The organism is Pseudescherichia sp. AS216 (assembly GCF_037152055.1).
Classification (GTDB): domain Bacteria; phylum Pseudomonadota; class Gammaproteobacteria; order Enterobacterales; family Enterobacteriaceae; genus Pseudescherichia.
This window is the reverse complement of sequence record NZ_JBBCMV010000003.1, coordinates 226,882-457,567: the sequence shown is the minus strand read 5'-3', so window position 1 is coordinate 457,567 and position 230,686 is coordinate 226,882. Positions and strand designations below refer to the sequence as shown.

Sequence of the window (230,686 nt, the reverse complement as noted above, 5' to 3'; positions counted from 1 at the left end):
GCGCTGACGGGCGCGGTGCTGCTGCGTAAGATGCTGCCGTGGTATAACCCGCTGCAAAACCTGAGCGACTGGATCCGCCTGACCATCGGCAGCGCTGTGATCCCTCCCCTGCTCGGCGGAGTGCTGATTTGCCTGGTGTCCGGCAGCGAAAACCTGCTGCGCACCTTTATGATATGGGTGCTTTCAGAATCCATCGGCGCACTGGCCCTGGTCCCGCTCGGGCTGATGTTCAAGCTGCACTACCTGCTGCGCCACCGCAAGCCGCAGCTGCTGCTGGAAACCCTGGTGACGCTGGCCGTGACGCTCTTTCTCAGCTGGCTCTCGATGACCTATCTGCCGTGGCCCTTTACCGCCGTTATCGTTCTGCTGATGTGGACCGCCGTTCGGCTGCCGCGCCTGGAGGCCTTTCTTATCTTCCTCGTCACCATCATGGTGGTGTCGCTGATAATGACCCATAGCCCCATCGAGTTTACCAATTTCAACAGCAGCGCCATGCTGAACGCGCCCTGGCTGCCGTTCTTGATGATCCTGCTGCCGGCCAACGTCATGACCATGGTGATGTACTCTTTCCGCGCCGAGCGTAAGCACATTACTGAAAGCGAGGCCCGTTTTCGTAATGCGATGGAGTACTCCGCCATCGGCATGGCGCTGGTGGGCACGGACGGTCAGTGGTTACAGGTCAATAAAGCGCTGTGTAGTTTTCTCGGCTACTCCCAGGATGAGCTACGCCTGCTGACCTTCCAGCAGCTCACCTGGCCTGAGGATCTCAAGAGCGACCTGGAGCAGCTTGAGGCGCTGGTGCGCGGTGACATTGACAGCTACTCCATGGAGAAGCGCTACTACACCCGCACAGGGGATGTCGTCTGGGCGCTGCTGGCGGTGTCGCTGGTACGCCACCCGGACGGCACGCCGCTCTACTTCATCTCCCAGGTTGAGGATATCAACGATCTGAAGCACACCGAGTGGGTCAATAAACGGCTGATGGAGCGCATTACGCTGGCCAACGAGGCCGGGGGTATCGGTATCTGGGAGTGGGATCTGGAGCCGGACATCATCAGCTGGGATAAGCGCATGTTTGAGCTTTACGAGCTGCCGCCGCACGTGAAGCCCACCTGGAAGCTCTGGTATGAGTGTGTGGTACCGGAAGATCGCGAGGAGGCCGAGCGCATTATCCGCGACTCACTGGTTGCGAGAGCGCCGTTTAAGCTTGAGTTTCGTATCCATGTAAAAGAGGGAATTCGCCATATCCGCACCCTGGCGAACCGGGTGCTGAATAAAAACGGCGAGGTTGAACGGCTGCTCGGCATCAATATGGACATGACCGAGGTGAAACAGCTCAACGAGGCCCTGTTCCAGGAGAAAGAGCGCCTGCACATTACCCTCGACTCCATCGGCGAAGCGGTGCTCTGTACCGACGTGGAGATGAACGTCACCTTTATGAACCCGGTGGCGGAAAAAATGAGCGGCTGGCAGCAGCAGCACGCCATCGGTCAGGCGTTGCTGAATGTGCTGCGCATTACCTTTGGCGACAACGGCCCCGCGCTGGAAAACATTCATAGCGGTGATATATCACGTTCAGCTATCGAGCAGGACGTGGTGCTGCACTGTCGCAACGGCGGGACCTACGATATTCACTACAGCGTGACGCCACTTAGCACCCTTGACGGACACAACATCGGCTTCGTGCTGGTGATCCAGGATGTCACCGAGTCCCGGAAGATGCTGCGCCAGCTGAGCTATAGCGCCTCCCATGATGCGCTGACCCATCTGGCGAACCGCGTCAGCTTCGAGAACCATCTTAAACGCCTGCTGCACACGGTGCAGGAGACGCATCAGCGCCATGCGCTGGTCTATATCGATCTCGACCGCTTTAAGGCGGTGAACGACACCGCAGGTCATGCGGCAGGTGATGCCCTGCTGCGGGAGCTCTCCTCCCTGATGCTTAGCATGCTGCGCTCTACCGATATCCTGGCCCGTCTCGGCGGAGATGAGTTTGGCCTGCTGCTGCCGGACTGCAATATTGAGAGCGCCCGCTATATCTCCGGGCGCATTATCCATGCCATCAATGACTACCGCTTTATGTGGGAGGGCCGCCTGCACCGCATCGGCGCGAGCGCTGGGATCACCCTGATTGATGAGAGCAACTGCCAGGCCTCAGAGGTGATGTCCCAGGCGGATATCGCCTGCTACGCCTCGAAAAACAACGGTCGTGGCGTGGTCACGGTGTACGAGCCGCAGCAGGATCATATGCATCACAACCGCAGCCTGATCTCTCTTGAGGAGCAGTCGCGGATGATCCGCGACAACCACCTCCTGCTGGTGGCGCGCGGTGTCGCCTCCCCGCGGGTGCCGGAGTCCTGCAACTTCTGGCTGCTCTCACTGCGCCTGTGGACCAGTGAAGGGGAAGCCATGGAGGAGCGCGCCTTCCGTTCCGGCCTCGCCGAGCCGGAGCTCATCCGCGCCCTCGATCGCCGGGTGATCCACGAGTTCTTCACCAACAGCGCCGCCGGGGTAGTACGTAAAGGGGTCAGCGTTGCCCTGCCGCTCTCCAGCGCCGGGCTGGCCAGCCGAACGGTCATAACTGAAATCATTGAGAAGCTCACGCAGAGCGGAATGCCTGGCCGCCTGCTGCACTTTGTGATCGATGCCGATGCCCTGATGCGCGAAGAGAGCAGCATCGGCGACGGTCTCGCCAAACTTCGTCAGGCGGGCTGCCGACTCATTATCAGCCATATTGGGCGCGACCTGGAGATCTTTAACCATCTCATGCCGCAGATGGCGGACTACGTGCTGCTGGAGCCGGAGCTGGTTAACAACGTGCACGGTAACCTGATGGACGAGATGATGGTGACCATCGTGCAGGGCCATGCTCACCGTCTGGGGATGAAGAGCATTGCAGGGCCGACTAACCAGCCAATGATGATGGATACCCTCTCTGGCATTGGCATTGACTACATCTTCGGGGACACCATCTCCCAGGCCCAGCCGCTGGATCTCATGCTCAACACCAGCTATTTTGCCATCAACTGATCCTCATCAGCTGACGGCTGCCAGTCCGGGGTGTACCAGATATGCAGCAGCGCATAGGAGCGCCAGGGCTGCCAGCGTTGGGCATAGCGGCGGATCTGCGCCGGGGTCATACCCGCGAAGCGCTGCTTGATAGCGTAGTCGTCGGCCAAAAAGATATCTTTCGCCTGCCAGCCGCGCATCGCCAGATAGTTTGCTGTCCAGCGCCCTATGCCAGGAAACCCCTGCAACAGCTTCACCCCCTGCTCGATATCCGCCGGAGCCTGCACTGGAAACTCACCGTCGAGGGTGGCGCGGGCCAAATTAATCAGCGCCTCGGCGCGCTTAAGCGGCATCCCGAGCGCCTTTAACGCCGCGGGATCGGCCTGGACCAGCGCCTCTGCCGTCGGGAAGCAGATGAAACCCGGCACCTCTGCCAGCGGCTTTCCAAGGCTCTCCACGACCTTGCCGGTCAGCTTAGCCGCCATCGCCACGCTGACCAGCTGGCCAAGGATCGCGCGCACGCCCTGCTCAAAGGTATCCATCGATCCCGGCAGTCGCAGGCCCGGCCTCTGCTCTCCCAGCGAGCCAAGGGCGTGAATAATCTCCTGCGGATCGCAGGCGAGATCGAACAGACGCCCCAGCCGGGCCAGACACGCCTCGGCGACCGGCAACAGCCCATCGCTAAGGGTAACCCGCAGCGTATGATTAGCCTCGTCCGGCTCGGCGGTGACGATCCCCCGGTGCTCACCTATCGCAAAACTGCGCACGTAGCGGCCTTCGCTGACCACCTCTACGCCAGTCACCGCACGCGCCTGTAAAAAACCCAACATCCACGCCCAGTCGTAGGGCGGCTTCCAGCTCAGTGTATACATGGTTACTCCTCTCACTCTTATTTCAGCTTAAGCGCCCCGCCACTTTTTTGCTTTGCTTTCATAATCCTTTCGGCTAAAGTCGCCCCCCTTCTTCACCGGCATGGGGAACTTTCATGTTTATTGGTTTTGACTACGGCACGGCAAACTGCTCCGTTGCGGTAATGCGCGACGGCATCCCGCAGCTCTTAAAAATGGAAAACGGCAGCACGCTACTGCCGTCGATGCTCTGCGCCCCGACGCGGGAAGCGGTCAGCGAGTGGCTCTACCGCCACCATGACGTCCCCGCCACCGGGAGCGAAACCCAGGCGCTGCTGCGTCGGGCGGTGAACTTCAACCGCGAAGAAGATATCGAGGTGCTGCCGGGCAGCGTGCAGTTTGGGCTCCAGTCGCTGCAGCAGTACGTTCAGGATCCGGAAGAGGTCTACTTCGTTAAATCGCCAAAATCCTTCCTCGGTGCCAGCGGCCTGAAGCCGCAGCAGATCGCGCTGTTTGAGGATCTGGTCTGCGCCATGATGCTGCATATTCGCCAGCAGGCCGAGAGCCAGCTGCCGGAGGCTATCGATCGCGCGGTGATTGGCCGTCCCATCAACTTCCAGGGGCTGGGGGGCGATGACGCCAACGCCCAGGCGCAGGGGATCCTGGAGCGTGCCGCCAGGCGCGCAGGCTTTAACGAGGTCGTATTCCAGTACGAGCCGGTCGCCGCCGGGCTGGATTTTGAAGCCACGTTGCAGTCCGAGAAGCGCGTGCTGGTGGTGGATATTGGCGGCGGGACCACCGACTGCTCGCTGCTGCTGATGGGCCCCCAGTGGCACCAGCGCCAGGATCGCGATACCAGCCTGCTGGGGCACAGCGGCTGCCGCGTCGGCGGTAACGATCTCGATATTGCGCTGGCCTTTAAGCATCTGATGCCGCTGCTGGGCATGGGCGGCCAGACCGAAAAGGGTATTGCCCTGCCGATCCTGCCGTGGTGGAACGCGGTAGCCATTAATGACGTCCCAGCCCAGAGTGACTTCTACAGCAGCGCTAATGGTCGCTTGCTCAACGACCTGGTGCGCGACGCCCGGGAAGGGGATAAGGTGGCGCGGCTGGTGAAGGTGTGGCGTCAGCGCCTTAGCTACCGCCTGGTGCGCAGTGCGGAAGAGAGCAAGATTGCCCTCTCCGACAACCTGCAAACCGAGGCCCGTTTGCCGTTTATCAGCGACGAGCTGGCAACGGCGATCACCCAGGAGGGGCTGGAGACCGCCCTCAACCAGCCTCTGACACGGATCCTTGAGCAGGTGCAGCTGGCGCTGGCAAGCAGCAACGAGACGCCGGATATTATCTACCTGACCGGGGGCAGCGCCCGCTCACCGCTGATCAAAAAGGCGCTTGCCGACGCCCTACCCGGCATTCCGATTGCCGGCGGCGACGATTTTGGCTCGGTCACCGCAGGCCTCGCCCGCTGGGCGCAGGTAGTGTTTTAAAAACGTCCAGCGCGTTCCACATCCCCAGGCCGGGTAAGGCGTAGCCGCCACCCGGCACTTTCATGCCCCCACGCTGCAACGCCCGGCGCATTCAGACGATTCCCTACGGTCTTTCATATTTCCTCCATTTTTCTGCGGCGTTGCATTACTAAACTAGTATCATTCTGTGAAATGTTTCAGGAAGAGATACGGATAACAATGAAAGGTCGTGTTAATGCCCGCTGGGCGATGGTCATCGGCGTGGCGCTTGTCGCTATTGCCGCACTTTGGTACTGGCATAGCCACAACAGCACCCAGACTGCGGCAGGCGCTCATGCCCCGCAGGCGGGACGTGGCGCTGCGGGTGGCCGTCGCGGTATGCCGCTGGCACCGGTGCAGGCCGCTACTGCCGTAGAAGGCGAAGTGCCTCGCTATTTGACCGGCCTCGGCACCATCACCGCCGCCAATACCGTAACCGTGCGCAGCCGCGTTGACGGCCAGCTGATGGCCCTGCACTTCCAGGAGGGCCAGCAGGTCAAGGCCGGAGACCTTTTAGCAGAGATCGATCCCAGCCAGTTTAAAGTGGCGCTCGCCCAGGCCCAGGGCCAGCTGGCGAAAGACAGAGCCACGCTGGCCAACGCCCAGCGCGATCTGGCCCGCTATCAGCAGCTGGTCAAAACCAATCTGGTTTCCCGCCAGGAGCTGGATGCCCAGCAGGCGCTGGTGAGCGAATCTCAGGGCACGATCAAAGCTGATGAAGCCTCGGTTGCCAGCGCCCAGCTGCAGCTGGACTGGAGCCGCATCACCGCCCCGATTGATGGCCGCGTGGGCCTGAAGCAGGTCGATATCGGCAACCAGATCTCCAGCGGCGATACCACCGGCATTGTGGTCATTACCCAGACCCACCCTATCGATCTGGTGTTTACCCTGCCGGAGAGCGATATCGCCACGGTGGTGCAGGCGCAAAAGGCCGGGCAGACCCTCAGCGTTGAAGCCTGGGACCGCACTAACAAGCAGAAGCTGAGCGACGGCACCCTGCTGAGCCTCGACAACCAGATCGACACCACCACTGGCACCATTAAGCTGAAAGCCCGCTTTACCAACCAGGACGACGCCCTCTTCCCTAATCAGTTCGTTAACGCCCGAATGCTGGTCTCTACCGAGCAAAATGCGGTGCTGATCCCGACCGCCGCACTGCAGATGGGCAACGACGGCCACTTTGTTTGGGTGCTGAACGAGCAGAACAAAGTGAGCAAGCACACCGTGACGCCTGGCATTCAGAACAGCCAGCAGGTAGCGATCAGCGCCGGGCTGTCGGCAGGCGACCGGGTGGTCACCGACGGCATTGACCGCTTAACCGAAGGTGCCCAGGTTGAGGTGGTGACGGCCCAGAGCGCCGACGCCGCCCCTGCCGCGCAGGCGAAAACCCATGGCACGCGCGCCGCACAGGGAGCCGGTTCCTGATGCAGGTGTTACCTCCCAGCGCCACCGGCGGCCCGTCCCGCCTGTTTATTCTCCGTCCGGTCGCCACCACCCTCTTTATGGTGGCGATCCTGCTGGCGGGGATCATCGGCTACCGTTTTCTGCCGGTCTCCGCCCTGCCCGAGGTGGACTATCCGACGATTCAGGTAGTGACCCTCTATCCCGGCGCCAGCCCGGACGTGATGACCTCTGCCGTCACCGCGCCCCTTGAGCGCCAGTTCGGCCAGATGTCCGGCTTAAAGCAGATGTCTTCCCAAAGTTCCGGCGGCGCGTCGGTAGTGACGCTCCAGTTCCAACTCACCCTGGGACTGGACGTTGCCGAGCAGGAGGTGCAGGCCGCAATTAACGCCGCCACCAATTTACTGCCCTCCGATCTGCCTAACCCGCCGGTCTACAGCAAGGTCAACCCGGCGGATCCGCCGATCATGTCGCTGGCGGTGACCTCCACTGCAATGCCGATGACCCAGGTTGAGGATATGATCGAGACCCGGGTGGCGCAGAAGATCTCTCAGGTGGCTGGCGTCGGCCTGGTGACGCTTTCCGGCGGCCAGCGTCCGGCGGTACGGGTGAAGCTTAACGCCCAGGCCATCGCTGCCCTCGGGCTGACCAGCGAAACCGTGCGCACCGCGATTAACAATAACAACGTGAACTCGGCAAAGGGTAGCCTCGACGGCCCGACGCGGGCGGTGACCCTCTCTGCGAACGACCAGATGCAGTCCGCCGAAGACTACCGCCGCCTGATTGTCGCCTACCAGAACGGGGCACCGATCCGCCTCGGCGACGTGGCAACCATTGAGCAGGGCGCGGAGAACAGCTGGCTGGGAGCGTGGGCCAACACGCAGCAGGCGATCGTGATGAACGTTCAGCGCCAGCCGGGCGCCAACATTCTCTCCACTGCCGACAGCATCCGCACGCTGCTGCCCCAGCTTACCGAGAGCCTGCCGAAGTCGGTCACGGTGAAGGTCCTGTCGGATCGTACCACCAACATTCGCGCCTCGGTGCACGATACCCAGTTCGAGCTGATGCTGGCCATCGCCCTGGTGGTGATGATCATCTACCTGTTCCTGCGCAACGTGCCGGCGACCATTATTCCCGCCGTGGCGGTACCGCTGTCGCTGGTGGGCACCTTTGCGGTGATGGTGTTCCTCGACTTCTCGATCAACAACCTGACGCTGATGGCCCTGACCATTGCCACCGGCTTCGTGGTCGATGACGCCATCGTGGTGATTGAGAACATCTCCCGCTATATCGAAAAAGGCGAGAAGCCGCTGGCGGCGGCGCTGAAGGGCGCGGGAGAGATTGGCTTTACCATTATCTCCCTCACCTTCTCGCTGATTGCGGTGCTGATCCCGCTGCTGTTTATGGGCGATATCGTGGGCCGCCTGTTCCGCGAGTTTGCCGTCACCCTGGCGGTGGCGATCCTGATCTCCGCCGTGGTGTCGCTGACGCTGACGCCGATGATGTGCGCCCGGATGCTCAGCCATGACTCCCTGCGCAAGCAGAACCGCTTCTCCCGTGCCTCAGAGCGCTTCTTCGACCGCGTGATTGCCGCCTACGGCCGGGGGCTGACGAAGGTGCTTAACCATCCGTGGCTGACCCTCAGCGTGGCGTTGGGCGCGCTGCTGCTGTCGGTGCTGCTGTGGGTGACCATCCCGAAAGGCTTCTTCCCGATCCAGGATAATGGCATTATTCAGGGCACCTTGCAGGCCCCGCAGTCGGCATCGTTTGCCAGCATGGCGGAGCGCCAGCGTCAGGTGAGCGATATCGTACTGAAGGATCCGGCAGTAGAGAGCCTGACGGCCTTTGTCGGCGTTGACGGCACCAACCCGTCGCTGAACAGTGCCCGGCTGCAAATCAACCTCAAGCCGCTGGATGACCGGGACGATCGCGTTCAGACGGTGATCGCCCGGCTTCAGCAGGCGGTGGCGAAAGTCCCCGGCGTGGCGCTCTATCTTCAGCCGACCCAGGATCTGACCATCGACACCACCGTCAGCCGCACCCAGTACCAGTTTACGCTGCAGGCCACGACCCTTGAGGCGCTGAGCACCTGGGTACCGCAGCTGATGAATGAGCTACAGACCCTGCCGCAGCTGGCGGACGTCAGCAGCGACTGGCAGGACAAAGGGCTGGCCGCGTACGTTAACGTTGACCGGGACAGCGCCAGCCGGCTGGGCATTACGATGGCGGACGTGGATAACGCCCTCTATAACGCCTTCGGCCAGCGGCTGATCTCTACCATCTATACCCAGGCTAATCAGTATCGGGTCGTGCTGGAGCATAATACCGCCGCAACGCCGGGTCTGGCCGCGCTGGACTCCATCCGCCTGACCAGCAGCGACGGCGGCGTGGTGCCGCTCAGCGCCATTGCCAAAGTGGAAGAGCGCTATACCCCGCTGGCGATTAACCACCTTGACCAGTTCCCGTCCACTACCATCTCGTTTAACGTCCCGGACGGCTACGCGCTGGGGGATGCGGTGCAGGCCATTCTGGATAGCGAGAAGAACCTCAGCCTGCCGGGGGATATTACCACCCAGTTCCAGGGCAGCTCGCTGGCGTTCCAGGATGCGCTGGGCAGCACCGTGTGGCTGATCGTTGCCGCGGTGGTGGCGATGTATATCGTGCTCGGCGTGCTCTACGAGAGCTTTATTCACCCCATTACCATCCTCTCTACCCTGCCCACCGCCGGGGTGGGCGCGCTGCTGGCCCTGATGCTGGCGGGCAGCGAGCTGGATGTGATTGCCATTATCGGTATCATTCTGCTGATCGGTATCGTCAAGAAGAACGCCATCATGATGATCGACTTTGCTCTCGCCGCCGAGCGGGAACAGGGCATGTCGCCCAGGGAGGCGATCTTCCAGGCTTGCCTGCTGCGTTTCCGGCCGATTTTAATGACGACCCTTGCGGCGTTGCTGGGTGCCCTGCCGCTGATGCTCAGCACCGGGGTGGGCGCAGAGCTGCGCCGTCCGCTGGGGATCGGCATGGTCGGCGGCCTGCTGGTGAGCCAGGTGCTAACCCTGTTTACTACGCCGGTGATCTACCTGCTGTTTGACCGCCTGGCCCTGCGGGTTCGCCACCGCTTCCCCCGCCGCGCAGAGCGTGAAGGGGAGGAGATGTAAGTGAAGTTTTTTGCCCTCTTCATTCACCGCCCGGTCGCCACCATCCTGATTTCGCTGGCGATTACCCTCTGCGGCATTCTTGGCTTCCGCCTGCTGCCGGTAGCCCCGCTGCCGCAGGTGGACTACCCGGTGATCATGGTCAGTGCCTCCCTGCCGGGGGCGTCGCCGGAAACCATGGCCTCCTCGGTGGCGACGCCGCTGGAGCGCGCCCTCGGGCGCATCGCCGGGGTCAACGAGATGACCTCCTCCAGCTCGCTGGGCAGCACGCGCATCATTCTGGAGTTCAATTTCAATCGCGACATCAACGGTGCTGCGCGAGACGTGCAGGCGGCGATCAACGCTGCGCAGAGCCTGCTACCGAGCGGAATGCCGAGCCGTCCGACCTATCGGAAAGCGAACCCGTCCGATGCGCCGATCATGATCCTGACGTTAACCTCCGACACCTACTCCCAGGGGCAGCTGTATGACTTTGCCTCGACGCAGCTGGCGCAAACCATCTCGCAAATCGACGGCGTAGGCGACGTTGACGTCGGCGGCAGCTCCCTGCCTGCCGTGCGAGTGTCGCTCAACCCGCAGGCACTGTTTAACCAGGGCGTGTCGCTGGACGCTGTGCGCAGCGCGATTAACAACGCCAACGTGCGCAGACCGCAGGGCGCTATCGAGGACGGCACCCACCGCTGGCAGCTGCAAACCAACGACGAGATCAAAACCGCCGAGGCCTACCAGCCGCTGATCGTTCACTACAGCAACGGGGCGGCGGTACGCCTCAGCGACGTCGCCAGCGTCACCGATTCGGTGCAGGACGTGCGCAACGCCGGGATGACCAACGCTAAGCCCGCCATCCTGCTGATGATCCGCAAGCTGCCGGAAGCCAATATTATCCAGACGGTGGACAGCATTCGCGCCCGGCTGCCGGAGCTGCAGGAGACCATCCCGGCGGCCATCGACTTACAGATCGCCCAGGACCGCTCCCCCACCATCCGCGCCTCGCTGGATGAGGTCGAGCACAGCCTGATCATCTCCGTGGCGCTGGTGATCCTGGTGGTCTTTCTCTTCCTGCGCTCGGGTCGGGCGACGCTGATCCCGGCGGTGGCGGTGCCGGTGTCGCTGATCGGCACCTTTGCCGCCATGTATCTGTGCGGCTTTAGCCTCAACAACCTCTCTCTGATGGCGCTGACCATCGCCACCGGCTTTGTGGTAGATGACGCCATCGTGGTGCTGGAAAATATTTCCCGCCATCTGGAGGCCGGAATGAAACCGCTCCAGGCGGCACTGCAGGGCACGCGGGAGGTGGGCTTTACCGTGCTCTCCATGAGCCTGTCGCTGGTAGCAGTTTTCCTGCCGCTGCTGCTGATGGACGGCCTGCCGGGCCGCCTGCTGCGGGAGTTCGCCGTCACCCTGTCGGTGGCGATCGGCATCTCGCTGGTGGTCTCCCTGACCCTGACACCGATGATGTGCGGCTGGCTGCTGAAGAGCGGCAAACCGAAAGCGCAAGCTAAGGTGCGGGGCTTTGGCCGCCTGCTGCTCGCCCTTCAGCAGGGCTACGCTAAATCGCTGAAGTGGGTGTTGAACCATACCCGGATAGTGGGCGTGGTGGTGCTTGGCACCATTGCGCTCAACGTCTGGCTCTATATCGCCATCCCGAAAACCTTCTTCCCGGAGCAGGACACCGGCGTGCTGATGGGCGGCATTCAGGCGGACCAGAGCATCTCCTTCCAGGCGATGCGCGGCAAGCTGGCGGACTTTATGAAGATTATTCGCGACGATCCGGCGGTGGATAACGTTACCGGCTTTACCGGCGGCTCACGGGTCAACAGCGGGATGATGTTTATCACCCTGAAATCTCGTGACCAGCGCAGCGATACCGCCCAGCAGGTTATCGACCGCCTGCGGGTGAAACTGGCGAAAGAGCCGGGGGCTAATCTGTTCTTGATGGCAGTCCAGGATATCCGCGTCGGCGGCCGTCAGTCGAACGCCAGCTACCAGTACGCTCTGCTGTCGGACGATCTCGGCGACCTGCGCGAGTGGGAGCCGAAGATCCGCAAGGCGCTGGCGGCCCTGCCTCAGCTGGCGGACGTTAACTCCGATCAGCAGGATAACGGCGCGGAGATGAACCTGATCTATGACCGGGAGACGATGTCCCGGCTGGGCATCAGCGTGCAGGATGCTAACGGCCTGCTTAACAACGCCTTCGGCCAGCGGCAGATATCAACCATCTACGAGGCACTCAACCAGTACAAGGTGGTGATGGAGGTCGATCCGCGCTACACCCAGGATATCAGCGCTCTGGACAAGATGTTTGTGATCAACAGCGAGGGCAAGCCGATCCCCCTCTCTTACTTTGCGAAGTGGCAGCCCGCTAACGCGCCGCTGTCGGTGAACCACCAGGGGCTTTCCGCCGCCTCGACCATCGCCTTTAACCTGCCGACCGGCGTCTCGCTCTCCGAGGCCAGCGCGGCCATTGACCGGACGATGACCCAGCTAGGGGTGCCCTCCAGCGTGCGCGGCAGCTTTGCCGGGACGGCGCAGGTCTTCCAGGAGACCATGCGCTCCCAGCTGATCCTGATCCTCGCGGCCATCGCCACGGTTTACATCGTGCTCGGCATTCTCTATGAGAGCTACGTCCATCCGCTGACTATTCTCTCTACCCTGCCGTCGGCGGGCGTGGGGGCGCTGCTGGCGCTGGAGCTGTTCGATGCCCCATTTAGCCTCATCGCCCTGATCGGAATTATGTTATTGATAGGTATCGTCAAGAAGAACGCCATCATGATGGTCGACTTCGCTCTGGAGGCGCAGCGCACCGGCAACCTGACGCCGCAGGAGGCCATCTTCCAGGCCTGCCTGCTACGCTTCAGGCCGATTATGATGACCACCCTGGCGGCGCTGTTTGGCGCCCTGCCGCTGGTGCTGACCTCCGGCGACGGTTCCGAGCTGCGCCAGCCGCTGGGGATCACCATCGTCGGCGGCCTGGTGATGAGCCAGCTGCTGACGCTCTACACCACGCCGGTGGTCTATCTCTTCTTTGACCGGCTGCGGCTGCGTTTTGCCCGTAGACGCCCGCCGCTGTTGAGTGAGTAATTGAGTAAGTAAAAGGTAAAGAGGCAGGTGAAATGACCGATCTTCCGAACCAGGTCCGCTGGCAGCTATGGATAGTGGCCTTCGGCTTTTTCATGCAGGCGCTGGATACCACCATCGTTAACACCGCCCTGCCCTCAATGGCGCAGAGCCTCGGCGAAAGCCCGCTGCATATGCATATGGTCGTCGTGGCCTACGTGCTGACGGTGGCGGTGATGCTTCCCGCCAGCGGCTGGCTGGCGGATAAGGTTGGCGTGCGCAACGTCTTCTTCTCGGCGATTGTGCTGTTTACGCTGGGATCGCTGTTCTGCGCCCAAGCCAGCACCCTCGACGGGCTGGTAATGGCGCGCGTGCTGCAGGGCGTCGGCGGCGCAATGATGGTGCCGGTGGGCAGGCTGACGGTGCTGAAGATCGTTCCCCGGTCACAGTATATGGCGGCGATGACCTTCGTCACGCTGCCGGGACAGATTGGCCCCCTGCTCGGCCCGGCCTTGGGAGGGATTCTGGTGGAGTATGCCTCCTGGCACTGGATCTTCCTGATTAACCTGCCGGTGGGCATCGTCGGGGCGATTGCCACCCTCTGGCTGATGCCCAACTACACTCTGCAAACCCGCCGCTTCGATATGCCCGGCTTCCTGCTGCTGGCCTTCGGCATGGCGGCGCTGACCCTCGCCCTCGACGGCCAGAAGGGGTTAGGCATCTCTACCCTTACGCTTGTGGCGCTGGTGGTTGCGGGCGCGATCGCGCTGGGCCTCTACCTGGGGCATGCCAGACGCAACGAGGCGGCGCTTTTCCCCCTCGGCCTGTTTAGCACGCGCTCTTTCTCCCTCGGCCTGGCCGGCAGCTTTGCCGGACGCATCGGCAGCGGCATGCTGCCCTTTATTACGCCGGTATTTTTACAGATCGGGCTGGGCTTCTCGCCGTTCCACGCCGGGCTGATGATGATCCCGATGGTGCTGGGCAGCATGGGCATGAAGCGGATCGTGGTACAGGTAGTTAACCGTGCAGGCTACCGCCGGGTGCTGGTGGCCAGCACGCTGGGGCTGGCGCTGGTGAGTTTGCTGTTTATGGCAACGGCGCTGGCGGGCCTCTACTACCTGCTGCCGGTGGTGCTGTTCGTGCAGGGGATGATCAACTCGATGCGCTTCTCGACCATGAACACCCTGACGCTGAAGGATCTGCCGGATGCACACGCCAGCAGCGGCAACAGCCTGCTGTCGATGATCATGCAGCTCTCAATGAGCGTCGGCGTCACCGTGGCCGGGCTGCTGCTGGGCCTGTTTGGTCAGCAGCATCTGGCGACCGACAGCACCCTGGTGCACCACGTATTCTTTTCCACCTATCTGTGCATGGCGGTGATTATCGCCCTGCCCGCGCTGGTCTTTGCCCGCGTGCCGAATGACGCCAGCACCAATACCGTGATTGCCCGGCGCAAAAGGAGTGAACGATGAAATTCTGGCGACCGGGGATCACCGGCAAGCTTTTTTTGGCGATCCTGGCTACCTGCATTGTGCTGCTGATCACCATGCACTGGGCGGTGCGGATCAGCTTTGAGCGCGGCTTTATTGATTACATCAAGCACGGCAACGAGCAGCGACTGCAGATGCTTGGCGACGCGCTGGGAGAGCAGTACGAGCTCCACGGCGACTGGCGTTTTCTGCGCAACAACGACCGTTTTGTCTTTCAGATCCTGCGCTCCTTTGAGCATGACGGCGACAGCGATCGGCCTGGCCCCGGCATGCCGCCCCACGGCTGGCGAACGCAGTTCTGGGTGACCGACCAGAGCGGCGACGTGCTGGTTGGCCCGCGCTCGCCGATCCCAAAAGAGGGAACCCGGCGAGCGATAACGGTCAACGGTGCGGTGGTGGGCTCGGTTATCGCCTCTCCGGTGGAGCGGCTGACCCGCAACACCGATATCAACTTTGACCGCCAGCAGCGGCGTACCAGCTGGCTGATTGTCGGCCTCGCCACGCTGCTGGCGGCGCTGGCGACCTTTCCGCTGGCGCGCGGCCTGCTGGCCCCGGTAAAACGGCTGGTGGAGGGAACGCACCGGCTGGCAGCTGGGGACTTTACTACTCGTGTGGCGACGTCCAGTCCGGATGAGCTGGGTAAACTGGCCCAGGACTTTAACCAGCTCGCCAGCACGCTGGAGAAGAACCAGCAGATGCGCCGCGACTTTATGGCCGATATCTCCCACGAGCTGCGTACCCCGCTGGCGGTGCTGCGCGGGGAACTGGAGGCGATTCAGGACGGCGTGCGCCAGTTTACCCCCGAGTCGGTGACCTCCTTGCAGGCTGAGGTGGGCACGCTGACCAAGCTGGTTGACGATCTGCATCAGCTCTCGATGTCCGACGAGGGGGCGCTGGCCTATCAGAAAGCCCCCATGGACGTGATCACCCTGCTGGAGATCGCCGCCGGGGCGTTCCGGGAGCGCTTCGCCAGCCGGGGGTTAACCCTTAGCGTTTCGCTGCCGGAGAGCGCCATCGTGTTCGGCGATCGCGACCGTCTGATGCAGCTGTTTAACAATCTGCTGGAGAACAGCCTGCGCTATACCGATGCCGGGGGTCAGCTGTTGATTAGCGCGAGCGTCAAGCCTGATATCCTGGCGATGACCTTTGCCGACAGCGGCCCGGGCGTCAGCGATGAGCAGCTCAGCCGTCTGTTTGAACGCTTCTACCGCACCGAAGGCTCGCGCAACCGGGCCAGCGGCGGCTCAGGGCTCGGATTGCCTATCTGTGTGAACATTGTTGAAGCCCACGGCGGGAACATTGCCGCAGCCCATTCGCCTTTTGGCGGGGTTAGCATTACAGTTGAGCTACCGCTGGAACGCGATTTACCGAGAGATGTATGACTGAGTTACCGATTGACGAAAACACGCCGCGCATTTTAATCGTGGAAGATGAGCCGAAGCTGGGACAGCTGCTGGTGGACTATCTGCGGGCGGCGGGCTATGCCCCGACGCTAATAAACCACGGCGATAAAGTGCTGCCCTACGTGCGCCAGACGCCGCCGGATCTGATGCTGCTGGATCTGATGCTTCCCGGCATCGACGGCCTGACCCTGTGCCGGGAGATCCGCCGCTTCTCCGATCTGCCGATTGTGATGGTCACCGCCCGAATCGAAGAGATTGACCGCCTGCTAGGGCTGGAGATCGGTGCCGATGACTACATCTGCAAGCCCTATAGCCCTCGGGAAGTCGTAGCGCGGGTAAAAACCATTCTGCGCCGCTGCAAACCCCAGCGCGAGCTGAAAGCGCTGGATGCGGTCAGCCCGCTGGTGATCGACGAAGGCCGCTTCCAGGCCAGCTGGCACAGCAAGGCGCTGGATCTGACGCCCGCCGAGTTTCGCCTGCTGAAGACGCTTTCCAGCGAGCCGGGAAAGGTCTTCTCCCGCGAGCAGCTGCTGAATCATCTCTATGATGATTACCGGGTCGTCACCGACCGCACCATCGACAGCCACATCAAAAACCTGCGTCGCAAGCTTGAAGCGCTGGATGAGGAGCAGTCGTTTATCCGGGCGGTGTACGGCGTCGGATACCGCTGGGAAGCGGACGCGGGTCGATTGGCCTGACATTTACGCCCGGCGGCGCGCCGCTGGCCGGGCCTACGGATGACGGCGCTTTACCTGTTCTCTGTGCAGCGCTATAATTCCCGCCCTTAAAACAGGGGATTACCCCCTGCCCGCCCACCGAACTGCGGCGGATCTGACCTGTCATCAGAACGAGAACATCATGTTTAAACCGGAACTCCTCTCCCCGGCGGGAACGCTGAAAAATATGCGTTACGCCTTCGCCTATGGCGCGGATGCCGTCTACGCGGGCCAGCCTCGCTACTCCCTGCGCGTGCGCAATAACGAATTCAACCACGAGAATCTCCAGCTGGGGATCAACGAAGCCCATGCGCTGGGTAAAAAGTTCTACGTGGTGGTGAATATTGCGCCGCACAACGCCAAGCTGAAGACCTTTATCCGCGATTTAGCGCCGGTGGTGGCGATGGGGCCGGATGCGCTGATCATGTCCGATCCTGGTTTAATCATGCTGGTGCGCGAGCACTTCCCACAGATGGATATTCACCTCTCGGTGCAGGCTAACGCCGTCAACTGGGCGACGGTGAAGTTCTGGCAGCAGATGGGCCTGACCCGGGTGATCCTCTCCCGCGAGCTGTCGCTGGATGAGATCGCCGAGATCCGCCAGCAGGTGCCGGAGATGGAGCTTGAGATTTTCGTGCACGGTGCGCTATGTATGGCCTACTCTGGCCGCTGCCTGCTCTCGGGCTATATCAACAAGCGCGATCCGAACCAGGGCACCTGCACCAACGCCTGCCGCTGGGAGTACAACGTCCAGGAGGGCAAAGAGGACGCCGTGGGTAATATCGTCCACGTCCACGAGCCGATCCCGGTGAAAAACGTCGAGCCGACGCTGGGGATTGGCGCGCCGACCGACAAGGTGTTTATGATTGAAGAGGCCCAGCGCCCCGGCGAGTACATGACTGCGTTCGAAGATGAGCACGGCACCTACATCATGAACTCGAAAGATCTGCGCGCCATCGCCCACGTTGAGCGCCTGACGCAGATGGGCGTGCACTCGCTGAAGATCGAGGGCCGCACCAAATCGTTCTACTACTGCGCCCGTACCGCGCAGGTTTACCGCAAGGCCATTGATGACGCTGCCGCCGGTAAACCGTTCGACACCAGCCTGATGGAGACATTAGAAGGGCTGGCACACCGGGGCTATACCGAAGGCTTCCTGCGCCGCCATACCCATGACGACTACCAGAACTACGAGCAGGGCTACTCGATCTCCGATCGCCAGCAGTTTGTCGGCGAGTTCACCGGCGAGCGCAACGGCGCGCTGGCGGCGGTGAAGGTGAAGAATAAGTTCTCCGTGGGCGACAGCATGGAGCTGATGACCCCGCACGGCAACGTTAATTTCACCCTGGAGCATATGGAGAATGCCAAAGGCGAAGCAATGCCGGTTGCACCGGGCGATGGCTACACCGTCTGGCTGCCGGTGCCTTCGGATATGCAGCTAGAGTATGGTCTGCTGATGCGCAATTTCAACGGCCAGACGACGCGCAACCCGCACGCTGCCTGATAGGCGAAGTAGTACAGTTGGGTTATTTTTTCAAGTGATATGAATCTTAGAATCGGATCACATACCGTTTCGCTTGATAAGGGTATTATCTCTGCGCTGAAAAACATAACCCATAAATGCTAGCTCTACCAGGAACCACCTCCTTGGCCTGTGTAATCTCCCTTACGCAGGCCATTTTTTTGCCTACATAAAACTATCCTCACTAGATATGTGGTTTTTTGTTCAATCTCATCCAGCATGTTTATTTATAGTATTAAACATAACCTGCTAAATTTATTAGCTATTCCCGTAATAACGGAACGCCGATGATTTAGCTTTAATGTTTTAAAAGAGAGTGTGTGGTGGGATATGAGAAAGCTAAAAATTTTCATTTGTACGATCGTCGGTGCCTTCTGCGGTGCTCTTTTGATGTACCTGCTATTGCCAGCGATATGTGGCTACTTCGTTGGTCCCATTTATGGCGACGATCAGATGTCGGCGAATGCATCTATCTTTTTTATCGGCACGCCGGTGATGTTTCTGATTGGCGCAGTCGTTGGGTGGTTCCTGGGGTGGAAGTACACCAAACGTCCAGCGGATCGGGCTTGTTAAGCCAAGCCTATTTTTTTAGCGTCTTTCAGCCACTTCTTACACGTTCCCGTTCCAGCTAAGATACACTCTCTTCACTCTCTCTTTTTCAGGGTTTTAGGATGACTAGCGATCCGTCGAGTTTACTTATTCTGAATGGCAAAAGTGCAGGCGATGACACCCTGCGCGAGGCGGTCACTCTGCTGCGTAACGAAGGTATCGAGCTGCACGTCAGGGTCACGTGGGAAAAAGGTGACGCTGCCCGCTACGTCGCGGAAGCCGTAGAGCTTGGCGTTGCTACGGTGATCGCTGGCGGCGGCGATGGCACGATCAATGAAGTGGCGACGGCGCTGGTCAACACGACGGGTGAGAACGTCCCGGCAATGGGGATCATCCCTCTCGGCACCGCCAACGATTTTGCCACCAGCACAGGCGTCCCGGAAACGCTGGATAAAGCCCTACAGCTGGCGATTGTCGGCAAGGCCGTGCCGATAGATGTTGCCCGGGTTAACGACCAGACCTGTTTTATCAACATGGCCACCGGCGGGTTTGGCACACGCATCACGACTGAAACGCCAGAGCGGATGAAGGCCGCGCTGGGGGGCGTATCCTATGTCATTCACGGCCTGATGCGCATGGATACCCTGAAAGCCGACAGCGTTGAGATCCGTGGCGAAAACTTCTCCTGGCAGGGCGACGCGCTGGTGATCGGCATTGGTAACGGCCGCCAGGCGGGCGGCGGACAACAGCTCTGCCCGGGCGCGCTGATCAACGACGGTCTGCTGCAGATACGCATTTTTACCGGGGAGGAGCTTCTTCCCGCGCTCTTTACCACCCTCACCCAACCGGAAGATAGCCCGAATATCGTGGACGGCGAATCGGCCTGGTTTGAGGTGACCTCCCCTCATGAGATCACCTTTAACCTTGACGGCGAGCCGCTGAGCGGGCAGCACTTCCGAATGGAGATCCTGCCCGGCGCGCTTAAATGTCGCCTGCCGCCGGACTGCCCACTGCTGCGGTAACGATTTGCCGGGTGGCGCTACGCTTACCCGGCCTGCAAGTTCGGCATAACCATCGGCGTTAATACGCCGCCACTGCTCGCGCCATCTCCCGGCTGTACTGCTGGCTGGCATTGACCAGCATCCGCGTATAGTCGGTTTTTGCCTGACCGCTCACCAGATCGTCTACCGTCAGCGTCTCAAGGATCTTGCCGTACTGCATCACGGCAATCTTCTGGCACAGGTGGGCAATGACGCCCAGATCGTGCGTCACCATCAGATAGGTCAGCTTTGACTCCTGATGCAGCTCCGCCAGCAGATTGAGGATCTCCGCCTGCACCGACACGTCCAGCGCCGAGGTGGGTTCATCCAGCAGCAGCACCTGTGGCTCCAGGATCAGCGCCCGGGCAATCGCCACGCGCTGTCGCTGACCGCCGGAGAGCTGATGCGGGAAGCGATCGCGAAAGGCGCGATTGAGCCCGACGCGATCCAGCAGGCGGTTTACCCGTCGATCCCGGTCGCCGATACCGTGAATATGCAGCGGCTCCTCCAGAATATCACCGATGGTATGGCGCGGATGCAGCGAGCCGTAGGGATCCTGAAACACCATCTGCACCAGCCGGCAGCGCTGTGGATTAAGCCGGTGCTCCAGCGGCTGACGGTTGATCGCCAGCTCGCCATCCCAGTGGGTAAACAGCCCCGCCAGGCACTTCAGCACCGTGGTTTTACCCGAGCCGGACTCGCCCACCAGACCGTAAATCTCTCCTGGCTGCACGTTAAAGCTCACGTCGTACAGCACCTGGTTACGCTTCTCCCCTTCGCCAAAGGACAGGTTCAGGTTCTTCACATCGATCATAGTGTGCTCCTCACTCGTTAAGCCAGCTGGCCTGACGCTGCAGTACCGGCAGCACGGGACGACGATGGTGGATCTCCGGCAGGGCGCTGATTAGCCCCTGGGTATAGGGGTGCTGGGCATTATGCAGATCGCAGGCGGCAATCGACTCCACCACCCGCCCGGCGTACATCACCAACACCCGGTCGCAGAAGCTGCGTACCAGGTTGATATCGTGACTGATGAAGATCAGCCCCAGCCCGCGAGACTGGACCAGATCGTCCAGCAGCCCCAGCACCTGTAAACGCACCGAAACGTCCAGCGCGGAGGTTGGCTCGTCAGCGATCACCAGTTCGGGATCGGTGATCAGCATCATGGCGATCATAATGCGCTGCCCCTGTCCGCCGGAGATCTCATGCGGATAGAGGTTATAGACGCGCTCGGGCTGACGGATACGCACCACGTCCAGCATCTCCAGCACTTTGGCCTTCGCTTCGGCCTTGCGCCCTGGATGATGGGTCAGCCAGGCCTCGGCGATCTGATCTCCAACGCAGACTACCGGGTTGAGGGAGTATTTCGGGTCCTGCATGATCATGGAGATCCGCTTCCCGCGCACGGTGCGCATCTGCGCCTCGCTGGCGGTGCGCAGATCGATATCGCCGAAGTGCATCCGTTCGGCGGTAATGCGGGCCTTAGCCGGATGCAGGCGCATCAAAGCGCGCCCGACAGTGGATTTACCGGAGCCGGATTCGCCAACGATGGCCAACTTCTCCCGGCCCAGCTGAAAGGAGACGCCGCGTACTGCGTTAGTGACCGCGCGTCCGTTGATAAAGTCGACATGGAGATCGCGCACGTCGAGCAGGGGCGCGTTATTCGCTGCGAGGATCGAGGATGTCACGTAGGCCATCTCCTAAGAAGTTGAACGCCAGGCTGTTGATCAGGATCGCCAGCCCCGGAATAGTCACTACCCACCAGCACTCCATCATGTAGGTGCGGCCGCTGGAGATCATCGCCCCCCACTCCGGCTCTGGCGGCTGCGCGCCAAGACCGAGGAAGCCCAGCCCGGCGGCGGTCAGGATGATCCCCGCCATGTTCATGGTGATGCGGATAATCACCGACGGCAGGCAGAGCGGCACAATGTGACGCCACAGCACGCGTACCGGTGACGCCCCCTGCAGGCGTACCGCCGAGATGAAGTCGGCCTGGCGCAGCGAGAGGGTTTCGGCCCGCGCCAGGCGGGCAATCGGCGGCCAGGCGGTCAGGGTAATGGCGATCACCACGTGCTCAAGACCTGGACCAAGAGCGGCGACGAAAGCCAGAGCCAGCACCAGGCTTGGGAAAGAGATAAAGATATCGGTGACGCGCATCAGCACCATATCAACCTTGCCGCCGAAGTAGCCCGCGCACACCCCCAGCAGCAGGCCCAGAGGCCCGACGGTGACCGAGACCAGCAGCACGATGTAGAGCGTAATGCGCGCCCCGTAGACCAGGCGGCTAAAGATGTCCCGACCAAACTCGTCGGTGCCAAACCAGTGCTGGGCGTTCGGAGATTGCAGTGCGGCGTTAAGATCCTGCACCAGCGGATTGTAAGGCGCGATCCACGGCGCAAAGGCGGCCACGACCAGCAGCAGGAGAATAATCCCGCCGCCGATGGCGGTCAGCGGGTTGCGGGCCATCTTGCCAATAAAACCGCCGGTGCGGACCAGGGCGCGCTTCAGGCGCAGGCGGCTTTCATTTCCACCGCCGGTTACCGGCGTATCCAGAGAGACCGTCATGATTTCGTCCTCGGGTCAAAGAGTTGGTAGAGCATGTCGGAGAGCAGGTTGAGCATCACGAAGATCACCCCCACCAGCAGCACGCAGCCCATGACCGCATTCATATCCCCCAGCAGCAGGCTACCGGTGAGATAGGAGCCAAAGCCCGGCCAGGAGAAGACGGTTTCAATCAGCACCGCCCCTTCCAGCAGCGAGCCGTAGGCCAGCGCCACTACCGTCAGAAGCTGTACGAGGATGTTGCGAAACGCATGGTTCCAGATCACCTGCCGCTCGGTTAAGCCTTTAACCCGGGCGGTGATGATGAACTCCTGAGAGAGCTGGGCCAGCATAAAGCTGCGGGTCATCCGGCTGATGTAGGCCAGGGAGTGGAAGCCGAGCAGCGACGCGGGCAGCACCAGGTGGTTGATGGCATTCCAGAACACCGCCCAATTCCCCGCCAGCAGGGCGTCAATGGTAAACAGCCCGGTGCGGCGCGGAACCAGCCCCTCAAGACCCATATCCAGCCGCCCGGCCCCGCCGACCCAGCCCAGCCAGGCGTAAAACAGCAGCAGGCCCATCATCCCTACCCAGAAGATAGGCGTGGAGTAGCCCGCCAGGCTGATGATGCGCACTACGTAGTCAGAGACCGAGTTGCGGCGCGCGGCGGCCAGCACCCCCAGCGGAATGCCGAGGCCTGCACCGACAATAATGGCCATCGTCGCCAGCTCCAGCGTCGCCGGGAAGACGCGCAGGATATCGTCCGTTACCGGCTTACCGGTCAGCAGTGCGTTACCGAGATCGCCGTGCAGCAGGTTGTTGAAGTAGATACCGAACTGAGTCAGCAGAGATTTATCGAACCCCAACTGCTGGTAAACCTGCTGATAGGTGCTCTGGTCGGCGTCCGGGCCGACGATAGCCAGCACCGGATCGACGGGCATCACCCGGCCGATAAAAAAGGTCAGCAGCAGCAGGCCAAACAGGGTGATCAGCACCTGACCAAGCCGGTTAGAGAACCGCCTGGCGCGGGAGCCGGGCGCTAAGATTGCTACACTCATCCTTTGGTTCCTCCGGTATGAATCGGCTCTTTGTAAACCTCACGCAGGAAGGTGGTGGCGGAGGGGTGAGACTGGAAGTTCTTCACCTCATTGCGGACCACCACCGAGTCCACCATCTGGGAGAGCGGCACCAGGGCGGGGATCAGCTGGTCGTAGCGGGTCTGGATCTGCTGATAGTCAGCAATCTGCTTCTGCGGATCGCGCTCCAGCAACGCTTTATCGATCATCTCGTTGAGCGGCTTATCGTAAAAACCGGTGCGCCAGCCCTGGAAGTTGGTCAGCCGCGCCTCGTCGCTGTTGTCCGGGTTGTAGACCAGCGCGCGCAGGCTGGAGTGCGGATGCGGCTCCACGCCGCTGCCGCCGCGCCCGACCAGCATGTCAAACTTACGCTCGCGCATTGCACCGTAGATCTGGTTCCCGGTGCCGGTGATGATTTTGGCGTTAATACCCGCCTGCATCAGGGTGGACTGCACGGCGATGGCGATATTGAGGAACGGCTGATCCGCCAGCACCCGCAGGGTGGTATCAAAGCCATTCGGGTAGCCCGCCTCGGCCAGCAGCTTTTTCGCTTTCGCGATGTCCAATCGGTAGCCTGGGTCCGGCAATGTCGAGGGCATTCCAGCCTTGATCGGCCGCTGGTGCAGCACGCCGTAGCCGGGCATCAGCGCCTTGTTGATCCCCTGGTAATCAATCAGATAACGCACCGCCTCACGCACTCTGGGATTAGCAAAGTGCGGCTCCTTCATGCTCATCGCTACGTAGTAGACGGTTCCGCGCTGCACCGCTTCCACGGTAACGTCGGGATCCTTACGCAGGGCGTTGATGTCCGATACCGCCATGCTGTTAGCGATATCGAGATCGCCCTTGGCAATCATCAGGCGCAGAGTCTGCGACTCCTGGAAATGGCGCAGCACGATGCGGCTCATCTTCGGCTCTTCCCGCCAGTAGTCCGGGTTACGCTTCATGCGCAGCACGTCTTTTGCCTGCCAGGTCTCCAGCATAAAGGGGCCAGAGCCGGCTTCGTTGGTGGTCAGCCAGCGGTTGCCCCAGTCGCTGTTCACCTCGTGGCTCTGCACCGTTTTGCTGTCGAGCACGCCAAGATTGCCCAGCGCGCCGAGGGAGTAGATCACCAGCTGCGGATCGTTGGCCTTCGGCAGGACAATCTGCACGGTATAGTCATCCGGGGCGCTCACCTGAGCGTCAATGTTCTTTTTGCTAAAACCATAGGATTTCCACACCGAGGCCTGGGCAAGGTTGAGGTGCAGCAGGCGGCGCATCGACCACACCACGTCCTGAGCGGTCAGCGGATTGCCGGAGTGAAACTTCACGTCCTTGCGCAGGTGAAAGGTCAGGGTTTTGCCATCCGGGCTGATGGCCCAGGATTCGGCCAGCGCCGGGCGGACGTTGGTAAGCTGGTCGGGATCGAGCTCCACCAGCGAGTCGTAAAGATTGACGACAATGCCGACCACTTCGTTACCGGTCATCGCCGCCGGATCGAGACTTAAGAGATTATTCATGTTCATGCCGATGATGAGCTGATCCGGCGGCGTGGCCGCCAGCGTCGCCCCGCTCCCCATCATCAGCGAGAGCGCCAGCAGGCTAGCCCTCAACGCGTTTTTTTTCATCTCTGTATACCGTTTGTAGGGTAAGACGTAGGCCCGGCTAGCGCAGCGCCACCGGGCGTTGGCTTTTTTTATTAGTCGTGACTGACGGTATTGGCTTCGATATAGGCAAAATTGATATCTTCGCCGAGGCCAGGGCGCTGCGGCAGGTGGACAAAGCCCTCTTCATCCATCGGATCGACGATGCTGTTGAGATAGGCAGCGGGTTCGTCGTAGTCGAGGAACGGGTGCAGCAGGCCGCGTTCGTACCAGCGGCAGTTGCGGATCGCCCCGACCACCGCCAGGCTGGCCGCGCCGTTGCCGTGCACTTCGCAGTCCATGCCAAAGGCTTCGGCGAGGCTTGCGACCTTCAGCGTCGGTGAGATACCGCCTACGCCGTTGGACCCGGCGCGCAGAATGTCGCAGGCCCCGGCTTTCACCCAGTCGGCACGACTGTGGTGCTTACCGCCGAGGCTCTCCGGACCGATAATCGGAATAGAGAGGTTCTCAGCCAGCCAGGCGTAAGAGGACATGCTCTCCTCCTCCATCGGCTCTTCAAACCAGGCAAAGTCGAGCTTCTCCAGCGCCTTGCCGATATAGAGCGCCTCGGTGCGGCTGTACCAGTGGTAGCCGTCGATCATCAGGTCGATATCCGGCCCCACGGCTTCGCGCACAGCGGCGCAGGCCTTAATATCCATCTTCGGATTAGGTGCAAACGAGACCGGTGGCATCCAGGTGTGGAGCTTGATCGCCTTATAGCCGCGGGCGACCAGGGTTTCGGCAAAGGCGGCGTACTCTTCCGGCGTGGAGAGCCCACCCGGCAGATCGTCCCCACACATGGTGCTGCCGTAGGCCGGAACTTTGTCCCGAAAGCCGCCGAGCAGCTTATAGACCGGCACGTTGAGCTTGCGGCCAATCAGATCCCACAGCGCCTGCTCCACAAAGGAGAGTGCGCGCTCGGTGAGCTGATGAGCGCTACCGCGCTGCCAGTGAGCCAGGTCCTGCCAGATGCGCTCGCGGTTAAAGGGATCCTGACCCACCATCACCTTGCGGAAGAAGGTGTTCACGACAAAGGGACGTACCACTTCCGGCGGCGCAAACGAGAACCCCTGGCTGCCATCATCAGCGGTAATGGTCAGCATCGCCATTTTTGCCATGCTCTCCGGGCCCGGATGGGAGTGACCAGCGCTATCGGAAACACGACGGGTGGGATACTGAAAAACGGTGACGTTTACAGATTCAATTTTCATTACGGATCCTTGTCTCAGGTGCCTGCTTCATTTTGAAAAGCTGTTTCAGATGTAAATGTATGCAGAATTTTTAGCCAATACCTCAGACAATTTCCGCTAAGCGACGGGTGATTTTTGGGCAATAGCACAGGGCTGAGTGACACTTTTCACAAAAGAGAGGGGAAATGTGATGCAGATCGGGAAGATAGTGTTGTAGGCCGGGCAAGCGTTAGCGCCGCCCGGCATTGCAGCTTTTGCACAGTACCGCCCGGTGGCGCTGCGCTTACCGGGCCTACAAACTCACTTAAAGCATGTTGTAACTAATTAGGCAATGGTCACTTTATTATCCAGGTAGACATCCTGCACGGCGTTAATCAGCTTCACGCCATCGGCCATCGTTTTCTTAAACGCTTTCCGGCCAAGGATTAGCCCCATCCCGCCCGCGCGCTTGTTGATCACTGCCGTGCGCACCGCCTCGGTGAGGTCAGCCTCGCCTCCCGACGCGCCGCCGGAGTTGATCAGGCCTGCACGGCCCATGTAGCAGTTAGCCAGCTGATAGCGCACCAGATCGATAGGGTTATCGGTGGTGAGTTTGCTGTAGACGCGCTCGTCGGTATAGCCATATTTCACCGCGTTATAGCCGCCGTTGTTCTCCGCCATCTTCTGCTTGACGATATCCGCCCCGATGGTAGCCGCCAGGTGGTTAGCCTGCCCGGTGAGATCCGCAGAGACGTGGTAGTCCACGCCATCCTTTTTGAAGTCGGCGTTGCGCAGGTAGGCCCACAGCACGGTTACCAGCCCCAGCTCGTGGGCACGCTCAAAGGCGCTGGCGACCTCCTCGATCTGGCGGCGCGACTGCTCAGAGCCAAAGTAGATTGTCGCCCCCACGGCAACCGCGCCCATATTGAACGCCTGCTCGACGCTGGCATAGAGCGTTTGGTCAAAAGTGTTGGGATAGCTTAGGGTTTCGTTATGGTTAAGCTTTACCAGAAACGGAATGCGGTGCGCGTAGCGGCGCGATACCGAGGCCAGCACGCCATAGGTAGAGGCCACGCAGTTACAGCCCGCCTCAATGGCCAGCTCAACGATGTTTTTCGGATCGAAATAGTGTGGGTTAGCGGCGAAGGATGCGCCCGCCGAGTGCTCTACCCCCTGGTCAACCGGCAGAATCGACAGATAGCCGGTTCCCGCCAGACGGCCAGTATTGTAGAGCGTCTGCATATTACGGAGTACGGCAGGAGGACGGTTGTTATCGACCATCACGCGGTCGACATAGTCGTGTCCTGGCAGGTAGAGCTGGTCGGCTGGAATGGTCATACAACGATGCTGCAACAGGCTGTCGGCATCTTTGCCAAGCAGCTGTGAAATATCAGTCATGATGAGGCTCCCGTAAGATTCGCCCGCAGGCGAACGTGGTTAGTCCTGCCCTGAGTTCGCAGGCAGAGTAAGCCTGGTACCGGGCGGCGGATTTTTCCAGCTCGCAGGAAATTTTGATACTTTTGGTTTAATGAAAATTTATCTCTAAGCGTACGGGAATCGATAGTGGGTTATTTAAGAGGCGTGTAGGATTGTTATCCGGCCATTTTGATCGCTGAGAAATCGGAAGTGATACCAGTCGCCGTCTACCTGATAATTAAACGAGTAGATATAGCCCTTATCAAAACGCGCTAAAAAACAGATGCCCGGCGCATGGACGGTAATCTCCTCTTCACCTACAGGAGAGTAGGTAGACTTAAAGTTATCCTTCGATGAGGTCAGGTTGTAGGCCTCTATCTCTCCATCCTCAGGCGCGGTTAAACAGATATAGTGTTCATAGTGCCTGGTGGAGATATGGCCCGTATAGGGCGAGGGACCATTGCTCCCGCAGGCGCTCAGTAAGAGAGAGATGAACGGTAATAGCAAAGCGTGCTGTTTCATATCATCGACTCCGTTATCACGCGTTGATGCTTCCGCGAACCTGCGACACTATTTGAGCATAGTTAATTAAAGTAAATATTAACTACCCCTCCGTAAGCCGGAAGGGTTATTTATGTTTTGCGTTTACCACCAGGCGTGGAAATGATGCACCGGGCCGATGCCCTGCCCCACCTCCAATGAGTCCGCCTGCGCCAGGGCATTGGTGAGCCAGATTTTGGCTTCGCCCAGAGTATCGGCCCAGTTAGCGTGACGCGGGCGCAGCGCCGCCAGCGCCGCCGAGAGCGTGCAGCCGGTGCCGTGGGTATTTTTCGTGGCGATGCGCGGGGCGGTGAACCGTGTTGCCCCCTCGCGGGTAAAGAGCCAGTCTGGGCTTTCGCCGTCAGTGAGATGGCCACCTTTCATCAGCACCGCTTCACAACCGAGCGCCAGCAGTGCCCGCCCCTGCTCATGCATATCCTGCTCGTTGCGGGCGTGATCGGCATCGAGCAGCGCGGCCGCCTCCGGCAGGTTAGGCGTGATCAGTGAGACCTGCGGCAGCAGCCGGGCACGTAGGGTGGCAACCGCTGAGGGCGTTAAAAGCGGATCGCCACTTTTTGCCAGCATCACCGTATCCAGCACGATATTCTCTACCCGATAGTGCGCCAGCCGCTCCGCCACCGCCTCGATAATATCGGTATCGGCCAGCATGCCGATCTTGGTTGTATCGATACGCACGTCGCTTAATACTGAATCCAGCTGCGCAGCGACAAACTCCGGCGTGATGCGATAGACCGACTGCACGCCAAGGGTATTTTGCGCCACCAGGGCGGTAATGACTGAGCAGCCATAGGCTCCGAGAGCCGAGAAGGTTTTCAGATCCGCCTGGATGCCTGCCCCGCCGCTTGGATCGGTTCCGGCGATAGTTAACGCGTTGATTCGTTTCATGCTGACGCGCCTCCATCCAGGTGATAAAGGGCATCAAGAAACGCTGCAACAAAGGAGCCGGGGCCACGGCTCTCTGCCGCCGCCTCCCCTCCTGCAACGGCGAACAGGCCGCAGGCTGCCGCAACGTTAACGAGACGCTCGCCAGGCAGTGCACAGCCTGCCGCCACGACCGCCGACAGCGCGCAGCCGGTGCCTACAACCCGAGTCATGATCGGCGCACCGCCGACGACCTTCAGCGTGCGGCTGCCGTCGGTAATGTAGTCCACCTCCCCCGTGACGGCGACCACTGCGCCGGTTTCCTGCGCCAGCTGCTCAGCGGCTGGCCGCGCCGCGCTAGCCGAGTCGGTGGTATCCACCCCGCGCCCCCCTGCGCTCATGCCTGCCAGGGCCATTATTTCCGAGGCGTTGCCGCGAATCGCCGCTGGCCTCAGGGAGAGGATCTCCCGACAGAAGCGGGTACGAAAATCGAGCGCACCCACGGCAACCGGGTCAAGAGTCCAGGGTTTGTTCGCGTCGTTCGCACTGTGGATCGCGGCGCGCATGGCATCCGCGCGGCCGGCGGTAAGCGTGCCAACGTTAATCAGCAGCGTGTCGGCAATAGCGCTGAACTGCACGGCCTCTTCACGCTCAATTACCATCGCCGGGGAAGCGCCGATGGCCAGCAGAACATTAGCGGTAAAGGTCTGCACAACGTCGTTGGTCATGCAGTGAACAAGAGGGGAACGGGTACGAAAGTGCTGTAAAACAGACGCGACGTGCGCGTGGCTCAGCAGGTCAGGTTGCATAGTCAGCTCCTGCCCGGCGCGAAGAAGGGACGCCGGCAGGCATCTGACTTCCCTACGCTGGCATTATCCAGATCAGGTGGTACGGGTATTTCTCAGCCTTCACGCAGAAGGGCACCCCGAGTCATGTTGAGTACATCTTTGAACTTTTTGCCAGATTAGGGGAAGTGGCTTGCTGATGCAAGCGTGCTTCAGGAGTTATTGCCTATCCTCCCTGTTTTTACACGACAGTACAGATAGTAAGGGAAATATTAATCGTACAACCATTCGCCTGCTTTTGCAGATTCTACCAGCATTCGTACCGTTAGCGGTTTTAGCGGCTTTTCTGGAGGTTTTGAACCTAAAAAATTCGGTTCAAAATAGTAGATTATCTCAAAACCGTTTGGCTTTACATTCCAATTCCTGAAATAGTAATCTAATGTATCCTCTGCATCTTCCCAAATAACATCCAGACCGCCTTTAGTTAACTCAGTATCTAATGTTACTTCTGGACGACGCCCAAAAAAGCCATATTTCTTGTGGCTATGATTAGTATATATATAATCAATGATCTCTTGTTCTATGCTCATTAGTAATAGTTCCACATAGCACTATCCTCAGATTTAACTATATCATAAAAAATAATTTACGAACAACGGACAAACAAATTGCGTAAATAGATATAGTTATAACTATTACCGAGGCCACATCAAGATAGAAATAAGCATCATAGAGTGACTCAGCGTTTACATCACCGCTTAAAAACTGGGCCAAACACTTTGCGATATCATGATTTATATAAATGTAAGGATCTGGCATACATTTACCTATCACAAGAAAAATCACGATAAAAAAAATCAATTTCGCAATTTTAAGGGCGATTGTCCTAACCATTTGCAACAACCTCAATCCAGCCACGAGCTAAAAGAGATTTCATACAGGGGATGTTTATCATATCATCTTATTTCACGCAACCTCTCCAATTCATCCAATATAAGCGAACAGGGTCAGGAACCAATTAAACACCCGCCAACCATTACATAATAGTATTTTATTTTACACATATTAAGTAGTAGTAACCTGACTAATGAATAACCCTTGCACCTCTTTACCTCTCAGATAATACATAATGCTGTTACTCTGAATATAATTTAAACTCTCAACTTCCTTGTAGAACATGACAATATCTTTCTTTGGCATAACAAAGTAAGAGGATATATCATCTTTAGAAGCCAACATAGGGGCCTTAACGGCTACTCGTAGAAAACCTTGGTAAGATGTACATGGAGATGCGTCTTTTGCCATAGCTACCGTAGTTAAATACCCTCCTCCCATCTCATTATCGGAGATAAACCAGTAATTAATATCTTTTGATTTCAGACAAATCCAAGAAGCTTGGCTATCTTTATTTACATCCACACCTGCTTGTTTAGCAATAGCTTCTACCGTATTTACTTCAAACTTATATTTCTCATTTCCTACAGTAATAATGGGTTCTAGATCCCTATTTGTTGCATGATTATCCGAATAGGTTTCTGTAATATCATCATAGTACCTTGCACCAAAACCTTTCATTTGATTTGCCCCACACGTACCAGCTACCAAACATAAAAAAACTAAGCTGTATTTCATATCAGTCTTCCACTACTAATATCTTATCACTGCTATCATTGAGTTGTTTACGTTGGGGTAAATTTAGGATGATACATCCGTCCGATGCTTGTGTTGGATGCGCCGTACTATTACCATGTATCATGAAACCATCTCGTCCGCACATTGGGTTTTCAACATATGGAGTAAGCCTCATTGTATATGCCCCTGCTTTATAATGTGCAAAAGCCTTTCCTATAGTGTAAGTACCTCTCGGCAAAGGACCTTTACCACTTACACACTCATTTGCGGAATCATTCCAATATCCCGGCCTACCTGAGTATTCAGCATTAAATTTATAAGTACCATTTAGGTAGAGTGCGCGTGCACTAACTTTATATACCCACGGCATTATGCGACCTCCTTGCGGTTCCATGAGTCGGAATGAATAATATTCCCGTCCAGGTAGTGCCACGTAATCTTTTCATAGGCCAGGTAGAAAGCCTCAAGGTGGTTGTATTTCTCGGAGCGGAGATTGTTTATATCCATCATAAAAGATTCAACTTCGTTTACCCTTACGTTCTCCATTGTAACCCGGAAGTACTCTTCTTCCTGCCCGTTGTAGTTGATTCGATAGAACTTTAAAACAGCCTCTTTGAACTTCCTACCTGATGATACACCCTGATACAGATAAGGTGATGAACTATCCAGTTCCTTAATTAAGAAGTAATCACCGTGTAGACGTTTACTGACAATTTTACCTGTACGGTCATCTATAGGTAAGTCTACCGTGTGCATAAGCTCTACGATCTCAATTGAACCTTCACGATCTTTTACATCGACAGATCCTCTAACGGCATTGCCGCCGTTATCTTTCAACCATAAATATACCGGGAGCGCCATCTTATTTCCTTATTTAATATTTTCAATGAAAAACAAACCTCATTATTAACACTAACATTAATAGGATTTTATGAAAGCCTATTACTATCGCAAAGAAGATCAATAAATCAATCGTAACAAAATTTAATCGATTAACAGGTAACAAAGCTAAAAACTAACCCTAGGCATTCACCTTCTGAATATATTGACACAATAAATATATACTTAATTAAATATTGATTGAATGGCTAAGCGGAACATATTCAAGTGGATTTCTTTTACTACATAAGCTAATAACTTTGCTAACGTTTAAAAGTACCTCTCTCAGTATGGCAAAGGCCTGTTGCGGCTGAGAGCAAACATAATCCCCTTTAAAAGGCTTACACCATGCTCAAGCACTGCCTTAAGGTTTCTCTAACCTGGAAGCCTTTGCTCGTATCTTTTAGCTCCAAAGCCAGCCTCACGTCGTAAAAACGTGCTCATTTTACGGCCTGCTGTTGCGTTCAAGGCAGTCTGACTCAGACTTAACCCTCTTTCATCTTGAGTAAATACTTCTTTCACTCGAAGTAATAACTACAAAAAAATTACCGTCCATAAGCAATATTTTTTAGCTATTGATGCTTTTTGTGATCTAAATCAACATCGAAAAAGGCACGGTCCGGGATAGTTCATTCGCGTTACTAAAAAAGATATACGCATACCTTTTCATTATTTGTAATGTGAGAAATTAAAATGCCGGCTATCGCATGTGTAAAAAAAGCACTGTCTGTTGTTACTTTAGGTGTCTTGTTCACTAGCTCTGCTTTCGCTAATGAAAGCTTCAGCATCATGAACGATCGCCTCTCCTCTGCACTACAAGACAATGCAAACAATAACAATGCGTCTACACAAACGCGTGTCAGCAAGGCTTATAATGACGCTAAAGGTGCGATAGGTGGCCCAATGGATAATAGCAATGCTCTCGCTTCTGCTCCTTCTACGAGTACCACCGATCCGCATACATCCTTAAGCGTTACTAATCTGACTAATGCGCAAACTGATAAGATAAATAATGCTTTCGGCCAAACATATATCGATGCAAAAAACGAAACATCAACCAGCACCGTAGTACACGACACAACGATGCAAAGTCTTAAGATAGATCCGACGGGGAATCCTGTAAGCATGGTATCAGGGGTTAAGAACGACCCTACCGGTACACCTGTTTCGATGGTGGCCGGAGTGAAGAACGACCCTACCGGTACGCCTGTCTCGATGGTGGCCGGAGTGAAGAACGACCCTACCGGTACACCTGTTTCGATGGTGGCCGGAGTGAAGAATGACCCTACCGGTACGCCTGTTTCGATAGTGGCCGGAGTGAAGAACGACCCTACCGGTACGCCTGTTTCGATGGTGGCCGGAGTGAAGAACGACCCTACCGGTACACCTGTTTCGATGGTGGCCGGAGTGAAGAATGACCCTACCGGTACGCCTGTTTCGATGGTGGCCGGAGTGAAGAACGACCCTACCGGTACGCCTGTCTCGATGGTGTCCGGAGTGAAGAATGACCCTACCGGTACGCCTGTTTCGATAGTGGCCGAAGTGAAGAATGACCCTACCGGTACGCCTGTTGACCAACTTACAGTAAACACTACCGTAGAACCTATTGGCTCTCCAATTAACAGGGTTAACGAGGTTGTTAATAATCCGGTAGATAGTCCTGTTGCTGTTGCTACTAAGCCAGCTAATAGCTCTATTAACGTTAATGCTAACCAATTGATGCCTGATACTGTTGTACAGGTGGGGGACGCTATGACCACTGCTGGAGCAATTGCGGCCACTAACCCTACTGCGCAAATTTCTGTGCCAATGGAAAGCGTCTTTGATGTTCCTGTGCGTAGTAACCATAACGTTCAGACTCATAACTCGCATGCTAGTGGAGATAAGGGTCGGGGTGCTGAGAATGCACATTCCCATGCTTTCGGCGGTCATGGCTATGGTAATGATAATTCTAAATCTGAAGGCTTTGGCGGTCATTCACATTTCCATTAATAATGGCGTTTTCTAAAAAATTTTAATAACAAAAAAACCTGCAAATAACATCGCGTCTTAATTATTATATCAACGGCAAGGTAATAAATAGTGTTTGTTAATGTAAATAAAGGTTTAATTGTACTGGCTGTATTAGCATCTGTTGGCGTTGCTAACGCTGCCAGTGATGTATCTGTTGGTTATGCCAATAGCCGCGCTGCTGGAACAAATCTGAACGGCCTAAACGCTAAATATAGCTATACGCCAGAAGGTTCTAACCTCGGCTTTATCTCTTCTATTACTCTCACGGGAAAGAAAGAGACAGCAGAGGAAGCAGGTTTTAAAGGTGAAGCTGATTATGCATACGGATCAGTGCTGGTAGGTGCTCAATACCAGCTTAACGAATACTTCACACCTTACGTTATGGCAGGTGTAGGGCGTGGTGCGGTAAAAGTAAAAATTAGAGGTTACGGTGAGAAATGGGAAGATACAGAGAGAGAAAACGGCTTTGCTTACTCTGCTGGCGTTAAGGTGCATGTAACACCGTCTATCTTCCTTGATGCTAATTATGAAGGTAGCAAAGTGTTCGATACGCAGGTTAATACATTCTCTATCGGCGCTGGCTACTCGTTTTAATATCTCCACCCCTGGTTTAGCCCAGGGGTTTATAAGGTGAAACATGTTTGATCTAACCTATTGCGAGATAGCGTATTTATGTAGCTATATCGCAATTATATCCCTCACGAGCTATCTTTATATTCATAAGCCCCACACTGTAATGTATGGTTATGTGAAAAATATCTTATATACTTTCGTGATACTTTCGATTGTTATATTTATGACAACCCTATTAGCAAAATAGGGGGTAAGCTGTTAGGACTATTTACCCGCTCTATATTTTCTCTTCTTTAATTGTCCCTTGGTTTCCCTCTGCCTGCGCGCCTTCGCCACCACGGTTAGATAGTAGAGATCGTTAAAATTATCGTTGAGAATCAACAGCGTCTCACGACTTATGAGTAAGGCTCAACAGTAGCGCAAACAGAGGCGATTTTCACTCGCGGAGGATAAGTGCTGCTGTTATCAAAGGCTGTTTCCCGCGTCCGGTGCTGGTTACCCTAAACTTATTCATCTGAAGCCACTCATGCTATGGAGTATTTATGAAAGCTATCGCTATTACCGCTGCGGCGCAGGCCAACGGCAACGTTGATGCCCTACAGGACATTGAGATTGAAAAACCGGTCGCGCACGGCCACGACCTGCTGGTACAGATAAGCGCCATCTCTGTTAACCCGGTAGATACCAAAGTGCGCGCGGGCTTTAACGCCGACACGCCGCGTATTCTCGGCTGGGATGCAGTCGGCGTCGTGGCCGACGTCGGCGACGCGGTGACGCTGTTTAAGCCCGGCGACACCGTGTGGTACGCCGGAGCGCTGACCCGCCCAGGCAGCAATAGTGAGTATCAGCTGGTGGATGAGCGCATCGTGGCGCTGAAGCCCGCTTCTCTGGACAATGCCTCCGCCGCCGCGCTGCCGCTTACTGCTATTACGGCCTGGGAGATGCTGTTCGATCGCCTGGGCATTAATGAAGACGGCAACGAAGGCGACGTGCTGCTGATCGTCGGGGCAGCGGGTGGGGTCGGTTCCATCATGACCCAGCTTGCCCGTAAGCTCACCAAAATGACGGTGATCGGCACGGCGTCACGCCCGGAAAGCCAGCAGTGGGTTACCGACCTCGGGGCACATCACGTTATCGATCACAGCAAGCCGCTCACCGAAGAGCTGGCTCGTATTGGCATTCAGCACGTCACCCACGTCGCCAGCCTCAACAATACCGAGGAGCACTATCAGCAGCTGATTGAGGCGCTGATCCCACAGGGCAAGCTGGCGCTGATTGACGATCCCGAGACGCTGGATGCGCGCCCGCTCAAGGCAAAGAGCATCTCTCTGCACTGGGAGTTTATGTTTACCCGCTCAATGTTCGAAACTCAGGACATCATTGAGCAGCACCGCCTGCTGACTCGCGTCGCCTCGCTTATCGACGATGGGGTGATTAAGACCACCCTGGGCGAACACTTTGGCGCAATCAACGCTGAGAACCTGCGTAAAGCCCACCGTCTGTTGGAATCCCACCGGGCAGTAGGCAAGATCGTGCTGGAAGGTTTTTAACGCCAGGAATCATCCCAAAAGGGATCGCCCTTCTCAAGCGGATGGCTTTTTTAGCGATCCGCTGCTTCTGCTTTCTCCTGCATTTGCTTACACTTTTTTCCAAAGCACGCGCGAGCATGATAGCTTTTGCTATTGCTTTCAGTGAGAAATCACAGCGATGATAGCGCGCACGTAATATTAAAGGGCCAGATGAGAACAGCCCGCCCGGCAAAATATGGAGAGACCATGGGTAAGACCAAACTGATGCTTCTTGGTGCACTGCTGGTATCAGCGAGCGCCGCTTTTGCAGCGCCACAGACTGCTGCTGCCACGGGCATATCGAAATACGAACTGCAGGAATTTGCTGCTGACTTTACCAAATTCAAAATCGGCGACACCGTTCCGCCGATGTACCTCACTGACGAGTACAATATTAAAGCGTGGCAGCAGCGTAACCTGCCTGCGCCCGATGCCGGCAGCCACTGGACCTATATGGGCGGCAACTACGTGCTGATCACCGAACCCGAAGGTAAGATCCTTAAAGTTTATGACGGTGAGATTTTCTACCACCGATGATTATTCGCCCCTGGCAAGAGAGCGATCGCCCCTTCCTGCGCACGCTTTATCTGCATGCCCGGCGCACCTGCTGGACCTGGATAGACGGTAGCGACTGGCAGCTGGAAGATTTTGATGCTGCGACGCTCGGAGAGCGTATCTGGGTGGCCGATGAAGATGGGCACCGCCTGGGCTTCGCATCGGTCACGCTGAACGATAATTTCGTCCACAACCTGTTTGTTGACCCGGCGTATCAGGGTCAGGGCGTCGGTAGCGCGCTGCTGAAGAAGGTGCAGTCGAATTTTACCAGTTCGGGATCGCTGAAGTGCCTTACTGAGAACAAAGCCGCGCTGGCGTTTTATCGCCGCCACGGCTGGCATATCGAGGCGCGAGGCGAGGCACCGGAAGGGGATTACTACCTCTTACACTATCGGTTGCCGTAGCAAGGTAGGCCCGGTAAGCGGTAGCGCCACCGGGCATTTCCAGGCTAATGCTGCCATGCCGGGCGGCACTGCGTTTGCCCAGCCTACGTTGGCGCAGGATGTAGGCCCGGCAATAACAATTACACCGCGCGGAACGCGATCTCTGACGGGATCACATCACCCTGCCAGTAGAGCTGAGCGGCAACGCGCCCGGCCAGACGGCGGTAGAGGGCGGTGAACTCGCTATCAGGACGGTGGATCACCGTCGGCGTGCCGTTATCGAGATCCTCACGCAGCGTAATGTGCAGCGGCATCTGTCCCAGCAGTTCAGTGTGATACTGCTCGGCCAGCTTCTCGGCACCACCGGTGCCAAAGATGGCTTCGTGATGACCGCAGTTGCTGCAAATATGCATGCTCATGTTCTCGACGATGCCGAGCACCGGCACTTCCACCTTCTCAAACATCACGATGCCTTTTTTGGCGTCGATCAGGGCGATATCCTGCGGGGTGGTCACCACCAGCGCCCCGGTCACCGGGATATTTTGCGCCAGCGTTAGCTGAATATCCCCGGTACCCGGCGGCATATCCAGTACCAGGTAGTCCAGATCCGGCCACATTGACTCCTGCAGCAGCTGCAGCAGCGCTTTGCTGGCCATCGGGCCGCGCCATACCATGGCGTTATCATCGGTAACCAGATAGCCGATAGAGTTGGTCGCCAGGCCGTGGGCCATAATCGGCGCCATGTGGGTGCCGTCCGGGGAGGTCGGGCGATTGCCTTCGGTGCCCAGCATCGCCGGAATTGACGGACCGTAGATATCGGCATCAAGAATACCGACCTTCGCCCCTTCGGCAGCCAGCGCCAGCGCCAGGTTGACCGCGGTAGAGGACTTCCCTACCCCGCCCTTGCCAGAGCTAACGGCAATAATGTTCTTCACGCCGTTAATGCCCGGCTGGTTTTTAACACGCTTCAGCGTGGCGATGGTGTGGGACAGCTTCCAGTCGATGGCTTTTGCGCCAGTGATGCGCAGCAGCTCGGCGCTGCACTGCTCCTTCAGCTCCTCAAACGCGCTGCGCCAGGCAAAGGGCATCAGCAGTTCGATGTGCACAGTATCATCCAGCCAGGCAACGTGGTGCACGGCTTTTAATGCGGTGAGATTATGCTTCAGGGTGGGGTGCTGAAAATTCGCCAGCGTTCCGGCTACCATTGCTCGCAGGGCTTCCGGTGATTTGGCCTGGGATTGAGAGTTCATCCCGACTCCTCTGTTCTTGTAGGTGAAAAGCTCGTGTAGCAAGTTTACCTGAAAGAAAAAGGTTTGTGCTTACTTAATAGTGCCCCATTTGGTAATATCAAAACCCCTTTTTTTACAGAAGACGTAATGCTCACTATGACTCAAGTCGCGAAAAAAATTCTGGTAACGTGCGCGCTGCCGTACGCAAACGGCTCCATCCACCTCGGCCATATGCTGGAGCACATCCAGGCTGATGTCTGGGTCCGTTACCAGCGAATGCGCGGCCACGACGTCAACTTCATCTGCGCCGACGATGCCCACGGCACGCCAATCATGCTGAAAGCTCAGCAGCTTGGCATTACCCCGGAGCAGATGATCGGTGAGATGAGCCAGGAGCACCAGACCGATTTCGCTGGCTTTGATATCAGCTATGACAACTACCACTCTACGCACAGCGAAGAGAACCGCGAGCTGTCCGAGCTGATCTACGGTCGCCTGAAAGAGAACGGTTTTATTAAGAACCGCACCATCTCTCAGCTCTACGATCCAGAGAAAGGCATGTTCCTGCCGGACCGTTTTGTGAAAGGCACCTGCCCGAAATGTAAGTCACCGGATCAGTATGGCGATAACTGCGAAGTCTGCGGCGCGACCTACAGCCCGACCGAGCTAATTGAGCCGAAGTCGGTGGTGTCTGGCGCGACGCCGGTGATGCGTGACTCTGAGCACTTCTTCTTTGACCTGCCGTCGTTCAGCGAAATGTTGCAGGCCTGGACCCGCTCAGGCGCGCTGCAGGAGCAGGTTGCTAACAAAATGCAGGAGTGGTTTGAATCTGGCCTGCAGCAGTGGGATATCTCCCGCGATGCGCCCTACTTCGGCTTTGAAATTCCGAACGCACCGGGCAAATACTTCTACGTCTGGCTGGATGCGCCGATCGGCTATATGGGCTCGTTCAAGAACCTGTGCGACAAGCGTGGGGACACCACCAGCTTCGACGAATACTGGAAGAAAGATTCCGACGCCGAGCTGTATCACTTTATCGGCAAGGATATCGTCTACTTCCACAGCCTGTTCTGGCCAGCGATGCTGGAAGGCAGCAACTTCCGCAAGCCGACCAACCTGTTCGTGCACGGCTACGTGACGGTAAACGGCGCGAAGATGTCTAAATCGCGCGGAACCTTTATCAAGGCCAGCACCTGGCTGAACCATTTTGACGCCGACAGCCTGCGCTACTACTACACTGCCAAGCTCTCTTCGCGCATCGATGATATCGACCTGAACCTGGAAGATTTCGTCCAGCGCGTGAATGCCGACATCGTTAACAAGGTGGTGAACCTCGCCTCCCGTAACGCGGGCTTTATCGCCAAGCGCTTTGACGGCGTGCTGGCGGCCGAGCTGCCGGATCCGGCGCTGTATAAAACCTTCACCGATGCGGCAGCCAGCATTGGCGAAGCCTGGGAGAACCGCGAGTTTGGTAAAGCGGTGCGTGAGATCATGGCCCTGGCCGACGTGGCAAACCGCTACGTTGACGAGCAGGCACCGTGGGTGGTGGCGAAGCAGGAGGGCCGCGACGCCGATCTGCAGGCTATCTGCACCATGGGTCTTAACCTGTTCCGTGTTCTGATGACCTGGCTGAAGCCGGTGCTGCCGCAGCTGGCCGCGCGTGCCGAAGCGTTCCTGAACACCGAACTGACGTGGGATGCTATCCAGCAGCCGCTGCTGAGCCACAAGGTAAATACCTTTAAGGCACTCTATAACCGCATCGAGATGAAGCAGGTAGACGCCCTGGTGGAAGCCTCTAAAGAAGAGGTGAAAGCCGCCGCTGCGCCGGTCACCGGCCCGCTGGCAGACGATCCGATTCAGGAGACCATCAGCTTTGACGACTTCGCTAAAGTCGATATGCGTGTGGCATTGATTGAGAACGCCGAGTTCGTTGACGGCTCCGACAAGCTGCTGCGTCTGACCCTGGATCTCGGCGGCGAGAAGCGTAACGTCTTCTCCGGCATTCGCTCTGCCTATCCGGATCCGGCCGCGCTGGTGGGCCGCCTGACGGTGATGGTCGCCAACCTTGCGCCGCGCAAGATGCGCTTTGGCGTCTCGGAAGGCATGGTGATGGCCGCCGGCCCTGGCGGGAAGGATATCTTCCTGCTTAGCCCGGACAGCGGTGCGCAGCCGGGACAACAGGTTAAATAATCCGCAAAGGGTGCTGTAAATACAGCACCCTTTTTTTATTGCGCTATGATTCTAGGGACAGGGTTATTTTAAATAAGGGAAAAGTATGAATATTGTGAAAAAAATCATTGCTACTGCGTTTACTGCACTGTTGGTAATTACCTTAAGCGGCTGCGGCGACAAAGAGGAGAGTAAGACCTTTACCTGGTCAGACGGTAAAACCAACGTTGAGCTGACCTATTACTACAAAAACGACGTCGTGCTGCGCCAGACGGCGAAAAATACCCTGCACTATGATGCGCTGGGGATCCCAAATAAAGAGGTGGCCATGCAGCGCCTGGGGCCAATCAGCGAGCAGTATAAAGAGATTAAAGGCGTGGATGAGAGCCTGGACTACCAGGATACCTATGCCACTGAGACCTTAACCGTTGATTACACCAAAGTTGATCGCGATGCGCTGCAGAAAGTGCAGGGCACGGCGTTTACCGGTGAAATCAAAGAAGGTATCAGCATGAAAAAATCTGAGCAGCTGCTGGAGTCTCGCGGCTTTAAAGAAGTGAAATAATCTGCTTTATGCCCGGCAGCGCCAGTTGCCGGGCAGTCCTACCTTATTTAGCCGCGTGCAGACGAACGGCCAGACCCCGCAGGAAATAGCGGAAGAATTGATCCCCACACTCGCGATAGTTTTTATGATCCGGGGCACGCATCATCGCAGTAATTTCCGGCATCGATACGCGGAACTGCTGCTCAGTCAGAATAGCCAGAATATCGTCGGTTTTTAACGCAAAGGCGATGCGCAGCTTTTTCAGCACAATATTATTATTCAGCTTGCGCTCGGTCTTCAGATCGGGGGCAGAGTCGTCTTTGCCACGGCGGGCATAGATCAGCCCGTTGAGAAAGGTCGACATTACAATGTCCGGACAGGCCTGGAAACCCGCCTCCTCCTCTTTACGCAGCCAGACAGCAATCTGCTGCTCGCTGGCCTCTGCGCCGCCAAGGGTAAAGATCCGTTGCAGCTCGGTGTTGTTGGCTTTCAGGGTGTAGCGCAGGCTACGTAAAATATCGTTGTTCAGCATAGTCTCTTCAGCGGTGATTTTCGCAAACGCACAGTGTACCACCGAACGTTACAACCCCAGCGCCTCTTTTAGATTTTTGAGGTAGCGACGGCTGACCGGCACGGTGTGGCCGTCGCGCAGCAGCAGCTCGGCCTGGCCATTATCCTCAAAGCGGATCTCCTGCAGATGGGCCATATTCACCAGATACTGACGATGGCAGCGCATCAGCGGCGTACGCTGCTCCAGAGTGCGCAGCGTGAGCTCGGTAAAGCCCTCTTTGCCTTCGTGGTTGGTGACATAGACGCCGCTCATCCGGCTGCTGACAAAGGCCACGTCATCCATTTGCAGCAGCCAGATACGGCTGTGGCCAGTGCAGGGGATGAACTTCAGCGCCTGCTGGTTCTCCGGCAGCAGGGAGATGTCCTGCACGCCCCGGGCATGGCGCAGGCGCTGGAGCGTCTTCTCCAGCCGTGCCGCCTCGATGGGCTTAAGCAGATAGTCAAAGGCGTGCTCTTCAAAGGCCTTCACCGCATATTCATCAAAGGCGGTAAGAAACACCACGTAAGGACGCTGATCCGGGTCGAGCATGCCGACCATCTCCAGCCCGCTGATGCGTGGCATCTGGATATCCAGAAACAGCACGTCTGGACGCAGCTTGTGCACCGCCCCCAGCGCCTCTATGGCGTTGGCACATTCGCCGACAATCTCAATCTCACTCTCATCTTCCAGCAGAACGCGCAGGTTCTCCCGCGCCAGCGGCTCGTCATCGACAATCAACACTTTTAACATGCGTTCTCCTCCAGAGGCAGTCGCAGGGTAATACGGGTAAAACGATCCGGCTCGCACTGGACGGTAATGCCGCAGGTATCGCCAAACCGCGCCCGCAGGCGCTTGTCCACAAGGCTCATCCCCAGCCCGCTGGCATCGGTTTTCGGCTGGTAGAGACCCGCGTTATCTTCAATATCCAGCACCAGGTGATGTTGATCCTGGCTGGCCTGAATGGTGATCTCCCCTACGCCAAGCAGCTGCGAGGTGCCGTGCTTAATCGCATTTTCTACAATCGGCTGTAGGGTAAAAGCCGGAAGCTGCTGATGGGCCAGCGCATCGGGCACGTACAGCGTCACCTGCAAGTTAGCCTGGAAGCGCGCCTTCTCGATTTGCAGATAGGCATTCACATGCTCAATCTCATCCGCCAGGGTGACCACCTCCGACGGACGCTTCAGGTTTTTACGGAAGAAGGTGGAGAGATACTGTACCAGCTGGCCCGCCTGATCGCTGTCGCGGCGGATCACCGCCTTCAGCGTGTTGAGCGCGTTAAACAGAAAATGTGGATTGACCTGGGCATGGAGCAGCTTGATCTCTGACTGGGTCAGGAGCGCCTTCTGCCGCTCGTACTGTCCGGCCAGAATCTGCGCCGACAGCAGCTGGGCAATCCCCTCTCCCAGCGTGCGGTTGATAGAGCTGAACAGCCGGTTTTTCGCTTCGTAGAGCTTGATGGTGCCCATCACCCGCTGATTTTCACCGCGCAGCGGGATCACCAGCGTCGAGCCGAGCTTGCACTGGGGGTGCAGCGAGCAGCGGTACGGCACCTCATTACCGTCGGCGTAGACGACTTCGCCGGTCTCAAGGGTCTTTTTGGTCCAGGCGGAGGAGATGGGCCGCCCCGGCAGATGGTGATCGTCACCGATGCCCTTAAACGCCAGCAGCTTCTCCCGGTCGGTGATGGCGACCGCGCCAATATCCAGCTCCTGATAGAGCACCTGAGCCACCTTCATGCTGTTCTCTTCGTTAAACCCCTGGCGTAAAATCCCCTCCGTGGAGGCCGCTACTTTCAACGCGGTGGCGGAGAAGGCTGAGGTGTACTTTTCGAACATGGCGCGCTTGTCCAGCAGGATGCGCATAAACAGCGCCGCGCCCACGGTATTGGTCACCATCATCGGCGCAGCGATGCTGCTCACTAGATGCAGAGCGTCGGCAAAGGGCCGGGCGATGAGCAGAATAATCATCATCTGCACCAGCTCCGCCACCAGGGTGATTGCCCCCGCGGTCAGAGGGTTAAAGACGTAGTCGGTGCGGCCACGCTTGATCATGATGCTGTGCACCAGTCCGCCGAGCAATCCTTCAACCATCGTGGAGAGCATGCAGCTCAGGGCGGTCATCCCGCCCATTGAGTAGCGGTGCAGGCCGCCGGTGAATCCCACCAGCGCGCCTACCACTGGACCGCCCAGCAGGCCTCCCATTACCGCGCCGATGGCCCGCGTATTGGCGATAGAGTCTTCGATATGCAGGCCAAAGTAGGTCCCGAGAATGCAGAAAATCGAGAAGGTCACGTAGCAGAGCAGCTTGTGCGGCAGCCGGACGGTGACCTGCATCAGGGGGATAAAGAGCCGGGTTTTACTCATTAGCCAGGCGATAACCAGAAAAACGCACATCTGCTGCAAAAGCAGTAAAACCAGATTAAATTCATACATGCGCGTGCGTCCATCCCGGTAAAAACGCGTAACATACAGTGAGTGGGTGTAACTTTCTTTTAAGCATTGCAATAAATCGACAAATCGTGCTCACTATCACAAAACAGACCCGGTTATTTGACGAAATTGTTACAAAGCGATCATAAAATCATCGGTCCCTTCTGATAGGCTGGGGATCGATCCTCGGGAAATGGAGTCTGCTGGCAAAGGTGGAATCATGGCGCTTTACACGATCGGTGAAGTGGCTTTGCTCTGTGATATCAATCCCGTTACGCTGCGCGCCTGGCAGCGACGGTACGGACTACTGAAGCCGCAGCGCACGGATGGCGGACATCGGCTATTTAACGATGCGGATATCGACCTGATCCGTGAAATAAAGCGCTGGATCGACACCGGCGTGCCGGTGAGTAAAGTCCAGGCGCTGCTGCTTAACGAGTCGCTGGATGGTTCAAACGGCTGGCGCGACCAGCAGGAGGCGCTGCTGCAGCTGCTGCAAAACGGCAACATTCCCCGCCTGCGCCAGTGGCTAAAGGAGCGCACCCGCGACTACCCCGCCGAAACGCTTACCCTGCATCTGCTGAGCCCGCTTCGTCGCCGTCTGCGCTGCCAGCAGCCCACGCTACTGGCGATGCTCAGCCTGCTTGACGGCATCTTGATCAACCACATCTCTGCCTCCCTTGCCGCGTCTCGAAAGAAGTACAACAAGGATGCGCTGGTCGTCGGCTGGAATATTCACGATACCACCCGGCTATGGCTGGAGGGCTGGCGGATTAGCGAGCAGGGCTGGCGCGTGGAGGTGCTGGCAAACTCGCTTAATCATCTGCGCCCCGATCTGTTTGAGGGCCACACCCTGATGGTGTGGTGCGGTGATGCCCCTACCCTGGCCCAGCGGCAGCAGTTGGCAACGTGGCAGGCCGCCGGGCATGCCATCTATCCGCTCGGCATTTAATGTTTTATTAACAGCTGCGCTTCACGTTATACTTATGCGCTTAAATAAGGAGCACATCATGAACGCAGCCAAAATTTCTATCGTTACCCTTTTCTTTCTGATGGCCGTGGGCGGCATCGGCGGCGTGATGCTGGCGGGCTACACCTTTATTTTGCATGCTGGCTAAGACGGCGTGCCAGCCGTTCAAAGCAGCGGTCGACAATAATTGCCGCCAGGGCCACCAGTAGCGCGCCCTGCAGAACGTAGGCGGTGTTGAATCCGCTCAGGCCGATAATAATCGGCGTCCCCAGCGTATTTGCCCCCACCGTTGAGGCAATTGCCGCCGTACCGATATTGATAATCACCGAGGTCCGTACCCCGGCCAGGATCACCGGCGCGGCCAGCGGCAGCTCTACCTTGAACAGGCGCTGCCATCCGCTCAGCCCCATCCCCTCCGCCACGCTCACCACGCCGCCAGGCAGCGCCGCAAACCCCGCCAGCGTCCCCTGCAAAACAGGCAGTATCCCGTAGAGGGTAAGCGCGATGATGGCCGGCTCTTTGCCAAAGCCCATCACCGGCACGGCGATTGCCAGCACCGCTACCGGCGGAAAGGTCTGTCCAACCGCAGCGATGGTCTCTACCAGCGAGCGAAACTCCAGTCCCGCCGGGCGGGTTACGGCGATGCCCGCGCCAACGCCCAGCACCACGGCTATCGCGCTGGAGACGCCCACCAGCCAGAAGTGAGCCAGCGTCAGGGAGATAAAGCTCTCCTGCTGATAGAGCGGCCGTGAGAGCTCTGGAAAGAGCGCGCTAAACAGGCCGCCGCTGTAGGGCAGCGCCACCAGCAGCGCGATAAACAGCGCAATAAGCCACAGAAGCGGATCACGAATGACTTTCACGGCTGGCCTCCGCGCGAAGCAGATCCTGGAAGTGGATTGCGCCATAGGATACCCCCTCGGCGTTGGCCACCGGCAGCACCTCGCAGCGCCGGGCAACAAACGCGGAGAGCGCGTCGCGCAGGGTCATGGCCGCATCCAGCGGCTCTCCGGCTACCTGCTCGCCGGGCCGGACATAGTCACCCACGCTACGCAGGGAGAGCAGACGGACGCCCAGTTCACTGCGGCCAAAAAAGGTGCGGACAAACGCACTCGCGGGACGGGTCAGCATCTCCAGCGGCGTCCCCTGCTGCACCACCCTGCCCTCATCCATCAGCACCAGGTTGTCCGCCAGCTGCAGCGCCTCGTCGATATCGTGGGTGACCAGCACAATCGTGCGTCCCAGCAGGCGGTGGATACGCTTCATCTCCTGCTGGAGCGTGCCACGGGTCACCGGATCCAGCGCGCCGAAAGGCTCATCCATCAGCAGCACCTCCGGGTCGGCCGCCAGCGCCCGTGCCACGCCGACGCGCTGCTGTTGACCGCCGGAAAGCTGGTGCGGATAGCGACCGCGCAGCTGCGGATCCAGCCCCAGCAGAGCCATCAGCTCATCAATGCGGGCATCGATTTTCGCCCGGGGCCACTTCAGCAGCTGCGGCACGGTGGCGATATTTTGCGCCACCGTCCAGTGGGGAAAGAGGCCGATAGACTGAATGGCGTACCCCATGCGCCGCCGCAGAGCCAGCAGCGGCAAACTGCGGATCTCCTCCCCGGCAAAGCGGATAGTACCCGCGTCGTGCTCCACCAGCCGGTTGATCATCTTCAGGGTAGTGGATTTCCCGGAGCCTGAGGTGCCGATCAGCACCGAAAAAGCCCCGTTTTTGAAGTGCAGATTGAGATCGCTGACCGCGCTCTGCCCGTTAAACATTTTGCTAACCTGCGTGAACTCGATCATGGCTCTTTTACCTTCAGCAGCGCTATCCATAAGCCAAAAAGGGCGTCGACGACCACCGCCAGGGCAATCGTTGGGATCACCCCCAGCAGCACCAGATCCAGGGCGCTGCTAAGCAGTCCCTGAAAGACCAGCGCCCCAAAGCCGCCCGCGCCAATCAGGGCGGCGATCACCGCCATACCCACCGTCTGCACCGTCACCACCCGCAGGCTGCGCAGCAGCACTGGCAGGGCCAGCGGCAGGCGCACCTGGAAGAAGCGCTGACGGGCGCTCATCCCCATGCCGGCCGCGCTCTCCAGCACGTCTCTGGGTACCTGGTTCAGGCCGGCTACGACCCCGCGCACCAGCGGCAAGAGGGCGTAAAGCACCAGCGCGATCAGCGCGGGCGTCAGTCCCGTTCCGGCAATACCGACGCGGCTAAGCGCGGGAAAGTGCGCCACCAGGCCGGCCAGCGGGGCGATCAGCAGACCAAACAGCGCCACGGAGGGCACGGTCTGGATAACGTTCAGCACGGTAAATACCGGTGCCTGCCGCGCCGGATGGCGGTAGCACCACAGCCCCAGCGCACCGCCCAGCAGCAGCGCCGGAAGTAGCGTCCCCAGCAGCAGAACCAGGTGCTGGGCCAGGGCGTCGTTAAACACGTCCTGGCGGTTGGCATACTCTTTCATCAGCGAGAGATGATTCAGCGCCCCCAGGTGCAAGAGCAGCAGCGGCACCAGCCAGATCTGGGCCTGTAACAGCCAGCGCCAGAGGGGATTAACGGTAAGGCGGCGGATGGCGTCGCTGCAGGCAAGCAGCGCCAGAGCCAGCCAGAGCCAGAGACCGCTGCCGATGGAGGTGCGCGCCAGAGCGCTGCCCGACTGCGCCAGATCGGTAGCGGCTTTACCCGCCCCCCATACCAGCACAATAAAGCACAGCTCAGCCAGCGCCAGCGTCGCCACCAGCGGCCAGCGCCGGGGCAAAAAGCAGAGCGCGAAAAAGAGCAGCGGTACGGGAAGCCACAGCGCGGGCGAGTGCGGCCAAATCTGCCACAGCGCCCGGCTCTCGCCGGACATCAGCCGATTTGGCGCATAGTTGACAAAAGGCAGCAGCGCTGCCGCCAGAGCAAGCGCCACCAGCAGCAGCAAGACGCGATTATGACAGCGTATAGACACGTTCCTGTCCTGTCGGGCGGATTACTTCACCAGCCCTTTCTGTTTCAGATAATCGGCGGCGACTTTTTTGGCATCCAGCCCTTCAACGGCGATGCTGGCATTAAGCTGCTGGAGCGTTTTCTCATCCAGGCTGGCAAATACCGGCTTCAGCCACTCTTCCAGCTGCGGATAGGCCTTCAGCACCGCCTCACGCACTACCGGCGTCGGGGCATAGATCGGCTGAACGCCTTTTGGATCGCTCAGGGTTTGCAGGCCAAGAGCCGCAACCGGGCCGTCGGTACCGTAGGCCATCGCCGCGTTCACGCCAGAGGTCTGCTGAGCCGCCGCTTTAATGGTAACCGCCGTATCGCCCCCGGCCAGGGAGAGGAGCTGCTTCTGATCCAGCTTGAAGTCGTAGGCTTTTTCAAACGCCGGGAGGGCATCGGCGCGCTCGATAAACTCTGCCGACGCCGCCAGCTTAAACGCCCCGCCCTTCTTCAGGTAGCCGCTGAGATCGGCCAGCGAGGTGAGCTTGTTCTTCTCCGCCATCTCTTTGCGTACGGCGATGGTCCAGGTGTTGTTGGCCGGAGCCGGAGTCAGCCACACCAGCTTGTTCTGCTCAAAGTCGAGCTTTTTGACCTTCTCGTAGCCCTGCTGGGCGTTTTTCCATGCCGCATCGTTCTCATCTTTAAAGAAGAACGCGCCGTTGCCGGTGTACTCTGGATAGATGTCCAGCTCGCCGGAGGTGATCGCCCCGCGTACTACCGGCGTGGTTCCCAGCTGAACTTTATTGACGGTTTTTACGCCGTGGCTTTCCAGCACTTGCAGAATAATATTGCCGAGCAGCGCCCCTTCGGTATCAATTTTCGAGCCGACTTTGACCGGCTCAGCCGCCAGCGCAGGCAGGCTCACGGCAGCCATCAATACCAGTGAGCTCAGCGTTGTTTTTATCATTGCCATTGCACTTTCCTCATTCTTGTTGAAATTGCGGTTGCTCTTACTCATCTCATAAAAACAAGGGCCAGTAAACTGGCCCTTTTGCTTATTGCAACGCGAACTGCGCCTGTTTTACCCGGGCGGAGTCGGTGCCGATAAAGACATTAAACTTGCCTGGTTCAGCATCGTATTTCATCTTCTGATTCCAGAACTTCAGGGCATTAATGTCGATCGGGAAGCTGACGGTCTGGGTCTCGCCCGGCTTGAGGTTGACCTTATCAAAGCCCTTTAGCTCCTTCACCGGACGGCTCTGGGAGGCGGTAACATCCTGAATGTACATCTGCATTACCGTGGCCCCTTCCCGCTTGCCGGTGTTGGTCACGTCAACGCTGGCGGTGACCGTACCGTCACGCGAGAGCGTCGGGGCGGAGAGCTTAACGTCAGAGACGCTGAAGGTAGTGTAGCTCAGGCCGTAGCCGAACGGGTAAAGCGGCCCGTTAGCCTCGTCAAAGTAGCGCGAGGTGTACTTATTGGGGTGCTCGGCGTTGTACGGACGACCGGTGTTCAGGTGGCTGTAGTAGACCGGGATCTGCCCTACCGAACGCGGGAAGGAGATCGGCAGCTTGCCGGACGGGTTGTAGTCGCCAAACAGCACGTCGGCTACGGCGTTGCCGCCCTCGGTACCGGCGAACCAGGTTTCCAGAATGGCATCTGCCTGCTGGTCCTGCTTGACCATGGCCAGCGGACGGCCGTTCATCAACACCAGCACCAGCGGCTTGCCGGTGGCTTTCAGAGCGGCGATCAGATCCTGCTGGCTCTGAGGAATGGTGATGTCGGTCCGGCTGGAGGCCTCGTGCGCCATGCCCTGAGACTCGCCCACCACGGCGACTACCACGTCAGCGTCATTCGCTGCCTTGACCGCTTCGTCAATCATTGCCTGCGGCGTGCGCTCGTCAACCTGAATAGCCGGCTCATACTGGTTAAGGAACGTAATAATATCTTTGTCGTTGGTGACGTTTGCGCCTTTCGCAAAGATGACTTTCCCTTCGCTGCCGACCGCATTTTTGATCCCGGTCAGTACGGTCACGGACTGGTCACTCACCCCAGCGGCGGACCAGCTGCCCATCACGTCACGCTTGCTGTCGGCCAGCGGCCCCACCACGGCAACGGTGGCCGATTTTTTCAGCGGCAGCGTCTCCAGGCGGTTTTTCAGCAGCACCATGCTTTCGCGCGCCACTTCCCGCGCCTCTTTGCGGTGCAGGCGGCTCTCGGCGTTGGTGTCCTGCGGATCGCTCTCTTTCGGGCCGAGGTGGCTGTAGGGATCGTTGAACAGCCCCATATCGTATTTGACGTTGAGCACGTGGCGCGTGGCGTCATCCAGCTCGTCCATGGTGACTTTGCCGCTCTTGATCAGCCCCGGCAGGTACTTGCTGTAGTACTCATCGGCCATGCTCATATCGACGCCAGACTTGATCGCCACACGCACCGCATCCTCTGGATCCGCGGCCGTACCGTGTTTGATCAGCTCTTTAATCGCCCCGTGATCGGAGATAGTGATGCCTTTAAATTTCCAGTCATCGCGCAGGAGATCCTTCAGCAGCCACGAATCAGAGGAGGCCGGGGTGCCGTTGAGCGAGTTAAGGGCAATCATCACCCCGCCGCTGCCGGCGTCCAGCGCCGCTTTATAGGGCGGCATGTAGTCGTTAAACAGGCGCTGCGGGCTCATGTCGACGGTGTTGTACTCTTTCCCGCCCTCCACGGCACCGTAGGCAGCGAAGTGTTTCACGCTGGTCATCACCGAGTAGCGATCCGCCGGGCTTTTGCCCTGCATCGCTTCGACCATGGTTTTACCCATCATCGCGGTAAGGTAGGTATCCTCCCCAAAGCCCTCGGAGCCACGGCCCCAGCGCGGATCGCGCGTGACGTCGACCATCGGAGCCCAGGTCATGTTCAGACCGTCGTCCGCCGCTTCATAGGCGGAGATGCGGCCGACGGTTTTGACCGCGTCAAGATCGAAGGAGGAGGCCAGGCCGAGGCTAATTGGGAAAACGGTACGCTGACCGTGCACCACGTCGAAGGCGAAAAAGAGAGGGATCTTCAGGCGGCTAAGCTGCATCGCCTGATCCTGCATCGCACGGATATCCTGGCGGGTCACGGTGTTAAAAATCGCCCCCACCTGGCTGGCTTTGATCATGTCGCGGATCGCCTCTTTCGGGTTATCCGGTCCGACGCTGATCAGGCGTAGCTGGCCAATTTTTTCGTCGACCGTCATCTTTTTGAGTAAATCCGTGACGTATGCATCCCGCGCCTGCGGCGTCAGGGGATGGTTAGCGGACGTATCCTCTGCCAACGCGGGTTGCAGCGCCAGCCCTACGGCGACACCTACTGAACATAGCCATTTCATGTCGTTCACTCTCTTGTATTAACAGCCGACTCAGCGGCCTGACCGTGCAAAAAATGCAGTGTGCCATAATCGTAGCGCGCCTTGCAGGGTTATTCTCTTATTTTTCTGGCAATTAGTCCGCCGGGATAGATTTTCCCGCGCTATGCTTTATCAGATGATTCTGGCCTTGCCACAAGGAGTGGAAAATGTCTGCTGTGCCCCTACAAAATAACCCCCTCTTTCTCAGCGAACTTGCCCGACTGGTGGGCCATGCGCAGCTGCTTACCGATCCGGCCAAGACCGCCCGCTACCGCAAAGGCTTCCGCTCCGGCGAGGGCAAGGCGCTGGCAGTGGTCTTCCCCGAGACGCTGCTGCAGCTCTGGCACGTGCTCAATCTTTGCGTGCGTAACGATAAGATCATTTTGATGCAGGCGGCGAATACCGGCCTTACCGAAGGCTCAACGCCGAGCGGCAACGACTACGATCGCGACATCGTGATTATCAGCACCCTGCGCCTCGATCGGCTCCAGCTGATCGATGAGGGCAAGCAGGTGCTGGCCTGGCCTGGCACCACCCTCTACTCCCTGGAAAAAGCGCTGAAGCCGCTGGGCCGGGAGCCGCACTCGGTGATTGGCTCCTCGTGCATCGGGGCGTCGGTGATCGGCGGGGTATGCAACAACTCCGGCGGCTCGCTGGTGCAGCGCGGTCCGGCCTATACCGAGATGTCGCTTTTTGCCCGCATTGACGAGCAGGGCCAGCTGCGGCTGGTGAATCACCTGGGGATTGACCTCGGCGAGACGCCGGAGCAGATCCTCAGCAAGCTCGACGATCAGCGCGTCACCGATGCTGACGTGCGTCACGATGGCCGCCATGCCCATGACAGCGACTACGTAGAGCGGGTGCGTGATATCGAGGCCGATACCCCTGCGCGCTACAATGCCGATCCGGATCGTCTGTTTGAATCCTCCGGCTGCGCGGGCAAGCTGGCGGTCTTCGCCGTGCGCCTCGATACCTTTGCCGCCGCCAAGCGCCAGCAGGTGTTCTATATCGGCACCAACCAGCCGGCGGTGCTGACGGAGATCCGCCGCCATATGCTGGCGAACTTTACTAACCTGCCGGTAGCGGCAGAGTATATGCATCGGGATATCTACGATATTGCCGAGCGCTACGGCAAAGATACCTTCCTGATGATCGACAAGCTCGGTACCGATAAGATGCCGCTGCTCTTCACCCTGAAAGGGCGCGCCGACGCCATGCTGGAGAAGGTGACGCTGTTTAAGCCCCACTTCACCGATCGCCTGATGCAGCGCGTAGGCAGCGTCTTCCCAGGACACCTGCCGCCGCGCATGAAAAGCTGGCGCAACAAGTATGAGCACCACCTGCTGTTGAAAATGGCCGGGGACGGTATTGCCGAAGCGCAGAGCTGGTTGAAAGAGTACTTTACCGAGGCCGAAGGCGGCTTCTTCGCCTGCACCACCGAGGAGGGAAACAAAGCCTTCCTGCACCGCTTCGCCGCGGCGGGGGCCGCCATCCGTTACCAGGCCGTGCATGCCGATGAGGTCGAGGAGATTCTGGCCCTGGATATCGCCCTGCGGCGCAACGACACCGAGTGGTTTGAAACGCTGCCGGACGCCATTGCCAGCAAACTGACGCATAAGCTTTACTATGGCCACTTTTTCTGTCACGTTTTCCATCAGGACTACATCGTCAAGCGAGGCGTTGATGTCCATGAGCTTAAAGCACAGATGCTGGCGCTGCTGCACGAGCGTGGCGCGCAGTATCCGGCTGAACATAACGTCGGGCATCTGTATGAGGCGGCTGAGAGCCTGAAACGCAACTATCGCGAGCTCGATCCCACTAACAGCATGAATCCCGGCATTGGCAAAACCAGTAAGCGGAAGTACTGGGGCGAAGGCGCTGACCAGCCCCGGTCGTAAAGGAGTACAGCGCGATGTCTGCTGTTGATGTTTTAGCCATAAATGACGTTGAAGTCCGCGATGCCCGGCCGGACGACGTACACGCTATCTCAGCGATCTACGCCTGGCATGTTCTGCATGGCCGCGCCTCTTTTGAGGAGGTGCCCCCCACCATCGACGAGATGCGTCAGCGGATCGCAAAAATTACCAGCGAGGGTCTGCCCTGGCTGGTGGCGCTCTATCGCGGCATCATCGTCGGTTACTGCTACGCGGGGCCTTACCGCCCGCGCCACGCCTATCGCTATACCCTTGAATGCTCTATCTACATTGAGTCCACCCTGACCGGGCGGCAGATCGGCAGCACGCTGATGCAGGCCTTGCTCGACCGCTGTGAAGCGGGCCCGTGGCGGCAGATGGTGGCGGTTATTGGCGACGGCCATCAAAATGAAGGCTCTCTGCGCCTGCATAAAAGCCACGGCTTTGAGGTGGTGGGACAGCTGCGCAGCGTCGGCTACAAAAAGGGTGACTGGCGGGATACGCTAATCATGCAGCGCCCGCTCAACGATGGAGACTGGACGCTGCCTGAGTAGTGACTGATTTAGCTGATTAATCATTTTGCGCGGTTTGCGCCGCGCTGCCGGTGGCGTTGATTGCCATCTGGGCTGCCTTCTGGCGCTTATAGCTCAGCGCCGATGCTGGCACAGGCTGCACCTTACCGGTCTCAATCCAGGTCCGCAGACGGCTGGCGTCGGCGAAGTGGGTGTATTTGCCAAAGGCGTCCATCACCACCAGCGCCACCGGTTTGTTATTGATCACCGTCCGCATCACCAGGCAGTGCCCGGCGGCGTTAGTGAAGCCGGTTTTAGTCAGCTGAATATTCCAGTTGTCGCGATAGACCAGGTGGTTGGTATTGCGAAACGGCAGGGTGTAAGCCGGAGTGGAGAAGGTCGCCATCTCCTCTCGGGTGGTGCTGAGCTGGCCGATCAGCGGATACTGCTTGCTGGCAATCAGCAGCCGGGTCAAATCACGCGCGGTAGAGACGTTATGGATCGACAGACCGGTCGGCTCCACAAAGCGGGTATTCACCATGCCCAGGGATTTTGCCTTCGCATTCATCGCCCGAATAAACGCACCGTAGCCACCCGGATAGTGGTGGGCTAAGCTCGCCGCAGCGCGGTTCTCTGAGGACATCAGCGCCAGCAGCAGCATGTTCTTACGGCTAATTTCACTGTTCAGACGCACGCGGGAGTAGATGCCACGCATCTCTGGCGTCTGGCTGATATCCACCTTCAAACGCTCGTCCAGCGGCAGGTGCGCATCCAGCACCACCATCGCCGTCATCAGCTTGGTGATAGAGGCAATCGGCCGCACCAGATCCGGATGGCTGGCGTAGATCACTTTATTGGTTTGCAGATCGACAATCATCGCGCTGCCGGAGGCGATCTCAGGTTGCGCAGCGGTGGTGGCAGAGGTGGTAGCAGCAGCGGTTTTTGCCAGCGCCTGGGAGGCGACGGGAACGGTCAGCAGCAGGGCAAGGCTTAACAGGGAAACTCGAAATTTCAGCATGGTGAGACTTCTGGTGATTATTCACGCGCGTGATGACGCACACCGCTTTTGCAGGCAGAAAATGGCAAAAGCTGGCCAACGCATGATAGCTGCCATCATGCGTTGTCGCCAGAGAAGATTCTTTGCTGAACGTAACGCACCCTTTGCGCCCGGTTCAGAACAGACGATAGCCGTAACCCCACAGCACCACCGTCAGCGCCAGCAGCACCTCCAGCACCAGCACGCCAATCGCCAGCGTCGAGCTGGAGAAGCTCAGCCCCTCCTCCTGATTAATGTTCAGGAAGGTCGGAATGCCGACGTAGAGCAGATAACCGGTATAGAACAGCGCCACGGTGCCGACCAGCGCGCAGAGCCAGACCAGCGGGTAGAGCGCCACCAGGCCGCTCAAGAAGAGCGGCGTTGCGACGTAGCCAGCAAAGACCATGCAGCGGGCCAGCGACGGCCGCTGGGGTATATTGCGCGCCATCCAGTAGATAACCCGTCCCATTACCGCCACGCCGGCCAGCATCAGGCCGTAGAAGAGAATACCGAGTAACAGTGCCGTAGAGAGTGACAGCCTTGAGAAGACACCTTCGCCAAAGTGCCAGCCGAGCTGGGTGGTACCAATAAATGCACAGACAACTGGAATTGCCGCCATCAGTAGAACGTGGTGGGTATAGTGGTGCGAAACCGTTTCGTTTTCGCCTCTGATCACTTTCATTTCACGATCGGGATGGGACAGGAGTCCCCAGACATGGTTCATAACGCCCCCTTGCTGTCAGCCCTGATGATAACGCCTTTAGTATAATGCAAATGCTGATTATTTTTTGTGCAAAGAGGTACGCTCTGCCGCGATGGCCCGCTGCTCACTCTCTTCAGACGCTATGCTTATACAATCTTTTTAGTCTGGAGGAAGCATAACTCGCATGGATATCAACAACCTGATTGCGCACTACGGTTACGCCGCGCTGGTGGTAGGCAGCGTGGCAGAAGGTGAAACCATTACCCTGCTCGGCGGCGTGGCAGCGCATCAGGGCCTGCTGCGCTTCTGGCTGGTGGTCGCGGCGGTGGCGCTGGGAGGCATGATTGGCGATCAGCTGCTCTTTCTGCTTGGCCGCCGCCTGGGGGATCGCGTATTGGGTCACTTTTCGCGCCATCAGAAGAAAATCGATCGTGCCCAACGGCTGATCAAAAAACGGCCGTGGCTCTTCGTGATCGGCACCCGCTTTATGTATGGCTTTCGCATCATCGGCCCGCTGCTGATTGGCTCCAGCGGCCTCTCACCGCGGATTTTTATTCCGCTCAATATCGTGGGCGCTATCGTCTGGGCGCTGATCTTTACCACCCTCGGCTACGTGGGCGGCGAGGTGGTAGGCCCATGGCTGCATACCCTGGATCAGCACCTGAAGCACTGGATATGGCTGATTGTGGCGGTCGTTGTCGTCTTTGTACTGCGGGCGGTGCTCAAACGCTGGCTGGCAAAAGACAAAGAGACGGGAGAGTAGCCCCTCCCGCCTGTGGCCTACTGGGGTTTGTACTGCGGGTTGGCCAGCATAAAGCCGCCGTCTACGATAAACGACTGGCCGGTGGTATAAGTGGCATCCTCAGAGCTGAGCCAGCCCACCAGGCTGGCAATCTCCTGGGTGTGGCCTGGCCGGGCCAGCGGAATATTCGGCATAGAGCCCTCTTCCACATCCTCATCCTTCATGTCGTTCATCGGGGTGGCGATGGCCCCCGGCGCTACCGAGTTCACCAGGATTTTGTGCTGCACCAGCTCCATCGCCATCGACTTGGTCAGCCCGCCGAGAGCGTGCTTGGCCGCGGTGTAGGCGCTGGCCTCCGGCAGCGGGGTGTGCTCATGCACGGAGGTAATATTGATAATGCGCCCGCCCTCGCCCTGCTCCACCATCTTTCTGGCCGCGATCTGCGCGCACAGGAACGCGCCGTCAACGTCAACGGTAAAGACGGTGCGCCACTCCTCAAACGCCATCTCTAAAAACGGCGCCTTGCTCATCGCCCCGGCGTTGTTGACCAGCACGTCGATGCGTCCGAACCTGTCGATCAGGGTCTGAATAGCCTGCGCCCCCTCGGGCAGGTTACTCAGGTCGAGCTGCACGGTTTCGGCCCGACGACCAAACGAGGCAACGGCTTCCGCCACCTCTTTTGCCCCCTCGTCGTCCGAGTGCCAGGTGATGCCAATGTCGTACCCCTGCTTTGCCAATACCAGCGCGCACTGCTTGCCGATACCTGAATCTGATGCCGTGACGATGGCAACCTTGTTTGTCGTGCCCATAAGAACCTCCGCAAAAAGAAGTGATAAGGGGAGAACGCGAAAAAGCTGAACAGTAAGTATAGAGAGTTCCCGGCTATCGCAAGGACACGGGCCATTTTCTGCCTCGGCCAGGCAAAACGGCAGATAATTGTCTATGCTTTCAGAGGTATCAGCCAAACGTCACGATAAAAGGACAGGACGATGAAAATTTTACTTTGGGCTATTTTGATTATTTTTCTGATTGGGCTGTTGGTGGTAACCGGCGTGTTTAAGATGATTTTCTAAGATGTTCGCCTGAACATGGCCCCCGCAAGGGGGCAAAATGCGTTACTCGACCCCACCATCCTACTATCGCGATTAAACCTGATGATACCCCCCACCTAGCGTGGAGGTGAGTTGCAACGTGGCGTCCAGCCACTGGCCGTGCAGGGTGATGCCGTTAATCTGCTCCTGGAGCAGCGGCAGTCGGCTCTGGCTAACCCGCATGCCGGGAATAATCCCTACCTTAAAGCGCGCTTCGGCTAACGCGACAATGCGTCCCGTATCCTGCTCAATCTGCTGCTGACGTTGATTCTCGTCCGCCAGCGTTTCGACCTGTACCGCCGCCTTCTCGACCTCGTTGACCGCGTCCACGACCGCCTTGTTATAGTTGGCAATAGAGAGGTTATGCTCCTCTTCGGCAATATTAAGGCTGGCGTTAAGCCGCCCGCTGTCAAAGACAGGCAGCGTCAGCCCGCCGGTAACGCCCATCTGCTGGGCTGAGTGGCGAAAGAGATCGCTCAGGTGCAGGGCGTCCTGCTGGAGAAACGCCATCAGGTTAAGATCCGGGTAGAAAGCGGCTTTTGCCGCCTCTACGCTGCTGAGAGAGGACTCAATGTACCAGTGCGCCGCCTGCAGATCCGGACGACGAGCCAGCAGATCGTAGCCGAGCTGCGCAGGCATTTTACCTTCAACCTTCGGCAACCTGACCGGCTGCAGATGCAGCGTGGCAGCGCTGCTGTCCGTCAGCGCCATCAGGCGGGCTTCAATCAGCCGCATTTTACCCCGGGCCTCGCTCTGCTGCTGGCGGGTTTTCTCTTCGTCGATGCTGTTTTCCGCGTCCGCCACCGAAGAGGTGATGCCCGCCTGATGAAGCTGGCGGTCGGCGGCAACAATCGTCTGCTGGTTACGTTCGATCTCGTCCAGCACCTGACTGATGGCGGCCTCGGTCTGCCACTGCCAGTAGAGGCGTGCCACGCTGGTCGCCAGCAGCTGACGCGTCTGCTGACGCTCCGCTTCATGAGCGCGCACGTTGCCAATGCGGGCGGCTACCTCGTCACGGTTTTTCCCCCACAGATCCAGGTCCCAACCGGCGGTAAGGCCGAAGGTGCCGTTGGTATACCAGGGTCCGGTGGTTCCGGCAGCGGGATCGGTTATGGCAAAGGGCCCCATTAACCCCTCGGCGGACATGCGCTGCCGCTCGACGTCGGCGGAAAAATCAACCTCCGGGCCACCGTTGGCGGCGACGCGCTGCGCCTGCGCTTCGGCAAGGTGAATACGCTGCTCTGCCACCTGCATATCCGGCGCATGCGCCAGGGCGCGCTCAATCAGGGCGTTTAGCTGCGGATCGTGATACGCCTGCCACCACTGGCTCTGCGGCCAGCCAGCGGCCAGCGCCGGAGGTAAGCGCGGGGTAGCCGCCGCTGCCGGGGCCTGCTCTTTCAGGGGGACGACGCTGTCATGCATCGGCGCGCATCCGCTAAGAAGGGATACCAGCGGGAAGCACGCCGCAGCGGCGAGAATAAAAGGACGACTCATAGATACGCTCTGCTAAACCAGGGCGTTGCAGAGTACACATACTTCTATCCCGTTTTTTAGGTAAGCGTGGCAAAACACAGCCGATCATAAAAAGACACAGCTGGAAAAATATTCACCTTATCAATGATATAAATAAAACTATTCTTCTCGAATATGCTTAGCCGCAGCCTCAATGGCGGTGGCAATCGCCGCCGACTGCTTCAGGGTACGGATCTCGCTGAACAGGCCGTCGGCTTCGGCATACTCTTTGCGTAAATAGCCCAGCCACTGCTTGATACGCGCCACATGGTACATCCCCGTATCGCCCTGCTTCTCAAGCTGGCTGTACTGCTGGAGCAGGCCGACCACCTCCGGCCAGGGCATGCGCGGTGCGTTATCTTTGATCACTCGGCTGAGGTTAGGCACGTTCAGCGCGCCGCGGCCAATCATCACCGCATCGCAGCCGGTCACCGCCAGGCAATCCTGCGCGCTCTGCCAGTCCCAGATCTCACCGTTCGCAATCACCGGGATGGTCAGCCGCTTACGGATTTCGCCAATCGCCTGCCAGTTGATGCGCTCCGCTTTATAGCCATCCTCTTTCGTGCGGCCGTGGACCACCAGCTCGGTGGCTCCCGCCTGCTGCACCGCATCGGCGATCTCAAACTGCCGCGCGCCGCTGTCCCAGCCGAGGCGTATCTTTACGGTAACAGGCAGCGAGGCCGGCACGGCTTCACGCATCGCTTTGGCACCGCGGTAGATCAGCTCAGGGTCTTTGAGCAGGGTCGCCCCACCGCCGCTGCCGTTCACCAGTTTTGACGGACAGCCGCAGTTGAGATCGACCCCGTACGAGCCGAGCTCTACGGCGCGCGCGGCATTCTCTGCCAGCCACTGCGGATACTGGCCCAGCAGCTGGATCCGCACCGGGGTGCCGTTCAGCGTCCGGCTCTGGCGATGCAGTTCAGGGCAGATCTTATAGAACGATTTTACCGGCAGCAGCTGATCGACCACGCGTAAAAACTCGGTCATGCAGAGATCGTAATCATTTACCCCGGTCAGCAGCTCGCGCACCAGCGAATCGAGCACGCCTTCCATCGGTGCCAGTAATACACGCATAACGTTACCCGTCAGAAAAGAGGCGCGTATGGTAGCGCCTCTGGCCCATGGGTGAAAGGGGCTTTATCGCCCGGTTTACGCCTAATCTTGTGTGAATGCCTGACGTTCCATTTAGGAATATTTGGTATGCTCACAATTCATGATGTGATCGATAGCACAGTTATCGAATCAATTGTATGATGAATACGTTTCATCAGAGGCTTGAACCATGTCCAAATCATTGACCGTTGTCTGGCAGTATCTTCGCGCTTTTGTGCTGATTTATGCCTGCCTGTATGCCGGAATCGCTATCTCTTCCCTGCTGCCCATTACCATTCCCGGCAGCATTATCGGCATGCTGATCATGTTCTTTCTGCTGGCGCTGCAAATCCTGCCGGCAAAATGGGTTAATCCCGGCTGCTACGTGCTGATCCGCTATATGGCGCTGCTGTTTGTACCCATCGGCGTGGGCGTGATGCAGTACTACGACGTGCTGCGGGCGCAGTTCGGGCCGGTGGTGGTCTCCTGCGCGATCAGCACGCTTGTTGTCTTCCTTGTCGTGAGCTGGAGCTCGCACCTGGTGCACGGCGAGCGCAAGGTTGGTGAGAAAGGAGCAAAATCGTGATGGAAAATATCTGGTGGTCGCTGCCGCTGACGCTGGCGGTCTTCTTTGCAGCCCGCAAGCTGGCGGCGCGTTTTAAGATGCCCCTGCTCAATCCGCTGCTGGTGGCGATGGTGGTGCTGATCCCCTTCCTGCTGCTGACCGGCATCCCCTATGAGCGCTACTTCGCCGGGAGCAAAATCCTTAACGATCTGCTCCAGCCCGCCGTAGTGGCGCTGGCCTACCCGCTGTATGAGCAGCTGCATCAGATCCGCGCCCGTTGGAAATCGATTATCTCCATCTGCTTTATCGGCAGCGTGGTCGCGATGGTCACCGGCACTACCGTTGCCCTGCTGATGGGCGCCTCACCGGAGATCGCCGCCTCGATCCTGCCAAAATCGGTTACCACGCCGATTGCCATGGCGGTTGGGGGCAGCATCGGTGGGATCCCGGCCATTAGCGCGGTGTGCGTGATCTTTGTAGGCATCCTTGGGGCGGTATTTGGCCATACCCTGCTGAACCTGATGCGTATTCGAACTAAAGCGGCCCGAGGTCTGGCAATGGGTACCGCCTCCCACGCCCTGGGCACCGCACGCTGTGCGGAGCTGGATTATCAGGAGGGCGCATTCAGTTCACTGGCGCTGGTGCTCTGCGGGATTATCACCTCGCTGATGGCTCCCCTGATCTTCCCGCTGATCCTGACGCTGGTGGGTTAAAATTTGCGATGCGTCGCGCATTTTTCATTTGAATTTCATAAGTTGCATATAGAGTGTGATTTGAATCACATATAAAGCGCCTTACGCTCTTTACACTAGGCTCCCATTACACTGCTATGAGGCAACGCCATGCATTCACGTTTTCACTCGGCTTTCGCTAATCTTGCGAAGGATCTGCAATCCGCTTTAGCCCCCCTTCTTGCGGATGACCATTTTCCCGCCATGCTGAGCGCGGAGCAGGTGAAGGCGCTGGTGAGCGCCACCGGACTGGATGAAGACGCGCTGGCCTTTGCGCTCCTGCCGCTGGCCGCCGCCTGCGCCCGGGCCGATCTCTCGCATTTTAACGTGGGTGCCATCGCCCGCGGGGTGAGCGGCACGTGGTACTTCGGCGGTAATATGGAGTTTCTTGGCTCCAGCATGCAGCAGACCGTTCACGCCGAGCAGAGCGCCATCAGCCACGCCTGGCTGCGGGGGGAGAAATCGCTGGTGGCTATCACCGTTAACTACACCCCCTGTGGGCACTGCCGTCAGTTTATGAACGAGCTGAACAGCGGTCTCGATCTGCGTATTGCTCTCCCAGGCCGCGATCCCCATACTCTGGCGGATTACCTGCCCGACGCCTTTGGTCCCAAAGATCTTGAAATTAACACTCTGCTGATGGATGACGAGGATCACGGTTTCACGTCTGAGGGGGAGGCGCTGGTCAAAGCGGCCATCACCGCCGCCAACCAGAGCCATGCGCCTTACAGCAACGCCCCCTCCGGCGTCGCCATCGAGCTGAGCAACGGGCAAATTTTCGCCGGGCGCTATGCGGAAAATGCGGCTTTCAACCCATCCCTGCCGCCGTTACAGGGTGCGCTCAATCTGCTGAGCCTGAACGGCTATGACTATCCGGATATGCGCCGTGCTGTACTGGCCGAACGCCCGGACGCGCCGCTCACCCAGTGGGATGCCACCTCCGCCACGCTGAGAGCGCTGGGATGCCGCTACGTTGAGCGTGTGGCACTGCCGGCCTGAGCCGCGGTGCTAACACAATGAAAAGATTGTGATGAAAATCCCCGCAGTTGAATCGCTGATTCTTGCGCTTCCTCTGCGGGTAAAGTAGCCTGAATGAAATTTCATCTCCGCATCGAGCTATCTGCATGTTAAAGCGTTTGTTATACAGCCTGTTAGTCATCATCGGCTTGCTGCTGTTAACTGCGCTTGTTCTTGACCGCTGGATAAGCTGGAAAACCTCTCCGTGGATCTACGACGATTTGCAAGATCTGCCCTATCGCCAGGTTGGGGTCGTGCTGGGTACTGCTAAGTATTACCGCACCGGAGTCATTAATCAGTACTATCGCTACCGCATTCAGGGCGCGCTGAACGCCTACAACAGCGGCAAGGTGAACTATCTGCTGCTGAGCGGCGACAATGCCCAACAGAGCTACAACGAGCCGGTTACCATGCGCAAGGATCTGATTGCCGCCGGGGTAGACCCGCAGGATATCGTGCTTGATTACGCGGGTTTCCGCACCCTGGACTCCATCGTGCGCACGCGTAAGGTCTTCGACGCCAACGACTTTATTATTATTACCCAGCGCTTCCACTGCGAGCGCGCGCTGTTTATCGCCCTGCACCGGGGCATTCAGGCCCAGTGCTACGCCGTGCCTTCGCCGAAAGATATGCTCACCGTGCGGGTGCGGGAGTTTGGCGCGCGTCTTGGCGCGCTGGCGGATCTCTATATCTTCAAGCGCGAGCCACGCTTCCTCGGCCCGCTGCTGCCCATCTCTTCACTCCAGGAGGTGCCGGACGATGCGCAGGGCTACCCCGCCGTCACGCCGGAGCAGCTGATGGATCTGCAGCCAAAAGCGAAAAAGTAGTGCTCAGAAGGCGATATTGTCTGCCCAGGTGGTGGCGCGTTTCATAATCTCTATCACCGCCTCAGGAGAGAGCCCAAGGCTTTTTGCCGCCGCGTTAACCTCCTCCCAGCGCTGCTGTTCATAGAGGCGGGCCACTTCCAGGAAGGGATAAAGCACGCCCTCCTGATCGGTAAGCGCCTGCGTAACCCGCTCCGATAGCGCAATCTGCTTAACCAGATCCTCCAGCGCGATGCCAAGAATAACGTCCAGCAGCGAAAACAGGCCGCAGAAGAAGGCGTCATGAGAGAGCGATTCCCGCCCTGCCGCTTTGGCAAGCAGCTCGCAGAACATCCCTCGCACCAGACTCATGTGGTACAGCTCGGTCGTCTTAACGTTGGCGATACTGGTCAGGCAGGAGATCGAAACAAAGCGGCGCAGCTCGTTAAAGCCAAGATAGAGCAGCGTGTCCTTGAGGGTGCTGTTTTTCACTATCTCAATGCCGCGCGTGTTGTAGACTACGTTGCGGGTATAACGCATCAGAGTATAGGAGAGACTGATATCGCTCTTGAGATAGTTTTCAATTTTCGCCAGATCCGGATTCTGAGCGTTAACCTCGGCAATCAGCTGGATCTGCAACACCTTGTTTTGTGATAGCCGCTTGTTTTGCAATACCTCGGGCTTGCTGTAGAAGTAGCCCTGAAAGAGATCGAAGCCGAACGCGCGATACCGATCGAACTCCTCTTGCGTTTCGACCTTTTCAGCCAGCAGCGTAACCTTGCCTAGCCGGTTACGGTTTTGCGTAATATAGCCTGAGATCTCATCGAAGGTCTGGGCCTGAATATCGAATTTGATAATGCTGATATAGGGAAAAAAGCGCTCCCACTCATTTTTAAGGGCAAAGTCATCGAGGGCAATTTGAAATCCACTGGCGTAGAGACGACGCACGGCGGCCAGCAGCTCGTTATCAGGCGTGGCTGTCTCAAGGATCTCAATCACCACCTTGTCGTGGGGAAGCGCATCGGCAAAGCCCTGAACGATCATCTCGCCGGGAAAGTTGATATAGCAGGCGTGCTTACCCACCAGCGATGGGAGCGGCGTAGAGAAGAAGAGATCGGAGATAATTTGTTTTGTCGCATACTCAGACGAGACGTCTGGAAACCGGTTGGTTAACCCGTCACGGAACAGCAGCTCCCAGCCAACGGTCGCCATGTTTTTGTCAAAAATGGGTTGTCTCGCAACAAAAGAGTACATATCTCCTCTCCATGGCATATGCTAGCGGCAAAATTTAACTATAGCTAAATCCCCTCTGAGATCGAGTGCTCAGCCCGCGCTAGCTCACACTTTAATGCACAACGCTTTTAGAAAAGAGGTTGATCACCAGTACGCCCGCACAAATCAGTGCCATTCCACCGATGGCTGGCAGGTCCAGCTTCTGACCGCTAAAGATCCATCCCGCAGCGCTAATCAGTACGATACCCACCCCGGACCAGATGGCGTAGGCAATGCCGGTAGGAATGTACTGTAGGGTTTGGGAGAGAAACCAGAACGCCACGGCATAGCAGCCCAACGCGGCCACCGTCGGCCACAGTTTTGTAAACCCCTCGGAGTAGCGCATCAGCGTTGTACCGATCACTTCTGCCACAATGGCGATCCCCAGATGAACATAAGCGTGCATGAATCCTCCTGTTTTAAATCATTTTGTAAAATATGCCATCTGCCGTTACATATCGCTACTTTATAACCTCTGCCACAGGGCATCTATACTGTTACTGACACAGGAGGTTGTTCATTGTGAGAATTCTACGCTATCTATTCACCAGTCCGGAAAAGCTACTCCAGGTAACCGATCATCGTGACGTTCAGGAATCTATCGACGACGGCGAGCGGATCATTATTGATGAGGACGGCAGAGCGCGGGTTAACGTCCGCAGCCAGGCCGTGAAGGAGGATTTTATCCGCCATGTTGATGCACTAAAGAGGGCATAAAATGGCGACAGCAATATTTATGGTGTTGATGGTTTCCGGCTACTGGTACACCAGCCGCGATCTCTCTACCCGCTTTAAACTGCGGCGCTCCTTTGGCTGGGACGTCTACTTTCTGGTAGCCCTTTACGGCTGCATCTTTATGCTACAGGGGATCATTGCTACCGCCCTGGTGTGGCTGCTGCTGCTGTTTTCATCTATGGGCATGGATGCGCTGCCGCAATGGTTTGGCTCAGAAGAGCACCGTCTCCAGGTGACCTTTATGAACTGGAGCTTCCTCGGCATTCAGGCTCCAGTGGTGATCATGCTCGCCTTTGCGACCCTGTTCTGCCTCTATCGCTCGAACTGGGCAGGCAGCGCTCGTCTCGACGGCAACGGTCGCCGCCAGCTGTATAAATTTCTCACGCGGGGCAACGGCGTGGAGGGGCTGCTCTACCAGTGTATGGAGACAGGCCAGCTGGCATGGATCACTCTGAAATCGCAGCGGGTCTATATTGGCATGATCCACGGCGCTACGCTTGACGATACCGAGGTGAGAAATATCGAACTGATCCCAATGCTCAGCGGCCACCGGGATCGTCACTCCCACCAGCTCAATATTGAGAATAACTACAGCGCCTGGTATGCCAAGCACGAGATCAACCTCGATACCGAGCCGCAGTCGGCCCTGGATTTCCGCAAGGTGATCCTGCTTGATGAGGTGGAGAGCCTGTCGCTGTTCGATCCGGCGCAGGTCATGGCGATGGGCATCAAAGAAGAGCCGCAGGCATAACCTCAACAGGAAAGCGCGATGCATAAAACGTCTCCACCCGATCAGAACCCGCCTCCGGTGCGGGAGAAGCAGCTCTGGTTAAGCTTTGAAGCCAACGCGCGGCGATTTGGCTTCTTTGTGCTGCTGTTTATCGTGCTGGCGGCATTGGGCGGCCTGTTTTCCCGGGGTCACTTTAGCCACGTCGAGCGCAGCAGCGCCGACCATACGCTAACGCTAAGCTACGAGCGCTTTAACCGTCACCAGAGCGATGTGGATATGAAAATCTTCGCTAAAGCAGCCGGTGACGAGACGCTCACCGTTACGCTGGGCGGGGACTTTATGCGGGCGTTTAAGATCGATACCCTTCAGCCGCAACCGGACCGAACCTGGAGCCAGGGCGAAAATCTGGTACTGGAGTATGGACGCAGCAAGCTACTCTCCGGGGGGACGCTCTGGCTGGGACTGCTTCCACAGCAGCCCGGCAGCAGTACAAGTACCGTTACCCTTAACAACGGCCCGCCGCTCTCTTTCTGGCAGTTTACTTACCCCTAGGAGCACAATATGGAAATGGTACTCAGAGCGTTGGCTATCTATCTGGTGTTGATGGTGGTATTTAAGATTGCCGGACGGCGGGCGCTGATGCAGATGACGTCGTTTGACCTGATCCTGCTGCTGATTATCAGTGAGGCGACACAGCAGGCGCTGTTAGGCAATGACTTTTCCGTTACCGGTGCAGCGCTGACGATTATTACCCTGGTGGTGGTGGATATGCTGTTTGGCTATCTGAAGCGGTATCTTCCTGGGGTCGAAGCGGCTATTGACGGGACGCCGGTGATCCTCGTTGAAAATGGTCGACTGCTTGAGAAGAGAATGAAGCAGGCCGATATCTCCTATGACGATATTATGGCTTTTGCCCGTAACGGTCAGGGAATCGACAAGCTAGCCGATATCAAGTACGCCATTCTGGAGCAGAACGGCCATATCTCTATCATCCCGACGAGTAAATAAAAAACCGGCCAGCATGGCTGACCGGTTCTCTTCAAGCCTGAGCTACTTTTTCTCAGGCTTTTTATCGCCAGACTCCGGCGATTCGGAAGGATCGTCTTTTTCAACGTTCAGGGAGTAGTTAATACGCATAGCGCCTCCTTATTTTTTGCCTTCGGCAATACCGGTGAGTTTCACATCGGTCTGTTTCTCTTCGTTCAGCGTCTCTTCCAGCAGCTTAGCCGCTTCTTTGTAGCCCAGCTTCAGGGCCAGAGTACGCAGCGTACCGTAAGAGGCGATCTCATAGTGCTCAACTTTTTGTGCGGCACCAATCAGACCCTCGTCGCGCAGTTCACCTGCTTGGACAGAATCAATGATCTCCTGCGCCTCTTCCACCAGACCCTCAAGGGCGTGGCATTTCATACGGCGAATACGCAGGCCTTCAGTTACTTCAACAATCTGGTCGATTCGTTCAATCTGGCCGCGGGTCTCTTCGAGATGGGTTTCAAACGCGGTAACCAATTGTTCTGAGGTCGCTGCACGGGCCATTTTTGGCAGTGCGCGCGCTATTTGTTTCTCGGCGCTGTATATGTCTGACAGTTCATGAATAAAAAGATCTTCAAGTGTTTTTACCGCTGGCATAATTAATTCCTCTTTAGGTCGCCGAAATGGATCCTTAATTAAGTGTGGCAATCCTGTAAAGGTAATTACAGGATTGCCACCGACAGTCAATATATATCTGTTTAATCAGGGTTAATGAATTAAATAAGATATATGTGTACTACGGTCAGGAGGAACGACCGCCGCTGTGACTGTTTTGTCCGCCTTTCTTACCTGCTTCAGATGCGCGCTGCGGGTCGTTTTTAAAGTTCCCGCCGCTCTGCTGCCCGCCTTTACGGCCTGCTTCAGATGCACGCTGTTTATCTTCTGCGAAGTTTCCTGAACCGCCACGATGTTGTTGGGCCATAATATACTCCTTCCACATACAGTTTTGGTTTAAAAATAGAGGGAAGTATTCCCCCGTCAGGCATGTTTAACTGTAGCCATAATTCCCCCGCCTTCAAGTCAAAAACTCAAGGAAATATCAACAGCGAAGCATACCAGGAGCATTCCGAGAGCAATATTTTTTCCTTATAATGTGAAATCAAGCAGATAGGAAATATATAAAGTAAGCGAAGCGGCAAATATATCTTTGCCGCTAAATATTGCAAAATATGTCTTTGCATAAAGAAACGCGAATAAAAAAGCCCACCGGAGCGGCGGGCTTTGATAACCAACTGAAACAGTAAGGTTATTTTTTGCGTGCGTACTTCAGCGAGTCCAGCGCTACAGCGAAGATAATGATGCCGCCCTTGATGATGTACTGCCAGTACGGGTTAACGCCGATATAGGTCAGACCGTAGTTGATAACGGTAAAGATGATGACCCCGGTCACTACGCCCAGTACCGTACCCACGCCGCCGCTGAAGGAGACTCCACCCACTACGCAGGCGGCGATGGCGTCCAGCTCGTACATAAAGCCAAGGTTGTTGGTTGCAGAGCCGATACGGCCCGCTTCCAGCATCCCGCCAAAGGCGTAGAAGACGCCGGACAGGGCATAGATCATCAGCAGGTTCAGCGCCACGTTTACGCCCGAGACCTTGGCCGCTTCCGGGTTGCCGCCGATAGCGAAGATATTTTTACCGAAGCGCGTCTTGTTCCAGAGGATCCAGACAAAGGCCACGGCGATCAGCGCGTAGAAGGTAATATATGAGAGACGGAAGCTGCCCAGCGCCACGAACCCTTGGGTAAAGGTTGAGAAGCCGCTGTCAAAGCCAGAGATTGGCGACGCGCCCACGAAATCATAGTAGAGGGAGTTGATACCGTAGACGATGATCATCGTGCCCAGGGTGGTGATAAACGGCGTCACGTTCAGGTAGGCAATGATAATCCCGTTCACCAGGCCAATGACCGCGCCAATCACACAGACGATACCGATAACCGCGATAATCGGCATGGTTGCCATCTCCGGGAACACCTTGTTGGCATTCTCCATTGACTGGAGCAGCGTTGCCGCGACAACCGCTGCCAGGCCAACCTGACGTCCGGCAGAGAGGTCGGTCCCCTGGGTGACAATCAGCCCCGCCACGCCCAGCGCGATAATAATACGCACCGAAGACTGGGTCAGAATGTTACTGAGGTTAAGCAGACTCAGGAACGTTGGATCCTGGAAAATAATAATGGCCAGCAACACCAAAAGAACGACGTACAGACCGCCCTCTTTCAGGTAAGTGAGAAAACTCTTTTTATCTAACGCACTCATGTGAAGCCCCTGATCTTAAAGGTGCAAAGACGCAAGACGTAAAATTTCGTTTTGCGTTGTCGTTTTAGTGTCAACAATTCCGGCAACGAGGCCATTGCTCATAACCAAAATACGGTCGGTAATGCCAAGCAGCTCCGGCATTTCAGAGGAGATAATAATGATCCCCTTCTCTTTCTTCGCCAGCTCGGCAATCAGCTGGTAGATCTCAAATTTTGCCCCCACGTCGATACCGCGCGTAGGCTCATCCAGCATCAGGATCTCCGGCTGGGTCAGCAGCCAGCGGCCGATAATCACCTTCTGCTGGTTACCACCAGAGAGGGAGCCGATCTGCGTGCGGTGGCCCGGGGTTTTCACGCGCATCGAGTCGATGACCCACTGGGTGTCGCTTTTCATCCGGCTGTTATCCAGCAGGCCGACTTTGTTTTTGTAGTTCTGGATGTTGGAGATAAGCGAGTTAAAACCGATATCCAGATAGGCGTAGATCCCCGTCGAGCGCCGCTCTTCGGTCACCAGCGCAAAGCCGTTGTTGATCGCTTCGTGGGCGGTGTGGTTGTTAATGGTTTTACCGTGCAGGGTGATGGTGCCGCCTGATTTTTCGCGGATACCAAACAGCGTCTCCACGATATCGGTACGCTTCGCCCCAACCAGCCCGGCGATGCCGAGGATCTCACCCTTGTGCAGGTCGAAGGAGACGTCGCGAATCGAAGGCTGACGCAGGGAGGTCAGATTGCGCACCTGCATGATCGTCTCACCCGGTTTGTTCTGCTTGTCCGGGAAGCGCTGGTTCAGCGAGCGACCAACCATCATGGCAATGATTTTGTCCATATCCAGCCCTTCCAGCGGCTGAGTGGCGATCCACTGTCCGTCGCGCAGGATGGTAATTTCGTCGCAAAGCTGGAAGATCTCTTCCATCTTGTGCGAGATATAGACGATACCGCAGCCGCGCTCTTTCAGCTTGCGGATAATTTTAAACAGATGATTGACCTCTTTTTCGGTCAGCGAGGAGGTCGGTTCATCCATAATGACGATTTTGGCATCGTAGGAGAACGCCTTCGCAATTTCGATCATCTGCATTTGCGAAACAGAGAGGGTTCCTACGCGGGCGCGCGGATCGATATCGATATCCAGCTCGTCAAAAATAGCCTTCGTATCGCGGTACATTTTATCCTGATCGACGAACACGCCTTTGGTGGGGTAACGCCCCAGCCACATGTTGTCCATCACCGACCGCTGCAGCACCAGGTTAAGCTCCTGATGCACCATAGATATCCCGTTTTCCAACGCCTCTTTGGTCGAATGAAAATCGATCTCTTTACCCTGGAATAGAATGCTGCCGGAATCTTTTTGATAGATCCCAAAAAGGCATTTTAATAACGTTGATTTTCCTGCGCCGTTCTCACCCATCAGGGCGTGAATAGAGTGCGGACGCACTTTTAAATTAACGTTATCGAGTGCCTTAACGCCGGGAAATGACTTGTTGATGCCGCTCATTTCCAACAAGAATTCACCTGACGACTGAGTAGTATCGCTGACCATAATTATACCTTGTTGGCCTCGCACATCGCGTTATAAAAGGGCGCATCAAGATGCGCCCAGTGAAAGCAGAACAATGAATTATTTATTGCTGAACTCAGAGAGGTTCTCTTTATCCACGCCAACGTATGGGATACGGACGATTTTCTGTTCCAGCTTCCAGTTAGTACCGTCAGCCGCGCCTTTACCGTCGGCGAGGTTCTTCGCCAGATCAAAGGTGGCTTTCGCCTGGTTGTTGGCATCGTTCAGAACGGTACCGGCCAGCGCACCAGATTTAACCAGCGCCAGCGCTTCTGGCAGGGCGTCAACGCCGAATACCGGAATAGAGGATTTGTTGTGCGCTTTCAGCGCTTCTACCGCACCCATTGCCATCGCATCGTTGTTGGCAATAACCACTTCGATTTTGTTGGCGTTCGGGCCAGAGAGCCATGCATCCATCTTATCTTTCGCCATGGCGGTATCCCACATGGCGGTATCCAGCTGCAGCTGCTGGGTTTTCACACCCTTGTCGTTCAGCTCTTTGATCACGTAGGTGGTACGCGCTTCAGCATCCGGGTGGCCCGGCTCGCCTTTCAGCAGCACGAACTGGATCTGGCCATCTTTGTTCAGGTCCCAGGTCGGGTTCGCCGCCCAGTGTTTGGCGATCAGATCGCCCTGGATAATGCCGGACTCTTTTGAGTCGGTACCGACATAATAGGCTTTGTCGTAGCTGTCCAGCGCTTTGCGGGAAGGCTCTTTGTTGAAGAAGACAATCGGCACGTTCTGGCCGCGCGCTTTTTCGATAACCGTACCTGCGGCTGCCGGGTCAACCAGGTTAATCGCCAGCGCTTTAACGCCTTTCGCCAGCAGAACGTCGATCTGGTCATTCTGTTTTGACTGGTCGTTCTGCGAGTCGTTCATCAGCAGCTGAACGTCCGGCGTCTCTTTCGCATCTTTCTCAATTGCTTTACGCACAACCGACATAAAGTTGTCGTCATATTTATAAATGGTCACGCCAATACGGGTATCTGCCGCATGTGCTGCCGCGCCAAAAAGCATGCTTGCCATTACGGCAGACAGAGTTAAAACCTTCTTATTCATGGTATCTCCGGTTTATGCAGGGTAGTTCTTGTGAATAAAGATCGGCGGGCAGCAGAATAATGAAACGTTACTGTCGCCGAAGGTCACTCTAAAAATTGGGTCTTCCGTGTACGGTAACGCTCCAGAAAAGCTTTATTGATTGTCCCTTGCGAAGCATCATGCCTGACCGAACGGCCTGTATTACATAATGTTTCAGGCTCTGGAACGCTGACATCATAGTCAGCGCATTGTTAAGATACTGTGAATTTACTCACAGATTGAAAACGGTTACATACATCAATGTTATAAGTTAGTGATCGGAGCCACAGTTTGCCGCTGCGCCACCGAATGGCGGCGTACCAGGGTCGGCATAAAGCAGTGGGTTGCGGCCAGATCCTGCGCCCCTGCGGCCCCCTGTAGCGCCAGCTCCGTCGCCAGTCGGGCCATTGACGCAATGGGGTAACGCACCGTGGTCAGCTGCGGATCGGTATAGCGGGCGATAGGGATATCATCGAAACCAATAAGCGACAGATGCTGCGGTACGGCGATGCCGTTATCTTTCAGCGCCGTCAGCGCACCTGCAGCCATGCTGTCGTTGTAGGCAAAGACGGCGGTGAGGTGCAGATTACGGCCCAGCAACTCAACCATGGCCGCCTCCCCGCCCTGCATATCCGGCGCACCGACGCCCACCCACCCCTCCGGGGCGTGGATGTCCCGCTCCGCCAGCGCCTGCCGCCAGCCCTGCTGGCGCAGATCGTTATCTTCTATCTGATGACTGGAGCCAAGGTAGCCCACGCGCTGATGCCCCTGCGCGAGCAGCATTCGGGTGGCCATCACCGCTCCGCTGACGTTATCCAACGCAACGCAGCGGTGGGCGTATCCGGGCACGACGCGGTTGATCAGCACCATGCCGGGGATCTGCTCCATAAAGCCGGCCAGCTCCTCGTCACTTAATGCTTTAGAGTGAACAATCAGGGCGTTACAGCGCTGGCGGATCAGGATCTCAATGGCGTGGCGCTCCTTTTCTGCCTCATGGTAGCTGTTGCCGATCAGGAGATATTTCTGATGCTGCTGGGCGACAGTGTCGACTGCCTTGACCAGCGCGCCGAAGAAGGCGTCGGAGACGTCCATCACCACCACGCCAATGGTATCGCTGATCTGGGTCGCCAGCGCCTGAGCGTTGGCGTTAGGCCGATACCCCAGTTGCGCCACGGCCTTCATCACCGCTTCACGGGTGTCAGGGCTGACCATTGCGCTGTTGTTGAGTACGCGGGATACCGTCGCCACGGAGACGCCTGCGCGACGCGCGACGTCACGAATGGTAATCATGACCGGTCTCCTGATTGAGATTGCAGCAGCACACAGTTTCCCCCTGGATTTAGCAAGAGCGCTATTCTGGCAGGGGGCGCGGCGGCGCTACGTGAGGAAGGTCACACCACTGAAAACGGTTACATCCGTTTTGTTAATGATTGTGATCCAGATCGTTATCTGGATGTGTGGGAGAGTGTAACGCCTGCCGCACGGGCGGTTAGCTTACGCCACAGCCACTCCACCGGCCCCTGGCGGAAATGCCGTAGCCAAAGAATGGAGAAGAGTATATTCACGGCCCAAATAGGTGGAACAAAGGCCAGCAGCTGTAAGCGGTCAAAGCGCATAAACAGGCCGAGGTGATAGAAGAGCGTGGTGCAGATCAGGGTCTGTAACAGATAGTTGCTCAGCGCCATCCGCCCGACGCAGGCCACCGCCAGTACCATACGCCAGCGGCAAATCTGTGGCCAGAAGCCATAGGCCAGCGCTGCATAGCCGATGGTTTGCAGCGGTGCGCTAAGCTCGCGCGGGGCCTGTAAGAAAAAGGCGCACCAGCGGTACGACCATCCCAGTTGCCACTGGGCAACAATCGCTGGCAGGTTGATCGCCATGCCAGCAAGGATCAGCAGCACGCCGGTTTTACGGTAGTGACGGAGGCTAAACTGCCCTTTTAACCAGCCGCTGCGCATCAGCGCCGCCCCCATCAGCATCATACCCGCCAGCTGCCAGCCATACTGCGCGCCCAGCGCAATCAGGCTATTAGAGAGCATATCCGCGCGGTTGCTGATGGCTTCATAGCCGCCGTTGGTCTTCCACCACTGCTCATACTGGAGGTTGGCCGCGTCAGGCAGCCACGAGCGGCTGGTCTGGTTACCGGAGATAAAGCCCAGCAGCAGCAGCACGGCGATGCCCACGAGATAAAGCATAATGCCGGTATTGAACAGGCTCTTGACGCCCGGTGCGTCGCGCACCAGCCGCCAGCTGATTAAGCCCATCAGCCCGTAGGCCAGGAGAATATCGCCATCCCAGAACAGCAGACCATGAATAAAGCCCAGCAGCACCAGCAGAGTAAGACGCGACTGGATCCAGCGCTTGCCCCGGGAGAGCAGCAGCTGAAGCCCCGCACCAAACAGTAGTGCAAACAGCGTCAGGAATTTCACCTGGGCGAAGAGGTCAAGCGCGGCCCAGGTCCAGGCATCGCGCAGCGTGATGTCACCATACCAGGCGGGGTTGATATAGGCCGCCTTCGGTAGACCAAAGGCGTTGATATTAAGCAGTAGAATACCGAGGATGGCGACGCCACGAATGAAATCCAGCGTAATGTTTCGTTCCATGGCGTCGCCTCTGCGCGTCATTGACGGGATCAGTTATGATGACGCACGGCGCGCAGAAACTCCTGACGCGTATTCTGACTCGATTTAAACAGCCCACCCAGCGAGGTAGTGGTGGTGGCGCTGGTGGCATCACGAATGCCGCGCGCTTTCACACAGTAGTGCACCGCATCAATAGAGACGGCCACGTTATTGGTTCCCAGCAGCGTTTGCAGCGCGGTGAGGATCTGCTGCGTCAGACGCTCCTGCACCTGCGGGCGCTGGGCGAAGAACTGCACGATACGGTTGATCTTCGAGAGACCGATGACCGCATCTTTCGGGATATAGGCCACCGTTGCCTTGCCGTCGATAGTGACGAAATGGTGCTCGCAGGTGCTGGTCAGCGTAATGTCGCGCACCGTGACCATCTCATCTACCTTCATTTTGTTTTCAATGACGGTGATCTTCGGGAAGTTAGCGTAGTCGAGGCCGGAAAAGATCTCGTCAACGTACATTTTGGCGATACGCTGCGGCGTTTCCATCAGACTGTCATCGCTCAGATCGAGATTTAACAGTTGCATGATCTCGGTCATGTGTCCGGCAATAAGGCGTTTACGGGTTTCTTTGTCGAGGTCGACAGGTGGACGCAGCGGCGTTTCCAACCCGTGCGCGACCAGCGCCTCATGGACAAGGGCCGCTTCTTTACTGAGTGATGGCATTATTTATTCTCCAGCAGGTGATGCTCTCCTTTGCCGCTAACGGGGCAAAGTGCGCAATCATTGTGCGTTAGGATGCAGGCAGAATCTAGTATTGCGTCATGATAATTGGTGAAATTGTTATTACCTTTCATCATGACGTCGCCAAACCAGCGCTCCGGCGATAAAAAGCGCTGCCCCTGCCAGACCCAGCGCAGGCTCCAGGCGATGGGTCAGCCAGGTTGACAGCGCCGACGTCATCGGTCCGATCAGCTGGCCAACCGCATAACCGGTAGTAAGCAGCCCGGCCATATAGCGCGCATGCCCTGCCGCCAGCTCGCGGCCATAAAGCAGCGACAGCTGGACCGCAGAGAGGAAACCGCCGCCCACCAGCAGCGCGCCGCAAACCAGCCCCGCCATGCCCGGCAGCAGCCAGGCAGCAATCACCCCTACCCCTTGTAGCCAGAGCACCACGGCGAGACGCTGGTGGCTCTCTCCTTTATGACGCAGCGCCACGCTGAGGGCAATACCCACCATCGCGGCCAGGCCAAATACCGGCCAGACGAACTGGGCAAACAGGCTACCGGGAAAGCGCAGCGCCGCCATCTGCGACAGAAAGGTGGCGGGCAGGATGTAGCCAAATCCGGCGAGGCTGTAGCTCCACGCCAGCCGTTTAATATCTCTCGTCAGGTGAAGCGGCTGCGGCTGTTCGCCGCTACGGTGCAGGGCCCCTGGCCGGGGAAGATCGCGCGCAATCAGCATAATTAGCACCAGCGCCAGCACGCCATACACCAGCCAGCCCGCCGCCGCCGACAGCCCCTGGGCCTGGATCGCCACCGCCAGCAATCCGCTGAGGGCAATGCCGGCTCCTGGCCCGGCAAAGACCGCTGCGTTGAGGCCCGGTCTGCCGGTATGTGCCAGCCGATCGCCGACCCAGGCCGCGGTCAGCACCATCGCCCAGCCGCTCATTACGCCAATAATCAGCCGCAGTATGCCATGGAGCAGCGGATCCACCGCCAGCGCTGAGAGAAGGGTCAGCAGCACCGCCCCGCCGATGCCGACATACAGTCTCTGTTCAACGCGCTGGCGGGCACGCATGGCATCCCACGCGCCGATGAGATAGCCAAGGTAGTTCATCGCCGCCACCAGGCCCGTACTGGTCAGGCTGAGCTGGCCGTCGCGGATCATCAGCGGCACCTGGGGGGTGAAAGCAAAGCGTCCAATCCCCATCGCTACAATCAGCATCACAAACCCGGCCAGCGCAATACGTACCGCCATAACCGCCTCAAATGTTAACAAAAAGTTGCGTTTATGATGCTTGATAATGGCTTGCTGCGGAAGTGAAAGTTACTCCCGAGGCGGGGAATTATCTGTATGATTAATAAAACAGACGAAAGTATGACGATCCGAGGAGACAAGCATGGACATGCTCGAACAGCACCGCTGCTATGAAGGCTGGCAACAGCGCTGGCAGCACCACTCCGCCGTACTGAACTGTACGATGACCTTCAGCGTTTTTGTACCGCCGTCGGCAAACGATGCGCCGCTGCCGGTGCTCTACTGGCTCTCCGGCCTGACCTGTAACGATGAAAACTTCACGACAAAGGCAGGGGCGCAGCGTATAGCGGCGGAGCTCGGGATCGTGCTGGTCATGCCGGATACCAGCCCGCGCGGCGACAACGTGGCTGACGATGCCGGTTACGATCTGGGTAAAGGCGCGGGTTTCTATCTCAATGCCACCCAGCAGCCCTGGGCCGCCCACTACCGGATGTATGACTACCTCCGTGACGAGCTGCCGGCCCTGGTGAAAGCGCACTTTAACGTCAGCGATCGCTGCGCTATCAGCGGCCACTCGATGGGCGGTCACGGCGCGCTGATCATGGCGCTAAAAAACCCGGGCAGATTTACCAGCGTATCGGCCTTTGCGCCTATCGTTAACCCGGCACAGGTTCCGTGGGGAGAGAAAGCGTTTAGCGCCTACCTGGGCGATAACCGCAGCGACTGGCAGACATGGGACAGCTGCGCGCTGATGCAGTCCAGCCAACCGGAAGACGCTATTCCAATGCTAATCGATCAGGGTGACAGCGACGCATTCCTTGCCGAGCAGCTCCAGCCTGCCCGCCTCGCCGAGGCCGCACGTCAAACCGACTGGCCACTGACCCTGCGCGTACAGCCGGGCTACGATCACAGCTACTTTTTTATCGCCAGCTTTATTGAAGACCACCTGCGTTTTCATGCTCAGCATTTGCAGGCTAATTAAATAGCCTGTTAAAATAACTATCCCGGATGCCCCGGGATAGTTAATTAAGGCTTAACTGGTCTGACAACGTTGCTTAATAATATTTGCGAAACTATTTTAATAAGAGTGTGATCGTCTTAGCAAAATCAAAACAGCATTCCAGATAGATACCGCGCTGTTTTCCCCGGATCTTTTCGTTTTTCTGCACACGTTACTCCTCCCCCGACAGGCATTAAAGCTCATGGTACACAATTTATTGATTTTGCAAATGAATAGCTGAAAATCATTGATAAATAATATCAATCGTATCGATCTTTATTTTTTGAAGTTAAAAATTTGTAACACGATAGAATAACCGCATCTTTCTCAGGCATATGCCGACGGAAAATGCACATCCACTGTATGTAGTTTGATGTTAACTTACCTATGAAGCAGTTCTCACACTGTCGGAGGGAGTAATGAACCTGTTTATCTCTAATAAGCTTAAATATTTTATAGCGGTAATGGAGGAAGGCAGCGTAAGTAAGGCCTGTCATCGAATGCACATATCCAGAACGCCAATGAGCAAGGCGATTTCCGATATTGAGCAGGCGCTGGGGATCCCACTTTTTATCAGAACCAAAGAGGGCATGACGCCCAGTAAATTCGGCACAATCCTCTATAACAAAATTGTGCCCTACTACAATGATTTGGTTAAGATCGAACACTGTGTGTATACTGATGATGGGCTACCTGTTACCCGTATAATGTTCAGTAAAAGTATACCTAATTCAATCATAAGCCACCTAAGCGTTGCGCTCGCAAAGCATAATATCAATCATGAGTTTTCCATCGCCGATGAGATAAAACAGGAGGATCTCTGCTCGGAGCTTCACTTCTATGACATTGTAATCGCTGATGAAAATTACGCAGGCCAGTACAGCCGGGCAGAGCCGGTATCCTTTGAGATCTCTATTAACTCAACGCCCTCCGCCTGTGCAAAAATGATTGGCGGCGGTGACGTTGATGTTTACCATGACTTTAATACAGACAGCGGCGTAACCGATCTGTTTATGACGGATAAAATAAATTTCAGGAATATCAAAAAAATTTCTGATAGCGATCTTATTGATATGATGCATAAGGTCAGCAATCATGAGGCGGTGATCATCTCAACCGAACCTCTGTTAAGTATTTTTAAGGTTGAAGGCGTCACGGTATTAAAAAGAAGCGTGATAAACAAAACGTTGTGGTTCTACTCGCAGTGGAAAGCAAAAAACAATAAAGAGACGGCGCAGGTGATCTCCGCCGTATTTGCCGATTTAAAACGATCGGGCCATAGCAGCGATGCACTATCTCGCTAGCCTTGCTTTTTTTTTAGTGAATCATCCACTGGCCACCTTTTGCGGTCTGAGCGCCTTTATCGTCTCCTGCTGGTCCGGGTACATAGAGAAAGCCTCACCGGGGAACATCATAATAAGCAGTTTGGTCTGCGTCGTTAGCGCGCTAGCCTTTTTAGATGTGTTATTTCGCGGCAGTCACTATCAACTTCTATTCCCTTTAATAGGGATTATTACCGGTTTTATTGGGCCTTTTAAGATTAGAGCCCTTATTATTGGCGTCATTAAGTTTTACTTCACTTCTGAGAATAAGAAATAAGTTGTCGTTTTTAGGGGGGCTGGCACCCCCCTCTTTTTATTGGCTGTTAAAAGCGATAATCCACCGCCATGAAATAGCGTCGGCCATCCTCGTTGTAGCTATAGTCATCCCGGCTCAGATCTTTATCCGTGAGATTGAGCACCCCCGCGCGCAGCTTGACGTTTTTTGTGGCCTGCCATGCGCCGCCCGCGTTCCAGATCACATAGCCGCCCGGTGTTTTACCGGTGTTGCTTACGTCACGCTTCTCGCCGGTATAGTTACCGGAAACATAGAATGACCACTCCTGCATCGCCTGCCAGTCCAGGGTGCCGTTGGCGGTATGGAACGGCAGCTCCTGCAGCGGTTTATCGCCGCCGTCACTGAGATCGCGCCCGTCGTTATAGGTGTAGTTCAGCGTCAGTTTCCACGCCTCGTCAAACGGCACCTTCAGCTCGGTTTCTACGCCGCGAATGCGCGCTTTGTTCACGTTGAAGTAGCGGAACGTGGGGACGCGGCGACCGTTGGCATTGGTATAGAAACCGACAAAGTTGGAGTAGGACGGCGCGGCGGCGGCATCAGCCGTACGATTGATGCTGATCATATCGTCCACGTCGTTCTGGAAAGTGGTAATACTGCCTTCCACCCCCTCCAGCCAGCCCTCTTCTCCGCTGTAGTAGAGCCCCAACTCAACGCTTTCGCTGGTCTCCGGCTTCAGATCCGGGCTACCTACAATTCGGCAGCTGCCGCGGCAGGAGTTAGTGGCCCAGTCGGGGCTAAGCTGTAAGAGGAAGGGCGCTTTAAACGCCGTGGCCCAGCCGCCTTTCACGGTGACGGTATCGGTGGCGTTATAGACCAGGTAGGCGCGCGGGCTGTAGTGATCTCCATAGGTTTCGTGATCGTCCATACGAATACCGGTGGTCAGCGCCAGCGGCTCGAAAATGCGCCACTCATCTTCAATAAACAGCGCATACTGGCTGGCAGAGGTGTTGCTGCTGCTCCCCCCGGTAAGGTTAACCGGATCCTTGAGCTTGTCGTGACGCCACTCGCCGCCGACGGTCACGAACTGGTTAATCATCTCCAGCGGCAGAACATATTTGCCATCGACGGTGTTATTTTCTGAGGTGATGCCTTTGCTACCCGGATCTTTATTATCTACCTTCTCGCCGTAGACCTTCAGCTCGCTGGTGCCGACGTCCCAGCGGCCGTTGTGGCTCAGGGAGTAGTTTTGGCGTTCAAGGCGGTTACGATCGAGGGAGTCGGAATTGCGGTCCTGGCGGTCAAAGCCATACCCGGCGGTAAAGTCGTGGTTTTCGGTTGGCGTCCAGGCAAATTCAACGTTAGCATCGCGGCTGGTAAATCCTTCGATGCGCGGGGTTTCACCGGTCGCAGCGGTGTCGGACGGCGTCTGCTTATCTTTCTCACGCTTCGCCACGCTGCCGAAGGCCTTCATGCCAAGCTCACCATCCACCAGCGGGCCGCTGGTGTAGAACTGGCCGTTGTAGGTATCGCCGCGATCGCGCTTCTCCTGGATCGTGGTATCCGCAGAGAGCGTGCCGGTCCACTGCTGGCCGACCTTTTTGGTAATAATATTGACCACGCCGCCCAGGGCGTCGGAGCCGTAGAGTGAGGACATCGGGCCGCGTACCACCTCAATGCGCTCGATGGCATCCACCGGGATCCAGTTCAGGTCAAAATCGTTATGGCGGAATACCGCGTTGCGGGAGTTAACGCGCTTGCCGTCGATCAGGATCAGCGTGTAGCTGCTGCTGAGACCACGGATGCTAATGCCTTTACGGTTATCCCCCTCGTTGGTGAGCTGTACGCCCGGCACGTCCTGCAGCACATCCTTGAGATTATTGACCGGCCGACGCTGCAGATCCTGCTGCGTCACAACGCTAATACTGGCCGGGGCATCTTTCAGATTCTGCTCCGTGGCGGCGGCGGTGACGACCAGCGTATCGGACTCGCTGTCGACGGCAAAAGCGGGCAGTGCCAGCACCATTGCGGACGCACAAAGCCCTCCCCGCACGATGGGATTCAACCTAAACATTCCATTTCTCCATGAGATAACTACAACAAATCTAAGAAGTTTTGCTCACACATATTATTCATCTCCGCTACGCTGGCGAAGCGATCGTAACGATAAAGCAAATAATAATGATTATCAATTAAATTGTTAAAAGTTATGTCAAGATGGCGGTTTAGGGGGAAATAGCAGGCAAAAAAAAGCCCTTTCAACATGAAAGGGCCTGATAGTGAAAGCGTTTATTTGTTGAATCTGTCCGGGAACTCCATGTCCTTGTAGCTGACAAATTTCGTTCCACGGGTCAGCTTGTAGCCGAACCAGATAATCAAGAACAGTGGAATACCAATATAGGTCGCAGCCACCCCGCCCCAATCAATGGCGTCCTCCAGGAAGGCCTGATAGTTCTGACCTAAGGTGATAATCAGACACAGCACAAAGGCGAAGATCGGCCCCAGCGGGAAGAAACCGGAGCGGTACGGCAGGTCGTTCAGATTATGGCCCTGCATAACGTAGCCGCGGCGGAAACGGTAGTGGCTGATGGCAATTCCCAGCCAGGCGATGAAGCCGGTCATGCCCGAGGTGTTCAGCAGCCACAGGTAAACCGTCTGATTGCCAAACATCGAAGTCAGGAAGCAGAGCCCGGCAATGACCGTGGTCGCATACAGAGCGTTGCGCGGTACGCCGCCCTTTGAGAGACGGGAGAAGACGCGCGGCGCTTTGCCGTCACAGGCCAGGGTATAGAGCATACGCGTAGAGGCGTACATGCCGGAGTTACCCGCTGAGAGCACCGCCGTCAGGATCACCGCATTCATAATCGCCGCCGCAGAGAGCAGGCCCGCGTGTTGGAACACCAGGGTGAACGGGCTGACGCTGATGTCTTTTACATCGTTACGCAGCAGGCTCGGATCGGTATACGGAATGATCAGGCTGATAATCAGAATCGCGAAGACATAGAACAGCAGGATACGCCAGAACACCTGACGCACCGCGCGCGGAATATTTTTCTCTGGCTCTTCCGACTCACCTGCGGCAATGCCGATAAGCTCAGTGCCCTGGAAAGAGAAGCCCACGATCATCGCCACGCCAATCATGGCGGCAAAACCGCCAGCAAACGGCGCGTCGCCGATCCCCCAGTTGCTCCAGCCAGCCGGTTTTGCGCCGTGGAAGATACCCAGGATCATCATCACGCCGACGATGATAAAGATAATGACGGTAGCGACCTTAATTAACGAGAACCAGTACTCCGCCTCGCCAAAGCCCTTCACGGAGATCCAGTTCAGCAGCACGATGACGGTTAAGAACAGTGCGCTCCAGATCCAGCCCGGCGTGTCCGGGAACCACCAGCTCATGACCAGCTGCGCGGCCACGAGGTCAACGGCGATGGTCACCGCCCAGTTGTACCAGTAGTTCCAGCCCAGCGCGAAGCCAAAGCCCTCTTCTACGTACTTCTGCCCGTAGGTCGCAAACGAGCCGGATACCGGCATATAGGCCGCCAGCTCGCCGAGACTGGTCATCAGGAAGTAAACCATCAGGCCAATCAGGATATAAGAGAGCAGCGCGCCGCCGGGGCCCGCCTGGGAGATAGTTGCGCCACTGGCAACAAAGAGACCTGTCCCAATCGATCCGCCAATGGCGATCATGGTCAGATGACGCGCCTTGAGTTCACGGCGAAGCGTGGGCGCTTGTGTGGTTTTAGTTTCGGAAACCATATGAAAATGCTATCCATCCAAAAAATGAGGCGGGATTGTAGCAGACGTCACCACATCCTTCTGGCTCAAATATGCGGTTATAAGAGAGCTTCATGATCGCTAATGGATTATAAGTAAAGCATACAAATCCCTATATTTCACAGTAGCGTAAAAAGCGCTTCAGGGCGTTGGAGAGATGCTTCTGCCGGTGGTGAATGCGCCACAGGGTGCGCACCAGCCGCGGTAGCGGCAGAGCGATCTCCTTGAGCGTGCCGGTCTCAAGCTGCTCGGCAATCACCCGCCGCGACAAACAGCTGATCCCCAGCCCATGACGTACCGCATGCTTGATGGCCTCTGAGTTGCCCAGCTCCATACCAAGATGAAACTGCGGCAGGTGGGAAAGCAGCAGATAATCCACCAGCTCCCGGGTACCGGAACCGCGCTCGCGCAGGATCCACGGCGCGCTGGCGAGACGCTCCAGCGTGACCTCCCCCTGCAACAGCGGCGAAGCCGGGGAGGCAAACACCACCAGCTCATCCTCCAGCCAGGGCTCAGAGACGATCTCGGCGGTATGGCATGGCCCCTCAATCAGGCCAATATCCACGCGGAAATCCGCTACCGCATTAATTACGTCCTGACTGTTGCCCACGCTCATCTCCAGCGGCAGTCCTGGGAAGTCGCGCCGGTAGCGGGCAATAACCTCTGGCAGGATATAGTTACCGATGGTGCTACTGGCGTAGACGCGGATCGCCCCGTTATCTTCCCGAAAGAGCTGCTCTATTTCCGTAGCCTGCTCCAGCAGCGCCAGTGCGCGGGGATAGAGCAATCGCCCGTGCTCGTTCACCACCAGCCGCTTACCAACCCGGTCAAAAAGCTGCACGCCCAGCTGCCCTTCCAGATCGGTCAGGGCCGCGCTGACCGCCGATTGAGAGAGCGCGAGCATCTGGGAGGCCTGGGTGGTTGAGCCGCTTTTCAGCACTTCAGCAAAAACGGCCAGCTGGCGCAGAGTGATATGCATGGTCACGATCCTGGAGGCAAGCGTCACGCTTACCACTTATATAGATTAATTATAAATATATAATCAATTTTATTTTTAAGCTAGCCCAACGTAACCTTTATCCCAACAGAGGAGAAGGTTATGGCTGAACTGACATTAAAACATCATCGTAGCGTGGGGCATCTTGTGCCGGGCCTGGCGCTAAGCGCTGCCGTAGCGGGCGTGGCGCTGTGGAGCGGTACGGTCCCGGCCGTTGCCGGTGCCGGTTTTAGCGCCCTTTCGCTGGCTATTTTAATCGGAATGGTGCTCGGTAACACCCTCTATCCGCAGATTGGGCGACCGTGCGAGAGCGGGATTGTGTTTGCTAAACAGCACCTATTGCGGCTGGGGATTATTCTGTACGGCTTTCGCCTGACGTTCTCTCAGATTGCTGACGTTGGCGTCAGCGGTATCGTGATAGACCTGCTGACACTCTCCAGCACCTTTTTGCTGGCGTGCCTGCTGGGCCAGAAGGTATTCGGCCTCGACAAGCACACCAGCTGGCTGATTGGCGCGGGCAGCAGCATCTGCGGCGCGGCGGCGGTGCTGGCTACCGAGCCGGTTGTGAAAGCCGAAGCCAGCAAGGTAACGGTGGCGATTGCCACGGTAATGATTTTCGGCACGCTGGCTATTTTCATCTACCCAGCAATCTACCCGCTGCTGGCTCACTGGTTCACCCCGGAAAGCTACGGCATCTATATAGGGTCGACGATGCACGAGGTTGCTCAGGTGGTTGCCGCAGGCCACGCCGTTAGCCCGGAGACCGAGAGCGCGGCGGTGATTGCTAAAATGCTGCGCGTGATGATGCTGGCGCCCTTTCTCATCCTGCTTGCTGCCCGCGTGAAGCAGCTGGCTCCTGCTAACGGCGGCCAACGCAGTAAGATTACGATCCCGTGGTTTGCGATCCTGTTTATTGCGGTGGCGGTGTTTAACTCCTTTGGCCTGCTGCCGAAGGCCGCTGTTGATATGCTGGTGACGCTGGATACCCTGCTGCTGGCCATGGCGATGGCGGCTCTGGGTATCACGACCCACGTTAGCGCGATTCGCAAAGCGGGGGCGCGGCCGCTGCTGATGGCGCTGCTGCTCTTTATCTGGCTGATCGTCGGCGGCGGCGTCATCAACCTGGCGGTTCATCATCTGATGGCATAAATCAATACAAACTGCGGCTGTTAACCCGCTATCATATGCCCTGGCTTTTACCTGCGGGTTTTTACAGGAGTGGTACATGAAATTTATTGGCGCGCACGTGAGCGCGGCGGGCGGCGTGGCAAATGCCGCCGTACGTGCGGCAGAGATCGGGGCCACCGCCTTTGCCCTGTTTACCAAAAACCAGCGCCAGTGGCGGGCAGCGGCGCTCACTGGCGCGACCATCGATGAGTTTAAAGCGGCCTGTGAGAAACACCGCTTTGGTCCGGGCCAGATCCTGCCTCACGATAGCTATTTAATTAACCTCGGGCACCCGGTAGCCGAGGCGCTGGAGAAGTCGCGAGAAGCCTTTATTGATGAGATGCAGCGCTGCGAGCAGTTGGGGCTGACCCTGCTGAACTTCCACCCCGGTAGCCACCTGATGCAGATCCCGGAGGATGCGTGCCTGGCGCGCATCGCCGAGTCGATCAACATTGCGCTGGATAAAACCGAGGGCGTCACGGCGGTGATTGAAAACACCGCTGGCCAGGGCAGCAACCTCGGCTTTAAGTTTGAGCATCTGGCGGCGATTATCGACGGCGTGGAGGATAAATCCCGCGTCGGCGTCTGCATCGATACCTGTCACGCCTTTGCGGCAGGCTACGATCTGCGCGGCAGCGAAGCCTGTGAAAAAACCTTTGCCGAGTTTGAGCGCATCGTCGGTTTCCAGTATCTTCGGGGAATGCACCTCAACGACGCCAAAAGCGCCTTCGCCAGCCGCGTTGACCGCCATCACAGCCTGGGCGAAGGCAATATTGGCCATGCGGCTTTTAGCTGGATCATGCAGGATGCCCGCTTCGACGGTATTCCGCTGATCCTTGAGACCATTAACTCCGATATCTGGGGTGAAGAGATTGCGTGGCTGAAGGCGCAGCAGGTGCAGACAGCTACGATCGCGTAGGCCCGGTAAGCGTAGCGCCACCGGCCAAAAAAAAGGGCAGCCCGTGGGCTGCCCTTTTTGATCCAGCTCGCGTTACGCGGTTTTCACCGCCATCTCCGCTTCTGGACGCTTCAGGAAGGCGTAGGCCAGACCTGCCAGTAGCGTACCGGCAACGATTGCCACCAGGTAGCCCAGCACCGGCGTGATAGCACCCGGGATCAGCAGGACAAACAGGCCGCCGTGCGGGGCCATCAGCTTCGCGCCAATCGCCATGGAGATCGCCCCGGTCACCGCACCACCCACGATACAGCAGGGGATCACCCGCATAGGATCGCGTGCGGCAAACGGAATCGCCCCTTCAGAGATGAAGCACAGGCCCAGCACCAGCGCGGCTTTGCCACCCTCCTGCTGCCCTTTGTCGAACTTTTTACGCGCAACCAGGGTTGCGATACCCATCGCCAGCGGCGGCACCATGCCCGCAGCCATAATAGCGGCCATCGGTGCGTAGGTCTGGGTACTCAGCAGGCCAACGCCAAAGGCATAGGCCGCTTTGTTCACCGGACCGCCCATGTCGGTACACATCATGCCACCGAGGATCGCCCCCAGCAGGACCGCATTGGCCGTACCCATGGTTTGCAGCCAGTGGGTCAGGCCGGTCAGGATGCCCGCAACCGGTTTACCGATCAGGTAGATCATCGCCAGGCCAACCACCAGGCTGGAGAAGAGCGGAATGATCAGGATAGGCTTCAGCGCTTCCATGCTCGGCGGCAGCTTCAGCTTCTGGCTGATCGCCTTCGCCACGTAGCCTGCGAGGAAGCCCGCAATGATACCGCCGATAAAGCCAGAGCCGGTGCTGACGGCCAGCATACCGCCAATCAGGCCCGGGGTCAGACCCGGACGGTCAGCAATCGAGAACGCAATGTAACCTGCCAGCACCGGCACCATCAGGGCGAATGCTGAACCGCCGCCGATCTGCATCAGCGCAGCGGCCAGGGTGTCAGGGGTTTTAAACGCTTCGATACCAAAGGCAAACGACAGAGCGATACAGAGACCGCCCGCCACCACCATCGGCAGCATATAGGAGACGCCAGTCAGCAGGTGACGGTATGCGCCCGCACCCTCTTTCTTCCCTTCCGTTGCCGCCTGGGCTTTGCCAGAGGGCTGATAAGGCCTGGCCTCCGCCTGGGCTTTATCCAGCTCCTGCGCGGTTTTCTTCAGCGCCAGCCCGGTGGTGGTGCGGTACATCGGCTTACCGGCAAATTTCGCCAGATCCACTTCGATATCTGCCGCCACGATCACCAGATCCGCCTCGGCCACCTCTTCCGGAGTGATGGCGTTGCCAGCACCCACGGAGCCGCGGGTTTCAACTTTCACCCCCCAGCCGCGTTTTTTGGCCTCGGTTTCGATCGCTTCCGCCGCCATAAAGGTGTGTGCCACACCGGTCGGGCAGGCGGTCACCGCCACGATGCGCTTCACGCCGCCGCTAGCTGCCGGAGCGGCAGCTGCCGCAGTGGCAACCGGTGCGCTGTAGACCGCAGCATGGCTTTTCGCCTCGCTGAGGAACAGCTCCGGATGCGCAACAGCGCGGTTCACGTCGCCGAGCCACACTTTCTTGCCGGTCAGCGCGCTGTCGTTTGGCATGCTGGAGCCGAGCACGATTGCCAGCTCCGCTTCATTCGGGTTATCGATGAATTGCAGATTTGCTTTTTGTGCCGCCGCACCCAGCAGGGTTTTCGCCATGTAAGCGCGAGCCTGTCCAAGAGCGGAGTCAATAATCAGCAGCGTTTTCATTATGCTCTCCTGCTGTTAGTTAAAAGGTTTTAAGTCAACGCGCGCCATCATCGCGGCTAACTGGGTACGATCGGTAATGCCGACGTTACTCTGGCTCACGGCCAGCGCCGCGACAGCGGTCGCCAGGCGTAACGTATGCTCGCTGGACTCACGCATCAGCAGGCCGTAGATCAGCCCCCCAACCATCGAATCCCCGGCGCCAACGGTGCTTACCACCTCCATTGACGGCGGTTTGGCGATCCATTCGCCTGAAGCGTTAACCCACAGCGCCCCTTCTGCGCCCAGCGAGATCACCACGTGGGCAATTCCCTGCTCGCGAAGGGCATGAGCGGCTTCAATCACATCTTTCAGGTCGGGCAGCTTACGCCCGGCCCAGATCTCCAGCTCGCGGCGGTTCGGTTTTACCAGCCACGGCGCGGCCTTCAGCCCGGCGACCAGCGCCTCGCGGCTGCTGTCAAAGATGATGCACGGACACTGGCTGCGCAGACGCGTCATCCAGTCGGTGAACGCTTCCGGGCTAACGCCCGCCGGCAGGCTGCCGCTGACGCAGACCATATCGAACTGGCCCAGCCAGCTCAGGGAGTCGGCGACAAAGCGTTCCCAGTCCGCCGGGGTCACTTCAAAACCGGAGAAGTTGAAATCGGTGACTTCGCTGTCTTTTTCGGTCAGCTTAACGTTGATGCGGGTACGGCCCTGCACCACCTGGAAACGGTTGGCGATCCCCAGCTCGCTGAACAGCTGCTGGAAGCCATCCTGGTTATCTTTGCCGAGGAAACCGCCGACGGTAACATCAATGCCTAAGTCTTTAAGCACTTTGGCGACGTTGATCCCTTTACCTGCGGCGTGCAGGCCGGTGGTGCGCACGAGGTTGACTTCACCGCGTTCAATTTCCGGGGTAAACCCAACCAGGTCGTAGGCAGGGTTAAGGGTGATGGTGGCTACACGTCTGCTCATTATGCGCCCTCCCCCAGACCGGCTGCGATGGCTTCGCCAATCGCCTTCAGCGCCTGTTCAGCATCTTCCCCCTGAGCGGTAAAGCGCAGGCGGTGGCCTTTCTTGACGCCCAGCGCCACAACCTTCATCAGGCTGCGACCGTTGGCAGGTTTGCCGCTGCCGTCCAGGTTGGTGACGGTGACGTCGCTGTTAAACTGTTTAATGGTGTTGACCAGCATCGTTCCCGGACGGGCGTGCAGGCCATGCTCATTGCGTACCACAAACTCGGCGTTCAGCACGTCATCCTTCAGCGCGTCATCGCTGGTCAGCAGCGCCAGCAGCGTCGCTGCGTCAGCTGTCAGCAGACGGTCAGCTTTATTGGCCAGCAGCATGTCAGCCAGACGCTTCAGCACCGCTTCCGGGCCGCTGTCGGTCATGGCGACGCTGACCAGCAGCGCCGCGCGCTCGCCGTTCACGTCAAAGGCGTTTGCCGCCCGGCTGACGGCGATAGCGCTTTGCAGGTTGCCTTCGGCGCTGTCGTTCAGCCAGATCCCCTGGCCGAGGTTCAGCGGCTGTTCGCTGATGGCGCGGGTCACGAAGTTTATATCAACCGCCCCGGCCTCTTTCAGGCGTCCGGCGTTCAGCGCCTGGAGCGTCACCAGATCGCTGGCCGCGACGTCGAGAGTCAGTGTTTCATTGTCCAGCTTCATGCCAGCGCTTTGCTTTTCACCCATCAGCAGGGCGCGCAGCTCTTCAGCGGTGGTAGCAGATTGCAGCTGGGCTGCGACGTCATCGTCGCTCAGCACGTGGGTAAGCTGGCGTAGCAGGCCCAGATGTTCGTCTGAGCTGGCAGCGATGCCGATAGCAACATAGGCCACCTGCCCTTCACCCCACAGGACACCCTGCGGGAACTGGTAGACCTGCACGCCGGTTTTCAGCACCTGGTCACGGGTGTCGGTGGTACCGTGCGGAATAGCGATGCCGTTGCCGAGAAAGGTCGACGTCTGCTGCTCACGGGCGAGCATGCCGCCCACGTAGCCGTCAGCCACGTTGCCCGCCTGCACCAGCGCGCCCGCGATCTGGCGAATCGCCTCTTCTTTATTACCGGCCTGCTGGCCCGGATGGATGTCCTGAACGGATAACTGGAACATGAATCTCCACTCCTGCTGAACTTGAATCGTTTCAGCTAGCTGGTGAAATGGAGCGTCACCGAGGCGAGAACGATCGCCGCGATGACGCTGAAACGTTTCACGAAGTCTTGCTCACACCGCTTCAGGGATCAAGGAAACTCTTAATCGAGGTGCAAAAATTTAGAACTAATGCACATTTCTTTAACGCCTGCCGACGCGCTGCTGAACTCAAAGCTGCTTTCGACGCTGTGTTTCAGCAACGTCAGCTTTAATGATAATTATTTCAAAATAGCGTTTTGATTTTTTGTGGCAAAACCCAGCTCGATGGCTGTCTATTTTTGCTCCAGCGGCGTAAACTCCGCGTCTCTCTACTCTAAACAATAGTAAAAGATGCAAACTTCCCCTGCTGACGCTGCCCACAGACCCGTTGATTTCACCTCTGCCGCGTTCCTGATCGTTGCCTTTTTAACCGGTATCGCCGGAGCGTTACAGACCCCGACCCTGAGCCTGTTTTTAACTAATGAGGTTCACGCTCGCCCGGCGATGGTGGGCTTCTTCTTCACCGGCAGCGCGGTGATCGGCATCCTGGTGAGCCAGTTCCTGGCCGGGCGATCCGATCGCAAAGGCAGCCGGAAAAACCTGATCGTCTTTTGCTGCCTGCTCGGCATGCTGGCCTGCGTGCTGTTTGCCTGGAACCGCAACTACTTTATTCTGCTGTTTATCGGGGTCTTTCTAAGCAGCTTCGGCTCTACCGCCAACCCGCAGATGTTCGCCCTCGCCCGCGAGCACGCTGACCAAACCGGCCGGGAAGCTGTAATGTTCAGCTCGATACTGCGCGCTCAGGTGTCACTCGCATGGGTCATCGGCCCACCGCTGGCCTACGCCCTGGCAATGGGGTTTGGCTTTACCGCCATGTACCTCAGTGCAGGGGTCGCTTTTATCGTCTGCGGCGTGATGGTCTGGCTCTTTCTGCCTACCATGCGCAAAGAGCCGCGCCTCGCCACCGGCGTGGTAGAAGCGCCGCGAACCAACCGTCGCGATGCTCTGCTGCTGTTTACTATCTGCACCCTGATGTGGGGCACCAACAGCCTGTACATTATCAATATGCCGCTGTTTATCATTGATGAGCTGCACCTGCCGGAGAAGCTTGCTGGGGTGATGATGGGCACCGCCGCCGGGTTGGAGATCCCAACGATGCTGATTGCGGGCTATTACGCAAAACGCTTCGGTAAACGTTTTCTGATGCGCATTGCGGTGGCGGGCGGCCTGCTGTTCTATATCGGGATGCTGACGGTGCATACCCCCGCCCTGCTGCTGGCCTTCCAGCTGCTGAACGCCATCTATATCGGCATTCTGGCGGGGATTGGCATGCTCTACTTCCAGGATCTGATGCCGGGCCAGGCGGGGGCAGCCACCACGCTCTATACCAATACCACGCGCGTAGGCTGGATCATCGCCGGTTCGCTGGCGGGGGTGGTGGCAGAGCTCTGGAACTACCACGCCGTATTCTGGTTCGCACTGGTCATGGTGCTGATCGCCGCCGTCTGCCTGGCGCGGATCAAGGACGTTTAGGGCGCGGTTGCCGCTTCGAGCTGAAGCAGCCAGGTTATCGCCGCGTCGCGGCTGGTAAGGCACATCTCCTGGGACGGCTGCAGGCCGGAGCAGACCTTCGGGCGCAGGGGCGAGCCAAAGATGTTGCAGAGGTTATCCGCTGAGAGCTGAACGCAGCGCGTGTTGGCCGGTTTGCCGTTGGGCATCCCAGGAATAGGACTACTGATTGACGGGGCGGTACAGCACGCTCCGCAGTCCGGGCGACACTCCATAAACGGCTCTCTTTTAGCGAACGATCGCGCAGCAAATGCCGACCTTTTGCCGCACGCTAACACTTTTTGTAGTCAAGATGCAAAACCTGGCGAAGAGGCTTGCCAACTGCGCCCCTCGCGAGTACTTTGTCGCGATATTTTTTCCACTTTTCCCGCACAGGATCCATCATGGCAAGAGCGAACGAAATTAAAAAAGGTATGGTATTAAATTACAACGGCAAGCTGCTGATTGTTAAAAATATCGATATTCAATCCCCCAGCGCCCGCGGTGCAGCCACCCTCTATAAAATGCGCTTCGCCGACGTCCGTACCGGGATGAAAGTGGAAGAGCGCTTCAAGGGCGATGACATCGTGGATACCGTGACCCTGACCCGTCGCTTCGTTGACTTCTCCTACGTGGACGGCAATGAGTACGTCTTTATGGATAAAGAGGATTACACCCCGTATATCTTCACCAAAGAGCAGATTGAAGAAGAGCTGCAGTTTATTCCAGAAGGCGGTATGCCGGATATGCAGGTTCTGACGTGGGATGGTCAGCTGCTGGCACTGGAGCTGCCGCAGACGGTGGATCTGGAGATTGTGGAAACCGCACCGGGCATCAAAGGCGCATCGGCCAGCTCACGCACCAAGCCGGCGACCCTGAGCACCGGTCTGGTGATCCAGGTACCTGAATACCTGACCACCGGCGAGAAGATCCGCATTCATATCGAAGAGAGCCGCTACATGGGCCGTGCAGATTAAAAGCATTATAAATGCCGGGCGGCGCTGACGCTGGCCCGGCCTACGTCAGACTTATAATAAATCGCGGAACATCACCTGCTTCAGCGCCAGCTCCACGCCGCGCACTTCCGCCATTCCCTTCAAGCGACCAATCGCCGAATAGCCCGGGTTGGTTTTCTTACGCAGATCGTCAAGCATCTGATGACCGTGATCCGGACGGAACGGGATCGGACGCAGGTCGCCCGCCTGTTTGCGGCGCTGCTCTTCGGTCAAAATTGCTTTCACTACCGACACCATATCCACGTCGCCCTGCAGATGCGCCGCCTCGTGGAAAGTTTTTGGGTTCTCTTCCCGACAGGTTGAACGTAGGTGGGTGAAGTGAATGCGATCGCCGAAGGTTTCTACCATCTTCACCAGATCGTTATCGGCGCGGACGCCATAGGAGCCGGTGCACATGGTGAAGCCGTTATTAATGCTGTCTACGGTCTCTTTCAGCCACTGCATATCTTCAATGGTAGAAACAATGCGCGGCAGACCGAGGATTGGGCGCGGCGGATCGTCCGGGTGTACCGCCAGGCGCACGCCAGCTTCTTCAGCCACTGGAACAATGGCGCGCAGAAAGACGGCCATGTTTTCCCGCAGCTGCGCTTTATCGATGCCATTATACTCTGCCAGGCGAGCGCGGAACTGATCGAGGGTGTAGCCCTCTTCCGCTCCCGGCAGGCCGGCAATGATATTGCGGGTCAGTTTGTCGATCTCCGCCTCGCTGGCGTTATCGAACCAGGCTTTAGCCTGGCGCTGCTCCTCGTCGCTGTAGTCCGCTTCCGCACCGTTGCGCTTCAGCACGTGCAGCTCAAAGGCGGCAAAGGCGATCTGGTCGAAACGCAGGGCTTTGGAGCCGTCCGGCAGCTCATACTCCAGATCGGTACGCGTCCAGTCGAGGATCGGCATAAAGTTGTAGCAAACGGTATCGATACCGCAGGCCGCAAGGTTACGGATGCTCTGCTGATAGTTGGCAATCCAGGTATCAACCTGACCGCTGTGGGTTTTGATCTCTTCATGCACCGGGATGCTCTCAACCACCGACCAGGTTAACCCTTTTTCGGCCAGCAGCGCCTGGCGCTGTTTGATCTCTTCCACCGGCCAGACCTGACCGTTGGGAATATGGTGCAGCGCAGTGACTACGCCCGTTGCGCCTGCCTGACGCACATCATCAAGAGAAACCGGATCGTTTGGACCGTACCAACGCCAGGTGTGTTCCATCGCCTAACCCTCAAATAAAGTTGTTATACCAATATCACGAATACAGATGACGACTACCATACATGTTTCCCGACAAGGGTCAATTGGTGCCCCTGCTTTGATTGATCCAGCTCACGTTCCGCAGATATTTGAGGCACACCAATTTAATTTGCTGTCATATAACTTTACACTGCATCTTGTTAATTATTAGTTAATCAGGTGTATTGGTCATGAAAAATATTGCCTCTGTTGCCCTCGCGGACAGCGTTCAACGGCCAGGGTACGATCGTCAGGCGCTGCGCTCGCGTATTGTCCATTTTGGATTTGGCGCTTTTCACCGCGCCCACCAGGCGCTACTAACCGATCGGGTGCTGAACGCCCGAGGCGGCGACTGGGGGATCTGCGAGATCAGCCTGTTTAGCGGTGACGCCTTAATGACCCAGCTTCGTGAGCAGGATCATTTGTTTACCGTGCTGGAGAAAGGTGCAGAAGGCAACCAGGCCATTATCGTTGGTGCGGTAAAAGAGTGTCTTAACGCTAAACTCGATTCGCTGGCAGCCATTATTGAGAAATTTTGCGAGCCGCAGGTCGCCATTGTCTCTCTGACCATCACCGAGAAAGGCTACTGCATCGATCCGGCTACCGGCAAACTGGATACCCGCAACGAGCGCATCATGCACGATCTGCAGAACCCTCAGGCGCCGCACTCTGCGCCGGGCATTCTGGTTGAAGCCCTCTCCCGCCGCCGTGAGCGGGGCCTGCCGCCCTTTAGCGTTCTCTCCTGCGACAACATTCCCGACAACGGCCACGTGGTCAAAAACGCCGTGCTGGGGATGGCGCAGCAGCGCTCCGCCGAGCTGGCAGAGTGGATTGGCGAGCAGGTGAGTTTCCCGGGCACGATGGTCGATCGGATTGTGCCGGCGGCCACCGACGCCTCACTGGCCGAGATTGCCGAGGTGCTGGGGGTAGAAGATCCCTGCGCCATCAGCTGTGAGCCGTTTATCCAGTGGGTGATTGAAGATAACTTCGTCGCCGGGCGTCCTGAGTGGGAAGCCGCAGGGGTGCAGATGGTAGACGACGTTCTGCCCTGGGAGCAGATGAAGCTGCGGATGCTCAACGGCAGCCACTCCTTTTTAGCATACCTCGGCTACCTGGCTGGCTTTGCCCACATCAACGACTGTATGGCTGACGCGCATTTCCGTGCCGCCGCCCGTCGTCTGATGCTGGACGAGCAGGCTCCCACGCTGCGCATTACCGGCGTCGATCTCACTGACTATGCCGAGAGCCTGCTGGCGCGCTTTGCCAACCCGGCGCTGCAGCACCGCACCTGGCAGATTGCGATGGACGGTAGCCAGAAACTCCCCCAGCGCATGCTGGAGAGTATTCGCCTCCATCTGGCACGTGGAACCCCCTGGCCGCTGCTGGCCCTGGGCGTCGCAGGCTGGATGCGCTACGTCAGCGGCGTTGATGACGCGGGCAATGCGATTGATGTGCGCGATCCGCTGGCGGACACCTTCCGTGAGAAAGTCGCCCAGAGCAGCGAGCACGAGCGCGTTGCCGCCCTGCTCTCGCTCGCCGAAATCTTTGGCAGCGACCTGCCGCAAAACCCGACTTTTGTCTCCGGCATCGAAGCCGCCTGGCAGCGCATTGCCACCCAAGGCGCGCATCAGGCGGTGATCTCCACGCTACAGAGTTAACCTTTCCTGCGTTTAGCGCGGACGGAAAATGCTGCCGTCCGCGTTCACCCTTCTCTTTTCACTCTTTTTTCGCCAGGATGATGGCATCGTTTTGACGCCCTTTATCGGGCGGGACTATTTCTGGAGTGAATGTGACTAAGACCAATTTAATTACCGGCTTCCTGGGCACCGGCAAAACCACCTCTATATTGCATCTGCTGGCGAATAAGCCGGAGGGTGAAAAGTGGGCCGTGCTGGTCAATGAATTTGGTGAAGTTGGCATCGACGGCGCGCTGATGGCGGAAAGCGGCGCCTTGCTCAAAGAGATCCCTGGCGGCTGCATGTGCTGCGTTAACGGCCTGCCGATGCAGGTGGGGCTGAATACCCTGCTGCGCCAGGGTAAACCCGATCGCCTGCTGATTGAGCCCACCGGCCTCGGCCATCCGAAGCAGATCCTTGATATCCTGACGGCTGAAGTTTATGAGCCGTGGATCGACCTGCGCGCCACCCTTTGCCTGCTTGACCCGCGCCAGTTGCTGAATGAAAAAGCGGTCAGCAATGAGAACTTCCGCGATCAGCTGGCAGCGGCAGATATCATCGTGGCGAATAAAAGCGATCGTGCGACCCCTGAGAGCGAAGCGGCGCTGGCCCAGTGGTGGCAGCAGTTCGGCGGCGACCGCCAACTGCTGACCGCGACCCAGGGCGAGATCGACCCGGCGCTGCTGGATCTGCCTCGCCGCAACCGCCGCGCGCTGCCCTCCAGCGCCGAGCACAATCATAGCCACGCAGAGAAAAAGGGGTTGGCGGCGCTGAGCCTGCCCGCCCACCAGCGCTGGCGGCGCAGCCTGAACAGTGGTCAGGGCCATCAGGCCTGCGGATGGATTTTTGATGCCGAAACGCAGTTCGATACCGTGGGAATTCTGGAGTGGGCGCGCCTGGCCCCGGTTGGACGGGTTAAAGGCGTAATGCGCATTGCCGAAGGTCTGGTACGTATCAATCGCCAGGGGGACGATTTCCATATCGAGACGCAAAGCGTTGCGCCGCCGGACAGCCGTATTGAGCTGATTGCAGAGGGTGAGGTGGACTGGAATGCGCTTCAGTCCGCTCTGTTGAAGCTTCGTTTAGCGGATAGCGATTAACGTTGCGGCTTTAGAATCTGCCGTGATGGAATAATGAAAAACCGACTGCCACTTATATTACTGCTTAATATTGCCGGGCTGGCCCTGTTCTTATCCTGGTACCTGCCCGCTAATCATGGCGCGTGGTTTACGTTGGACTCTGCAATTTTTCATTTTTTCAACCATCTGGTGGTGGAGAGCCGCGCCTTTCTGTGGCTAGTGGCTATCACCAATAACCGGGCGTTTGACGCCTGCTCACTGCTGGCCATGGGCTGCGTCATGCTTGCGTTCTGGCTAAAAGCCGACAGCGTAGGCCGTCAACGTATTGTGGCTGTCGGCCTAACCATGCTGCTAACGGCGCTGATCGTGAACCAGCTGGCGCAGCACCTCTATCCGGTTAAACGCACCAGCCCTACCCTCTATTTCAGCGATATCTGGCGCGTAAGCGAACTGTCAAACCTCTCCACCAAAGATGCCTCTAAAGACAGTTTCCCAGGCGATCACGGCATGATGCTGCTTATTTTTTCCACATTTATGTGGCGCTATTTTGGCAGCAAAACCTTCATCGTTGCCCTGATTATTTTTGTGGTCTTTGCCTTTCCACGGGTAATGATTGGCGCGCACTGGTTTAGCGATATCGCCGTTGGCTCCCTTTCTGCGGCGCTTATTGGCCTGCCGTGGATCGTGCTTACACCGTTAAGTGACAAAGTCATTTCACGCTTTAACCATTATCTGCCTAATAAAAACATACAATTTAATAACATTTAAAAAAATATTATTAACACCAGACATCAGGGATTCATTAGGATCCCTGACACAAATTTTTACTTCTCGCCGCAGTTTGTCATCAAACTGTCATTTAATTTTGTTTACAAATTAGTAAGTTGAATGGTTTTTAAGGGAAATTGAACACTTTTTACCCAAATCATTTTTTTCACTTTGTCTATCATAATTTCTTATAAAAAATCCTATAAAACTACTCGCAATGGGGGATACGATCGGGTAATCTCGATGACGTTTCGCCTTACAGAGATAAATATTCCCGCTGTAAATTAATTTGTGCGTTTCTCCACAGATTTGACCAAGAGGAATTGTCTCTCAGTGCGCAAGTAATTAGTCTCGTCACGTTTGGCATTTTATAACGATTATTTATCGTTAAGGACTTCAAGGGAAAATAAGCAACATGGTCAAATCTCAACCGTTCCTGAGATATCTCTGGCGGGCTATCCCCGCGATTGCAGTAGCGGCACTGCTTTCAGCTTGTTCGACAAATACCGCAAAGAATATGCACCCTGAGACGCATGTTGTGGGCATGGAAGATGCCTCTTCACTGCAAGCCTCTCAGGATGAATTTGAAAGTATGGTTCGTAATCTCGACGTTAAATCGCGAATTATGGATCAATACGCCAGCTGGAAAGGCGTGCGTTACCGTCTTGGCGGTGATACCAAAGGTGGTATTGACTGCTCTGGTTTCGTACAGCGTACCTTCCGTGAACAGTTTGGCTTAGAGCTGCCGCGTTCGACCTACGAACAGCAGGAGATGGGTAAATCGGTTTCACGCACTAGCCTGCGGACCGGCGACCTGGTTCTCTTCCGCGCGGGCTCTACCGGACGCCACGTTGGCATCTATATCGGTAACAACCAGTTTGTGCATGCGTCCACCAGCAGCGGTGTGATGATCTCTAACATGGACGAGCCATACTGGAAGAAGCGCTACAATGAAGCGCGCCGCGTTTTAGCTCGCAGCTAATGAGTCCGCGGCAAACTTTCCGGGATCGGTTTTCCCTTGGCCGGTATCGCGAAAACATAATAAAAGAAAGCGTTGCTACGGCAGCGCTTTTTTTTGCTCTGTTACCAGGCAAATTCTACCCAGTGTAATAGCGCGTGAATGATATTCACAATATCCTCAAGGTCACTTATCATTCACTGAATCTCAGCGCTCGGTAAAAGGACACTGCCTGATGACGTTTGCGCGCCTCTCTGCTCTGCTGTTGGCCCTGATCTGCTTTACCTGCCAGGCACAGACGATTAAAGAGAACTATGCCTTCGCCGTTATTGGCGAACCGAAATACGCTATCGACTTTACCCATTTTGACTATGTGAACCCCGCTGCCCCCAAAGGCGGCAGCGTTACGCTATCGGTGATTGGCACGTTTGATAACTTCAACCGTTTTGCCCTGCGCGGCAATGCCGGCGTGCGCACCGAGTCACTCTATGACTCGCTTTACACCACCTCCGACGATGAACCCGGCAGCTATTATCCGCTGATTGCCGAGGTAGCACGCTATGCCGATGACTATTCGTGGATGGAGATCGCGCTCAATCCCCGCGCGACCTTTCACGACGGCTCGCCCATTACCGCCCGCGACGTCACCTTTACCTTCCATAAATTTATGACTGAAGGGGTGCCGCAGTTTCGCCTGATCTACAAGGGCACAACGATGGAAGCCATCGCCCCGCTCACGGTGCGCATCAAGCTTGCGAAGCCGGGCAAAGAGGATATGCTCAGCCTGCTTACCCTGCCGGTCATGCCGGAGAAGTTCTGGAAAGATCACAAGCTCAGCGATCCTCTTGCCACGCCCCCGCTGGGCAGCGGACCGTACCGCATTACCCGGTGGCGTATGGGCCAGTATATCGTCTACAGCCGGGTGAAAGATTACTGGGGCGCTAATCTGCCGGTTAACCGCGGCCGCTGGAATTTCGATTCGATCCGCTACGACTACTATCTCGACGATAACGTCGCCTTTGAAGCCTTTAAGGCGGGCGCATTTGACATGCGTACCGAGGGCGATGCCAAGAACTGGGCCACCCGCTACAGCGGCAAAAACTTCAGCAATCACCAGATTATTAAACGAGAGCTGAAAAACGAATCGGCACAGGATACGCGCTGGCTGGCGTTTAATAACCAGCGCCCGCTGTTTAGCGACCGCCGCGTGCGTGAGGCGCTCACTCTCGCCTTTGACTTTGAGTGGATGAACAAGGCGCTGTTCTATAACGCTTACAGCCGCACCAACAGCTATTTCCAGAATACCGAGTATGCCGCGCGCGGTTATCCGGATGCGGCAGAGCTTACCCTGCTCGCCCCAATGAAGGCCGACCTGCCGCCGGAGGTATTTACTCAGATCTATCAGCCGCCCGTATCAAAAGGTAATGGCTTCGACCGCGCTAACCTGCTGAAGGCCAGTAAGCTGCTGGAGGACGCGGGCTGGGTGCTAAAAAATCAGAAGCGAGTCAACGCTAAAACCGGCAAGCCCTTTAGCTTTGAACTGCTGCTGCCCGCCGGGGCCAACAATCTGTGGGTAATGCCGTTTCAGCACAGCTTACAGCGTCTTGGGATCGTCATGAACGTACGCCAGGTGGATAACTCCCAGCTCACCAACCGCCTGCGCAGCCGCGACTTTGATATGATGCCGCGCACCGTGCGCGCAACACCGTGGCCGGGTACTGACCTGCAGATCTCCTGGGGGTCGCAGTACCTTGACTCCACCTATAATACGCCTGGCGTTAGCAGCCCGGCGATCGACGCCCTGCTGGGGCAGATCGTTGCCAACCAGGGGAATAAAGAGAAGCTTGTTCCCCTCGGGCGCGCGCTGGATCGCGTCCTGACCTGGAACTACTACATGCTGCCGATGTGGTTTATGGCGGCCGATCGCGTTGCGTACTGGGATAAGTTCTCGATGCCCGAGGTGCGCCCTATCTACTCCTTCGGGTTTGATACCTGGTGGTACGACGTAAATAGAGCGGCAAAACTGCCTGCCGACAGGCGCTAAGGAGTACACAAGACGATGGGTGCCTATCTTATCCGCCGCCTGCTGCTGGTGATCCCTACCCTATGGGCGATCATCACCATCAACTTTTTTATTGTCCAGATCGCGCCCGGCGGGCCGGTGGACCAGGCGATTGCCGCCATTGAGTTCGGACAACAGGGCGGAATGCCGGGCGGCGGCGGTGAAAACATGGGCGCTACCCACGCCCGCACCGGGGTCGGCAACGTAGGCGAAGGCCAGTATCGCGGCGCACGCGGGCTGGATCCAGAGGTGATCGCCGAGATCACTAAACGCTACGGCTTTGATAAGCCGCTGTATGAACGCTACTTCACCATGCTGTGGAACTACGTGCGCTTTGACTTTGGCGACAGCCTGTTTCGCAGCGCCTCCGTGCTACAGCTGATCAAAGACAGCATGCCGGTCTCGATTACCCTCGGGCTGTGGGGAACGCTGATTATCTATCTGGTGTCGATCCCGCTGGGGATCCGCAAAGCGGTCTACAACGGTAGCCGCTTCGATATCTGGAGCAGCGCGTTTATTATCATCGGCTACGCCATTCCCGCCTTTCTGTTCGCTATCCTGCTGATTGTGCTGTTTGCCGGCGGCAGCTACTACGATCTCTTCCCGTTGCGCGGGCTGGTGTCGGCTAACTTTGACGCCCTGCCCTGGTATCAAAAAATTACCGACTACCTGTGGCATATTACCCTGCCGGTGCTGGCGACGGTGATCGGCGGCTTCGCGGCGCTGACCATGCTGACTAAAAATTCGTTTCTCGATGAGATCCGCAAGCAGTATGTGGTTACCGCCAGGGCGAAAGGGGTGAGCGAGCGGGCTATTCTGCGTAACCACGTCTTCCGTAACGCTATGCTGCTGGTGATCGCCGGTTTCCCGGCCACCTTTATCAGCATGTTTTTCACCGGATCGCTGCTGATTGAGGTGATGTTCTCCCTCAACGGTCTTGGCCTGCTGGGCTATGAGGCCACCGTGTCGCGAGACTATCCGGTAATGTTTGGTACGCTCTATATTTTCACGCTGATTGGCCTGCTGCTGAATATCCTGAGCGATATCAGCTACACGCTGGTCGATCCGCGTATCGATTTTGAGGGTCGCTGATGCGTCGATTAAGCCACGTTAACCAGGCCCGCTGGGCGCGCTTTCGCCATAACCGCCGCGGCTACTGGTCGCTGTGGATCTTTGCGGTGATTTTTGTGCTCAGCCTTGGCTCAGAGCTGATCGCTAACGATAAGCCGCTGCTGGTGCACTATCAAAACCGTTGGTATGCGCCGGTGCTCAAGGATTACAGCGAGACCGCGTTTGGCGGCGAGTTTGCCACCCCGGCCGATTATCAGGATCCGTGGCTGCAACAGCAGATTGCGACTCACGGCTGGGCGCTATGGGCTCCGATCCGCTTTGGGGCCACCAGTATTAACTTTGCTACCGACACGCCTTTCCCCTCTCCCCCTTCGGCGCAAAACTGGCTAGGAACCGATGCCAACGGCAGCGACGTACTGGCGCGTATCCTCTACGGAACGCGGATCTCGGTGCTGTTTGGCCTGATGCTGACCCTCTGCTCCAGCGTGGTTGGCGTGCTGGCCGGGGCGCTACAGGGCTATTACGGGGGTAAAATCGATCTCTGGGGCCAGCGTTTTATTGAGGTCTGGTCGGGGATGCCGACGCTGTTTCTGATCATCCTGCTCTCCAGCGTGATCCAGCCAAATTTCTGGTGGCTGCTGGCGATCACGGTGATCTTCGGCTGGATGAGCCTGGTGGGCGTGGTGCGGGCGGAATTCCTGCGCACCCGCAACTTTGACTATATCCGCGCGGCGCAGGCGCTAGGGGTGGGCGATCGCGGCATTATTTTCCGTCATATGCTGCCGAACGCCATGGTTGCTACCCTCACCTTCCTGCCTTTTATCCTCTGCGGCTCTATCACGACCCTGACCTCGCTCGACTTTCTCGGCTTTGGCCTGCCGCTGGGTTCGCCTTCGCTCGGGGAGCTACTCTTACAGGGTAAAAATAATTTGCAGGCCCCGTGGCTGGGTATTGCTGCCTTCCTGTCGGTGGCGGTGCTGCTCTCGCTGCTGATCTTTATTGGCGAAGCGGTGCGCGACGCGTTTGATCCCAACAAGGCGTTCTGATATGACTCCCCTCCTCACCATTGATTCGCTTTCTGTCGCTTTCCGCCATCAGGACCAGCTGCGCACCGTGGTCAGCGATCTGTCGCTGCAGGTCGAGGCCGGGGAGACCCTGGCGCTGGTCGGCGAGTCCGGCTCCGGCAAAAGCGTTAGCGCCCTGTCGATCCTGCGCCTGCTCCCCTCCCCGCCGGTGGTCTACCCCAGCGGCGATATCCGCTTTCATGGCGAATCGCTGCTCCACGCCAGCGAGCAGACTCTGCGCGGTGTGCGCGGGAATAAGATCGCCATGATTTTCCAGGAGCCGATGGTATCGCTTAACCCGCTGCACAGCCTGGAGAAGCAGCTCTATGAAGTCCTCTCCCTGCATCGCGGTATGCAACGGGAGGCGGCGCGCGCAGAGATCCTCACCTGTCTCGATCGGGTCGGCATTCGTAACGCCCGTGCGCGGCTGGGGGATTTCCCCCATCAGCTCTCCGGCGGCGAGCGCCAGCGGGTGATGATTGCCATGGCGCTGCTTACTCGCCCAGAGCTGCTTATCGCCGATGAACCCACCACCGCGCTGGACGTGGCGGTGCAGGCACAAATTTTACAGCTGCTGCGCGAGCTGCGTGACGAGCTAAACATGGGCCTGCTGTTTATCACCCATAACCTCAATATTGTACGCAGGCTGGCGGACAGCGTGGCGGTGATGCATAACGGCCGCTGCGTCGAGCAGAACCGGGCGGCAGCGCTGTTTAGCGCCCCACAGCACGCCTATACCCAGCGCCTGCTGAATAGCGAGCCCGCGGGCGCGCCGGTTCCGCTGCCGTCCGATGCCGCGCCGCTGCTGGAGGTGGATCGCCTCGGGGTCGCCTTTCCGCTGCGTAAGGGAATTTTTAAGCGCGTCGTCGGTCAGAAGCCAGTGGTCAAGGATCTGAGCTTTACCCTGCGGGCAGGGGAAACCTTAGGCCTGGTGGGCGAATCTGGATCGGGCAAAAGCACCACCGGGCTGGCGCTGCTGCGCCTGATCGCCTCGCAGGGGACAATTAACTTTGCCGGTCAGCCGCTGCATCAGTGGGCGCGGAAGCAGATGCTGCCGGTGCGTCACCGGATGCAGGTGGTATTTCAGGATCCCAACTCCTCGCTTAACCCCCGCCTCGACGTGCAGCAGATTATTGAGGAGGGGCTGCGCGTGCATCAGCCCGCGCTGACTCCGCAGGTGCGCGAGGCGCAGGTGATTGCGGTGATGCAGGAGGTGGGTCTCGATCCTGAAACCCGCCACCGCTATCCGGCAGAGTTCTCCGGCGGCCAGCGCCAGCGGATCGCCATCGCCCGGGCGCTCATTTTACAGCCGGAGCTGATCGTGCTGGATGAGCCCACGTCGTCGCTGGATCGCACCGTGCAGGCGCAGATAATCGCGCTGCTGAAGTCGTTGCAGGAGAAGCATCGGTTAGCCTATCTATTTATCAGTCACGATTTGCAGGTGGTGCGGTCGCTGTGCCACCAGGTGATTATCCTGCGGCAGGGTGAAGTGGTTGAGCAGGGAGAGTGCCAGCGCGTATTTGCCGATCCGCAGAACGACTATACGCGCCAGCTTCTAGCATTGAGCTAGCATTTAGAAAGGCGCAGTGGCAGTGCTGGCAAACGGCTCGGCAATCGCCACGCCAAAGTTTTTCAGGCGGCAGGTGGCGGCAAATTCATCCTGCCGATTCACAAACAGGCACGGCTCACCTTCACACTCCAGCACGGAGCAGTCGACTTCGATATCGTTCAGCGCCTGGCTAAGCTTGTGCATCACCGGCCAGGCTTTATCGCCGTCCGGGCTCAGCAGTTTTAACGCCACCAGGCAGTTATCACCGCTCTGGCCGTTAGAGGGGATCGGTTCAACTTGCGAGCCGGCAGCGCCTGCCAGCCAGCGGTAACTTTGGGGTAACCGATGCACAATAGAGAGATTTAAGCTATTCATGTTCTTCCCCGAAGCAATCACTTCACAATTCATTTACATCTATATTAACACATCATTGACATTTCTGCCTGTCACGACGCAGTAACCGCTTACATCCTTGAATTTACAAGGTTAGCAGCCTCATTATTAGGGTGGGTGGATGATGGCTTACCTCACCTTTTGGGGGTATATGTACCCGTTTCTGCGATCTAACTCAACCTTTTTAACTACAAGAGTGTGACATTTACACAAATGGATTTTACATAAAAGAAACAAATGATAGCAATCTCACAATAGATTGTGATGATGTGTATCAATGAAGGGGCAGTTAAGCCCCCTGAAGAGAGGCGCTAGCGGCGCTTAGGACGGCTGGCGTAGAGATAGAAGAGAATGGAGCTGGTTGCGCAGAAGGCAATAGACCAGATCATCGGCCAGGCGCTGTTAAAGGTCGCCAGCGAGAGCAGCGCGCCAACGATGGCACCGATGCCAAAGCGGAACGTTCCTGCCAGCGACGAAGCGGTACCCGCCATGTGTGGAAACTCATCCAGGATCACCGCCATCGCGTTTGATGCCACCAGCGAGACGCAGCCAACAAAGGCGGCGACGCCCACGACCAATGCCCAGAAGCCCACGTCAAACGCGGCGCTCACCACCATCCACAGCGCCATAACGAACTGGATCCACAGCCCGGCGCGGAACATCCTTAGCGCCCCCACCCGCCGCACAAATCGGCCATTGATGATGGTCATCATAAACAGGAAGACGATGTTCAGCGCGAAGTAGTAGCCAAAGTTTTGCGGCAGAACGTGGTTCAGCTCAATGTAAACAAAGGGCCCGGCGCTTAAGAACGAGAACATGCCCGCGAAGCTGAAACCGCTTGCAAGCATATAGCTCAGCACGCGCTTGTGGCGAAACAGCGTCGCGAAGTTGCCGAGGGTGGTGCGAATGCGAAACGGCTGCCGCCGCTCGACCGGCAGCGTCTCGCTGATAAAGAAAAAGATCATCAGCGAGGCCAGCAGCGCAGCGATGGCCAGGATCCAGAAGATGGCGTGCCAGCTTAACCAGACCAGCACCGCACCGCCGATCATCGGGGCCAGCAGCGGCGCAACGGTGGTCACCAGCATGACAAACGACATCATCCGCGAGAACTCCTCTTTCGGATAGATATCGCGCATCAGGGCATTGATCACCACGCTTGCCGCCGCCGCTGCCAGGCCGTGGAAGAAACGCAGGGTGATAAGCTGATCGATGCTCTGCGCCAGTGCACAGGCACCCGCGGCGACGGCGAAGATCAGCGTGCCACCGAGGATCACCGGCTTGCGGCCAAGGCTGTCCGCCATTGGACCATAGAGCAGCTGACCCAGTGCAAAGCCGAGAATATAGGTGCTCAGGGTCATCTGAGCGCTACCGGCCGGAACGCCAAACTGCTGGGCAATCACCGGCAGCGCAGGCAGATACATATCGATCGAGAGCGGCATCAGCATGGCCAGCAGGCCAAGAATAAAGACAATGCGCAGGGAAGAGTGCTGCCTGGTGGTCACTACGGGCTCCTGGGATTTAGCGGGACGTTAAGCTAACGCTGGCGATCTCTTCTTCGGTCAAGGGACGATACTCGCCCGGGGCCAGGTCAGCGTCGAGAACAATCTCCCCGATGCGCTCGCGGTGCAGCCCCACAACATGGTTACCTACCGCAGCAAACATGCGCTTAACCTGATGGTAGCGCCCCTCGCTGATGGTCAGACGCACCTCGGTGGGGGCGAGCACCTCCAGCACGGCGGGCCTGGTGAGATCGGGTTCGTTATGCAGCTGAACGCCTTTCGCGAACTGCGCCGCGGTATCGTCGCTAACCGGGGACTCCAGCGTCACCAGGTAGGTTTTCTCGCAGTGGTGACGCGGCGAGGTGATGCGGTGTGACCACTGGCCGTCATCGGTCATCAGCACCAGACCGGTAGTGTCGATATCCAGCCGTCCGGCGGCGTGCAGCTTATGTGCGACCGGCTCGTCAAGGAAGTAGAGCACCGTCGGATGATCGGGATCGTCAGTGGAGCAGACGTACCCCTGCGGCTTATGCAGCATGAAGTAGCGCGGGCCGGTCTGCTGCACGAGGGTATTGCCGTCATACTCTACCTCGTGCTCGGGCAGAAGTTTGAAGGCGGCGTTTCTAACAATATCGCCATCCACGGTTACGCGGCTGCCGCGGATTTCACGCCCGGCAATAGCCCGGCTGACGCCGAGTTGCTGAGCGATAAACTTATCAAGTCGCATGAAGTCTTATTTGCCTGTAAAGAGTGCCGGAGTCGGACAAAAGTCCGAAAAAAAGAAGCAATTGTGAATCTCTCAGTATAACGGCCTGGCAGCAGCGCTCAAGAGAAAAAATCGTGGCATACTATTACCAGACTAATGAACGCCGAGAGACAATGACCTTTACGCTACGCCCCTACCAACGAGATGCGGTAAACGCCACCCTCACCCACTTTCGCCATCGCCATGAGCCCGCAGTCATCGTTCTGCCTACCGGCGCAGGCAAAAGTCTGGTGATAGCCGAGCTTGCTCGCGTGGCCCGTGGCCGCGTGCTGGTCCTCGCCCATGTTAAAGAGCTGGTGGCGCAGAACCATGCCAAATATCTGGCGCTGGGGCTGGAGGCGGATATCTACGCCGCCGGGCTGAAGCGTAAAGAGAGCCACGGCAAGGTGGTATTTGGCAGCGTGCAGTCGGTAGCCCGTAACCTGGACCACTTCCAGGGCGAGTTCTCCCTGCTGATCGTCGATGAGTGCCACCGCATCAGCGATGACGATGAGAGCCAGTATCAGCAGATCCTCACCCATCTCTCACAGGTCAATCCCCGCCTGCGTCTGCTGGGGCTGACCGCTACGCCGTTTCGCCTCGGCAAGGGGTGGATCTACCAGTTCCACTACCACGGCATGGTGCGCGGCAACGAGAAGGCGCTGTTTCGTGACTGCATCTACGAGCTGCCGCTACGCTATATGATCAAGCACGGCTACCTGACGCCCCCCGAGCGGCTGGATATGCCCATCGTGCAGTATGATTTCAGCCGGTTGCAGGCCCAGAGCAGCGGCCTGTTCAGCGAGGCGGATCTCAACCGCGAGCTGAAAAAGCAGCAGCGTATTACCCCGCACATCGTCAGCCAGATTGTCGAATTTGCCGCCGATCGCCAGGGAGTGATGATTTTTGCCGCCACCGTGGAGCATGCCCGGGAGGTCACCGGCCTGCTGCCCGCTGGCGAGGCGGCGCTGATCACCGGCGAGACGCCGGGCCCCGAGCGCGATGCACTGATTGAGGAGTTTAAATGTAAGCGTTTTCGCTATCTGGTAAACGTCTCGGTACTGACCACCGGCTTCGATGCGCCACACGTCGATCTGATCGCCATTCTGCGCCCGACGGAGTCTGTGAGCCTCTATCAGCAGATCGTCGGTCGCGGCCTGCGTCTTGCGCCGGGTAAAACTGACTGTCTGATCCTCGACTACGCCGGTAACCCGCACGATCTCTATGCCCCGGAAGTCGGGGAACCTAAGGGGAAAAGTGACAACGTGCCGGTGCAGGTCTTCTGCCCCGACTGCGGTTTTGCTAACACCTTCTGGGGAAAGATGGCCGCCGACGGTACGTTAATCGAGCACTTTGGCCGCCGCTGCCAGGGCTTTTTTGAGGATGACGAGGGCCACCGGGAGCAGTGCAGCTATCGCTTCCGCTTTAAAAATTGCCCCCAGTGCAATGCTGAAAACGATATTGCCGCCCGCCGCTGCCGGGAGTGCAACACAGTTCTGGTGGATCCGGACGATATGCTGAAGGCAGCTCTGAAGCTGAAGGACGCCCTTGTGCTGCGCTGCGGCGGCATGGACTTGCAGCACGGCGCGGACGACAAGGGCGAGTGGCTGAAGATCACCTATTACGACGAGGATGGGGCCGACGTTAGCGAGCGCTTCCGTCTGCATACCCCTGCCCAGCGCACCGCCTTTGAGCAGCTCTTTATCCGCCCGCACACCCGCACGCCCGGGGTGCCGCTGCGCTGGATCGTGGCCGCCGATATCGTGGCCCAGCAGGCGCTGCTGCGTCACCCCGATTTTGTCGTGGCGCGCCTGAAGGGCCAGTACTGGCAGGTGCGGGAGAAGGTCTTTGATTATGAAGGCCGCTTCCGCCGGGCAAACGAATTACGTGGTTAGCGTACTTTTCGTTGAAGAAAAAGCGATTCAGGGCTACTATATCGCCCGCTTTACATCCGTAAAGCCAGAAATCTGCCTGCTGCTGGGTCGCCTGTAGCAGGAATTATTAAAGAGAAATTGATATGTTCACTATCGAAGCACAAGCACGTAAAGAGCAGGGTAAGGGTGCGAGCCGCCGCCTGCGTACCGCGAACAAGTTCCCGGCGATCGTTTACGGTGGCACTGAAGCCCCGATCGCTATCGAACTGGATCACGACAAAGTCATGAACATGCAGGCCAAAGAAGGTTTTTACGGCGAAGTTCTGACCCTGGTTGTTGACGGTACCGAAGTAAAAGTTAAAGTTCAGGCTGTACAGCGTCACCCGTACAAACCTAAACTGGCTCACATCGACTTCGTTCGCGCTTAATCGCTGACGTGTTGAAAAAAAACCCCGCTTCGGCGGGGTTTTTTATTGCTACTTACCAGAGGTTCTGCGCTGCAGCTGATCGCGCAGGTTGGGCGGCGTACCCTTGATGGTCAGGGTGTCGGTGGCCGGATCCCAAAAAATACGCTCGCCGAGCAGCATCGCATCAAAGTTGATGGTTAACCCGCCGCCGCTGCCAGCGTACTTGGTCAGCTGACGCAGCGTGCTGCGATCTGCCGGGAAGCTCTCTTCCAGCTCGTAGCCTTTATCCGCCGTAAACGCCTGGAAGCTCACCTCACTGACGCCCCCCAGCTCTTTCGACAACGACGCCAGCTCGATCTCCTCCCCGGCCTGTAGCTGCTCATTGCAGTAACTGTAGACCTGCTGACGCACGCTCTGGCGCTCGGCTTTGTCCAGCTGTGCCTCGGCGGTAAAGTCATCCACCGCCTGCAGCAGGCCGCGGTTCTGCGCTTTGGCGTTCAGCCCTTCGCTGGCGCCGAGGAAATCCATAAAGAAGTCGGCGACCTTGCGCCCTACCCTTCCCTTCAGGAAAGTCAGGTAGCGGGTGGATTCCGGGTTGGTCTCCCACTCGGTAAGATCGATCCGCGCTACGATATCGGCATGGTTAATGTCGAGATAGTGGGTGGAGCTGATATCGAGCTGCTCGTTGACGCGCATGCTGCTGAGATTGTTCAGCACCGCCACCAGCAGATACTCCACCGCCAGGTAGCGGTAATGACAGAACAGCACAATCCCGCCGTCGGCAAAGGGGTATTTCGCCAGCTCGTCGCGCAGGCGTCCGGTCGCCGCCCGGCTGAAGGCGAGGAAATCGTCGTTGCCCTGGCGCTGCTGGCGCAGCGCGTCTGCCAGCTCGCTCTCTTCGTTAAACAGACCGTAGGCTTTATTTTTTGCACTGTAGACCCGGTGCAGCTCAGCCATCATCTCTACAACGGTGGCCGTCGGCTCCAGTAATGAATCGCGCAGCACCAGCTCAAGGGTTTGCTCATCACGCTTGATAAGCTGGTGCAGGGCAATCTGGTTGATATCCAGACTCATGATAAACTCTCCTGTTAGACCGGCGGTATTCAACCACCGCAGAGGTAACAGCGCAACCAGAGATCAAACCAGAGATAAAAAAGCAGAAAAAAAGCTGTTGCTACGGTAATATGTTGCCCTTTCATAAAGAGACTGATTCTGATTTTATGCCACAGATTTCCCGTTATAGTGATGAACACGTTGAACAACTGCTGAGCGAGCTGGCGAACGTGCTGGAAAAACACAAGGTTCCGACCGATCTCTCCCTGATGGTGCTGGGAAACATGGTCACCAACCTGATCAACACCAGCGTTGCCCCGGCACAGCGGCAGGCTATTGCGAAATCCTTCGCCCAGGCGTTGCAGTCCTCCGTGGCTGACGATAAAGCGCATTAAGGACAACGACGGCATTTTATGGTGACTCATCGTCAACGCTACCGAGAAAAAGTCTCCCAGATGGTTAGCTGGGGGCACTGGTTTGCCCTGTTCAACATTCTGTTGGCCATGGTTCTTGGCAGCCGTTACCTGTTCGTCGCCGACTGGCCGACCACGCTTGGCGGCAGGATCTACTCCTGGCTGAGCGTCATCGGCCACTTCAGCTTTCTGGTATTTGCCACCTATCTGCTGATCCTCTTTCCGCTCACCTTTGTGGTGATGTCGCAGCGGCTGATGCGCGGGTTCTCCGCCGTGCTGGCTACCATCGGCATGACGCTGCTGCTGATCGATAGCGAAGTCTTTACCCGCTTCCACCTGCACCTTAACCCTATCGTCTGGGAGCTGGTGATCAACCCGGACCAGAACGAGATGGCCCGCGATTGGCAGCTGATGTTTATCAGCGTGCCGGTGATCCTGCTGGTAGAGCTGCTGTTTGCCAACTGGAGCTGGCAGAAGCTGCGCAGCCTGACGCGCCGTCGCCGCTATGCCAAGCCGGTGGCCGCCCTGTTCTTTACCGCCTTTATCGCCTCGCACCTGAGCTATATCTGGGCTGATGCCAACTTCTACCGGCCAATCACCATGCAGCGCGCCAACCTGCCGCTCTCCTACCCGATGACCGCGCGCCGCTTCCTGGAGAAGCATGGCCTGCTGGATGCCCAGGAGTATCAGCGTCGGCTGGTTGAACAGGGGAACCCGGAGGCGGTGTCGGTGCAGTATCCGCTGAGCGATCTGCGCTATCGTGATATGGGGCCGGGTCAGAACGTGCTGCTGATCACCGTCGACGCGTTGAACTATGCGCGTTACGAGAAAGAGATGCCGTCGCTGGCAGGGTTTGCCGCAGAGAACATCACCTTTACCCAGCACATGAGCGCCGGTAACGATACTGACAACGGCCTGTTTGGCCTGTTCTACGGTATCTCGCCCTCCTACATGGACGGTGTGCTGTCGGCGCGTATTCCGGCGGCGCTGGTGACCGCGCTTAACCAGCAGGGTTACCAGCTGGGCCTCTTCTCTTCGGACGGCTTTAGCAGTTCGCTCTATCGCCAGGCGCTGCTCTCTGACTTCTCCCTGCCTGTAGCGAAGGCGCAGTCTGATAAGCAGACCGCCGACCAGTGGATTAACTGGCTGGATCGCTATGCGCAGGAAGATAACCGTTGGTTCTCATGGATTGCGTTGAACGGCACGTCGCTGGACGCAGAGCAGCAGGACTTCGAACGTCGCTATGCGCGGGCCGCTGGTAACGTCGATGCACAGATTGAACGCGTGCTGACCGCCCTGCGCGACGCGGGCAAGCTGGATAAAACGGTGGTTATCATTACGGCGGGCCACGGCGTCTCCGCTGAGAGCAGTGACATGGACGAGGGCTGGTCGCGGGGCGATCTGCATGTACCGCTGGTGATCCACTGGCCGGGCACGCCTGCCCAGCGCATCAGCAAGCTGACCGACCATAAAGATGTGATGACCACCCTGATGCAGCGCCTGCTGCACGTCAGCACCCCGGCGAACGAGTACTCTCAGGGGCAGGATCTGTTTAACGCCACGCGTCGTCATAACTGGGTCACCGCCGCCAATAGCGATACGCTGGCGGTCACCACGCCGGCGATGACGCTGGTGCTAAAGCACAACGGCACCTATCAGACCTATGACCTGAAAGGTAAGAAGATCGGCGATCAGAAGCCGCAGCTCAGCCTGCTGTTGCAGGTGCTGACGGATGAAAAGCGCTTTATCGCTAACTGATTGATTAATTATGAATCAGTCGGCGGGTTGCCTCTTGCATTCGATGGTAAAAAGGGTACTATTAGCGCCACAGATCGGCACGTAGCGCAGCCTGGTAGCGCACCGTCATGGGGTGTCGGGGGTCGGAGGTTCAAATCCTCTCGTGCCGACCAAAAAATCCCAGAAGAACCAGCCTCTTACGGCTGGTTTTTTTATGCCTGCTTTTTGCCTACGTATAAAAAACCTCTCTTCACCGACTATTTATAGTGCATTTTCTAATCGCTGAATATCCCTCATGCTGTAGCTGAGTTGAAGATCGTTGGTATCACTCACAAGCGTCATCAACATGAGGTCATACACTATGTCATGGGATAATGTTTCAAGTATTAAAAATATCAAAATCTGGACAAACTATTCTGACTCGACGCAGGGGCATCTGTTTATCAACAATAACCATCAGCTGCTGCTGAACGTCGGGATCTCTTTCAATTTAAAAAGCGGTACTACGGCAGGCCCAACCCAACAAGAGGTATCGAATGCGCTGTCACTAATTAACGATCAGGACAGCGGTCCGCTAAAATACCTAAAAATAACGACCGCAGGAAGATACACTGCGATTTACGACCCCTCCCTTGCCCTGTCAGCCGCTGATAGTGACGCAGCGAGTGCAGAGTCGGGGACCTATGACTATCAGTTAACTTACTATGTGTATAGCCCAACGAGCATGAACGCGGAGGCCCATGCTGAAGGGGTTGCGCTTAAGCTGGACTACACTGATACGTCGGGAAACAGGGTAGTACAGGAGACGTCCGCCACCGGAAATTACAATACGAAAACCTGTGTCTATATAACCTGCTACCCCGCTAAGTTATATGGTATGAAAGGGGAAAACCGCACCAATATTACCTACAGCAGCAAAGCCGTTGCCGAGGCAGATTGCTGGGACTACAGCGGTCATTTTAATCACTCTGGCGATAGTTTTACAGTAATCTGGTTTTATATTGACGATCCCTACTTTCAGCTTTTTTACTTTGATGGTTGCAGCGACCCGGATGAAAACAATGCACATAATCCCTATTATATCTACAAAGCGCAATCCAAACCGAAATGGGATATCGTTTATAATGCCTTCTTCCCAAATGTAAAATGCGGAGCGTTTGACTACGGTGTACAAATTGTCCTCCGTTCTGATATGGATGACTCTCACACTACCCTCCTTACTGAACATATTGAAGTTCACCAGCAACAAAATCAGATAACGTTTCTGGGGGCACACACCTCCGTGGAGAGTTTGAACCATGCAACCGATATGAGTAATCGTGTGCGTATCCAGGCGTATGATCAGTTTGGCAACAGCACCTACATCGTAGCTTACTCAAACGGTGCGGATGCACTGCCTCTTAGCATTAGTTAAATATTAATTAGATAAACCTGAGGTAATATTATGTCATGGGATAATGTTAAAGGGGTGAGCTCCGCTAAAATCTGGACGGACAACCCGAATCTGAGTCAAGCGTATCTTTTTGCCAACGGTAATCATCAGGTTAAAGTCACCGTTGGCCTGAGTCTGACCCTTACCAATATATCACAGGGGGGGCCAACCGCAGATGAAGTCAAAGCCGCGCTGAGCCTGATTGATTATGAAACCGGTGCCTCCCTCTCGTACCTAAAAACCGGCTCTAAGGGAAGCTATGGCTCTGTTTACCTGCCCAACTTGCCGATGGCAAACAACGCTGTCACGGCCAGCAGCGATATCGCCTATCAGTATGAGTTTGACTACTACCTTTCCAGCGACAGCACCATTAACCCTAGCTATGGCTCTGAAAAAGTAGCGCTGTTACTGTCTTACACTGACAGCAGCGGTACAAAAGTAAAGTACAGTACGGCAAGCGGCAACAAATCGCAAAGCTCTGTGGCAGTAACGGTTTATCCGCCTAAGCGCTATGGTATGTCCGACGGAAACACAATGCCAATCATCTTTAATATCGTAGACGATCAGCCAAACTTTCAATTATTAAGTGAAAACACGGTTGTAATAGATTATTATCCTCAGGAAATGACTGTCTATGGACTGAGAATTGATGATCCCTATTTCAGGCTAACTCAGTTTGAGCCTGTGAGCACCCCTGAATCACCTACAGCGTTTTTGCAATATCAAATAAATGATCAATCGAGTTCAAATCAATATTTCTTTAACGTCGCACACAGCTTTCTTCTTTCAGAAAATAATCCAACCACCACCGGCACTAATTACACTGCCAAATGTAGCTTTGTTACTAACCAAAATTACTTTTTATTACAATATGGCGTTAGTGTTCATCAACAATGCGGCCAAATAATGTTTGTTCGTATTCAGACCGGCATACAATATGATAATGTTAATGTGCATGTGGGCCCCATCGCCGACTCGGGCGGGCAAGCTAACTTTACCGTTTTTGATCAATTTGGTAATTCAGCATCTGTCGATGTAGTTAAAGATGGTAATGGGTATTTAAAACTGAGTAGCGTAAGCTGAATGAGTTGCCGATTTTATAAAGGTAATGCACTGGCTCTACGGCCAGTGCATTTTTTTCATCACGCCAGATCCGTTACCGCGTCAACCTCAACCTGTACCTGCTTCTGTGCCGCTTTCACCACAGGAACCACATCCACCACCGGCTGCGGCTCATAGGTCAGGTCCAGCACCTGGCTTGTCTGCTGCAGGACCCGCTGGGTCGCTTCGACGTTGCCGTTAAGCTGCATACCAAAGCTCGGGATGATCTCCTTCAGCTTCGCCTGCCATGCGGGCGACGCGAACTGGGCCTTAAAGACCTTCTTCATCAGCTCCAGCATGATTGGCGCTGCGGTAGAGGCCCCCGGCGACGCGCCGAGCAGCGCGGCAATGGTGCCCTGCTGGTCGCTTACCACCTCGGTTCCGAGGCGCAGAACGCCACCCAGCAGCGGATCGCGCTTGATGATCTGCACCCGCTGCCCCGCCTGCCACAGACGCCACTCCTCTTTTTTCGCCTGCGGATAGTATTCGCGCAGGGCGGCAAAGCGTGCATCGTCGTTCTGTAGCACCTGCCCTACCAGATATTTCACCAGGCTGAAGTTAGTCAGCCCCACCTTCACCATTGGCATCAGGTTAGACGGGGTGGTTGAGCGCGGCAGATCCCACAGGGAGCCGTTCTTGAGAAATTTAGTCGAGAAGGTGGCGAACGGTCCGAAGAGCAGTACGCGCTTGCCGTTAAGGATGCGGGTATCAATATGCGGGACCGACATCGGCGGTGCGCCGACCGACGCCTGGCCGTAAACCTTCGCCAGATGGCGGTTCACCACGTCCGGATTGTCGGACACAAGGAACTGTCCGCCCACCGGGAAACCGGCAAAGTCCCGCGCTTCCGGAATGCCGGACTCCTGCAATAGTTTCAGCGCCGCGCCGCCCGCGCCGATAAAGACAAACTTCGCGATGATAGTGCGCGTGCTGCGAGGATGATTGACGTCGGCAACGGTCACCGCCCAGCGGCCGTCGGCGTTGCGCTTGATGGCGCGCACCTCGGTGCTCAGGTTTAGTGAAAAGTTCTCGTGCTTTTGCAGAGAGGCCACCAGCTGGCGGGCGATCTCGCCGAAGTTGACGTCCGTCCCCAGCTCGGTGCGGGTGGCGGCAATTTTCTGTTTTGCATCGCGCCCCTCCATCACCAGTGGTGCCCAGCGTTTGATCTGCGCGTGGTCTTCACTGTAGCGAATGCCGCTGAAGAGATTGCTCTGCTGGAGCGCAGCGTAGCGGGCGCGCAGGAAGTTGACGTTCTCTTCCCCCCACACAAAGCTCATGTGCGGTACGGTGTTAATAAAGGAGCGGGGATTATTCAGCACGCCCGCTTTCACCTGGTGAGCCCAGAACTGGCGGGAGAGATGAAACGCCTCGTTGATTTCGATGGCTTTGTCGATGCTCACGCTGCCATCGGCCTTTTGCGGCGTGTAGTTCAGTTCCATTAATGCAGCGTGCCCGGTGCCGGCGTTGTTCCAGCCCTCGGAGCTCTCCTTTGCGACTTCATCCAGGCGCTCAATCATGGTCATCGACCACGTTGGTTCCAGCGCCTGCAGATAGGTTCCCAGCGTGGCGCTCATAATGCCACCACCCAGGAGGAGTACATCAGTTTCTCGCTTCTTCGCCGCAGTTGCCTTCCCTGTCCGTGAGGCAGCGCGACTACCCGTAGCCACAGAAGAGAGCACGGCACGCATTTTTTTCATAATGATAATGCCCTACAATTAGTACTGCTTTATTGGAATTTATTGGAGTGAAATTACCCGGACAACTAACCTACCACCCTCATCCGAGAATTTAAATATTGTTGAGATAGTACACAGCAAGTTGATAGATGTTAACAAAAAGTTAGATTTTTATAACGTCTATGACAAAAAAACTGGTATCTCCTGCGCTGCGCCGCTACTATTCTTCGCTTTGCTACACTGCACACTTTCCGTCCGCTTTGACTCTGTGAAACTCTATGTCTGATGCTCAAAAAGCTTTAACTCCTGTACAAGCGGGAAACGTCGCCACGGTGCTGCGCTCGCCGTCTCTGCTGATGCGTGAAACCCTGGCGGGGGTGATGACCGCGCTGGCCCTGATCCCGGAAGTGATCTCCTTCTCGGTGATCGCCGGCGTCGATCCCACCGTGAGCCTGATCGCCTCCGTGGTACTCTGCCTTGGGATGTCCTTCCTTGGCGGCCGCCCGGCCATGGTTACGGCCGCCGCGGGCTCCGTGGCGCTGGTGATCGGCCCGATGGTGCACCAGCACGGAGTGGAGTACATCCTGCCTGCCGTTTTACTGGCGGGGCTGATTCAGATCGTCTTTGGCCTGACGGGAATGGCGCGCCTGATGCGCTTTATTCCGCACACGGTGATGACCGGCTTTGTTAACGCACTGGGGATCCTGATCTTCTTTGCGCAGGTGCCGCACTTCTGGACCCGCGATCCGCTGATCCTCGGGCTATTTGTCCTGACGATCCTGATTGTGCTCTGGCTACCGAAGGTGCTGAAGAGCGTCCCCTCCCCGCTGGTCGCTATCGTAGTGCTGACTCTGTTTACCGTCTTCTCCGGGCAGATCCTGCCGGTAGTGGGCGACGAAGGCCCGATGCAGGGTGGCCTCCCCGGCCTGACTCAGTGGCTGGTGCCGTTTAACCTGACCACGCTGAGCATCGTCTGGCCCTGTGCCCTGAGCATCGCCTTTGTCGGCCTGATGGAGTCGCTGCTGACGGCGAAGCTGGTGGACGATCTCACCGAAACGCCGTCAAACAAGGGCCGCGAGAGCGCGGGTCTTGGCATCGCTAATATTCTGGCGGGTTTTTACGGCGGGATTGCAGGCTGCGCAATGATCGGCCAGACCATTGTCAACGTGGAGATGGGTAAAGGGCGCAGCCGCGTCTCGACCATCGCCGCGGGGCTGGTCCTGCTGCTGTTGGTGACCGCGCTGAGCAACGTGATGGCGAAGATCCCGATGGCGGTGCTGGCCGGGATCATGGTGATTGTGGCGGTGAAGACCTTCAACTGGCACAGCATTCAGCCTGCGCAGTTAAAACGCGCCCCGGTAGCCGAGACGCTGGTAATGCTGGTGACGGTGATTGCCACCGTCACCACCGGGAACCTGGCGATTGGCGTAGTGGCTGGCGTCGCGCTGATGTTCCTTCTGCCTCCGGTCTTTAGCCGTAAAAAACGCGCTACAGCAGAAAAATCGTCGCCAGACCGAGAAAAATAAAGAAGCCGCCGGTGTCCGTCAGGGCGGTGATCATTACGCTGGAGCCGACCGCCGGGTCGCGCCCCAGCCGGACCATAATCATCGGGATCAGCACCCCCATAGTGGCGGCCAGCAGCAGGTTTAGCACCATCGCCAGGGTCATCACCCCGCCGAGGGCCATATCGTCATAGAGCCACCAGGTCACGCCGCCCATAATTCCGCCCCACACCAGGCCGTTGATCAGCGCCACGCCCAATTCGCGGAAGATGAGAAAGCGGTAGTTCCCCGGCTGAATATTCTGTAGCGCCAGCGCGCGCACGATCATGGTGATGGTCTGGTTGCCGGTATTGCCGCCGATCCCGGCGACGATAGGCATCAGCGAGGCCAGGGCCACCAGCTGGGAGATGGTATGCTCGAAGCCATCAATCACCCGCGAGGCGATAAAGGCGGTACAGAGGTTGATCGCCAGCCACGCCCAGCGGTTCTTGACCGCTTTGCCGACCGGGGCAAAGACATCCTCCTCTGGGCTAAGACCGCCCATCAGCCGCATGTCGTTATCGCTCTCCTCATAGACCACGTTAACAATCTCATCGATGGTCACCCGTCCCAGCAGCTTGCCGTCGGGGTTGACCACCGGCGCACTCACCAGGTTGTCACGCTCGAAGGTACGGGCGGTCTTCTCCGCATCGTCATGAGGCGAGAAGGTCACAGGATCGTCCTGCATCACTTCGCTGACCCGCGTCTGGGTATCATTAAGTAAAATCGTTTGCAGCGGCAGCTCGCCGAGCAGCAGCCCTTCGCGATCGGTCACAAAAAGCTTATCGGTGTTCTGCGGCATGCTGCCGAGGCGATGCAGATAGCGCTGCACCGTCTCCAGGGTCACCTCCGGACGGACGGTGATCACCTCAAACTCCATCAGCGCACCCACGCTGTTCTGCTCGTAGCTCATCACCTGATGCACGCGGGCGCGATCGTCCGGGGGCAGCGAAGCCTCCAGCCGCCCGGTGAGGTTACGCGGCAGACGCTTAACCAGATAGATCTGCTCGTCGATATCCAGCCCGCGCAGCGCCTCCAGCAGCGCCTGATCGCTCATCTCCTCAATCAGATCCTCGCGCACGCTGTCCGTGGCCTCAAGCAGGATGTCCCCGCGTTTGAGATCGTCAACCAGACGCCACAGCGCTCGCCGCTCCTCGGTGGGCAGCGCCTCCAACGTATCCGCCAGGTCCGGGGCCGGGAGATGGGAGACCAGCACGCCAACTTCGGCAATATCATCGTTTAGCGCGCTGCCGTCGAACTGCTCGACCAGGGTCAGCTTGCCGAGGATCTGGGAGGTAATGGCGCTGTTGGTATTCAGCAGCCAGATGAGGCGCGCCCGCTCCTCGTCGCGAAGGCGGGCGCTATTTTTAGGGGTGGCGGACATTAACGACTCCTTATCCTTTATTTATTCCTATGCGGTGCGTGAAACGGCGTCGCGGGACGCGAGCGTTCGTTCTTCTCCTGTCAGCTCTGAGAGTACGCCACTGCGCATCTCCAGCAGGCGATCGGCATGTATAAAGTAGTGGTCGTCGTGACTAATAGCAAAAATGGTTTTCCCTTCGGCCTGCATCAGCGGCAGGATCGTCTGGTAAAACTCGCGGCGGAAGTGCGGATCCTGATCGGCAGCCCACTCATCCAGCAGGATGATATCGCGCTCCTCCGCCAGCGCCAGCAGCAGGGCCACGCGCTTCTTCTGCCCTTTCGACAGCTTGAGGTTCAGGATCTTGCCGTTCTCTAGCTCCAGCTTGTGGGTCATCTTCAGCTGCGCTAACCATCTGTCGACGATAGCCGGATCGGCCTGCTTCCCTTCCGGGCCAATGAGCTGGTCAAACAGCCAGACGTCGGTAAATACCGCCGAGAAGAGCTTGCGATAGTCCTCTTCACGCCCGGCAGCCAGCGGCTGGCCGTCGATGAGAATGGTGCCCGACACCGGCTGATAGAGACCGGTCAGCAGCATCGCCAGAGTCGACTTGCCGCTGCCGTTGCCACCGATCAGAAATACCAGTTCGCCGCGCTTCAGAGTCAGGTTAATCGGCCCAACGGAGAAAGCGCCCTCCTGGTAGGTAAAGGTCACGTCACGCAGCTCCAGCGTCTGCCAGCCGGTAAAGGCGGTCGGGCGCGGGAACTCAGGGTTATAGGGCGCAAGAGAGAACTGCTTAAGTTTGTTAAACGCCACCTGGGCGCTGAGCAGGGTCGGCAGCGCCCCTACCGCCGACAGCAGCGGCGTGCGCAGGAATAGCACGGTCAGGGAGAAGGTCGCCGCGACGTTGGTATCCGCCCAGCCAAGGCCGTTAGCCATCCAGAATACCAGGCCAATCGCCCCCAGCATCATGATGTTTGACCAGTTAACCGCGCTGAGGTGGAAAGTGTCGGCGCGAATAATATGGTGGCGATACTCTTGCGCATCCGGCAGGTAAGCGTTGTTAAAGATCGCCTCGGCACGCTCGCGGTTGAGGGTCAGCTCTTTACGCCCCTCCAGCACCGTCTGATAGTCATGGTGCAGCTTGTCTTCGGTTTCACGCAGTCTCGCTAAATGCTTATAGACCCGCGACACCAGCACAAAACCGCCCCAGATGGTGATCGCCATCCACAGGGCGGTGACCAGCAGCATTTTGCCAGAGAGCCAGCCCAGGTAAGCCGCCGATCCGGCGGTCAGGATGATCCCCTGCACCAGCTCCGGCAGGCGCACAAAGGCGATGGTGATGTTACGCACGTCGCTGGTCAACGCGGCCAGCAGCGCGGCGTTGCCTAACTGCTCCACGCGCTCCACCTGGGTGTCGAGGATGCGCTTAATGAACTCTCCCCGCAGACGGTAGACAAAGTGATGGCCGAGGGCGGTCAACGCCAGCTGCGAGCCAAGGGTCACCGCCATCAGCAGCAGCAGCAGGCCGAGAAACTCCGGCAGCACCGTCAGGGAGATATCGACGTTCTCGATGAGCCGCGCGTTAATAAAGGCAATGAGGCCAATGCCAAGCGCCGCGCTGAGCAGGGTCAAGAGGATGACGGCAATAAAGGGCCAGCGGTACTGCCGCCAGACAAGAAGAAGAAGTTCCATGAGAGCGATCCGGCAAGAAAAATCAGCCCGCAGTGTAAACTGCTGCTGTAACGGATCAAGAATAATTCTGATTTATATTCTTAATTACCTGCCCGGCGAAAGGTTAAGTTGTAGCGGCATTCGCCGGTCGCCGGATGCTGGCCTGGCTTAAGCGGCTGCACGCCGTGATAGAAGAGCCGCGACGGGCCGCCCCACACTACCACGTCGCCATGCTCCAGCAGCAGGCGCTTGAGCGGATCGCTGCGTCGGCTGCCACCAAACTGGAAAACAGCAGGCAGGCCCAGCGAGACCGAAACGATGGGTGCCCGCAGATCCGGCTCGTCTTTATCCTGATGCAGAGAGAGTTTGGCGCCCGGCAGGTAGCGGTTGATCAGGCAGGCGTCCGGCTGAAAATCGCTGTAGCCTGCCGCCGTTGAAGCCTGCTGGCATAGCGCGGCAAAGGCGGGCGGCATAGCAGGCCACGGCTGGCCGGTGAGCGGATCGCCAGGGGCATAGCGGTAGCCGCGCGCGTCGGTCGTCCAGCCCAGGCGGCCACAGTTGGTCATCGCCACCGACATGGTATAGCCGCCGGGGGTGATCATCTGGCGAAACGGCGACTGGCTGGCGACCGCATTGATGTCGGCCAGCAGCGCATCGGCATCGGCAAGGGCAAAGCGACGCAGGATAGTGGCCCCCGGTGCCAGCGGCTCCTGCCAGGGTTCAGCATCGGCAAACAGATCGAGCATTATGACTCCTCTTTTAACGATTCGCGCGCCAGCAGCTGGGCCTTGCGCGCCGGGCCCCAGCGGTAGCCCGAGAGCATGCCATCCCCACGAACCACACGATGGCAAGGGATCACGATCGCCAGGCGGTTGGCCGCACAGGCGCTGGCTACGGCGCGGATCGCCTGCGGCTTGCCGATGGCGCTGGCAACGGCGCGATAGCTGGCGGTTTCCCCTGCCGGGATCGCCTGCAGTGCCTGCCAGACCTGCATCTGAAAGGCGGTGCCGCGTAGATCCAGCGGCAGGGCCAGCGGGCGGCCAGGACTTTCAATTGTCGCTACTACCTCGGCAACCCGGGCGCTGAAGTCGGCATCATCCTGCATAAGCTGAGCCTGAGGAAACATCGTGTGCAGCTCGGCGGTGAGCAGCGAGTCACAGTCAGCCAGCAGGATCGCGCAGATACCGCGCTCGCTCTCGGCCACCAGACAGCGGCCTAGCGTAGAGTGCGTTAACGCGTAGCGGATCGCTGCCCCCTCCCCGCCCTGACGATACTGGCGAGCCGTCATACCCAGCGACGCATCCGCCTTGCGGTAGTAGCTGCCGCTGTCCGGGAAGCCAGCGGCCAGCACCGCATCGGTAATGGTTGTACTGTGAGCAAGCACATTGCGCAGGCGCTTCGCTCGCGCGGCCTGCTGCCAGGCTTTCGGCGTCATGCCGGTAACGGCTTTAAACTGGCGGTGAAGATGGTAGGGGCTGAGACCCACCCGTTGCGCCAGCGCCGCCAGGGTTATCGGCGTCTCCTGCTCCAGCAGACGGCAGGCAGCGGTAATTTTTTGCGCCAGGCTGCGCTTGTCTGCGGGTCTGTCAGGCTGGCAGCGCTTGCAGGGACGAAACCCCGCCTGCGCCGCCGTCTGTGGATCGGCAAAGAAGCGCACGTTTTCGCGCAGAGCGTGGCGCGCCCGGCACGAGGGGCGGCAAAAGATGCCGGTGGTCATGACGGCAAAGACGAAAAGATCGTCCGCGTCCGCACGCCGCTCAAGCACCGCCTGCCAGCGCTGCTCGTCTTCAATAAAGGTCGTTACGCTCATATCAGGCTCCTCTCTTTAGCTTAGCCCGACTATGCCCTGGGGCCAGACTACCTTCACCTGAAATCTTGCGCTTTAATTCTTTTTGCTCTGCAAAAAGGCAGCAAACTGCGGCGACATCCAGGGGGTAAAGGTATCGCCCTCCTTGGTGATCATATAGATTGCCAGCCCTTCGCGCATCGCCACCTCGCGGGCCTTCTGCGGGCCCAGTACCATCAGACCGGTATCCCATGTGTCGGCCTCCAGCGCCGTCGGGGCGATCACCGTGACCGACACCAGGTTATGATCGACAGGATGCCCGGTATGCGGATCGATAACGTGCGACAGACGTTTGCCGTCCAGCTCATAGTAGTTGCGGTAGCTGCCGGAGGTGCTGATACCGTGTCCGTTAATATCCACCACCGCCTGTACCGCGTTCTCGCGATCGGTCGGCTTCTGGATCGCCACCCGCCAGGGTTTACCTTCGCCGTTCATACCCCGGCTCACCAGCGCGCCGCCTACCGAGACCAGATAGCGGGGGATCCCCTCCTGCTCCATTAGCCGTGCCAGGTGATCGGCTGCGTAGCCCTCGCCGACCGTAGAGAGATCGACATAGAGGTCAGGAATATCCTTCTGCAAAAACTGCTGCCCGGCCTGGTAAGAGACCGCCAGATGTTGCAGGCCAACGCGCCTTTTTGCCGCCTCAATCTGCGCTGGCGTCGGCGTCGTAGCGGGCTGGTGATCCGGGCCAAAGCCCCACAGGTTAACCAGCGGGCCAATGGTGATGTCCATTGCACTGTCAGTTTTGATGCCGATACGCAAAGCAAGAGTAATAATGTCTGCCATCGCGGCGTCAACCGGCCACGGCGTGGTGCTGGTGGAGGCGTTAAAGCGGCTCAGGGCTGAGTCGCTCTTCCAGGTCGAGAGCAGCATGTCATCAGCGTCGAGCTGGGCGGTAATTTTTTCCCGCAGTGCATCGGTCTCGGCTTTATCCCTATCCACAACGCTGACGCGCCAGGAGGTGCCCATGGTTTTGCCTTCCAGCACGGTAACGGCAGCGGCAGGCTGCGGCGCGGGCGGCGTCGGATCGCAGCCGGTGAGGATCAGGGTAAGCGCCAGCAGGGCAGCGCGAAAAAGAGTGGTATCCATAGCAATGATTCCCTTACGCAATGCGCGCAAGCGTACACCAAAAGTGTGTCTGTCCAGAAAAGAATCGATAAAAAAAGGGGCCAGCGCGGCCCCCTCATGCATGTATGTATGTAACGACTTAGAACTGGTAAACCAGACCCAGGGCTACGATATCATCGGTGCTAACACCGGCCTGACGGGTGAAGTCGTTGTCATCCAGCAGGTTGATTTTGTAGTCAACGTAGGTAGACATGTTTTTGTTGAAGTAGTAAGTCGCGCCAACGTCGACGTACTCCAGCAGATCCTGGTTGCCGTAGTTAACGAAACCGTTGTCTACGTCTTTGCCTTCAGACTTCAGGTAAGCGATAGACGGACGCAGGCCGAAGTCGAACTGGTACTGAGCAACCACTTCGAAGTTCTGCGCTTTGTTAGCAAAACCGTATACGGTGGAGTCGTTCTGCGAGTTACCGAAACGGGTTGCATTGTAGGTCTGGGAGTACTGTGCTGCCAGGTAGAGGTTGTTCGCGTCGTATTTCAGACCGCCGGTGTAAACGGTAGCACGGTCGCCGCTGCCATAGACGCCGAGAGCATTCTGGTCAGCAGTACGCTTAGAGGTAGTGATCGCACCACCGACGCTGAAGCCTTCGCCCATGTCATAGGTCAGAGAGCCGCCGTAGCCGTCGCCGTTCTGGCGCAGGGTGCTACGACCGGTGTCGTTTTCGCCGCTGGCGCTGCCGTTTTTGCCCTGGTACTGCAGAGCAAAGTTCAGGCCGTCAACCAGGCCGAAGAAGTCGGTGCTGCGGTAGGTCGCCACGCCGTTAGCGCGGGACTGCAGGAAGTTATCGGCACCGTAGGTGTCGCCGCCGAACTCAGGCAGAACGTCGGTCCAGGCAGTAACGTCATAGGTTACGCCGTAGTTACGACCGTAGTCGAAAGAGCCCGCGTCGCCGAATTTCAGACCAGCAAATGCCAGACGAGTCCAGGACTGGTTTTCGCTTTCAGCAGTGTTGCCCTGCACCTGGTATTCCCACTGGCCGTAGCCGGTGATCTGATCGTTAACCTGGGTTTCGCCTTTGAAGCCGAGACGCATGTAGGTCTGGTCGCCATCGCTACCGTCGTCATCAGAGAAATAGTGCAGGCCATCAACTTTACCGTAGAGGTCTAATTTGTTGCCGTCTTTGTTGTAAATTTCAGCCGCATTCGCTGCGCCTGCTACCAGCAGAGCCGGTACCAGGAGGGACAGTACTTTAACTTTCATGTTATTAACCCTCATTTATATGCTTTTTATAGTTGCCACTGCTTACTGATTGAGCGTCAAATCAGTCGGCACAGCCATTCTCCTAAAAAATACAGAATAATCCAACAAGAAAATGCTACTAAAACTTTTAATATGTTTCAGAGAGGGTGATAGGTGTTTCATTTTGTAAATTTTGGGGAACTTTTTTCAGCATCAATGGTTAAAAAATAACGCACTAATAATCAAAAAATAATATTTTTACTTATAAATCATGAGACTGTATGATTTTTCAAGCATAGCACTGAAAGACAAAACAAATCGCGGATGGGCTACTAAAATAACTCTCGCTATCATCATTAACTTTTATTTATTACCGTCATTCGACTCTGAATGTCCGTTTACCCCCAATTCTCGCCGAATGCTCTGCATTCGGCTTTTTTTTACCTTTCTTTACGTTGCCCATGCAATTATGTGCTACCGTCCCGAAATCATAACGACTATTAACTAATGACAGTGGAAAGTAAACAAAATTTGCCAAGGGTAGAGCCCGGACAATATCTTGTTATTTCGTGCAATTTGCCCACACATCTTGCTGAATATTTATACCATTGTTTAAAGCCTGTACAGGTTTGCCGTTTCGCCAGGCTGAAATAGCATTTTTGGCGTTTAGTTCCTCTTCAGAGGTGAAGAGAGTCTGGAAATTCATGCATTACCCTTTATACTGCCTGCTGTACGCCACCCAGTAGCTTAACTTTTACCAGCCTGATGACACACTGATGAGTCGATCCGACAGCATGATCCCTGGCAAGTTTTCCCTGATACCAGGCAACATTACCCGTTTTTTTCTATTACTGATTATCGTTCTGTTGGTCACCCTGGGCGTCATGGTGCAAAGCGCCGTCAATGCATGGCTGAAGGATAAGAGCTATCAAATCGTCGACATCACCCATGCGTTGCACAAGCGAGTCGATACCTGGCGCTATGCGACGTGGCAGATTTACGACAATATCGCTGCCGCCCCTGCCGCACCCGCAGACGGTCTTCAGGAGACGCGTTTAAAGCAGGACGTCTACTACCTTGAGAAGCCGCGGCGTAAAACCGAAGCGCTGATCTTTGGCTCACACGACAGCTCCACCCTTGAGATGACGCAGCGCATCTCCACCTATCTCGATACGCTGTGGGGCGCGGAGACCGTACCCTGGTCGATGTACTATCTCAACGGCCAGGATAACAGCATGATCCTGGTGTCGACCCTGCCGCTGAAGGATCTCTCTTCGGGCTTCAAGGAGTCCTCCATCGACAATATTGTCGACTCTCGCCGGGCAGAGATGCTCCAGCAGGCCAACGCCCTTGACGAGCGGGAGAGCTTCTCTCCGCTGCGCAGCCTGAACTGGCAAAATGGTTACTACTTTACCCTGCGCACCACCTTTAATCAGCCGGGCCATCTGGCGACGGTGGTGGCGTTCGATCTGCCGATTAACGACCTCATTCCTCCCGGCATGCCGATGGACAGCTTCCGCCTCGAAGCAGACAACGGTCCTACTCCCCTGCGAACCTCAGACAAGGAGACGGCAGACAGCGTTTCGATCAACTTTAGCGGCGCGAAGATTGAGATCTCCTCCGCGCTGAACTCGACGGATATGCGTCTGGTGTGGCAGGTACCTTTCGGCACCCTGCTGCTGGAGACGCTACAGAATATCGTTCTGCCGCTGCTGCTCAACGTCGGCCTGCTGGCGCTGGCATTGTTTGGCTTTACCACCTTTCGCCATCAGCCGGGCCGCCAGCTTGACGGTCAGCCCTCGCCGGGGGCCAATAACGAGCTGCGCCTGCTGCGCGCGCTGAACGAAGAGATTGTCTCCGTGCTGCCGCTGGGGCTGCTGGTGCACGACCAGGAGGCCAACCGCACGGTTATCAGCAACAAGATTGCTGACCATCTGCTGCCGCATCTGAACCTGCAAAACATCACCAGCATGGCGGATCAGCATCAGGGGGTGATCCAGGCGACGGTCAACAACGAGCTGTATGAGATCCGCCAGTTCCGCAGCCAGGTGGTGCCGAGAACGCAGATCTTTATTATTCGCGATCAGGACCGTGAGGTGCTGGTGAATAAAAAGCTCAAGCAGGCCCAGCGTCTGTATGAGAAAAACCAGCAGGGCCGCTCGGCGTTTATGCATCATATCGGCGATGCGCTCCGCCTGCCGGTACAGACGCTTGCCGGAGAAGCCGCAGCGATCGACAGCGAAGAGAGCCGTCATCTGGCCCACCATGCCCAGACGCTGGTGCAGCTGGTAGAGGATATTCAGCTGGCAAACCTGCTGGAGACCGACAGCTGGAGAGGCACGCTGACCCAGTTCTCGATTCAGGATCTGATTGATGAAGTGGTCCCCGAGGTGCTGCCGACCATCAAGCGTAAAGGCCTGCAGCTGCTGATCAACAATAACCTGCCCGCTAACGAAGAGCGGCACGGCGATCGCGAGGCGCTGAGGCGCATCCTGCTGATGCTGATCCAGTATGCGGTGACCACTACGCAGATCGGCAAAATTACCCTTGAGGTTGATACCGACGAGTCGGCAAACGATCGTCTGACCTTCCGTATTCTCGATACCGGCGAGGGGGTCACGGCCAGCGAGGTGGACAACCTGCACTTCCCATTCCTCAACGATACTCAGAGCGATCGCTACGGCAAAGCCAACGCCCTCACCTTCTGGCTGTGCGATCAGCTGGCGCGCAAGCTCGGCGGACATCTGAACATTAAAGCACGCGAAAGCCTGGGCACCCGCTATACGCTGCATGTGAAGATGGCGGCGCAGGCACAGGAAGCTGAATCCGAAGAGAAGCTGCTGGACGACGTGGTGGCGATGATCGACATTACCTCCAACGAAATTCGCCATATCGTGGTTCGCCAGCTGGAAAACTGGGGGGCAAGCTGCATCACGCCTGATGAAAGGCTAATAAGTCAAGAATACGATCTCTTCCTGACAGATAATCCGTCTAATCTTACAGCCTCGGGCTTGCTTTTAAGCGATGATGAGGCCGCCGTGCGGAAAATTGGCCCAGGCCAGCTGCGGGTGAACTTTAATATCAGTACTGCCATGCAGGAAGCCATACTGCAGCTTATCGAAGAGCAGCTGGCGCAGGATGAGGTAGCTCCCTCACCGATGGGCGGAAATGAAAATGCCGAACTGCATGCCAGCGGATATTATGCCCTGTTTGTCGATACAGTACCCGATGATGTTAAGAGGTTGTATACTGAAGCGGCTGTAAGCGATTTCGCGGCGCTGGCACAGACAGCGCACCGCCTCAAAGGGGTGTTTGCCATGCTAAATTTGGTTCCCGGCAAGCAATTATGTGAAACGCTGGAACATTTAATTCGAGAGAAAGATGTTTCAGGCATAGAAAAATACATCAGCGACATTGACGCCTACGTCAAAAGCTTGCTGTAGCAAGGTAGCCTTATACATGAACAATATGAACGTAATTATTGCCGATGACCATCCGATTGTACTGTTCGGTATTCGCAAGTCACTTGAACAGATCGAGTGGGTGAATGTAGTCGGTGAATTTGAAGACTCAACACAGCTTATCAATAATCTGCCAAAACTGGATGCTCACGTCCTGATCACCGACCTCTCCATGCCCGGTGATAAATATGGCGACGGCATTACCCTGATTAAATACATCAAGCGCCACTTCCCGAACCTGTCGGTGATCGTGCTGACCATGAACAACAACCCGGCCATCCTCAGCGCAGTGCTGGAGCTGGATATCGAAGGGATTGTGCTGAAACAGGGTGCGCCGACCGACCTGCCGAAAGCGCTGGCCTCGCTGCAGAAAGGGAAGAAGTTTACCCCGGAGAGCGTCTCCCGCCTGCTGGAGAAGATCAGCGCCGGCGGCTACGGCGACAAGCGCCTGTCACCGAAAGAGAGCGAAGTGCTGCGTCTGTTTGCCGAAGGTTTCCTCGTCACCGAGATTGCCAAGAAGCTGAACCGCAGTATTAAAACTATCAGCAGCCAGAAGAAATCAGCGATGATGAAGCTGGGTGTGGATAACGATATCGCCCTGCTGAACTACCTCTCCTCCGTGACCCTGAGCCCGGCGGACAAAGATTAATTCTGTCTGACCGTTAAGCCGGGCGGCGCGTTGCGCTTGCCCGGCCTACCGTTTCCTACCCTACGTTCTTGCTTTTCTCACCCGCTCCGCATAGATCGCCAGCGTCTGCTGCAATACGTCCAGCGTCACCGGTTTCGACAGGCAGCTGTCCATGCCCGACTCCAGACAACGCTGCTTCTCTTCCGCCAGCGCGTTAGCCGTCACGCCCACCACCGGCAGGGTCAGCCCCAGCTGGCGAATGCGCTGCGTCAGGCGGTAGCCATCCATATTTGGCATGTTGACGTCGCTGAGAATAATGTCGATGTGGTTTTTGCTCAGCACGTTCAGGGCATCCACCCCGTCATTGGCGGTTTTGCACTGGTAGCCCAGGGAACCCAGCTGGTCGGCAAGCAGACGTCGGTTAATGGGATGATCGTCCACCACCAGAATCATCATGTCGTCATTGTAGGCATCCTGCGTCTCGGCAGAGAGCACCGGCGCGGTTTCGCTGGTGTCCACCTTGACGCTGTAGATACGCGCCAGCAGAGCCAGCAGCTCGTGCGGTGACGCCACGCTGTGCGTCCACTCGCCGGGCTTGCGCTCCTGCGGAATGCCGATATGCCGACGGCAGAAGATCACCGCCGCCCTGCCCTGCCAGGGCTGGTCGAGGGCGTCATCGGTCAGTAGCGTATCATCCGCGTCCGGGATCTGGCCCTCGTAGCGCTCGGTGCGAATGCCGTTGCGCGCCAGCAGCGACTCCACAAAGCTGCACAGGAAAGCGTTGCGGATCGCCAGCCAGCAGCGGGTGTTGGCCAGGCCGTCAACGTCAATCGCCTGCGGAGACTGGACGGAGTAGAGCGGGATACGCACCGTAAACTGGCTGCCCATTCCCGGCTCGGTATCCACGGAGATATCACCGTCCATCATGCTGATCAGCTTCTCACAGATAGCCAGCCCCAGCCCGGTGCCCTGGAAGTTGCGCTGCACTCCAGTTCCCACCTGGAAGAAGGGATCGAACAGGCGAACCACCTCTTTGGCCGGAATACCAACGCCGGTATCACGGACCTGAATAGAGAGATACTCCCCTGAGCGCTGCACGTGCAGCACGATGCAGCCCACGTCGGTAAATTTGATGGCGTTGCTCAGCAGGTTGGAGATCACCTGCTGCAGGCGCATCGGATCGCCCTCCATCATCACCGGCACGTCCGGCTCGATAAAGCAGTACAGCCCAAGCTGCTTACGCACCACCAGCGGCAGGTAGTTCGCGGTAATGTGGTTCATCACCTCGCGCGGGGAGAACTCTCGCGGCTCGATCTTCAGCTGCTCCGACTCGATTTTTGAGAAGTCGAGAATATCGCTGATGATCTTCAGCAGCAGGCTGGAGGAGTTGTTCATCGCCGTCACCAGCCGATCCACGCCTTTCGGCAGGGCCTTGGTTTGCAGCAGATCGAGGTTACCGATAATGCCGTAGAGCGGCGTGCGCAGCTCATGGCTAACGGTCGCCAGGAACATCGATTTCGACTGGCTCGCCTGCTCTGCCGCCTGGGCCATATCCTGCAGCGACTCCTCCATTTTTACGCGTGAGGAGACATCCACCAGCACGCAAATAGCCACGTTCTCATTGCGGTAGCGCGAATGGACAAAGCTAATCTGTAGGTTGGTGTTGTTGCTGGTGAGCACGTCAACAAAGTTGACCTGCTGACCGCAGATGATCTGCGTCAGCCGCTGCCGATCCTCGTGGGTCAGCATATTAAGGTAGTTGTGCGCCAGCTCGTTACTCAGAATGTTTGTGCCATCCTGGGTACGTAAAATACAGATCCCCACCGGCGCGGAGGCCACAATCTTGCGGTTGAACTGCTCATGCTCTTCAAGACGCTGGGCGTCCACCTCCGCCGGAATAAAGATGCGTCGCTCGTACATCCGCGCCAGGGTAAAGAGCGCAATCCCCACCAGCACGTTAAGCAGGACCGCGTTGAGGATCAGCATGCGGATATGCTCCAGCACCAAATCCACCGGCACCGAGTAAACCACGCTCAGCGATGAGGGTTGCAGGCTCTTCTTCAGCACCAGATCGCGGAAGCCAGAGGTGTAGCCAAACCAGGAGCGCTCCTGCATCCAACGCGGGTCGATCTCCGGCCGGTTGTCCGGCCCGGTCAGAGAGATCAGCGCATGGCCGTTCTCATCAAGAATGGTCACGCTTATCGGCAGCGTACCCGGGGTAAAGAAGTTATCCATGCGGATAGACTGCTCAACGCCCAGCAGCGCCTGCAGGCGGTTGGCCAGATAGACCGGCGTCAGGGCGTAGAAGTAACCGATGCCCGGACGCGCGCCCTGGCTTATCCAGAAGATGTTGTTGCCGCGCTCTTCCTGCGGGGCATTGCGGTACTTCATGATGCGCTCGTGCAGGTTTTTCAGAGCGCTTTCCCGCTCCAGCGGCACGTCGCGCAGGCCAAAGTCGGCCATGCAGAGGTTGGCGCTGCCGATTAAAAATACTCGATTGAGATCGTAGGCAGCGGAGAAGTTGTCCCGCCAGTAGCGCATAAACCACGCCAGCGACTCCAGCGAGCCGCGCCATGCGGTGCTCATTGCTGCGCAGTCAGAGTCTGGAAACAGCGGTTGAAAATCGGGAACGTCGTTCTGCGAATTCGGGGCGCGAGAGGCCATAATGCCGTTCTCTGCCGTCAGGCGGTTTTCCGCGATGTACTTAAGCTCTTTCATCACGTCTGAGGTGCGCTGAATATAGCGCTGGGCCTGATCGGAGCTGAGGTTGAACTCCTTGCGGATTTCAGACTCTTTCTGGTGCAGGGCGTTTACGATGTAGAACACCGAACAGAGAATAATCAGCAGCCAAAGCAGCAGCGCCAGCGCCCGAAACAGATAGCGTGAAACTTTGAGTGTAGTACGAAAAGAGACGAGGTATTTCAACGTGGCGATGCTCCGCCGTCAGGGTCACAAAAGGATGTCGATAAGGTAGCGGTAAAACGGGCAGACCGCAAAGAAAAAGGGCCGGATTGCCGGCCCTTTCATCAATGCTCAGAGTGACGGCGTAGAATTACTCTTCGCTATCGTCCGCTGCTTCATCGTCAGCTTCGGTTTCCGGCGCGATATCGTCATCGCCCTCGGCTACCGTACCGTCGATTGCGTCCAGCTCTTCGTCATCTACCGGCTCGGCCACGCGTTGCAGACCCACTACGTTCTCATCTTCCGCCGTGCGGATGAGGATCACGCCCTGGGTGTTACGCCCAACCACGCTGATCTCCGAGACGCGGGTACGCACCAGCGTACCGGCATCGGTGATCATCATGATCTGGTCGCAATCGTCGACCTGTACCGCGCCAACAACGGAGCCGTTGCGCTCGGTGACCTTGATGGAGATAACGCCCTGGGTACCGCGTGACTTGGTAGGGTACTCTTCCTGCGCCGTACGTTTACCGTAGCCGTTCTGGGTCACGGTCAGGATGGCACCTTCCCCACGAGGCACAATCAGAGAGACAACCTTATCAACGCCTGCCAGCTTGATACCGCGCACGCCGGTGGCCGTACGGCCCATTGCACGCACCGCATTATCTTTGAAGCGTACCACTTTACCGGCAGCAGAGAAGAGCATCACTTCGTCGGCGCCGGAGGTCAGGTCAACGCCAATCAGCTCATCGCCTTCGTTCAGGTTCACCGCAATGATCCCGGCCGAACGCGGACGGCTGAACTCGGTCAGCGCCGTTTTCTTCACCGTACCGCTGGCGGTTGCCATGAAGACGTTGACGCCCTCTTCATACTCGCGCACCGGCAGAATGGCGGTGATACGTTCGTTGGCTTCCAGCGGCAGCAGGTTGACGATCGGACGACCGCGCGCGCCACGGCTCGCTTCCGGCAGCTGATAGACCTTCATCCAGTAGAGCCGACCCCGGCTGGAGAAGCAGAGGATCGTGTCGTGGGTGTTGGCCACCAGCAGACGATCGATAAAGTCCTCTTCTTTAATACGGGCGGCCGATTTGCCTTTACCACCCCGACGTTGCGCTTCGTAATCCGTCAGCGGCTGATACTTCACGTAGCCCTGATGCGACAGGGTGACGACTACGTCTTCCTGGCTGATCAGATCTTCGATGTTGATATCGGCGCTGTTCGCAGTGATTTCGGTGCGACGCGCATCGCCAAACTGTTCACGAACCAGCTCCAGCTCTTCGCGGATCACTTCCATCAGGCGATCGGCGCTGCCCAGAATGCGCAGCAGCTCGGCGATCTGCTCCAGCAGCTCTTTGTATTCGTCGAGCAGTTTTTCATGCTCAAGGCCGGTCAGCTTCTGCAAACGCAGATCCAGAATCGCCTGTGCCTGCTGTTCCGTCAGGTAGTATTGACCGTCACGCACGCCGAATTCCGGTTCCAGCCACTCCGGACGCGCAGCGTCATCGCCCGCACGTTCGAGCATGGCAGAGACATTACCCAGCGCCCATGGACGGGCTACCAGGCCTGCTTTTGCTTCAGCCGGGGTCGGCGCATGGCGGATCAGCTCGATAATCGGGTCGATGTTCGCCAGCGCAATGGCCAGCGCTTCGAGGATGTGCGCGCGATCGCGGGCTTTACGCAGTTCGAAAATGGTACGACGGGTCACAACTTCACGACGGTGACGCACAAACGCGGAAAGAATATCTTTCAGGTTCATGATCTTCGGCTGGCCGTGGTGCAGTGCCACCATGTTGATACCGAAGGAGACCTGCAGCTGCGTCTGGGAGTAGAGGTTGTTTAGCACCACCTCGCCCACCGCGTCGCGTTTGATCTCAATCACGATGCGCATGCCGTCTTTATCGGACTCGTCGCGCAGGGCGCTGATGCCCTCGACGCGCTTGTCTTTCACCAGCTCGGCAATCTTCTCGATCAGGCGCGCTTTGTTCACCTGGTACGGAATTTCGTGCACGATGATGGTTTCACGACCGGTTTTCGCGTCGGCTTCCACTTCCGCGCGTGCGCGAATGTAGATTTTGCCGCGGCCGGTGCGATAGGCCTCTTCGATACCGCGACGACCGTTGATGATCGCCGCCGTCGGGAAGTCTGGCCCTGGAATGTGTTCCATCAGCCCTTCAACGCTGATGTTCTCATCGTCGATGTAGGCCAGGCAGCCGTTGATCACTTCCGTCAGGTTGTGTGGCGGAATGTTGGTGGCCATCCCTACTGCGATACCGGACGCGCCGTTGACCAGCAGGTTCGGGATTTTGGTTGGCATAACGTCTGGAATGCGTTCGGTTCCGTCGTAGTTATCAACGAAATCGACCGTCTCTTTTTCCAGATCGGCCATCAGCTCGTGGGCGATTTTCGACATACGGATTTCCGTATAACGCATCGCTGCGGCGGAGTCGCCGTCTACTGAGCCGAAGTTACCCTGGCCATCGACCAGCATATAACGCAGCGAAAACGGCTGCGCCATACGAACGATGGTGTCATACACCGCCGTATCCCCATGGGGATGGTATTTACCGATTACGTCACCAACGACACGGGCAGATTTTTTGTAGGCTTTATTCCAGTCATTGCCCAATACGTTCATGGCGTAAAGTACGCGACGGTGTACCGGTTTCAGGCCATCGCGGACGTCTGGCAGCGCACGGCCAACAATGACCGACATCGCATAGTCCAGATAGGAGCTCTTCAGCTCTTCCTCGATGTTAACCGGTGTAATTTCTCTCGCAAGGTCGCTCATCTAACCGCTATCCCTCTACTGTATCCCGGATTCAAAGGTCGCAAATTATAACACAGCCGACGTGATTCCGGTAAAGTAAACACCCCCGCCAATGCTTTATTGATACTTCTCTCCTGATATACTCAATGCACTGATTGATTAAGGAGTAAAAGCGCCCATGAATGCTGAAAAACCGCCGGTGGCTCAAAACGTTGACTATGAAGAGATCGCCAAATTTGAAGCCGTGGCGTCACGCTGGTGGGATACCGAAGGCGAGTTTAAACCGCTGCATCGTATCAACCCCCTGCGCCTGGGCTATATCGCCGAGCGCGTCGGCGGCCTGTTCGGCAAAAAAGTGCTGGACGTCGGCTGCGGCGGCGGCATCCTGGCCGAGAGCATGGCCCGGGAAGGCGCTAACGTCAGCGGCCTCGATATGGGCTTTGAGCCGCTGCAGGTTGCACGCCTGCACGCCCTCGAGTCCGGCATTCATGTCGACTACGTTCAGGAGACGGTAGAGGAACATGCGGCTAAGCATGCAGGAGAGTATGACGTCGTCACCTGCATGGAGATGCTGGAGCACGTCCCCGATCCGCAGTCGGTGGTTCACGCCTGCGCCCGCCTTGTTAAGCCAGGCGGCCACGTCTTCTTCTCGACGCTTAACCGCAGCGGCAAAGCCTGGCTGCTGGCGATTGTTGGCGCAGAGTACGTGTTGCGCATGGTGCCGAAAGGGACACATGACGTGAAGAAGTTTATTAAACCCGCCGAACTGATTAGCTGGATCGATCCTACTCCGCTGCAGGAGCGGCATATGATTGGCCTGCACTACAATCCGCTTAGCGATCGCTTTAAGCTGGCGCCAGGCGTTGACGTGAACTACATGCTGCACACCCAGGCAAAAAACAGCTAACGATATCTGAAAATGTGATGACAATTACGCAGCCTCATAAGCTGCGTAATTCACTTCCGCCAGTTCCGCGATGAAGATTTCAGCGTTCGATCACATTCACTTTTTTTTTTCACATGCGTTGACTTTCCTGTAGCCCTTATCGTTCGCGGACTTAGCGTTTATTACCTTTCCGCAACCGCAATTTAACCTCAAAATCAACTCTTGTACTGAAAAGAATCCAGACTAGAATACTCACCATATTGTGACGTTTTTATCAAACACCCCCTACATATAGTATTTATCCACAGGTTTAACCACAGTGTGAAAATGTGGATAAGCGGGGGATACTTTTTTCTTAAGGACAGGTACATGAATCAGAGTCTGCTGGTGACGAAGCGTGATGGTCGTACTGAACGCATCAATCTGGATAAAATCCACCGGGTGCTGGATTGGGCGGCAGAAGGGCTGAATAACGTATCGATCTCTCAGGTTGAACTGCGTTCCCACATTCAGTTCTACGACGGCATTAAAACGTCCGACATCCACGAAACCATTATCAAAGCCGCTGCGGATCTCATCTCCCGCGACGCGCCGGATTATCAATATCTGGCTGCCCGCCTTGCCATCTTCCACCTGCGTAAAAAAGCCTACGGCCAGTTTGAGCCGCCGGTGCTGATCGACCACGTACGCAAAATGATTGAGCTGGGCAAATACGATAGTCATCTGCTGGAAGACTACACGGAAGAAGAGTTCCAGCAGATGGACGGTTTCATCCAGCACGACCGCGACCTGACCTTCTCCTATGCGGCAGTGAAGCAGCTGGAAGGTAAATACCTGGTTCAGAACCGCGTGACCGGCGAAATCTACGAGAGCGCCCAGTTCCTCTACATTCTGGTTGCCGCGTGCCTGTTCTCTAACTATCCGCGCGACACCCGTCTGGACTACGTAAAGCGTTTCTATGACGCGGTCTCGACCTTTAAGATCTCGCTGCCGACGCCGATCATGTCCGGCGTGCGTACCCCAACTCGCCAGTTCAGCTCCTGCGTGCTGATCGAGTGCGGCGACAGCCTGGACTCCATCAACGCCACCTCCAGCGCGATTGTGAAGTATGTCTCCCAGCGCGCCGGTATCGGCATCAACGCTGGCCGCATCCGCGCGCTCGGCAGCCCGATCCGCGGCGGTGAAGCGTTCCACACCGGCTGTATTCCGTTCTACAAGCACTTCCAGACCGCGGTGAAGTCCTGCTCCCAGGGCGGCGTGCGCGGCGGTGCGGCTACCCTCTTCTACCCGATGTGGCATCTGGAAGTTGAGAGCCTGCTGGTGCTGAAAAACAACCGTGGCGTCGAGGGTAACCGCGTTCGTCACATGGACTACGGCGTACAGATCAACAAGCTGATGTACACCCGTCTGCTGAAGGGCCAGGATATCACCCTCTTCAGCCCGTCCGATGTGCCAGGGCTGTACGATGCCTTCTTTGCCGATCAGGACGAGTTTGAGCGCCTGTACGTGCAGTATGAGCAGGATGAGAGCATCCGTAAGCAGCGCGTGAAGGCCGTTGAGCTCTTCTCGCTGATGATGCAGGAGCGTGCCTCTACCGGCCGTATCTACATTCAGAACGTGGACCACTGCAACACCCACAGCCCGTTCGATCCGGCTGTTGCGCCGGTGCGCCAGTCCAACCTGTGTCTGGAGATCGCCCTGCCGACCAAACCGCTGATGGACGTCAACGACGAGAACGGCGAAATCGCGCTCTGCACGCTGTCGGCGTTCAACCTCGGCGCAATTAACAGCCTGGACGAGCTGGAAGAGCTGGCGGTGCTGGCGGTACGTGCTCTGGATGCGCTGCTGGACTATCAGGACTACCCGATCCCGGCCGCAAAACGCGGGGCAATGGGCCGCCGTACGCTGGGTATTGGCGTGATCAACTACGCCTACTGGCTGGCGAAAAACGGCAAGCGCTACTCCGACGGCAGCGCCAACAACCTGACCCACCAGACCTTTGAAGCCATTCAGTACTTCCTGCTGAAAGCGTCTAACGAGCTGGCGAAAGAGCAAGGCGCGTGCCCGTGGTTCAACGAAACCACCTATGCCCAGGGTATCCTGCCGATCGACACCTATAAAAAGGATCTCGACGGCATTACCACCGAGGCGCTGCACTACAACTGGGAAGCGCTGCGTCAGTCCATTCAGACCCACGGCCTGCGTAACTCCACGCTCTCCGCGCTGATGCCGTCTGAGACCTCGTCGCAGATCTCTAACGCCACCAACGGCATTGAGCCGCCGCGCGGCCACGTGAGCATCAAAGCGTCGAAAGACGGGATCCTGCGCCAGGTGGTGCCGGACTATGAGCACCTGAAAAACAACTATGAGCTGCTGTGGGAGATGCCGAACAACGACGGTTACCTCCAGCTGGTGGGCATCATGCAGAAGTTTATCGACCAGTCGATCTCTGCTAACACCAACTACGATCCGTCCCGCTTCCCGTCTGGCAAAGTGCCGATGCAGCAGCTGCTGAAGGATCTGCTCACTGCCTATAAGTTTGGCGTCAAGACCCTGTACTATCAGAACACCCGCGACGGTGCGGAAGATGCGCAGGACGATATGGTGCCTTCTATTCAGGACGACGGCTGCGAAAGCGGCGCATGTAAGATTTAATAAATTGCCCGGCGGCGCAAAGCTTGCCGGGCCTACGGATTAGGTTTTGTAGGCCGGGTAAGCGAAGCACCACCCGGCGTATAACGGCAGGACAGGAAACATTCGCATGGCATACACCACCTTTTCACAGACGAAGAACGATCAGCTGAAAGAGCCGATGTTTTTTGGCCAGTCGGTCAACGTCGCCCGCTACGATCAGCAAAAATATGACATCTTTGAAAAGCTAATTGAGAAACAGCTCTCCTTCTTCTGGCGTCCGGAAGAGGTTGACGTCTCGCGGGATCGCATCGACTTCCAGGCGCTGCCGGAGCATGAAAAGCACATCTTCCTCAGCAACCTGAAATATCAGACGCTGCTGGACTCCATTCAGGGCCGTAGCCCAAACGTGGCCCTGCTGCCGCTGATCTCTATCCCTGAGCTGGAGACATGGGTCGAAACCTGGGCATTTTCCGAGACCATCCACTCTCGCTCCTACACCCATATCATTCGTAATATCGTTAACGATCCGGCAATCGTCTTCGACGATATCGTCACCAACGAGCAGATCCTCAAGCGAGCGGAAGGTATCTCTCACTTCTATGACGATCTGATCCAGCTAACCAGCTACTGGCACCTGCTGGGCGAAGGGACGCATACCGTCAACGGCCAGACCGTTACCGTGAACCTGCGCGAGCTGAAAAAGAAACTCTACCTCTGCCTGATGAGCGTGAACGCGCTGGAAGCGATCCGCTTCTACGTCAGCTTCGCCTGCTCCTTCGCCTTCGCCGAGCGCGAGCTGATGGAGGGCAACGCCAAGATCATTCGCCTGATCGCCCGTGACGAAGCCCTGCACCTGACCGGCACCCAGCATATGCTGAACCTGCTGCGCAGCGGCGTGGACGATCCGGAGATGGCGGAAATTGCAGAAGAGTGCAAGCAGGCCTCGTACGATCTCTTCGTGCAGGCGGCAGTGCAGGAGAAAGAGTGGGCGGAGTATCTCTTCCAGGGCGGCTCGATGATCGGCCTGAACAAAGATATTCTCTGCCAGTACGTAGAGTACATCACCAATATCCGCATGCAGGCAGTGGGTCTGGATCTGCCGTTCCAAACCCGCTCCAACCCGATCCCGTGGATCAACACCTGGCTGGTCTCTGACAACGTGCAGGTGGCACCGCAGGAGGTTGAGGTGAGCTCTTACCTGGTCGGGCAGATCGATTCGGAAGTTAACACCGACGATCTCAGCGACTTCCAGCTCTAATGGGTGCGGTGACGCTGCGCATCACTGGCGCACAGCTGCTGTGCCAGGATGAACATCCGTCGCTGCTGGCGGCGTTAGAGTTCCACAAGGTTAACGTAGAGTATCAGTGCCGGCAGGGCTACTGCGGCTCCTGCCGCACCCGGCTGATTGCTGGTCAGGTTGAGTGGCTCACCGAGCCGCTGGCCTTTATCCAGGCCGGGGAGATCCTCCCCTGCTGCTGTCGCGCCATGGGCGATATTGAACTCGACCTGTAGTTGGCGACCAGAAAATATAAAAAATCCCTGAGCACACACATGTTCAGGGATAAATTTCCGGGTTGACATCACTCACGCCGGAATAGCTAACTCTCCGTTATTTTCTCAGGGCAGCGCTGGAGTTCACTGACTCTGTAATAGATTGGCGTAATATCAACATAGTTAATGATATAGCCGCTTCCCCTGACGTTGGCGATGAAATCATCAGGTAATCCCAGCAGGCTGAGCCGACGATTGAGGTTTCTTAATACCTGCCACAGGCGCTGGCTCGATGGCACCAGATCGTTCTCTTCCCACACCACGCGCAGCAGCTCCTCGCGCGGCACCGTCGCATGACGACCATGCTGTAAAAGATAGACAAACAGATGCAGCATCGTATGGTTAAATAATACCGAGCCAAAGATAAATGATTTATCGGCGCTTCCCTGCGGCAGGCGATAAAGCCTTCGGTTTTCAATCTCGAAGTGAATTTCTTTGCCTATTACGTAACCGTATAGCCGATATCCCATCGTATCTTTACTCATATCTCTTAAAACTGTCCGTAGAGTGCCGTTCGATCCTTATTTCATAAGCCGCACTGATAATAAGAACGATTATATGGCGATAGTGAATACTTTCAACATACAGCCCGGCGCTTATTTTTACACGCCGAGATGCATGTAAATAAATTATTGTTCGACGTTAACAGCAATATTTAGCGTTAAATAGTGAAAAAAGGTAAACAGAGAGTCGCACTGGGTCATCCAGGATCGTCGCGCGGATCATCAACATAATCTATTGATTTTACATGATTAATAAGAACTAAATGCTACCGCAACCTTACCTGTTTCCTGGATATAAAAAAAGGGCCTTGCGGCCCGCTTGGTTCTTTTTATCAAAAGAGTAGATAGAATATGTGGATCTAACCTTGTTTCCGTTCACTTTGAACACTCTGCTTATCTGAAAATACCGTACACGTGAACGTGCCAGGGTGGCTCGCCGCCACCACCCTGGCGACCCGGGCTCCCGGCAGGGAAAATCGCCGCTGCGCGGGTGCCTCGGCTTATCCCTTCCGGCTTTCGGGTCGGGCGTGAGGTAACTTCCCTGTAAAGCACGCCCTCAGCCCGCATCCATGCGGGCTGCCCCGGCCTGAAGTGAACGCCTCGGCGATTTTCAGCCGGACCCAATACCTCGCTTTGATACAGAGCCTACAGCGATTTCGTTGTTGCTGTGGAGTGCAGTCTAACAGCACGGGTGTTGAGTCCCCCGCTGAAACCGGCGAACCGGAGACCGGTTGACAAGGACTGGACGCCAGGGAGGGCGGCCAGAGGCGAAACGAGACACGACGTCGAGTCGAGCCGGCCGTCGGTCAGCCGGGCGGGAGGTGAGCGCAGTGCGTAGCACCGGTTTCCCCGCGGGGCCGCGGGGATCGATAAGGGGGCCGCGGTGGCCCCCTTATCCCGTTCACGTGTGACACTCGTTATATGTTCTTCCCTACATGAGGTGAGCGGAACACATACGCAAAAGCCACATATTTATTTATAAACAATGCATTACATGATAATCATTATGATCTCTGTTTAGTACTTATTAACGACGCGCCAGCATCTCCGCATGGTGCCGTTTTTCACCGAACATCACCACAATCAGCAGCAATACTGCCAGCACGCTTCCGCCGATCATCACCATAAAGCCACCATCCCAGCCGAAGAAGTCAACCGTATAACCTACGATGGCGCTCGCCGCTACCGAACCGCCCAGGTAACCAAACAGGCCGGTAAAGCCAGCCGCTGTGCCTGCCGCTTTTTTCGGGGCCAGCTCCAGGGCATGCAGACCAATCAGCATCACCGGGCCATAGATAAGGAAGCCGATAACAATCATGCAGGCCATATCCACGCCTGGGTTGCCCGCTGGGTTAAGCCAGTACACCACGGTCGCAATAGTTACCAGCGTCATAAAGAACACGCCCGTTGCACCACGGTTACCTTTGAACACCTTATCCGACATCCAGCCGCACAGCAGGGTGCCAGGGATCCCCGCATATTCATAGAGGAAGTAGGCCCAGGAGGATTTATCCAGCGCAAAATGCTTCACCTCACGCAGGTAGGTCGGCGACCAGTCGAGGATGCCGTAACGCAGCAGATAGACAAAGACGTTGGCTATCGCGATGTACCACAGCAGCTTGTTAGGCAGGACATACTTCATGAAGATCTGTTTAGCGGTCAGCTCCTCTTCGTGCTGTTCGCTGTAGTCATCAGGATAGTCGTTTTTGTACTCTTCAATAGGCGGCAGCCCCTGAGACTGCGGCGTATCACGCATCAGCGCAAAGGCAATGATTGCCACCACAATCGCACCGAACGCCGGCATATAGAGCGCGGCTTTCCAGTCGTTGAACCAGGCCATCCCTAGCAGGAACAGCAGAGGCGGGATACCGCCGCCCACGTTATGCGCGCAGTTCCACACCGAGACAATGCCGCCACGCTCTTTCTGCGACCACCAGTGAACCATAGTACGTCCGCACGGCGGCCATCCCATTCCCTGGAACCAACCGCACAGGAAAAGCAGGACAAACATCACGGCAATGCTCGACGTCGCCCAGGGCACGAAGCCCATAAACAGCATCACCGCCGCCGCCAGAATCAGACCGGCAGGGAGGAAAACGCGTGGATTAGAGCGATCCGATACTGAGCCCATAATGAACTTGGAGAAACCGTAGGCAATGGAGATGCCCGACAGCGCGAATCCGAGATCGCCGCGTGAGAACCCCTGCTCCACCAGATAGGGCATGGCGAGGGCGAAGTTTTTACGCACCAGATAGTACGCCGCGTAGCCAAAGAAGATGCCGATAAAGATTTGCCAGCGCAAACGGCGGTAGAGGGGATCAATTTCTGCTTTTCCCAGGCGCGCCTGATGTGGCGCTGGTTTAAAGATACTGAGCATGTAGCCTCCGTGGCCAACGATTAAATTTGTAGGGTTTAAGTGTCTCACCACTCCAGCGAGGCGGCGATGTTAAGGAATATCGGTCATTGTTACTGTGAATTCACGCACAGATTGTTACAGAAATATGACAGGATGCGCAAAAAAGCGCATTAACCCACAAATTAGCTTTCGAATCACGCTCGTTAGTGCTCGAAATCAAACAAAAATCTGATTCTCCATGGCTAAATGATAAAAAAACGAACATGAGGGCAGAGAATGAGTGTTCACGATCCTCACTATAGCGATGTGATTGTCATTGGCGGCGGCGCGACCGGGGCGGGCATAGCACGCGACTGTGCTCTGCGCGGGCTAAACGTTGTGCTGGTCGAGCGCCATGACATTGCTACCGGCGCCACCGGGCGCAATCACGGCCTGCTGCACAGCGGCGCACGCTATGCGGTTACCGATAATGAATCCGCCCGCGAGTGCATTGCCGAAAACCAGATCCTCAAACGCATCGCCCGCCACTGTGTAGAACCCACCGACGGGCTGTTCATTACCCTTCCCGAAGACGATCTCGCGTTTCAGCACACCTTTATTACCGCCTGCATCTCGGCGGGTATTGATGCCAAAGCCATCGATCCTCTTCTCGCTCGTCGGCTGGAGCCTGCCGTCAACCCGGCACTGATTGGCGCGGTTAAGGTCCCGGACGGCACCGTCGATCCCTTTCGACTCACGGCGGCTAATATGCTGGATGCCCAGGAGCATGGGGCGCGTATCCTGACGGGCCATGAGGTCACCGGCCTGATTCGTCAGGGAGATCGCGTGTGCGGCGTGCGGCTCTTTAATACGCACTATCGTGAGCACAGCGAACGGTATGCCAGCGTCGTGGTTAACGCGGCGGGTATCTGGGGGCAGCGCATTGCCGATTATGCCGATCTCGCTATTCGGATGTTCCCGGCTAAAGGATCGCTGCTGATCCTCGATCATCGCATTAATCACCATGTGATCAACCGCTGCCGTAAACCTGCCGACGCCGACATTCTGGTGCCCGGTGATACCATTTCGTTAATTGGCACCACCTCAACCCGCATTGACTATAGCGAGATCGACGCCAACCGGGTCACGCCTGAAGAGGTCGATATTCTGCTGCGCGAGGGTGAGAAACTGGCTCCCATAATGGGTAGAACGCGCATCTTGCGCGCCTATGCCGGGGTGCGCCCGCTGGTGGCAAGCGATGATGATCCGACCGGGCGCAGCGTCAGCCGCGGCATTGTGCTGCTCGACCATGCCCAACGCGACGGGCTGGAGGGGTTTATCACCATTACCGGCGGGAAGCTGATGACCTATCGCCTAATGGCCGAGTGGGCGACCGACGCCGTGTGCCGCAAGCTTAACCATAGCGTTCCCTGCACCACCGCCCGCGATCCGTTGCCTGGCTCACGGGAGCCGATCGACACCGCACGGAAGACCCTCTCACTCCCCGCTCCGCTGCGCGGCTCGGCCCTCTATCGCCACGGCGATCGCGTTTCCGCCTGGCCTGAGGAGACGCGCCACAGCCGCAGCCTGGTGTGCGAGTGCGAGGCCGTCACCGCCGGGGAGGTGCAGTATGCAGTTGAACATCTTAACGTGCGCTCTCTGCTCGATCTGCGCCGCCGAACCCGCATCGGAATGGGGACCTGCCAGGGTGAGCTGTGCGCCTGCCGTGCCGCGGGGCTGCTCAACCGTCTCAGCGTTACCAATGAGATGCAGACCCTGAGCCAGCTGTCGCAGTTTCTTAACGAGCGCTGGAAAGGCATCCATCCCGTGGCCTGGGGTGATGCGCTGCGGGAGAGCGAATTTACCCGCTGGGTCTACATGGGACTATGCGGGCTGGAAAAGGAGGAGCCAGATGAACTTTGATACGGTAATTATCGGCGGCGGGCTGGCAGGCTTACTGTGCGGCATAACGCTCACGGCACACGGCCAGCGCGTTGCTATCGTCAGTCGGGGAAGGAGCGCGCTCAGCTTCTCCTCTGGCTCGCTGGATCTGCTCTCCCACCTGCCCAACGGCGAGGCAGTAACGGATCTCCATACCGGCCTGGCGAGGCTGGCGGATCTGGCCCCGATGCACCCCTATGCTCTGCTGGGGCCTGAGCGGGTGATCGAGTATGCGCGGGAAGCCCAGCGCCTGCTGGCCAACAGTGGCCTGGTGATGCAGGGCCACATAGAAAAGCCCCATTTTCGCGTAACGCCGCTGGGCAGAGTGCGCCCCGCGTGGCTTAGTCCGCAGGAGGTACCGGTTGCGCCATCGCCGGGCGTGCATGTTGGCATCATCGGTATTGAAGGCTTCCTCGACTTTCAGCCAGCGCTTGCCGCTGCCGGGCTGCGCAGGCTGGGCGTTACCGCCACTGCCCACGAAATGAGCCTCCCTGCCCTCGACATTCTGCGTGACAACCCAAGCGAATTCCGTGCCGTCACTATCGCCCGGGTGCTCGACGATGAGGCGCAGTTTGCCCCGCTCTGCGACGCGCTGCACGCTTTAAGCCAGGAGCATGATGTGCTCTGGCTGCCTGCCTGCTTTGGCCTGACGGATAACCGCGTCTGGACTCGCCTGAATGAAGCATTACCCGGCAAGGTGCAGCTTCTGCCTACGCTTCCGCCGTCGGTATTCGGCATGCGGATGCAGACGCTGCTCCAGCGGCAGTTTATTAAAAACGGCGGCATCTGGCTGCCGGGCGATGAGGTGCTGAACACCACCGTTAGCGCGGGTCGGGTCAACGCATTGTGGACGCGCAGGCATGAGGATATTCCTCTGCGTCCACGTCATGTGGTGCTGGCCAGCGGCAGCTTCTTCAGCAACGGCTTGATTGCTGAACGCCAGGGCATTCGCGAGGCGGTGCTGGGGTTAGAGGTCCAGCAGCCTGAGAGAGGCAACTGGACTCGCGACGATCTGTTTGCTGCCCAACCGTGGCAGCATGCTGGCGTACGTACCGACAATACGCTGCGCGGCTGGCAAAACGGCGAACGGCTTGAAAATCTCTACGTTGCCGGTTCGGTGCTGGGCGGTTTCGATGCCATTACCCAGGGATGCGGCGGCGGTGTCTGCGCCGTAACAGCATTACACACGGCGCGGCAGATCTGCGCCAGGGAGGATCTGCAATGAGCATGACGCAATTTGAGAGCTGTATAAAGTGTACTGTCTGCACCACCGCCTGTCCGGTAAGCCAGGTGAACCCGGCCTACAGCGGCCCTAAACAGGCTGGCCCAGACGGGGAGCGCCTGCGGCTAAAGGATCCGGCCCTGTTTGATGAGTCGCTAAGCTACTGTACTAACTGCAAACGCTGTGAAACCGCCTGCCCTTCCGGGGTCAACATTGGCGATATTATTCAGCGCGCCCGCGCGCAGTATGCCCAACCTAAAAACGGGCTGCGCAATACCCTGCTCAGCCACACCGATCTGCTCGGCACGCTCTCTTCCCCGATCGCACCGCTGGTGAATGCCACCACGGGACTCAAACCGGTGCGCCAGCTGCTCGACAAGGTACTTCATATTGATCACCGCCGGACGCTGCCCAAATATGCCCGGGGCACCTTTCGCCACTGGTATCGCCGGCAGGCCAAGTGTCAGGCAGCCTACCCTGAGCAGGTGGCCTTTTTTCACGGCTGCTATGTGAACTACAACCACCCCCAGTTAGGGAAAGATGTCGTGAAGGTGGCTAATGCGCTGGGGATCGGCGTGCAATTGCTGGATAGGGAGCGATGCTGCGGCGTCCCGCTGATGGCAAACGGCTTCTATGATAAAGCTAAAAAGCAGGCAAGGGTGAACCTGCGCGCCCTGGAGCAGGCCATTGTCGATAACGGTCTGACAACGATAGCGACCTCATCAACTTGTACCCTCACGCTGCGCGATGAGTATCCGCACCTGCTGGATCTGCCCAACGCCCAAATGCGGTCGCATATCGACCTTGCTACGCGCTGGCTGTGGCGCAGGCTAGACGAGGGACGCACCCTGCCGCTGCGAACGCTACCGTTGACGGTGGCCTACCATACCCCATGCCATATGGAGAAGATGGGCTGGACGCTCTACAGCCTGGAGCTGCTGCGGAAAATCCCGGGGGTGAACGTCATCGTGCTGGATTCTCAGTGCTGCGGCATTGCCGGAACCTACGGTTTTAAAGCCGAGAACTACCCCACCTCGCAGGCAATTGGTGCGCCGCTGTTTCAGCAGATTGAAGCGAGCGGCGCAGACATTGTGGTGACCGACTGCGAAACCTGCAAATGGCAGATAGAGATGTCCACCTCCAAACGCTGTGAACATCCCATTACTCTGCTGGCGCAGGCGCTGGCAGAGTAGCCAAAAGCCAGATTAGTCAACAAACAGCGAGTCGACGACGTTGACCCAGCCGTGCTCACTGGCGACATCTTTACCGCTGAGCCAGCGGCGCAGCATGTTCAGGGCCATCATCGCACACACTTCCTGGCGCAGCGCCACGCCGTGGCGTCCGGTAGCGAACCTCACTCGCAGCGCGTGGGTGCCCTGCGGCGTGGCGAGGGCAAAGTTAATATGCTCCTCGTCCAGCCCACCGACGGTCAAGGCCAGCCCGGCCAGATGACGGTTACGTAGCTCGGCTGCCCAGCGCGCGGTCTGCTCCAGCGTGTCGGCCTGGAACGGCAGCACCTCGCTCGCCAGTAGCGGGGCGGAAGCGCGGGAGAGCTGTAGCGCCAGCAGGCCGCTGGTAAACTGCTCGCTAACGGTCAGGCTCAGCTGCTGCTCACGCATCTTCTCCGCCAGCAGCGCCGGTAGCCCCTGGGTACCTTCAAAGATCAGGCTCTCGCCAGCGACGCGCTGCACCTCTGGCCACAGCGCCTCCATGGCTTCACGCTGCTCCGCCGGGCCGGTCAGCTTCAGCTCGATGATCGGCATGGATGAGCGGTAGCCCATCACCACCCCCTCCGGCAGCTGGAGATGATCGAGGCTCTGGGCCAGATCGCTCTCAGAGCGGCCAAAGGTAGTCAGGCGCAGGCAGACTGGCGGTGACGGCAGGCTAAAGCGCTCCCGCAGGCGCGGCAGGATCTCCTGCTGCACCATCACCTTGAACTCAGAGGGGACACCCGGTGTAAAGAACATCAGGCAGCGGTTGAGCTTGATGGCAAAGCCGCAGGCAGTGCCCACCGGATTATCAATCAGCTCCGCGCTGGCCGGGATCTCCGCCTGCTTGCGGTTGCTGGGCGCCATCACGCGCCCGCGCTCAGTGAAGAAGCGCTCCATGTGGCTCAGCCACGCCTCATGCAGCACCAGCCCTTCGCCCGCAGCGGTAGCCGCCGCCAGCGCACTGAGATCGTCGCTGGTCGGGCCCAGGCCACCGTTAACAATTAAGATATCAGCGTGCTCGCTACGCTCGCGCAGAATAGCAACCAGATCGTTAAGGCTGTCGCCCACGGTGTTGCGGCGCGTCAGCGGCAGCCCTTCGGTGAAAAACAGATCGGCAAGCCATGCAGCGTTAGTATCCACAATCTGGCCGTGCAGGACTTCATCCCCGGTAGACAGCATTTCCACATTTATCATTGGTATCTCCGTACTCTCCCTTACCTGTTGTGGGAGTACTATAACGCATGGAGAAGCAAATAGCGGCAGGATCCAGCAGGAGAAAAGGCGCGACAGACCGCCGCGCCGGAGGATTAGAAGCTGGCGTTCACCCCAACATAGGGGCCATCGGCCAGCGCATTGTCGCGATTGCCGTCTTTACCCGCCAGGTTCAGGTAACGATAGCCCGCTTCAATACTCAGCGGACGCATGATGGTCCAGCGCGCACCGGCGTTGGCTTCCTGATAGCTGTCGATACCGCTGGAGAGCGAGTCCGGAGAGTAGTAGTACTCGCCAAACAGGCGGAAGCTGTCGCCGATCGGCCACTGCAGGCCGCCGCCTACCGCTGCGGCATAGCCCTCGTCACCGTCGTTCGGATTGGTATAGATGCCCTTACCGCCAACGGTCGCCAGCAGCGGCCCGAGCGGCAGGTTAAGGCCCAGCCCCAGACCGGCGGCGTCGCCGTCATCATCGCTGTGCGTCCAGTTGCCGCTCAGCGCCAGGCCGCTGGTTTCCGTGCCAAATCCGGCCGCCAGGTTGGTGTAGTGCTCACCTGCCTGACCGCTGAGGCTCAGCGCGCTGGCCGATGCCGATACCAGCATCAGGCTGGCTACTCCCCACAAAATTCTTTTATCCATTGCCCTTTTCCATACAAAAAATGTAATACGCCCAAAACCGGCACAGTGTACAAGCCTTTCAGGCCGGCCGATGGGCGAAAAGTGTTTTACACGGTTTAGCGGCGCAGGGGAAGCGCTATCCGCCGCGCAGGGTCTGCTGAACCCAGTCGATCAGCGACCGGCGGGAGATCTTAATTCCGCCCAGATTGAGGCTCTCGGGCAGGGCCAGCCAATGTATCGGCTGCTGAAAACGGGCCAGCCTGCCCTTGACCCACTCCCCCAGCGAGTCGATAGCAAAGCCGGTGTCGCACGCCACCACGGCAACCGGACGTTGGCCAAATTCACGGTCGTCCAGCGGGACCACAAAAGCCTGCTGCACGCGGGGATGGGCCACAATCACCCGCTCCACCTCTTCTGGCTGGATCCCCTCCCCGCCGCTGAAGAAGAGATTATCCATCCGCCCGAGTACGCTTAGCCGTCCGTTGTTCAGCACGCCCCGATCGCGGGTAGCAAACCAGCCTTCATCATTGACCAGCGGGATAAGCTCACCGTGACGCCAGTAGCCTGCGGCCATACTCTCGCCGCGCAGCCACACTTCGCCGTTGACGATCCGTACCTCACGCCCCGGCAGCGGCTGACCGACGTCCGGCTCGCCGTCGGCTGTTTTTGCACACACCGTGGAGGCAAACTCTGTCAGCCCGTAGCCGCACCATGTACGGATCCCCCGTTCACTGGCACGGGTGGTCAGCTCAACAGGAATGGCCGCCCCTCCCAGTAATACCGCCTTCAGGCTTACGCAGGCATCCTCACTAAGCAGCCGCCAGAGCTGGGTCGGCACCAGCGAGGCGTGAGTACATCCGGCGAGCGCCTGCGCCAGGGGCTGTTTATCGCGAACCGTTAGCCGCCCGCCCGCCAGCAGCCAGCGCCATAAAATACCCTGACCAGAGACGTGAAACAGCGGCAGGGAGAGCAGCCAGTCCTCTTCAGGACCGTAAGGCAGCAGGGAGAGCACGCCATGTGCGCTGGCAAGGTGCGCAGCAGCGGTGTGTACTGCCGCCTTGGGCAGGCCGGTTGAACCGGAGGTGAGCGTCATGGAAGTCAGCCGCTGCGGCTGCCAGCAGACAGCACAATCGCCCTCTGCTTCACGCATTGCCAGCGTCGGAAGCCCGATGCCGCGCCAGCTTTTATCAACGCTAACTGTATGTTGTAACGAAAGCGGCGGCAGCAGCACCGCCAGCAGGGAGTCAGGCAGCTGGGGGTTAATATGCAGTACCCGCGCTCCGCACTGGAGCAGCGCCAGCCAGGCCAGCAGCGTTTGAGGTGAATTGCCGGCGCGGAGCAGCACGCCATCCCCCTGCCGAACGTTTTGCCGGGAAAAGCCTGCCGCCAGGGCATCAATGCGCGCACAGAGCACGCGCCAGCTGAGGGTTTCACTGTTCAAACGCACGGCGGCGGCGTCGCCCTGCTGCTCACGCCAATGACGCCAGGGCCAGTCGGCAAAGGTCATCGCAACGGCTCCAGAGCGGTAATATCAATGCACGGCAGGGTGCTGCCCGGCCAGCGGCGAACCTGCTGCGCCTGCATCAGGCCCAGCGTGTCGAGGCCCGGCAGGGTGTGTGGCGTCAGCCAGGCGGCAATCCGCGCCAGCTGGGTCAGACCAAGGCTTGATTCGATAGAGGAGCTGATCACCGCCGTCATACCCAGCGCATGAGCTGCCTGCACCTGCTCGCGAACCCTCTCCAGCGCGCCGGTGAGCGTAGGCTTGATCACCACCGCTTTTACGCCTGCGTCAGCGGCCAGGGTAAAATCAACGTCGTGCAGGCTCTCATCCCATGCGATGGCAATCCCGGTATCACGGGCAAAATCCAGCGAGTCGGCACGGGTTCGGCACGGCTCCTCAAGAAAGGCGATGCGCGAGCGATAGTCAGGATGGACATACTTCGCAAACTGCTGCGCCTTCTGCGGAGTCCAGGCGCGATTGGCGTCCAGCCGCAGCTGGAGATCGGGCACCGCCTCCAGCAGGAGATTGACCACCATGCCGTCACGTACCGCTTCATAGAGGCCCACTTTCACCTTTGCGACTTTCTCACCGGGCATGGCGGCCAGCTGCAGCATCAGTTCGTCAGGATCGCCGCTGCAGAGCGGCGCGGCGCGATAGTCCGCTGCCTCAGGTAAGGTTCCGGCCAGCTCTGCCTGCGCACAGCTTATGCCAAAGGCCACCGACGGCATCTCCGGGAGTGTTTCTGTACCCTGTAGCCAGCGGTCGACCCAGGCCATTAGCACAGCCTGCGCCTCATCGCATGTTTCATGGCTGAAGCCCGGCAGCGGAGCAATCTCGCCCCACCCTTCCCGGCTGCCGTCATGCAGGCAGAGATAGAGTCCTTCGCGGGTTTTCAGCCGCCGCTCGCGCAGTACAACCCCCGCGTCCATCGGGATCTGCCAGCGGTAAACCTGTGCCCGACGCATTACGGGTTCCGTTTAAATTTACTGAAGTCCGGCTGACGCTTCTCGTTGAAGGCGTTGCGCCCCTCCTGCCCCTCTTCTGTCATGTAGAAGAGCATCGTAGCGTTGCCCGCCAGCTCCTGCAGGCCCGCCTGGCCGTCACAGTCGGCGTTGAGCGCCGCCTTCAGACAGCGCAATGCCATCGGGCTGTTTTGCAGCATCTCGCGACACCAGCGCACGGTCTCTTTTTCCAGCTCGGCAATCGACACCACGGTGTTGACCAGCCCCATATCCAATGCCTGCTGCGCGTCGTACTGACGGCAAAGGAACCAGATTTCACGCGCTTTTTTCTGTCCGACGATGCGGGCCATATAGGCCGCGCCCCAGCCGCCGTCGAAAGAGCCGACCTTAGGACCGGTCTGGCCGAATACCGCGTTCTCTGCCGCAACGGTCAGATCGCACATCATATGCAGGACGTGGCCGCCGCCAATGGCGTAGCCCGCCACCATCGCCACCACCGGTTTCGGGCAGGTACGGATCTGCCGCTGGAAGTCGAGCACGTTAAGATGGTGCACGCCAGAGTCATCCTGATAGCCGCCGTAGTCGCCGCGCACCTTCTGGTCACCCCCGGCGCAGAAGGCCTTCTCACCTTCGCCGGTGAGGATAATTACCCCAACCGCATCATCGTAGCGGGCATCCGCCAGCGCCTGGAGCATCTCTTTTACCGTCAGGGGACGAAACGCATTGCGCACCTGCGGACGGTTGATGGTGATTTTGGCGATGCCGTCCGTAGATTTTTGGTAGCGAATGTCGCTGTAGCCTTCAGAGCAGTCCTGCCACTCAACCGGCGCGTAAAGCATGGATTCATCGGGATAGATCATCAGAGTTCCTTAATCAGTAGCGCAAAATGTGCGCCAGACAGGCCGCCGTCCCGTTGGGATTCTCCCGGTGGGCGTTGTGCCCGGCGTCGTTAATTAACAGGCAAGGTGCCGCAAGCTCTGCACCAAGGGCGCGGAATTTGTGGTCGTGTTCGCCGCACAGGTAGTAAAAGGGAATGTCGCACCGGCGCAGCGCCGGACGAAGATTGGGCTGCCCCGCCAGAGAGGTGGCTTCCAGCATGGCGGCCAGCGCCTCGCCGCTGTTGTCGCATCTTATTGCCACCAGCTCACGCCGCTGTGCAGCGCTCAGCCCGGCAAAGACCGGCTGTCGATACCAGTGGTTAAAAACGTCAGTCAGCGGTTCATGGCGAAAGCGCTGTGCCCAGCGGGCATCGCTGAGCCAGCGCGCCTCCCGTGCGGCGGCGGCGGTAAGCCCGGGATGGCCGCCTTCCACGACCACCCCCTTTAGCCCAACAGGGTTTTGACAACAGGAGTACATAGCGATGCGGCCGCCGAGGGAGTACCCCACCAGCCAATAGTTTAGTATGTTGTAACTAACTAGCGTAGCACGCAGCTGTAAGCAAACCTCATCCAGGTCACGGGCGTAGACAGCCGATGAACCGCCGTGACCGGGGAGATCGATATAGAGTCGAGGGTGGCGGGAAAAGCGCTCCCCTACTTCCATCCACTCCCGGCTATCGCCGGCAAAACCGTGCAGGAACACCAGCCAGGGCCGCTGCGCCTCGCCCGCTTTCGCCACCGCGTGCAGGATCATAGCTGGCTGACCTCGGCAAGGAGCTGCTGTAAGGTTTGCGCTCCCGCCTGCGGATCGACCACCAGCTCGATAAGCGTTGCCTGCGGTGTATGCCAGGCTCCCGTCAGCGCCGCCTCCAGCTCGGCCCAGCTTTCAGGGCGATGGTAGGCCAGGTCGAACATCGCTGCCGCATGGTCAAAGTGGACGTTCTGCGGCATCAAGTAGAACTGCTCCCGCTCGGCCTGCGGAGTCGGCAGCAGGGAGAAGATCTGCCCGCCGTTGTTGTTCACCACAATCAGCACAAAGGGCGCGGAGACCTGGCGCAGCAGCGCCAGCGCGTTGAGATCGTAGAGCGCAGAGAGATCGCCCACCAGCGCCAGGGTCGGCCTCGCGGTAGCCCGCTGTACCCCGGCAGCAGTAGAAAGCAAACCGTCAATGCCGCTGGCACCGCGATTGCTGTACACCGGATAGCCCGCTGGCAGCTGCGCAAGGGCATCCACCAGGCGGACGACCAGGCTGTTGCCCAGAAACAGCTGCCCCTGCTCCGGCAGAAACTCCGCCAGACGGTGTGCCAGCTGCGCTTCGCCAAAGGTTTCACGCCGGGCCGCAGCGGCCTGCCACGCCCGATCCGCCAGGGAGGGGATCGCTGTATACCACGGATGACGCTTCTCGGCCGGATGCAGCGCCAGCCACTCGCCTACGCCGGATATCAGCCGCCGCCCGCGATGGTGCGCTGGATCAAGACGTCCTGCAATGTTATCCACCAGCCAATACTCATCCGGTGTGCAGGTTGCCTGCCACTGCAACAGCCGTTTTCCGGTCAGGCTGCTGCCCAGCTGGATGACAATCTGCGCCTGAGCCAGCTCGCTCACCGCGCTGGCGTTGCCCAGCCACAGATCGGCACAGGGCAGCGGCTGTCCGGTCTGGGAGAGCACGTCGCTAATCAGGGGCCAGCCTAGCATCTGCGCCCACTCTGCCACCCGCTTGCCCTCGGCGGCGCTCATCCGCCCGGCCACCACAACGCCGCGCTTCTGTCGCCAGAAGAACCAGTCGCGCTGCTTCTCGCTCTCGCGACGAATATCCTCCCGCAGCCAGGGACGATCGCTCTGCCACCAGCTGCCCAATGCGTTCTGCCACTCAAGGCCAGAATCATCCAGCTCGCCGTAGAGCGGCTCGGCAAAGGGACAGTTGATATGTACCGCCCCACCGTGCAGCGATCCCAGCGCGTTATCCAGCGTGGAGACCAGCCAGCGGGCCGGGATCTCCTGGGCAGGACGTGGCAGCGAGACCGTCTGTGCCGGATGCGAGGCAAACATGCCCGGCTGGCGGATCGCCTGATTGGCCCCGCAGTCGATAAGCTCCGGAGGACGATCGGCGGTAAGCAGGATCAGCTTTTCACCGGTCAGCCCGGCCTCAATCAGCGCCGGATAGAGGTTCGCCACCGCCGTTCCGGAGGTGACAATTACCGCGACCGGCTGCTGGCTGGCTTTCGCCAACCCGAGCGCCAGATGTCCCAGCCCGCGCTCGTCGAAATGGGTATGGTGAATAAACGCTTTATTCTGCGCAGCCGCCAGGGTGAGCGGCGTCGAGCGGGAGCCGGGCGCGATGCAAACGTGTCGGATGCCGTGGCGCGCCAGCGTTTCGAGGATAACCTCCGCCCAGCGCCGGTTGAATGAGCTTGCTGACATGAGTTTGTCCGGTATCAAGAATACGGACAAGTATACGGAGATGCAGAGACGGGATTTTTGATGTAAATCGGTAAGGCGTGAAGAAGAGAGAAAAAACAGCGGGCGCTGCCCTTAAGACAGCGCCCGCGTAGGGAGGCACGTTACAGCATTAGCGACGCAGCAGCAGCCCTAATACCAGGCCAGCGGCAGCACCGATGCCCACGCCCTGCCATGGTTTTTCACGCACGTAATCGTCCGCACGGTAAGCCACCTGCTTAGCACGCACGTAATACGTGTCAGATGCCTGGCTAACGCGGTCTTTTACATCATGCAGAGCCTGCTCGGCGCGTGCTTTCAGCTCGACGTATTTCTGGTCGGCCGGATCGCCGGAGGAGCGTAGCACTTCTTCCAGCGTGTCGCTTAGCAGGTTCAGGTCGTCATCGATACGGGTACTCGTAAATTGGTTAGACATTAGGTTTCTCCATGTTTTGCACCTGTCAGCTAACTATAGACAATGACTTGCGGTTACGCCTGGTCAACGTGAGGGATGATTTCACGTGCCATACCGATATGCGGAATACCATCCTCGTCATAAACCTCGGTCACCGGCACAAAGCCAAAGTGGCGATAGAAGTCCTGGAGATGCGCCTGCGCGCCCAGATATATCGGGCTTTGCGGCCAGTTTTTGCTACAGCTGGCAACGGCCCTTTCCATAAGCTGGTAACCCAGTTTTTCGCCCCGCACCGCGGCGCTAACAATAACGCGACCAATGGCCACCGGCGCAAAATCATCCTCGCTTTTCAGAATCCTCGCATACGCCACCAGCTCGTTATCACGCCAGCCAAGCAGGTGTCGGTTTTCACCGATCAGGTCATCACCATCAACGTCGAGATAGACGCATTTCTGCTCAACCACAAAAACCTCGCAGCGCAGCTTCAGCAGCGCGTAGAGTTCAGAGACGGTTAATTCAGCGTGGTGCAGGTCTTGCCAGCGGATCATGGTGCGCTCCTTTTTATGCGTTGCTCGCTATAATAAGGCTTTTATCGACCCAGAGCGCATATGGAACTGATATTTTTAGGCACCTCAGCAGGCGTCCCCACGCGCACGCGTAACGTCAGCGCGGCGCTGCTGAATCTACGCCACCCAACGCGGCCCGCCCTGTGGCTGATTGACTGCGGCGAGGGCACTCAGCAGCAGATGCAGCGCACCGCCTGGCATCCCGGCAAGTTGGATCGCATTTTTATTACCCATCTGCATGGGGATCATCTCTTTGGCCTGCCGGGCCTGCTGTGCAGCCGTTCGATGGCTGGCAACGTCCAGCCGCTGACTATCTACGGCCCTAAAGGGCTGCGGGAGTTTATTGATACCGCCCTACGCCTGAGCGGCTCCTGGACCGACTATCCGTTGACGGTGGTGGAGATTGAGGAAGGCCCGGTGATGGATGACGGTCTGCGTCGCGTCACCGCCGTTGCGCTTAACCACCCGGTTGAGTGCTACGGCTACCGCATCGAGGAGCACGACAAGCCCGGCGCACTCGACGCTGCCGCGCTGATGGCCCAGGGCGTTAAACCTGGCCCGCTCTTTCAGCGTTTGAAAGCCGGAGAAAGCGTTACCCTCGAGGATGGCAGGCGCATCGACGGTAAAGATTTTCTCGCCCCTGCTGTGCCAGGCAAAAAGCTGGCTCTGTTTGGCGACACCGCCCCCTGCCCCGGCGCGCTGGCGCTGGCCCGTGGTGCAGACGTGATGGTGCATGAGACAACGCTGGAGGCGGAGATGGAGGAGAAAGCCAATAGCCGGGGTCACAGCTCGACGCGCCAGGCAGCGCGGCTGGCACAGGAAGCGGGCGTCGGCAAGCTGGTGATGACGCACATCAGCTCACGCTACGATGACGAGGGCGGTCAGCGACTGCTGGCCGAGTGCCGGGCTATCTTCCCTGACACCTTGCTGGCAGAGGATTTTGCTGTTGTAGAGATTTGATGTAAATCGCGCCTCCACTTTTTCCTCCGCGTGCCGATAACTGTGTAAACGCAGGTACTTCACTCTGAGGGCATAATGGATAGTTTCCAGAAAGATATTGATGACAGGGCTAATCTCACCCTGTCCAACCGCTTCGAGCTGTTACTGTTTCGCCTTGGTACGTCACAACACGAACAGAAATCAGAACTCTATGGCATTAACGTATTTAAGCTGCGTGAAATTGTGCCCATGCCTGCGTTTACTCGCCCTGCCGGGATGAAATCGCCCCTGCTGGGGATGGTGAATATTCGCGACCAGGTGATCCCGGTTATCGATCTCGCTGCCGTGGCGGGCTGCAAACCCAGTACCGGTCTGAATATCCTGCTGATCACCGAGTATGCCCGCAGCGTGCAGGCCTTTGCCGTCGAGTCGGTGGAGAATATTACCCGTCTGGACTGGAAGCAGGTGCACACGGCGGAAAAGGCGATCAACGGCCGCTACATTACCAGCATCGCTTGCCTCGACGACGATAAAGACACCAACAATTTAGCGCTGGTGCTGGACGTTGAGCAGATCCTCTATGACATTGTGCCGTCCGATCATGACGTTCATGCCAACAATGCCGCAGTACAGAAATTCAATATTAAGCCGGGTGCGGTGGCGATAGTTGCCGAGGACTCCAAAGTCGCGCGGGCAATGCTGGAGAAGGGGCTGGAGGCGATGCAGATTCCTAACCAGATGCACGTAACCGGCAAAGACGCGTGGGAGAAAATCCAGCGTCTGGCCGAGCAGGCGGAAGCCGAGGGCGTACCGGTGAGCGATAAGATCGCCATGGTGCTCACGGATCTGGAGATGCCTGAGATGGACGGTTTTACCCTGACGCGTAAAATCAAAACCGATCCGCGCCTGAAGCATATTCCCGTGGTGATCCACTCCTCGCTCTCTGGCAGCGCCAACGAAGATCACGTTCGCAAGGTGCAGGCCGACGGCTACGTCGCCAAGTTTGAAGTGACCGAGCTGTCGGCGGTGCTCAAAGAGGTGCTGGATCGTGCGGCAAGCAAGGCTAACGGCCCGCTGATTAGCCACAAGCAGGCGGTGTAATCGATAACGCCTGATGGCGCTGCGCTTATCAGGCCTACCCCAGACGAAAAAAAACCGCCGAATCTTCGGCGGTTTTTATTTTGCTCTAAAGCCTTACATCAGCGGCTGGGCCATCTGTACCAGGCTGATCAGCGGCTGCGGATAAACACCCAGCAGCAGCACCAGCAGCGCAGAGATCAGAACCACAATCCCGCCCGCGCTGTAGGCCCAGTCGGACGGCGCATCGCGGTTAAGCTGCTGCGGCGCACTGAGGTAGAGGCTCACCGCTACGCGCAGGTAGTAGTAGAGGCCAATTGCGGAGCCGATCACTACCGCCGCCGTCAGCCACCACAGGTGGGCATTCACACCCACCGCCAGCACGTAGAACTTACCGATAAAGCCGAGGGTCATCGGGATGCCCGCCAGCGACAGCATCATCACCGTCATTACCGCCGAAAGGATCGGACGGTGCCAGAACAGGCCGCGGTAGGAGTAGAGCGAGTCGGCATCCGGGCCACGGTATGGGCTGGACATCAGGCTCACCACGCCGAACGCGCCGAGGCTGCTAAACAAATAGCCTGCCAGGTAGACGCCCACGGTCTCCATCGACATCTCACCGCTCTGCAGGGCGATCAGCGCCACCAGCAGATAACCGAGGTGAGAGATAGAGGAGTAGCCGAGCAGACGTTTGATGTTGGTCTGGCTCAGGGCCATCAGGTTACCGAAGATGATCGAGGCGAAGGCAATAATGCCCAGCACCACGCGTACCGCTTCGCTCTCACCTACCGGCGCGTAGAGGAACAGACGCATCACCACGCCAAAGATCGCAATCTTGCTGGCGGTCGCCAGGAAGGTAGAGACCGGCGCAGGCGCACCCTGATACACATCTGGCGTCCAGAGATGGAACGGCACCAGAGACAGCTTAAAGCCGAGACCAACGATCATCAGGCCGAGACCAATCAGCAGCAGCGGCTCGTGCAGCATGCCGTCGCCGAGGCTCTTACCGATAGCCAGGAACGACAGGTTGCCGGAGTTGGCATACACCAGCGCCATACCAAACAGCAGGAACGACGAGGCTGCGGCAGAGAGAATGGTGTACTTGATGCTGGCTTCCAGCGAGCGCTTCTGACGGAACGCGTAGCCAATCAGGCCGAACAGCGGCAGCGAGATCAGCTCGATGCCGAGGAACAGCGCAGCCAGGTGATTAGCATTGGCCAGCAGAATGCCACCGAGGGCGGCAATCAGCACCAGCAGGTAGAACTCTTCCTGGTTATCTTTGTACCCTTCCAGCCACGGGTAGGCAAAGGTACAGGTCGCAAGGCTCGCCAGTAGGACCAGGCCGGTATAGAACATGGAGAAGCCGTCAACGCGCATCAACGGCGTGACGTCCATTGCTCCCGCCTGGCCAACCAGCCAGAGCGAGACCAGAGCGGCGTTCAGACCGATAACGGCAATCGTGGCGTTCAGGAAATGGTTGCGTCGCCACGCAATGGAGAGCATCACAACCACCACCGTCAATCCGACGATCAGCAGCGGTAGCAGCGCGATCAGGTGTTGTGGAGTAAGAGTCATATGCGCTTTACGGCCTTGTAGTAGTAACGGAATTAACAAACCACTGCTGGATATTGCTCATCGCAGAGTGCGAGGTATCCAGAATCGGCTGCGGATAGAAGCCAAGCAGTACCAGAAGTACTACCAGCAGCAGGATGATAAACAGCTCACGCAGCGACATCCCTGGCAGTTCTTTAGCGGCAATTTCACTCTTCGCCTTACCAAAGTAGGTACGGTGCAGCATCGCCAGCGAGTAAACCGAGGCGAAAACCAGACCAAAGGTCGAGACCACGGTGATGACCGGTACGACGCCGTAGCTGCCGAAGAGGATCATAAACTCGCCCACGAAGTTACCGGTGCCCGGCATCCCCAGGGTGGCGACGGCAAAGAACATCGACAGCGCTGGCAGCCACTTAATCTTGTTCCACAGGCCGCCCATCATGCGCATATCACGGGTGTGCAGACGCTCGTAGATCTGGCCGCAGATGATGAACAGACCGGCCGCAGAGAGGCCGTGGGCAATCATCTGGATCACTGCACCCTGGTAGGCGAGCTGGTTACCGGTGTAGATGGCGATCAGCACGAAGCCCATGTGGGACACGGAGGTGTAGGCAATCAGACGTTTGATATCGGTCTGGGCAAAGGCCATCCACGCGCCGTAGAAGATACCGATCACGCCCAGCCACATGGCAATCGGCGCGAACTCCGCAGAGGCGTTCGGGAACAGCGGCAGCGCAAAACGCAGCAGACCATAGGCAGCGGTTTTCAGCAGGATCCCCGCGAGGTCAACGGAACCGGCGGTCGGGGCCTGAGAGTGCGCGTCCGGCAGCCAGCCGTGCAGCGGCACCACCGGCATTTTCACCGCAAAGGCGATGAAGAAGCCCAGCATCAGCAGATATTCTACGCCGTGGGACATCGGGGTTTTCAGCAGCTGCTCGTAGTTGAAGGTCCAGACGCCAGTGGCGTTGTAGTGGACAAACACCAGTCCGAGGATCGCAATCAGCATCACCAGCCCGCTCGCCTGGGTGTAGATGAAGAACTTGGTGGCCGCCGTGATACGCGTTTTACCATCGGAGGCCTTGTGGCCCCAGAGCGCGATCAGGAAGTACATCGGCACCAGCATCATCTCCCAGAAGAAGAAGAACAGGAACATGTCGATGGCAAGGAACACGCCGATCACGCCGCCCAGGATCCACATCAGGTTGAGGTGGAAGAAGCCCTGGTACTTTTCAATCTCACGCCATGAGCAGAGCACTGCCAGCACGCCAAGGAAGCCGGTCAGGACAACCATCAGCAGCGACAGGCCATCCAGCGCCAGGTGAATGGTGATACCAAAGCGTGGGATCCACTGCCGCACGTACTCCGACTGCCACTGCGGCAGGCCTGTAGACTGGGTGAGAGAGTAGCCGCCCTGTAACCACAGTTGCAGGCCAAGCGCGAGCGTCAATCCCATCGTAATCAGCGCGATCCAGCGCGGCATCTTCACGCCAAAGCGTTCAGTTTGCCAGCAGAGGAAGCCGCCAATAAAGGGAATCAGTATTAGCCAGGGTAATAACATGGCGATATTTGTTCCTTGTTAAAGTCTAAATTGCCCGGTGGCGCTAGCGCTCACCGGGCTTACCGATTAACGCAATACCACCAGCAGGGCAAGCACCACGACCGCACCAACGCTCATGGATGCCACATACCAGCGCAGCTGTCCGTTCTCGCTGAACAGCAGGCCCTTCCCGGCAAAGCGGGAGAGAATAGCCGGCGTGTTCATCACCGCATTCAACGGATCGCGCTTAATTAACCACGCAATGCCGAGGAAAGGTTTTACGAAGATTTTGTCGTACAGCCAGTCGAAGCCCCAGGCGTTGTACCACCAGGTACCCAGCAGGCGGCCCGGTGCGCTGTTAGCAATAGAGGTGACCAGCGTACGCTTGCCCAGCCACAGCCATGCGGCAATCAGGATCCCGGCGATAGCGACCACGCCCGAGGTGATTTCCAGCGTCAGCACACGACCATGTTCAAGCTCGGTAGTATCCGGCAGCACGCCCTGCAGCGGCGGCACGATCATCGCCCCAACGAAGGTGGAGAGTACCAGCAGCACAATCAGCGGCAGGTGATGGGTGATCCCCTTCCCTGCGTGGGCATGGATCTGCTCTTTACCGTGGAAGACGATAAAGATCATCCGGAAAGTGTAGAGCGAGGTCATGAACGCCCCGACCAGGCCCGCTACCATCAGGTTGATATGGCCGTTTGCCATCGCCCCGGCGAGGATCTCATCCTTACTGAAGAAGCCTGCGGTAATCAGCGGCAGTGCCGCCAGCGCCGCGCCGCCCACCAGGAAGCAGACGTAGACCAGCGGGATAGACTTACGCAGCCCGCCCATTTTAAAGATGTTCTGCTCGTGGTGGCAGGCAAGGATCACCGAGCCAGACGAGAGGAACAGCAGCGCTTTGAAGAACGCATGGGTCATCAGGTGGAAAATCGCCGCATCCCATGCCTGCACGCCCAGCGCGAGGAACATGTAGCCGATCTGGCTCATGGTGGAATACGCGAGAACGCGTTTGATGTCGGTCTGCACCAGCGCCGCAAAACCGGCCAGTACCAGGGTGACCGCGCCAACGATCCCCACCAGATGCAGGATCTCCGGGGTCATCAGGAACAGGCCGTGGGTACGGGCGATTAGGTAGACACCGGCGGTAACCATCGTGGCGGCGTGGATCAGGGCAGAGACCGGCGTCGGGCCAGCCATCGCGTCCGCAAGCCAGGTCTGCAACGGCAGCTGTGCCGATTTACCGACCGCACCGCCCAGCAGCATCAGCGTCGCCCACGTCAGCATGTTGTTGCCTGCTTCGAAGTGCGCAGGTGCCAGCTCGACCATCTCACGGAAGTTCAGCGTGCCCAGCTCGGTGTAGAGAATGAACAGCGCAAACGCGAGGAAGACGTCACCCACGCGGGTCACGATAAACGCTTTCATTGCCGCCGCACCGTTCTTCGGATCGGTGTAGTAGAAGCCGATCAGCAGATAGGAGCAGAGGCCCACGCCTTCCCAGCCGAGGTACATCAGCAGCAGGTTGTCCGCCAGCACCAGCACTACCATGCTCGCGATGAACAGGTTGGTGTAGGCGAAGAAGCGGGAGTAGCCCTCTTCCCCACGCATGTACCAGGAGGCAAACATATGGATCAGGAAGCCAACCCCGGTTACCACCGAGAGCATGGTCAGCGACAGGCCGTCCAGCACCAGGTTGAAGCCGATGTTGAAATCGCCCACTGCCATCCAGGTCCACAGCGGCTGGCTGAAAGCCTCGCGTCCGTTGTTAAAGAAGTCAACGCCAGCAATCGCCGTTACCAGCGCCGCCAGCCCGACGGAGCCCATCCCCACCGCAGCGGAGAGGTTTTCCGACCAGCGGCCACGGGAGAACGACAGAAGCAGGAAGCCAATCAATGGCAAAATAATGGTTAAGGCAAGCATGTTCATCCACGCAACTCACTTACTGAATCGATATTCAGGTTCTGGCGACGGCGATGCAGCTGGAGCAGCAGCGCCAGACCAATACTGGCTTCCGCAGCCGCGAGGCTAATCGCGAGGATATACATCACCTGGCCGTCACTCTGGCCCCAGTAGCTGCCCGCGACGACAAAAGCCAGCGCGGCGGCGTTAATCATAATTTCCAGGCCAATCAGCATGAACAGCAGGTTGCGGCGGATGATAAGCCCCGTCAGCCCGAGCACAAACAGAACGGCGGCGAGGATCAGTCCGTGTTGTAAGGGGATCATACGTGCTCCTCCGTTTTTCTTTTCGCATCCGCCGGACGGTTGCTCAGCACTTCGCCCGGACGCTCTTCACGGCCAACGTGGAAGGCCACCACCAGACCCGCCAGCAGCAGCATCGACGCCAGCTCAACCGCCAGAACGTATGGCCCGAACAGGGTGATACCGACCGCTTTCGCGCTAATCGCGGTACCGTCAATGCCCTGGTCGTTAACGGTGAGGATAGCGTAAACCATCACCGCCAGCAGTACGGCAGAGACCAGCCCCGGGCCGATCCACACCTGCGGCTTCAGCCACTGGCGCTCCTGCTCGATTTCGGCTCCGCCAAGGTTAAGCATCATCACCACAAACACGAACAGCACCATAATGGCCCCGGCGTAAACGATGATCTCCAGCGCACCGGCAAAGTAGGCGCCAAGGGAGAAGAAGACCCCTGAAATCGCCAGCAGGGAGACAATCAGGTACAGCAGCGCATGCACCGGATTGGTATGCGTGATCACGCGTAGCGTGGTCACGATGGCAACAAGGCCACAGATATAAAAAGCGAACTCCATTGCCCCTCTCCTTACGGTAACAGGCCCTTGACGTCGATAGGTTTGGCTTCGTTCTCTGCCTCGCCCTTATCCTTGCCGTCGATTGCCATACCTGCCATCCGGTAGAAGTTATATTCCGGATATTTACCCGGACCGGAGATCAGCAGATCCTCTTTTTCGTAAACCAGGTCCTGACGCTTGAACTCGCCCAGCTCGAAGTCTGGCGTAAGCTGGATGGCGGTAGTCGGACAGGCCTCTTCACACATGCCGCAGAAGATGCAGCGTGAGAAGTTGATACGGAAAAACTCTGGATACCAGCGGCCGTCGACGGTTTCCGCTTTTTGCAGCGAAATACAGCCTACCGGACAGGCTACCGCACACAGGTTACAGGCAACGCAGCGCTCTGCGCCGTCCGGATCGCGGGTTAATACAATGCGGCCACGGTAGCGCGGCGGCAGGTAGACCGGCTCTTCCGGATACATACGGGTTTCGCGTTTGGCAAACGCGTGCAGGCCGATCATCCAGATACTGCGTACCTGGGTGCCGAAACCTACGATTAACTCTTTTAAGGTCATGGTCTTTTCATCCCTTATTGCGCCTGCCACAGAATGACAGCCGCCGTTACCAGCAGGTTGATTAGCGTAAGCGGCAGGCACACTTTCCAGCCGAAGGACATCACCTGGTCATAACGCGGACGGGGTAATGCTGCGCGAATCAAAATGAACATCATCATGAAGAATGCTGTTTTCAGGGCAAACCAGACGAACGGAGGTAAGAACGGACCGTGCCAGCCACCGAAGAACAGGGTGACGATCAGCGCGGACACGGTAACGATAGCGACATATTCGCCCACGAAGAACAGACCGAACTTCATGCCGGAGTATTCGATGTGGTAACCGTCCGCCAGCTCCTGCTCAGCCTCTGGCTGGTCAAAAGGATGTCGGTGACAGACCGCAACGCCTGCAATCGCAAAGGTGATGAAACCAAAGAACTGGGGAATGATGTTCCACAGGTGCGCCTGGTTGTTCACGATGTCGGTCATGTTGAATGAACCGGCCTGCGCCACAACGCCCATCAGCGACAGCCCGAGGAAGACCTCGTAGCTCAGCGTCTGGGCCGAGGCGCGCATCGCCCCCAGCAGCGAGTATTTGTTGTTACTCGACCAGCCGGCAAACAGCACCGCGTAAACCGTCAGCCCCGCCATCATCAGGAAGAACAGGATGCCGATGTTGAGATCCGCCACGACCCACGTCGGGCTGACCGGCACAATAGCAAAGGCCAGCAGCAGCGAGGTAAACGCGATCATCGGTGCGAGGGTATAGATCATGCGATCCGAGAAGCGCGGGATCCAGTCCTCTTTAAAGAACATCTTGATCATGTCCGCCACCAGCTGGAGTGAGCCACCCCAGCCTACGCGGTTCGGTCCATAGCGGTTCTGGAACAGGCCGAGCAGACGACGCTCGGCAAAGCTCATAAACGCCCCGCAGATGACCACCACCAGCAGGATCGCCAACGCCTTAAGAATGCCGATCAGGATATCAATCAGCTCCGGTGTTAACCAACTCATTGCTGTGCCTCCTGCAAGTTCTCAAGACGCGCGCCTGCCAGCACCGGTGCGATGCCCGGCATACCCATCGGCAAGCCCACCTGCCCTGCTGTCAAACCTTCTGCAATCACCAGCGGCAGAGTGACCGTCTGGCCCTCGTAGCTGAATGCAACCTGCGCACCCGCATTGACGCCAAGCTTCGCGGCATCTGCCGGGTTGAGCTTGATGTACGGCTGCGGCATCCGGGTCTGGAACACCGGAGAGCGCTGGGACAGCTCATCGCTGCCGAAGAGGTGATAGTACGGCGCCACACGCCATTTCCCCTCTTCCGCCTGGAAGCCCGCCGGTACGCGGTCAAAGTATTCCAGACCGTTGGCGGACGCTTCAATCAGGCGCACGCCCGGATCGCCATGACGCAGTTTGCCCCCCACTTCGGCCTGGAACTTGTTCCATGCCTGCGGTGAGTTCCAGCCCGGAGCCCAGGCAAACGGAATTTGCGAGCGCGGAGCGGACGGCTGGTTGTTCCCTTCCATAGAGAAAGCGAACATGGTGTCTTTATCCTGCGGCTGACGCGGCTCGTGCACGCTGATATTGGCGCGCATTGCCGTCCGACCGCTGTAGCGGTGCGGTTCACGGGCCAGCTTCTGACCACGAATGCGGAAGCTGGCATCCGGCGCGGCATCTTTAATACCGGCCAGCTGCGGCAGCTGGACAATCGCGGCGTCGATCACGTGATCGAGCTGGGTCCAGTCTACTTCGCGACTCAGCACGGTGCTGTGCAGGGAGTGCAGCCAGCGCCAGCTCTCCAGCATCACAGCGCTGCTGTCGTAGTAGGCCGGGTCGTAAACCTGGAAGAAGCGCTGGGCGCGGCCTTCGTTGTTGATCACCGTTCCGTCGCTTTCGGCGAAGCTTGCCGCCGACAGCACCAGGTGCGCTTTCTCCATAATCGCCGTGCGCTGGTGGTCAATCACCAACACCAGCGGCGCTTTAGAGAGGGCCGCGTCAACGCGTGCCGCAGAGGCGTGGCGATGCAGATCGTTCTCCAGCACCACCACGGCATCCGCTGCGCCGGTCTCCAGTTCGCTCAGGGCATCATCCAGAGAGCCGCCGCCAATCAGACCCAGGCCGACGCTGTTCACCGCCCGGGCAATCATGGTCACACCCACGTCTGCGCCGCGCCCTTTCAGGGCCTTCGCCACGTTCGCTGCCGCCTGAATGACCTCGGCGCTGCCGGCGTTGGTGCCGGAAATAATCAGTGGTTTTTTCGCCCCGGCCAGTGCCTGGACGATCACATCAATTTTGTTTTGCAGATCGCGATCGATACCGTCTACCGCCGGGGCGGAGCCGTCCAGCGCATGAGCGATGGCAAAGCCTAAGCGTGCCTGATCCTCGACCGGGGCACGGTAGGTCCATGCCGCGATATCGTCCAGACGAGTGCTGTCAACGTTGGTCACAAACAGCGGATGTTTGGCACGCTGGCCGATGTTCTGGATTGCGGCAATCTGCCAGTCGGCCACTTTCTGGGCCGCCGCCATTTCGCGCGCTTTGCCTTTCACCGCCTGACGCACCGCCAGCGCGGCACGCGCACCGGTCTGGGTGAGATCTTCACCGAGGATCAGTACCGCGTCGTAGCTTTCGATTTCACGCAGCGCCGGAGTATGAATGCCCCCTTCGCGCAGCACCTTCAGGGCCAGCTCAAGACGCTCCTGCTCACCTTTGGCGATGCCGGTATAGAAGTTGTCGGCACCCACCAGCTCACGCAGAGCAAAGTTGCTCTCAACGCTGGCACGCGGGGAGCCGATACCGATCACTTTCTTCGACTGGCGCAGAATATCTGCCGCACCCTGCATCGCCTGCTCGGCGTTGAGGGCGATCAGATCGTCGCCGCGACGCTGAACCGGCTGGCGCGGACGATCCTTCAGATTCACGTAGCCGTAGCCAAAGCGGCCGCGGTCGCAGAGGAAGTAGTGGTTCACGGTGCCGTTATAGCGGTTTTCAATACGACGCAGTTCGCCGTAGCGTTCGCCTGGGCTGGTGTTACAGCCCAGAGAGCACTGCTGGCAGATGCTCGGGGCAAACTGCATGTCCCACTTACGGTTGTAGCGTTCGGAGTGCGTTTTGTCGGTAAAGACGCCGGTCGGGCAGATCTCTACCAGGTTGCCGGAGAACTCGCTCTCCAGCACACCATCTTCCGGACGACCGAAGTAGACGTTGTCATGAGCACCGTAGACGCCGAGATCGGTGCCGTCGGCGTAGTCTTTGTAGTAGCGCACGCAGCGGTAGCAGGCGATGCAGCGGTTCATCTCATGGGAGATGAATGGCCCCAGATCCTGGTTGCGGTGGGTACGTTTTGTAAAGCGATAACGACGGAAGCTATGACCGGTCATGACGGTCATATCCTGCAGGTGGCAGTTGCCCCCCTCTTCACAGACCGGGCAGTCGTGCGGGTGGTTGGTCATCAGCCACTCCACGACGCTCTCACGGAACTGTTTTGCCTCTTCGTCATCGATAGAGATAAAGGTGTTGTCCGTCGCCGGTGTCATACAGGACATCACCAGGCGACCGCGCGTATCTTCCGCGTTCTGGTACTGCTTCACCGCACACTGGCGGCAAGCGCCAACGCTGCCCAGCGCCGGATGCCAGCAAAAATACGGAATATCAAGACCTAACGAGAGACATGCCTGTAGCAGGTTGTCCGCCCCGTTGACCTCGTAATCTTTGCCGTCTACATGAATCGTAGCCATTAGCATGCTTCCAAAATAAATAAACCTTTAGATTACCAGCGCGTCTTAAGCAGGTTAGGCTGAATACCGTTAATCAGATGGGTATTGCTAAACTGCTGCTTGATGCCGGCTTCGAATTCATCGCGGAAATATTTTATTGCACTCTGCAGAGGCTCTACCGCGCCTGGCGCATGGGCACAGAAGGTTTTACCTGGCCCGAGGAATCGACACAGCTGCTCAAGCGTCTCGATATCGCCAGGCTGACCTTCGCCGCGCTCAAGGGCGCGCAGGATCTTCACGCTCCACGGCAGGCCGTCGCGACAAGGCGTACACCAGCCGCAGGATTCGCGGGCAAAAAACTCTTCCAGGTTACGCACCAGCGACACCATGTTGATTTCGTGGTCCACCGCCATCGCCAGCGCAGTACCCAGACGGCTGCCGGCTTTGCCAATGCTGGCAAACTCCATCGGCAGGTCAAGGTGCGCATCGGTGAGGAAGTCGGTTCCCGCGCCGCCCGGCTGCCAGGCCTTGAACTTCAGGCCATCGCGCATGCCGCCCGCGTACTCTTCCAGGATCTCACGTGCGGTGGTGCCAAACGGCAGCTCCCAGACGCCGGGATTTTTCACGCGGCCAGAGAAGCCCATCAGCTTTGTGCCGTTGTCTTCGCTTTTCGAGATACCCTGATACCATTCGACGCCGTTGGCGAGGATCGCCGGGACGTTGCACAGGGTTTCAACGTTATTGACGCAGGTCGGCTTGCCCCACACCCCGGAGCTTGCCGGGAACGGTGGCTTAGAGCGCGGGTTCGCGCGGCGGCCTTCCAGGGAGTTGATCAGCGCCGTCTCTTCACCGCAGATGTAGCGCCCTGCCCCGGTATGGACAAACAGCTCGAAGTCAAAGCCGGTGCCAAGAATGTTTTTACCCAGCAGCCCCGCTTCGGTCGCTTCGGCGATGGCACGACGCAGGCGCTCGGCGGCCTCGATGTACTCGCCGCGCAGGAAGATGTAGCCCCGGTACGCTTTCAGCGCGAAGGCGGAGATCAGCATCCCCTCTACCAGCAGGTGCGGCAGCTGCTCCATCAGCAGGCGGTCTTTATAGGTGCCCGGCTCCATCTCATCGGCGTTACACAGCAGGTAACGGATGTTCATGGATTCATCTTTCGGCATCAGGCTCCACTTCAAACCGGTGGAGAAGCCCGCACCGCCGCGCCCTTTCAGGCCCGAATCTTTAACCGCATTAACGATCTCATCCGGCGCCATGCCGGTGAGCGCCTTACGCGCCCCGGCGTAGCCGTTTTTGCTCTGGTACTCATCCAGCCAGACCGGCTGCTTGTCAGCACGCAGACGCCAGGTCAGAGGATGGGTTTCAGGAGTCAGGATAATGTTTTTCATTATTTATACTGCTCCAGCAGGTCGGGGATGGCTTCCGGCGTCAGATAGCTGTGCGTATCTTCGTCGATCATCATCGTTGGCCCTTTGTCGCAGTTACCCAGGCAGCAGGTCGGCAGCAGGGTGAAACGGCCATCAAAGGTGGTCTGTCCCGGCTTGATATCGAGTTTTTTCTCAATCGCGGCCTGGATGCCCTGGTAACCGGTGATGTGGCACACCACGCTATCGCAGTAGCGGATAACGTGGCGACCCACCGGCTGGCGGAAGATCTGGCTGTAGAAAGTGGCGACACCCTCTACGTCGCTGGCTGGAATATCCAGCACCTCGGCGATGGCGTAGATCGCCCCGTCCGGCACCCAGCCACGCTGCTTCTGAACAATTTTCAGCGCTTCGATGGACGCCGCACGCGGGTCTTCGTAGTGGTGCTTCTCGTGCTCGATAGCATCACGCTCTGCCGCACTCAGCTCAAAAGCCTCGGTTTGTGGTTGTTGATTTTCGTGCATAATTAGCGGTCCACGTCTGACATAACAAAATCGATACTACCCAGATAGACAATCAGGTCCGACACCAGGCTGCCGCGGATCGCCGAAGGGATCTGCTGCAAATGCGGGAAGCTTGGCGTACGCACGCGGGTGCGGTAGCTCATGGTGCTGCCGTCGCTGGTCAGGTAGTAGCTGTTGATACCCTTGGTTGCCTCAATCATCTGGAAGGATTCGTTGGCCGGCATGACCGGGCCCCAGGAAACCTGCAGGAAGTGGGTAATCAGGGTTTCGATATGCTGAAGCGTGCGCTCTTTCGGCGGCGGCGTCGTCAGCGGGTGATCCGCCTTGAACGGGCCTTCCGGCATGTTGTTGAGGCACTGCTCAAGAATGCGCAGGCTCTGGCGCAGCTCTTCGACTTTCAGCATCACGCGGGTGTAGGCATCGCTGATGCCGCCGCCGACCGGGACCTCAAAGTCAAAGTTTTCGTAGCCAGAGTAAGGACGCGCCTTACGCACGTCGAAGTCGATACCGGTGGCGCGCAGACCAGCCCCGGTGGTGCCCCACTCCAGCGCCTCTTTCGCGCCGTAGGCGGCAACGCCCTTCGAACGGCCAATCAGAATGGTGTTGCGCAGCGCGGCTTTCTCGTAGGAGTCCAGACGCTTCGGCATCCACTCCAGGAACTCACGCAGCAGGCGATCCCAGCCGCGCGGCAGATCGTGCGCTACGCCGCCAATGCGGAACCAGGCCGGGTGCATACGGAAACCGGTGATGGCCTCAACCAGATCGTAGATTTTCTGTCGATCGGTGAAGGCGAAGAACACCGGCGTCATTGCACCGACGTCCTGGATAAAGGTCGAAATATAGAGCAGGTGGCTGTTGATACGGAACAGCTCGGAGAGCATGACGCGGATAACATCAACGCGTTCAGGCACCTTGATGCCTGCCAGCTTCTCAACCGCCAGCACGTACGGCATCTCGTTCACGCAGCCGCCGAGGTACTCGATACGGTCGGTGTACGGAATGTAGCTGTGCCAGGACTGACGCTCGCCCATCTTCTCTGCGCCACGGTGGTGGTAGCCGATATCCGGCACGCAGTCGACAATCTCTTCGCCATCAAGCTGCAGGACAATACGGAACGCACCGTGCGCCGACGGGTGGTTAGGCCCGAGGTTGAGGAACATAAAGTCTTCGTTAGCGGTGCCGCGCTGCATGCCCCAGTCTTCCGGCTTGAAGGTCAACGCCTCCATCTCCAGATCCTGCTTGGCTTTGGTCAGCTCGAACGGATCGAACTCGGTGGCGCGCGCCGGGTAGTCTTTACGCAGCGGGTGGCCGGTCCAGGTCGGCGGCATCATGATGCGCGTCAGGTGCGGGTGGCCTTCGATATTGATGCCAAACATCTCCCAGGTTTCACGCTCGTACCAGTTGGCGTTGGGGAAGAGTTTGGTAAAGGTCGGCACGTTGAGATCGTTTTCTGACAGCGCCACCTTGAGCATAATGTCGCGGTTACGCTCAATGGAGAGCAGATGGTAGAAAACGGAAAAATCCGCGGCGGGAAGCCCGTCGCGGTGCGTGCGGAGACGTTCGTCCATGCCGTGCAGATCGTACAGCATGACGTAAGGCTTCGGCAGTTTCTTTAAGAAATCGCCCACTTCCAGTAACTGTTCACGCTTTACCCAAACAACAGGGACGCCGGTGCGGGTCGCCTGAACGGTAAAGGCATCCGGCCCAAAACGGTTGCGCAGTTCGCCAATAACTGGGTCGTCCAGGTGATCCCGGGTTTGCCAGAACGCGTCTTGCGCGGTTAAGTCGGTCATAATGTTCACCATTGCAAAGGGTCCGTGGTGACTGCCGGGCGTGGCTTCGCGCTATAAGTTTATTATGCGAAGGTGTTTTCCACGGCCCGCAGGCGCAAATTAAATCTCGTCCGGCGTACGCAGGTTAGTAACAGCAATGCGTTCGCCGCGTTTGCGCTCGCGCTCTGACTGCATGTTGGCGCGATAGACGCCCTGGTCGCCCACAACCCATGAGAGCGGACGACGCTCTTTGCCAATCGACTCCTGAAGCAGCATCAGCGCCTGCATGTAGGCTTCCGGACGCGGCGGACAGCCCGGGATGTAAACATCAACCGGGAGGAATTTATCAACGCCCTGCACCACGGAGTAGATGTCGTACATGCCGCCTGAGTTGGCACAGGCACCCATGGAGATAACCCACTTCGGCTCGAGCATCTGATCGTACAGACGCTGAATAACCGGGGCCATTTTGGTAAACGGCGTACCGGCGATCACCATCAGGTCAGCCTGGCGTGGTGAGGCGCGCAGCACTTCCGCACCAAAGCGTGCCACGTCATGGACCGCGGTGAAGGAGGTCACCATCTCAACGTAGCAGCAGGAGAGACCGAAGTTGTACGGCCAAATAGAGTTTTTACGGCCCCAGTTAACCATGCCGTGCATGACGTCTTCCAGCTTGCCCATGAACACGCTGCGGTTAACTTCTTGCTCGAGGGGGTCGGTTACGATCTCCTGTTTTTGCAGGGGGTAACGGTCGTTCTCACCGTTGGGATCGATGCGGGTGAGCGTGTAATCCATCTTATTGCCTCGCTGTTAGCGTTGACGGTTAGTGATATTGCCTGACTCAGGGTTGAAGCGCTCGCGGCGTGAACGCGCGGGCGTCCAGTCCAGCGCGCCAATACGCACCAGATAAACCAGACCAGCCAGCAGCACTAAAATAAAAATTGCAGCCTCAACAAAGCCAACCCAGCCGCTTTCGCGAATGGAGGTTGACCATGCAAACAGGTAAAGCGCTTCGACGTCGAAGATGACGAAGAACATGGCGACCAGATAAAACTTGGCAGAGAGGCGCAGACGAGCGGTGCCAACGGAATCGATACCCGATTCGAAAGGCGTGTTCTTGTGCCGCGCGCGGGCGCGCCCGCCCAGTAACCAGCCGCCGACCAGCATCAGGCAGCATAAGCCAATGGCAACAATAAGAAAGATCGCGAATGCCCAGTGATGAGCAATAACTTCAGTGGATGTTGACATACGCATTGCTTAACTCAAAAAGTGGCACCGTTACCTCTGCTCTTCTCGGCAGATGGACGCCACACAGTTTCAGGGAGGAACAAAAAAAACCTTACACTCACTGTTAGAAACGGCTTAGACAGCTAAATGATGGGGTTTTTTACTCCTTTCTATAACCTTTTGTCAACTTTGACCAAAAGTTCCTTCACATTAGTTTACAGCGGTATCAATTCATTAACATAAAATGCCTTTTTTTCCACCAACACCCATTTTTTATAGGGTGTTTAGCGGTGTTGAATCGTGTCCGTTGTGCGGTGATACAAAAAGTACCCTCTTATTTTGACAGGATTTCGGCAGGATTCCTCCCCCTCTATGGGAGTATTTTCTTGATCTGAGACACGCTTTTGTTAATTCACACAAAAAAACGGCAACAATCAGACTTGTTTTTTAACATGAACTTTCGCTATGCATAGTAGCATACAAAGCAGGGTTTACTGAGGGCGGTAGCGCTTAACTGCCTGATGGCAAAAGCGATAAATAATGGTTTTTGATAATTTGTGCTGAAAAAGCGCACGAAGCACGCCGCTGGCAAATTTTCTGCTACCAGCGGCTCGCCCGATTCCTGACAAAATGTTACCTGTGCCAGGCAACTGTGTTACGTAAATTCCCTGTATGACATCCACTGTCCGCGTTACTCAAAGTCCCCTTCAACAATTAGCGAACTGTCGCCGCCCTGCGGCGTAGCGGCACCGTAGTGCCAGGGTGTCTGGTACTCCGTCATGGCCTGGAAAACAACCTGGGCCAGTTCATTCTGGCTTTGCGGGTTATGGCACAGAAGATATTCGGTCTCTGCCAGCGCAGGCAGCCCATCGCTTGGTCCCAGCACGCGGAGATCCGCGCTCATCATCTCTACCGGCCTTGCGGTAATCCCCAGCCCGGCCTTCACCGCCGACTTTACCGCCGAAAGCGTTGAGGCCACGTAGGCCATACGCCAGGGGATCCCGGCGGCATCAAGGGTATTGAGAACAACGTCGCGGAACGGATTAGGATCGTCAAGGAAGACCAGCGGCAGCGTTTCCCCCTTCTGCAAGACATACTCTGCCGCACAGTACCAATGGGTCGGGGAGGTACGCAGCGTCAGATGTTCAAACTGGTGAGGCCGATGCGTGGTCACCAGCAGATCGACCTCTTGGGCTGCCAGCATGTCGACCATAGAGAGATTACGCTTTACGCGGACGTCGAGCGCCAGCCTGGGATAGATCGAACTGATGCGGTTTAACAGAAACGGCAAAATAGTATCCGCAGAGTCGTCGGAAGCACCGACCGTTAATACCCCCTGCAAATTGTTGAACATTAATGAGCTACAGGCCTCATCATTAAAGCGCAGAATTTTTCGCGCATAGCCCAGCAGCTGTATACCGTGTTCAGTTAATAGCTTATTACGACCGTGGCGAACAAACAGCTCTTTACCTACCAGCTGCTCCAGGCGCTGCATCTGCTGACTGACCGCAGATTGCGTTCGGCATACCGCTACAGCGGCAGCCGCAAAGGTGTTGAGATCGGCGACGGCAACGAACGTTCTCAGTAGATCGAGATCGAGATTGAGTATCGGACGATTTGCATTAATCATATGTTTTCACTTACAGGGTACTCCTGACGAGCGCCCCGGCTTTTGCTGTGTTCAAAGATTTAAGCAATCCTCATTGAGAAGGGATCTGTGTGGCAGAGACCAAACCGATCGTAGTTAATAATTCGCGTACGCTTGCGATCCGCTATATATAATTACAGTGTATAACTGTAAATTATTTTACCAGGCCACATGCTATTACTGCATCTTTAAATGCAATCGCAAATCATTTACCAATCCATCTCAGAGAGATTCACGGAAAAAAATTTTTAATATCAATTAATTGTATATTCAACCAGAGAATTATGCGGACGCGATTATCGCTTTTAGCCACAGTTTCTGCCGATCATCTTACCTCATACCCGCATCGGTTATAAGACCCTTTACGAATGACCTTAAGCCTTCTGATGTTATACAGGAGAGGTGAGTGCTATTAATATTAACAATTGTCAGTAATCGCAAGCTATCGTATTAAATAATTATCTATTGATAATAGAAACGTGTCTTAATAGTCCTTAACATTACCTTTACACCCTACCTGTTTTGCCTGATGTCCGGCCCTATCTTCTCTCCCCCCCGTTGCGTATATTAGCTAAAAAACGCCCTGCTTTCGCCCTACAATACAGTGATAACAGCGGCAATTTTGCGATCTACCCACACATTAATCCAAAATTAATATTTTTGTCGAAATTATTATCAGCTCCATGCTTGTAACCTCAGCGTAAAAAACCGGTATCTCTCTAGCGCCAGAGGCAAAATCTTCTTCTGTGCACCCTTCTAAACTGCCATTCGGGGGAGTACATTGTTCCGTGCTGACTTCCACGGCAGGAAGTCGCACCAACAGCTAAAAGGTCAACGATTCATGTCCCCCATCGAAAAATCCAGCAAATTAGACAATGTCTGTTATGACATCCGTGGCCCGGTTCTGAAAGAGGCGAAACGCCTTGAAGAAGAAGGTAACAAAGTACTGAAGCTTAATATCGGTAACCCGGCTCCCTTTGGCTTCGACGCCCCCGATGAGATCCTGGTAGACGTTATCCGTCATCTGCCTACGGCGCAGGGCTATTGCGACTCCAAAGGGCTCTACAGCGCCCGCAAAGCGATCATGCAACACTATCAGGCGCGCGGTATGCGCGACGTGACCGTAGAAGATATCTACATTGGTAACGGCGTCTCTGAGCTGATCGTGCAGTCGATGCAGGCGCTACTGAACAGCGGCGATGAGATGCTGGTTCCGGCTCCGGACTACCCGCTGTGGACAGCGGCCGTGTCGCTCTCCGGGGGTAAAGCGGTACACTATCTTTGCGATGAGTCGTCTGACTGGTTCCCGGATCTTGATGATATCCGTGCGAAAATCACCCCGCGCACCCGGGGGATCGTCATCATTAACCCGAACAACCCCACCGGCGCAGTCTACTCGAAAGCGCTGCTGCTGGAGATCGTGGAAATTGCTCGCCAGCATAACCTGATTATCTTCGCCGATGAGATCTACGATAAGATCCTCTACGACGAGGCGGAGCACCACTCCATCGCCGCGCTGGCCCCGGATCTGCTGACAATTACCTTTAACGGCCTCTCTAAAACCTATCGCGTGGCGGGTTTCCGTCAGGGATGGATGGTGCTTAACGGGCCCAAAAAGCATGCCAAAGGCTATATCGAAGGCCTGGAGATGCTGGCGTCGATGCGTCTTTGCGCCAACGTTCCGGCCCAGCATGCTATCCAGACCGCGCTCGGCGGCTATCAGAGCATTAGCGAATTTATCGTGCCCGGCGGGCGACTCTACGAGCAGCGTAACCGCGCCTGGGAGCTGATCAACGAGATCCCCGGCGTGACCTGCACCAAGCCGAAGGGCGCGCTCTATATGTTCCCGAAAATCGACATCAAGCGTTTTAACATTCATGACGACCAGAAGATGGTGCTGGATTTCCTGCTGCAGGAGAAGGTGCTGCTGGTGCAGGGAACGGCCTTTAACTGGCCGTGGCCGGATCACGTCCGCATTGTGACCCTGCCGCGCCTGGACGATCTGGAGATGTCTATCAACCGCTTTAGCCGCTTCCTCTCGGGCTACCATCAGTAAGCGTATCAAGGGGAAGATTTGCATCTTCCCCTGCTCTCTGCGCACAATGGATCCTTAGCGCCGTTACTGACAGGGTCCATCATGAGTACGAGTCAAAGCCACTTTTTCGCCCACCTCTCCCGCCTGAAACTGATTAACCGCTGGCCGCTGATGCGCAACGTGCGTACCGAAAACGTCTCCGAACATAGCCTGCAGGTGGCCATGGTTGCCCACGCCCTGGCGGCGATCAAAAACCGCAAGTTTGGCGGCCAGGCTAACCCGGAACGCATCGCCCTGCTGGCGATGTATCACGACGCCTCGGAAGTGCTGACCGGCGATCTGCCGACCCCGGTAAAGTACTTCAACTCACAGATCGCCCAGGAGTATAAGGCTATCGAGAAGATCGCCCAGCAGAAGCTGGTGGATATGGTGCCGGAAGAGCTGCGGGATATTTTTGCCGGGCTGATCGACGAGCATCGCTACAGCGAGGAGGAGACGTCGCTGGTGAAGCAGGCCGACGCCCTCTGCGCCTACCTGAAGTGCCTGGAGGAGCTATCCGCCGGTAACAACGAGTTTTCGCTGGCTAAGTCACGGCTGGAGAAGACCCTTGCCGCCCGCCGTAGCCCGGAGATGGACTACTTTATGGCCGTGTTTGTGCCCAGTTTTCATCTCTCATTAGATGAGATAAGCCAGGATTCGCCGTTGTAGTGTTGCTGTAGCCCCGGTAAGCGCAACGCCGCCGGGGAGAGTTAAAACGGGAACAGCATCGGGATCAGCACCACGCACACCACCATCACAATCAGCGTGAACGGCACGCCAATCTTGACGAAATCGCTGAAGGTATAGTTTCCGGGTCCCAGCACAAGGGTATTAACCGGAGAAGAGACCGGGGTCATAAAGGCGGCCGAGGCGGCCATGGCCACCATCATGGCAAAAGGATACGGCGAGACGCCCATCGACTTGGCCGTTGCTAATGCAATAGGTGCCATCAGTACCGCCGTGGCGGTATTCGAGATAAACAGCCCAATGGTGGCGCACATGATAAACAGACAGAGCAGCATCATATACGGCCCATAGCCGCCGCCAAACTCCATCAGCCCCCTCACCACCAGGTCGACGCCGCCGGTTTTTTGCAGTGCCAGAGCAAACGGCATCATGCCGACGATAAGAATAATGCTCGGCCAGTGGATCGCTTTATAGGCGCTGGCGGCATCAATGCAGCGAAACTTACCCATCAGCAGGCAGGCGATAATCGCCGCAACGGGATTAGGGATCTCATCGGTCAGCATCAGGGCAACCATTAGCAGCAGGCAGAAGATGGCGTGAGGCGCCTGGCTGTGGGCGGGCGAGGCGTCCCCGGCCTCGATGGGCATATTCAGCACCACAAAGTCGCGCCCCTTCTGCGCCATCTGGCCGATCAGCTTCCAGTTGCCGACCACCAGAAAAATGTCGCCCAGCTGCAAGGGCTCGTCCACCACCGGCCCGCTAATCGCGCTCCCGTCACGCTTAATGCCGACCATGTTCAGACCGTAGCGGGTGCGAAAACCTATTTCGCGTACGGTTTTGCCAACCAGCTCTGAGTCAGGGATCAGCGACACCTCCGCCATGCCGACGTCCAGCGCCTGATCGGAGAAGTATTCACCGCGCAGGATCATTGGCTCCAGCAGCTGTTCGCTGCAAAAATCGCGCAGGTCGATGTCGGCGGCGGACATATCAATCAGCAGTACGTCTCCGGCGCGAAACTCCGACACGCCGTTGACGTTAACGATCACCCGGCGAAAGCGCCGCCAGCGCTCTACGCCGATCACATTTGCCCCGTAGCGCTCGCGCAGCTTAAGATCGTCGAGGCGCTGACCGACCATCGGGGAGCCGGGACGGATAGCCAGTCGCCGGGCGCGTCCGGTCAGACGATACTCTTTAATCAGATCGCGAAAGGTGCGCCGTTTCCAGCCGTCATGCTGCCCCGCCTGCCCGTCACTCTTCAGGGCAAAACGCATCACCAGCATATAGACGATGCCCAGCAGCAGAATAACGATCCCCAGCGGAGTTACGCTAAAAAAGCCAAAGCCTGGCAGCCCCTCGCGCAGCAGCTCGCTGTTTACCACCAGGTTAGGCGGCGTAGCCACCAGCGTCATCATACCGCTAATCAGTCCGGCAAAGCTGAGGGGCATCATCAGGCGCGACGGGGCGATCTGCATCCGCATTGAGACGCTAAGCACCACCGGAATAAAGATGGCGACCACCCCGGTGGAGCTCATAAAGGCCCCCAGTCCGGCGACGGTAAGCATCAGCAGAACCAGCATTTTGATTTCGCTGCTGCCCGCCACGTTCACCAGCCAGGCCCCCATGCTGGTAGCGACCCCGGTACGCACCAGGCCATCGCCGATAATAAACAGGGCGGCAATAAGAATAACGTTGGGATCGCTAAAGCCAGAGAAGGCCTCGCTGAGGGTCAGGGTGCCGCTCAGGCTAAAGGCCACAATCACCAGCAGCGCCACGGCATCCATGCGGACCTTGCCGGTGGCGAAGAGTACGACGGCAATGGCCAGTAAACACAACACCCAAATCAGTTCACCGTTCACAACGTATCCTTGTTCATTGCGGGGATAGAGCCAGTTTGCCATAAAAAAGCCCCGCTCAGGCGGGGCTAAATCAATAGCATGGGCTGTTGTTCACTATTTTTGCGTATTTGCCTGCGGCTATCAGGCGTTAACGATCTGGTTAATTTCGTTAGCGCTCAAATGGTACTGGCGCGGGCAGGCGTGCCACGCTCCCAGCATACGCTGATATTTTTCCCACATCGGCGTCTGGGCATTAAAGCCGTGCGTGCCGGCGTCAAAGTGGGTGTAACGCCCTTCGGTGTTAACCATAAAGCGCACATAGCTCAGGTAGCGCGCCTCGGTGGCGGCATCAAAGCCCAGGAAGGTCACCCGGCGCTCGTCAATAGATTGAGTATCTTTCAGGTTGGTCCAGGATACATGCAGCGCGTGATACATCTCCATGATGTCGATAACGGTGCGGCAGGTCTCCTCCGGCAGTTCGCCAAACTCGCGGTCCAATTCGCGCATTTGCAGGCCAAAGCCGCGCTCGACGATGGTTTGCAGGCGGCGGTAGCGCTCGGCGTTGGTGGGATCGAGCATCGTCATCATTTTGTACTGATTCGATAAAATCAGCCGTTGGGCATTGGTCATTTCCATCTTACACTCCCGTATCACGTCGGCAAAAAAAGAGGCACATAAATTATGTGCCTTCTTTTATATGCGCAATGGGGGGTGAATTACAAATCATCGAGGAAAGTTTTGTCGAGCTGACCAAATGCGCGCTTAAGCGTATCAGCCAGGGCCTGGTAGTCCGGCTTGCCGGTAACCGGGGCCATCGTCTGGCCAGCATCCTGTAATTTACCGCGTACTTCATAGAACCAGTGTAAAATGCCTGGCGGCAGCGGCGTAACGGAGCGTTTGCCCAACCACCACAGCCCCTGCAGCGGCAAACTCAGCGCAAAGAGCGCGGTGGCTACCGCAGGACCCAGCTGGCCGCCAAGGGCGATCTGCCAGCAGAGGGTGAAGACGGCAACCGGGGGCATGATGCGGATCGCGTAGCGGGTGGCGCGAATGACACGGTTATCGATAAAGACAGGAGCGAGGCTTTTTTCCATAGGCCAGGTCTTCGCATAATGCTGTCCCAGGCGAAACAAACTGAAAAAGCTCACGGGGCGATTCTCAGGTGTGTTCATGGCGTTACCTCAACTTCACATATAAAAATTAAAAAATTTGTGCAAAACAACAACTGCTCATGACAACGTTCAAAATATTTTGTCATCGCTACCCAGTATCGGGTATTCTGTGCCCGCCTGAGTGGGCCTTAGACGATGAACGCAATGTCGTCAATGTAACGCCCAGTATGCCAATTCCTCTTATGGGGCCAAAATGGCATAAACTCAACCGTATTCTCTTTCATCGCGCCAAAAAAATCGTTCTGGCATGATGTTAATCATAAATGTCAGCGTCAACATGCGCTACGCTGAAAGACTCACTGACGTTTTTTTAGCCACGTATCAAAAATAGGTACTTCCATGTCGAGTAAGTTAGTACTGGTTCTGAACTGCGGTAGCTCCTCACTGAAATTTGCAATCATCGATGCACTGAACGGTGAAGAGTACCTCTCTGGTTTAGCCGAATGCTTCCATCTTCCTGAAGCGCGTATCAAATGGAAAATGGACGGTGGTAAACAAGAAGCTGCTTTAGGTGCAGGTGCCGCTCACAGTGAAGCACTGAACTTTATCGTTAACACTATTCTGGCACAAAAACCAGAACTGTCTGCACAGCTGACCGCAATTGGTCACCGCATCGTGCACGGTGGCGAAAAATACACCAGCTCCGTGGTGATCGATGACTCCGTTATCCAGGGCATCAAAGACTCAGCCTCTTTTGCACCGCTGCATAACCCGGCTCACCTGATCGGTATCGCTGAAGCACTGAAATCCTTCCCGCAGCTGAAAGACAAGAACGTGGCCGTATTTGATACCGCGTTCCATCAGACCATGCCGGAAGAGTCCTACCTCTACGCTCTGCCATACAAACTGTATAAAGAGCACGGCGTTCGTCGCTATGGCGCACACGGCACCAGCCACTTCTACGTTACGCAAGAAGCAGCAAAAATGCTGAACAAGCCGGTAGAAGAGGTGAACATCATCACCTGCCACCTGGGCAACGGCGGTTCCGTTTCAGCTATCCGTAACGGCAAATGCGTTGATACCTCTATGGGTCTGACCCCGCTGGAAGGTCTGGTGATGGGTACGCGCTCTGGTGATATCGACCCGGCGATCATCTTCCACCTGCACGATACCCTGGGTATGAGCGTAGAAGATATCAACAAGATGCTGACCAAAGAGTCCGGCCTGCTGGGCCTGACCGAAGTCACCAGCGACTGCCGCTACGTTGAAGACAACTACACCAGCAAAGAAGATGCTAAACGTGCCATGGACGTTTACTGCCACCGCCTGGCGAAGTACATCGGCTCCTACACCGCGCTGATGGAAGGTCGTCTGGACGCCGTGGTCTTCACCGGCGGTATCGGTGAAAACGCGGCGATGGTGCGCGAGCTCTCCCTGGGCAAACTGGGCGTGCTGGGCTTCGAGGTTGACCACGAGCGTAACCTGGCAGCCCGCTTCGGCAAATCCGGCTACATCAACAAAGAGGGTACCACCCTCGCGATGGTCATCCCGACCAACGAAGAGTTGGTGATTGCCCAGGACGCCTGCCGTCTGACTGCCTGATTCCACACCGCCAGCCCACGCTGGCGGTGCTGTTTTGTATCGCGCCAGTTTTCTGGCGGTAACGAAAAAGAGGATATACCGTGTCCCGTATTATTATGCTGATCCCTACCGGAACCAGCGTCGGCCTGACCAGCGTCAGCCTTGGCGTGATCCGTGCTATGGAACGCAAAGGCGTTCGTCTGAGCGTCTTTAAACCTATTGCCCAGCCACGTGCCGGGGGCGATGCGCCAGACCAGACCACCACTATCGTGCGTGCGAACTCCAATCTGCCTGCCGCTGAACCGCTGAAGATGAGCCACGTTGAGTCTCTGCTCTCCAGCAACCAGAAAGACGTGCTGATGGAAGAGATCATCGCCCGCTACCACGAAAGCGCAAAAGACGCGGAAGTGGTGCTGGTTGAAGGTCTGGTGCCGACGCGCAAACACCAGTTTGCCCAGTCGCTGAACTTTGAAATCGCTAAAACGCTGAATGCCGAGATCGTCTTCGTCATGTCTCAGGGTACCGATACCCAGGAGCAGCTGAAAGAGCGTATCGAACTGACCCGCAACAGCTTCGGCGGCGTGAAGAACACCAATATCACCGGCGTAATCGTTAACAAGCTGAACGCGCCGGTTGACGATCAGGGCCGTACCCGCCCGGATCTCTCTGAGATCTTCGATGACTCCTCCAAAGCGAAAGTGATCAGCATCGATCCGGCGCAGCTGAGCGCGTCCAGCTCGCTGCCAGTGCTGGGTGCCATTCCGTGGAGCTTCGATCTGATTGCCACCCGCGCAATCGACATGGCAAAACACCTGAATGCCACCATCGTTAACGAAGGCGACATCAACACCCGCCGCGTGAAGTCCGTGACCTTCTGTGCGCGTAGCATTCCGCACATGCTGGAACACTTCCGCCCAGGCTCTCTGCTGGTGACCTCCGCTGACCGTCCTGACGTGCTGGTTGCCGCCTGCCTGGCCGCGATGAACGGCGTTGAGATCGGTGCAATCCTGCTGACCGGTGCCTATGAGATGGACGCCCGCGTTGCTAAGCTGTGCGAGCGTGCCTTCGCCACTGGCCTGCCGGTATTCATGGTTAACACCAATACCTGGCAGACCTCCCTGAGCCTGCAAAGCTTCAACCTGGAAGTGCCGGCTGACGACCATCAGCGTATCGAGAAAGTGCAGGAGTACGTGGCTGGCTACGTGAACGCTGACTGGATCGAATCCCTGACCGCCACCTCCGAGCGTAGCCGCCGTCTCTCTCCGCCTGCGTTCCGCTATCAGCTCACCGAGCTGGCGCGCCAGGCCGGTAAACGCGTTGTGCTGCCGGAAGGCGATGAGCCGCGTACCGTTAAAGCGGCGGCCATCTGTGCCGAGCGCGGCATCGCGACCTGCGTGCTGCTAGGTAACCCGGAAGAGATCACCCGCGTTGCGGCGGCTCAGGGCGTTGAACTGGGCGCAGGCATCGAAATCGTTGACCCGGACGTGGTGCGTGAAAGCTACGTAGCCCGTCTGGTTGAGCTGCGTAAGAGCAAAGGCATGACCGAAGCCGTTGCCCGCGAACAGCTGGAAGACAACGTAGTGCTCGGCACCCTGATGCTGGAGCAGGACGAAGTTGACGGCCTGGTTTCCGGTGCGGTTCACACCACCGCGAACACCATCCGTCCGCCGCTGCAGCTGATCAAAACGGCACCGGGCAGCTCGCTGGTCTCCTCCGTATTCTTCATGCTCCTGCCGGAGCAGGTATATGTTTACGGCGACTGCGCGATTAACCCGGATCCGACCGCTGAACAGCTGGCTGAGATCGCTATTCAGTCCGCGGACTCTGCGATTGCCTTTGGTATCGAGCCGCGCGTAGCGATGCTCTCCTACTCCACCGGTAACTCCGGCGCGGGTAGCGACGTAGAGAAAGTGCGTGAAGCGACTCGTCTGGCGCAGGAGAAACGTCCTGACCTGATGATCGACGGTCCGCTGCAGTACGATGCTGCGGTAATGGCTGACGTAGCGAAATCTAAAGCGCCGAACTCACCGGTTGCCGGTCGCGCTACCGTGTTCATCTTCCCGGATCTGAACACCGGTAACACCACCTACAAAGCGGTTCAGCGCTCTGCCGACCTGATCTCCATCGGGCCGATGCTGCAGGGTATGCGTAAGCCTGTAAACGACCTGTCCCGTGGCGCACTGGTTGACGATATCGTCTACACCATCGCGCTGACGGCGATCCAGTCTTCTCAGCAGCAGTAAGCGAATACCACGCGTTAAAGGGTCATGGCGCTGCCATGGCCCTTTTTTTGTGGGCCAAATTCGCCCTCCTCCGCTTCTTCTATTAGGGTTAACAGGTACGATTTAACCTGATAACGGGAGAAAGCATGACGCAATCTGCAACCGGGCACGTTAACGACAACGACTTCACGTTACTGGATCGCTACTGGCGCGCCGCAAACTACCTCTCCGTCGGCCAGATCTATCTGATGGATAACCCGCTGCTGCGCGAGCCGCTTAAGCCGGAACATATCAAACCCCGCCTGCTGGGCCACTGGGGCACCACACCAGGGCTGAACTTTATCTATGCGCACCTTAACCGCGCCATTCGCCAGCGCGATTTGGATATGCTCTACGTCTGCGGCCCTGGCCACGGTGGGCCTGGCATGGTCGCGAATACCTGGCTTGAGGGTAGCTATAGCGAGATCTACCCCGACATCAGCGAAGACGCGCCGGGGATGCAGAAGCTGTTCAAGCAGTTTTCGTTTCCCGGGGGTATTCCCAGCCACGCCGCGCCGGAAACACCCGGCTCGATCAACGAAGGGGGCGAGCTGGGCTACTCCCTCTCCCACGCGTTCGGGGCCGTGTTTGATGCCCCCGACTTGATTGCCGCCTGCGTGATCGGCGACGGCGAAGCCGAGACCGGCCCGCTCGCGGCCAGCTGGCACGGGATCAAGTTTCTCAACGCCGCCCGCGACGGAGCCGTGCTCCCGATCCTGCACCTCAACGGCTACAAGATCGCGAACCCGACGCTGCTGGCCCGCACCAGCGATGAGGATCTTACCCAGCTGTTTCGCGGCTACGGCTACGATCCGCTCTTTGTCAGCGGCCACGAGCCGGAGAAAATGCATCCGCAGATGGCCGAGGCGCTGGATAACGCCCTGGATAAGATCCGCGCGTTCCAGCAGCGCGCCCGTCAGGGTGAGACTGCGGAGTCCATCCCGCGCTGGCCGATGATTATTCTGCGCAGCCCGAAGGGGTGGACCGGCCCGCAGACCGTCGACGGCAAAAAGGTAGAAGGCTTCTGGCGCGCCCATCAGGTGCCGGTCTCTTCCTGCCGGGAGAACGACGAGCATCGACAGATCCTTGAGCGCTGGATGCGCAGCTATCAGCCAGAGGATCTCTTCGACGAGCAGGGGCGGCTTAGGCCTGAGCTAAAGGCGCTGGCACCAGCGGGAGACAAGCGGATGGGAGCGACTCCCTGGGCCAACGGCGGAAGGCTGCGCCGCGAGCTGGTGACGCCCGAGCTGCAGGAATTCGCGCTTGATATTGCCTCTCCTGGCGAAACCCAGGCGCAGTCCACGGAGGTGCTGGGGCGCTATCTGCGCGGCATCTTCACCCGTAACCCGGACAACTTCCGCCTCTTTGGCCCGGATGAGACCGCCTCCAACCGGCTGGGGGATGTCTTCGACGTGACTAACCGTACCTGGGAAGGGGAGATTGAGCCTTACGATGAGCAGCTTGCTCCCGATGGCCGGGTGATGGAGATCCTCAGCGAGCATCAGTGTCAGGGCTGGCTGGAGGGCTACCTGCTCACCGGACGCCACGGCCTGTTTAACTGCTACGAGGCCTTTATTCACATTATCGACTCGATGTTCAACCAGCACGCTAAATGGCTGAAGGTGACGCGCAAGCTGCCGTGGCGCGAACCCGTCGCCTCCCTGAACTATCTGCTCTCCTCCCACGTCTGGCGACAGGATCACAACGGCTACAGCCATCAGGATCCTGGCTTTATCGATCACGTCGCCAACAAGAAAGCCGATATCGTGCGCATCTACCTGCCGCCGGATGCCAACACTCTGCTGTGGGTAGCCGATCACTGCCTGAAGACCTGGGATAGGATCAACGTCATCGTCGCGGGCAAGCAGCCAGAGCCGCAGTGGCTCACCCTGGAAGAGGCGGCGAAGCACTGTGAAGTCGGAATGGGCATCTGGCCCTGGGCAGGCAACGAAATACCGGGCAAAGCGCCGGACGTAGTGATGGCCTGCGCCGGGGATGTCCCTACCATGGAGGCGCTGGCGGCAGTAGATCTGCTCCGGGGTTATCTGCCGGATCTTAGCGTGCGGGTGGTAAACGTAGTCGACCTGATGGCGCTCCAGACCGAGGATCAGCATCCGCACGGGCTGAGCGACGAGGCGTTTGAGGCTATCTTTACCGCGGATAAGCCGGTGATCTTCGCCTTTCATGGTTACCCAAGCCTGATTCATCGCCTGACCTACCATCGTAATAACCATCGTAACTTCCACGTGCGTGGTTTTATGGAGGAAGGCACTACCACCACACCGTTTGACATGACGGTGATGAACGAGCTGGATCGTTTCCATCTGGCGCAGGAGGCGATTTTGCGGGTAGAGAAGCTGGCGGGCAAGGCCGATGCGATCCTTGACGATTTGCAGGAGAAGATTGCTGAGCACCACCGCTACGTGCGCGAGCACGGGGAAGATCTGCCTGAGGTACGCAACTGGAAGTGGCCTTCGCAGCAGGGAAGCGGCGACGTGCCGGAGTAAATCGAGGCGATAAAAAAGCCGGCCATGGCGTACCCTGGCCGGCTTGATGCTTTTAGGCAGGCCTACTCGGTTTCAGCCAGCTTAAGCGTATCGTTGTTGGCGTTGCGGCTCATCCACAGCGCCAGCGCCTTAAGGGAGTCCGGGGTAAACTCATCGCAGCGGGCGGTGATCTCTTCCGGCGTCATCCAGATGGCTTCGCTGACCTCATCCTCCTGCAGGGCAAAAGGCCCGTGGGAGACGCAGCTGAAAAGCCCACCCCAGACGCGACAGTGATCGTCTTCGTAGTAGAACTGCCCATGCTCGGCAAACGGCACGCCAGCAATGCCCAGCTCCTCTTCCGCTTCACGACGTGCGGACTCCAGCATCCCCTCGTCCGCCTGCACCACGCCACCCGCCGTCGCGTCCAGCAGGCCAGGCAGGTAGTCTTTTGTCTCGGTACGGCGCTGCACCAAAATTTTCCCCATGCCGTCATGCACGACAATGAAGGTGGCCCGATGACGCAGACACTGCGCGCGCATCTGTTCGCGGCTAGCCTGCGCAATCACCTCGTTGTCCTCATTGACGATATCTACCCATTCCGTGCCTGTAAAATGACTCTGTTCCACCATCGGAAAAACCTTCTCTGCATAGCGCTCTGGTGGCGCGTTTCTGGTTGAGAGCTAACTTACGGATTAATGGCGACCTCTGCAATAATCCGTTGATCGTTCAGTGCGATTACGCGAAAAATACCGTCGTCAAACATACCGTAGCTGGCGGCGAAGCCCCCTTTCGGGATGCTTACCGAACCGGGGTTGAAGTAAATAATATCGCCGCGCTTTTCCGCCACCGGAATATGAGTATGACCGGAGATCAATACATCGCCAGGGTTGAGCGGGGGTAAATTTTCTGCATTATAGAGGTGACCGTGGGTCAAAAACAGCCGGGAATGACCGAATAATACCTGCTGCCAGGGGGCAGTGATGGGAAACGTAAGCAGCATCTGATCCACTTCGCTGTCACAGTTGCCGCGCACGGCGATGATCCGCGACGCCTGCGTGTTCAGCCGCTCGGCCACCTGCGCGGGCGCGTACCCCTCCGGCAGCGCATTGCGCGGCCCGTGGTTAAGCAAGTCGCCCAGGATCACCAGCCACTGTGCGCCGCTCTCGGCAAACCGCGCCAGCACACGCTCCGTCGCCGGCAGCGACCCGTGAATATCAGAGGCAAACATCAGCTTCATCGCTTACACCCTTATCGTTGAAAAATGTGCTTCATGATAACGGATTTGCCAGTGCTAAACAGCTTCAGCGCGCGGCCGAAAGGGCGATATAGCGCTGCACCGAGGAGCGTTGCCACTGGAAGGCGGCGTAGTCTGCGAGGCGCTCGGGCACCTCGTCGCCGTTAAGCACCAGTCGGTTCAGCATCAGCGCCAGATCGGCATCGGCAATGCACCATTCGCCAAACAGATTGGGGTTGGCATGGGCCAGCAGCGCGCCGGCAATAGTGAACAATTTTTCTGCGCTCCGCTGGCCCGCCTCGCTCAGCGGGGGCTTTTTCACACCGGCGAAAATCACATCCGTCGAGCGCTCCTCGCGGATCGGCATCAGATCGCTGCGCAGCCAGGCCTGAATCTGCCGTGCTCTGGCGCGCTTCTGGATATCGTGAGGATAGACGCGCTCCCACTCCGGCGGCGCAAAACGCTCCTCAAGGTATTCGCTAATCGCCGAGGACTCCGTCAGCTCAAAGCCGTCAACCTCCAGCAGCGGCACGCGGCGGCTGAGATGGTATCCCTTCCACTCCGGGCGCAGATGTTCGCCATCGTTGAGGTCGACGGTCTTCAGCGTAAAAGGCAGCGCCTTTTCGTGTAGCGTGACGTACACCGACATGACGTAAGGAGAGAAAAAGTCTGCATCAGACCACAACGTTATTGCTGGCTCGCCCATGGGTATCCTCATTAAATTATCGAATTTCATCTAAAATATAGCGTCCTGTGCGGGCTGTCACTGCCTTAAAATCCCGCCTCGCCCGCCAACGCCTATACTCCTGTTTGCGACTTTATTCCCTGACAGGAGCTGAGATGATCGATCTCTATTACGCGCCCACCCCTAACGGTCACAAAATTACGCTATTCCTGGAAGAGGCGGAGCTGGATTACCGTCTGATCCGCGTCGATATCAGCAAAGGCGATCAGTTTCGTCCTGACTTTCTGGAGATCTCGCCGAATAATAAAATTCCCGCCATCGTAGACCATGCCCCTGTCGACGGTGGTGCGCCGCTTAGCCTGTTTGAATCAGGGGAGATCCTGCTCTATTTGGCAGAGAAGAGCGGCATGCTGCTCAGCGGCGAGCTTCGCGAGCGGCATCTGACGCTACAGTGGCTCTTCTGGCAGGTAGGCGGTCTGGGGCCGATGCTCGGGCAAAATCACCACTTTAACTACTTTGCGCCCAAGCCAGTGCCCTACGCTATCGAGCGTTTTCAGGTTGAAACCCAGCGTCTCTACGGCGTGATGAACAAGCGTCTTGAGCGCGTGCCCTGGCTGGGCGGCGAGCACTACAGCATCGCCGACATCGCCGCCTGGCCGTGGATCAATGCCCACGAGCGCCAGCGGATCAACCTCAGCAGCTACCCGGCGGTAAACAACTGGTTCGAGCGCATTCGCACCCGCCCCGCCACCCTGCGGGCGATGCAAAAAATTGCGCAGAATTAGCCGTCTCGCCCGCGTGGGCAGGCCGTTTAACCTCGTGTATGATATTGCCGATCACTACACAGAGGGAATTTATCATGTCGCAACCAGACGCTGTCATACGAATAAAAAATTTGCGCCTGCGGACCTTTATCGGCATCAAAGATGAGGAGATAGCAAACCGCCAGGATATCGTGGTCAACGTGGTTATCCACTACCCCGCGGACAAAGCGCGGGCTAGTGAGGATATCAACGATGCCCTGAACTACCGCACCATCACTAAAAACATCATTCAGCATATTGAAAATAATCGCTTCTTTTTGCTGGAAAAATTAACTCAGGATGTGCTTGATATCGCACGCGAACATCACTGGGTTACCTATGCTGAAGTGGAGATCGATAAACTTTACGCGCTACGTTATGCCGACTCGGTGTCGATGAGTATGAGCTGGCGACGTTAAGCGCAGCCCTGGAGGTTGCATGAGGATTTTAATTACCGGCGGTACCGGCCTGATTGGCAGCCATCTTGTTCCTCGCCTGCTGGCGCTGGGGCATTCAGTAACGGTGATTACCCGCAGCCCGGAGCGGGCACGCCGCACGCTGGGGGATGGTGTGACCTTCAGCAAAGGACTTGACGATCGCCACGATCTCAACGACATCGACGCGGTAATTAATCTGGCGGGCGAGCCGATTGCCGACAAACGCTGGAGCGAGGCGCAAAAAGTGCGCCTGTGCAACAGCCGCTGGGAGATCACCCAGAAGCTGGTGGATCTGATCAAGGCTAGCGCTACGCCGCCCTCGGTGCTGATCTCCGGATCGGCAACGGGCTACTACGGCGATCTCGGTGAGGTAGTCGTGACCGAAGAGGAGCCGCCGCACAATGAGTTTACCCATAAGCTCTGCGCTCGCTGGGAGCAAATTGCCTGCGGCGCGCTGAGCGACCAGACCCGCGTCTGCCTGCTGCGCACCGGCGTGGTCTTTGCCCCGAAAGGCGGCGTGCTGGCGAAAATGCTGCCGGTGTTCCGCCTCGGCCTCGGTGGCCCGATCGGCAGCGGACGACAGTATCTGGCCTGGATCCATATCGATGATATGGTCAACGGCATTCTCTGGCTACTGGATAACGATCTGCGCGGCCCGTTTAATATGGTCTCCCCCTACCCGGTGCATAACGAACGCTTCGCCCATGCCCTCGGCCATGCCCTGCACCGTCCCGCCTTTATGCGCGCGCCAGCCAGCGCCGTGCGTCTGCTGATGGGTGAGTCGTCGGTGCTGGTGCTCGGCGGCCAGCGTGCGCTGCCCAAGCGTCTGGAGGCCTCCGGGTTTGGTTTTCGCTGGTACGATCTGGATGAAGCCCTTGCAGACGTACTGCGCTGAATCGTTAAAATAAATAGTACCAACTTATCATTCTGGTGATAATGTAATCGACATATTCACCAGAATGATGATTCCAATGCTGACGCTGACCACTCCCCGCCTGAGCCTCTCTCCCTTTCAGGAGTCTGACTGGCCGTTTTTCCTGCGCCTGCGCCGCGATCCGGCCATTATGCGTTTTATGGCGGATATCGCCTCGCAGCAGGATATTCGTCGGGTATTTGATGCGCGTTTGATCGACGCCGGGGCGTTTGTCATTCGCCAGCAGGACACTGGAGCCGCGCTGGGGGATATTGGTCTGAGCCGGTCGGGAGCGAACCCGCAGGAGGCAGACGTCGGCTACAGCATTGCCACCTGGGCTCAGGGTCAGGGTTACGCCAGCGAAGCCCTGCGCGCCCTGTGTCACTACGCGTTTAACGAAGCGGGCGTCACGGCACTCAATGCGTGGGTGCTGGCAGGGAACGTCGGCTCGCAACGCGTGCTGGAGAAGCTAGGGTTTAGCCGGGTGGAGATCCTGCAGAAGGTTTATCGCCTGAACGGCGTGTTTCACGATGACTGGGTTTACCGTCTGACTGACAAGGCGTTCAGCTCAGCCCTCCCCGGTTAAGAAGAGGGCCGGAGCATTACTTCAGCGAGCCTTTAAGGAACTGCTGCAGGCGTGGGCTCTGCGGATTGTCAAACAGCGCCTCCGGCTTGCCCTCCTCCTCAATTTTCCCCTGATGCAGGAAGATCACGTGAGAAGAGACGTGGCGGGCAAAGCCCATCTCATGGGTCACGACCACCATGGTTTTCCCCTCTTCTGCCAGCTTCTGCATGATGCGCAGCACTTCGCCCACCAGCTCAGGATCCAGCGCCGAGGTCGGCTCGTCAAACAGCAGCACCTCAGGCTCCATCGCCAGCGCGCGGGCAATCGAGACGCGCTGCTGCTGACCCCCGGAGAGGTGCACCGGGTATTTCGCCTGGGCACGCTCGTCGATGCCGACCTTCGCCAGATACCTTACCGCCCGCTCCCGCGCCTCCTGCTTGCTTAACCCCAGCACCTGAATCGGCGCTTCCATCACGTTCTCCAGCACCGTCATGTGGCTCCAGAGGTTAAAGTGCTGGAACACCATGGTCAGGCGGGTACGCAGCAGGCGCAGCTGATGCTTATCAGCCACCTTCAGCTGGCCGTCTTTATCCCGCACCAGGGTGATGTTCTGCCCGCTCACCACAATCGTGCCTTCGCTTGGCTTCTCAAGAAAGTTAATGCAGCGCAGGAAGGTACTCTTGCCGGATCCCGACGAGCCGATAATGGTGATCACATCGCCTGCGTTAGCCTGCAGCGATACCCCTTTCAGCACCTCATGTTCGCCGTAGCGCTTGTGCAGATCTGTAACGTTTAATTTATTCTCGGACATCGTATTCTCAGTGCGTCGAAGAAGGTTTCATATGCTTCAGCCAGCGTTTCTCCGCTTTGCGGAACAGGCTAATCAGCGCATAGGAGATGATCAGGTACAACACGGCGGCAATACCAAACGCGGTAAAGGGCTGGTAGGTGGCCGAGTTAATATCACGAGCGATTTTCAGCAGATCCGGGACGGTGGCGGTAAAGGCCAGCGCCGTCGAGTGCAGCATGAGGATCACTTCGTTGCTGTAGGCAGGCAGCGCGATGCGCAGCGCCGACGGCAGAATAATGCAGCGGTACATCTTCACCGACGAGAAGCCGTAGGCCCGCGCCGCCTCGATCTCGCCGTGCGGCACCGAGCGGATCGCGCCGGCAAAAATCTCGGTGGTGTAGGCGCAGGTATTGAGCGTTAACGCCAGCACCGTACAGTTGAGGCCGCTACGGAAAAAGGCGTTCAGCAGCTCCGTGCCCTTTACAATCTCCAGGGTGTACATCCCGGAGTAGAAGACCAGCAGCTGGACGTAGAGCGGCGTGCCGCGAAAAATGTAGGTAAAGAGCCAGATAGGGAAGCAGATAAATTTGTTGCTGGAGACGCGCCCGATGGCGAGAAACAGCGCGAGGATGCCGCCCATCACCACCGACAGGATCAGCAGCCAGAGAGTGATTGCCACGCCGGTAAAGCGGTAGCCGTCGGTCCACAGCAGGGCGCGCCAGTACTCCTGAATAATTTCGATCACAGGTCAGCCCTCTTCACGCCCACGGAGTAGCGGCGTTCGAGCAGAAGCAGCACCCCATTAGAGACGGTGGTAAATACCAGGTAGATAAGTCCGCAGACCACGGCGAAGTAGAACGGCTCCCAGGTGCTTTTCCCGGCGAGCTGGGTAGCTTTGACTACGTCTTCCAGGCCCAGCAGCGATACCAGCGCGGTGGCCTTGAGGATCACCTGCCAGTTGTTACCAATTCCCGGCAGGGCGTAGCGCATCATGGCCGGAAAGAGGATGCGGCGAAAGGTCTGTCCGCTGGTAAAGCCAAAGGCGGTCGCCGCCTCGATATGCCCTTTCGGCACGGCCATAAACGCTCCGCGAAAGGTTTCCGTAAAGTAGGCTCCGTAGATAAAACCGAGGGTGATGATACCGGCGATCATCGGATCGATATCAATCTGCGCCATGCCGACGGCATCGGTGACGCTGTTCAGCGCGATTTGCAGCCCGTAGAAGATGAGCAGCATCAGCACCAGATCGGGCACGCCACGGATAAGCGTGGTGTAGCCTTCAAAAATAGCGGCCAGCAGGCGGCTGTGAGAGAGCTTGGCCCCTGCCCCCGCCAGGCCGATCAGCACGGCCAGCACAACGGAGCTGAGCGCCAGCTCCAGCGTGACAACAGCGCCCTGGAATATAACTTGAGAAAACCCGTACAGCATGCAGCCTGCCCCGTGGTGTGTAGTGTCTGCCGTGTCTTTTCCCCTCCCGCGATGGGAGGGGCCGCACGTTTGTCACAGGTGGGGATTAGCCACCGTAAACATCAAAATCGAAATACTTTTTCGCCAGCTTTTCGTAGGTGCCGTCGGCACGCATATCGGCAAAGGCTTTGTTCAGCGCTTCGCGCAGCGCGTTATCCTCTTTGCGAATGCCCATGCCGGTACCCACGCCAAACAGCTTCTCATCTTTGATCGACGGGCCACCAAATTTGTACTCTTTGCCTGCCTGGGTTTTCAGGAAACCTTCGCTGGCGGCCACTTCATCCTGGAATGCGGCGTCGATACGGCCTGCGGTCAGGTCGGCATAGATAGAGTCCTGGCCCTGATAGGAGACGATCTCAACGCCTTTCGCCGCCCAGTGTTCGTTGCCGTAGGTCTCCTGGGTGGTGCCCTGCAGAACGCCGACGCGTTTGCCTTTCAGGGTCGACAGGTCCGGCTGGATATTAGAGGCTTTGGCCACTACCAGACGTGAATCTGCTGCATAAAGCTTGTCAGTAAACGCGATCTCCTGCTGGCGCTTCTCGGTAATCGAGAGCGACGACATGATGGCATCGATTTTCTTCGCTTTCAGCGAGGGAATTAGCGCATCCAGCGGGTTCTCAATGAAGGTACACTGGGTATTAATGCGTTTACACAGCTCTTTAGCCAGATCGATATCAAAACCCACTAATTCACCCTGCGCATTCTTCGATTCGAACGGCGCATAGGTAGGATCGGTGCCAATACGCAGTTTTTGCGGAACAGCAGCGAAAGCGCTGGACGCGCTGGAAAGAGCAAGTACCAGAGAAAGCGATAATACCAACTTATTCATAAACATCCTCAACTGACGGTCTTTTAACGGGATTTTGCACAGAATACGGTACGGCTATCGTGCCATTATTCGGCCCGGCAAGGCAAAATATTCTGCCCTGCCGGGCGCTTTTTTTTGCAGCGCCACTGCTTAACTATGCTGTTTTAGGTCCCGTTGCCTGACTTAAGTACGTTTACCGCACCGCCGTAAGGCATCAACCGCATCAATGCACCATGCTGGATCACCACCCTGGTGCAAAGGCGTACCGTCACTTAGTCACCGTAAACGTTAAAGTCGAAGTATTTTTTCGCCATTTTGTCATAGGTACCGTCTTTGCGGATTTCCCCCAGCGCTTTGTCGAACGCGGCCTTCAGCTCGGTATCGTCTTTGCGCAGGCCAACCCCGGTACCGTCACCGAAGAAGTTTTTATCTTTTACCGACGGACCGGCGAAGGCGAACTCTTTCCCGGCAGGCTGTTTAAGGAAGCCTTCGCTGGCGGCAACCTCATCCTGCAGGGCGGCGTCCAGACGACCGGCGGCAAGGTCAGAGTAGATCAGATCCTGGTTCTGGTAGGCAACCACATCAATGCCTTTGCTGCGCCAGTTGGCGTTGCCAAAGGCTTCCTGAGTTGAACCCTGTAACACGCCAACGTGCTTGCCCTTCAGCGACTCAATGGTCGGCTGGATCGGCGAGCCTTTGGCGGCAATCAGACGTGAATCGGCAGCGTAGAGCTTATCGGAGAAGGCGATCTCCTGCTGGCGCTTTTCAGTAATAGAGAGAGAAGAGATGATGGCATCAATTTTCTTGGCTTTCAGGGAGGGGATCAGCGCGTCAAAATCGCTGCCCACCCAGGTGCACTTAACCTGAATACGTTTGCACATCTCGTTGCCGAGGTCGATATCAAAGCCGACAAACTCACCCTTCGCGTCTTTAGACGAGAATGGCGCATAGGTCGCGTCCGTACCAATGCGCACGGTCTGAGGAAGCGCAGCGTAAACGCTGGCGGCGCTGGAGAGTCCCAGCAGTAAAGAGAGAGCTACAGCCGTCTTCTTCATACATTACCCTCGAGTTTCTGATTTTATTATCTATTGCGTGTTGTTGTTGTATACGTTGTGTTGTGTTACCCGCTGATGCTTGCACGTCTTATGCCACTTTCTCATGACGAATAATAATCGCCGTCAGAAATGTTAATAAAAGGTTGCAGCATTACCGTTAGGGTGAAAGATAGCAGGTCTGCCAAATGAACCGCAGCGTTACAAACTGAAAACAGCGGTTAAATGTTGAGGATATGATCGCGCTTGCAGATTTGCCCTGAAACAGGGCAATCCAGGTGAGATGCACTATTTTGACGCAGCGGGTCCCTGCCAGCGGGTAAAGAGATCTTCCGGCAGGTCAATGTCGAACTGATCGATAACGCGATTCACCGTCTGGTTGATGATGTCATCGAGGGTCTGTGGGCGATGATAGAAGGCAGGGACCGGGGGCATGATCGCCGCGCCCAGCTCCGCTGCCTGCGTCATCAGCCGCAGATGGCCGAGATGCAGCGGCGTTTCCCGTACGCAGAGCACCAGCGGGCGGCGCTCTTTCAGTACCACGTCCGCCGCACGCGTTAGCAGGCTGTCGGTATAGCTGTGAACGATGCCGGAGAGGGTTTTGATGGAACAGGGAAGGATCACCATACCAGCGGTTTTAAACGAGCCGGAGGAGATGCTGGCGGCGATATCACGCGAGTCATGCACCACGTCGGCGAGCGCCTGCACGTCACGCAGGGAGAGGTCGGTCTCCAGCGCCAGCGTCTGGCGGGCGGCGTTGCTCATGACCAGATGGGTTTCCACTTCAGCCACGTCGCGCAGCACCTGTAGCAGACGCACGCCATAGATGGCCCCGCTGGCACCCGAGATGCCAATAATCAGTCGTTTCATATTCCCGTCCTTTTACTTTCGTGAGAGGACTTTGCCGGATTATAGCGGGCGTTGCAACGTTGAAGCGCCCTGCGAACGCAGGGCGCGCGAGAGTTAACCCTCGTTATGCATCTCTAAGCTTTCGAGATCGTTTTGCATCTGCACGGCTTTGACATCGTCATTGCGCAGAGAGTCGAGATAGTCGAGGTACTGCTGGTTCACGTCTTTGGTCACGTAGATCCCGTTGAACACCGAGCACTCAAACTGCTGGATATCCGGGTTCTCGGCGCGTACCGCGTCGATGAGATCGTTGAGGTCCTGGAAGATCAGGCCGTCAGCGCCGATGATCTGGCGGATCTCGTCCACTTCACGCCCGTGGGCGATCAGCTCGTTCGCGGTTGGCATATCGATGCCGTAGACGTTCGGGAAGCGGATCTCCGGTGCTGCTGAGGCGAGGTAAACTTTCTTCGCCCCGGCTTCGCGTGCCATCTCAATGATCTGCTCCGAGGTGGTGCCGCGCACGATGGAGTCATCCACCAGCAGCACGTTCTTGTCGCGGAACTCGGCGCGGTTAGCGTTCAGCTTACGGCGTACAGATTTACGACGCAGCTGCTGGCCGGGCATGATAAAGGTGCGGCCAACGTAGCGGTTCTTCACAAAGCCCTGACGGTAGGGTTTATCCAGAATGTGGGCAATCTCCAGCGCGATATCGCAGGAGGTCTCCGGGATCGGGATCACCACGTCAATGTCGAGATCTTCCCACTCGCGGGCAATCTTCGCCCCCAGCTTTTTACCCATATTAACGCGGGCGCTGTAGACGGAGATCTTGTCGATAAAGGAGTCCGGACGGGCGAAGTAGACATACTCAAACAGGCACGGGTTGCTGACCGGGTTGTCGGCGCACTGGCGGGTAGAGAGCTGGCCCTTCTCGGTGATGTAGACCGCTTCGCCAGGGGCAACGTCACGCAGGAACTCAAAGCCCAGCGTATCCAGCGCCACGCTCTCGGAGGCCATCATATACTCGGTGCGGCCGTCGCCGATGTCACGCTTGCCCAGCACCAGCGGACGGATGCCGTTGGGATCGCGGAAGCCGACCATGCCGTGACCGATAATCATCGCGATGCAGGCGTACGCGCCGCGGATCTGGCGGTTGGTCGCGGCGATAGCGGCAAAAATGTTATCCGCCTCTAACGGGTAGTGGCGGAAGTTATCCAGCTCGCTGGCGAAAATATTGAGCAGGATTTCAGAGTCGGAGGTGGTGTTGATGTGGCGACGCTTCTCCTGGAACAGCTTCTTACGCAGCTCGTGGGCGTTGGTCAGGTTGCCGTTGTGGGCAAGCGTGATGCCATACGGCGAGTTAACGTAGAAGGGCTGCGCTTCAGACGCGCTGGAGCTACCAGCGGTGGGGTAACGCACATGGCCGATACCCATATTCCCCTGGAGGCGCTGCATGTGGCGGGCTTCAAATACATCGCTAACCATCCCGTTCGCTTTACGTAAACGGAAGCAGTTGTTTTCATCGATAGTGATGATGCCTGCGGCATCTTGACCACGGTGCTGAAGCACCGTTAACGCGTCATAAATCGACTGGTTTACCGGCATAACACCGGCGATACCGACAATACCGCACATACGTCTTTTCCTCGCTAGGCCACATCGCAGGGCTTACGCCCTGGGCAAAAAACTAGACGAGCTTTGCAGATAGTCAAAGAACCACCTGATGATAACACTGAACTGTGGGATCAGCTGCGAACGCTGCCAGTCATCGCTTTTCGAGAACCCGGTAAAGGTATCGAGAAAGAACAGGATTGCGGCAACAATCAGCGCCCCACGTAGCGCACCGAAGCAAATCCCCAACACCCTGTCGGTTCCCGACAGGCCGGTTTTATCGACCAGCGCGCCGAAAATGTAGTTAACAATAGCGCCGACAATCAGCGTTGCGATAAACAGTACTGCGATAGCAATCCCGTTCCGCACCAGTTCGTCTTCAAAGCCCGTGAACCAAACAGACAGGTAAGTGTAGTAATGACTGGCAACAAAGAAAGCACAACCCCATGTCACCAGCGATAACGCTTCACGTACAAAGCCACGGATCAGGCTAACCAGACAGGAAAAACCTATTACCGCGATGATGGCGTAATCAATCCAGACCATATGTGTCCCATGATTTTACGCCCTGTCGTCCAGTTCGGGGCGCATTCTAACAGAAAAAGAAAACGTTTGCGTAGCGATTTCCGTGCCGCGCGAAAATAAAAATGGCGCTGAAAAAATATTCAACGCCATCAGACCTTTTGCCTCTATGGGCCTGCCGGCCGCGCTTTTTTTAACCCGCCAAAGGATCAGTTTGCGCTGTAGTTCATCACCACGCCGCTTAAGCCTGAGAGCTGTTTTAACTCCCCGAGCGATCCTTTTAGCTTGTCTCTGGAGGCGTCCGGGCCGACCAGAATGCGGGTTATTTTACCCTGTACCGGCGTATTTGGAATAGTGTAAACGCGATACCCTGCTCCGCGCAGCTTGCCGACGATCTCGGTGACTTTATCGGCATTTTTTAGCGCCCCAAGCTGGACGACCCAGGCTTTGCCGGTTGGCGCAGGTTTCTCCTCCGCCGCCGGTTTAGGCGGGGCCACCGGCGCGTCGTTCGCGGCCGCTAACTGCTCGCTGGCTCGGTCACGCTGCGGCTGTGGCTGCGGCTTAGGCTGCGCCTTTTCCACCGGCTTCGCTTTCGGCGTCTCTACCGGATACTGCTCTGCCTCCAGCGCGCTGCCTTCTAGCGCCTGGCGAGACGTTTCCAGCGACGGCGCGGCGGCATCCCCCGCCCGCACCTCTTCCGCCGCGCCCTCCGGCGGCTGGGCCGGTAGCGCCTGCGTGGCCGCTGGCATCATGTCCGGCTCGTCGCGATCGCCTGGCTTTGGCACCAGCGGGATCGCCGCAAACTCGTCCTGATAGTGTTTTTTCTGCCCGTCCAGCAGCCCTGGCAGGATAATCACCCCCAGCGCCACCAGCACAATGGTTCCCATTAAACGGTTCTGAAACTTACTTGCCACCTGCTCTCCCCGCGTCCATCGCTTCCATGACATGTGCCACCGTGTGGAATGAACCACACACCAGCACGGTATCTTCAGGTCTGGCATCCGCCATTGCCGCGCGCCACGCCTGCTCGACGTCAGCAAATGCCGCCCCGCCTTTCAGATGGGCCAGCAGCTGCTCTGCTGTTGCACCGCGTGGCCCCTCCAGAGGGGCACAATACCAGCTATCGACGCACTGCTCCAGACAGGCCAGCGTACCGCCGATGTCTTTATCGTGCAGCATCCCGACCACCGCCAGTACCCGCCCGTGAGATGGCAGGGCTGCAAGCCGTCCTGCAAGGTAAGCCGCCGCGTGCGGGTTATGCGCCACGTCGAGGATCACCCTTGGTGACTCGCTCACCGTCTGAAAACGCCCCGGCAGGATCGCGCTGGCAATGCCCTCGCGGATTGCCTGCTCGCTCACCTTTAGCCCACTGGCGCGCAGCGCCGCCAGGGCGGTCGCCGCATTCGGCTGTGGAACGTGGGGCAGCGGCAGCGCGCTCAGCTCGCCCGCCGTATCCTGAAATGTCCAGCTATTATCCGCTACCGCGTAGTGCCAGTCGACCCCGCGACGCAGCAGGTTGGCCCCCTTCTCGCTCGCCACCTCAGCAATGGTATGCGGCATATCGGGTTCACCCACCACAGCCGGTTTGTCGCCGCGGAAGATCCCGGCTTTTTCCCGGCCAATACTTTCGCGATCCGGCCCCAGCCAGTCGGTATGATCGAGGGCGATGCTGGTGACCACTGCCACGTCAGCATCCACCATGTTGGTGGCGTCCAGACGTCCGCCCAGCCCGACTTCAAGAATGACCACGTCCAGCGCGGCCTGCTTAAACAGCCACAGCGCCGAGAGCGTGCCGTACTCAAAGTAGGTAAGTGAGGTTTCGCCGCGGGCGGCCTCAATGGCGGCAAACGAACGAGTATGCTCCAGCTCGGGAAGCTCCCCGCCCTGCACGCGCACGCGCTCGGTATAGCGCACCAGATGGGGCGAGCTGTAGACGCCAACCCGGTAGCCTGCCGCCAGCAAAATCGACTCCAGCGTACGGCAGGTGGTGCCTTTGCCGTTGGTGCCTGCCACGGTAAAGACGAAAGGTGCGGGCTTTAAGACATCCAGCGCCGCGGCCACCCGGCTGACGCGCTCAAGACCCATATCGATGGTTTTACCGTGTAGGTTTTCCAGATAAGAAAGCCACGTGGCCAGGGGCGACGTGGCTTGAGGAGTGCTTTTCATTTCCATAGTGCCCGGGGATTGCTGCCAGTGTGAAAAGAAAAAAGGCAGAGCCGGCTGGCCCTGCCTCCTGATTTATCAGACTCCGCCTTCCTGATCCGGTACCGGCGGTACCACTACGCTTTCACGCGGGGCATCCGGGTTGGGTGCAGGCTGGTTCATCAGCTTCGCCAGAATGCTCGCCAGCTTCAGGCGCAGCTCTGGACGACGCACGATCATATCGATCGCGCCTTTCTCAATCAGAAACTCGCTGCGCTGGAAGCCCGGCGGCAGTTTCTCACGCACGGTCTGCTCGATAACGCGCGGACCGGCAAAGCCGATAAGCGCCTTCGGCTCAGCGATATTGAGATCGCCCAGCATCGCAAAGCTTGCAGAGACGCCGCCCATGGTCGGGTCGGTCAGCACGGAGATATACGGCAGACCGCGCTCCTGCATTTTTGCCAGCGCGGCAGAGGTTTTCGCCATCTGCATCAGGGACATCAGCGCTTCCTGCATACGCGCCCCGCCGGAAGCGGAGAAGCAGATCAGCGGGCAGTTGTCTTCCAGCGCCTGCTCAACGGCACGGACAAAACGTGCGCCCACAACCGAGCCCATGGAGCCGCCCATAAAGGCAAACTCAAAGGCTGCCGCCACAACCGGCATCTCGTGCAGGGTGCCTTTCATCACCACCAGCGCGTCTGTCTCACCGGTCTCTTTCTGAGCCGTGGCCAGACGATCTTTGTACTTCTTAGAGTCGCGGAACTTCAGCACATCTTTCGGCTCAAGCTCGCTACCCAGCTCCACCATGGACCCTTCGTCCAGCAGGCTATGCAGGCGATTACGCGCTGACATACGCATGTGGTGGTCACACTTCGGGCAGACCTCCAGGTTACGCTCCAGTTCGGCACGGTAAAGCACCTGACCGCAGCTGTCACATTTGGTCCACACGCCCTCAGGGATGCTTGCCTTGCGGGTGGGAGTAATATTGCTCTTAATTCGTTCAATCCAGCTCATTGATAACCTTTCTGCATGAACCTGGTAGCCCATAAATGGTGCACATTAAAACATAACAGTCGGCAACTTGGGACAAAAAAGTGGTCGAACCGTTGCCGGGTTCCTATTTTGCCTGTCGTGATGCCGCCCGTCGATGACGAATAATTTCGACTACGCCTGGCAGGATAGAGAGCACGATAATCGCGACGATCATCAGCTTCAAATTCTCCTGCACAACCGGCAGATCGCCAAACAGATAGCCTGCATAGGTAAACAGCAGCACCCACAGCAGCGCGCCGATGACGTTATAAGCCGCAAAATGACGATAGGACATATGCCCCATTCCCGCCACAAAAGGCGCGAAGGTTCTGACGATCGGCACAAATCGCGCCAGAATGATCGTCTTGCCGCCATGCTTGTCGTAGAAGGCATGGGTCTTATCGAGGTAGCTGCGACGGAAGATTTTGGAGTTGGGATTACTGAAGAGCCGATCGCCAAACAGACGGCCAATGGTGTAGTTCACCGCATCGCCGAGGATCGCCGCGACAATCATCAGCATCACCATCATATGCACGTTGAGATCGTTGCTCGGCAGCGCAGAGAGCGCCCCGGCCACGAACAGCAGCGAGTCGCCCGGCAGGAACGGCGTGACCACCAGCCCGGTTTCACAGAATAAAATCAGGAACAGGATGGCGTAGATCCAAATGCCGTATTCGGCCACCAGCTCCGCCAGGTGCACATCAATGTGCAGGATAAAGTCGATCAGAAAGTAGATAAAATCCATGTCATTAGCCTTTGTCTGTCTGCATTTAGTCCGCTAAAAACAGCGGGCCCATAGGCAATACCGGCAGCGCGAACCTGGCGGGATAGTCCACCGCCACCAGGTACAGCCCTTCCGCTTTTGCCGTTGCCGCTGCAAGCCGACGATCCCTGGCCGCCAGCAGCTCTGCTATCCAGCTCTCCGGCTGGTTGTGGCTACCTACTTCCATCAGGCTGCCGACAATGTTCCTGACCATATGATGTACAAAGGCATTGGCTTTGATATCGACCACCACATATGCACCGTAACGGGTTACGTTAATGTGCATCACGTTACGCCACGGCGTGCGCGACTGGCACTGTACCGCCCGGAACGAGGTAAAGTCATTCTCGCCAATCAGACACTGGGCCGCGCGGTGCATCCGCTCTGCGTCCAGCGGCTGATGGTAGTGCGTCACGCCCTGGCCAAGCACCGCCGGACGCAGGCGATGGTTGTAGATGACGTAGCGGTAACGGCGAGCCGTGGCGCTAAATCGGGCATGAAAATCATCGGGCACATCTTTCACCCAGCGCACCGCAATGTCACCAGGTAAATTCGCATTTACGCCCAGCGTCCAGGCAGCGTCTTTACGCAGGGCGGTGGTCTCGAAGTGCACCACCTGCCCCGTGCCGTGCACGCCTGCATCGGTGCGGCCCGCGCAGAAGACCGAGATCGGCTCGTTTGCAACCTGCGAGAGCGCCTTCTCCAGCTTCTCCTGCACGCTGCGAACTTCGTTCTGCCGCTGCCAGCCGTAATATTTGCTGCCGTCGTACTCAATGCCCAGCGCGATCCGATAGACCGGCTTCTCCTGCACTTCTGACATCAGTAGAGATACTCCTGGACCAGCTTCTCAGCGATCTTCACCGCCATCAGCGCGCCGCCGAAGCGCACGTTGTCGGCGACGGACCAGAACTGGATCTGCTCCGGCATGCCGTAGTCGTTACGCACGCAGCCGACGGAGAGCTGAGTATTACCGGAGGCATCTCCCACCTGGGTCGGAAACTCACCCGCTTCGGAGAGGACGATATCTTCGCCATGGGCAAAGGCGTCGCGAGCCTCTTCCGCCGCCAGCGGACGCAGGGCTTCAAAGGTAACCATCTGCGCGTGGCCGTAGAAGACCGGCGACTGGACGCTGCTGACGGAGATCATCAGCCCCTCATCCTGCAGCACCTTGCGCACCTGGTCGACGACGCGGCGCTCGTCAGGGACGCTGCCTTCGCCATCAACGCGCAGCGGCAGCATGTTGAACGCCAGCTGGCGGCCAAAGTAGTCCTCTTCATCCACGGGAATGCCGTTGAGCAGTTTGGCGCTCTGCCCGGCCAGCGCATCCACCGCCGCCTTGCCCTGACCCGAGACCGACAGCAGGTTGGTCACAGCAATGCGTGACAGGCCACCCGCCTCAATCAGCGGCTTCAGCGCGGTCAGCAGCTGGCTGGTGAGGCTGTCGGCGACGGCAATCACGTTGCGGTTGCGGTAGTCGGCCAGCACAAACGGGTTAACGTCCGGCACAACCAGCGGCACGTCCGGCTCCAGCGCAAACAGGCCGCTGGCGTCGATCACCAGGCAGCCGGCGTTGGTCGCCTCTTCAATATAGGTAGCTGAAGCCTCCGCGCCAGCCACGAAAAAGGCCAGCTGCGCCTGCGTCCAGTCAAACTCGGCGGCGTCCTGGACATAGATTGTTTTACCCACGTAGCGCAGATCTTTACCGGCGCTCTCGTGACGGGCCAGCGCATACAGATCGCCCACCGGGAACTGACGCTCAGCAAGCGTTTCGAGCAGGGCTTCGCCGACAGCGCCGGTCGCGCCCAGGATGGCAATGTTCCAGCCTTCTGACATGGTGGTTTACTCCAGACAATAGCAGTACGCTCCCCGCAGCAGGGCGGAGAGCGAAAGAGAATAAGTTTAGTGCGTCGGGTGATAGACGGCGGTAAAACCGAGCTTATGCAGCAGGCTTGCGGCCTCGGCGTCATCACACTGAATATAGAGCGATGACCACTCGCGGCGCTCAAGATAGTTTTTGCGCAGCTTATCAAACTCACCCGGGATGCCCGCCACTTTACGCAGGGGTGCATCATCGCGGCGCACATCATACACCAAATGGGCCACTCTTTTCAGCGTTGGCTGATCGAGGGGGCCATGCAGAGTGATGCGGCCAAATTCCGGCGCGGGCAGCAGGGTATCGAGGGCAACCTGCTGGCGATGGCCGATAAAGGCGCTAAAGGCTTCAAAGACCTGGGTAGTGCCGCGCGCCTTGCCCTCCAGGGTGTAGCCGGCGATGTGCGGCGTCCCGATATCGACACGCTTGAGCAGCTCGACGTTGAGATCCGGCTCCGGCTCCCACACGTCCAGCACCACGCTGAGATCCTGCCCGGCCTCCAGACGCGTGAGCAGTGCGGCGTTGTCCACCACCGCGCCCCGGCAGGCATTGATCAGGATCGCGCCCGGCTTCAGGGCGCTAATCAGCGCGTTGTCAGCAAGGTGCAGCGTTTTATACGGCCCCTCTTTGAACAGCGGCGTGTGGAAGGTGAGAATATCAGCCTCGCGCACCAGCGCCTCCAGCGGGCGGAAATCCCCCGCGTCGCCGCGTTCGGCACGCGGTGGATCGCATAGCAGGGTGCGCACCCCCCACGCCTCCAGCCGCGCCTGTAAACGCGACCCGACGTTGCCGACGCCGACAATGCCCACGGTGCGATCTTTCAGCGTAAATCCGTCGCGTTCGGCCAGCATCAACAGGGCGGAGAAGACATACTCCACAACCGCAATCGCGTTGCAGCCCGGTGCAGCAGAGAAGCCAATCCCCGCCTCGTCCAGCCATGCCTGATCGACATGATCGGTTCCGGCGGTAGCCGTACCGACAAATTTAACGGCGGTCCCGCTGAGCAGTGATGCATTGACCCTGGTGACGGAGCGCACCATTAATGCCTGTGCGTCAGCCAACTCGTCCACGGGGATCGGGCGGCCTGCAACGGGTTTTACCTCGCCCAGACGGCTAAAGAGTTCGCGGGCATAAGGCATATTTTCATCAACGAGGATTTTCACGTTACGGTACCTGTATGAGAACGGGAGATAACGGCGCAAGTGTGCCATAATCTCGCCGCCAGGCATACCGACAATGCCGCAGACCGTTACGCGAGCCGCATACGTAAGAGAGAAGGACAGAGATGATGCAACCCATTCAGGGTGCGCCGGCGCGCCCTCCCGGGCAAGAGCCGACCACCCCCACCACAGCCGCAGGCGACCAGCCCCTCTCCACCCAGCAGCGCACGGTGCTGGAGAGGCTGATTACCCGTCTGGTGGCCCTGACGCAGCAGCAGAGCGCCGAAGTCTGGGCCGGGGTGAAGCACGATCTGGGTTTAAAAAACGACGCTCCCCTGCTCTCCAGGCACTTCCCTGCCGCCGAGCAGAGTCTGACCCAGCGCCTGGAGGGTGCCGTCCAGAATAGTGCTAACCGTCAGGTGCTCTCACAGCTGACGGAGCTGCTGGGCCAGGGCAACAATCGCCAGGCGGTGAGCACGTTTATCCGCCATCAGTTTGGCCAGACGGCGCTTAGCCAACTCTCTCCCGAGCAGCTTAAGACCGTGCTGGTGATGCTGCAGAAAGGCGAGCTGGCGATCCCCCAGCCGCAGCAGCGCCCGGCCACCGATCGCCCGATGCTGCCTGCCGAGCACAACACGCTGAACCAGGCGGTCACCAAGCTGGCTGCCGCCACGGGTGAGTCCAGCAAGCTTATCTGGCAGTCGATGATTGAGCTTTCCGGCGCGAAAACCGGCGAGCCGATCCCAGCCAGGCAGTTTGCCCACCTCCTGACATGGCTGCAGGCGCGCCAGACGTTGAGCACCCAGACGGCGCCGACCCTGCATACGGTGCAGTCGGCCCTGAAGCAGCCGCTGGACGCGCGCGAATGGCAGAGCATGCAGGATTATGCCCAGCAGACGTATCAGGTCACGCCGCAGACGGTGCTGACCACCGCCCAGGTGCAGGATCTGCTCAACCACATCTTCCTGCGCCGCGCCGAGCGCAACGAGGCCCTGCTGGAGCCGCGTAATATTCAGCCGATCTACAATCCGCTGTTCGCACCGGTGATGGAGTCGGTCAAGTCGCTCTCTGCCCGTCCGGGCCTGATTGCCCTCGCGCTGCTGGTGGTGATGGCGGTGATCTGGCTGGTGATTTAACGCGCACCTGACGCAGATAACCGGGATAAGAACGCAATTCTCTATTAGGCTTTTTATCTGACCTGGTTATGAGGAGAGCGCGATGCGCAAAAAAGCATTGATAGTGGGTATCAGCGGCGTGATTGGACGCGCCCTGGCAGAGAAGCTGTTGGAAGAGGGCTGGGAGGTTACCGGCCTGTCACGCGGACGCGGCGACGTGCTCGCGGGCTGTACCAGCCTGACGGCGGATCTGACCGACGCGGCGGCGGTCAACGAGGCGCTGAAGTCGGTCAAACCGGATGCGCTCTTCTTTAGCGTCTGGGCGCGTCAGGAGAGTGAGAAAGAGAATATCCGTGTGAACGGCGCGATGGTGAAAAACGTCATTGAGGCGCTGGGTAACCGTCTGCACGGCGCGCACGTGGCGCTGGTCACCGGGCTTAAGCACTATCTTGGTCCTTTTGAAGCCTACGGCAAAGGTGCCGTACCGGTGACCCCTTTCCGTGAAGAGCAGGGTCGACAGCCGGTGGAGAACTTCTACTATGCCCAGGAGGATGTGCTTTTCGCGGGAGCCGAGAAGTATGGCTATCGCTGGAGCGTGCATCGTCCGCATACCATTGTCGGCTATGCGCTGGGCAATGCCATGAATATGGGCCAGACGCTGGCGGTGTACGCCACCCTGTGCCGGGAAAAAGGCTGGCCCTTTATCTTCCCAGGATCCCCTGAGCAGTGGAACGGCGTGTCGGACGTGACCGATGCTGGCCTGTTGGCCGAGCAGCTGGAATGGGCAGCCACCAGCCCGACGGCAGCCAACCAGGACTTCAACGCCGTTAACGGGGACGTATTCCGCTGGAAGTGGCTGTGGCCGCGCCTCGCTGCGTATTTTGATATTGAGGCCGCGCCCTACCCTGAGAAGATGATGCCCCTGGAGGGTCGAATGCTGGAGGCCGAGGCCGCCTGGCGGACGATTGCCGCGCACCATCAGCTGCGTGAGGCGGATATCAACAAGCTGGTCTCATGGTGGCATACCGATGCCGACCTAGGCCGTCCGATGGAGGCCTTTACCGATATGAGTAAAAGCCGCAAGGCCGGGTTTATCGGCTATCGCAGCACGCTGGACTCTTTTACCGGGCTGTTCGATCGGCTGAAGAGCGAGCGAATTATCCCCTGATGCCGTGCCAGCCAGTCAGCGCCGCCGCTGACTGGCTTTTCCCGCTACAGGTTCTCGCCGTTGCTTCTGATCACCTCTTTATACCAGTCGAACGATTTTTTCTTGCTGCGCGCCAGCGTGCCTTTACCTTCATTGTCCTTGTCGACATAGATAAAGCCGTAGCGTTTTTTCATCTCGCCGGTTCCCGCCGAGACCAGGTCGATGCAGCCCCAAGGGGTGTAGCCCATCAGATCGACACCGTCTTCCTCTACCGCCTTCTTCATTTCGCGAATATGGTCGCCCAGGTAGGCGATGCGGTAGCTGTCGTCCACCGTGCCGTCCGCCTCCAGCTTGTCGATAGCGCCAAAGCCGTTTTCGACAATAAACAGCGGCAGCTGATAGAGATCGTAGAAGTAGTTCAACGAGTAGCGTAACCCCACCGGATCGATCTGCCACCCCCAGTCGGAGGCTTTTACCCACGGGTTAGTGACCAGGCTTTTGGTTTCGTCATAGTCAAGGCGAGGATTATCCTCGGTGGCTTTGGTGGCAAACGACATGTAGTAGCTAAAGCCAATGTAGTCGACGCAGCCGCGCTGCAGGATGCGCAGATCCTCATCGGTCATATCGAGGTTGAACGCTTTCCGCGCAAAGTAGTTCAGAGTGTGTTTCGGGTAGTAGCCCCGAACGTGCACGTCGGCAAACCAGTAGCGGCGATGCATGGCGTTGACCGACATCATCATGTCGTTGGGATCGCAGGTGAGCGGATAGACCGGACACATGGCGATCATGCAGCCAATCTGGAACTCCGGGTTAATCGCGTGCCCGGCCTCCACCGCCAGCGCGCTGGCCACCAGCTCGTAGTGCGCGGCCTGATACATAATCCGCTCGCGATCCTCACCCGGCTTATAGTGCAGCCCGGAGTTGGTGAACGGCGCGAAATCCTCGTTGAAGTTGGCCTGGTTGTTGATCTCGTTAAAGGTCATCCAGTACTTCACTTTCTTCTGGTAACGGGTAAAGACGGCTTTGGCAAAGCGAACGAAGAACTCAATTGTCTGCCGGTTGCGCCAGCCGCCATATTCGGTGACCAGGTAATAGGGCATCTCAAAGTGTGAAAGGGTGATCACCGGCTCGATGTTGTACTTCAGGCACTCGTCGAAGAGATCGTCATAGAACTGCAGCCCGGCTTCGTTCGGCTCCAGCTCATCGCCGCGAGGGAAGATGCGTGTCCAGGCGATAGAGGTACGGAAGCATTTAAAGCCCATCTCCGCAAACAGCTTAATGTCCTGCGGGTAGCGATGGTAAAAGTCGATGCCTTCATGGTTGGGATAGTATTTCCCCTCGATGACGCCTTCGGTAATTTCTCGCGGTACGCCATGCCGCCCGGCGGTCATTACGTCGGCAACGCTAACGCCTTTGCCTCCCTCCTGCCAGCCGCCCTCCAGCTGATGCGCGGCCACCGCCCCGCCCCAAAGAAAATCTGCTTTAAATCCAGGCATCTGTACCCCCTCTTCGTTGGAATCTACTGGAGGATAGCAACCGATGCGGCAGATTGCCGGACGCATGTCACATAATTGCCGCTGGCTTTGGCCATCGCTTGAGCATAAAAAAAGGAGCCAGAAGGCTCCCTTTTATGTTGCCGGAAGGCAATTATTTGTTCAGCTTGCGCATCACCAGCGTGGCGTTGGTGCCGCCAAAGCCGAAGCTGTTGGACATCACAGTGTTCAGCTCACGCTCGGTCGTCTCGGTGACGATATTCAGGCCTTCTGCTTTCTCGTCCATCTCATCGATATTGATGCTTGGGGCGATAAAGCCGTGTTCCAGCATCAGCAGAGAGTAGATGGCTTCCTGCACGCCCGCCGCGCCCAGCGAATGGCCGGTCATGGCTTTGGTAGCAGAGATAGCCGGGCTGTTGTTGCCGAAGACTTCACGGATCGCACCCAGCTCTTTCACGTCGCCTACCGGAGTAGAGGTGCCGTGGGAGTTCAGGTAGTCGATCGGCGTGTCCAGGCCGTGCATCGCCATCTGCATACAGCGCACCGCGCCTTCGCCGGATGGAGCAACCATGTCAGCACCGTCGGAGGTGGCGCCGTAGCCCACGATCTCCGCATAGATGTGCGCGCCGCGTGCCAGAGCGTGCTCCAGCTCTTCCACCACCACCATACCGCCGCCGCCTGCAATAACGAAACCGTCACGGTTAGCGTCGTAGGTACGAGAGGCTTTCGCCGGATCGTCGTTGTACTTAGTAGAGAGCGCGCCCATCGCGTCGAACTCACAGGCCATTTCCCAGCCCAGCTCTTCGCCGCCGCCAGCAAAAACGATGTCCTGTTTGCCCAGCTGGATCTGCTCAACCGCGTTACCGATGCAGTGTGCGGAGGTCGCACAGGCGGAGCTGATAGAGTAGTTGACGCCGTGGATTTTGAACGGCGTGGCGAGACAGGCGGAAACCGCTGAACCCATCGCTTTGGTCACGACATAGGGGCCAACCGCTTTCAGGCCGCGCGGGCTGCGCATGGCGTCCGCACCAAAGACCTGTGCTTTGGACGAGCCGCCGGAGCCAGCGATCAGGCCCACGCGTGGATTATTCTGGTAAACCTCTTCGCTCAGGCCAGCATCAGCGATGGCCTCCTGCATAGAGAGGAAGGCGTAGATGGCGGCATCGTTCATGAAACGGACCACTTTGCGGTCAATCATGCCCGTGGTGTCCAGTTTTACATTACCCCATACGTGGCTGCGCATACCAGAATCGTGAAATTCCTGGGAGAAAGTGATCCCTGAGCGCCCTTCACGCAGAGATGCGAGGACTTCCTGCTGGTTATTACCGATGCTGGAAACGATGCCCAAGCCAGTAATCACTGCACGTTTCATTCAATACCTCTGTCATTCGCACTATTATAAGATTCGATTCGCAAGATAGCGTACAGTTGTACGCCGAACAAGTCCGATCAGCCAATTTCTGGAGAAATTTGCGCCAGCGGGCCGACATCGTTAAGATCGTGCCACTGCCTGCCACGCGAGTAACTTACGTGAAACAAACCGCTATACAATCTGCCAACCTCGAATTCAACGCTGAGGGTACACCTGTTTCCCGAGATTTCGACGACGTCTATTTCTCTAATGATAATGGACTTGAGGAGACACGCCATGTTTTCCTCGATGGCAACCAGCTCGCCACCCGTTTTCCCGTGCATCCGCGCCCGCTGTTTATCGTTGCCGAAAGCGGCTTCGGCACCGGGCTAAACTTTCTTACGCTGTGGCAGGCGTTTGATGCGTTTCTGCTCGCACACCCGCAGGCTACGCTGCAAAGATTACACTTCATCAGTTTTGAAAAATTTCCGCTAAAGGCCACGGATTTAGCCCAGGCGCACCGACACTGGCCCGAGCTGGCCCCCTGGGCGGAGCAGCTTCAGGCGCAGTGGCCTGCCGCCCTGCCGGGCTGCCATCGTCTGCTGCTGGCAGGCGGACGCGTTACGCTCGATCTCTGGTTTGGCGATATTAATACACTAACCGATGCGCTGGATGATTCCCTCAACCAGAAGGTTGATGCCTGGTTTCTTGACGGCTTTGCCCCGGCGAAAAACCCGGAGATGTGGACGCCGTCGCTGTTTAGTGCCATGGCCCGTCTGGCGCGTCCCGGTGGCACGCTCGCAACCTTTACCTCCGCCGGTTTTGTCCGCCGGGGATTACAGGAGGCGGGCTTCACCATGCAAAAAAGAAAAGGATTTGGCCGCAAGCGCGAGATGCTAACCGGTGAGATGCAGCAAACGCTGACCCCCGTATCGCGCACGCCATGGTTTGCCCGCACGCCAGCAGCGGGTCAGGAGGCAGCGATTGTCGGCGGTGGCATTGCCAGCGCTCTGCTCTCACTCTCTCTGCTGCGCCGGGGCTGGCAGGTGACGCTCTACTGCGCCGACGAGACGCCCGCTCAGGGAGCGTCCGGCAATCGCCAGGGAGCGCTCTATCCCCTGCTGAGCGCCCACGATCCGGCTCTGGCGCGCTTCTTCCCGGCCGCCTTTACCTTTGCCCGCAGGCTGTACGATACCCTGCCGGTTGAGTTCGACCGCGACTGGTGCGGCGTCACTCAGCTTGGCTGGGATGAAAAGAGTCAGCAGAAGATTGCCCAGATGCTTAGTCTGGCCCTCCCTGCCGAGGTGGCCGTGGCGGTAGATGCCGAAGCGGTGAAGGCGACCACCGGGGTCGATACCGGCTGCGGCGGCATTCAGTACCCGGCAGGCGGCTGGCTCTGCCCGGCCCAGCTTACCGCCGCCGCGCTGGCGCTGGCAGTTTCTCAGGGCCTGCGCGTACAGTATCAATCCGAGGTTAACGCCCTCACCGCCACGGAGACGGGCTGGCAGCTGACGTTTACTCAAGGCGAAAGCGCCTGCCATCAGACGGTGGTGCTGGCGAACGGTCACCGCGTCAATCAGTTTACCCAGACGGAAAACCTGCCGGTCTACGCCGTCGGTGGCCAGGTGAGCCACATCCCTGCCCGCCCTGGAGTGTCGGCGCTGCGTCAGGTGCTGTGCTATGACGGCTACCTGACGCCGCAGAATCCCGCTAACGGCGAGCACTGCATCGGCGCGAGCTACCATCGCGGTCAACAGGAGGCGAGCTACAGCGAAGAGGATCAGCAGCACAATCGCCAGCGGTTAATCGACTGCTTCCCCGAGGCGGAGTGGGCAAAAGAGGTAGACGTCAGCGGCAAGTCCGCCCGCTGCGGCGTGCGCTGCGCCACACGCGACCATCTGCCTATGGTGGGTAACGTTGCCGATTATGCAGCTACCGTGGAGAACTATGCGGAGCTGGCTGAGCAGCAGGAGCACGCCGTTTCGGCCCCAGTGCATGCAGGGCTGTATATGCTTGGCGCGCTGGGTTCACGCGGGCTATGCAGCGCTCCGCTGGCGGCAGAGATCCTGGCGGCGCAGATGAGCGACGAGCCGATCCCGCTGGAGGCGGAGACCCTGGCGGCGCTGAATCCAAATCGTCTGTGGGTAAGAAAACTGCTGAAGGGTAAGGCAGTGAAACGCGCTGAGTTGTAACGAGGGTTCGCCGGGCGGCACTGCGTTTGCCCGGCCTACAGGCCCGTAGGCCCGTAGGCCCGGTAAGCATCGCGCCACCGGGCAAAATTGCACCTTAAGCCAGCGCCTGCTGGTAGAGTCTCTCCCACATCTCCAGCACCAGCACCTGATCGCGCGGAGAGAGCTCGCCGCCCTGAATCGCCTGCTCAAGGCTGGAGGTCACCTGGGCGTACACCGCCTCCGGGGAGTGATCGTCACCGTTTTCCAGCACGGCGACGGCCAGCGTCAGGTGGCCGCTCAGGTAACCGCTGGCGAAAAGCTCATCGTCACTGGCGTGCTCAACCATGTCATCAATTAACGCCAGAATGCGTGATTCAAATTCCGCGATCATCTTCTTTCCTCTTTAAAAACCGTGGCGCTAGTTCAGATCGTTCGGCCACGGAAACTGGTCTGCCGTTAAAGACGGCGTGTGATAATAATCCTGTAATGCCTTGATAAAGCGGGCCGGACGCTCGGGGATCCCCTGCTCCAGCCAGGTCATCACCTGGGCATGCACCCGGCGCTGAAAGGCAATGCGATCCGGCTCGACGTCGCCTTCAAGGTTGTCGCAGCTGACGTTAAACGGGAAGCCCGCCGCCACGCAGAAGAGCCACTCAAAGGACTGAGGTTTCACCTCGACGTCCTCAAACTGTCCCTGGGTAGCGGCATCGCGACCGTCCGGGCAGTACCAGTAGCCAAAATCGACCAGCTCCCGGCGTGCCTTGCCGGCGACGCACCAGTGTGAAATCTCATGCAGCGCGCTGGCGTAAAAGCCGTGGGCAAAAACGATCCGGTGATAGTCGACCTCGTCGTCAGCCGGAAGGTAAATAGGCTCGTCGTCGCCCTTCACCAGGCGCGTATTAAAATCATCGGCAAAGCAGCCGTTGAAGATCTCAATCAGCTGCTCGTAGCGGTGTGTCGTACTGCTCATGCGTGTATCCCCACCCAGTGGAGGATCTCCTGTCCGTGGCTATCAAAAAGAAGTTTGGCGCTCATCACCGCCGAGACGATAACAATCATCGGGCGGATCAGCTTTTGCCCTTTGCTCAGCACCAGGCGCGAGCCGAAGCGCGCACCGATAAACTGCCCGGCAAGCATCACAAATCCGGTGGCCCACACCACCTTGCCGCCGATGATAAACAGCAGCAGGCCGCCAATATTGGAGGTGGCGTTGAGTAGCTTGGCGTGGGCGGTGGATTTCGCCAGATTGAAGCCGCAAAGCGTCACGAAGGCCAGGGCGTAAAACGATCCGGCGGCTGGGCCAAAGAAGCCGTCGTAGAAGCCTACGCAGCCGCCAGCCACCAGCGCAAATGGCAGGCCGTAGAGGCGGCGCTGCCGATCCTCTTCCCCGAGCTTCGGCATCAATAAGAAGTAGAGCCCGATACAGATGATCAGTACCGGCAGGATCTGGCGCAGCACGTCGGACTGGACGTGCTGTACCAGCAGCGCCCCCGCCATGGAGCCGATAAAGGTCATCAGAATATTCAGCTTCTGATCGCCCAGGCTCACAACTCCACGGCGCAAAAAGTAGAGAGAGGATGAGATGGAGCCGCCGCAGGCCTGCAGCTTGTTAGTCGCCAGCGCCTGGGCGGGGGTCATGCCCGCCGCCAGCAGCGCCGGGATGGTCAGCAGCCCACCGCCCCCCGCCAGAGAGTCAATAAACCCGGCCAGAATGGCCACAAAAAAAAGCACTGCCAGCAGCAGCGGAGAGACCAAAAAGAGATCGCTAAAATTTTCCATTAAAGTACATGCTCGTCCAGTAGCGCCTGGCAGGAAGGCGGCAACGGCGGCGGTGTCTTCTTCTCAGGCTTCGTTGAGGCAGGTTTAGGCGGTTCAAACCAGCTTTGCAGCTCTGCACCACAGCCGTCTCCCGGCGGCGGCAGAGGTTGATCGACGCACTCCAGGCTATCTGCCGGGCAGCGCAAACGCACGTGCATATGCGCCCGATGCTGGAACCACGGACGCACCTTGCGCAGCCAGTCGCGATCGGTTCCCGCGTCTTCGCACAGCCGCTGCTTAATGGCCGGATTAACAAAGATGCGCGTCACGTCGTTATCTTCCGCGGCCAGCTTAATCAGATGGTTGATTTCCGGCTGCCACAGGGAGGAGACGACGTGCTTGCCGTCCTGAGAGACCAGATCCAGCGCCTGGGGCTTCAGCAGCTGCGCCGCGGTCCAGCGCGTTTTTGGCAGCTGTAAGAAGATATCGACGTCCAGCCCGGTCTGATGGCTGGCGTGGCCGCCGTTGAAGCGCCCCCCAGCGGGCATGCCCATATCCCCTATCAGCACCGTTCCGAGGTTGAGATTGTGCACCCGTCCGCTGAGGCGTTGAATAAACTGCACCAGGTCGGGGTGGCCAAAGTAGCGACGCTGATCGGTGCGCATCACCTGATAGGCGTCAGACTGGATCGGCAGCGCGCTGGCGCCAACGATACAGCCATTAGAGAAGGCCCCTATCGACTGCACGCTACCGGCAATCGGCTGGGAGATTTTTTGCCACGGCGTCGCCGCAAGCGTGGTATGGCTGGCGAGCACCGCCAGCAGCGCAATAAGCGTTTTTTTCATCGTTTACCAGCGTGGGAGGGTTGTCGTCACGTCCGCGTTTTGCGCCCGCTGGCGCATAAAGTGATCCATCAGAACAATTGCCAGCATCGCTTCGGCGATGGGGACGGCACGGATACCTACGCAAGGGTCATGACGGCCTTTGGTGATCATCTCCACCTCTTCCCCGGTGCGGTTGATGGTTTTTCCCGGCACGGTAATGCTGGAAGTCGGCTTCAGGGCGATATTGGCGACAATCTGCTGGCCGCTGCTGATACCGCCGAGAATGCCGCCCGCGTGGTTGCTGGTAAAGCCCGCGTGGGTGATCTCGTCCCGGTTTTCGCTGCCGCGCAGGGCTACCGACGCAAAGCCTTCGCCAATCTCCACGCCTTTCACCGCGTTGATGCTCATCAGCGCGTGGGCAATATCGGCATCGAGACGGTCAAACACCGGCTCGCCCAGCCCCGGCGGCACGCCGTCGGCGACCACGGTGATCTTCGCCCCAATAGAGTCGCCCTCTTTTTTCAGGGCGCGCATCAGCTCATCAAGCGCTGCAATCTTGTCTGGATCCGGGCAGAAGAACGGGTTCTGCTCAACCTGGTCCCAGGCTTTGATCTCCAGCGGGATATCCCCCATCTGGGTCATGCAGCCGCGAACGGTGATGCCCAATTTCTCTGCGAGGAATTTTTTAGCGATCGCCCCTGCCGCCACGCGCATGGCGGTTTCACGCGCCGACGAACGGCCGCCGCCCCGGTAGTCGCGCAGGCCATATTTCTGCTCGTAGGTGTAGTCAGCGTGGCCTGGACGGAAAACATCTTTGATGGCGCCGTAGTCCTGCGAGCGCTGGTCAGTATTCTCAATCAGCAGGCCGATGCTGGTACCGGTGGTGACGCCCTCAAAAACGCCGGAGAGGATCTTCACCTGATCCGGCTCGCGGCGCTGGGTGGTATAGCGTGAGGTGCCCGGACGGCGGCGATCCAGATCGTGCTGCAGATCGGCTTCGCTCAGGGCGATCCCGGGTGGTACGCCGTCGACAATGCAGCCGAGCGCCAGGCCATGCGACTCCCCGAAGGTGGTCACGCGAAAGAGTTGTCCAATACTGTTTCCTGCCATCACGGCTCCACTGTCGTTATGTAACTATGTATTATGGTTTTATTAATCTTTGTAGATGCTGAAGTGCTCCCGGGCCGCCAGCAGCTGCGCTTTAGTCAGCATAAAGACGCCGTCGCCGCCGTTATCGAACTCAAGCCAGGTAAAGGGCACCTCAGGGTACTGCTCTATCAGATGTACCATGCTGTTGCCGACTTCACAAATCAGCACGCCGTCGTCGGTGAGGTAGTCTGGCGCACAAGCAAGAATGCGGCGCGTCAGCTTCAGACCGTCGCTGCCGGAGGCCAGGCCCAGCTCAGGCTCGTGGCGATACTCGTTAGGCAGATCCGACATATCCTCTTCATCCACGTAGGGCGGATTGGTGACGATCAGATCGTACTGCACCTTAACCAGGTCGCGGAACAGATCGGAGCGGATAGGCGTCACGTTATGGATCAGACCGTGCTCTTCGATATTGTGCTCGGCCACGGCCAGCGCCTCGGTAGAGATGTCTACGGCGTCGACTTCCGCCTCAGGGAACTCGTAGGCGCAGGCGATAGCGATGCAGCCGCTGCCGGTGCACATATCCAGAATATGCTGCGGCTGGTGGTTGATAATGCCAGCAAAGCGGCTGGTGATGAGTTCGCCAATTGGTGAACGGGGCACCAGCACGCGCTCATCGACGTAGAACTCGTGACCACAGAACCAGGCTTTGTTGGTCAGATAGGCGACCGGGATACGCTCGTTGACGCGGCGGATCACGCGCTCAACGATACGGTGGCGCTCGCTGGAGGTCAGGCGCGCGCTGCGCATATCTTCTGGAATATCCAGCGGCAGGTAGAGGGTTGGCAGCACCAGCTGCACCGCTTCGTCCCACGGGTTGTCGGTACCGTGCCCGTACCAGATGTTTGCCGCGCTGAATCGGCTGACCGACCAACGTAACATGTCCTGAATGGTGTGCAGCTCACTCACTGCTTCATCGACAAATATTTTATCCACGCTATCCTCCGGGACATGCCTTGCTATAAATTCGGCGGCTAGTTTGCCATGAAGACGCCGATAAATCAGCATTCTCGCGCACAGCCAGCCGGAAAAAAACATTTTGCCTGAACACAGAGCGCGGCGAGTCGGGTAAACTGAAAAAAATCAGAAATGAGATGAATAAATGAAGAAGAAAACATCACTTAGCGAGGCGGATCAGACCCTGTTCCGCCAGTTGATGACCGGTACGCGCCAGATCAAGCAGGACACCATTGTGCACCGTCCCCTGCGCAAGAAGATCAGCGACGTGCCGGTCAAGCGACTGCTTCAGGAGCAGGCCGACGCCAGCCACTACTTTTCTGATGAATTCCAGCCGCTGCTCAACACCGACGGGCCGGTAAAGTACGTTCGTTCGGACGTGAGCCACTTTGAAGTAAAGAAGATGCGGCGGGGAGACTATTCGCCGGAGCTCTTTCTTGACCTGCACGGCCTTACTCAGCAGCAGGCCAAGCAGGAGCTGGGCGCGCTGATCGCCGCCTGCCGTCGGGAACACGTCTTCTGCGCCTGTGTGATGCATGGTCATGGGAAGCACATCCTGAAACAGCAGACGCCGCTGTGGCTGGCGCAGCATCCACACGTGATGGCCTTCCACCAGGCGCCGAAAGAGTACGGCGGCGATGCGGCACTGCTGGTGCTGATCGAGGTCGAGGAGTGGCAGCCGCCAGAACTCCCATGATGAGCGGCCCAGATACCGCGACCAGATGCCAGAAATGACAAGAGCCGCATAAGCGGCTCTTTAGCGATGGCCAGGCAGTGTTAAATCGCCTTAGCCATTTTCAGGTTGCAGGGGCTAACCTGCCAGTTTAAGGTCCCCTTCCCTTCGCCATCCAGCGTCACGCTGGCAATAGCAGAGGTCAGGAACATCGGCGGCGTCTCTTCCGGGCAGAGCTCGGAAACCAGGTAGCCGACCAGCGGCAGGTGAGAGATCACCAGCACAGAGGCGACGCCTTTACTGGCGAGCGCATGAAGATAGTCGCCAACCAGAGCCACGTCGCCGCCAGGTGTTAACTCAGGCAGCACATCAACGCTGTCCGGCAGGTTCATACACTCCCCTACCTTCTCCAGCGTCTGTTCAGCGCGCAGGAACGGACTGACCAGCACACGCTCAACGTTTACTTTTTGTCCCTTTAACCAGGTCGCCATTTGACGGGACTCATCACAGCCACACAGCGTTAAAGGACGTACCGAGTCACTGGCTGCTTCGAGAGCAGCGTCGCCGTGACGCATGATAAAAACTTGCATATTGCACCGCTTTTGTTAACCAGAAGCACTGATATCGCCCGAGCAGAACTGCGTAAACGCATCGGGAAACAGCAGTGGCCGGGCATTGTGCCTTATCCATTCGTCGAATGAAACGCTGTGTTTTACCTCAACGGCGTAACTCTCGTCAATCTCTGTTTATAAATTGAACAGCATTGACATATTCAACGCCAGATTTACCCTTACCAGACCTTAACTTACCCGCTCGGCCTCCTTGTTCGGCCAGAACGTAGTGCCGTGCTGCGCCATGTGTAACAAAATCTCACAGGGCATAAAACGATCGCCGTACTGGGCGGCTAAACGCTGAAGGGTCGCCACCACGTTATCTGCCCCCAGGCGATCCATGTAGCGGAACGGCCCGCCCAGAAACGGCGGAAAACCGATGCCAAACACGGCGCCAATATCACCATCGCGCACGCTTCTGATAACCTTCTCATCGATACAGCGTGCCGCTTCATTAAGCATCATCATTACGCAGCGTTCAGCCACCTGAGCTTCGGTTAAACGCCCGCTGCCTGCGGCACCCACCAGCGGGTAGATTGTAGGATCCACCTGTTTCTTGCTTGTACGCCCTTTCGCGTCATAAAGATAGAAACCCCGGCCATTTTTTCTGCCTTTGCGATCGTCATTCAAAATTGCACTGACGACATTTGCGGGCGGTGAAAAACGTTCTCCATATGCCGCTTCAAGCACAGGTATAATTTTAGTGCCGGTATCGATTCCTACCTCATCCAAAAGTTGGATCGGGCCAACCGGGAAACCAAACTTTACCAGCGCGTTATCAATGTGCTCTACACGCTCACCCTCGGTCAGCATCTGCATCGCTTCGTTAATATAGGGGGCAAGAATACGGTTAACGTAGAACCCGGCCTTGTCCGCTACCACCACAGGCGTTTTACCCTGCTTTTTCGCCAGCTTCACCGTGGTGGCGATGGTTTGCTCATCCGTGCCAGCGTGGGGAATAATCTCAACCAGCGGCATCTTCTCCACCGGACTAAAGAAGTGCAGGCCAATAACCTTCTCCGGACGTGCCGCGCGAGCAGCGATATCGCCAATCGGCAGGGAGGAGGTATTGGAGGCGAAAATAGTGTGCGGCGCGCAGTGGGCTTCAACATCGGCGACCATCTGCTGCTTCAGACTTAACTCTTCAAATACCGCCTCAACGATCACGTCCCGCTGAGAGAAGCCGCGATAGTCCGTCGCGCCTGAAATCATCGCCATCTGGCTGTCCCGCTCGCTGGATCTGATATGGCGGCGGCGCACTTTTTTATCAAGCTGCTGCCAGCTATATTTCAGCGCATGGTTGATGCCCGTCGGGTTAATATCCTTGATGCGCACCGGTAGCCCGGCCTTGCTGGCGGTGACAAACGCGATGCCGCCTCCCATCAGGCCGCCGCCCAGCACGCCCACTGACCGCAGCGGGCCAGGTTCAACGCTGCTACCCGGATCCTTTTTGATCTCAGTGGTGGCAAAGAAGATCTGCCGCAGCGCCTGGGACTGGGGCGTCATGGCCAGCTCGCCAAAGGCACGTGCCTCGGCCGTATAGCCGCTACCTTTGCCCTGCGCCAGCCCGATATGAATAACGTCCAGAATGCGCGAGGCCGCCGGATAGTTGCCGTGGGTCTTCTGCTGGGTCTTTTTACCCACGAAGTGGAACAGCAGCGCGCGCCCAAGGGGGCCTGCGAGAATGCGCTCTTTTACCGGCAGCCGACGGCTCACGGGTCGCCCCTTTAGCGCCAGCGCCGCCGCTGCGTCCAGTAAAATAGCGTGAGGAACGACGTCATCCACCAGCCCGACCTTCCGTGCCTGGCGGGCCCGCAGCTGCTTGCCGGTGAGGATCATCTCCAGCGCCGTGCTGACGCCCACCAGACGTGGCAGACGCTGGGTTCCCCCTGAACCAGGAAGCAGCCCCAGCTGCACCTCCGGCAACCCCAGCACCGTTTTCGCGTCGTCACTACAAACGCGCCCGTGGCAGGCCAGCGCCAGCTCAAGGCCGCCGCCGAGGCAAGGCCCATGGATAGCGGCAATCACCGGAATGGTGAGCGCGTGAATATCAGACATAATTTTCCGCCCCTCATACGCCAGCGCTTCAGCCTGCTGGGCAGTGGTGCAGCCGTCAATCATGTTGATATCGGCCCCGGCAATAAAGTTATCCGGCTTGGCAGAGATAAACACCACGCCGCGCAGATCTTTATTATCACGGATCGCTTTTATGATGGCGCGGACCTGGCTGCCAAATTCCGCCTTAAGGGTATTCATCTTTTCGCCGGGCACGTCGATCGTGACGACAGCGATATTGTCCGGCCGCACGCTAAGGGTAAATGCGGAGGGGGTTGCCATTTCAATCTCCATGTCCATTATTCGGCCTCCAGAACCATTGCCGCACCCAGCCCACCGGCGGCGCAGGCGGTCACCAGCCCAAAACCGCCTCCGCGACGACGCAGCTCGTGCAGCGTCTGGGTAATCATCCGCGCGCCGGTAGCGGCAAAGGGGTGCCCGTAGGCAATAGAGCCGCCCAGTACGTTAAACCGACTCTCGTCGACGTCACCAGTGGCACGATCGCGCCCCAATACTTCGCGGGCGAAGCGGTCGCTGGCCATAAGCTTCAGGTTAGCCAGCGTCTGGGCGGCAAAGGCTTCATGCATATCAAACAGGGTAAGATCGCCAAGCGTGAGCCCGGCACGCTCCAGAGCCAGCGGCGTAGACCACGCCGGGCCGAGCAGCATGTCCTGCTTCACGTCAATGGCGGTAAAGGCATAGCTGCGCAGGTAGCCGAGCGGGGTTAGCCCCAGCTCACGGGCGCGGGATTCGGTCATCAGGATCACCGCCGCTGCGCCGTCGGTGAGTGGCGTACTGTTAGCAGCGGTTACCGTGCCGTGCTGACGGTCAAAGGCCGGACGCAGCCTGGCGTAGTCGGCGAGCGACGCGTTGGCCCGCACCGTATTATCCTGAATAAAAGGCTCGCGATACGGGGGTGCATAGGCGGTCATCACCTCCTCCGCCAGCCTGCCATCGGCCCACGCCTGAGCCGCACGCTGATGGGAACGGTGCGCGAACACGTCTTGCTCCTCGCGGCTGATGCCATAGGTTTTCGCCATCTGCTCGGCGGTATCCCCCATGCGCAGCCCGGTCGAGTACTCGGCAACCGCAGGCGGCACCGGAAGCAGATCGCGCAGACGCAGGCGAGAGAGAAGCTTGAGCTTTTGCCCGCCGGAGCGAGCCTTACTGAGATCGACCAGGGTGCGCGCCAGCGTTTTGCTGACGCCAATCGGCAGGACGGATGAAGAGTCGGCTCCCCCGGCGATACCGGCGCGGATGGTCCCCGCCAGCAGGCTTTCGGCAACGTTTGCTACCGCCTGAAAGCTCGTAGCACAGGCGCGGCTCACGCTGTAGGCATCGGTATGCACGTTCATCCCGGTTCCGAGCACGATTTCGCGGGCGATGTTAGGCGCCTCGGGCATCTGAACAACCTGACCAAAAACCACCTGCTCAATGATTTCTGGCGCAATTTCGCTGCGCGCCAGCATCTCACCCACGGCCATCTTGCCCAGTTCGATGGCGGTGACGCCATGAAAGGCGGTGGCCTGGCGGGCAAACGGGGTGCGTAACCCGCTAACAATGGCTATACGATCGCCCTGACGGGTGACAAGCGGTAATGCCTGACTCATAACTCTCCCCTGTTGACATACTGCGCAAAGTGGTCTGACCTGCTAATAGTCTTAACCATTTTTTTACATTTAGCCAAGCGGAGAGGCGAAAAAATGCGAGCTAAAACACAGAGAAAAGCGGAGATAACGCTCCCGGTAGCGGGAGCGTTAGAGGAAGATTAACGCAGGCCCAGCTGGAAGATCAGGGTTTCCGCTTCACAGGCAAAAACGAAGTCGATATCGAGCTTAACGCCACCGTCAACCTCGGTGAAGGTTGGGGTAATTTCACACGGCTCAGACTCGACGCCGCGCGCTTTTTCCGTCAGCGCTGCCAGCGTCTCTTCGGCCTGGGCGCGGTCGGTGAACACACGGCTGTAAGAGGCCGTGCAGTCGCTGTTGTCCATGATGGTACCAACGTCCATACAGCAGCAAACGGGGGTTTCATCAGCACTGCATTTACTCATATTGAAAGTCCTCTCTCATTCGCACGTAGCGTGCCCGATAAATAGTGAGGGTATTTTACGCGCTGACGGTGACGGTCTCCAGTTGTTAGCGCTCCAAAAGTGGGTAAGTGACCGATATCACACTTAAAAATGATCTGGCGCAATAATCACCTTTCTCTCTCATTGATAACCGTCGCGTTTTTGCCAGCCAGATCGCGTTTCCGTGATCACATTTGAAAATACTTATAAACATACTTGCAACATTCGGGCTGGTCAGACCTATACTCTCGCGACTGGTCTGATTTGTATGTCGTAGCTCAGACCCTACACTCCGCGCTCCTGTTACGGCATGTAACATTTATTGTATAAAAATAAATTATGAGGTTATGGTCATGAGCCAGAAAACCCTGTTTACCAAGTCTGCACTCGCAGTTGCAGTGGCAATTGTCTCAACACAAGCCTGGTCAGCAGGCTTCCAACTTAATGAGTTCTCTTCCTCTGGCCTTGGCCGTGCCTACTCAGGTGAAGGCGCTATCGCTGATGACGCAGGTAACGTTAGCCGTAACCCCGCCCTGATTACGATGTTTGACCGCCCTACTTTCTCTGGCGGCGCTATTTTTGTTGATCCGGACGTGGACGTCTCCGGCGTCTCTCCGTCTGGCCGTAGCCTGGATTCAGATAACATCGCGCCGACAGCGTGGGTGCCTAACCTGCACTTTGTTGCGCCGATTAATGACCAGTTTGGCTGGGGCGCGTCCCTGACCTCTAACTACGGTCTGGCTACCGACTTTAACGACACCTACGCCGCAGGGTCGATGGGTGGTAAAACCGAGCTGGAAACCATCAACCTGAACCTCAGCGGTGCGTATCGTCTGGATAACCACTGGAGCTTCGGCGTTGGTTTTGACGCGGTATATGCGAAAGCGAAGCTGGAGCGCTACGCCGGTGACCTCGGTCAGCTCACCGCAGGCCAGCTCAGCCGCACCCCAGGCTTTACGTCCGCCACGCCGCAGGGCGCAGCGCTGCGCTCGATTGCTGGCTATGCCAATAGCCTGACCAGCGATACGCAGATTGCTTACCTGAAGGGTGACGAGTGGGGCTTCGGCTGGAACGCCGGTATTCTTTACGAGCTGGATAAAGACAACCGCTACGGCCTGACCTACCGCTCTGAGATCAAAATTGACTTTGACGGTGACTACCGCAGCAGCCTGAACCCGGCCTTTAACAGCTTCCTGGGGCCGCGCGGCTTGCCTTCCGGCACCGGTGGCAACACCATCGACGGTGCGCTCAACCTGAACCTGCCAGAGATGTGGGAAATTTCAGGCTATAACCGCGTGGCGCCGAAATGGGCCGTACACTACAGCCTCGCCTACACCAGCTGGAGCCAGTTCCAGGAGCTGAAAGCGAAGAACAGCGACGGCGGCACCCTGTTCTATAAAGATGAGGGCTTCCGCGACTCCTACCGCCTGGCGCTGGGTACTACCTACTATATGGATGATAACTGGACCTTCCGCAGCGGTATTGCCTACGATGACAGCCCAATCCCGGCTGACAAACGCTCTATCTCTATTCCGGACCAGGATCGCCTCTGGCTGAGCGCGGGTACCACCTACGCCTTCAATCAGGATGCCTCCGTGGACGTCGGCGTCTCCTATATGCACGGTCAGAAGGTAAAGTTCACCGAAGGCCCGTATAACTTCGAGTCTGAAGGCAAGGCCTGGCTCTACGGCGCAAACTTTAACTACGCGTTTTAAAACCAGGCGTTCTAAATCCGCGATGCGCATAAAAAAAAGGTGAACTTCGGTTCACCTTTTTTATTGCCTTACGCCGTATTATTCGGCGTCGATATCCTGCAGATCGCCCTGAATCGCCTGCGCGTTCGGGTTCTCCTCGGGCTTCAGCTGACCACTGTTGGCGATAAAGTCATGCTGCTGGAAGTAAGCCTCGCGCACCAGAATATAAGGGTCCGAAGACTGGCGCAGCAGGCCGTCGGAGTCCAGCAGCTGGGCGCGGGTCTCAACGCCCTCTACTGCCCATTTGCCTACCGACAGCGGCCATGTCAGCCAGGAGAGCACTGGATAGAGCGTATCCGCCGCATCGCCGCCGTCTTCACGCAGCGTAAAGCTGCCGTAGAAAGGCAGCTGCACATAGGGGCCGTAGCCGACGCCATAGTGACCCAGCGTGCTGCCGAAACGGCGCGGCACGGTGCGCTGCAGATCTTTGTTCGCCATACCTGCCACGTCGATAAAACCACCCATGCCCAAAATGGTGTTCAGGAAGAAGCGGGTGAAGTGCTTCATCCCCTGGTAGGGATCGCCCTGCAGGAAGGAGTTCACCATGATGGCGGGCTCTTCAAGGTTGCTGGTGAAATTGCTCAGGCCGTTTCGCGCGGGCTGCGGCACGTAATCACGCCAGGCGACCGCCACCGGACGCAGAACATAGGGATCCACCACGTTAAAGTTGAAGTTGTACATGGTACGGTTGAACCCTTCCAGCGGATCCGAACGTCCCTGAGGCTCACCGGAATCAGAGCTGGCACAGCCCACCAGTAGCGTCATGCCCAGCGCGAGCGCCGTCAGGCGAAATTTCATAGATGTCTCCCTGTAAAATTTGGCGATGACTGAATGCCACCTGTGACGGCACAACTGCACCGCGCCCCGGCGAACGCCGTAGAATACGCAAGCGATTGTATCAGCACGTTTTAAGATGTCCATGCGTGCGGAATAGCGCGTCGGTCTGATTTCAGCATAGCCTGACTTTGACTTTCTTCTCTGTTTCGCTATCCATTTTAAACTCGCCAGCAGATAACGCCGTTGCGATAGGTGCGCTTCGCAGCAAAATTAGCGGATACCGCTACGCTTATAGCATTAAAGTGAGTAAGAGAAAGGTGACCCATCGTGGACGAATTAAAAGAAGATAAAATCAGCAAAGACTCCGAGGCGCTCTCGGAAGAAGAGATTGAGGTAGAGAGCGAGGAGAACAAGCGCGGCGAGGAGATAGAGGTAGATGAAGAGGAGCTCCCCTCACGCGCGATGGCGATCCATGAGCATATTCGCCAGGACGGCGAGAAAGAGATGGAGCGCGATGCCATGGCCCTGCTGTGGTCGGCTATCGCCGCCGGGCTGTCGATGGGCGCATCGCTGCTGGTGAAGGGGATCTTTCATGTCAAGCTGGACGGCATTCCCGGCAGCTATGTGCTGGAGAGCTTCGGCTACACCTTCGGCTTTATCATCGTCATTATGGCTCGCCAGCAGTTGTTTACGGAGAATACCGTAACCGCCGTGCTGCCGGTGATGCAGAACCCGACCTGGAAAAATGGCGGCCTGCTGCTGCGCCTGTGGAGCCTGGTGCTGCTGGGCAACCTGATCGGCACGGCGATTGCCGCCTGGGCGTTTGAGTACATGCCGATCTTTGATGAAGCCACGCGGGATGCCTTTGTTGAAATCGGTATGGAGGTGATGAAAAACACCCCGGCCGAGATGTTTGCTAATGCCATTATCTCTGGCTGGCTGGTTGCCACCATGGTGTGGATGTTCCCGGCCGCCGGTTCGGCGAAGATCGTGGTAATTATTCTGATGACATGGGTTATTGCGCTGGCGGACACCACCCATATTGTGGTGGGTGCGGTGGAGATCTTCTACCTCGTCTTTAACGGCACCATTCCCTGGACCGACTTCCTCTGGCCTTTCGCCATTCCGACCCTGGCAGGCAACATCTGCGGCGGCACCTTTATCTTCGCCCTGCTCAGCCATGCGCAGATCCGCAATGATATGAGCAACAAGCGCAAGGCTGATATGAAAGCCGAGGCGGAAGAAGCCAAAAAGAAGATGAATAAGGCGTAAATGGTGACACTTTAAGCAGTCGGGCGGCAGTGAGCTTAACGCAACGACCAAATAGCGTTATACTCGTGCCGCCTCGTCCCCTTAGTTAAATGGATATAACGAGCCCCTCCTAAGGGCTAGTTGCAGGTTCGATTCCTGCAGGGGACACCACTTCGGCACAACCAGGCATAACCGAAAGCCCGATCCCAAGCGCATTACTCTCGATCGTTCATCACCCAGCGTTACTCTACATGGAATGGCTACGCTTCATCTTTGCTGACACATAAAAGTTGTGAAATTTTTGATGTTTGTTGTATAGCGCCAGAACCATCGTTAATTATTTCTTATATGTAAATACTCTCCTTCACGACTCCCAACTGCAATACACCTTGCCTCTACCATACTGACATAATAGTACGAGGGATTTGGCATATGCTTCATCATCCAAGGGAGTTCGTCAGAGTACTCAATATCAGAGGTCGCAACCATCCACACAGGCTCGCCCTCTATGGTCATAACGCTGGCTTTATGATAATTATCATCCCAACCGCGCCCGTTTTGTTCAGCATAATCCCTGGCTATCTGTAACGCTCTCTCTTGTGTAATCACCGTTGAACCCCATACCAGACACTATACATAATGCCACCCACTATTACTGGCCCCAAGAGAATCCCCGAGGCTTCATGTCGCAGAAGAGAAAAACTTATCTCATAGGTATTGCCTAAAGGAAATTTAAATCCCTTAACAATGTACCCCGGACTCATTCCCCTTGCACGCAGCAGACCTATAGTTTCGGCAAGGGTCTCTTCGAGATAGCGTAATATGTATGACTTTGAATAAGCGGATTGTCGCATGAAAACGCGTAACTCACGTAGCAGATAGAATTTAGGAGCAATAATCATATGTACTTGCTCATGATAGAGTGTAGTGAGCATTTTAAGATAAGCTTCATCTTTAGATATCGTACCCGGATAGAAGTTACGGCCAACCACCGCATCTCCCCAAGGTTTCGTCGCTCCCTGTATAACATCCTTGTATTTGGTAATTTTGATTGTGGGCGTATAACGCCACCCACCGTTTCGGGGAAGCTTCATACGTGAAGCAACCTCACCACTGTATCGGGGTATGGCAACCCCTTTATAAGGTCTTTTGAAGATATCTCCAGGTTTCTTTCTAAAAAGGAGAATAAGGATAGAGTTAATACCGATTAGGGTAATAGCTGCTGCCAGATCCTTGGCAGCAGTATCAAGGTCTACTTCTGCTCTGGCACTATTAGTTTTGACAGCAAAATCATAGAGCTTGGTTCCTGCTTCAAAAGCAACCCCTCCTATTGCACTCCATCCCACGACCAACAATATGACATCTGCAACCTCGCCAATACCAAAAAAATGTGTACCTGCCCATATCACGACCACACTAGCCATAGTAGCCAGTGCTTGTGGAGCGATCATAGCCAGAAGCTGTTCTCCTACTTCAGACGGTAACAGAACGCGGCCTTAGTAAGAACTACTTGCAACTTTGACTGCAAATCCATTTGGATAATATTCATTGATTTTCCTCACAAGAAGCTATATGTCGATTATAAAAACATTAAATCCTCTTCTCTATTATTTTATTATTAAAATTCTTTTCAGTTTGGAGATCAAAAAGACATAACAAGATGCTGATAGCACTAGTTAAATAATAATACCAAATGCATTTAGTGAAATGAATAATACATATGAATAATACAGGAACAGATAATTACTCATGGGATACAAGCATCATTGCTAGTTATATTAAGGCGTTAGTGTTCTCTTTCTGAATAATCAGTTTATTATGTGGAGCATTAGCCTACCGATAACAAGTGGTGTGAAATGACAGCTTCAGCTAAATATGTAATTTTTGATGAACATAAGATGTGGGTCGAACTAAGCGATGCCCGCACACTGGGCGTACCCCTGGCATGGTTCCCGAAACTCATGCATGCCAGCCCCGATGAGCGCAATGACTACGAGTTAAGTCGCCGTGGCATTCACTGGGATAGCCTTGATGAGGATATCTTAATTGAAGGGTTACTGGCTGGCCGTGGCGATGTGACGTTCAAACCGCATAGCGCTGCATAGAATTCCATCGCGCGGTAACGCTTATCTTCCCGTTATTGCTGTTCTATTTCCTCCCCCTGTTGTCAGCAACACGCAAGAAAACCCATAAAAAAGCCCCCGGCGCATAGCGGCGGGGGCTGACATAAGAGCTTAACGCTACAGCGCCATGTCGTGCTGGGCAGGCGCGGCTTCAGCCGGTTTTGCCTGCGGCATGGACTGCGCCGCGTCCTTCATCTGAATGACCGGCGGTTTGGTCAGGTTCAGCGTAGAGGCGGTTTCATCCCAAACCTGCTGGGTGAGCGCTACGTTGCCGTTCAGCTTCTGACCATAGGTCGGTACGATGGCGTGCAGCTTTTCCTGCCACTGCGCAGAAGCAAACTGTGCCGGGAAGAGCTGCTTGATCACATTGATAGAGATAGGCGCGGCGGTAGATGCGCCAGGCGATGCGCCGAGCAGCGCCGCCAGGGTTTTCTGCCGATCGGTAACGATTTCGGTACCGAGCTTCAGCACGCCGCCTTTATCTGCATCTTTCTTGATGATCTGCACGCGCTGGCCTGCCTGGATCAGTTTCCAGTCCTCTTTACGCGCCGACGGATAGTACTCTTTCAGCGCCTCGAAGCGGTCATCATCGCTCAGCATCACCTGACCAATCAGGTATTTCACCAGATCGAAGTTATCCAGACCGACATCAGTCATCGGCATCACGTTCTTGGTGGTCGTGGTGCTCAGCAGATCAAAGAACGATCCCTGCTTGAGGAATTTAGTGGAGAAGGTGGCGAACGGCCCAAACAACACCACGCGTTTGCCATCAAGGAAACGGGCATCCAGGTGCGGGACCGACATTGGCGGCGCGCCCACGGAAGCCTGCCCGTAGACTTTCTCGTTGTGCTGACGGGTGATTTCCGGGTTCTCGGTTACAAGGAAGGACCCCCCTACCGGGAAGCCTGCGTAGTTATCCGCTTCCGGAATACCGGTTTTTTGCAGCAGCTTCAGCGCGCCGCCGCCAGCGCCGATAAAGACATACTTCGCGTCAACCGCACGATCTTTACCGCTCTTCACGTCGGTAATAGTCACGTGCCAGGAGTTGTCACCGTTACGTTTAAAATCAGTTACTTCTGCACCGGTCTCCAGCGTGAAGTTGCTGGTCTTTTTCAGGCTGCCAACCAGCTGACGGGTTATCTCGCCATAGTTAACGTCGGTCCCGACCGGGGTCCAGGTGGCAGCAACGCGCTGCTGCGGATCGCGGCCTTCAATGATGAGCGGCGCCCATTTTTTGATCTGCTGCTGGTCGGTAGAGAACTGCATGCCCTGGAACAGGGTCGTCTGCTGCAGTGCAGCGTAACGCTTGGTCAGATAGTCAACGTTGTCGCCCCAGACAAAGCTCATGTGTGGGGTAGAGTTGATGAAGGAGTGCGGGTCGTTCAGCACGCCGCGCTTCACCTGAGATGACCAGAACTGGCGCGAAATCATAAACTGCTCGTTGATCTCCAGCGCTTTGGTCACGTCAATCGAACCGTCTGCACGCTCAGGCGTGTAGTTCAGCTCCATGTTGGCGGAGTGGCCCGTACCAGCGTTGTTCCAGCCGTTAGAGGATTCCAGCGCAACGCCGTCCAGTTTCTCAACCATGACCTGTTTCCAGTCAGGCTGAAGTTCCTGTAGCAGCGTACCCAGAGAGGCGCTCATGATACCGCCACCAATCAACAGAACGTCTGTTTTCTCAGCAGTGTCTTCAGCATGGACGTTAGCGGCAACAAGCATCGCGATAAGCGAAAAAGCGGGAACTACTTTTCTGAAATGTGACATCTGTTATTGCAATCAACTTAATTTGAACAAATAGAAGATTATTTTAACAAATTAACTAACAATTTAAAGCATTATTAAAAGAAGCTGCCCTTACAGCAGCCTTTCTCCTTCTCCTGATCTGCATCGCCGTGGCCCTTACTGGCATAGAGATCTTCCCTGCAATCTGGCTCCGCCTCTACTGTTAGGGTTATAATCCCGGTACGACTTTACTTAATTTAGCGACAAACATGACAAAGTTAACCCTACAAGAGCAGATGCTGAAAGCTGGCTTAGTGTCCGGCAAAAAAATGGCGAAAGTGCAGCGCACTGCCAAGAAGTCGCGGGTTCAGGCGCGTGAGGCCAGAGAGGCGGTAGAAGAGAATAAAAAGGCCCAGATTGAGCGCGACAAGCAGCTCAGCGAGCAGCAGAAGCAAGCCGCCATGGCCAAAGAGTTTAAGGCGCAGATTAAACAGCTGATTGAGATGAACCGGATCACCATTTCCCGCGGCGATATCGGCTATAACTTCACCGACGGCAGTCTGATCAAAAAAATCTACGTGGATAAAACTACCCAGGCGCAGCTTATCAGCGGTCGTCTCGCCATTGCACGTCTGGCTGCGGACAATAGCGCTGAGAGCGAATACGCGATCATACCTGCGAGCGTCGCTGACAAGATTGCCCAGCGCGATGCGAGCTACATTGTATTGCGGAGCGAACTTAGCGAGCAGGCTAAGGATGAAGACGATCCGTATGCCGATTTCGTCGTGCCTGACGATTTGATGTGGTAAGCAAAAGTAGGCCGGATAAGCGCAGCGCCATCCGGCTTTTTTGCAGGAGTTACTTAACCGGACG

204 protein-coding genes, 2 tRNA genes and 1 riboswitch (2 of these 207 running past the window's edge) are annotated in these 230,686 nt (G+C 57.4%); of the genes, 83 read left to right on the top strand and 123 right to left on the bottom strand.

Annotated elements, in window-relative coordinates; translation table 11 throughout:
* Positions 1–3,030: the 3' portion of a diguanylate cyclase gene (locus tag WFN61_RS11445; protein ID WP_312282683.1), read on the top strand. The gene continues 300 nt to the left of window position 1, outside the view; 3,030 of the gene's 3,330 nt are visible here — the last part of the coding sequence; its start codon lies off the left edge, out of view; its stop codon occupies positions 3,028–3,030.
* Here the strand turns inward: WFN61_RS11445 and alkA are convergent.
* A complete protein-coding gene (gene alkA, locus WFN61_RS11440) occupies positions 3,012–3,881 on the bottom strand; it encodes a DNA-3-methyladenine glycosylase 2 (RefSeq protein ID WP_312282684.1) in 870 nt (289 codons plus the stop codon). The two genes, WFN61_RS11445 and alkA, sit on opposite strands and share 19 nt — an antisense overlap.
* Before the next feature lie 113 nt (positions 3,882–3,994).
* On the opposite strand from alkA, the gene yegD reads away from it, so the two are divergent.
* From yegD to yegS, 10 genes are all read left to right on the top strand, one after another.
* Positions 3,995–5,344, top strand: a complete 1,350-nt coding sequence (gene yegD, locus WFN61_RS11435) for a molecular chaperone (protein ID WP_312174868.1) — start codon at positions 3,995–3,997, stop codon at positions 5,342–5,344.
* Positions 5,345–5,542: 198 nt separating this feature from the next.
* Complete coding sequence (locus WFN61_RS11430) at positions 5,543–6,787, top strand: MdtA/MuxA family multidrug efflux RND transporter periplasmic adaptor subunit (protein ID WP_312235611.1); 1,245 nt, start codon at positions 5,543–5,545, stop codon at positions 6,785–6,787.
* Positions 6,787–9,921: an MdtB/MuxB family multidrug efflux RND transporter permease subunit gene (locus WFN61_RS11425; protein WP_312282685.1), complete on the top strand. Its 3,135-nt coding sequence runs from the start codon at positions 6,787–6,789 to the stop codon at positions 9,919–9,921. Before WFN61_RS11430 ends, WFN61_RS11425 begins: the two co-directional genes overlap by 1 nt.
* On the top strand, positions 9,922–12,999 hold the full coding sequence (gene mdtC / locus WFN61_RS11420; protein ID WP_312282686.1) for a multidrug efflux RND transporter permease subunit MdtC: 3,078 nt from the start codon (positions 9,922–9,924) through the stop codon (positions 12,997–12,999).
* A 32-nt stretch (positions 13,000–13,031) separates the two neighbouring features.
* Positions 13,032–14,447, top strand: a complete 1,416-nt coding sequence (locus WFN61_RS11415) for an MFS transporter (protein WP_337038693.1) — start codon at positions 13,032–13,034, stop codon at positions 14,445–14,447.
* On the top strand, positions 14,444–15,847 hold the full coding sequence (baeS, locus tag WFN61_RS11410; RefSeq protein WP_312282688.1) for a two-component system sensor histidine kinase BaeS: 1,404 nt from the start codon (positions 14,444–14,446) through the stop codon (positions 15,845–15,847). Before WFN61_RS11415 ends, baeS begins: the two co-directional genes overlap by 4 nt.
* On the top strand, positions 15,844–16,566 hold the full coding sequence (gene baeR / locus WFN61_RS11405; protein ID WP_144817226.1) for a two-component system response regulator BaeR: 723 nt from the start codon (positions 15,844–15,846) through the stop codon (positions 16,564–16,566). The genes baeS and baeR overlap by 4 nt, the downstream gene beginning before the upstream one ends.
* Before the next feature lie 160 nt (positions 16,567–16,726).
* Positions 16,727–18,088, top strand: a complete 1,362-nt coding sequence (trhP, locus tag WFN61_RS11400; RefSeq protein WP_312273932.1) for a prephenate-dependent tRNA uridine(34) hydroxylase TrhP — start codon at positions 16,727–16,729, stop codon at positions 18,086–18,088.
* Positions 18,089–18,436: 348 nt separating this feature from the next.
* Entirely contained in the window at positions 18,437–18,679 is a 243-nt protein-coding gene (locus WFN61_RS11395) for a hypothetical protein (protein WP_312282689.1), read from the top strand.
* Positions 18,680–18,777: 98 nt separating this feature from the next.
* Entirely contained in the window at positions 18,778–19,677 is a 900-nt protein-coding gene (yegS, locus tag WFN61_RS11390) for a lipid kinase YegS (RefSeq protein WP_144817222.1), read from the top strand.
* A 58-nt stretch (positions 19,678–19,735) separates the two neighbouring features.
* On the opposite strand, the gene WFN61_RS11385 is transcribed toward yegS, so the two are convergent.
* The 14 genes from WFN61_RS11385 to WFN61_RS11320 form a co-directional block, all read right to left on the bottom strand.
* Positions 19,736–20,509, bottom strand: a complete 774-nt coding sequence (locus WFN61_RS11385) for an ABC transporter ATP-binding protein (RefSeq protein WP_222888305.1) — start codon at positions 20,507–20,509, stop codon at positions 19,736–19,738.
* A 10-nt stretch (positions 20,510–20,519) separates the two neighbouring features.
* A complete protein-coding gene (locus tag WFN61_RS11380) occupies positions 20,520–21,383 on the bottom strand; it encodes an ABC transporter ATP-binding protein (protein ID WP_144817409.1) in 864 nt (287 codons plus the stop codon).
* Entirely contained in the window at positions 21,355–22,260 is a 906-nt protein-coding gene (locus tag WFN61_RS11375; protein ID WP_144817218.1) for an ABC transporter permease, read from the bottom strand. The genes WFN61_RS11380 and WFN61_RS11375 overlap by 29 nt, the downstream gene beginning before the upstream one ends.
* Positions 22,257–23,294, bottom strand: coding sequence for an ABC transporter permease (locus WFN61_RS11370; protein WP_312282690.1), 1,038 nt, complete (start codon positions 23,292–23,294; stop codon positions 22,257–22,259). Before WFN61_RS11370 ends, WFN61_RS11375 begins: the two co-directional genes overlap by 4 nt.
* Positions 23,291–24,919 (bottom strand): ABC transporter substrate-binding protein, encoded by a 1,629-nt coding sequence (locus WFN61_RS11365; RefSeq protein ID WP_312282691.1) that lies wholly within the window; start codon positions 24,917–24,919, stop codon positions 23,291–23,293. The genes WFN61_RS11370 and WFN61_RS11365 overlap by 4 nt, the downstream gene beginning before the upstream one ends.
* A 71-nt stretch (positions 24,920–24,990) precedes the next feature.
* Positions 24,991–26,145 carry a mandelate racemase family protein gene (locus tag WFN61_RS11360; RefSeq protein WP_144817211.1) on the bottom strand — a complete coding sequence of 385 codons (1,155 nt, stop codon included), beginning with the start codon at positions 26,143–26,145 and terminating at the stop codon, positions 24,991–24,993.
* Positions 26,146–26,448: 303 nt separating this feature from the next.
* On the bottom strand, positions 26,449–27,501 hold the full coding sequence (fbaB, locus tag WFN61_RS11355; protein WP_238085162.1) for a class I fructose-bisphosphate aldolase: 1,053 nt from the start codon (positions 27,499–27,501) through the stop codon (positions 26,449–26,451).
* A 174-nt stretch (positions 27,502–27,675) separates the two neighbouring features.
* A complete protein-coding gene (locus WFN61_RS11350) occupies positions 27,676–28,041 on the bottom strand; it encodes a hypothetical protein (RefSeq protein ID WP_312282692.1) in 366 nt (121 codons plus the stop codon).
* Between the two features lie 123 nt (positions 28,042–28,164).
* Positions 28,165–28,965 (bottom strand): bifunctional hydroxymethylpyrimidine kinase/phosphomethylpyrimidine kinase, encoded by an 801-nt coding sequence (gene thiD, locus WFN61_RS11345; RefSeq protein WP_312273941.1) that lies wholly within the window; start codon positions 28,963–28,965, stop codon positions 28,165–28,167.
* Complete coding sequence (gene thiM / locus WFN61_RS11340; protein ID WP_337038692.1) at positions 28,962–29,750, bottom strand: hydroxyethylthiazole kinase; 789 nt, start codon at positions 29,748–29,750, stop codon at positions 28,962–28,964. Before thiM ends, thiD begins: the two co-directional genes overlap by 4 nt.
* Positions 29,751–29,782: 32 nt before the next feature.
* Positions 29,783–29,879: riboswitch (TPP riboswitch) on the bottom strand.
* Positions 29,880–29,998: 119 nt separating this feature from the next.
* On the bottom strand, positions 29,999–30,316 hold the full coding sequence (locus tag WFN61_RS11335) for a DUF1493 family protein (RefSeq protein WP_257758059.1): 318 nt from the start codon (positions 30,314–30,316) through the stop codon (positions 29,999–30,001).
* A gap of 475 nt (positions 30,317–30,791) precedes the next feature.
* Positions 30,792–31,358 carry a hypothetical protein gene (locus WFN61_RS11330; RefSeq protein ID WP_313449761.1) on the bottom strand — a complete coding sequence of 189 codons (567 nt, stop codon included), beginning with the start codon at positions 31,356–31,358 and terminating at the stop codon, positions 30,792–30,794.
* Position 31,359: 1 nt separating this feature from the next.
* The gene (locus WFN61_RS11325) at positions 31,360–31,728 is read right to left on the bottom strand and encodes a tlde1 domain-containing protein (RefSeq protein WP_337038691.1); all 369 of its coding nucleotides are present in this window, start codon (positions 31,726–31,728) and stop codon (positions 31,360–31,362) included.
* A complete protein-coding gene (locus WFN61_RS11320) occupies positions 31,728–32,219 on the bottom strand; it encodes an Hcp family type VI secretion system effector (protein ID WP_337038690.1) in 492 nt (163 codons plus the stop codon). Before WFN61_RS11320 ends, WFN61_RS11325 begins: the two co-directional genes overlap by 1 nt.
* 711 nt (positions 32,220–32,930) lie before the next feature.
* Between WFN61_RS11320 and WFN61_RS11315 the strand changes: the two genes are divergently transcribed.
* The 5 genes from WFN61_RS11315 to WFN61_RS11295 all read left to right on the top strand — a co-directional run bounded on the left by WFN61_RS11315 (position 32,931) and on the right by WFN61_RS11295 (position 37,350).
* Positions 32,931–34,229 carry a hypothetical protein gene (locus WFN61_RS11315; RefSeq protein WP_337038689.1) on the top strand — a complete coding sequence of 433 codons (1,299 nt, stop codon included), beginning with the start codon at positions 32,931–32,933 and terminating at the stop codon, positions 34,227–34,229.
* Between the two features lie 90 nt (positions 34,230–34,319).
* Complete coding sequence (locus tag WFN61_RS11310; RefSeq protein ID WP_337038688.1) at positions 34,320–34,844, top strand: Ail/Lom family outer membrane beta-barrel protein; 525 nt, start codon at positions 34,320–34,322, stop codon at positions 34,842–34,844.
* Positions 34,845–35,365: 521 nt separating this feature from the next.
* Positions 35,366–36,373, top strand: coding sequence for a zinc-binding alcohol dehydrogenase family protein (locus tag WFN61_RS11305; protein WP_312272698.1), 1,008 nt, complete (start codon positions 35,366–35,368; stop codon positions 36,371–36,373).
* A gap of 225 nt (positions 36,374–36,598) precedes the next feature.
* Entirely contained in the window at positions 36,599–36,928 is a 330-nt protein-coding gene (locus WFN61_RS11300) for an RcnB family protein (RefSeq protein ID WP_144817178.1), read from the top strand.
* Positions 36,925–37,350: a GNAT family N-acetyltransferase gene (locus WFN61_RS11295; RefSeq protein WP_257758069.1), complete on the top strand. Its 426-nt coding sequence runs from the start codon at positions 36,925–36,927 to the stop codon at positions 37,348–37,350. The genes WFN61_RS11300 and WFN61_RS11295 overlap by 4 nt, the downstream gene beginning before the upstream one ends.
* A gap of 119 nt (positions 37,351–37,469) precedes the next feature.
* On the opposite strand, the gene apbC is transcribed toward WFN61_RS11295, so the two are convergent.
* A complete protein-coding gene (apbC, locus tag WFN61_RS11290) occupies positions 37,470–38,579 on the bottom strand; it encodes an iron-sulfur cluster carrier protein ApbC (protein ID WP_144817174.1) in 1,110 nt (369 codons plus the stop codon).
* 135 nt (positions 38,580–38,714) lie between these two features.
* On the opposite strand from apbC, the gene metG reads away from it, so the two are divergent.
* Both metG and WFN61_RS11280 read left to right on the top strand, forming a co-directional pair.
* Positions 38,715–40,748 carry a methionine--tRNA ligase gene (gene metG, locus WFN61_RS11285; protein ID WP_337038752.1) on the top strand — a complete coding sequence of 678 codons (2,034 nt, stop codon included), beginning with the start codon at positions 38,715–38,717 and terminating at the stop codon, positions 40,746–40,748.
* An 85-nt stretch (positions 40,749–40,833) separates the two neighbouring features.
* Complete coding sequence (locus tag WFN61_RS11280; protein ID WP_144817172.1) at positions 40,834–41,292, top strand: YehR family lipoprotein; 459 nt, start codon at positions 40,834–40,836, stop codon at positions 41,290–41,292.
* A gap of 43 nt (positions 41,293–41,335) precedes the next feature.
* On the opposite strand, the gene WFN61_RS11275 is transcribed toward WFN61_RS11280, so the two are convergent.
* From WFN61_RS11275 to WFN61_RS11265, 3 genes are read right to left on the bottom strand one after another with little or no spacing between them, the layout of a single operon-like run.
* Positions 41,336–41,803 (bottom strand): DUF1456 family protein, encoded by a 468-nt coding sequence (locus tag WFN61_RS11275; protein ID WP_144817169.1) that lies wholly within the window; start codon positions 41,801–41,803, stop codon positions 41,336–41,338.
* A 48-nt stretch (positions 41,804–41,851) separates the two neighbouring features.
* Positions 41,852–42,571, bottom strand: coding sequence for a two-component system response regulator BtsR (gene btsR, locus WFN61_RS11270; RefSeq protein WP_144817167.1), 720 nt, complete (start codon positions 42,569–42,571; stop codon positions 41,852–41,854).
* Positions 42,565–44,253 carry a sensor histidine kinase gene (locus WFN61_RS11265; RefSeq protein WP_144817165.1) on the bottom strand — a complete coding sequence of 563 codons (1,689 nt, stop codon included), beginning with the start codon at positions 44,251–44,253 and terminating at the stop codon, positions 42,565–42,567. The genes btsR and WFN61_RS11265 overlap by 7 nt, the downstream gene beginning before the upstream one ends.
* A 217-nt stretch (positions 44,254–44,470) precedes the next feature.
* Between WFN61_RS11265 and mlrA the strand changes: the two genes are divergently transcribed.
* Together mlrA and WFN61_RS11255 are read left to right on the top strand one after the other, a co-directional pair.
* The gene (gene mlrA / locus WFN61_RS11260) at positions 44,471–45,202 is read left to right on the top strand and encodes an HTH-type transcriptional regulator MlrA (protein ID WP_144817163.1); all 732 of its coding nucleotides are present in this window, start codon (positions 44,471–44,473) and stop codon (positions 45,200–45,202) included.
* Between the two features lie 58 nt (positions 45,203–45,260).
* Positions 45,261–45,368, top strand: coding sequence for a protein YohO (locus tag WFN61_RS11255; RefSeq protein WP_144817161.1), 108 nt, complete (start codon positions 45,261–45,263; stop codon positions 45,366–45,368).
* Here the strand turns inward: WFN61_RS11255 and WFN61_RS11250 are convergent.
* From WFN61_RS11250 to bglX, 5 genes are all read right to left on the bottom strand, one after another.
* Positions 45,349–46,080 carry an ABC transporter permease gene (locus tag WFN61_RS11250; protein WP_144817159.1) on the bottom strand — a complete coding sequence of 244 codons (732 nt, stop codon included), beginning with the start codon at positions 46,078–46,080 and terminating at the stop codon, positions 45,349–45,351. The two genes, WFN61_RS11255 and WFN61_RS11250, sit on opposite strands and share 20 nt — an antisense overlap.
* Positions 46,064–47,011 (bottom strand): ABC transporter ATP-binding protein, encoded by a 948-nt coding sequence (locus WFN61_RS11245; RefSeq protein ID WP_337038687.1) that lies wholly within the window; start codon positions 47,009–47,011, stop codon positions 46,064–46,066. The genes WFN61_RS11250 and WFN61_RS11245 overlap by 17 nt, the downstream gene beginning before the upstream one ends.
* On the bottom strand, positions 47,008–48,162 hold the full coding sequence (locus WFN61_RS11240) for an ABC transporter permease (RefSeq protein WP_257758072.1): 1,155 nt from the start codon (positions 48,160–48,162) through the stop codon (positions 47,008–47,010). Before WFN61_RS11240 ends, WFN61_RS11245 begins: the two co-directional genes overlap by 4 nt.
* Before the next feature lie 21 nt (positions 48,163–48,183).
* Entirely contained in the window at positions 48,184–49,101 is a 918-nt protein-coding gene (osmF, locus tag WFN61_RS11235) for a glycine betaine ABC transporter substrate-binding protein OsmF (protein WP_374544116.1), read from the bottom strand.
* 82 nt (positions 49,102–49,183) lie between these two features.
* Positions 49,184–51,481 carry a beta-glucosidase BglX gene (bglX, locus tag WFN61_RS11230; protein WP_144817155.1) on the bottom strand — a complete coding sequence of 766 codons (2,298 nt, stop codon included), beginning with the start codon at positions 51,479–51,481 and terminating at the stop codon, positions 49,184–49,186.
* A 185-nt stretch (positions 51,482–51,666) separates the two neighbouring features.
* Here bglX and dld point away from each other — a divergent pair, with 185 nt between their 5' ends.
* Together dld and WFN61_RS11220 are read left to right on the top strand one after the other, a co-directional pair.
* Entirely contained in the window at positions 51,667–53,397 is a 1,731-nt protein-coding gene (dld, locus tag WFN61_RS11225; RefSeq protein WP_337038686.1) for a D-lactate dehydrogenase, read from the top strand.
* Positions 53,398–53,411: 14 nt separating this feature from the next.
* Positions 53,412–53,966: a GNAT family N-acetyltransferase gene (locus WFN61_RS11220; RefSeq protein WP_144817151.1), complete on the top strand. Its 555-nt coding sequence runs from the start codon at positions 53,412–53,414 to the stop codon at positions 53,964–53,966.
* Positions 53,967–53,982: 16 nt separating this feature from the next.
* Here the strand turns inward: WFN61_RS11220 and pbpG are convergent, their stop codons facing one another.
* Positions 53,983–54,942, bottom strand: coding sequence for a D-alanyl-D-alanine endopeptidase (gene pbpG, locus WFN61_RS11215; RefSeq protein WP_337038685.1), 960 nt, complete (start codon positions 54,940–54,942; stop codon positions 53,983–53,985).
* Between the two features lie 154 nt (positions 54,943–55,096).
* The gene (locus WFN61_RS11210; protein WP_238085191.1) at positions 55,097–55,684 is read right to left on the bottom strand and encodes a Yip1 family protein; all 588 of its coding nucleotides are present in this window, start codon (positions 55,682–55,684) and stop codon (positions 55,097–55,099) included.
* A 163-nt stretch (positions 55,685–55,847) separates the two neighbouring features.
* On the opposite strand from WFN61_RS11210, the gene WFN61_RS11205 reads away from it, so the two are divergent.
* Complete coding sequence (locus tag WFN61_RS11205; protein WP_337038684.1) at positions 55,848–56,426, top strand: DedA family protein; 579 nt, start codon at positions 55,848–55,850, stop codon at positions 56,424–56,426.
* A gap of 17 nt (positions 56,427–56,443) precedes the next feature.
* On the opposite strand, the gene WFN61_RS11200 is transcribed toward WFN61_RS11205, so the two are convergent.
* Complete coding sequence (locus WFN61_RS11200; RefSeq protein ID WP_144817142.1) at positions 56,444–57,214, bottom strand: SDR family oxidoreductase; 771 nt, start codon at positions 57,212–57,214, stop codon at positions 56,444–56,446.
* Between the two features lie 180 nt (positions 57,215–57,394).
* On the opposite strand from WFN61_RS11200, the gene yohP reads away from it, so the two are divergent.
* Positions 57,395–57,478 carry a small membrane protein YohP gene (gene yohP / locus WFN61_RS11195; protein ID WP_000698460.1) on the top strand — a complete coding sequence of 28 codons (84 nt, stop codon included), beginning with the start codon at positions 57,395–57,397 and terminating at the stop codon, positions 57,476–57,478.
* 72 nt (positions 57,479–57,550) lie between these two features.
* Here the strand turns inward: yohP and mdtQ are convergent, their stop codons facing one another.
* Together mdtQ and dusC are read right to left on the bottom strand one after the other, a co-directional pair.
* Complete coding sequence (gene mdtQ / locus WFN61_RS11190; RefSeq protein WP_337038683.1) at positions 57,551–58,990, bottom strand: multidrug resistance outer membrane protein MdtQ; 1,440 nt, start codon at positions 58,988–58,990, stop codon at positions 57,551–57,553.
* 138 nt (positions 58,991–59,128) lie between these two features.
* Positions 59,129–60,082 carry a tRNA dihydrouridine(16) synthase DusC gene (gene dusC, locus WFN61_RS11185; protein ID WP_257758077.1) on the bottom strand — a complete coding sequence of 318 codons (954 nt, stop codon included), beginning with the start codon at positions 60,080–60,082 and terminating at the stop codon, positions 59,129–59,131.
* A gap of 208 nt (positions 60,083–60,290) precedes the next feature.
* Between dusC and WFN61_RS11180 the strand changes: the two genes are divergently transcribed.
* The 4 genes from WFN61_RS11180 (at position 60,291) to sanA (ending at position 63,240) form a co-directional block, all read left to right on the top strand.
* Positions 60,291–60,686, top strand: coding sequence for a CidA/LrgA family protein (locus tag WFN61_RS11180; protein ID WP_144817134.1), 396 nt, complete (start codon positions 60,291–60,293; stop codon positions 60,684–60,686).
* On the top strand, positions 60,683–61,378 hold the full coding sequence (locus tag WFN61_RS11175) for a CidB/LrgB family autolysis modulator (RefSeq protein WP_144817131.1): 696 nt from the start codon (positions 60,683–60,685) through the stop codon (positions 61,376–61,378). The genes WFN61_RS11180 and WFN61_RS11175 overlap by 4 nt, the downstream gene beginning before the upstream one ends.
* A 129-nt stretch (positions 61,379–61,507) precedes the next feature.
* The gene (cdd, locus tag WFN61_RS11170; protein WP_144817129.1) at positions 61,508–62,395 is read left to right on the top strand and encodes a cytidine deaminase; all 888 of its coding nucleotides are present in this window, start codon (positions 61,508–61,510) and stop codon (positions 62,393–62,395) included.
* Between the two features lie 125 nt (positions 62,396–62,520).
* Entirely contained in the window at positions 62,521–63,240 is a 720-nt protein-coding gene (gene sanA, locus WFN61_RS11165) for an outer membrane permeability protein SanA (RefSeq protein WP_144817127.1), read from the top strand.
* 3 nt (positions 63,241–63,243) lie between these two features.
* Here the strand turns inward: sanA and WFN61_RS11160 are convergent, their stop codons facing one another.
* Both WFN61_RS11160 and WFN61_RS11155 read right to left on the bottom strand, forming a co-directional pair.
* Positions 63,244–64,470, bottom strand: coding sequence for an EAL and HDOD domain-containing protein (locus WFN61_RS11160; RefSeq protein WP_257758080.1), 1,227 nt, complete (start codon positions 64,468–64,470; stop codon positions 63,244–63,246).
* Positions 64,471–64,561: 91 nt separating this feature from the next.
* Positions 64,562–64,894: an EmrE family multidrug efflux SMR transporter gene (locus WFN61_RS11155; protein ID WP_144817123.1), complete on the bottom strand. Its 333-nt coding sequence runs from the start codon at positions 64,892–64,894 to the stop codon at positions 64,562–64,564.
* Between the two features lie 113 nt (positions 64,895–65,007).
* Here WFN61_RS11155 and WFN61_RS11150 point away from each other — a divergent pair, with 113 nt between their 5' ends.
* Genes WFN61_RS11150 through WFN61_RS11135 form a run of 4 tightly spaced genes read left to right on the top strand, consistent with a single transcriptional unit; the run spans position 65,008 to position 66,961 of the window.
* The gene (locus WFN61_RS11150) at positions 65,008–65,205 is read left to right on the top strand and encodes a hypothetical protein (RefSeq protein WP_042389943.1); all 198 of its coding nucleotides are present in this window, start codon (positions 65,008–65,010) and stop codon (positions 65,203–65,205) included.
* 1 nt (position 65,206) lies between these two features.
* Positions 65,207–65,974 (top strand): hypothetical protein, encoded by a 768-nt coding sequence (locus WFN61_RS11145; protein ID WP_312272703.1) that lies wholly within the window; start codon positions 65,207–65,209, stop codon positions 65,972–65,974.
* 18 nt (positions 65,975–65,992) lie between these two features.
* Positions 65,993–66,505, top strand: coding sequence for a hypothetical protein (locus WFN61_RS11140; RefSeq protein ID WP_312282704.1), 513 nt, complete (start codon positions 65,993–65,995; stop codon positions 66,503–66,505).
* 9 nt (positions 66,506–66,514) lie between these two features.
* Entirely contained in the window at positions 66,515–66,961 is a 447-nt protein-coding gene (locus WFN61_RS11135) for a DUF421 domain-containing protein (protein WP_312282705.1), read from the top strand.
* A 138-nt stretch (positions 66,962–67,099) separates the two neighbouring features.
* Here the strand turns inward: WFN61_RS11135 and WFN61_RS11125 are convergent, their stop codons facing one another.
* The 9 genes from WFN61_RS11125 to WFN61_RS11085 form a co-directional block, all read right to left on the bottom strand.
* Positions 67,100–67,579, bottom strand: a complete 480-nt coding sequence (locus tag WFN61_RS11125) for a YciE/YciF ferroxidase family protein (protein ID WP_042389734.1) — start codon at positions 67,577–67,579, stop codon at positions 67,100–67,102.
* A gap of 145 nt (positions 67,580–67,724) precedes the next feature.
* On the bottom strand, positions 67,725–67,904 hold the full coding sequence (locus WFN61_RS11120) for a general stress protein (RefSeq protein WP_042389732.1): 180 nt from the start codon (positions 67,902–67,904) through the stop codon (positions 67,725–67,727).
* Positions 67,905–68,228: 324 nt separating this feature from the next.
* Positions 68,229–69,239: a galactose/methyl galactoside ABC transporter permease MglC gene (gene mglC, locus WFN61_RS11115; protein WP_144817114.1), complete on the bottom strand. Its 1,011-nt coding sequence runs from the start codon at positions 69,237–69,239 to the stop codon at positions 68,229–68,231.
* Between the two features lie 15 nt (positions 69,240–69,254).
* A complete protein-coding gene (mglA, locus tag WFN61_RS11110; RefSeq protein ID WP_144817112.1) occupies positions 69,255–70,775 on the bottom strand; it encodes a galactose/methyl galactoside ABC transporter ATP-binding protein MglA in 1,521 nt (506 codons plus the stop codon).
* A 78-nt stretch (positions 70,776–70,853) separates the two neighbouring features.
* On the bottom strand, positions 70,854–71,852 hold the full coding sequence (gene mglB, locus WFN61_RS11105; protein ID WP_042389726.1) for a galactose/glucose ABC transporter substrate-binding protein MglB: 999 nt from the start codon (positions 71,850–71,852) through the stop codon (positions 70,854–70,856).
* Between the two features lie 282 nt (positions 71,853–72,134).
* The gene (gene galS, locus WFN61_RS11100; protein ID WP_257758292.1) at positions 72,135–73,175 is read right to left on the bottom strand and encodes an HTH-type transcriptional regulator GalS; all 1,041 of its coding nucleotides are present in this window, start codon (positions 73,173–73,175) and stop codon (positions 72,135–72,137) included.
* 140 nt (positions 73,176–73,315) lie between these two features.
* Complete coding sequence (gene yeiB, locus WFN61_RS11095; protein ID WP_312235046.1) at positions 73,316–74,473, bottom strand: DUF418 domain-containing protein YeiB; 1,158 nt, start codon at positions 74,471–74,473, stop codon at positions 73,316–73,318.
* Between the two features lie 29 nt (positions 74,474–74,502).
* Positions 74,503–75,168 (bottom strand): GTP cyclohydrolase I FolE, encoded by a 666-nt coding sequence (folE, locus tag WFN61_RS11090; protein WP_144817105.1) that lies wholly within the window; start codon positions 75,166–75,168, stop codon positions 74,503–74,505.
* Between the two features lie 120 nt (positions 75,169–75,288).
* Positions 75,289–76,422 carry a YbfB/YjiJ family MFS transporter gene (locus tag WFN61_RS11085; protein WP_312235045.1) on the bottom strand — a complete coding sequence of 378 codons (1,134 nt, stop codon included), beginning with the start codon at positions 76,420–76,422 and terminating at the stop codon, positions 75,289–75,291.
* 142 nt (positions 76,423–76,564) lie between these two features.
* Between WFN61_RS11085 and fghA the strand changes: the two genes are divergently transcribed.
* Entirely contained in the window at positions 76,565–77,404 is an 840-nt protein-coding gene (gene fghA / locus WFN61_RS11080; RefSeq protein WP_337038682.1) for an S-formylglutathione hydrolase, read from the top strand.
* 437 nt (positions 77,405–77,841) lie between these two features.
* Positions 77,842–78,726 (top strand): LysR family transcriptional regulator, encoded by an 885-nt coding sequence (locus WFN61_RS11075; RefSeq protein ID WP_144817100.1) that lies wholly within the window; start codon positions 77,842–77,844, stop codon positions 78,724–78,726.
* A 341-nt stretch (positions 78,727–79,067) separates the two neighbouring features.
* Here the strand turns inward: WFN61_RS11075 and cirA are convergent, their stop codons facing one another.
* The 3 genes from cirA to yieE all read right to left on the bottom strand — a co-directional run bounded on the left by cirA (position 79,068) and on the right by yieE (position 83,732).
* Positions 79,068–81,050, bottom strand: a complete 1,983-nt coding sequence (gene cirA, locus WFN61_RS11070; RefSeq protein WP_337038681.1) for a catecholate siderophore receptor CirA — start codon at positions 81,048–81,050, stop codon at positions 79,068–79,070.
* Positions 81,051–81,265: 215 nt separating this feature from the next.
* Positions 81,266–82,735: an amino acid permease gene (locus WFN61_RS11065; RefSeq protein WP_144817094.1), complete on the bottom strand. Its 1,470-nt coding sequence runs from the start codon at positions 82,733–82,735 to the stop codon at positions 81,266–81,268.
* A 130-nt stretch (positions 82,736–82,865) separates the two neighbouring features.
* Positions 82,866–83,732 carry a DNA-binding transcriptional regulator YeiE gene (gene yieE, locus WFN61_RS11060; protein WP_144817091.1) on the bottom strand — a complete coding sequence of 289 codons (867 nt, stop codon included), beginning with the start codon at positions 83,730–83,732 and terminating at the stop codon, positions 82,866–82,868.
* 120 nt (positions 83,733–83,852) lie between these two features.
* Between yieE and WFN61_RS11055 the strand changes: the two genes are divergently transcribed.
* Positions 83,853–84,899, top strand: a complete 1,047-nt coding sequence (locus tag WFN61_RS11055) for a YeiH family putative sulfate export transporter (protein WP_257758093.1) — start codon at positions 83,853–83,855, stop codon at positions 84,897–84,899.
* 76 nt (positions 84,900–84,975) lie between these two features.
* Positions 84,976–85,836, top strand: a complete 861-nt coding sequence (nfo, locus tag WFN61_RS11050) for a deoxyribonuclease IV (RefSeq protein ID WP_222888350.1) — start codon at positions 84,976–84,978, stop codon at positions 85,834–85,836.
* 72 nt (positions 85,837–85,908) lie between these two features.
* On the opposite strand, the gene fruA is transcribed toward nfo, so the two are convergent.
* Genes fruA through fruB form a run of 3 tightly spaced genes read right to left on the bottom strand, consistent with a single transcriptional unit; the run spans position 85,909 to position 89,690 of the window.
* Positions 85,909–87,606 (bottom strand): PTS fructose transporter subunit IIBC, encoded by a 1,698-nt coding sequence (gene fruA, locus WFN61_RS11045; RefSeq protein ID WP_337038680.1) that lies wholly within the window; start codon positions 87,604–87,606, stop codon positions 85,909–85,911.
* A gap of 15 nt (positions 87,607–87,621) precedes the next feature.
* Positions 87,622–88,560: a 1-phosphofructokinase gene (fruK, locus tag WFN61_RS11040; RefSeq protein ID WP_144817081.1), complete on the bottom strand. Its 939-nt coding sequence runs from the start codon at positions 88,558–88,560 to the stop codon at positions 87,622–87,624.
* Complete coding sequence (fruB, locus tag WFN61_RS11035; protein ID WP_337038679.1) at positions 88,560–89,690, bottom strand: fused PTS fructose transporter subunit IIA/HPr protein; 1,131 nt, start codon at positions 89,688–89,690, stop codon at positions 88,560–88,562. Before fruB ends, fruK begins: the two co-directional genes overlap by 1 nt.
* Positions 89,691–90,059: 369 nt before the next feature.
* Here fruB and setB point away from each other — a divergent pair, with 369 nt between their 5' ends.
* Positions 90,060–91,241, top strand: a complete 1,182-nt coding sequence (setB, locus tag WFN61_RS11030) for a sugar efflux transporter SetB (RefSeq protein WP_144817076.1) — start codon at positions 90,060–90,062, stop codon at positions 91,239–91,241.
* Here the strand turns inward: setB and WFN61_RS11025 are convergent.
* Positions 91,238–91,492 carry a YkgJ family cysteine cluster protein gene (locus WFN61_RS11025; RefSeq protein WP_257758103.1) on the bottom strand — a complete coding sequence of 85 codons (255 nt, stop codon included), beginning with the start codon at positions 91,490–91,492 and terminating at the stop codon, positions 91,238–91,240. The genes setB and WFN61_RS11025 overlap by 4 nt on opposite strands.
* Positions 91,493–91,660: 168 nt before the next feature.
* On the opposite strand from WFN61_RS11025, the gene yeiP reads away from it, so the two are divergent.
* Complete coding sequence (yeiP, locus tag WFN61_RS11020) at positions 91,661–92,233, top strand: elongation factor P-like protein YeiP (RefSeq protein ID WP_042389687.1); 573 nt, start codon at positions 91,661–91,663, stop codon at positions 92,231–92,233.
* A gap of 51 nt (positions 92,234–92,284) precedes the next feature.
* Here the strand turns inward: yeiP and uxuA are convergent, their stop codons facing one another.
* A complete protein-coding gene (uxuA, locus tag WFN61_RS11015) occupies positions 92,285–93,475 on the bottom strand; it encodes a mannonate dehydratase (RefSeq protein WP_313575815.1) in 1,191 nt (396 codons plus the stop codon).
* Positions 93,476–93,684: 209 nt separating this feature from the next.
* Here uxuA and WFN61_RS11010 point away from each other — a divergent pair, with 209 nt between their 5' ends.
* The 8 genes from WFN61_RS11010 (at position 93,685) to yejF (ending at position 103,741) form a co-directional block, all read left to right on the top strand.
* Positions 93,685–95,151: a mannitol dehydrogenase family protein gene (locus WFN61_RS11010; protein WP_337038678.1), complete on the top strand. Its 1,467-nt coding sequence runs from the start codon at positions 93,685–93,687 to the stop codon at positions 95,149–95,151.
* Positions 95,152–95,282: 131 nt separating this feature from the next.
* The gene (locus WFN61_RS11005; protein ID WP_337038677.1) at positions 95,283–96,269 is read left to right on the top strand and encodes a CobW family GTP-binding protein; all 987 of its coding nucleotides are present in this window, start codon (positions 95,283–95,285) and stop codon (positions 96,267–96,269) included.
* A gap of 33 nt (positions 96,270–96,302) precedes the next feature.
* Positions 96,303–97,016: a phosphatase PAP2 family protein gene (locus tag WFN61_RS11000; protein WP_313573671.1), complete on the top strand. Its 714-nt coding sequence runs from the start codon at positions 96,303–96,305 to the stop codon at positions 97,014–97,016.
* 415 nt (positions 97,017–97,431) lie between these two features.
* Entirely contained in the window at positions 97,432–97,998 is a 567-nt protein-coding gene (mepS, locus tag WFN61_RS10995; protein WP_313573670.1) for a bifunctional murein DD-endopeptidase/murein LD-carboxypeptidase, read from the top strand.
* Between the two features lie 211 nt (positions 97,999–98,209).
* Complete coding sequence (locus tag WFN61_RS10990) at positions 98,210–100,018, top strand: extracellular solute-binding protein (protein WP_313573669.1); 1,809 nt, start codon at positions 98,210–98,212, stop codon at positions 100,016–100,018.
* A 15-nt stretch (positions 100,019–100,033) separates the two neighbouring features.
* Positions 100,034–101,128, top strand: a complete 1,095-nt coding sequence (locus tag WFN61_RS10985; protein ID WP_144817061.1) for a microcin C ABC transporter permease YejB — start codon at positions 100,034–100,036, stop codon at positions 101,126–101,128.
* The gene (locus WFN61_RS10980; protein WP_312235040.1) at positions 101,128–102,153 is read left to right on the top strand and encodes a microcin C ABC transporter permease; all 1,026 of its coding nucleotides are present in this window, start codon (positions 101,128–101,130) and stop codon (positions 102,151–102,153) included. Before WFN61_RS10985 ends, WFN61_RS10980 begins: the two co-directional genes overlap by 1 nt.
* Position 102,154: 1 nt before the next feature.
* Positions 102,155–103,741 (top strand): microcin C ABC transporter ATP-binding protein YejF, encoded by a 1,587-nt coding sequence (yejF, locus tag WFN61_RS10975; protein WP_312282711.1) that lies wholly within the window; start codon positions 102,155–102,157, stop codon positions 103,739–103,741.
* A 3-nt stretch (positions 103,742–103,744) separates the two neighbouring features.
* Here the strand turns inward: yejF and WFN61_RS10970 are convergent, their stop codons facing one another.
* The 3 genes from WFN61_RS10970 to rsuA form a co-directional block, all read right to left on the bottom strand.
* A complete protein-coding gene (locus tag WFN61_RS10970) occupies positions 103,745–104,095 on the bottom strand; it encodes a YejG family protein (protein ID WP_042389664.1) in 351 nt (116 codons plus the stop codon).
* 329 nt (positions 104,096–104,424) lie between these two features.
* Positions 104,425–105,615, bottom strand: coding sequence for a Bcr/CflA family multidrug efflux MFS transporter (locus tag WFN61_RS10965; RefSeq protein WP_257758130.1), 1,191 nt, complete (start codon positions 105,613–105,615; stop codon positions 104,425–104,427).
* 16 nt (positions 105,616–105,631) lie between these two features.
* Positions 105,632–106,339 (bottom strand): 16S rRNA pseudouridine(516) synthase RsuA, encoded by a 708-nt coding sequence (rsuA, locus tag WFN61_RS10960; RefSeq protein WP_144817053.1) that lies wholly within the window; start codon positions 106,337–106,339, stop codon positions 105,632–105,634.
* 152 nt (positions 106,340–106,491) lie between these two features.
* Between rsuA and WFN61_RS10955 the strand changes: the two genes are divergently transcribed.
* Together WFN61_RS10955 and rplY are read left to right on the top strand one after the other, a co-directional pair.
* The gene (locus WFN61_RS10955) at positions 106,492–108,252 is read left to right on the top strand and encodes a DEAD/DEAH box helicase (protein WP_312273982.1); all 1,761 of its coding nucleotides are present in this window, start codon (positions 106,492–106,494) and stop codon (positions 108,250–108,252) included.
* Between the two features lie 122 nt (positions 108,253–108,374).
* Positions 108,375–108,659 (top strand): 50S ribosomal protein L25, encoded by a 285-nt coding sequence (gene rplY, locus WFN61_RS10950; RefSeq protein WP_144817050.1) that lies wholly within the window; start codon positions 108,375–108,377, stop codon positions 108,657–108,659.
* A 48-nt stretch (positions 108,660–108,707) separates the two neighbouring features.
* Here the strand turns inward: rplY and yejK are convergent, their stop codons facing one another.
* A complete protein-coding gene (gene yejK, locus WFN61_RS10945; protein WP_257758133.1) occupies positions 108,708–109,712 on the bottom strand; it encodes a nucleoid-associated protein YejK in 1,005 nt (334 codons plus the stop codon).
* A 146-nt stretch (positions 109,713–109,858) separates the two neighbouring features.
* Between yejK and WFN61_RS10940 the strand changes: the two genes are divergently transcribed.
* From WFN61_RS10940 to WFN61_RS10920, 5 genes are all read left to right on the top strand, one after another.
* The gene (locus WFN61_RS10940) at positions 109,859–110,086 is read left to right on the top strand and encodes a YejL family protein (RefSeq protein ID WP_042389941.1); all 228 of its coding nucleotides are present in this window, start codon (positions 109,859–109,861) and stop codon (positions 110,084–110,086) included.
* Positions 110,087–110,104: 18 nt separating this feature from the next.
* Positions 110,105–111,862, top strand: a complete 1,758-nt coding sequence (yejM, locus tag WFN61_RS10935) for an LPS biosynthesis-modulating metalloenzyme YejM (RefSeq protein ID WP_257758137.1) — start codon at positions 110,105–110,107, stop codon at positions 111,860–111,862.
* Positions 111,863–111,937: 75 nt separating this feature from the next.
* Positions 111,938–112,014: transfer RNA gene (locus tag WFN61_RS10930), tRNA-Pro, on the top strand.
* A gap of 188 nt (positions 112,015–112,202) precedes the next feature.
* Positions 112,203–113,255, top strand: a complete 1,053-nt coding sequence (locus WFN61_RS10925; protein ID WP_337038676.1) for a hypothetical protein — start codon at positions 112,203–112,205, stop codon at positions 113,253–113,255.
* A 30-nt stretch (positions 113,256–113,285) separates the two neighbouring features.
* Positions 113,286–114,356 (top strand): hypothetical protein, encoded by a 1,071-nt coding sequence (locus WFN61_RS10920; RefSeq protein ID WP_257758139.1) that lies wholly within the window; start codon positions 113,286–113,288, stop codon positions 114,354–114,356.
* A gap of 59 nt (positions 114,357–114,415) precedes the next feature.
* On the opposite strand, the gene mqo (WFN61_RS10915) is transcribed toward WFN61_RS10920, so the two are convergent.
* Positions 114,416–116,071, bottom strand: a complete 1,656-nt coding sequence (mqo, locus tag WFN61_RS10915) for a malate dehydrogenase (quinone) (RefSeq protein WP_257758142.1) — start codon at positions 116,069–116,071, stop codon at positions 114,416–114,418.
* 257 nt (positions 116,072–116,328) lie between these two features.
* Here mqo (WFN61_RS10915) and WFN61_RS10910 point away from each other — a divergent pair, with 257 nt between their 5' ends.
* On the top strand, positions 116,329–117,576 hold the full coding sequence (locus WFN61_RS10910) for a SulP family inorganic anion transporter (protein WP_257758143.1): 1,248 nt from the start codon (positions 116,329–116,331) through the stop codon (positions 117,574–117,576).
* Here the strand turns inward: WFN61_RS10910 and mgtE are convergent.
* The 6 genes from mgtE to WFN61_RS10880 all read right to left on the bottom strand — a co-directional run bounded on the left by mgtE (position 117,539) and on the right by WFN61_RS10880 (position 124,797).
* Positions 117,539–118,975, bottom strand: coding sequence for a magnesium transporter (mgtE, locus tag WFN61_RS10905; protein WP_257758147.1), 1,437 nt, complete (start codon positions 118,973–118,975; stop codon positions 117,539–117,541). The two genes, WFN61_RS10910 and mgtE, sit on opposite strands and share 38 nt — an antisense overlap.
* 27 nt (positions 118,976–119,002) lie before the next feature.
* On the bottom strand, positions 119,003–120,646 hold the full coding sequence (locus WFN61_RS10900) for a multidrug ABC transporter permease/ATP-binding protein (protein WP_144817034.1): 1,644 nt from the start codon (positions 120,644–120,646) through the stop codon (positions 119,003–119,005).
* An 80-nt stretch (positions 120,647–120,726) separates the two neighbouring features.
* Positions 120,727–121,371, bottom strand: coding sequence for a DNA oxidative demethylase AlkB (alkB, locus tag WFN61_RS10895; protein ID WP_257758149.1), 645 nt, complete (start codon positions 121,369–121,371; stop codon positions 120,727–120,729).
* On the bottom strand, positions 121,371–122,435 hold the full coding sequence (gene ada / locus WFN61_RS10890) for a bifunctional DNA-binding transcriptional regulator/O6-methylguanine-DNA methyltransferase Ada (RefSeq protein ID WP_257758150.1): 1,065 nt from the start codon (positions 122,433–122,435) through the stop codon (positions 121,371–121,373). Before ada ends, alkB begins: the two co-directional genes overlap by 1 nt.
* Before the next feature lie 72 nt (positions 122,436–122,507).
* A complete protein-coding gene (apbE, locus tag WFN61_RS10885; RefSeq protein ID WP_257758151.1) occupies positions 122,508–123,560 on the bottom strand; it encodes an FAD:protein FMN transferase ApbE in 1,053 nt (350 codons plus the stop codon).
* A gap of 118 nt (positions 123,561–123,678) precedes the next feature.
* Positions 123,679–124,797 (bottom strand): porin OmpC, encoded by a 1,119-nt coding sequence (locus WFN61_RS10880; protein WP_257758152.1) that lies wholly within the window; start codon positions 124,795–124,797, stop codon positions 123,679–123,681.
* A 755-nt stretch (positions 124,798–125,552) separates the two neighbouring features.
* On the opposite strand from WFN61_RS10880, the gene rcsD reads away from it, so the two are divergent.
* A complete protein-coding gene (gene rcsD, locus WFN61_RS10875; RefSeq protein ID WP_337038675.1) occupies positions 125,553–128,219 on the top strand; it encodes a phosphotransferase RcsD in 2,667 nt (888 codons plus the stop codon).
* A gap of 16 nt (positions 128,220–128,235) precedes the next feature.
* The gene (rcsB, locus tag WFN61_RS10870; RefSeq protein ID WP_103819029.1) at positions 128,236–128,886 is read left to right on the top strand and encodes a response regulator transcription factor RcsB; all 651 of its coding nucleotides are present in this window, start codon (positions 128,236–128,238) and stop codon (positions 128,884–128,886) included.
* A 60-nt stretch (positions 128,887–128,946) separates the two neighbouring features.
* Here rcsB and rcsC read toward each other — a convergent pair whose 3' ends face one another.
* Positions 128,947–131,790 carry a two-component system sensor histidine kinase RcsC gene (gene rcsC / locus WFN61_RS10865; protein ID WP_144817021.1) on the bottom strand — a complete coding sequence of 948 codons (2,844 nt, stop codon included), beginning with the start codon at positions 131,788–131,790 and terminating at the stop codon, positions 128,947–128,949.
* 127 nt (positions 131,791–131,917) lie between these two features.
* Positions 131,918–134,554, bottom strand: a complete 2,637-nt coding sequence (gene gyrA, locus WFN61_RS10860) for a DNA topoisomerase (ATP-hydrolyzing) subunit A (RefSeq protein WP_337038674.1) — start codon at positions 134,552–134,554, stop codon at positions 131,918–131,920.
* A 157-nt stretch (positions 134,555–134,711) separates the two neighbouring features.
* Here gyrA and ubiG point away from each other — a divergent pair, with 157 nt between their 5' ends.
* From ubiG to yfaE, 4 genes are all read left to right on the top strand, one after another.
* On the top strand, positions 134,712–135,440 hold the full coding sequence (gene ubiG / locus WFN61_RS10855; protein ID WP_257758154.1) for a bifunctional 2-polyprenyl-6-hydroxyphenol methylase/3-demethylubiquinol 3-O-methyltransferase UbiG: 729 nt from the start codon (positions 134,712–134,714) through the stop codon (positions 135,438–135,440).
* Positions 135,441–135,788: 348 nt separating this feature from the next.
* Positions 135,789–138,074: a class 1a ribonucleoside-diphosphate reductase subunit alpha gene (nrdA, locus tag WFN61_RS10850; RefSeq protein WP_144817014.1), complete on the top strand. Its 2,286-nt coding sequence runs from the start codon at positions 135,789–135,791 to the stop codon at positions 138,072–138,074.
* Between the two features lie 106 nt (positions 138,075–138,180).
* Positions 138,181–139,311, top strand: coding sequence for a class Ia ribonucleoside-diphosphate reductase subunit beta (gene nrdB / locus WFN61_RS10845; protein ID WP_144817011.1), 1,131 nt, complete (start codon positions 138,181–138,183; stop codon positions 139,309–139,311).
* Entirely contained in the window at positions 139,311–139,565 is a 255-nt protein-coding gene (gene yfaE, locus WFN61_RS10840) for a class I ribonucleotide reductase maintenance protein YfaE (RefSeq protein ID WP_144817009.1), read from the top strand. The genes nrdB and yfaE overlap by 1 nt, the downstream gene beginning before the upstream one ends.
* 86 nt (positions 139,566–139,651) lie before the next feature.
* Here the strand turns inward: yfaE and WFN61_RS10835 are convergent, their stop codons facing one another.
* Both WFN61_RS10835 and glpT read right to left on the bottom strand, forming a co-directional pair.
* Positions 139,652–140,089, bottom strand: coding sequence for a winged helix-turn-helix domain-containing protein (locus tag WFN61_RS10835; protein ID WP_308219175.1), 438 nt, complete (start codon positions 140,087–140,089; stop codon positions 139,652–139,654).
* Between the two features lie 1,045 nt (positions 140,090–141,134).
* On the bottom strand, positions 141,135–142,484 hold the full coding sequence (gene glpT, locus WFN61_RS10830) for a glycerol-3-phosphate transporter (protein ID WP_144817007.1): 1,350 nt from the start codon (positions 142,482–142,484) through the stop codon (positions 141,135–141,137).
* Between the two features lie 255 nt (positions 142,485–142,739).
* Between glpT and glpA the strand changes: the two genes are divergently transcribed.
* The 3 genes from glpA to glpC are packed head-to-tail and all read left to right on the top strand — an operon-like array spanning position 142,740 to position 146,798.
* Positions 142,740–144,365: an anaerobic glycerol-3-phosphate dehydrogenase subunit A gene (gene glpA / locus WFN61_RS10825; protein ID WP_337038673.1), complete on the top strand. Its 1,626-nt coding sequence runs from the start codon at positions 142,740–142,742 to the stop codon at positions 144,363–144,365.
* On the top strand, positions 144,355–145,608 hold the full coding sequence (gene glpB / locus WFN61_RS10820) for a glycerol-3-phosphate dehydrogenase subunit GlpB (RefSeq protein WP_337038672.1): 1,254 nt from the start codon (positions 144,355–144,357) through the stop codon (positions 145,606–145,608). Before glpA ends, glpB begins: the two co-directional genes overlap by 11 nt.
* On the top strand, positions 145,605–146,798 hold the full coding sequence (gene glpC / locus WFN61_RS10815) for an anaerobic glycerol-3-phosphate dehydrogenase subunit GlpC (protein WP_337038671.1): 1,194 nt from the start codon (positions 145,605–145,607) through the stop codon (positions 146,796–146,798). Before glpB ends, glpC begins: the two co-directional genes overlap by 4 nt.
* Before the next feature lie 12 nt (positions 146,799–146,810).
* Here glpC and WFN61_RS10810 read toward each other — a convergent pair whose 3' ends face one another.
* From WFN61_RS10810 to WFN61_RS10770, 9 genes are all read right to left on the bottom strand, one after another.
* Positions 146,811–148,010, bottom strand: a complete 1,200-nt coding sequence (locus WFN61_RS10810; RefSeq protein WP_337038670.1) for a nicotinamide mononucleotide deamidase-related protein YfaY — start codon at positions 148,008–148,010, stop codon at positions 146,811–146,813.
* A 113-nt stretch (positions 148,011–148,123) separates the two neighbouring features.
* The gene (locus WFN61_RS10805; protein ID WP_144816996.1) at positions 148,124–148,666 is read right to left on the bottom strand and encodes a YfaZ family outer membrane protein; all 543 of its coding nucleotides are present in this window, start codon (positions 148,664–148,666) and stop codon (positions 148,124–148,126) included.
* A gap of 115 nt (positions 148,667–148,781) precedes the next feature.
* Positions 148,782–150,152, bottom strand: a complete 1,371-nt coding sequence (gene menE, locus WFN61_RS10800; protein ID WP_337038669.1) for an o-succinylbenzoate--CoA ligase — start codon at positions 150,150–150,152, stop codon at positions 148,782–148,784.
* Positions 150,149–151,111 carry an o-succinylbenzoate synthase gene (menC, locus tag WFN61_RS10795; protein ID WP_337038668.1) on the bottom strand — a complete coding sequence of 321 codons (963 nt, stop codon included), beginning with the start codon at positions 151,109–151,111 and terminating at the stop codon, positions 150,149–150,151. The genes menE and menC overlap by 4 nt, the downstream gene beginning before the upstream one ends.
* Positions 151,111–151,968: a 1,4-dihydroxy-2-naphthoyl-CoA synthase gene (gene menB, locus WFN61_RS10790; protein WP_337038667.1), complete on the bottom strand. Its 858-nt coding sequence runs from the start codon at positions 151,966–151,968 to the stop codon at positions 151,111–151,113. Before menB ends, menC begins: the two co-directional genes overlap by 1 nt.
* A gap of 13 nt (positions 151,969–151,981) precedes the next feature.
* Positions 151,982–152,740, bottom strand: a complete 759-nt coding sequence (menH, locus tag WFN61_RS10785) for a 2-succinyl-6-hydroxy-2,4-cyclohexadiene-1-carboxylate synthase (RefSeq protein WP_337038666.1) — start codon at positions 152,738–152,740, stop codon at positions 151,982–151,984.
* Positions 152,737–154,407, bottom strand: a complete 1,671-nt coding sequence (gene menD, locus WFN61_RS10780; protein ID WP_337038665.1) for a 2-succinyl-5-enolpyruvyl-6-hydroxy-3-cyclohexene-1-carboxylic-acid synthase — start codon at positions 154,405–154,407, stop codon at positions 152,737–152,739. Before menD ends, menH begins: the two co-directional genes overlap by 4 nt.
* Positions 154,408–154,555: 148 nt before the next feature.
* On the bottom strand, positions 154,556–154,858 hold the full coding sequence (gene elaB, locus WFN61_RS10775) for a stress response protein ElaB (RefSeq protein WP_042389595.1): 303 nt from the start codon (positions 154,856–154,858) through the stop codon (positions 154,556–154,558).
* Between the two features lie 53 nt (positions 154,859–154,911).
* Positions 154,912–155,385, bottom strand: a complete 474-nt coding sequence (locus tag WFN61_RS10770) for a GNAT family N-acetyltransferase (RefSeq protein ID WP_337038664.1) — start codon at positions 155,383–155,385, stop codon at positions 154,912–154,914.
* Between the two features lie 60 nt (positions 155,386–155,445).
* On the opposite strand from WFN61_RS10770, the gene rnz reads away from it, so the two are divergent.
* Together rnz and WFN61_RS10760 are read left to right on the top strand one after the other, a co-directional pair.
* On the top strand, positions 155,446–156,363 hold the full coding sequence (rnz, locus tag WFN61_RS10765) for a ribonuclease Z (protein WP_312282723.1): 918 nt from the start codon (positions 155,446–155,448) through the stop codon (positions 156,361–156,363).
* Between the two features lie 75 nt (positions 156,364–156,438).
* On the top strand, positions 156,439–157,443 hold the full coding sequence (locus WFN61_RS10760) for a chemotaxis protein (protein WP_144816977.1): 1,005 nt from the start codon (positions 156,439–156,441) through the stop codon (positions 157,441–157,443).
* Between the two features lie 93 nt (positions 157,444–157,536).
* On the opposite strand, the gene nuoN is transcribed toward WFN61_RS10760, so the two are convergent.
* The 14 genes from nuoN to lrhA form a co-directional block, all read right to left on the bottom strand.
* Positions 157,537–158,994: an NADH-quinone oxidoreductase subunit NuoN gene (gene nuoN, locus WFN61_RS10755; protein ID WP_312282724.1), complete on the bottom strand. Its 1,458-nt coding sequence runs from the start codon at positions 158,992–158,994 to the stop codon at positions 157,537–157,539.
* Positions 158,995–159,001: 7 nt separating this feature from the next.
* Positions 159,002–160,531, bottom strand: coding sequence for an NADH-quinone oxidoreductase subunit M (gene nuoM, locus WFN61_RS10750; protein WP_144816973.1), 1,530 nt, complete (start codon positions 160,529–160,531; stop codon positions 159,002–159,004).
* Between the two features lie 66 nt (positions 160,532–160,597).
* Positions 160,598–162,439 carry an NADH-quinone oxidoreductase subunit L gene (gene nuoL / locus WFN61_RS10745; protein ID WP_222888394.1) on the bottom strand — a complete coding sequence of 614 codons (1,842 nt, stop codon included), beginning with the start codon at positions 162,437–162,439 and terminating at the stop codon, positions 160,598–160,600.
* A complete protein-coding gene (nuoK, locus tag WFN61_RS10740; protein WP_042389582.1) occupies positions 162,436–162,738 on the bottom strand; it encodes an NADH-quinone oxidoreductase subunit NuoK in 303 nt (100 codons plus the stop codon). The genes nuoL and nuoK overlap by 4 nt, the downstream gene beginning before the upstream one ends.
* Positions 162,735–163,286 (bottom strand): NADH-quinone oxidoreductase subunit J, encoded by a 552-nt coding sequence (gene nuoJ / locus WFN61_RS10735; protein WP_042389580.1) that lies wholly within the window; start codon positions 163,284–163,286, stop codon positions 162,735–162,737. The genes nuoK and nuoJ overlap by 4 nt, the downstream gene beginning before the upstream one ends.
* An 11-nt stretch (positions 163,287–163,297) precedes the next feature.
* Entirely contained in the window at positions 163,298–163,840 is a 543-nt protein-coding gene (gene nuoI, locus WFN61_RS10730; protein WP_042389578.1) for an NADH-quinone oxidoreductase subunit NuoI, read from the bottom strand.
* A 14-nt stretch (positions 163,841–163,854) separates the two neighbouring features.
* A complete protein-coding gene (gene nuoH, locus WFN61_RS10725; protein WP_042389577.1) occupies positions 163,855–164,832 on the bottom strand; it encodes an NADH-quinone oxidoreductase subunit NuoH in 978 nt (325 codons plus the stop codon).
* Positions 164,829–167,555, bottom strand: a complete 2,727-nt coding sequence (gene nuoG, locus WFN61_RS10720) for an NADH-quinone oxidoreductase subunit NuoG (protein WP_312282725.1) — start codon at positions 167,553–167,555, stop codon at positions 164,829–164,831. Before nuoG ends, nuoH begins: the two co-directional genes overlap by 4 nt.
* A gap of 32 nt (positions 167,556–167,587) precedes the next feature.
* On the bottom strand, positions 167,588–168,925 hold the full coding sequence (gene nuoF, locus WFN61_RS10715; RefSeq protein WP_103819005.1) for an NADH-quinone oxidoreductase subunit NuoF: 1,338 nt from the start codon (positions 168,923–168,925) through the stop codon (positions 167,588–167,590).
* Entirely contained in the window at positions 168,925–169,425 is a 501-nt protein-coding gene (gene nuoE / locus WFN61_RS10710) for an NADH-quinone oxidoreductase subunit NuoE (protein WP_144816963.1), read from the bottom strand. The genes nuoF and nuoE overlap by 1 nt, the downstream gene beginning before the upstream one ends.
* Positions 169,426–169,427: 2 nt before the next feature.
* Positions 169,428–171,230: an NADH-quinone oxidoreductase subunit C/D gene (gene nuoC / locus WFN61_RS10705; RefSeq protein WP_257758168.1), complete on the bottom strand. Its 1,803-nt coding sequence runs from the start codon at positions 171,228–171,230 to the stop codon at positions 169,428–169,430.
* Positions 171,231–171,317: 87 nt separating this feature from the next.
* Entirely contained in the window at positions 171,318–171,992 is a 675-nt protein-coding gene (gene nuoB / locus WFN61_RS10700; RefSeq protein ID WP_042389571.1) for an NADH-quinone oxidoreductase subunit NuoB, read from the bottom strand.
* A gap of 15 nt (positions 171,993–172,007) precedes the next feature.
* Positions 172,008–172,451, bottom strand: coding sequence for an NADH-quinone oxidoreductase subunit NuoA (nuoA, locus tag WFN61_RS10695; protein WP_042389569.1), 444 nt, complete (start codon positions 172,449–172,451; stop codon positions 172,008–172,010).
* Positions 172,452–173,115: 664 nt separating this feature from the next.
* Positions 173,116–174,054, bottom strand: coding sequence for a transcriptional regulator LrhA (gene lrhA, locus WFN61_RS10690; protein WP_144816960.1), 939 nt, complete (start codon positions 174,052–174,054; stop codon positions 173,116–173,118).
* A gap of 859 nt (positions 174,055–174,913) precedes the next feature.
* On the opposite strand from lrhA, the gene alaA reads away from it, so the two are divergent.
* Entirely contained in the window at positions 174,914–176,128 is a 1,215-nt protein-coding gene (gene alaA / locus WFN61_RS10685) for an alanine transaminase AlaA (protein WP_144816959.1), read from the top strand.
* A gap of 81 nt (positions 176,129–176,209) precedes the next feature.
* Positions 176,210–176,815 (top strand): 5'-deoxynucleotidase, encoded by a 606-nt coding sequence (gene yfbR / locus WFN61_RS10680; protein ID WP_144816958.1) that lies wholly within the window; start codon positions 176,210–176,212, stop codon positions 176,813–176,815.
* A 41-nt stretch (positions 176,816–176,856) separates the two neighbouring features.
* Here the strand turns inward: yfbR and WFN61_RS10675 are convergent, their stop codons facing one another.
* The 3 genes from WFN61_RS10675 to yfbV all read right to left on the bottom strand — a co-directional run bounded on the left by WFN61_RS10675 (position 176,857) and on the right by yfbV (position 179,840).
* On the bottom strand, positions 176,857–178,689 hold the full coding sequence (locus tag WFN61_RS10675) for an SLC13 family permease (protein ID WP_257758294.1): 1,833 nt from the start codon (positions 178,687–178,689) through the stop codon (positions 176,857–176,859).
* 120 nt (positions 178,690–178,809) lie between these two features.
* On the bottom strand, positions 178,810–179,304 hold the full coding sequence (locus tag WFN61_RS10670) for a YfbU family protein (RefSeq protein ID WP_144816956.1): 495 nt from the start codon (positions 179,302–179,304) through the stop codon (positions 178,810–178,812).
* Between the two features lie 80 nt (positions 179,305–179,384).
* On the bottom strand, positions 179,385–179,840 hold the full coding sequence (yfbV, locus tag WFN61_RS10665) for a terminus macrodomain insulation protein YfbV (protein ID WP_144816953.1): 456 nt from the start codon (positions 179,838–179,840) through the stop codon (positions 179,385–179,387).
* A 339-nt stretch (positions 179,841–180,179) separates the two neighbouring features.
* Here yfbV and ackA point away from each other — a divergent pair, with 339 nt between their 5' ends.
* The 3 genes from ackA (at position 180,180) to WFN61_RS10650 (ending at position 186,129) form a co-directional block, all read left to right on the top strand.
* On the top strand, positions 180,180–181,382 hold the full coding sequence (ackA, locus tag WFN61_RS10660; protein WP_042389557.1) for an acetate kinase: 1,203 nt from the start codon (positions 180,180–180,182) through the stop codon (positions 181,380–181,382).
* Between the two features lie 80 nt (positions 181,383–181,462).
* Positions 181,463–183,604, top strand: coding sequence for a phosphate acetyltransferase (gene pta / locus WFN61_RS10655; RefSeq protein WP_144816951.1), 2,142 nt, complete (start codon positions 181,463–181,465; stop codon positions 183,602–183,604).
* A gap of 125 nt (positions 183,605–183,729) precedes the next feature.
* Positions 183,730–186,129 carry a phosphoketolase family protein gene (locus WFN61_RS10650; RefSeq protein ID WP_312273247.1) on the top strand — a complete coding sequence of 800 codons (2,400 nt, stop codon included), beginning with the start codon at positions 183,730–183,732 and terminating at the stop codon, positions 186,127–186,129.
* Between the two features lie 62 nt (positions 186,130–186,191).
* On the opposite strand, the gene yfcD is transcribed toward WFN61_RS10650, so the two are convergent.
* From yfcD to yfcF, 3 genes are all read right to left on the bottom strand, one after another.
* Positions 186,192–186,737 (bottom strand): NUDIX hydrolase YfcD, encoded by a 546-nt coding sequence (gene yfcD, locus WFN61_RS10645; RefSeq protein WP_042389552.1) that lies wholly within the window; start codon positions 186,735–186,737, stop codon positions 186,192–186,194.
* A 56-nt stretch (positions 186,738–186,793) separates the two neighbouring features.
* A complete protein-coding gene (gene yfcE, locus WFN61_RS10640; RefSeq protein ID WP_312175071.1) occupies positions 186,794–187,345 on the bottom strand; it encodes a phosphodiesterase in 552 nt (183 codons plus the stop codon).
* Positions 187,346–187,409: 64 nt separating this feature from the next.
* Positions 187,410–188,048: a glutathione transferase gene (gene yfcF, locus WFN61_RS10635; RefSeq protein WP_312175199.1), complete on the bottom strand. Its 639-nt coding sequence runs from the start codon at positions 188,046–188,048 to the stop codon at positions 187,410–187,412.
* A 134-nt stretch (positions 188,049–188,182) separates the two neighbouring features.
* On the opposite strand from yfcF, the gene yfcG reads away from it, so the two are divergent.
* From yfcG to WFN61_RS10615, 4 genes are all read left to right on the top strand, one after another.
* Positions 188,183–188,812, top strand: a complete 630-nt coding sequence (gene yfcG, locus WFN61_RS10630) for a GSH-dependent disulfide bond oxidoreductase (protein WP_144816943.1) — start codon at positions 188,183–188,185, stop codon at positions 188,810–188,812.
* Between the two features lie 74 nt (positions 188,813–188,886).
* Complete coding sequence (gene folX, locus WFN61_RS10625) at positions 188,887–189,249, top strand: dihydroneopterin triphosphate 2'-epimerase (RefSeq protein ID WP_042389544.1); 363 nt, start codon at positions 188,887–188,889, stop codon at positions 189,247–189,249.
* 19 nt (positions 189,250–189,268) lie between these two features.
* Positions 189,269–190,162, top strand: a complete 894-nt coding sequence (locus WFN61_RS10620) for a TIGR01777 family oxidoreductase (protein ID WP_257758172.1) — start codon at positions 189,269–189,271, stop codon at positions 190,160–190,162.
* Positions 190,163–190,238: 76 nt separating this feature from the next.
* Positions 190,239–190,766: a GNAT family N-acetyltransferase gene (locus tag WFN61_RS10615; RefSeq protein ID WP_312282726.1), complete on the top strand. Its 528-nt coding sequence runs from the start codon at positions 190,239–190,241 to the stop codon at positions 190,764–190,766.
* 16 nt (positions 190,767–190,782) lie between these two features.
* Here WFN61_RS10615 and hisP read toward each other — a convergent pair whose 3' ends face one another.
* The 15 genes from hisP to pdxB form a co-directional block, all read right to left on the bottom strand.
* Positions 190,783–191,556, bottom strand: coding sequence for a histidine ABC transporter ATP-binding protein HisP (gene hisP, locus WFN61_RS10610; RefSeq protein WP_144816936.1), 774 nt, complete (start codon positions 191,554–191,556; stop codon positions 190,783–190,785).
* Between the two features lie 7 nt (positions 191,557–191,563).
* Positions 191,564–192,280, bottom strand: a complete 717-nt coding sequence (locus tag WFN61_RS10605) for an ABC transporter permease (protein ID WP_144816934.1) — start codon at positions 192,278–192,280, stop codon at positions 191,564–191,566.
* Positions 192,277–192,963, bottom strand: coding sequence for a histidine ABC transporter permease HisQ (locus WFN61_RS10600; RefSeq protein ID WP_144816932.1), 687 nt, complete (start codon positions 192,961–192,963; stop codon positions 192,277–192,279). Before WFN61_RS10600 ends, WFN61_RS10605 begins: the two co-directional genes overlap by 4 nt.
* 85 nt (positions 192,964–193,048) lie before the next feature.
* Positions 193,049–193,831 carry a histidine ABC transporter substrate-binding protein HisJ gene (gene hisJ / locus WFN61_RS10595; protein ID WP_312282727.1) on the bottom strand — a complete coding sequence of 261 codons (783 nt, stop codon included), beginning with the start codon at positions 193,829–193,831 and terminating at the stop codon, positions 193,049–193,051.
* Between the two features lie 251 nt (positions 193,832–194,082).
* A complete protein-coding gene (gene argT / locus WFN61_RS10590; RefSeq protein ID WP_144816928.1) occupies positions 194,083–194,865 on the bottom strand; it encodes a lysine/arginine/ornithine ABC transporter substrate-binding protein ArgT in 783 nt (260 codons plus the stop codon).
* A 285-nt stretch (positions 194,866–195,150) separates the two neighbouring features.
* Positions 195,151–195,732 carry a UbiX family flavin prenyltransferase gene (locus tag WFN61_RS10585; protein WP_144816925.1) on the bottom strand — a complete coding sequence of 194 codons (582 nt, stop codon included), beginning with the start codon at positions 195,730–195,732 and terminating at the stop codon, positions 195,151–195,153.
* 93 nt (positions 195,733–195,825) lie between these two features.
* Positions 195,826–197,343 carry an amidophosphoribosyltransferase gene (gene purF / locus WFN61_RS10580; protein WP_042389531.1) on the bottom strand — a complete coding sequence of 506 codons (1,518 nt, stop codon included), beginning with the start codon at positions 197,341–197,343 and terminating at the stop codon, positions 195,826–195,828.
* Between the two features lie 33 nt (positions 197,344–197,376).
* Complete coding sequence (gene cvpA, locus WFN61_RS10575; RefSeq protein WP_144816923.1) at positions 197,377–197,865, bottom strand: colicin V production protein; 489 nt, start codon at positions 197,863–197,865, stop codon at positions 197,377–197,379.
* 185 nt (positions 197,866–198,050) lie between these two features.
* Positions 198,051–198,755, bottom strand: coding sequence for a cell division protein DedD (gene dedD, locus WFN61_RS10570; RefSeq protein WP_144816920.1), 705 nt, complete (start codon positions 198,753–198,755; stop codon positions 198,051–198,053).
* Positions 198,745–200,013: a bifunctional tetrahydrofolate synthase/dihydrofolate synthase gene (gene folC / locus WFN61_RS10565; protein WP_312175060.1), complete on the bottom strand. Its 1,269-nt coding sequence runs from the start codon at positions 200,011–200,013 to the stop codon at positions 198,745–198,747. Before folC ends, dedD begins: the two co-directional genes overlap by 11 nt.
* A 69-nt stretch (positions 200,014–200,082) precedes the next feature.
* The gene (gene accD, locus WFN61_RS10560) at positions 200,083–200,997 is read right to left on the bottom strand and encodes an acetyl-CoA carboxylase, carboxyltransferase subunit beta (protein ID WP_144816916.1); all 915 of its coding nucleotides are present in this window, start codon (positions 200,995–200,997) and stop codon (positions 200,083–200,085) included.
* 103 nt (positions 200,998–201,100) lie between these two features.
* Complete coding sequence (locus WFN61_RS10555) at positions 201,101–201,760, bottom strand: DedA family protein (RefSeq protein WP_312282728.1); 660 nt, start codon at positions 201,758–201,760, stop codon at positions 201,101–201,103.
* 25 nt (positions 201,761–201,785) lie between these two features.
* On the bottom strand, positions 201,786–202,598 hold the full coding sequence (truA, locus tag WFN61_RS10550) for a tRNA pseudouridine(38-40) synthase TruA (protein WP_144816911.1): 813 nt from the start codon (positions 202,596–202,598) through the stop codon (positions 201,786–201,788).
* Positions 202,598–203,611, bottom strand: coding sequence for an aspartate-semialdehyde dehydrogenase (locus WFN61_RS10545; protein ID WP_144816908.1), 1,014 nt, complete (start codon positions 203,609–203,611; stop codon positions 202,598–202,600). Before WFN61_RS10545 ends, truA begins: the two co-directional genes overlap by 1 nt.
* A 66-nt stretch (positions 203,612–203,677) precedes the next feature.
* Positions 203,678–204,814 carry a 4-phosphoerythronate dehydrogenase PdxB gene (pdxB, locus tag WFN61_RS10540; RefSeq protein ID WP_312282729.1) on the bottom strand — a complete coding sequence of 379 codons (1,137 nt, stop codon included), beginning with the start codon at positions 204,812–204,814 and terminating at the stop codon, positions 203,678–203,680.
* Between the two features lie 125 nt (positions 204,815–204,939).
* Here pdxB and flk point away from each other — a divergent pair, with 125 nt between their 5' ends.
* Positions 204,940–205,947 carry a flagella biosynthesis regulator Flk gene (gene flk / locus WFN61_RS10535; protein WP_144817399.1) on the top strand — a complete coding sequence of 336 codons (1,008 nt, stop codon included), beginning with the start codon at positions 204,940–204,942 and terminating at the stop codon, positions 205,945–205,947.
* Positions 205,948–206,029: 82 nt separating this feature from the next.
* A complete protein-coding gene (locus WFN61_RS10530) occupies positions 206,030–207,094 on the top strand; it encodes an SDR family oxidoreductase (RefSeq protein ID WP_312282730.1) in 1,065 nt (354 codons plus the stop codon).
* Between the two features lie 44 nt (positions 207,095–207,138).
* Here WFN61_RS10530 and WFN61_RS10525 read toward each other — a convergent pair whose 3' ends face one another.
* Together WFN61_RS10525 and fabB are read right to left on the bottom strand one after the other, a co-directional pair.
* Positions 207,139–208,569, bottom strand: coding sequence for a 6-phospho-beta-glucosidase (locus tag WFN61_RS10525; protein WP_257758176.1), 1,431 nt, complete (start codon positions 208,567–208,569; stop codon positions 207,139–207,141).
* 151 nt (positions 208,570–208,720) lie between these two features.
* Positions 208,721–209,938: a beta-ketoacyl-ACP synthase I gene (gene fabB, locus WFN61_RS10520; protein WP_144816900.1), complete on the bottom strand. Its 1,218-nt coding sequence runs from the start codon at positions 209,936–209,938 to the stop codon at positions 208,721–208,723.
* Positions 209,939–210,096: 158 nt separating this feature from the next.
* On the opposite strand from fabB, the gene mnmC reads away from it, so the two are divergent.
* Positions 210,097–212,109 carry a bifunctional tRNA (5-methylaminomethyl-2-thiouridine)(34)-methyltransferase MnmD/FAD-dependent 5-carboxymethylaminomethyl-2-thiouridine(34) oxidoreductase MnmC gene (gene mnmC, locus WFN61_RS10515; protein ID WP_312282731.1) on the top strand — a complete coding sequence of 671 codons (2,013 nt, stop codon included), beginning with the start codon at positions 210,097–210,099 and terminating at the stop codon, positions 212,107–212,109.
* Positions 212,110–212,203: 94 nt separating this feature from the next.
* On the opposite strand, the gene WFN61_RS10510 is transcribed toward mnmC, so the two are convergent.
* Genes WFN61_RS10510 through prmB form a run of 6 tightly spaced genes read right to left on the bottom strand, consistent with a single transcriptional unit; the run spans position 212,204 to position 216,755 of the window.
* The gene (locus WFN61_RS10510; protein WP_144816896.1) at positions 212,204–212,479 is read right to left on the bottom strand and encodes a YfcL family protein; all 276 of its coding nucleotides are present in this window, start codon (positions 212,477–212,479) and stop codon (positions 212,204–212,206) included.
* Between the two features lie 27 nt (positions 212,480–212,506).
* Positions 212,507–213,058 carry an elongation factor P hydroxylase gene (locus WFN61_RS10505; protein ID WP_103818966.1) on the bottom strand — a complete coding sequence of 184 codons (552 nt, stop codon included), beginning with the start codon at positions 213,056–213,058 and terminating at the stop codon, positions 212,507–212,509.
* Positions 213,055–213,867 carry a sulfite exporter TauE/SafE family protein gene (locus WFN61_RS10500; RefSeq protein WP_144816894.1) on the bottom strand — a complete coding sequence of 271 codons (813 nt, stop codon included), beginning with the start codon at positions 213,865–213,867 and terminating at the stop codon, positions 213,055–213,057. The genes WFN61_RS10505 and WFN61_RS10500 overlap by 4 nt, the downstream gene beginning before the upstream one ends.
* Positions 213,867–214,691 (bottom strand): penicillin-insensitive murein endopeptidase, encoded by an 825-nt coding sequence (gene mepA, locus WFN61_RS10495; RefSeq protein WP_257758179.1) that lies wholly within the window; start codon positions 214,689–214,691, stop codon positions 213,867–213,869. The genes WFN61_RS10500 and mepA overlap by 1 nt, the downstream gene beginning before the upstream one ends.
* A gap of 3 nt (positions 214,692–214,694) precedes the next feature.
* The gene (gene aroC, locus WFN61_RS10490; protein ID WP_144816889.1) at positions 214,695–215,780 is read right to left on the bottom strand and encodes a chorismate synthase; all 1,086 of its coding nucleotides are present in this window, start codon (positions 215,778–215,780) and stop codon (positions 214,695–214,697) included.
* Between the two features lie 42 nt (positions 215,781–215,822).
* Positions 215,823–216,755 carry a 50S ribosomal protein L3 N(5)-glutamine methyltransferase gene (prmB, locus tag WFN61_RS10485; RefSeq protein WP_222888424.1) on the bottom strand — a complete coding sequence of 311 codons (933 nt, stop codon included), beginning with the start codon at positions 216,753–216,755 and terminating at the stop codon, positions 215,823–215,825.
* Positions 216,756–216,921: 166 nt separating this feature from the next.
* Here prmB and smrB point away from each other — a divergent pair, with 166 nt between their 5' ends.
* Positions 216,922–217,473: an endonuclease SmrB gene (gene smrB, locus WFN61_RS10480; RefSeq protein ID WP_144816884.1), complete on the top strand. Its 552-nt coding sequence runs from the start codon at positions 216,922–216,924 to the stop codon at positions 217,471–217,473.
* Positions 217,474–217,553: 80 nt separating this feature from the next.
* On the opposite strand, the gene sixA is transcribed toward smrB, so the two are convergent.
* The 4 genes from sixA to WFN61_RS10460 form a co-directional block, all read right to left on the bottom strand.
* A complete protein-coding gene (gene sixA / locus WFN61_RS10475) occupies positions 217,554–218,039 on the bottom strand; it encodes a phosphohistidine phosphatase SixA (RefSeq protein WP_144816882.1) in 486 nt (161 codons plus the stop codon).
* Between the two features lie 210 nt (positions 218,040–218,249).
* Complete coding sequence (fadJ, locus tag WFN61_RS10470) at positions 218,250–220,397, bottom strand: fatty acid oxidation complex subunit alpha FadJ (RefSeq protein WP_436880892.1); 2,148 nt, start codon at positions 220,395–220,397, stop codon at positions 218,250–218,252.
* 17 nt (positions 220,398–220,414) lie between these two features.
* Positions 220,415–221,725 (bottom strand): acetyl-CoA C-acyltransferase FadI, encoded by a 1,311-nt coding sequence (gene fadI, locus WFN61_RS10465; RefSeq protein ID WP_257758182.1) that lies wholly within the window; start codon positions 221,723–221,725, stop codon positions 220,415–220,417.
* 158 nt (positions 221,726–221,883) lie between these two features.
* Positions 221,884–222,168 carry a YfcZ/YiiS family protein gene (locus tag WFN61_RS10460; RefSeq protein ID WP_042389495.1) on the bottom strand — a complete coding sequence of 95 codons (285 nt, stop codon included), beginning with the start codon at positions 222,166–222,168 and terminating at the stop codon, positions 221,884–221,886.
* A 371-nt stretch (positions 222,169–222,539) separates the two neighbouring features.
* Between WFN61_RS10460 and fadL the strand changes: the two genes are divergently transcribed.
* The gene (gene fadL, locus WFN61_RS10455) at positions 222,540–223,901 is read left to right on the top strand and encodes a long-chain fatty acid transporter FadL (protein ID WP_144816875.1); all 1,362 of its coding nucleotides are present in this window, start codon (positions 222,540–222,542) and stop codon (positions 223,899–223,901) included.
* A 78-nt stretch (positions 223,902–223,979) separates the two neighbouring features.
* Here the strand turns inward: fadL and mlaA are convergent, their stop codons facing one another.
* Positions 223,980–224,738, bottom strand: coding sequence for a phospholipid-binding lipoprotein MlaA (gene mlaA, locus WFN61_RS10450; protein WP_337038663.1), 759 nt, complete (start codon positions 224,736–224,738; stop codon positions 223,980–223,982).
* A gap of 306 nt (positions 224,739–225,044) precedes the next feature.
* Between mlaA and WFN61_RS10445 the strand changes: the two genes are divergently transcribed.
* Entirely contained in the window at positions 225,045–225,989 is a 945-nt protein-coding gene (locus WFN61_RS10445; RefSeq protein WP_144816873.1) for a formate/nitrite transporter family protein, read from the top strand.
* A 75-nt stretch (positions 225,990–226,064) separates the two neighbouring features.
* Positions 226,065–226,139: transfer RNA gene (locus WFN61_RS10440), tRNA-Arg, on the top strand.
* A gap of 434 nt (positions 226,140–226,573) precedes the next feature.
* On the opposite strand, the gene WFN61_RS10435 is transcribed toward WFN61_RS10440, so the two are convergent.
* Entirely contained in the window at positions 226,574–227,419 is an 846-nt protein-coding gene (locus WFN61_RS10435) for a hypothetical protein (protein ID WP_337038662.1), read from the bottom strand.
* Positions 227,420–227,824: 405 nt separating this feature from the next.
* Between WFN61_RS10435 and WFN61_RS10430 the strand changes: the two genes are divergently transcribed.
* Positions 227,825–228,073, top strand: a complete 249-nt coding sequence (locus WFN61_RS10430) for a DUF2442 domain-containing protein (protein WP_337038661.1) — start codon at positions 227,825–227,827, stop codon at positions 228,071–228,073.
* 135 nt (positions 228,074–228,208) lie between these two features.
* On the opposite strand, the gene mqo (WFN61_RS10425) is transcribed toward WFN61_RS10430, so the two are convergent.
* A complete protein-coding gene (mqo, locus tag WFN61_RS10425) occupies positions 228,209–229,855 on the bottom strand; it encodes a malate dehydrogenase (quinone) (RefSeq protein ID WP_257758185.1) in 1,647 nt (548 codons plus the stop codon).
* Positions 229,856–230,082: 227 nt separating this feature from the next.
* On the opposite strand from mqo (WFN61_RS10425), the gene WFN61_RS10420 reads away from it, so the two are divergent.
* Entirely contained in the window at positions 230,083–230,622 is a 540-nt protein-coding gene (locus WFN61_RS10420; RefSeq protein WP_337038660.1) for a DUF2058 domain-containing protein, read from the top strand.
* 49 nt (positions 230,623–230,671) lie between these two features.
* On the opposite strand, the gene lysS is transcribed toward WFN61_RS10420, so the two are convergent.
* A protein-coding gene (gene lysS / locus WFN61_RS10415) for a lysine--tRNA ligase (protein ID WP_337038659.1) crosses the window boundary here: on the bottom strand, positions 230,672–230,686 show its 3' portion. 1,503 nt of this gene lie beyond the right edge of the window; only the last 15 of its 1,518 coding nucleotides appear in the window; its start codon lies off the right edge, out of view — the gene reads right to left on this strand; its stop codon occupies positions 230,672–230,674.

Bases quoted from the DNA above. Each gene is read 5' to 3' on its own strand.
- WFN61_RS10985 (WP_144817061.1), top strand. From the start codon at position 100,034: ATGGGTGCCTATCTTATCCGCCGCCTGCTGCTGGTGATCCCTACCCTA.
- WFN61_RS10505 (WP_103818966.1), bottom strand. From the start codon at position 213,058: ATGAGCAGTACGACACACCGCTACGAGCAGCTGATTGAGATCTTCAAC.
- WFN61_RS10500 (WP_144816894.1), bottom strand. From the start codon at position 213,867: ATGGAAAATTTTAGCGATCTCTTTTTGGTCTCTCCGCTGCTGCTGGCA.
- cirA (WP_337038681.1), bottom strand. From the start codon at position 81,050: ATGTTTAGGTTGAATCCCATCGTGCGGGGAGGGCTTTGTGCGTCCGCA.
- mqo (WP_257758142.1), bottom strand. From the start codon at position 116,071: ATGAAAAAAATGCGTGCCGTGCTCTCTTCTGTGGCTACGGGTAGTCGC.
- WFN61_RS11245 (WP_337038687.1), bottom strand. From the start codon at position 47,011: ATGATCGAGTTCACGCAGGTTAGCAAAATGTTTAACGGGCAGAGCGCG.
- menB (WP_337038667.1), bottom strand. From the start codon at position 151,968: ATGATCTATCCCGATGAATCCATGCTTTACGCGCCGGTTGAGTGGCAG.
- WFN61_RS10460 (WP_042389495.1), bottom strand. From the start codon at position 222,168: ATGAGTAAATGCAGTGCTGATGAAACCCCCGTTTGCTGCTGTATGGAC.
- WFN61_RS11365 (WP_312282691.1), bottom strand. From the start codon at position 24,919: ATGAAAAAAAACGCGTTGAGGGCTAGCCTGCTGGCGCTCTCGCTGATG.
- thiD (WP_312273941.1), bottom strand. From the start codon at position 28,965: ATGAAACGAATCAACGCGTTAACTATCGCCGGAACCGATCCAAGCGGC.
- alaA (WP_144816959.1), top strand. From the start codon at position 174,914: ATGTCCCCCATCGAAAAATCCAGCAAATTAGACAATGTCTGTTATGAC.
- WFN61_RS11315 (WP_337038689.1), top strand. From the start codon at position 32,931: ATGCCGGCTATCGCATGTGTAAAAAAAGCACTGTCTGTTGTTACTTTA.
- baeR (WP_144817226.1), top strand. From the start codon at position 15,844: ATGACTGAGTTACCGATTGACGAAAACACGCCGCGCATTTTAATCGTG.
- WFN61_RS10900 (WP_144817034.1), bottom strand. From the start codon at position 120,646: ATGGAACTTCTTCTTCTTGTCTGGCGGCAGTACCGCTGGCCCTTTATT.
- mepA (WP_257758179.1), bottom strand. From the start codon at position 214,691: ATGAAAAAAACGCTTATTGCGCTGCTGGCGGTGCTCGCCAGCCATACC.
- nuoJ (WP_042389580.1), bottom strand. From the start codon at position 163,286: ATGGAGTTCGCTTTTTATATCTGTGGCCTTGTTGCCATCGTGACCACG.
- WFN61_RS10600 (WP_144816932.1), bottom strand. From the start codon at position 192,963: ATGCTGTACGGGTTTTCTCAAGTTATATTCCAGGGCGCTGTTGTCACG.
- nuoL (WP_222888394.1), bottom strand. From the start codon at position 162,439: ATGAACATGCTTGCCTTAACCATTATTTTGCCATTGATTGGCTTCCTG.
- glpB (WP_337038672.1), top strand. From the start codon at position 144,355: ATGAACTTTGATACGGTAATTATCGGCGGCGGGCTGGCAGGCTTACTG.
- alkA (WP_312282684.1), bottom strand. From the start codon at position 3,881: ATGTATACACTGAGCTGGAAGCCGCCCTACGACTGGGCGTGGATGTTG.
- WFN61_RS11360 (WP_144817211.1), bottom strand. From the start codon at position 26,145: ATGAAAATTGAATCTGTAAACGTCACCGTTTTTCAGTATCCCACCCGT.
- flk (WP_144817399.1), top strand. From the start codon at position 204,940: ATGCAACCCATTCAGGGTGCGCCGGCGCGCCCTCCCGGGCAAGAGCCG.
- WFN61_RS10760 (WP_144816977.1), top strand. From the start codon at position 156,439: ATGGATAGTTTCCAGAAAGATATTGATGACAGGGCTAATCTCACCCTG.
- rplY (WP_144817050.1), top strand. From the start codon at position 108,375: ATGTTCACTATCGAAGCACAAGCACGTAAAGAGCAGGGTAAGGGTGCG.
- cvpA (WP_144816923.1), bottom strand. From the start codon at position 197,865: ATGGTCTGGATTGATTACGCCATCATCGCGGTAATAGGTTTTTCCTGT.
- WFN61_RS11075 (WP_144817100.1), top strand. From the start codon at position 77,842: ATGAACCTGTTTATCTCTAATAAGCTTAAATATTTTATAGCGGTAATG.
- bglX (WP_144817155.1), bottom strand. From the start codon at position 51,481: ATGAAATGGCTATGTTCAGTAGGTGTCGCCGTAGGGCTGGCGCTGCAA.
- WFN61_RS11085 (WP_312235045.1), bottom strand. From the start codon at position 76,422: ATGGCGGTACGTATTGCGCTGGCCGGGTTTGTGATGCTGATTGTAGCG.
- lrhA (WP_144816960.1), bottom strand. From the start codon at position 174,054: ATGATTAATGCAAATCGTCCGATACTCAATCTCGATCTCGATCTACTG.
- WFN61_RS11375 (WP_144817218.1), bottom strand. From the start codon at position 22,260: ATGACGGTCTCTCTGGATACGCCGGTAACCGGCGGTGGAAATGAAAGC.
- nrdB (WP_144817011.1), top strand. From the start codon at position 138,181: ATGGCATACACCACCTTTTCACAGACGAAGAACGATCAGCTGAAAGAG.
- WFN61_RS11335 (WP_257758059.1), bottom strand. From the start codon at position 30,316: ATGAGCATAGAACAAGAGATCATTGATTATATATATACTAATCATAGC.
- yfbV (WP_144816953.1), bottom strand. From the start codon at position 179,840: ATGAACACACCTGAGAATCGCCCCGTGAGCTTTTTCAGTTTGTTTCGC.
- WFN61_RS11395 (WP_312282689.1), top strand. From the start codon at position 18,437: ATGAGAAAGCTAAAAATTTTCATTTGTACGATCGTCGGTGCCTTCTGC.
- nrdA (WP_144817014.1), top strand. From the start codon at position 135,789: ATGAATCAGAGTCTGCTGGTGACGAAGCGTGATGGTCGTACTGAACGC.
- WFN61_RS11200 (WP_144817142.1), bottom strand. From the start codon at position 57,214: ATGGGCACGACAAACAAGGTTGCCATCGTCACGGCATCAGATTCAGGT.
- fruB (WP_337038679.1), bottom strand. From the start codon at position 89,690: ATGTTCCAGTTATCCGTTCAGGACATCCATCCGGGCCAGCAGGCCGGT.
- WFN61_RS11205 (WP_337038684.1), top strand. From the start codon at position 55,848: ATGGATATCAACAACCTGATTGCGCACTACGGTTACGCCGCGCTGGTG.
- mdtQ (WP_337038683.1), bottom strand. From the start codon at position 58,990: ATGAGTCGTCCTTTTATTCTCGCCGCTGCGGCGTGCTTCCCGCTGGTA.
- WFN61_RS11135 (WP_312282705.1), top strand. From the start codon at position 66,515: ATGGAAATGGTACTCAGAGCGTTGGCTATCTATCTGGTGTTGATGGTG.
- apbC (WP_144817174.1), bottom strand. From the start codon at position 38,579: ATGAACTCTCAATCCCAGGCCAAATCACCGGAAGCCCTGCGAGCAATG.
- ubiG (WP_257758154.1), top strand. From the start codon at position 134,712: ATGAATGCTGAAAAACCGCCGGTGGCTCAAAACGTTGACTATGAAGAG.
- dusC (WP_257758077.1), bottom strand. From the start codon at position 60,082: ATGCGTGTATTACTGGCACCGATGGAAGGCGTGCTCGATTCGCTGGTG.
- WFN61_RS10880 (WP_257758152.1), bottom strand. From the start codon at position 124,797: ATGAAAGTTAAAGTACTGTCCCTCCTGGTACCGGCTCTGCTGGTAGCA.
- glpA (WP_337038673.1), top strand. From the start codon at position 142,740: ATGAGTGTTCACGATCCTCACTATAGCGATGTGATTGTCATTGGCGGC.
- setB (WP_144817076.1), top strand. From the start codon at position 90,060: ATGCAAACTTCCCCTGCTGACGCTGCCCACAGACCCGTTGATTTCACC.
- folE (WP_144817105.1), bottom strand. From the start codon at position 75,168: ATGCCATCACTCAGTAAAGAAGCGGCCCTTGTCCATGAGGCGCTGGTC.
- WFN61_RS11300 (WP_144817178.1), top strand. From the start codon at position 36,599: ATGGGTAAGACCAAACTGATGCTTCTTGGTGCACTGCTGGTATCAGCG.
- fruA (WP_337038680.1), bottom strand. From the start codon at position 87,606: ATGAAAACGCTGCTGATTATTGACTCCGCTCTTGGACAGGCTCGCGCT.
- WFN61_RS11160 (WP_257758080.1), bottom strand. From the start codon at position 64,470: ATGTACTCTTTTGTTGCGAGACAACCCATTTTTGACAAAAACATGGCG.
- WFN61_RS11220 (WP_144817151.1), top strand. From the start codon at position 53,412: ATGTCTGCTGTTGATGTTTTAGCCATAAATGACGTTGAAGTCCGCGAT.
- WFN61_RS10510 (WP_144816896.1), bottom strand. From the start codon at position 212,479: ATGATCGCGGAATTTGAATCACGCATTCTGGCGTTAATTGATGACATG.
- rsuA (WP_144817053.1), bottom strand. From the start codon at position 106,339: ATGCGACTTGATAAGTTTATCGCTCAGCAACTCGGCGTCAGCCGGGCT.
- WFN61_RS10545 (WP_144816908.1), bottom strand. From the start codon at position 203,611: ATGTCAGAAGGCTGGAACATTGCCATCCTGGGCGCGACCGGCGCTGTC.
- nuoH (WP_042389577.1), bottom strand. From the start codon at position 164,832: ATGAGTTGGTTAACACCGGAGCTGATTGATATCCTGATCGGCATTCTT.
- nuoE (WP_144816963.1), bottom strand. From the start codon at position 169,425: ATGCACGAAAATCAACAACCACAAACCGAGGCTTTTGAGCTGAGTGCG.
- folC (WP_312175060.1), bottom strand. From the start codon at position 200,013: ATGGAAATGAAAAGCACTCCTCAAGCCACGTCGCCCCTGGCCACGTGG.
- WFN61_RS11265 (WP_144817165.1), bottom strand. From the start codon at position 44,253: ATGTATGAATTTAATCTGGTTTTACTGCTTTTGCAGCAGATGTGCGTT.
- WFN61_RS10585 (WP_144816925.1), bottom strand. From the start codon at position 195,732: ATGAAACGACTGATTATTGGCATCTCGGGTGCCAGCGGGGCCATCTAT.
- WFN61_RS11425 (WP_312282685.1), top strand. From the start codon at position 6,787: ATGCAGGTGTTACCTCCCAGCGCCACCGGCGGCCCGTCCCGCCTGTTT.
- mlaA (WP_337038663.1), bottom strand. From the start codon at position 224,738: ATGAAATTTCGCCTGACGGCGCTCGCGCTGGGCATGACGCTACTGGTG.
- WFN61_RS10530 (WP_312282730.1), top strand. From the start codon at position 206,030: ATGCGCAAAAAAGCATTGATAGTGGGTATCAGCGGCGTGATTGGACGC.
- nuoN (WP_312282724.1), bottom strand. From the start codon at position 158,994: ATGACTCTTACTCCACAACACCTGATCGCGCTGCTACCGCTGCTGATC.
- WFN61_RS10615 (WP_312282726.1), top strand. From the start codon at position 190,239: ATGCTGACGCTGACCACTCCCCGCCTGAGCCTCTCTCCCTTTCAGGAG.
- nuoC (WP_257758168.1), bottom strand. From the start codon at position 171,230: ATGGTGAACATTATGACCGACTTAACCGCGCAAGACGCGTTCTGGCAA.
- glpC (WP_337038671.1), top strand. From the start codon at position 145,605: ATGAGCATGACGCAATTTGAGAGCTGTATAAAGTGTACTGTCTGCACC.
- mglA (WP_144817112.1), bottom strand. From the start codon at position 70,775: ATGGTCAGCGATACTACTCAGTCGTCAGGTGAATTCTTGTTGGAAATG.
- yfcF (WP_312175199.1), bottom strand. From the start codon at position 188,048: ATGGGCGAGCCAGCAATAACGTTGTGGTCTGATGCAGACTTTTTCTCT.
- WFN61_RS11370 (WP_312282690.1), bottom strand. From the start codon at position 23,294: ATGAGTGTAGCAATCTTAGCGCCCGGCTCCCGCGCCAGGCGGTTCTCT.
- WFN61_RS11330 (WP_313449761.1), bottom strand. From the start codon at position 31,358: ATGAAATACAGCTTAGTTTTTTTATGTTTGGTAGCTGGTACGTGTGGG.
- WFN61_RS11255 (WP_144817161.1), top strand. From the start codon at position 45,261: ATGAACGCAGCCAAAATTTCTATCGTTACCCTTTTCTTTCTGATGGCC.
- uxuA (WP_313575815.1), bottom strand. From the start codon at position 93,475: ATGGAACACACCTGGCGTTGGTACGGTCCAAACGATCCGGTTTCTCTT.
- WFN61_RS11180 (WP_144817134.1), top strand. From the start codon at position 60,291: ATGTCCAAATCATTGACCGTTGTCTGGCAGTATCTTCGCGCTTTTGTG.
- mglB (WP_042389726.1), bottom strand. From the start codon at position 71,852: ATGAATAAGAAGGTTTTAACTCTGTCTGCCGTAATGGCAAGCATGCTT.
- WFN61_RS10620 (WP_257758172.1), top strand. From the start codon at position 189,269: ATGAGGATTTTAATTACCGGCGGTACCGGCCTGATTGGCAGCCATCTT.
- WFN61_RS11325 (WP_337038691.1), bottom strand. From the start codon at position 31,728: ATGCCGTGGGTATATAAAGTTAGTGCACGCGCACTCTACCTAAATGGT.
- mepS (WP_313573670.1), top strand. From the start codon at position 97,432: ATGGTCAAATCTCAACCGTTCCTGAGATATCTCTGGCGGGCTATCCCC.
- nuoF (WP_103819005.1), bottom strand. From the start codon at position 168,925: ATGAAAAACATTATCCTGACTCCTGAAACCCATCCTCTGACCTGGCGT.
- yfcG (WP_144816943.1), top strand. From the start codon at position 188,183: ATGATCGATCTCTATTACGCGCCCACCCCTAACGGTCACAAAATTACG.
- alkB (WP_257758149.1), bottom strand. From the start codon at position 121,371: ATGCTCGATCTGTTTGCCGATGCTGAACCCTGGCAGGAGCCGCTGGCA.
- yfaE (WP_144817009.1), top strand. From the start codon at position 139,311: ATGGGTGCGGTGACGCTGCGCATCACTGGCGCACAGCTGCTGTGCCAG.
- folX (WP_042389544.1), top strand. From the start codon at position 188,887: ATGTCGCAACCAGACGCTGTCATACGAATAAAAAATTTGCGCCTGCGG.
- argT (WP_144816928.1), bottom strand. From the start codon at position 194,865: ATGAAGAAGACGGCTGTAGCTCTCTCTTTACTGCTGGGACTCTCCAGC.
- WFN61_RS10990 (WP_313573669.1), top strand. From the start codon at position 98,210: ATGACGTTTGCGCGCCTCTCTGCTCTGCTGTTGGCCCTGATCTGCTTT.
- WFN61_RS10650 (WP_312273247.1), top strand. From the start codon at position 183,730: ATGACGCAATCTGCAACCGGGCACGTTAACGACAACGACTTCACGTTA.
- WFN61_RS11350 (WP_312282692.1), bottom strand. From the start codon at position 28,041: ATGAAACAGCACGCTTTGCTATTACCGTTCATCTCTCTCTTACTGAGC.
- trhP (WP_312273932.1), top strand. From the start codon at position 16,727: ATGTTTAAACCGGAACTCCTCTCCCCGGCGGGAACGCTGAAAAATATG.
- WFN61_RS10420 (WP_337038660.1), top strand. From the start codon at position 230,083: ATGACAAAGTTAACCCTACAAGAGCAGATGCTGAAAGCTGGCTTAGTG.
- yfbR (WP_144816958.1), top strand. From the start codon at position 176,210: ATGAGTACGAGTCAAAGCCACTTTTTCGCCCACCTCTCCCGCCTGAAA.
- WFN61_RS10920 (WP_257758139.1), top strand. From the start codon at position 113,286: ATGTCATGGGATAATGTTAAAGGGGTGAGCTCCGCTAAAATCTGGACG.
- WFN61_RS10525 (WP_257758176.1), bottom strand. From the start codon at position 208,569: ATGCCTGGATTTAAAGCAGATTTTCTTTGGGGCGGGGCGGTGGCCGCG.
- WFN61_RS11415 (WP_337038693.1), top strand. From the start codon at position 13,032: ATGACCGATCTTCCGAACCAGGTCCGCTGGCAGCTATGGATAGTGGCC.
- thiM (WP_337038692.1), bottom strand. From the start codon at position 29,750: ATGCAACCTGACCTGCTGAGCCACGCGCACGTCGCGTCTGTTTTACAG.
- accD (WP_144816916.1), bottom strand. From the start codon at position 200,997: ATGAGCTGGATTGAACGAATTAAGAGCAATATTACTCCCACCCGCAAG.
- btsR (WP_144817167.1), bottom strand. From the start codon at position 42,571: ATGTTAAAAGTGTTGATTGTCGATGACGAGCCGCTGGCGCGGGAGAAC.
- WFN61_RS10910 (WP_257758143.1), top strand. From the start codon at position 116,329: ATGTCTGATGCTCAAAAAGCTTTAACTCCTGTACAAGCGGGAAACGTC.
- WFN61_RS10940 (WP_042389941.1), top strand. From the start codon at position 109,859: ATGCCACAGATTTCCCGTTATAGTGATGAACACGTTGAACAACTGCTG.
- nuoK (WP_042389582.1), bottom strand. From the start codon at position 162,738: ATGATCCCCTTACAACACGGACTGATCCTCGCCGCCGTTCTGTTTGTG.
- WFN61_RS10970 (WP_042389664.1), bottom strand. From the start codon at position 104,095: ATGAATAGCTTAAATCTCTCTATTGTGCATCGGTTACCCCAAAGTTAC.
- WFN61_RS10810 (WP_337038670.1), bottom strand. From the start codon at position 148,010: ATGATAAATGTGGAAATGCTGTCTACCGGGGATGAAGTCCTGCACGGC.
- WFN61_RS11280 (WP_144817172.1), top strand. From the start codon at position 40,834: ATGAATATTGTGAAAAAAATCATTGCTACTGCGTTTACTGCACTGTTG.
- WFN61_RS10955 (WP_312273982.1), top strand. From the start codon at position 106,492: ATGACCTTTACGCTACGCCCCTACCAACGAGATGCGGTAAACGCCACC.
- yejF (WP_312282711.1), top strand. From the start codon at position 102,155: ATGACTCCCCTCCTCACCATTGATTCGCTTTCTGTCGCTTTCCGCCAT.
- WFN61_RS11125 (WP_042389734.1), bottom strand. From the start codon at position 67,579: ATGCCAGCGGTAAAAACACTTGAAGATCTTTTTATTCATGAACTGTCA.
- yfcE (WP_312175071.1), bottom strand. From the start codon at position 187,345: ATGAAGCTGATGTTTGCCTCTGATATTCACGGGTCGCTGCCGGCGACG.
- yeiP (WP_042389687.1), top strand. From the start codon at position 91,661: ATGGCAAGAGCGAACGAAATTAAAAAAGGTATGGTATTAAATTACAAC.
- sanA (WP_144817127.1), top strand. From the start codon at position 62,521: ATGTTAAAGCGTTTGTTATACAGCCTGTTAGTCATCATCGGCTTGCTG.
- rcsB (WP_103819029.1), top strand. From the start codon at position 128,236: ATGAACAATATGAACGTAATTATTGCCGATGACCATCCGATTGTACTG.
- WFN61_RS10770 (WP_337038664.1), bottom strand. From the start codon at position 155,385: ATGATCCGCTGGCAAGACCTGCACCACGCTGAATTAACCGTCTCTGAA.
- yohP (WP_000698460.1), top strand. From the start codon at position 57,395: ATGAAAATTTTACTTTGGGCTATTTTGATTATTTTTCTGATTGGGCTG.
- cdd (WP_144817129.1), top strand. From the start codon at position 61,508: ATGCATTCACGTTTTCACTCGGCTTTCGCTAATCTTGCGAAGGATCTG.
- WFN61_RS11430 (WP_312235611.1), top strand. From the start codon at position 5,543: ATGAAAGGTCGTGTTAATGCCCGCTGGGCGATGGTCATCGGCGTGGCG.
- fadJ (WP_436880892.1), bottom strand. From the start codon at position 220,397: ATGGCAACCCCCTCCGCATTTACCCTTAGCGTGCGGCCGGACAATATC.
- WFN61_RS11210 (WP_238085191.1), bottom strand. From the start codon at position 55,684: ATGAACCATGTCTGGGGACTCCTGTCCCATCCCGATCGTGAAATGAAA.
- mglC (WP_144817114.1), bottom strand. From the start codon at position 69,239: ATGAGTGCGTTAGATAAAAAGAGTTTTCTCACTTACCTGAAAGAGGGC.
- WFN61_RS11145 (WP_312272703.1), top strand. From the start codon at position 65,207: ATGGCGACAGCAATATTTATGGTGTTGATGGTTTCCGGCTACTGGTAC.
- fruK (WP_144817081.1), bottom strand. From the start codon at position 88,560: ATGAGCAGACGTGTAGCCACCATCACCCTTAACCCTGCCTACGACCTG.
- elaB (WP_042389595.1), bottom strand. From the start codon at position 154,858: ATGTCTAACCAATTTACGAGTACCCGTATCGATGACGACCTGAACCTG.
- WFN61_RS10805 (WP_144816996.1), bottom strand. From the start codon at position 148,666: ATGGATAAAAGAATTTTGTGGGGAGTAGCCAGCCTGATGCTGGTATCG.
- ackA (WP_042389557.1), top strand. From the start codon at position 180,180: ATGTCGAGTAAGTTAGTACTGGTTCTGAACTGCGGTAGCTCCTCACTG.
- WFN61_RS11055 (WP_257758093.1), top strand. From the start codon at position 83,853: ATGGCTGAACTGACATTAAAACATCATCGTAGCGTGGGGCATCTTGTG.
- WFN61_RS11275 (WP_144817169.1), bottom strand. From the start codon at position 41,803: ATGCTGAACAACGATATTTTACGTAGCCTGCGCTACACCCTGAAAGCC.
- fbaB (WP_238085162.1), bottom strand. From the start codon at position 27,501: ATGACTGATATTTCACAGCTGCTTGGCAAAGATGCCGACAGCCTGTTG.
- hisJ (WP_312282727.1), bottom strand. From the start codon at position 193,831: ATGAATAAGTTGGTATTATCGCTTTCTCTGGTACTTGCTCTTTCCAGC.
- gyrA (WP_337038674.1), bottom strand. From the start codon at position 134,554: ATGAGCGACCTTGCGAGAGAAATTACACCGGTTAACATCGAGGAAGAG.
- WFN61_RS10435 (WP_337038662.1), bottom strand. From the start codon at position 227,419: ATGATCGCTCCACAAGCACTGGCTACTATGGCTAGTGTGGTCGTGATA.
- menC (WP_337038668.1), bottom strand. From the start codon at position 151,111: ATGCGTCGGGCACAGGTTTACCGCTGGCAGATCCCGATGGACGCGGGG.
- aroC (WP_144816889.1), bottom strand. From the start codon at position 215,780: ATGGCAGGAAACAGTATTGGACAACTCTTTCGCGTGACCACCTTCGGG.
- yieE (WP_144817091.1), bottom strand. From the start codon at position 83,732: ATGCATATCACTCTGCGCCAGCTGGCCGTTTTTGCTGAAGTGCTGAAA.
- metG (WP_337038752.1), top strand. From the start codon at position 38,715: ATGACTCAAGTCGCGAAAAAAATTCTGGTAACGTGCGCGCTGCCGTAC.
- WFN61_RS10925 (WP_337038676.1), top strand. From the start codon at position 112,203: ATGTCATGGGATAATGTTTCAAGTATTAAAAATATCAAAATCTGGACA.
- nuoG (WP_312282725.1), bottom strand. From the start codon at position 167,555: ATGGCTACGATTCATGTAGACGGCAAAGATTACGAGGTCAACGGGGCG.
- purF (WP_042389531.1), bottom strand. From the start codon at position 197,343: ATGTGCGGTATTGTCGGTATCGCCGGTGTTATGCCGGTAAACCAGTCG.
- mgtE (WP_257758147.1), bottom strand. From the start codon at position 118,975: ATGTCCGCCACCCCTAAAAATAGCGCCCGCCTTCGCGACGAGGAGCGG.
- WFN61_RS11120 (WP_042389732.1), bottom strand. From the start codon at position 67,904: ATGGCCCAACAACATCGTGGCGGTTCAGGAAACTTCGCAGAAGATAAA.
- WFN61_RS10980 (WP_312235040.1), top strand. From the start codon at position 101,128: ATGCGTCGATTAAGCCACGTTAACCAGGCCCGCTGGGCGCGCTTTCGC.
- WFN61_RS10430 (WP_337038661.1), top strand. From the start codon at position 227,825: ATGACAGCTTCAGCTAAATATGTAATTTTTGATGAACATAAGATGTGG.
- baeS (WP_312282688.1), top strand. From the start codon at position 14,444: ATGAAATTCTGGCGACCGGGGATCACCGGCAAGCTTTTTTTGGCGATC.
- WFN61_RS11320 (WP_337038690.1), bottom strand. From the start codon at position 32,219: ATGGCGCTCCCGGTATATTTATGGTTGAAAGATAACGGCGGCAATGCC.
- menE (WP_337038669.1), bottom strand. From the start codon at position 150,152: ATGACCTTTGCCGACTGGCCCTGGCGTCATTGGCGTGAGCAGCAGGGC.
- WFN61_RS11155 (WP_144817123.1), bottom strand. From the start codon at position 64,894: ATGCACGCTTATGTTCATCTGGGGATCGCCATTGTGGCAGAAGTGATC.
- WFN61_RS10670 (WP_144816956.1), bottom strand. From the start codon at position 179,304: ATGGAAATGACCAATGCCCAACGGCTGATTTTATCGAATCAGTACAAA.
- WFN61_RS11305 (WP_312272698.1), top strand. From the start codon at position 35,366: ATGAAAGCTATCGCTATTACCGCTGCGGCGCAGGCCAACGGCAACGTT.
- hisP (WP_144816936.1), bottom strand. From the start codon at position 191,556: ATGTCCGAGAATAAATTAAACGTTACAGATCTGCACAAGCGCTACGGC.
- yegS (WP_144817222.1), top strand. From the start codon at position 18,778: ATGACTAGCGATCCGTCGAGTTTACTTATTCTGAATGGCAAAAGTGCA.
- rcsD (WP_337038675.1), top strand. From the start codon at position 125,553: ATGAGTCGATCCGACAGCATGATCCCTGGCAAGTTTTCCCTGATACCA.
- sixA (WP_144816882.1), bottom strand. From the start codon at position 218,039: ATGCAAGTTTTTATCATGCGTCACGGCGACGCTGCTCTCGAAGCAGCC.
- ada (WP_257758150.1), bottom strand. From the start codon at position 122,435: ATGAGCGTAACGACCTTTATTGAAGACGAGCAGCGCTGGCAGGCGGTG.
- pbpG (WP_337038685.1), bottom strand. From the start codon at position 54,942: ATGCTGAAATTTCGAGTTTCCCTGTTAAGCCTTGCCCTGCTGCTGACC.
- WFN61_RS11010 (WP_337038678.1), top strand. From the start codon at position 93,685: ATGAAAAATATTGCCTCTGTTGCCCTCGCGGACAGCGTTCAACGGCCA.
- WFN61_RS11295 (WP_257758069.1), top strand. From the start codon at position 36,925: ATGATTATTCGCCCCTGGCAAGAGAGCGATCGCCCCTTCCTGCGCACG.
- WFN61_RS11065 (WP_144817094.1), bottom strand. From the start codon at position 82,735: ATGGTTTCCGAAACTAAAACCACACAAGCGCCCACGCTTCGCCGTGAA.
- menD (WP_337038665.1), bottom strand. From the start codon at position 154,407: ATGTCAGCAAGCTCATTCAACCGGCGCTGGGCGGAGGTTATCCTCGAA.
- dld (WP_337038686.1), top strand. From the start codon at position 51,667: ATGTCTGCTGTGCCCCTACAAAATAACCCCCTCTTTCTCAGCGAACTT.
- yfcD (WP_042389552.1), bottom strand. From the start codon at position 186,737: ATGGTGGAACAGAGTCATTTTACAGGCACGGAATGGGTAGATATCGTC.
- glpT (WP_144817007.1), bottom strand. From the start codon at position 142,484: ATGCTCAGTATCTTTAAACCAGCGCCACATCAGGCGCGCCTGGGAAAA.
- WFN61_RS11000 (WP_313573671.1), top strand. From the start codon at position 96,303: ATGAAAAACCGACTGCCACTTATATTACTGCTTAATATTGCCGGGCTG.
- menH (WP_337038666.1), bottom strand. From the start codon at position 152,740: ATGATCCTGCACGCGGTGGCGAAAGCGGGCGAGGCGCAGCGGCCCTGG.
- mlrA (WP_144817163.1), top strand. From the start codon at position 44,471: ATGGCGCTTTACACGATCGGTGAAGTGGCTTTGCTCTGTGATATCAAT.
- WFN61_RS11140 (WP_312282704.1), top strand. From the start codon at position 65,993: ATGCATAAAACGTCTCCACCCGATCAGAACCCGCCTCCGGTGCGGGAG.
- nuoA (WP_042389569.1), bottom strand. From the start codon at position 172,451: ATGCGTATGTCAACATCCACTGAAGTTATTGCTCATCACTGGGCATTC.
- nuoM (WP_144816973.1), bottom strand. From the start codon at position 160,531: ATGTTATTACCCTGGCTAATACTGATTCCCTTTATTGGCGGCTTCCTC.
- fadI (WP_257758182.1), bottom strand. From the start codon at position 221,725: ATGAGTCAGGCATTACCGCTTGTCACCCGTCAGGGCGATCGTATAGCC.
- fghA (WP_337038682.1), top strand. From the start codon at position 76,565: ATGGACATGCTCGAACAGCACCGCTGCTATGAAGGCTGGCAACAGCGC.
- yeiB (WP_312235046.1), bottom strand. From the start codon at position 74,473: ATGGAACGAAACATTACGCTGGATTTCATTCGTGGCGTCGCCATCCTC.
- WFN61_RS10835 (WP_308219175.1), bottom strand. From the start codon at position 140,089: ATGAGTAAAGATACGATGGGATATCGGCTATACGGTTACGTAATAGGC.
- nfo (WP_222888350.1), top strand. From the start codon at position 84,976: ATGAAATTTATTGGCGCGCACGTGAGCGCGGCGGGCGGCGTGGCAAAT.
- osmF (WP_374544116.1), bottom strand. From the start codon at position 49,101: ATGGCAATGATAAAAACAACGCTGAGCTCACTGGTATTGATGGCTGCC.
- smrB (WP_144816884.1), top strand. From the start codon at position 216,922: ATGAAGAAGAAAACATCACTTAGCGAGGCGGATCAGACCCTGTTCCGC.
- yejK (WP_257758133.1), bottom strand. From the start codon at position 109,712: ATGAGTCTGGATATCAACCAGATTGCCCTGCACCAGCTTATCAAGCGT.
- yegD (WP_312174868.1), top strand. From the start codon at position 3,995: ATGTTTATTGGTTTTGACTACGGCACGGCAAACTGCTCCGTTGCGGTA.
- yejM (WP_257758137.1), top strand. From the start codon at position 110,105: ATGGTGACTCATCGTCAACGCTACCGAGAAAAAGTCTCCCAGATGGTT.
- apbE (WP_257758151.1), bottom strand. From the start codon at position 123,560: ATGGATACCACTCTTTTTCGCGCTGCCCTGCTGGCGCTTACCCTGATC.
- WFN61_RS10555 (WP_312282728.1), bottom strand. From the start codon at position 201,760: ATGGATTTTATCTACTTTCTGATCGACTTTATCCTGCACATTGATGTG.
- nuoB (WP_042389571.1), bottom strand. From the start codon at position 171,992: ATGGATTACACGCTCACCCGCATCGATCCCAACGGTGAGAACGACCGT.
- rnz (WP_312282723.1), top strand. From the start codon at position 155,446: ATGGAACTGATATTTTTAGGCACCTCAGCAGGCGTCCCCACGCGCACG.
- truA (WP_144816911.1), bottom strand. From the start codon at position 202,598: ATGTCAGAAGTGCAGGAGAAGCCGGTCTATCGGATCGCGCTGGGCATT.
- fabB (WP_144816900.1), bottom strand. From the start codon at position 209,938: ATGAAACGTGCAGTGATTACTGGCTTGGGCATCGTTTCCAGCATCGGT.
- WFN61_RS11025 (WP_257758103.1), bottom strand. From the start codon at position 91,492: ATGGAGTGTCGCCCGGACTGCGGAGCGTGCTGTACCGCCCCGTCAATC.
- WFN61_RS11385 (WP_222888305.1), bottom strand. From the start codon at position 20,509: ATGATCGATGTGAAGAACCTGAACCTGTCCTTTGGCGAAGGGGAGAAG.
- nuoI (WP_042389578.1), bottom strand. From the start codon at position 163,840: ATGACCTTAAAAGAGTTAATCGTAGGTTTCGGCACCCAGGTACGCAGT.
- fadL (WP_144816875.1), top strand. From the start codon at position 222,540: ATGAGCCAGAAAACCCTGTTTACCAAGTCTGCACTCGCAGTTGCAGTG.
- mqo (WP_257758185.1), bottom strand. From the start codon at position 229,855: ATGTCACATTTCAGAAAAGTAGTTCCCGCTTTTTCGCTTATCGCGATG.